Here is a 230,686-nt window from a genome sequence, read left to right on the forward strand (position 1 = left end):
CAGGTGCGATTCCCGAGGAACAAGGAACGCTAATTTTAAAAGAAACAATTTCAAATTCGGTTATGATGCAACTAGCTCAATACGAAGAAATGACCAAACAAAAGAAAACTTTCCAATATCTAGCTGAGGGTGTAGGAGCATACTGGGTTGGTGAGGGTGAAGTTATCCAAACATCTAAACCACAATGGCTAACAGCAACAATGGAAGCGAAGAAATTAGGTGTTATCATTCCTGTTTCTCGTGAATTTTTACAATACAGTGTAACAAATTTCTTTAATGAAGTACGTCCTTTAATTGCTGAAGCATTTTATAAAAAGTTTGATGAGGCAACGATTCTAAATGTAGATAATCCGTTTGTACAATCTCTTCAAGAGTCAGTTACAAGTGAAAGTCATATTGTTACAGGTGATATCAACGGAGATACTTTCTTTGAATTGAATGACCTAGTAAACGATGCTGGATTTGATGTGAACGCATATATCTCTAAAAAGAATAACCGTTCACTATTACGAAGAGTTGTAGATGGGTTTACTCAAGAAGATGGAACTATCACTGATCCAGTACGTTTGTATAATCGTGGAGCAAATACACTAGATGGCTCACCAGTTGCTGATTTAGAATCGACTAATATGAAAAAAGGTGAATTGTTTGCAGGTAACTTCAATTACGTTCGTTACGGTATCCCTTACAACCTAAACTACAGCATTTCAGAAGAAGCTCAGTTGTCATCTATGGTTGATGAGAGTGGTAAACCTATTAATCTTTGGGAACGTGAACTAATGGCTATTCGCGCCACTATGGATGTTGGTTTTATGGTCCTTAAAGATAATGCCTTCGCTAAAATCGAGCCAACTACTGCTCCTGAGGGTGCGTAATCTGTGTCAAAATATATTGTTGTAAAAGATTTTACTGATTTAGAAGATGGTAACTATGTTTATACAGAGGGAGATAAATTCCCTCGAAAAGGGAAATGCAAAAAGGCTCGAATAGAGGAGTTATCATCAACTACCAATAAGCGTGGAGAGATTCTTATAAAAGAAATCGAAGAAGGCGATTAATATGTTAAATAACATCAAAATTCTTCTCGGTATCAAGGACAATCTACAAGATGATGTCCTTGATATTCTTATTCAAAATGTCCAAAGCCATTTGATGGTTCTTTTGGGCAAGCAAATACCCGAAGAACTTTCTTTTATCGTGCAAGAGATCGTCATTCGTCGTTTTAATCGTATTGGTACAGAGGGGATGCAATCAGAATCAGTAGAAGGTCATTCTGTTAAGTTTTATGATCTCAAAGATGAATTTACTCCATATACAGATATAATTGCTTCTTACAAAGAATCAGAGGGTGAATCAGCAAGGGGCAAGGTGATGTTCTTTTGAGATTTGATGACCGAATTACTTTTGTCAAAGAGAAAGAATCCTATTATGACCCTGTGCAAGGTGAATGGATTGAAGGTGAGTTAATTAAAAAAACTTTGCCTTGCAAACTTTCTAATTTAGGTATCACCCGTACTGCAGAGTTATTTGGTTCTATTGATAAAAGGGTTACTGTAGCAAGGTTACAAGTGCCTTTCGTTGGTCCAATTGATTATGCTTTAATAAACGAACAAAAATATCAAATTAAGCGCCGTTCCGATTACAGGAAGGGTGTTTTTTATTTAGAGGGTATTGCAAATGGCTAGATCGAGTTCATTTTCAGTTACTGGTATTCGCCAATTACGAGGGCAACTCAAAAGAAATGCTAGTCTCCAAGATATCAAGAATATTATTCGATTGAATGGGTCTGAATTGGACAGAGGTATGAAAAGAAACGCCAACTTTGTAAAGGGGTATTCTGTTGGTGATACAAAACGTTCTATCAAATTAAGTATTCAAGACAACGGATTTACTGCGAAAGTTGCGCCAACAACCAACTATAGCCCTTATCTCGAATACGGAACAAGATATATGAGCGCCCAGCCATTTGTTTACCCTTCTTTTACTGTACAAAAAGTAAAATTTTTAAATGACTTAACAAGAGTAATGAGGTAGGTGGATAAATGGAGACTAAAAGTGTTGAACAACAATTATTTGATGCTGTTTTCATGGCATCAATGAATCTAGGATATAAAACAGTCGATTATTTACCACCTAGCGACTTTGCTTATCCATTCGTTTTCATCGGAGAAACATTTAACCAGGATGGCAGAACAAAATCTGGTTTATATCACGATATCCAGCAACGTATTCACGTATATCACACAATTAAAAAACGCAGAGAATTATCAACGATGGTTGATGCAATCAAGAGAGAATGTCGGTTGTTAAAGAGAGCTGACACATATTACATCAATTGCAAAAGAGCGCAAAGTCAAATCTTACCGGATAACACAGACGTGGAGCCACTGCTTCATGCAATTATCGAACTAGAATTTAGACTTAATTAGGAGGTTATTACATGTCAGAAATGATGCAAGGGAAGAATCGTATTCTTCTCTTTAGAAAATTGTCTCAACAAAATACTGTTGCTGCTAAGTTGGTATTCCAGACGGATCATACTTTTAGTTACTCTCGTGAATTAGATTCTATTGTTACAAAAGATGGTCGAGTAATCAAAGTTGGCGAATTAGAGTCTGAGGTCAGCATTGAAGCGATTCAAGCGAAAGATGATGCTGTTGGCCCGATGCTTCGTGACTCAGTAATTAAAGGGGAGAAACTGGAACTTTGGGAAGTATCAGTTGATGAAGATTTGAAAAGTAGTGAAGGAAAGTATCCAGCAGTATATGCACAAGGGTACCTAGATTCATGGGAAGATGCTGCAGGTGCAGAGGATGAAGCGACAATCTCAAGTAACTTTATCGTGGAACTTGAACCGCAATTCGGATTTGCAACGCTAACAGCAGAGCAAGAGAGTGCGGCACAATATGCATTTACAGACACTACGGCAGGTGGAGAAACTACAACAGGCGGAGAGCAGGCATAAGCTTGCTCTCTTACTTATTGGGAGGGTAAAACATGGAATTTAAAGTTTCAAATAAGGAATATCAACTTAAATTTGGCATCAAGTTTATTCGAGAGTTAGACAAAATCTACAAGGTGGATTATCAAGGTATGGAGTTTGGTATGGGTGTTAATTTAGCTTTTATGGCTTTAAATCAATATAATCCTTCTGCTCTATCTCAAGTAGTGCATGCAGCTGTTTCTCATATGCCTAGTGCTCCGAGTTTATCAACAATTGACTCAGCTATTGAGGATTATGCTGAAGAACAAGATGGGTTAGAGAGTTTATTTGAGGCAGTTCTTAGTGAGATGGGAAAGTCCAAGGTGACGAAATCCACTCTCGAGAAATTCAAGAAGATGGCACAAACCGATACAGAACAACCTCAATAGAAACTTACGAAGAGATAATTCTTAGTTGTTTCCGTTACCTAGGGTTCACTAGTTTGTATGATATTGAAATTTTATCTCTTTACGAATACCGAATGAGAATGAAGGCTTATCAACTATCATCCATAGACAAAGAATATGACATGCATAAACAAGCATGGCTTAATTTTGTTGTGCAATCGACAAAAGAACAGGGAAAAAAACAAGTACCTGTTTATACAAAATTCAAAGATTTCTTTGATTATGATGAGCGCATTAATGAAATCAAAGGTACACAAATAAAACGTTTATCGAAACGTCAAAAAAGAATGGCCCATCTTGCAGCTAGGGTTAATGGAAGGGGGTAACGGATATAGCTGAATCATATAGCGTTGAAGCTTATCTCAGAGCCACTGGGGTCGAATCCTTTAGTAGAGCTTTTAATAGTGCTGCTAGTGGTGTTAATGGCTTAGAGCGATCAACTAACAATTACTCACAAGCCACTCAAGATGCTATTAGAAGGTCTGGCGGATTCATTGATGCTCAAGGACGTTTAAGAAATGCCCAAGGACAGTTCATGTCAAGTACAGAAAGAGCTAGACATGGATTACAAAATTTCGGAAATACAACCAGCGACATCAACAGAACCATGGATAGAGCAAGCTTTTCTATCAAAGGTTTCATCGTCTCCATTCTTGGAATATCTGCTGTTGTGGGAGTTATTAATACAGTAAGAAATGCGATAGATGGTGCGGTTTCTCGATATGATACTCTAGGTACCTTTCCTACTGTGATGAAGCAAATGGGATTTTCGGCTGAAGAATCAGAAAAAGCCATAAATAAATTATCTGATGGTATTCAAGGGTTACCGACCACCCTAGATGATGTAGCTAGCACTGCTCAACAAATAGCGACTATGACGAATGATTTAGAAGGAGCTACAGATACCACTTTAGCCCTTAATAATGCATTCATTACGTCTGGTTCTTCATCTGCGGATGCTTCTCGTGGTTTAAATCAATATGTGCAGATGTTATCTAAAGGTGAAGTTGATTTACAGTCATGGCGTACATTACAGGAAACGATGGGGGTAGCCCTAAATGATACTGCAAAAGCGTTTGGTTTTGCTGGTACCTCTGCTCAAAATGATCTATATGCTGCATTGCAAAGTGGAGAAATCACCTTTCAAGAATTCAATGATAAGATTATTGAATTAAATGAAGGTGTAAATGGATTTGCAGAAAGAGCGAAGACGTCTACAAGCGGAATACGGACAGCTTGGACTAATATGCAAACTGCAGTTGTTAGAGGGGTTACCAATATCATTACTGCGATTGATGAAGTACTAAAAAACACTCCTTTAAAAAGTATTGAAAATATCATAACGACGACAGGGAAGGCCTTCTTTTCCTTCCTAGATTCCTTTGCTAAGGGAATAAGTACTGTGTTACCTGTAGTTATAGGGTACTTCCAAACGTTGTTTTCGTTATTACAACCGTATATTCCTATTCTAAAACAGATCGCTATAGGTATAGCTGTTTTTATTGCAACTTTTGCTGGATTAAATACTCTTAAAAACATAATTTTAGGGGTTAGGACAGCGATGGTGTTGTTGAATACTGCTATTCTGATGAATCCGATAGCTTGGCTCGCTGCATTAGTAATAGGTGCAGTAGCAGCATTTATCTACTTCTGGAAGAACAGCGAGATATTTAGAGATAAAGTCACTTCTGCTTTCCAAACCTTAAAGACGATTGCTATGCAGGTTTTCTCAGTAGTAGCTAGTTTCATAGGCGAAAAGATCGATCAAATAAAGCAATTTTGGGATGAGAATGGCACTCAGTTTGTTGAGGCTGTTAAAAACGCATTTAAGATGATTCTATCGGTCGTTGAGTTTATTATGCCAGCGGTCTTATTTGTCGTTGAAATGGTTTGGACGGCTATAAAACAAGTAATAGACGGCGCCCTAAATATCATAATGGGACTAATTAAAATTTTCTCTGGATTATTTACTGGTGACTGGTCGAAAATGTGGGAAGGTATTAAACAGTTGTTTTTTGGAGCGATTGATCTAATTATAGGGTTATTTTCGCTTTCTTTTGTAGGTGGATTAAGGAAACTTCTAGTTAGCTTAGGGAAGAGTGCTTTAAGTCTAGTTAAATCCATGTGGACTGGAATAGTTAACTTTTTCAAGAGCTTTGGCTCTACTGCATCAAGTATTGCATCCAAAATGAGTAAGTCGATAGTTGATTATTTCAAGAGTCTTTATGACAGAGCTATTAGTATATGGTCTACTCTCCGTACTTTTGGAGCAAGCATCTGGAACGCTTTAAAAGAAACAGTTGTTGGTGTCGCTAAAACAATCTTTTCCACAGTTAAAGGTAGATTCCAAGATAAATTTAATGCAGTAAAAACGACAATGACAAACCTAAAAACCAAGGTGAGCGACATCTGGGGTGAGGTAGTCAAATTCTTCAAAAATATTGACCTATACAAAATTGGTAAAGATATCATTCAAGGGTTGATCAATGGAGTAGGCGCAATGTCCTCCGCGGTGTGGGATAAAGCGAAATCAATTGCTAATGGAATCGGTGACTCTATTAGAGGAGCATTAGATATACATTCCCCAAGCCGAGTAGCCATTGGTTTAATGGAATACTTTGGTCAAGGTATGGTTAAAGGACTCGATAATTCAGTTTCTTGGGTTGAAAAAGCATCTCAAGCACTTGGAGATGCGGTTGTTCCTGATGTCCCTCGTTTTAATCTAGCAGGCGAAGTTGCTGGGATAAACAAAATGGCAGAATCAAAGATTTATAGTGATGTGCAAAGCGCAGTATCAGTTTCAAAAGAACCAGCTAATATCAATATCCGTATTGGACAAAGTGAATTTAATGCTTTTGTCGATGATATTTCTAATGCCCAAAATCGAAAAGCCTTTAGACACAACAAACGACCAAGATAGGAGGGCGCTTACTTTATGTATAACTTTATAGATACCATACCTAATGATAACGCACAAAATGCCCTTCTATCGTTGCAAACTGTTTTTAACGGGTTTAACCTTGATGAACTATTAACAGATGATACAGGGCGATTTGTCACGTTGTCAGTAGGTGGTAGAGGTGTTCTTTCCAGAAGAATGAATATCACGGAAACACCTTATCAACATGGCGCAAGAGAAAAGGGATTCACCTATGATATTAGAGAAATCCCAGTGAAGTTTTTGATTGAGGATAAGACTAGTAATGGATTGAGGAATCGGTTTAATAATCTAAATGTTTTTCTTTTAGGTGCAAAAAAGAAACTCGAATTTACCGATGAGGAAGCATATTTTATCGCCACATTGCAGAGTGCTGATATACCAGATGAAGAATCTAATTCATTGGTAGGTACTCTTATTTTTGTTTGTACTGATCCAGCAAAAAGAAAGAATTCTAAAGAAATCAATGTGACGGATACAGATGGGACACATATAATTTCGACTCAAGGAGATACACCTTGGTCTATAAATGTTGTTTTCAGTGAAGCAAGCAATAAATTTGAATTTACAGCAAGCAATGGTCTATATCTTCTCCTTAACTATACATTTGTTGCAGGAGACAGATTGCAGATTGATTATGTTGGCCGCAGAGTATTTTTAAACGGTAATGATCTAAGGGTGGCAGTCAGTATGTCATCTAACTATGTGTTGTTACAACCAGGTGAAATTACATTAAAAGCAAGTCATAATTGTGATTTGGTTTATGACGAGAGATATTATTAGGAGGGATAATGATGAGTGGAGCGAAGTATGAGCCAGTTAGGGCAAAAGGGTTTTTAGGTGTAGAAAAACCTAATGGTGAAGCAAGAATGACTACTGTATCTCAACTAGAGAGAATTGAAAAGAAAATGGACAGAATCCTTGAACTTTTAGAAGGTCAGGAGCTGCCCACTCCTGTAAAGGTTAATGGTAAAGCAATCGCTGAAATAATCAAATCCGACTTTGAGAAAAATAAACTTAATCGTCGTCATCTGTAAGTAAATCTAATTCAGATAAAATATCATGAATCATATACTCTGCATGAGTGTTTGCATTAACAAAAGTTTTACTAAGTAATTTTGGAAGTATCTCATCTGTAAACTCTTGTAATGGGACAATTCTTTCTTGCCCATAAGCTTCTTCAAGACCTTTAGCGAATTCTTTCCTAGTCACTTCTTGTACTTCTTTAATTATTTGTTCAAATCGCTGTTTTGATATTTTTTTCGCCATAGTTTCACCCCCTTCGATAGACCTATTTCGACAGGAGGTGACAATTCCCCTGTAGAAAGGATGTGAAATTTTGACAGAGTTATTCATTTTTAACCAAGACAATCAACCATTGACCATTATCTCTGAAGATAGTGGTCTTATTAGTGCTCCTTACCGTATTGAAATTAATAAGATACCAGAAACAACTTTTTCTTTTACTGTAGAAGCTGACAGCAAAAACGCTAAGTATGTACTTGAAGAAAATAAAGTTGTTTTTCGAGATCATGAAGGTGATTTAAGGATATTTGTTATTAAAGAGCTTGATGACTCTGACGGAATGGATGGACCATTAACTACAGCTACCTGTGAACCAGAGTTTTTAGAACTTGCAGAACATATTATCTTAGATAAACGATTTACCGAAAAGACCGCACAAGTTGCTTTGGATGCAGCTGTTGAAGGTACTGGTTGGATAGGAGAAGTTGAAGTTGACTTAGGACTTGCCTCCACAAACTTTTATCGTATGCGGTCGGTTGATGCTATTTGGGAGATTATCAAAGTGTGGGGCGGCGAATTTAAAGATGTTGTTGAGTTTGACGAGAAAAATAACATTATCGCGCGTAAGATTAAAATCATCCAACGGCTGGGCAAGGATACAGGTCAACGCTTTGAAATAGACCACAATACAACCGAGATTGGTAGACAAGTCTTAAGTTACCCTGTAACAGCCATGTATGGTTGGGGTGCGTCGCTCGAGACAGAAGGCGGTGGCAACACACGTTACATTGATTTTGGCGATGTTGAGTGGTCTGTTGCCAAGGGTGATCCAGTTGATAAACCAAAGGGACAAAAATGGGTTGGTGATCCAGAGGCGTTTGCAAGTTATCGACGCATTCGTGATGGTGTAGCTTTACATCGTTTTGGTCAGTTTAGCAACCAAGACTATGAGGACCCTGAGGAACTATTGTGGGCAACATGGGATAATCTCCAAAATAATAATAAGCCGGTAGTTAATTATCGCTTATTCGTTGATTTATTTGACGATAAAGTAAGTTTGGGTGATACAGCCATAGCAATAGATCGCAAGTTTGCAAGACCAATAGAAATACAATCTCGCATCATCGCCATGGAATATGACCTTTTAGACATTGACGGCACCATGATTGTTGAGATGGGACAATTTCTAGAGTTAGATGATAATCGGCTTGAAGAATTAGAAAAAGAAGTTGAAAAAATCCGTGACCGCCCACAACAAGTAACTGAAGGTAGTTTCCCGGACATCAAGCCCACTACTCCAATAAACGTTGAAGCGGTAGGCGGAATAGGAGCTATACAATTATATTGGGACTACGGCAGTTCGATTTATGTAAAACACTACGAAGTATATGGCTCACAGTTAAAAGATTTTGTGCCAGACACGCAACATTTATTATGGAGGGGAAATACTAGTGGTTTTCTCCATTCGGTTGGTACTGATCAAGTTTGGTATTACCGTATACGGGCAGTTAATCAGCATGGAACACCAAGTGATTGGTCTGTGCAAGTTAGTGCGGCAGCACACAGAGTACGAACACCTGACATTTTATTTGGTCCTGAAACTGCTGAGGAATTAAGGAGTTTATCAAAGTTACATCCTCTGCTGGATGAGGATACAATTTACCCAACTATGATTCGCCAAGATGTATATGATAAAATCCAAGCTGATTCAAAGCAGTATACTGATGCTGAGATAACAGCAACAGAGGTTAGCTTGATGTCTGAGCTTGCAAATAAAGCAGGCTTTGACTATGTGGATGGAAAGATATATCTCGTAAATGAGGAATTGATTAATAAGGTAGACAATGGTGTTTATCAGAATAAAATTCTTCAAATTGATAACAGCTTAGATGGGTTGTCTTTACGAGCGCAAAATGTAGAAGCTAATGTTGATACACTTGCTAATGAAGTTGATTCAGCAGTAGTTCAAATAGCCAATGTAGATATCAAAGCGAATCAGATCAGTCAAAATGTATCTTCGCTTACTCAAACTGTTAATGAACAAGGCACCGCGTTATCAAAGGCTGAAAGTTCACTCGATTTACTATCTGATGAAATAGAGCTAAAAACCCAACAGATTGATATCCTTGGTGATCGCATGACGCAAAGCGAATCATCTATAAGGCTTTTATCTGATGATATTGAATTGAAAGTAGATCGAGATGGGATTATTGGTGCGATTAATGTTCAGCCAGGTACAGTTAAAATTCAAGCTAGATTACTAGATGTTGGTGATTTTACAAACCTCATTGATAATGGAGATTTTGAGGATGATGTTATCAACCAAATGCCTAGAGGTTGGATAAATGATAATTCAGATATCACAACCATAAGGGTTGTAGATCAAACATCTTGGTCAGGGCACAATGGGTCTGGTAAATGTTTAGGTTTATGGGCTAGTGATATTAGAAATGTAGATGCCCAACAAGAAAGATTAATAACCGTTCGGGAAGGTGACGAGTTATATTTCGAGTTAGACTATAGATTTAATAATCTTGCTGGTTCGGGTTCGTTGTCGTATGGAGTTAGAACATATGACCTTCAAAAACAACATCTTGCTTGGACCACAGTCGCATACACAACAACAAAAACATACGGATGGACAAAGATGACGGGTTCTTATAAAGTGCCTGCTGGTGTTGGATACATTCGACTTCGAGTAAGCTTTACTAATAATGGAGAGACAACTAATAGGGCATGGGTGGATAATTTAGTTGTTAGAAGAAAGAATAATAGCCATTTAATTGTAGATGGATCGATTAATGCAAACTTAATGGCAGCAAATAGTATTACAGCTCAAAACGGGGCATTAGCTAATGCTTCTATTACAAGAGCTAAATTACAAGATGCCATTATTAGCAATGCCCAAATTGATGATTTAGCTGTAACAGCTGCTAAAATCGCAAGTATCAATGCTGATAAAATTAATGCCGGTGCTATTCGTGGTATAGATATTTACGGTTCGCAGTTCCGTTCAAGTGATGGTCTTACACAACTTGATATTACTGGTGGTAATGTAAGGTTGCGTCAAAATAGTGGTCAATATGTATTGATAAATCCAAATGGCTTATTTGGGTATAACTCCAATAATAGTCAGCGATTCAAGGTGGATGCAACGCTCGTAACAAGTTCGGCAATTGGCACCTCCAACAATAGTGTTTATTTAGGCACTAACCATGAGGCTCGTGTAGTCAACTTTAATGATATTCCTGGCGATGGATTAGTTGGTAGCTATAGATACTTACCAATGAGAGCAAGTGGTTATTATGGAAATTATATCAACGTAAACTCAGCAGTTCCGGGAGGAGCTTCAAACCTTTATTTACGACCCTTGTCTGCTGGGGAAGTAAGAGTGACAGCTAATGAAACAACAGACTTATATCGTGATATCCGTGTAAGGGGTGTATACGGTGATTACTTTGATGGTAATACACAAACTGCTGGAACCAATCTTTATATCAGACCAGTAAGTGGTGCTGAAGTAAGGATAACTCGAAGTGGTTCTACTTCTTCTTTTGCTGATATAAGAGCCAACAACCTTTTTGCTGATGCTATTGATGTCAATGCTTTAGATGGTGGAATCCATCTTTATTTAAGGACAGTTGATAATGGCTACGTAAAGGTAACTCGTTCCGGTACTACAGAAGAATGGCGAGGTCTACAAGCAAGGGAAGTAGAAAATATGTCTAGTATTGATTTAAAAACTAATATTAAACATCTTCCTGATAACGGGTTGAAAGTTATCCGAGGCTTATCATTTGTAGAGTATGACCTCAAGGACGACATTAAAAATGGGATATATTTTCGAAATGTAGGATTAATTGCTGAATACAGTCCTGATGTTACAGGAAGAGACGGAAAAGCTATTAATCTTTATTTTCTATCAAGTTATATTGGAAAAGCAGTCCAAGAGTTAGATAAAGAAATCAACTGGCTCAAAATGGACAATCAATATTTAAAGCAAAAAGTAAATCAATATGAAGATAGAATCGCGCATTTAGAAGAATTGCTAAATGTAGCTTAGGAGGAAAAAGTTAATGGAACTAAAAATTCAACACAAACACTTAAAGAATGTAGCAGACTTTCTTCAAAATGATGTAGGGGCAAAAGGAAAGAAGAACCTTCATCGCATGAGAATTGTGAAGGCATTGGGTGATAAAAGTAATTCAGTTGGTGAAGAAGAATTAACCTTGCTTAAAGAGTACGGTAAAACAGATGATGATAATGAGCTAGTTTTAAATGAACAAGGCGGCATTGAAATGGAAGATGCAAAGGAATTTAAGAAGCAGCAGAAAGCCCTGTATGATGAGTATTTTGTTATCAAAGACGACAACCTTCAATCAGCGTTAAAGACAGTTGAGAAGCTTGTGAATGATTATGGCAAAGAGCTTACAGGTAAAGCGGCAGAAGCACATTTCATTCTTGTGGAAGCCTTTGAAAATGAAGAAGAAAAAGGAGATGAAGAATAATGTTTGATATTCAAATCACTGGTACCAATATTCGTTATGCTGATGGTGATATTTCCGTAGTTCATGTACAATTCCAAGGCCATGATCCTGAAAGAACTGTTAGTCTAAGCGGATATGTCCCACTAACTTCAGAAGAGTATCAAGGAAATGAGTCCATTCCAGTATTGAAAAATATCATTAGAACTAAATTAACAGAGAGATTACAACCGGAAGCCGAGTAAGGCTTTTTTATTTTGCATAAGGGGGAGAGACATTGGAGGCGGTCGAGGTGAATACTCACGATAAAGACATTACGCAAATGAAGCAAGATATCAAACTACTAGAGAAAGATGTCGCTGATCTAAAGAATAAAACATCTGTACATGAGGAACAAATCAAAGCAATTAATAAAACTTTAGATAGTATTAATGACAATACGACTTGGATTAAACGCGCCTTAATAGGTGCTATTATTACAGCGGTTAGCACTGGCTTAATAGGCGGGGCAATCGCTTTTTTTTATAACGTGATAGGAGGATGAATAGATTGAAAATGGATAAAGGTACAGTAATTAGAACAGCGGTATTATTGGTGGCAATCGTTAATCAGTTCTTGGTAGCAACTGGCTTGAATCCAATCCCTGGAAGTGAACAACTATGGGGTGAAGTTTTATGCACAGCATTTACTGGTGCGGCCGCAACATGGGCTTGGTTTAAAAATAATTATGTAACTGCAAAAGGTAAACGTCAAAAAGCTGCTTTAAAAATGAAAGGTTTGACTAAATAAGGCTGCCCCAAAGGGTGGTCTTTTTTATATACAAAAACAATAAAAGGAGTGTTATTTAAATGGCGGGATTATTAGATATACCAAAATTTGTTGACTTTAGAAACAAAGTGAAAAGGCATCCGGTTTTAAAGTTCCCTGTATTAAGTTTAAAAGGTAAAACGACATTAGCTATTCATCATAGTTTAACTAAACAAGGTCTTGCAGGTTCTAATGCTGAAAGCTATGCTCGTTATCATGTAGATACACACGGTTGGCCAAGCATTGGTTATAGTTATGTAATTGAGCCTGATGGGACAATTAAATTTTGTAATGACATCGAATTACGTACCTACCATGTTGGGGATCATAACAATTATGCCATCGGTATTTGTTTAACTGGTGATTTTAGATATGAGAAGCCTACTAATGAGCAAGAGGAAAGTTTACGTAACTTAGTTGAAGCGTTACAAAAGGCATACCCAACCATAAAATATGTAAAAGGGCATAATGAATTTAGCGGTTATTCATGGAAACAATGTCCTGTATTTGATTATAAAGCAGTGCTGAACAAAAAGGTTACGCCTTCAAAGCCGAGTGTTTCTAAGCCTGTTCCAAAACCAGTTGAAAAACCTTCAACGAAGGAATACACAGGCACAAGTATTATAGATTATCTAAAATCCATCAATGTGGATTCTTCCTTGGCTAATAGAAAAAAACTGGCTGCAAAGTACGGTATTGAAGATTATTCTGGCAAAGCTGCTCAAAACACGAAACTCTTGAATTTAATGAGAGGCGGTACCAAACCAGCAACTAAGCCAAAACCAAAGCCAAAAGCTAAAAAAGAATATGTTACTCTACCAGCATCAGCAAAGACATGGAGAACTTATAAGCTCAATGTAGCTCCAGTTACTAAGAACTCTGACTGGTCACTTACTCCTGCCGCATTTGGAGGATTAACCTATGAAATTCTTGATAAACCACAAGCTAACGTTGTCACTATTAAAACATCTAGAGGTAAACGCAATATATATGTTGGTGCTGATACTAGTGCTAAGTTTTCTAAAAAGTAATAACTAAAGCCCTTCTCCAAATCAGAGAGGGGCTTTATCATATTTATTAACCATGCATATTATAATAAAAAAGAGTTTGATTAATTTTTAACTGGATAAGATAATATTAAAAAGGAGTGTTAAATATGTTTAAAAAAGTGAAAAAAATATTCTCTGAATCAAATCATAAAATAGATAAAATTAAGGTTAAACACGAAAAAAAAATGAAGTCAAACAAGGAATTTTCAGATAGCGTACAATCATCTATCAAAGAAAAATCAAAAGAATTTGATAAAGCTATGCAAGAAAAGTCAAAGAAGTTTTATTTTATTCATAATAAATAGCGATAGGAGTTACGATAAAATTATTCTCTTTGATAATTCCAAAGGCATTTAAAACTATGTCTAGCATCATATTTGGCATAAAATCGAAGTTTTCTTCGTTGAATTGAGAGTTATCTGTACCATCATAAACTTGCTCTTTCTTTCCTACAACTCTTGCCAAAAACTTTACTTTGCGATATCTATTTGGTCTGAAAGATAACGACTCCATAGATTCACGCAAGTATTCCTTTTTTAATAATCCAATTTCGTTATTCGCCTTAAAGACAGCTAGATCCCCTAATAAATCAGTGGCAAACCCACTTATCTCCGACATATATTCAAGTAAATTAAATAAAGGTTTATTATTCTCATAAGTTTGAACCATTTTTTTGGCTATAATTATTTTTTCTCGATCTTCAGCATTGGGTTTAGCTTTAGTAGCAAGTTTTTTCGCTTCTTTCATTTCTATTCCCGATCCCTTAAATTCAAACATAATAGAAGTTTCGAAGAAGTTAGCATCCAAAGTTTTCTTTAATAAATTAAAGTCTAATAGTTTGTATTCGGATTGTCCTAAGAAAATATCTCCATCTGTAAGAGTATTTATTTCTTTTAGTAATTTTTCCTCTTCGAGTTTTTGTATTAAGATATTTAATGCATGATCATGAAAAGCTTTATTTAACACATCCTTTTGTCCTTCTAACATAGACAATGATGCACCAGCTAATTCTTCTTCAGTAACTCCGACTGAGGATAAGAACCTTGCAATACCAAAGAATAAGCTTCCTTTTAAGTCAGTATGATCTTTGGTTATACTATGAGTATTCTCAACTTCTGTCTTTTGTTTTTGTAGTTCTGCCGTAAAATCGTTTATGATTCCTTCATCCATTTGAGATAGAATGGAGTTCATTATTTCAGTATCTAGATAAATTATCTCTTTCATACTATAAGTCTCCTTAAAATTAGAAATTTATAGTTATTTTACCACAAATTGATAATGTATTATTTATATAAAGAAAAAAATAACCCTTCTCAAAAGAGAGGGATCTAAATTTTAGAATGAAGTTGATTGTTAATAAGTCTTTTAGCTTCTGCAATAGTCTCTTTAAATGTAACTCCTATACATTTAATTTCTAGTTCTCCTTTTTTGGCAGTTACTGTAACTGTATTTTCATCTGCATAAATATGATAAGTAACGCCATCATCAATAAATCCCAATGTCTCATATTTCATTAAAACATACCTCTTTCCTATAATATGCAATTATATTAACAAAAAATAGGTAAAAAAGTCCTGTTATTTGCTCAGGTAAAAGTTTAAAAGTTCCTCACATTTATTCCTGATCCTTGGATTAAAATAATTATGCTGCTCATCATATCCTTTATAGTGAAACTCATACATAGTAAACGATTCGTCATGTCCAATCTGGTTTACTCTCATATTCCCTTTCCTCATCTTATCTTTAACCTCCTTCAGGTCACGCTGAACGTTCTTTATTGTATTTTCCATCAAAGTAATATAAGGCTGTATAATCTTAAACGGGGACTTCTCAATGATTTTTAAATCTCTTTCAAGGATGATAATAATCATCGGTAAGTATATAGCTTGCTCTAGCACATCACGATCAGCTTCATTAATCCTAGTCATGTTGTTAAACCCTTTCGACTGATATCACTTCATTAATGTGAAATTTTAAGATTTTTAAATCGTTCGTTTCTAAGTGAATGTACATATTAATATGATCAATTTTATCGACTATGCCCTCATAGGTTTTTGTGAACCCATCAACCCAAATGGTCATTTTGATTGTAAGGGTGTAGGTTAATGATTCCATCGTTATTATCTGTATTTCCTCAAGTTCTTGCTCATCTAATTCTGGCTTCTTCATTTTTTCATATTCACGTGGTATCTGTTTAAGTAATTGAGTATGTTCGGTCATAAAGAATCCTTGCCACTTCATCTTTCCGCGGTCTCGTATCATCTAGAATCCCTCCTTATGCACTAATTTTATACAAACATTTGTTCGAAAACAAGTTGAAATAGAACGAATGTTCCTGTAAAATTATGTTTAAAGGAATACAAAAATAAAAAAAGGGGTTAATTATGCGAAAACTAACATCTAGACAAAAAGAAGTGTTAGAAACATTAGAAAAATACGTTGCAACAAATCATTATCCACCTTCATATAGAGAGTTAAGTGCTTTGGTTGGACTAGCATCTTCATCCACCATAAGTGGGATTTTAAATAAATTACGAGAAAACGGTTATGTAAGCTGGGAAGATGGAAGACCGAGAACATTAAAAGTAATTAAGACCGCCTCATAAAAGAGGTGGTCTTAATTTTTGTTTTCTTCTGTAAGTTCTCCCCATAAATCTTCAACTGTGGTATTGAGTGCTCGTGCGATTTTAATAGCGTTTTGAACATATGGCGTTGTTTCTCCCTTTACGATCTTACTGTAAGCAGTACTAGTAATCCCAATTTTTTTAGCAATATGAATTTGAGATACACCAGTTTTTTTGTGCCATTTACTTAATTTAGTCTCCATTTAATCACCCATTTAAACAATTCTATAAAAAATATCTTTGTCCTGTTTATTTTTTTGTAATAAGACAAATTCGTATATACGTACACTTTACCATTCGGTAAGATATTCGTTTTCAAATTCGGTTGGCGCACATTAATACGAACTAAGGGACAATAGAAGTCTAAAAGGCTGATGCAGTCCTATCAATTGACGTTTATCTTGCAACTATTACTACGTAATACAAAAGGAGATGGTGGTGTGATTTTCGAAATTGTATCGACCACTTTAATGGGGAGTTTAGCAGGTTACTCATACCTCAAAAAATCCAGTCTTAGTAATGATGCTGACAAGATACAAAGGATATTTAACAACGCTGGCCTTTCAATCAGGGAAGAAAGGAAAGTGAAAACAATTCGTCTTCAAAAGAAAAGAAAAATTGATGGAGGGATGGAGTATATTTATCAACTGCCACTTGGAATGTCTTCTAAAGATGTAATGGATAAGACGCATGTATTAGAGGATGGTTTGAATATTAAAGATAACTCGATTGATTATTCCTTTGCCGATTTGCTTTCCCTCAAGCTCAATAAGGACATTATTAAACAGATTAAAAATCTAGGTAAAAAACAAAAAAAGAAAAAAGAAATTGAGATATCATTTGATGGCATGCTACGTATTAAAGTTTACAATCAGGGATTTGCAGAAAAGTATATATGGGATGATAGCCTATTAAAGAAAGATACCTGGTCCATACCAGTCGGCCATACAAGGACATCAATCATACATCACAATTTTGACAAAGATAAACACCTTATCATCGCTGGCGCCACTGGTTATGGGAAGAGTGTGTTTCTAAAGTTGGCAGTCACAACACTTATAGCACAACAACCAGAACACACACATTTACATCTCATTGATTTAAAAGGTGGCTCAGCATTTCAACGATTCAAAAATCTGAAACAAACGGATAATTTCGCACGTGATCCAGATGAAGCTAAACGGATGTTGCTAACCATTGACGAACAGATGACCAAGGACTACCAATCTATAGTAGATAAAGGATACGAAGATGTAACAGAGGCAGACATTAAGGAGAGGCATTTTATCTTTATTGATGAAGCAGCAGACTTAACTGATCATCCGGTTGCTATGGATGCAATAACAAGTATAGCTCGTAAGGGGAGGGGAGCAGGATATTATTTGATTTATGCCACACAATATCCTAGTGCTCAATCTATTCCACAACAAACAAAACGTAATATACCTATTCGACTTTGCTATGTACTAGATGATGCTACAGCATCGAATACTGCACTTGGTCAGACAGGTGCGGAACAATTACCGATGATACCAGGTAGAGGCCTATATAAAAATGTAAAGACTAATACCATTCAAACACCATTCATCAGTAATGATGAGATAACTAGACAGGTTTCGCCATATCTGGCGAAGGAGGTTATTAAATTTGAAGAATCAACAACGAATCGAACAGATACTTTTAAGCTTGAAGAAATGTGATTATCTCACTCGGGAGCAATTGCAACGAATGCATAAGCTTGGCAAAGATCGCAACGCTCAAAAAATTTTAAGAAATATGAACCAATACTTATCTCATTTTTCGGAAGATAGAAAGAAAGTTTATTATTTAAATACATCAGGTCGTGAGTTTGTTCAAGCTGATAAAGTAAGAAAGAAAACGGCACAAGTTAATCACTTTTTAATGCGTAATGACCTATACATTTCACTCGGTAGACCTACCACATGGAGCAATGAAGTCAAAATAACCCTCAATAATCTTTCCCTCATAACAGATGCAGCTTATATTCTTAATAAAATCCACCACTTTGTAGAAATCGATAATAAACAAACCATGCAAAAGAATGTACAAAAGATAAAAAAATACAGAAAGTTATCTACATTTAATCCACAATTTCAATTAGTTTGGGTGACAACTACTTTATATAGAAGAAACAGGTTAGAAAAGCTTTGCGAAGGTATGAACTATAAAATATATCTCTGGGAGGATTTAAAATGAAAACTCAAACGATGTCCGTTAACGAATTTATGTCTGGTTCTTATAAAAATAAAGAGAAAAAGAGAAACTGGAAAGGTGTTAGAAGAATAGGTACATCAATTGCCGTTCCCTTAATCATGGCAAAACCAGCGTTTGCTGCATCACCCGAAGCCATACCAGTAGGAGCTACCGAGTATCTTGGTGATAAGTCACTTGAGATATTGACACACGCATTAGATCCGTTAGTTGATTTGATGGTTGCATTGAGTTTCCCTATTTCTTCGGTTGTTGTAATTGGTTCGTGTTTTTTCTTCATGTTAGGGAAAAGTGATAGAGCATGGACTGGAATACAAAATGGAGCTCTTGGGTATGTACTTATACAAATTATGCCGATGCTGCTTAAGGTATTAAAAGAAGTTGGCAGTGCAATTTAATATATAATAGAAGAAACTAATTATTTTATTTTAGAAAGAGTATTCAAACGTGCCGATTTCGTGCCGATTCGAATTGAAAAAGTATGAATTCTGTTAAAAGGTATAACTTGTTTATTCAGGTAAACTCCTATTTTTAAAAGGATATGAAAAGGATAGAAATCCATTTTTAATCAAGTTCGAGATGGAAGGTTCAATTGGATAAATGCTTAAAACCCTTATTATATAAGGGTTTTTTGTTTGGAGTAAAATTATTCGTGCCGGTTTCGGGCAGATATAGATTTTTTCTCGTTTATTTTAGTATATGAGGCGAACTTTTTTAGTTCGTCTTCTTCTTTTTTTTGAGTTAAGTCAGAGGTTATTTATGGTTTAATCAGTCATGCTCTTTTTTGTAATTGTCTACAGAGTGAGATGAATGCAAGGAATTTTCCCACCCAAAAACCTTAGCAAGTCGTTCGTTATTGTCATAATTTTGAATGTCAATCATGTCTTAGGTTGCTACGCTATATTTTGGGGAGCAAAATGCATTTGTACTAACAACAAGGTTGAAACAATAGAGTAGCAAATGCGTCTTTTATACTCAGATCAGTAAATTGATCATTATATCTTTTCACTCCTCCATTCTATAGAGAAAATAGGCTTTCTATATGTATTTTTTATGAAGGGCTGTCCACACGGGCAGTCCTTTTTACTTATATATTATAGAAAGGAGAGTGTTTTATATGGTTAATGTGATAAAGCAGCTGGTATCTCAGGAAGTGGTTAATCAACGCTCTTATGGTAAAGGGAACACAATTCAATATATAACACCACATCAAACAGGAAATATGGGAATCGGAGCAAATGCACAGATGCATGCTAATTTACAGTCGAACTTAAATGCAAGACAAGCTAGTTGGCACTACCAGGTGGATGATCGCATGGCAATACAATCATTTGAAGATAATGTGATGTGCTGGGCAGCAGGAGATGGGCGAGGTCCGGGGAATACGGCGTCGATTCATATTGAAATGTGCATCAATGCCGATGGAGATTATGAACAGACAATCAATAATGGTGCAGCATTAGTCAAAATGTTGATGGACAAGTATGGGTTGGATCGGAGTAGAATTAAACAACATCACGATTGGTCAGGGAAAAACTGCCCCGCACAATTGCGCGCGGGTTATAAGGGCATTACATGGGAGGATTTTTTGAATAAAGTAGATGGGGTGCAGGAAGAGGAAAATTTCGGATCCCCTTCACCCGGTTCTAATCAGCCAAAACCAAAACCGGTTGAGAATGGAAATAGTATTGTCGACTATCTCAACGCACAAGGAATAGACTCATCCTTCAAGAATCGAGCAATATTAGCAAAGCAATATGGGATGAATAATTATCAAGGTACGGCGGCGCAAAACATTGCTTTATTAGAAAAAATCAAAAAAGGAGTGCCGAAGAAGCCGCAAACAGCCCCGAAAGCGAATCTGAATGTGGACGGAAAATGGGGAAAATCAACAACGAGAGCACTACAAAAAGCACTTGGTACTCCTGTTGATGGTATCATCAGTAATCAGCCGAAAAATAGTGTAACGAATGCCTTCTATGATGGAACGATTCACTTTGCTAGTGGAAAACAAGGAAGTCCAATGGTAAAAGCATTACAACGACTGATTGGTGCAAATCCTGATGGTTTTATGGGCCCTCAAACAGTAAGAGCGTTACAAATATATTTGGGGACGGTTGCTGATGGTGTATTAAGTCGTCCATCCCTCGTAGTAAAAGAAATGCAACGACGACTAAATGCAGGAACTTTTGTTAAATAAATGAACATAAAAAGCAAGGTTACTTTAATGGAAGTATTCACCTTGCTTTTTTATATTATTGCATAGAGGAATTCAATTGACTTGTAGCTGTCCTTAATGGAATAATCAATTTTCCTTAAAGTTCACCGTTTTCATGTCTGTATGTAAAGCTGACCAATCTGTCGTCCCTATCTTTCTTAATTCTAAAGCAGCTTCCTCAGGTGTCATTTGAAAAGAGTCGTATACCCATTCAGCCAGAAAGCCTACTGTCCCATAACTCGAAAAGGAGGCGTAGCTTTTATGGTTATATACATGCATCAATGCAGCAGATAGTTCTCGTGATAGATGGTGAATAAATTGTGGATTTTGAAACTGTTCTTTATAGAAAGATTGATAAAAAAAGACATGATTACATATATCCTTGGTTGTTTCCTCTACCTTTAAATGATGATTGTGCCTTTTTTTAGCTTGAGGATAAAACGCTAAAAATTCGTTGATAATGTCCTTTGAGAGTTGATCAAGTAAATCATATTTATCATAGTAATAGACATAGAAGGTAGAGCGACTAATGCCTGCTCTTTTTACAATCTCTTTTACTGTTATAGAAGAGAATGTCTTTTGATGTAATAGCTCAAGTAGTGCTGTGATGATATAAGCTTTCGCAGATGTATTTTGTAGCATTGTTTCCTCATCTCCTAAAATTGGACATTTAGAATGAAAATGTCGTTTGTTTGTATTGGCTTGTTTTTTTACAATTATAAGTGATAGTAAATTGAAGTATAACGGAGGGGAACATAAGTGACAAATGTACATGTGATAACTGGTGGCACAGGTGGCATGGGAAAAGCGATTGCAGAAGCGTTAAACAAGGAAGATATCTTTTTGCTCGCCGATGTGAATGAAGAGAGATTAAAACAGACCCAGCAAGAGTTAAATGACAAAGGAATCACTCAAGTACATTATCAAACAGTAGATATAACAGATCAAGAAAATGTTCGAGCATTGGCACAAACGGCTGATTCATTAGGTGAAGTAAAGTCCATCATCAATACAGCTGGATTATCACCGACGATGGCTGATGCGAAAAGAATTGTTGATGTTAATTTAAGAGGAACAAGTATCATTTTAGATGCCTTCTATGAAATCGCAAAAAAAGGGACAGTTGCCGTCTGTATTTCCTCAATGAGTGGGCATATGGTGCCAAAAGAAGGGCCGTATAGCGAAATACTAAAGGCACCGTTAGCTGAAGATTTACACGAGAAGATGGAGCCTTTCTATCAAACGAATTCTGGTGCTGCCTATAGCTTTTCGAAATTAGGTGTTTTATTAATTGTAGAAGACCAAGCATGGAGGTGGGGACAGAAAGGGGCGCGAATTGTTTCTGTTTCTCCAGGTACGATTAATACACCAATGGGTAGACAGGAAGCTAGTCAATCTGAGCAAATGAAGATGTTACTAGAAAAAACACCTTTGCAGCGTGAAGGAGAATCACCTGAAATTGCTTCAGCTGTTGCGTTTCTAGTGAGTGATGCAGCAAGCTATATTACTGGTACTGATTTAAGAGTCGACGGTGGCACTGTCGCTAACCTAAAATAAAAAAGAAACCCTGCTGAATAAACTTTCAGCAGGGTTTCTTTTTTGACTGTCTCAACATTGACTAGTGTTTCGGTGAAAATTGCTGAAAAACCGTTTTTGTTGGTTCAGGGTATATTTCTTTTCCAGCAATTGAATTGATGATTTTTTGATTTCTTAGAACAGATAGGCCTAGATTTGTTGCACTAGCACCGTGGGAATGCTCGATATTGGTTAAGGTATAGATATGATTTGTTTTCTGTTTCTTAAAGTCAATTTGATAATTTTCCGTTACTTTGAATCGTTTATTGTCTTCCCAAATGATTTCATCGGCAAATTGCGATAACCAATTCGGTAGGGCAGGTTTATAACCAGTTGCTAAGACGACCTTTTCCGTTTGATGAATAAATTTTTTCTCCTGCTGCCATTGTTGACAATGTAGATGGTACGTCTTCTCTATTTTCTCTATTTTCTGCGCTTCTGTTAAGGGTTGGATAGTTACATTGAGTTTTTCCCCACTAATAGAACGATGGTAAAGCAGGTTATAAATTTTCTTTAAAGTTTCGGGGTCAATGCCATTCCGTAGTTGATTTAAAGAATCTAATGCTTCTAGACGATGGTCAAAATCAAGTTGATGGAAATAATGAATATATTCAGGAGAGAAAAATTCTTTCCCTAATTTGGCATCTTCTTTTTGAAAAAGGCCGGAAGATCTTGTAAACCATGTTAGTTCATAATCGTGGTTTTTCTGATCTAACAATAAGTCGTAAAAAATCTCAGATGCACTTTGACCAGAACCGATTACAGTGACTGAATGACCACTTTTCAATTGCTTCTCATGAAACAAATACTCACTTGAGTGACTAATTTCATTGTTTGGCCAATCTCCATCTAATCCTTTTGGGACCATTGGTATACTGCCAGTTCCGATAATGAGATTTTTTGTTAAATAGTTGGATACTTCTTTTTTTAGTAGATTCTCTACAGTTACTTGATAAAGATGATCCTTTGTTTCTATCACATTTGTTACACGATGGCTGAAATAACAATGTGATAATTGATGGGCTACCCAACTACAATAGTCACTATATTCTTTGCGCGGAATGTTGAATTGGTTGAAAAAGTAGAACGCATATAAACGCTCATGAGTATGTAAATAATTGATAAATGTATATGGACTGGTTGGGTCGGCAAATGTTACTAAATCAGCTAAAAAGGGTGTCTGTAAATCTGTGCCCTCTATAAGCATACCTGGATGCCAAACAAACTCCTCTTCTTGTTCAAAAAATAATCCATCTATCTCTTTGACTCGATCAGTTAAAGCTGCAAGACTTAAATTAAAAGGTCCTAAGCCAATGCCAATAAAATCATAAACGACAGGTGTGACCAATAGTATCCCTTCTTCCATTAATAGGTGAAATATCTATTCTGTATTTTCCCTTCCTCTCATATATTCTAAACATAGAGAAAATGTTCTGGAGGTTTAAGTGTTTTTTTTCTGGGGTATGTAAGAGTATCGAACAAATACACAACAGAAAGGACAATGTAAAATGCTCTGGACGATTATCGGTATTTTAATTATTTTATGGATTTTGGGATTTAGCTTTGATGTCGCAGGAGGACTTGTCCACCTATTATTAGTTATTGCACTCGTCGTTTTAGTATTCCAATTAATTACTGGAAGACGTAGACCTTAACGGGACATCTGAGGGTAAATAATATAAGAACGAACGCCCACCTTCATTAAGGTGGGCGTTTTCTTTGTGTCGTTTGATTGAAGAAATGTTCATTCAAGATATGATATGGATTATATACGATTTTATTAAAGATAAGAGCATTGAATTTGATTAAAGAATGAATAGAAGTGTGAGCAATAAAATAGTGTATTGCCAAACGCTATTTTTTACATTAAAATGAGAATGATTATCATTGTTGAAAGGTTAAAATCAAATTAAATTCTCAAATGATTAGCTTTTAATATTTCGGAATTTTCTTCACTTTGAATGAGATTGCTGTGATAATTAATTTTTTTGGAAATGGAGCTTTGATTAATGAAAAAATTATATTTTATTATGCTTTTATTTGTACTCGTTTTAGCTGGTTGTATGCAAAAGGAAGAAGAGAGTAATAGTGGAGAAGAGAATAATAATAGTAATCAAACGATTGTCATTGAAGATGCGTCAGGTGAACGCAGCTTTGAAGGAGTTCAGGAGAAAGTAGTTGCTCTTGAATGGAGCGTTGCTGAAGAGTTATTAGCTGTTGGTGTACAACCAGCTGCAGTAGCTGATGTAGAGGGTTTTAATAAGTGGGTAACAATTGATGCTAAATTAGATGAAAGTGTTGTGGATATTGGTTTAAGAACAGAACCAAATATTGAAGAAATAGCAAAGTTAGAGCCCGATGTGATTATTGGTATGGAATATCAAGAACAGTTTAAAGCGGACCTTGAAAAAATAGCTCCTGTAGTGATTTTTGATAGTTCTACAGAGGAAGCTCAAAAAGACTTATATGCTTACATGTTACATACATTAAAGCAGACAGGTAAGCTAGTAGGTAAAGAACAAGAGGCTGACGAGGCAGTTGCTCATTTAGAGGAAAAAATGGCAGAAGCGAAAGAGAATATATCTGCAGCTCAATTAAAGACAAATGAATTTGTTTTTACACAAGCTTATTCTGCGAATCAAGCCCCGACCTTTCGATTATTTACAGAAAACTCAACGGTGAGCCATACACTTGAAGGTATAGGATTGACGAATAAAATACAGGATCAAGATCCACAGCCGAGTGGTTTTATTACAACAAATGTAGAGGGTGTATCTAAGTACGAAGAAGCTATATTTCTTCATACTGTACAAAAAGATGATCCGTTATTTAGTAATTTAGAAGGAAACAAAGCTTGGAATTCTTTATACTTTGTAGAAAATGATTTGATGTACGATGTAGGCGCAGGTGTGTGGACGTTTGGTAGTGTTCTTTCAATGGAAACTTTAGTTGATCATGTTGAAGAGACATTAGTGAAGTAATGTTATGAGAGTTAAACCCTTTCTATTATTTGCGGCATGTGTGCTCTTGTTTATTATTCTTGGTCTCATTCACTTGAGCCAAGGACAAGCTTCAACAGGCTTACTCAGCTTTTGGATGGAAGTATGGGATAATGAGCAGGAACTGAATTTTCTCCTTTATAGTAGAATGCCGAGGTTTTTAATTGGTTGTTTAGTTGGAGCTGCACTGGCCGTAGCAGGGATGTTATTACAAACAATGACAAGAAATCCGCTCGCAAGTGCAAGTACACTAGGCATTCATGCAGGAGCATTTTTCTTTGTTGTTCTTTTTTCCATTTTCTTTCCTTCTATAAATGGTGCCTTTCCATTTTTCGTGACGATGCTTGGGGGAATCATAGCCGCTTTAATTGTTAGTTTTTTAGTAGGTAGAGCATTGGATCCTATTAGAATCGCATTAACTGGATTGATAGTAACAATGTTGTTTTCTTCATTTACTAGTGCCCTGCAGCTTTTATATGAAAATGAAGTGTCCGGGTTGTTTTTATGGGGAGCGGGAACATTGTTACAGCTTGATTGGAGTGGCGTTCAATTTGCTTTGCCATGGGTTCTCTTCACTCTTCTTTTTGCCTTTATAATAGGTCATCGTTTTGACGCTTTACTGTTGGGGGAAGATGTAGCTGTAGGATTAGGACAAAATGTGATGATAAGTAAATTAATAGGTTGGGGCATTGCAATTATATTAGCTGCTGTCTCTGTTACAGTAGTAGGCCCCATTGGCTTTGTTGGTATTATGGCTCCACATATTGTTCGTTTAATGGGCTTTAGAAAGCATCGATCCATGCTAATAGGAAATATAGTGGTCGGTGCAGGCTTACTCATATGTGCTGACATCTTTGTTCGTATGATTTCTAGTATGTCCGAATTACCTGTAGGAGCAATGACGGCCATTATAGGAGCACCCTGGTTAGTCTATTTAGCCTTAAAGGTAAGTAGGAAAACGAGAACTGCTGGAGGAGCATTAGAGGGGAAAGTGCGAATTAAGCATATTAAAAGATTTTATCTCCTCATATCTCTCGCCGTTCTTGGATTAGTAGGGTTTAGCCTGTCGTTTGGGGGAACAAGTTTCACTAGTCTTTTAGAATTGCCAAGAGAATTGATGTATAATACCTTCGTTTGGGATTTTCGCTTGCCTCGAGTGGTCGTCAGCTTCGGAATTGGTATGATGATGGCAGCTAGCGGTTTAATGATGCAGACTGTTTTACGTAACCCACTTGCTGACGCTTCTGTTTTAGGTGTGACTTCAGGTGCAAGTGTAGTGGCGATGTTGGTTCTCATTGTTTTTCCTCAAGCCCCCTTTGTCCTTATTCCAATTGGTGCATTAATTGGTGCACTTGTTACAATGGGAATTGTATTGTTTATTAGTGCGCGGAGCGGTTATCAACCGATGATTCTATTATTAATGGGTGTTGCTATATCTGCGGTAGGTTCTGCTATTATACAGATTTTATTAGTACGTGCGAACCTTCATGCATCACAAGCTTTAACATGGCTTGCTGGTAGCACCTATGGGACAAGCTGGAGTGACCTAGTAATTGTGATGATAACATCGTTACTACTCTTTCCGGTTATTCTCTATATGGCCAATACATTCGAGATCTTATCATTGAGTGATGAACTATCCATTGGTTTAGGTGTGAAAACTAGTAAAATGCGTATGTTTATGATTATACTAGCTGTTATGTTGTCAAGCATCAGTGTATCAGTGGTTGGAGCAATTGGATTTATCGGTTTACTAGCTCCACATATTGCTAGACAACTGGTCGGTCCGAAGCTACTACAATTACTGCCATTAACCATAGTAATTGGCGGGATTTTACTTATTTCAGCTGATTTTCTTGGAAGAGTCGTTTTAGCTCCTAAAGAAATACCTGCTGGAATAATTGTTTCTTTAATTGGTGCACCATACTTACTTTATTTATTGAAGAAAACGAACAAAATCAAAGCGAGTTAATCTGTTTAATAAAAAATAATCTGAACAATGGTTCGGGTTATTTTTTATTTCTTTTAAACTCATAGTAAGAAACGGATATCTGATTTATACCATCTCCAGTAAGGTACTTTTTCTATATGCTTTTCCTTATTACTGCGTAAGGGTTCCTTTTTTGATACCGATGAGCAATCACAAAATGAGTAAAGTGCTAATGGAATGTTCTAAGAATTTTCTTTTCTGTTTTTGACTGATTCTTTTTCACTTATTTCATTGTGTTTCTTGTTTATGGTTATATCCTTTAGGTAAAATAATCAGTATGAAGATTATTGGTAGATGAGGTGATGGAATGATTAGGATTGGTTTAACTGGATGGGGAGATCATGACAGCCTATATACGGAGCGTGTATCTAACCGAGATAAACTATTAGAATATGGCGCTCATTTTCCAACAGTTGAGGTAGACGCCTCCTTTTATGCCGTACAGCCAGAAAGGAACGGGGAAAAGTGGGTGAGGGAAACGCCTGCTTCATTTAAATTTGTTGTGAAAGCTTATCAGGGGATGACGGGGCATCAAAGGGGAGAGATTCCTTTTGAGTCCAAAGAAGAAATGTTTGCTGCTTTTAAAGCGTCGCTTGCCCCTTATATAAGAGAAAATAAGTTAGCGATGGTCCTATTTCAATTTCCACCGTGGTTTAATTGTAAAAAGGAAAACGTTCAATATTTACGCTGGTGTAAACAGCAAATGGGAGAAATACCATGTGCTGTTGAATTTCGTCATCAGTCTTGGTATCAAGCTGTGTTTATAGAAGGTACTTTAAATTTTATCAAGGAAGAGAAATGGATACATACCGTTTGTGATGAACCACAAGCAGGGGAGGGCTCTGTTCCAATTGTAATGCATACTTGCGGACATCCAATTGTACTTGTCCGCTTGCATGGTCGTAATGTTCATGGATGGCAAAATAAAAAACAACCAAATTGGCGTGAAGTTCGCTATCTATACCGTTATAATCACAAGGAATTATTGGAGTGGGCAGAGCGATTAAAGCAATTACAAAAAGAGGCGAAGGACGTCTATGTACTATTTAATAATAATTCTGGTGGTGACGCAGCGGATAATGCAAAGGAAATTCTAGAAATATTAGGAATTGAATATGAGGGATTAGCTCCAAAACAACTCGGTTTATTTTAACTAATGAGTACACCGAATCTCTACCTATAACATAAATTGTTAAAGGGAAGGGGGGACGGTCATGGTTGAATTAAAGCCTGTTATTTTGGATGGTCATACGTTTATGACTGTATCCGTTGAGCTGCCAAAAACTAATTTGTTAGTTGTATCAAATGATAATGGATATATCATGTGTGGTGCATTAGACGTTGCGTTATTAAATGAAAAATTAAAAGATCGCCATGTCATTGCTGGTAGAGCCGTAGGGGTAAAAACGATTCAACAACTAATAGATGCACCACTTGAATCAGTCACTTTTGCTGCAGAGGAATTAGGAATTAAAAAAGGGATGATCGGAAGAGAAGCGCTATTAAGAATGGTATAGGTTATAGTATCCTACTATATCTTAAAAATAATAAATTTAAGTATATTTTAGGTTTTGATAGAGTTTTGCATAAATAATTATATTTTGATATAATGTATAACAATTGAATAATGCCTTATCAATCCGATGGGGTAGAGGCGCAAATCATCATTAGTAATCAATGTGAGGATGACAACAGTGAACTTTGATAAAAGGGAGATTTGCCGAAGCAAATAGGTACGTCAATATTTATTTGTTGGGGTTGCTCTAAATAGGAGTAACACTGTCATTATGGAGGTATATTAACCATAATGGGGAGCTACAGTCGTGATGGAGAATAACGTTACTTCTTGAAGGGTAATGATAGAATCTCTATCGTTACTCTTTTTTTATTATCAATTAAGGATCAAAGAAAAGTGGAGGATACCTTTCTCTGATCGTTAATTGATATGAGACGCATTCGTTCATGTCTATAGCTCCTATACTAATAGGAGGTCTTTTTATGACAGGTACATTTATTTCTGTGCTGCCACCTTTGGTAGCGATGCTTTTGGTTATACTAACAAAAAGGGTGATTCTCTCCCTTGGTTTAGGGGCGTTAACAGCAGCTATCTTAATTGGAGGATATCAACCGCTAGATACGCTACAAATATTTTTCTCGTCGTTTATAGCACTTTTCATAACAGATGAAGGGTTAAATACTTGGAATATATTCATTCTATTATTCTTACTTATTCTTGGTAGCATTACTGCATTTATTTCACTATCGGGTGGTAGTCGTGCCTTTGGTGAATGGGCAATGAAGCGTGTGAAAACGAGAGTGGGTGCACAGTTATTAACCGTAGTTTTAGGTATGATTTTGTTTATAGATGATTATTTTAATGCGTTAACAGTTGGACAGGTATCTCGACCTGTTACTGATCGACAAAAAGTATCACGTGTAAAGCTTGCTTATTTAATTGATTCAACATCCGCACCTTTATGTGTTATATCGCCTATATCAAGTTGGGGAGCATCAATTATCGCCTTAATTGGCTCGATTTTAGTGTCTCATAAAATAACTGATTATAGTGCTTTCTCTGCTTTCATGCAAATCATTCCGTTAAATTTTTATGTATGGGCGGCAATCATAATGGTGTTTATCATTGTTGTTGGGCAAATTGATTTTGGTCCAATGAAGAAACATGAGAAACAAGCTATTGAACAAGGAATTCTATTTGATAAGAAGAAACAGTTGAAAGACGAGGTTCAAGAAGAATTACCTATTAGTACGAAAGGGACTGTTGGTCATCTTGTTTGGCCAATCATTGTTTTATTTATTGGAACAGTGAGTATGATGGCTTGGACAGGCATGAATGGGGCAGAGGGGAATGTGTCGTTAGTATCCTTATTAGAAAACACAGATGTGGCCTTATCATTAATTGTCGGAGGATTATTGAGTTTAGCTGTTGCTTACGTACAATTTGCTCAAGTATTAAAGAAAGATGATAAACTAACGAGTAATTTTTATTTGAAAGCTACATGGGTTGGGATGAAATCTATGTTTGGATCAGTATTGATCTTAATCTTTGCTTGGTTACTCGGAGATTTGATTAGTCAAATAGGTACAGGGGAATACTTGGCTAGCGTTATTAATCAATCGAATCTGAGTCATGATTTTATCCCTGTTATCCTATTTATTATTGCGGCACTTATGGCATTTAGTACAGGGACATCTTGGGGATCATTTGGCATTCTCCTTCCAATAGCTGGTGATATTGCTGTAGCTACAGATATATCCCTGCTGATTCCTGCAATGGCAGCTGTACTTGGAGGGGCAGTATTCGGAGATCATGCTTCACCGATTTCTGATACTTCTATTTTATCCGCCACAGGTGCAGGAAGTAATTTGATTGATCATGTCATTACACAATTTCCTTATGCCTTTACAGCAGCTGTTGCTGCGGCCATCTCTTATATCATTTTGGGTGTAAGTGGAAGTGTAATCATTGCATTAGCTGCTTTGATTGTTATGATGGCAGGGATTTTACTTGTTGTTAAAATGTTCGGTACAAAAACCGAGAAGACGATATAATAGTTCTTTTGAACATATAGGAAGGAGGAATGAACTCGTCGGTTCATTCCTCTTTTTCTATCTTACAAGTCTAAAATTACTACATAAGCAAAGTTATTTTACTTTATATAAAAGTAGCTAGTTATTTTCAATTGCTATTATTAACAATTGAATGAACTACATTATATCTATCTACTATTAATTATTTTATGAATATAATGATAGAGTTTTACAAACAAAACATATGAAAAAGAAACCCTTTAACGCTCTAAACTATTAATAAAATTCTAAATATTAGTATTATTCACAAAGATTGTTTTGACAGATGAATAAAATGATACTATACTATTTTTAGATTTATAGCAATTATCAGAAAAATATTACATTTTGGTTATTTTAGTCTACTTTTTTGTGTGGTATCTTTTCTTGTGGGGTTTATATGGGGGATTTGAACCATGCTCTTAGTTGTTGGAATAATCAAAAAGAGGGGGATCATTATGTTTTTTAAAAAGAGAATGACGGCTGTTCTTTTAGCTTCTACTATAGGAGCTGCAGGTTTCCTTGCTGGCTGTGGTAGTGATAGTGCAGGTGGTGGTGAGTCTGGTGATACTGTCAAGATAGGTGCCAACCTAGAACTTTCTGGTGCAGTTGCCTCATATGGTGAAGGAATTGCTGAAGGAATCGAATTGGCTGTGGATGAAATTAATAAAGATGGTGGAATCGACGGTAAAGAGATAGAAATTGTAAAAGTCGATAATAAATCGGATGCAGCAGAAGCAACCAATGCAGCTATTAAATTAACGGAAAATGATGATGTCGTAGCTATTATTGGGTCTGCTACAAGTGGTAACACAGTTGCTCAAGCACAAGTGGCTAATAATTCAGAGACGGTATTGCTTTCTCCTTCAGGTACGAGTCCAAATGTAACAGTGAATGATGATGGAAGCTTAAATGATTTTGTATTCCGTACCTCGTTTATTGATCCTTTCCAAGGAACAGTAGCAGCGAATTTTGCTGCCAATGAATTAGGAGTGAAAAATGTAGCTATCTATGCTGATAACGCAAGTGATTACGCAAAAGGTTTAGCAGCTTCCTTTAAAGAAACTTTCGAAGCAGCAGGTGGGAAAATAGTAGCCGAAGAATCGTATGTGGCGAAGGATACTGATTTCAGGTCCACACTTACAAGAATTAAATCAGCTAATCCCGAATTTATTTTTATCCCTGGTTATTATGAAGAAGTAGGACTTATTGTCAAACAAGGACGAGAAATGGGTATTGACGTACCGCTAATGGGTGCTGACGGTTGGGATTCACCAAAGCTAGTTGAATTAGCCGGAGGGGATTCCTTAAATAATACGTTTATAACAAACCATTATTCTTCGGGTGATCCAGACGAGACGATTCAATCCTTTGTAACAAAGTTTGGTGAAAAATATAATGGTTCATCACCAGATGCTTTTAATGCATTAGGTTATGACTCTGTATATATGTTGAAAGATGCCATGGAGCGTGCCGAAAGTACAAGTGATGCGAAGAAAATCAAAGATGCCTTAGCTGAGACGAAAGATTTAACTCTTGTAACGGGTATCATTTCAGTTGATGAAGATCATAACCCAATTAAATCAGCTACTGTATTGGAATATAAGGATGGGGAGCAAGTCTTCAAAACGAAAGTAAATCCTTAAAATGAGGCTGTATTAAAATGGGAGGAGCGAGTGGGCCTTCCATTTTTTTTATCAGATATGAAAGGGTAATTCCTGATGTGATAGCTAATAATCTCATAGTCCAAGATTGCTCAGGAGCAATGGTTTTTTGAAATTAGCGTGTCAATTATTACCTTATGAGGAGATATTCAGCATAGCGTCTTCGCTAGCTGTCACTCTCTATCTGAAGCTATTCGGGTTATTTGAAGAGGAGTGGGGATTCATGGATTGGATTCAACAGTTAGTAAATGGGATATCGTTAGGAAGTATTTATGCACTGATTGCTTTAGGCTATACAATGGTTTATGGAATTATCAAATTGATTAACTTTGCCCACGGTGAAGTATTTATGATTGGGGCGTTTGTTGGTTTTTATGCGATTGCTGGATGGGGGTTAGGATTCTTTCCTGCCTTAATTATTGCAATGGCTGTCTGTGCAGGGATGGGTATGTTAATTGAGCGAGTAGCATATCGAAGGTTGAGAGGTTCTACGCGAATTGCTGCCCTCATTACAGCGATAGGGATTTCTTTATTTATACAGTACTTATTTATTTACTTTAGAGGTGCACAACCAGAAGCTTATCCTGAAGTCATTAGCAATCAAACCTATAATATTTTGGGTGCACAAATCAGTAGTCAATCACTTATGATTTTAGGCACTTCGATTGTGCTAATGATCGTTCTACAATTTATTGTTCATAAAACCAAAATCGGTAAAGCAATGCGGGCTGTGTCACATGATATGGATGCTGCAAGGTTGATGGGGATTAATGTAAACACAACCATTTCCGCCACATTTGCTATTGGCTCTTCCTTGGCCGGGGCAGCAGGTGTTTTCTTTGGTGTGTATTATACAAAAATAGAACCGTTAATGGGCGTGATTCCAGGATTAAAGGCTTTTGTTGCAGCTGTACTAGGTGGCATCGGTATTATTCCTGGAGCGATGGTTGGTGGCCTTGTGTTAGGCGTAGTTGAAACGGTTGTTAGTGGCCTTGGTTACTCTTTATGGAGAGACGCGGCAGCATTTGTCATTCTCATTTTAATCCTTTTATTCAAGCCATCAGGTATCTTTGGCAAAAATGCAAGAGAGAAGGTGTAAAAAGGATGAATACGAAGAAGATCAAAGGTTTCTGGTTGTTTGTTATTCTCTCCATTATTGTTTATTTTGCAGTTCAGATGGCTGCAAATACTGGAATGATTAATAATTATCATGTGAATACACTTGTTTATATTTGTATTAATATTATTTTGGCCGTCAGTTTACATTTAGTTATTGGCATTACAGGACAATTTTCAATCGGACATGCTGGTTTTTTAGCTGTTGGGGCTTACATTTCAGCAATTGTAACGATGAAACTTTCACTTCCATTTCCTATTGCACTTATTATTGGTGGGATTGTTGCCGCTTTAACTGGCTTAATTGTTGGGATACCTTCTTTAAGGTTACGTGGTGATTATTTAGCGATTGCAACATTAGGATTTGCAGAGATTATCCGCATCATTTTCTTAAATATTGATGCAGTAGGTGGAGCAGCAGGTATGCAGGTCACAAAGATGACAACTTGGACTTCGGCCTTCATCTGCTTATTTATTACCGTATTAGTGATTGTGAATTTTACAAATTCAAGGCATGGTCGCGCATGTATATCGATTAGAGAAAATGAAATCGCTGCCGATGCGATGGGTATTAATACGACCTATTATAAAGTAGCGGCATTTGCCATTGGGTCTTTTTTCGCAGGAATCGCAGGGGGGTTATATGCTCATAATTTTTATATTATTCAACCCGTTCAATTTGGTTTTTTGAAATCATTTGATATCCTCATTTTCGTCGTATTAGGGGGATTAGGCAGTCTATCTGGGGCGGTTATCTCGGCTATTTTGTTAACGATTATCTCCACATTTTTACAAAGTTATCCTGAAACACGAATGATAATCTATAGTGCCGTGCTCATTCTAGTTATGCTTTACCGTCCGCAAGGTTTATTGGGGACAAAGGAAATTACGGACCTCTTTAAACGTAAAAGCGTGAAAGGAGGAAGCTAAAATGGAGAATCAACCATTATTAAAAGTCAATCAAGCTGGTATTTCTTTTGGCGGTTTAAAAGCTGTTTCAGGATTCGATTTGGAAATTCACCAAGGGGAACTGATCGGTTTGATTGGTCCAAACGGAGCAGGGAAAACGACCAGCTTCAACCTATTAACTGGTGTCTACGTGCCGACTGAAGGAGATATTTTCTTAGAAGGTGTACGTTTAAACGGACTCCCTCCCTATCAGGTGACAAGGAAAGGAATCAGTAGGACGTTTCAAAATATTCGTTTATTCAATGATCTTTCTGTGTTAGATAATGTAAAAGTAGCGAATCATTCGCGTGCGAAACATTCGATGTTAAGCTCGATTCTCCGGTTGCCTTCTCATTTTAACGGAGAAAAAGAAATGGAAGACAAATCAATAGAACTATTACGTATTTTTCAGCTCGAACATGTGAAGGATGAATTAGCTAAAAACTTGCCATATGGACAACAAAGGCGATTAGAAATCGCAAGAGCATTAGCGGCTGGACCAAAGCTTTTGCTGTTAGATGAGCCGGCTGCCGGTATGAACCCACAAGAAACACATGACCTTATGGAGCTCATTCGCTTTATTAGAGAGAAGTTTGATTTAACAATACTCTTAATTGAGCACGATATGAATTTAGTTATGGGGATATGTGAAAGAATTTATGTGCTTGACCATGGGCAATTAATTGCCGAAGGGTTGCCAGAAGAAATTAGAAGTAACCCAAAAGTAATCGAGGCTTATCTCGGAGAGGAGGTTTCTTCGGATGCTCAAGGTTGATGGAATAGATGTTTACTATGGGAATATTCATGCATTAAAGGGCGTCTCGTTAGAGGTATTAGAAGGAGAGATTGTCACTTTAATTGGTGCAAACGGAGCAGGGAAAAGCACGCTATTAAAAACGTTATCAGGATTATTAAAGCCGAAGCAAGGCGTGATTCAATATGAGAATCAATCGATTGTTGGTAAACAAGCACAAACGATTGTAAAGGCTGGGATATCGCATGTACCAGAGGGAAGACGCGTGTTCTCGAATATGACTGTAGAAGAAAATTTAGAACTAGGCGCTTTTGTGAGAAAAGATAAAGAAGTACAAAAAGATATCCAGAAAGTCTATGAACTTTTCCCGCGATTATTCGAAAGAAAAGGACAGCTTTCCGGAACTTTATCAGGCGGAGAACAACAAATGTTAGCGATGGGCAGAGCCATTATGGCTAGACCTAAGTTGCTTTTGTTAGATGAACCATCCATGGGCCTTGCCCCAATTATGGTTAAGACCATCTTCAGTATTATAGAAGAAATTAATGAAACAAATGGAACAACGATTTTACTTGTTGAACAAAATGCGCATATGGCCCTCTCTATTGCGAAAAGAGGGTATGTCCTTGAAACTGGAAAAGTAGTGCTCACCGGATCAGCAAAAGATTTACAAGAAAGTGATGAAATCCGTATGGCTTATTTAGGCGGATAAAAAGAACCCGTTAACAAAATATTGGGTAATGGATCATTGCTCAAGCGAAATTCAAAAAGCGAGGAGTTAGATGCCGCTTCTAACAAGAAGGCGTCATCTATTCCTCGTTTACTTTGCTCTTTCTTGTTTTTCCCAAAGATTCAAATGAGGGTATGGATCGTACGACCATTCAGTATAGCCATTATCCTTATATATACCATAATGGAGGTGTGGAGGGAATTTTCCCGAAGTCCCTTTTGGTCCATAGCCAGAACTACCGACACCACCAATGACTTTGCCAGGTTCAACAATTTGACCAACTTTTAAATCATCAGAAAATCCGCTTAGGTGAGCGTAATAGTGATAGTTATTGTTGATATCGCGAATACCAATTCGCCAACCACCATATTTATTCCAGCCTTTCATTTCGACAATACCATAGCTGGTAGCTCTAACTGGTAATCCGTAATCAGCAAAAATATCTGTTCCTTCATGGATTCTTCTACCACCCCAACCTCTCGCACTTCCCCATGTACTACGATAGCTATAATGAGTACCAATCGGGACAGGAAAAACATGTTCATCTAAGTTAAGTCTCCCATAGTTTTGATAAAGCTTTGCCTTTCCCATAATAATTCTGACCGATTTATCACGTTTATAATAGTTCCAAATACCAATTTTAATGTTCTCATAATCCGTACCATAACGAAGTAGAAAGTTAGCAAATGCGTACAATACATCGTCATCACTATCTAAACTTGCTTTTCCGTCACCATCACCATCAAAGCCAATACCATTAAAGAACTCTATCGTCTTTGGATCTTCGTCATTTATGTTTGGGTTTGTGAAACCAACCCATTCCTCCGGTTTAAAGTAAATGCCAGTAATCCCTTCAGCTTTAGGTAAGTCTCGTCTTGATTGTCTTACATTTCTTTCATATTGATCGATGGCAGCAAGATAATACCAAGGAATGGTCGTGACTGTTTCAATTCTTTCATAAAGCGCCATTCTTTTTGCGTAAATATCATCTAATTCGGAGGCTGCTGCCGTTTCTGGTTGCATAAAGGATAAGACCGTTGTTAAGGTGATAAGTAATGTGAAAACTCGCACCAATAAACCTCCCTTCTCTTCTAATTACTGTTATAGTTTGTGATAAAATAGAAAAACGATAAATATAAAATATTGGAAGGTTTTTAATGAACGAGGTTGTTCTATCTACTTCCATGTGTTAAAGTTGCTTCTGTAAGACTCTCTAGATAAAAATGATGATAAAAAAAGCGTCTTTTTGAAATTCTGGGATGGAGTGAAGAAGAATGACGACTAAGAAAGATGAACATTTACGTAAGCCGGATTGGTTGAAAATAAAGTTAAACACTAATAAAAACTACACCGGATTAAAGAAAATGATGAGAGAAAAGAATCTTCATACTGTATGTGAAGAGGCAAAATGCCCAAATATTCATGAATGTTGGGCGGTAAGAAGGACAGCAACATTTATGATCTTAGGTTCTGTTTGTACAAGAGCCTGTCGTTTTTGTGCGGTCAAAACAGGACTGCCAACTGAGCTTGATTGGGAAGAACCAGAACGCGTAGCTGATTCTGTCGCTTTAATGAATTTAAAACATGCAGTTATTACAGTGGTTGCGCGAGATGATTTAAAAGATGGTGGATCAGCTATTTTAGCGGAAACGATTCGTGCCATTAGAAGAAAAAGTCCATTTACAACTGTAGAGGTTTTACCTTCTGATATGGGCGGGGTATATGAAAATCTTAAAACAGTAATGGATGCAAAACCAGATATCTTAAACCATAATATTGAAACAGTAGAAAGACTGACGCCAAGAGTAAGAGCGCGTGCTACATATAAACGATCACTTGAATTTTTACAACGTTCTAAAGAAATGCAACCTGAAATTCCAACCAAATCAAGTTTAATGGTGGGGCTAGGGGAAACAAAAGAAGAAATCATTCAAACGATGGATGATTTGCGAGCGCATGACGTAGATATTATGACGATTGGTCAATATCTACAACCATCTAAAAAACATATAAAAGTTGTAAAATATTATCATCCAGATGAGTTTAATGAATTAAGGGAAATTGCAATGTCCAAAGGGTTTAGCCATTGTGAAGCAGGTCCAATGGTTCGTTCTTCCTATCATGCAGATGAACAAGTAAATGCAGCAGCTAAGCAAAGACAACAAATGGGTGAAGTAGACGCGAAAGAAGCGTAAACACAAGAAAGGGGATTAGCTAAAGGAGCTAATCCTCTTTTGATATTTCACAGCGTTACTTATTTGACATCTTTTCAGACTTGTTAATATCGGCTTTTTTCATTTGGCTCGTTAATTGATCAATACCATAATGGGTGTGCTCACTATCTGCATCCATCGTAGAATAACTTTCTATTTCTTTGCGGAGATTGGTATTGTCAGTCGTATAAATATCAAACCATCCGGGAACAACTGATTCTGCCATTTTTTCTACTTGTGTAGCAGTTGATTCACGATTATCTGAATCCGTATTGTAAACAATTAACACTTCATTGTCTGTCACTAATGTAGACACATCATCCACATTTGGAAGTTCAGTACAATATTTTCCGATAATATCAGCCACTTTTTCACGATTAATGGCAGCATAATGTTCATTGGATACCTTTTCTCCATAAATAGGACTTTTTTGATGACGAACGTATCCGAAATCTTCACTACTTTGCTGACTAGTATTGTAAATATCTGTTCGCTGATCATTCACATTAACCGTATTGCCACTTTCGGGATAAATATCACCTTTAGCGGAATGATCGGCTGCTTGACATCCAGTGAGAGCAACCATACTGGATATCCCGATGAACATTATCATTTTTTTCATCAGAAACACCCCCTTAACAATATCTTTTCCGATTCTTTCGTTTTTTTCCTTAGTAATTGATGGTGAATCAGTTATAATTTAAAATAGGACTATTGTACATAGACGTTAACTTTCTTTATAATTTAATTAGTGAGCCAATGAAAAAGAGGTGAGATCAATTGGTTTGTATACAAAACGCATGTTATGAAGTAATTGAAGATATTAGAGACGGATTTAATGAAGAAGCTTTTCGGGGTCGATATAGTGAAATATTAAATCGTTATGATTATATTGTAGGTGACTGGGGATACGGCCAACTAAGACTTAGAGGTTTTTTTGACGATCAGAATCAAAAAGCGACGTATGATACGAAAATTAGCACTTTGACAGAGTATTTATACGAATATTGTAATTTTGGTTGTCCTTATTTCGTTGTAAAAAGAGTGAAGCAATAGAAAAAGCTGAACGAATTATTCGTCCAGCTTTTTTTCTGTTAAAATTACTCATCTGAAGCTTCTGAATGGGGATCGTGTGCTCCAGGCATTTCTCTAGGAATGTCAGCATGAAGTTCCCGATTTTCATAAACAAATGCACTAGATTGGTGTTGACCTTCTTCCCACTCTGAACTTTTGTTCTCAACAGGTGTATGCTTCCCTCTTGGTGCACCATACGGGCCCTCAGGTAAATCTTCCACTGCGAGGTTTTCCTTTTGTGATTCAACATTGTCAAAATCCGAGTAATTCTTTTTTTGATCCATTGATATCACTCCTAATAATATGAGAAAAAATGAGAGCCTTGCTACGCTCCCATTTATACTATTTGCAGGAGCAATCAATATTATCCAATCGGTTAAATGACCTCATATAAAAAGGCTCTTAACTCTTCTGCATCTTCGCTCTCCAATTGAAAAGCATGTTCTAAATAACCCTCTTCTTCAAGGTCATCGGTACCAATAATAGCAAAACGACTTCCTTGAATATCAAGAACAAGTTGTTTTCCATAATACCGATCTGAACGAACAAGCGCTAAATCAAAGCGTTGATTTTCACCCATAAAACTAACAAAGCGTGTTTTTGTATCTTCTAAATCATCATATAAAAAGAATCTTTCGGTCATTTAACGTATAGACCCCTTTCTAACTATCCATGCTACATTTATCATAACAAAATCTTAGCAGACAGGAAATTGATTTTATACTCACATAAGGGAGAACTTTCTTCATTGTTATGAATGAGATACAATAGATAGGAAGTATGGGATGAGAAAGGTGAGGGACATGTATTTTGTTGATCGAGAAAAAATTGAGGAAATCCTCGTTTATTTGGAAAAACAACTATCACTATTAGGGAAACATACAGCACTTCATTCGGATATAGAGAAACTTGCGCTTGAAAGACTGAGCCATATGGTTATTGAGGCGGTCTTAGATGTAGGTAATGCAATGATTGATGGCTTTATTATGAGAGACCCAGGTAGTTATGAAGATATTATTGATATTCTGGAAGATGAAAAAGTCATTGACCATGAAATGGCTATCAGCTATAAAAAGGTTATTGCTTACCGTAAGCCATTAGTGCAAAGTTATACAGGCATTCAACATGATGAATTAAACAAGAGCTTCCAATTAGAATTAGCTCAATTAAAAAAATTCCCTACAGCTGTTAGAGACTATTTAATGAAAGAACTTGGTCCTGTATCAGCTTTTAGAAATTAGGGGGAAAGTAAATGACAAAATATAAAGGTTATTTAATTGATTTAGATGGGACGATGTACAAAGGAAAACAATTAATTCATGAAGCCGTTTCCTTTATTCAAGGGTTAAAAGAAAGAGGCATTCCCTACCTTTTTGTCACAAACAATTCATCTAGAACACCAAAACAAGTTGCTGAAAAACTTCAAAATTTTGGCATTGAGGCGACTGAAGATAAAGTATTTACAACTAGTATGGCAACGGCGAATTATATTTTTCAAAGAAGTCCCGAAGCGTCTATATTTGTGATCGGAGAAGAAGGGATTAGACAGGCATTAGAAGAAAAGGGCTTTCACTTTGCAGGGGAGCACGCCGATTATGTTGTTTCAGGAATCGATCGTGACATCAACTACGAGAAACTTGCAACAGCTTGTTTGGCTGTAAGAAATGGAGCTACCTTTATCTCTACAAACGGTGATATTGCCATTCCAACTGAAAGAGGACTTTTACCTGGCAATGGCTCATTAACCTCAGTCATTAGTGTATCGACGCAAACTATCCCTACTTTTATTGGCAAGCCAGAAGCGATCATTATGGAGCAAGCGTTAAAAGTTTTAGGCACAGATAAAGCTCATACATTGATGGTTGGAGATAACTATGATACAGATATCAAGGCAGGAATGAATGCTGGTTTAGACACATTATTGGTTCATACAGGCGTAACAACGAAGGAACTTTTAAAAGGCTACGACAAGCAACCAACCTTTGTTGTGGATACACTAAATCAGTGGGATTACTTATAAGAAATGAAGAACAGCAGTACGAAAGATGTACTTGCTGTTTTTTATATTGTTGGAATAGATGTTGACTGCGAAGACGATTATAGACATTCATGCGAGTGAACATGAACGCTTTTTATAACAACAAATTTATCTAAAACTCTGTAATATAAAGGCGAGTAAAATAAAAATAGCAGGCTCACTATAAAGTGATGTCCTACTATTTTTCTTCTATCTATTCCACATGATGCGCACGGTGAGCAAGGCGACTAGAAGCCGCAGCAGCAATGGCACCAACAATATCATCTAAAAAAGTATGGCATCTTTCAGAGTTTTTATCATTTAATGGACCTAAGATACCGGGTTTTAATTTATCTACATAACCAAAATTGGTCATTCCGATTGAACCATACACATTTACAATTGATAGCGCTAAAACTTCGTCAACACCATATAATCCTTCATCTGTTTCAATAATGGATTGCAGTGGTTCCATTAATTTCTTTTCTTCTGCAAGCATATCTAATTGAATACCGGTGAGAATGGCGTTTTGTACTTCCCGTTTGGATAATACTCTTTCTACATTGTCGATACATGTTTCTATTTTCAAGTTTTGATGATATTTCTCTTGAAGAAAATACACTAACTCAGCAATATCAACAATCTCTACTCCTCGTTCTTTGAGCCATTTTCTTGCTGTTTTCTCTGTTAAAGTAATTGCTCTTTCTTCACTCATGAGTTCACCTTTTTCTATAATTTTATTCGCTTTCTGCTGCTCTTTACTACTATATGATAGTAATGATAGCTTGCGAACTTTCAAACCATCATATCCCCTAAAAATAAATCAACAAGTTTTAGCTATTTTTTCATATATTTGAATAAAATGCATCTATTTAGCTTGATTAAAGGGGGTTATGACGAATGTTAAGACGTTTACTCAAGGAAAAATATAATATTCAGGCGGAAGAAGAGTTTCGATTTGATCATTATAATGCTTGTAAATCACAAAATGAAGTGTATATATTAGTCCCTGCTAATCATTTAAAAGAAGAGGCGCTCACTGAACTGGATCAAATTGCAGAGCATTTAAGAATGAGTGGGGATAAGAATATTGCTGGATTTAAAAAAACAACAGAAGGAAAGCCTTATACTGAGTGGGAGGAAGCGAGATATGCAGTTTTAAGTAATCAACGTTTACAGCCAAGAAAAGAAGGACATTTCGGCAGGAAGTTGGCAAAATTCCACTTTCGAGGGAGAACGGTTAATTTTGCAGTGGAACAAACAAGTCGAATCGGTCAATGGAAAACACTGTGGGAAACAAGACTCGATCAAATGGAAAAGGTATGGAATGATATGGTATTTCAATTTGATGGAGAAAGTGAATTTGACCGCCTATTTTTAGAATCATTTCCTTATTACATGGGAATGGCTGAAAATGCGATTCAATATATTGTTGATACGGAATTTGATGATGAACCGATGATGACTGATACTGGCACTGTCTGCCATGAAAGATTTTCTAATCGTACATGGGGAGAACAATATTATGTGAAAAACCCTTTTGATTGGGTATTTGACCATGCCACAAGAGATTTAGCCGAATGGACGAGAGAGAAGTACTTCAAGAATATAAAAACCTATCAACCAGATGTAAGAAAGTTTGTTGAAGAATATGAATCGATCAGTCCATTGTCAAGTTTTTCATGGCGTTTATATTATGCGAGAATGATGTTCCCACTTCATTATTTTGAATGCATCGAAAGCTATTACGGTGCACAAACAGAACAAGAACGAAATATTCTGAAGGAAAAATTAGAAAAGTATTTGCACCAATCGCCAGAATATGAACAATTCATATCGCGTTTTTTTGAGATCGTAAACCATCAGGAAGTATCTAAACAATGGTATATTCCTATGCCTGAATGGTTGGAATCGAAATAAATAAATTTATATATGTACCCTTCATCAGGAAAAAAAGTTGGAAAGTGTGGGGAAATCTGAAATAAGCACACCTTCATTCCAATAATGTAGCAATTAATTTAATTAAGATGAGTCTTCACCTAAAGCTAAAGATCAACCATTTTATAAGCACGAGCCAAGTTCAAGCTGGATCGTGCTTTCTCACCAAGCAAAATCACTTCCACCAAATGAAAAATTTGCCTATAATGAAAAGAAAATGGGAAGTGGTGAGAGAATGGGTAAGAAATTGTTTATTACAAGGAAACTTCCATATGAGGTCATTGAGCCATTACAAGCAAAATACGATGTTGAGATGTGGGACAAGGAGGATGTAGTAATCCCTCGTCATGTGTTACTCGAAAAGGTGAAAGATGCAGAAGGCTTAATGACAATGTTATCAGAAAAAGTAGATGAGGAATTATTTCAACATGCCCCGAAATTAAAGGTTGTGGCCAATATGGCCGTTGGTTATGACAACATAGATATACAAGCGGCAGAGCGCGCGAATGTAACAATCACTAATACACCTGATGTCCTAACAGAATCAACAGCTGATCTGACTTTTTCATTATTATTAGCTACGGCAAGGAGAATGATTGAAGCGGCAGAATATGTGAAAAATAATCAGTGGAAAAGCTGGAGTCCACTGCTATTAGCTGGACATGACGTCCATAGAAAAACCATTGGAATTGTTGGCATGGGGAGTATTGGTGAGGTGGTTGCTAAACGTGCAAAAGGATTTGATATGCATATCCTTTATTATAATCGAACTAGGAAAAAGAGAGCGGAAGAAGAGCTTCATGCCCAGTATGTATCATTCGAAGAACTTGTCAGTCAATCTGATTTTATCGTCTGCTTAACGCCTTTAACAAATGAAACAAGAAATCTTTTCACAAAAGAAGTCTTTCAGCAAATGAAACCTTCAGCTATTTTTGTTAATGCCTCACGTGGACCAGTAGTCAATGAAGATGACCTCTACTCTGCCTTAGTAGAGGGTGAAATTGCGGGAGCTGGATTAGATGTGTTCGCAGAAGAACCAATCTCAGGAGATCATCCTCTATTGCAATTAAAACAAGTAGTCGCATTGCCTCATATTGGAAGTGCAACAACTGAAACAAGATATAAAATGATGGAATTATGCGTACAGAACATTGACCGAGTATTTTCAGATGGGACTCCACTTACACCAGTAAAACAATAAACCATCTTTGTAAATTAAACGAGTAGGTTAAAACCCGTGGGCGTTATAGCACACGGGTTTTTGACATTTCATTTATCTTTATGCTCCTTAAAAATAATCCACAAGTATATTTCTTTTTCATCATGGTGTTTTTTGAAATGTGAAAAAAAACCAATATATATGAAGAGAGTGTGTATAGATAGCAAACCTTTTAGTAATTGTTTAGAGTAACGAATAAAAAAATGTGATTTTATGTTATTATTCGTTATGAATTCACTTTTACTAACATAAATATTTTTGAGGAGGGATTTCATGTTGCCAATTGAAAGAAGAGAAAAAATGATAGATTGGCTAGAGAAAGAAGGATCATTAAAAGTTTCGACAATTAGTAAGAGACTAGGCGTATCAGAAATGACAGTTTATAGAGATATAAAGCCATTATTGAAACAGGATAAAATCATTAAAACATCTAACGGGATTGCACTCATTCCAAGAAATTTAATGAAAGAGAACCAATGTACTTATTGTTTGAAACCATTGCAAGCAAGATTATCAGTGCAAATCATCAGAGAGAATGATGTGATTGAGCAAACATGTTGTCCTCATTGTGGATTATTACGTTATGAAGATATTAAGGAAGATGTGACACAAATTATTTGTAGAGACTTCTTAAAAGATACGACGATGAGCGCAAAAGCAGCATTGTATTTAATTAATGCTGACCTTGATTTAAATTGCTGCCACCCTCAAGTGATTTGTTTCAATTCTTATAAACATGCCAAACAATTCCAACAAGGGTTTGGCGGAGAAATCTTACCGTTTGAAGAAGCGATAAAAGAAATTGTGAAGCAAATGTCTGGTGGCTGTTGTCATTCGAACTAATTTTATGATTATAGAGTAGGAGAATACAAGATGAAAAAGGGATTTTATAATCGTTTTTGGAGATGGCATTTTTTTGCGGGGATTTTTATTGCTCCCTTACTTATTACATTAACTCTTTCAGGAATTGGTTATTTGTTTTTTCCAGAAGTCGAAAATCAATTATATGATGATTTATTCTTTGGAGATAGTGAAAACAGTGAACAATTAACGATAGACGAAGGAATGGAGAAAGTTGAAAAAGACTTTCATGGCTTTGCTGTTACAAAGATTAGTATCATGGAGGAGCCATATAATACTCGTTTAACTTTAACAGATGAGGCTGGGGAACAAAAGTATGTTTTCCTTGATGAACAAAACCAAATTGTTGGGAGTCAGGATGCAGCCAATACATACTCAAATGTGATGCGTAGCATACATAGCTCCCTATTTGTAGGAGGAACACCGGTCAATTATTTAGTTGAACTAGCGGCCTGTTGGGCCATCTTTCTACTAATCAGTGGGTTGTATATGACTTTTAAAGGGAAGATCTTAACGAGAAAAGCAAATGGTTCTAAGAACTTTCGTAATAAAAAATTACATGCGCTTATAGGTGTAATCATTACCATTCCAATGGTAGTTATTATTTTCACGGGCTTACCGTGGTCTGCGGTTATGGGGAATATAATCTATACAACTGCCAGTAATAATGCACCTGAACTGGAATTAAATCCACCAACATCTGATATTAATGAGATCCCATGGGCGACAAGGCAAGAGGAAACCCCAGCATCTGATGATCCTCATGCCCATCATCACGGAGGATCAGGTCAGAGAGAACATAATGAGTTTATGATTTCAGTAGGGCAACTAATAGATGAAGTGGAAAGTGAAAATATTAGTAAACCTTATTCTATTGTTTACCCTTCTGCTGATGACGGTGTTTATATTGTTTCTAAAGGAAGTAATTCCGGTGTAACGGGTTTGGATGTGAGTCCGTCAGAAGAAATGACTACTTACTTTGACCAATATTCCGGTGAATATATCGCCGCTGTTAATTATGAGGATTATAATCTTTTACAAAAATGGTTTACATGGGGGATTCCATTACATGAAGGTCATTTATTTGGCTGGCCAAATAAGGTTTTAAACTTAGTAGTTTGTCTTGCTTTTCTTTTTGTTATTTTTTGGGGTTTTAAAACATGGCTTTCGCGGAAGAAAAAAGACAAGTTTTCTGCACCACCGAAAAATTTTAAAGGGATATCCATTGGTTTTATAATGTTAATGGTCCTTTTAGGTATACTGATGCCTTTATTTGGTATATCCCTCATTATCGTGGCACTTATTGAATGTATAGTTAGTTTTGTGAAAAAAAATAAAGAATAAGCGATGAAGACATTTTCAGTTTTTATGAAAATGTCTTTTTTTATTTTCAAGAGTCGGATGCTATAAATTTATAAGATAAAGCGTTAATAGAAAAATAGAAAAAACTACTTTCTCCTATTGTCAAAGACAAGAAACAGGTCTATAATGTCTACTATACAAATACAAATGTACTTTCTATAAGAACAATCTGAGGGGGAACGGAAATGGAAGCAATCTCGATCGGTTTATTAGGTTTGGGCACAGTAGGTTCAGGTGTAGTAAAAATCATTGAAAGAAACCAGGATAAGCTTATGCATCAAATTGGATGCCCGGTAAAGGTGAGTAAAATTCTGGTGAGAGAGTTAGATAAAAAGCGAGAGGTAGAAATAAACCCAGAGCTACTTACAGCGAACCCTGATGATATCTTAAAGAACGATAATATAGATGTAGTCATCGAAGTGATGGGTGGACTGGAGAAAACGAAGGATTATCTCCAAGAAGCAATCAATCATCATAAGCATATTGTGACAGCTAATAAGGATTTAATGGCGGTTTATGGGCCGGAATTATTACAATCTGCTTCGGAAAATCAATGTGACTTATTTTATGAAGCAAGTGTAGCTGGTGGTATTCCTATTTTAAGAGGGCTAGTAGATGGTTTAGCATCTGACCGCATTACGAAAATGATGGGCATTGTGAACGGCACGACAAACTTTATTTTGACAAAAATGAGTAAAGAGGGCAGTGCTTACGAAGAGGTTCTAAAAGAGGCACAAGCACTTGGTTATGCAGAAAGTGACCCTACTGCTGATGTAGAAGGATTAGATGCAGCTAGAAAAATGGCCATTCTATCAACATTAGGCTTCTCTATGAATATTGATTTAGATGATGTGAAGGTTAACGGGATTACGGAAATCACGGAAGAAGATTTACAATATGCGAAGCAACTCGGCTATTCAATGAAATTAATTGGGATCGCTCACCGAGAAGGCGAAAAAGTAGAAGTGAGTGTACAACCGACGATGTTAGCAGAAACCCATCCACTTGCGGGTGTGCAAGATGAATATAACGCCGTATATGTGTATGGTGAGGCAGTGGGTGAAACAATGTTTTATGGTCCAGGAGCGGGAAGCTTACCTACAGCAACAGCTGTTGTTTCAGACTTGGTTGCAGTCATGAAGAATATGAGATTAGGAGTTAATGGAAGAAGTGCGGCAGTTCCACAGTTTGAGAAGAAATTAAAAAACGATAATGAAATTTTCGCCAAATACTTCCTGCGCTTACATGTAAGTGATGAAGTCGGTGTTTTCGCTAATATCACAAATATTTTCTCGCAAAGAGGTGTGAGTTTCGAGAAGATTCTACAAGTACCTGTCAAAGAGAAAGAACTAGCTGAAATTGTAGTGGTTACACACCAAGCATCGTTAGAAGACTATGAAAATATTATGCTTCATTTAAGAGACTTAGAGGCAGTAAAAGAGATTAAAAGTTCGTATCGTGTAGAAGGAGGAGCCAAATGATGAGATGGGAAGGCTTATTACAATCATATAAAGAATTTTTACCAATAACTGAAAATACTCCGATGCTTACACTAAATGAAGGCAACACTCCTTTAATTCGGTTAGATAACCTTTCAAGAGATTGGGGAATTGATTTATATGTGAAAACAGAAGGAGCAAACCCAACAGGTTCATTTAAAGACCGCGGTATGGTTATGGCTGTAGCTAAAGCGAAAGAAGCTGGAAGTGAAGCAATTATTTGTGCATCTACAGGTAATACTTCAGCAGCAGCAGCAGCCTATGCAGCGAGATCTGGTCTAAGATGTATTGTCGTGATTCCTGAAGGAAAAATCGCTATGGGAAAATTAGCACAGGCAGTCATGTACGGGGCAGAAGTGGTTTCAATTGAAGGGAATTTTGATCAAGCTTTATCAATGGTTAGAAAAATTAGTGAAACAGAAGCCGTTACATTGGTAAACTCTGTAAACCCTTATCGTCTTGAGGGACAAAAAACAGCAGCATTTGAAATTTGTGATCAGTTAGGTGGGATGGCGCCAGATATTCTTGCCTTACCAGTTGGAAACGCGGGCAATATTAGCGCTTACTGGAAAGGGTTTAAAGAATATCATCAAGCTAAACAAACAGGCCTACCAAAAATGCATGGATTTGAAGCAGAGGGTGCAGCAGCTATTGTTCATAATCGTGTTTTTGAAAACCCTGAAACAGTTGCTACAGCTATCCGTATCGGTAATCCAGCAAGCTGGGATTTAGCTGTGAATGCAGCGAAAGAATCGCAAGGGAAAATTGATGAAGTCAGTGACGAAGAGATTCTTTGTATGTATAGAAAATTAGCTTCATCAGAGGGGATTTTTGCTGAACCGGCATCATGTGCCTCTCTTGCAGGTGTATATAAGCAATTACGTAATGGAGAAATTAAGCATCAAACAAAAGTAGTAGCAGTTTTAACTGGAAATGGATTGAAAGATCCGAATACGGCGATTGATGCGAGTCCTGTTCAACCTGTGAAATTGCCAAATGATGAGCAAGCTGTGGCAGCGCATATAAAGGGAGTTGTCCACGTATGATGGCAGGTGAAGTGCTAGTCATTGAAGTACCTGCTAGTACAGCAAATTTAGGGCCAGGGTTTGATTCCATTGGTTTGGCCCTCAATTTGTATTTGCGACTTGAGGTAACAACCCATGATCAATGGGAAGTCATTCCTCTTTCAGAAGGATTGATGACATTTCCAACAGATGAGCAGAATTACATTATTCAAGTGGCTATGCAAACAGCGAAGAAATACAATCAGGATTGCCCACCTTGTCGATTAACGGTGAGCAGTGATATCCCCATTGCTAGAGGGTTAGGTTCAAGTGCGGCAGCGATTGTGGCTGGAATCGAACTTGCTGATACATTATGTGATTTACGATTAACAAAACAACAAAAGCTCGAATGGGCAACTGAATTAGAAGGACATCCCGATAATGTCGGTGCTTCCCTACTTGGAGGATTGCTAATCGGTAGTCAAGCAGATGATGGTGTAGACGCTTTATCACTATACCACCTTCAAGTTGATTTTGTCGTTTGTATCCCAACATCTGAATTATTAACGAAGAAATCGCGCCAAGTATTGCCAACGGAACTTTCTTATAAACATGCTGTTCACGCAGGGGCAATTGGCAATGTATTTATTGCTTCACTTATTAGTGGGGATTATGAACAAGCAGGTAAAATGATGATGAAAGATCTTTATCATCAACCTTATCGTAAAGAAATTGTACCAGAGCTTGAAGGAGTAGAAAAAGTTGCAATGGCGAATGGAGCACTTGGTGTAGCACTAAGTGGCGCAGGACCGACTATATTATGCTTAGCACGTGATGGGGAAGGACAAAAACTGGCAACGCTCTTGAGTGCAGGTTTGCATGGAATGAAAGTAGTTCCATTGCAAATGGATTTAATCGGTAGTCGTATTTATAAAGAAAATAGTTCAAAAATAAAAAGCGATGTCATGTGACATCGCTTTTTTAATTAAGTAGGCATTAGAAAACTTGTTCTACTTCCACAACACCAGGAACTTCTTCTAAAAGAGCACGTTCAATACCTGCTTTAAGAGTAATTGTAGAACTTGGGCAACTACCACATGCGCCTAAAAGACGTAATTTTACAATCCCGTCTTCTACATCTACTAATTCACAATCTCCTCCATCACGAAGAAGGAACGGTCTTAATTTATCTAGTACTTCTTGGACTTGACCTGTCATTTCTGCTTGTTCTGCCATTTAAAATCGACTCCTTTCATATCTATATTATAATCAAGATAACCATAAAAATCTATGATAAGGAAACATTTACTTATGTCTCTTATTATACTATATTGTAAAATAGAATGAAGAGTGAAATTATTTTTTTTATTGAAAAAGGGGGAAGCATTTCATGGCTGACCAATTAGAGATTATTGTATATGGAGCAGATGTTCTATGTGCAAGCTGTGTGAATTTACCGTCATCTAAAGAGACATACGAATGGCTTGAAGCGGCACTGGCAAGAAAGTTTGAAAACCAAAAATTTAAAGTATCATATGTCGATATATTCAACCCACCATTAGATGAAGAAAAAAAAGCTTTCGCCTCTCGTGTAATTGAAGAAGATATGTTTTATCCCGTAGTTAAAATCAAAGATCAAATTGTTGGAGAAGGTAATCCTAGGTTGAAAGTGATTTATGCGGAGATGGAGAAATACGGATTTACAGCGGTGTAAGTGAAAAAAATGCAACCTCTGACCTCAGATGAATGAGATAGAGGTTGCATTTTTTGTTAAAAAAGCATTTATTCATACATAATCGGTGCACCTGGTCCAAGCTCTATACCAAGTAACATCCACACAATCAACATAAGTGTCCATCCGACTAAGAAGAACATTGAATAAGGAATCATTGTTGATACAAGCGTACCAATTCCCATCTTTTTATCATATTTCTGTGCAAAAGCAATAATAATGGCAAAATACGTCATCAACGGAGAAATGATATTTGTTGATGAATCTGCAATTCTATAGGCCATCTGAGTAAGTTCAGGTGAATAACCTAATTGCATCATAATTGGAACAAATACCGGAGCCATCATTGCCCACTTTGCAGAAGCACTGCCGATAAATATGTTAATAAATGCAGCAATAAGAATAAAGACGATAATTAATGGAATGCCTGTGAGGTTAATGTTTTGTAAGAATTCAGCACCATAAACCCCTAGAACTAATCCTATATTAGATTCATTAAAGTAAGCGACAAATTGTCCCGCTGTAAAAGCTAGTACAATAAACATTCCCATTGACGCCATTGTATCAGAGAGTTGATTTGCCACATCTTTGTCATTTTTAATTTCTCTAGTAACCATGCCATATACTAAACCTGGAATAAAGAAAAGAATCGCAATGATTGGTACTAAAGAACTCATGAATGGAGAGGAGATAATTGGTTGGTCACCAGTACCACGCATTGGAGCGCCTTCTGGTAAAACGAGTAATGCTGCTAAAATAACTCCTACTACAATTGAAACACTTGACCAGATTAACCCCTTCTTTTCGATAGCTGTTAACTTTTCAACTTTTTCCCTGTAGTCGCCTTTATATTCCCCAAGTCGTGGCTCAACAATTTTTTCTGTTACCCATGCTCCTATAACTGTCAATAAAAACACAGAAACAATAATGAACCAATAATTCATGGCAATGCTCATACCTTCTGCATAGACAGGATCTATAATTGCAGCACCTGCAATGGTTAGCTCCCCTAATAATGCATCTGTACCTGAAAGTAAAAGGTTTGCACTAAATCCTCCTGATACCCCGGCAAAGGCTGCAGCTAATCCTGCCAATGGATGTCTACCTACTGCTGCAAAAAGAAGTGCACCAAGTGGCGGTAATACAACATACCCTGCATCGGAAGCGACACTAGACATGATTCCTGCGAATACTAATCCTAGTGTAATAAATCTCTTAGGTACTGATAAGACAAACCCACGTAATAAGGCACTAATGAGTCCCGAGCGCTCAGCAATACCTATTCCTAACATCGTCACTAAAACGACACCCAGAGGGGCAAACCCAATAAAGTTATCTGTCATACTAGAAAATATATATTGGATACCTTCTGCACTTAAAAGGTTAGTAATTTCAACCATTTTTCCTTCTTCGCCCGGATGCTCTACACTAATTCCTAGTTGTGATAGACCAGCAGATAATAGCAAAACAATTAATGACAATATTGCGAATAAAGTGACGGGATGAGGCAATTTGTTACCAATTGTTTCAACACTATCTAATGAACGCTGCAAGTAACCTTTTCTCTTTTTCTTCATTTATATTTTCTCCCTTCTTTCTATTTAGGAAATATTTTGAATATAACCTAACTATTTTGTAAGCGCTTCTTTGCCATTATAAAGGGCAAGTCTATATAAGAAAATAGAAAGTAAAAAAAGTAAGAAAACTGTTATTTTTGTAAAAATTCATATCATTATAAAAGAATTTGGTTTTTATGTAAAAAAACAACCATTATAGCAGGAGAATACTGTGGTGATACTTAATCTTGTCCTGAAGAGAATACCTATTGATAAAAGGATATTTTATGAAATGACCCTTATTGGTTGAAACTTTTGAAAGCTAAATGAGTCTAATTTTTAAAAGTGATAGAAAAAAAGTAAAAAAGGAGAAACGGAATGAAAGGTTTTATTGTCATGTTTTTGTTGCTTATGGGATTGAATTCTTTCGTTTATATGCATTTGTCCTCCGCTTCTTCTGAATATGGAGAAAGATCACAAATAGGGTATCTTCTATTAGATAAGCATATGTTAATTGGTGATGAAGATTTTCAACAGGCAGACCTTAATCTTGATGTAAATCATTTAAAAGAAAAGTACGACATTATCTACTATCTATCATATAAAGCATCTCAGCTTCCAGGGGGTATAAAGAACGGCGATAAAGTGAAAGTAAGCTATAGTGAGATATCTCAAACAAAAATTCCTCAAATCGCTGTAAAAGCTATGGAACTGTATACATCATCTTGTGAAAAAAAGAGTGAACTGGTAGGACATATTTATATAGAAGAAAAAATTTTAATAGAAGATGGAAATTTCCATGCCAAAGACATCCATTTAGATATGGATGAATTACAAGCAAAATACCAAATTGTATTATTACATATAGAGTCACCGCTTCTTCTAGAGGGGATTGTTAGTGGTGATCAAGTAGCTATCGGATATAGTCGCATGCTTGAATCTTATCCACCAAAAGCATTGGTCACCTGTATAGAAAAATTGATTTAAAAACTTATAAGTAAAATAACGATGATTTCAGAGGGAATTATGTAACTTTTGCCGAGCTATCTCCGGATAAAATTGGAATAGATGTACGCCAAAATTCAATTTGTGCAGTTATTATTGGTGAAATGGGTTGAAGGTGGACGATCAGACTACAATTGCGCCGGTCCGGATACTCGTGTTGCTGGTTTTTTTGCTACACCATCTAAAACATTAGGTATCGAGAAATCAATCATTATATCAGCTAGTGGTCAACCCACAGAACAATATTATCTATATTTCAGTAGGACGGCGGATGATTATTGGGATTTAATGGGATCAGGTACATTTAAAAGTACCTATTAATAATTGATGGAGAGTAATATATTTTTATTGCTCTCTATTTTATAAGGAGAGTCATATGTTAATAGATTTTGACTTATTATCATACTTAATAGGTTTTGGTTTTTTAGGAGCAATATTGGCTGCATTAAGGGTTAGACTTAATAAATCTAAAATGTACCTTTTTTTCTTTTCAATTTTCTTTTTTTACATTATAAATGTTGTTAAATTTACGCTTTTTCCTATAATAGTTGGAACATCATTTGCAGAGGAAATGAAAGAAACTACCACTATAGCGAGTAATATAAATCTTATACCCTTTAATTATCAATACATAGAACAAACATTATTAAACATTCTTTTGACTGTGCCATTTGGTTTTGGGTTACCTTATGTAAAGAGGAAAATGAACTTTAAAACAATCGTTGGTTGTGGTTTATTATTTACGTTATTAATAGAAACAGCTCAACTTATTATTTCTTTTATTATTGGATATGCTTATAGAATTATAGATATTAATGATGTTTTAGCCAATCTTTTTGGAGTTATAATAGGTTATATTGCATTTCTTTTATTTTCTAAAATGATACTTTGGATTATTGAAAAATACATACCTAAGAATGAGAAGTTGTCTCCATTTCTGTTGTATATTAATAAAGTTTCAAAAAACGAATCATTTAAATTTAAGGACACTGTTTAAAGTTGATCTTTTTAGGTTTTTTCTGGGATTTAACCTCTAGACAAAGAAGTGTTAGAAACATTGGAAAATACGTTGCAATAAATCATTATCCACCCTCATTTAGAGAGATAGGAACTATGGTTGGTATTGCATCTTCCTCAACTATAAGCGAAAACCTAAATAAAATGGACGAGAATGGCTATGTAAGCCGGGGGAGACCAAGAACATTAAAGGTAAATAAGATCGCCTCGTAAAATAGCTGTCTTAATTTTTGCCTCCTTCAACACTTTCTCCCCATAATTCTTCCACTGTGGTATTCGAGACACTTACATGGTGCACTTGGATATGTGCTTATACAAATTATGCCGGTGCTGTTGAAAGTTTTGAAGGAGATTGGTAGTGGGATATAAAAACCCAACAAAAACCCAACAAAAAAGTACAATCTCTTAAAAGAAATTGTACTTCTGTATTTAAAAGGATTGAAAAACCCTCTTAAATCAATAAATTATAAAACTGTAGATAATCAAGAGTTTGATTAACCGTTATGATATTTATACATCCAAAGAATGCCTGATTTAATAAGACGTGCTACTCGTCCTGTAATTGGACGTTCGGCAACTAAACCAAAGCCATGTTTTTTACCTAGTGAACCCATGATTCCTTTTAGTTTTATCACAGGAAGGGTTTCGGGTAGTTCTTCATTTTTCCAACGTTTTAAAAGGACTTGTACAATTTGTTCTGCTTGTCCTTCAGCTAGTTGCGCACTTGGTGCATGAGGAAGGCTTGCGCAGTCACCTACTACATATACATGCTCGTCATCAGGGATATTGTGATACTTGGTTAATACGACTCTACCCTGTTTGTCTTTTTCAACATCCATCGCACGTACAACATGTGTCGGCTGAATACCTGCAGTCCATACAACGACATCACTTTCAATCCGCTCATCATGATTGTATAGAGCGCCTTCTTCGACTTTAGTGATATTAGAGTTGTTAATGACTTGTACGCTTCGAGAGTTAAACCAGTTTTGTACATATTTACTTAGTCTCTCTGGGAAGGCAGATAAGATGCGATTCCCCCGATCAAACAACTTGACCGTTAAATCAGGTCTGCTTTCATTTAGTTCAGATGCTAACTCGATACCACTGAGACCAGCACCAACAATCGAAACAATGGCACCCGCTGGCAAATTATTCAGCGTTTCATATGTTTTTCGTGACTTGGCAATAGATTGAATACTGTGAGTATATACATCTGCCCCAGGAACATTATGGTATTTATCTTCACAACCAAGCCCAACAATAAGATCGTCATATGAAATGGGCTGTTGATCGTTTAAATGGACCATCTTTTCTTTTGTGTCAATTTTTGTAATATCTCCATATTGAATGTTCAAGCGAGGGTGTTCTGGAAAAGCAACACGTACATGTTGATCGGAAATCGTTCCAGCGGCAAGTGCATAGTATTCTGTTTTTAAACAATGATAAGGTACCCGGTCGACGAGAGTAATCGAAACATCATCCGGCAGTTGATTCGGTAAAAGACGAGCAAGCACTCGCATTCCGCCGTATCCTCCCCCAAGAATAACAAGATTTTTCATTTGCTGATATCCCCTTTATTTTGTCCGTTCTCATACAAGAAGATAATCTGATACAATGGAAAAAACATAAGTGTCCAAATTATCTTAAAAAAATAAATATAACCATCCATATTGCATAATCCCATAAAAAGTATAACGAAATTATCTCTAAATCACAACAGAAAACAAAAGGAAACTTATGCAGATAAGACGGAGTAAAAATATTCTGATATTTATAGTTTCTTCAAAAGAAGGAAAAGGAAGCGAATAAGGAGTTAATATTATGAGGAAGATTGTTGTAGAATTTTGTATAACAAATATGGCCAATGGTTCTCACCATGCCTTTGCAAAGTTAAAAAAAGATTATGATTTAGATGTCATTGAATATGGCTGTTTAGGATATTGTGGAAAGTGCCGGCATTTATTATTCGCTTTAGTTGACAATGACATCATTCATGGGGAAAATGCGGAGGAATTGGTTTATAACATTTATCAACATTTAGATGAAGAATAATGTTCCTTTACTCTTTTGTTGCCATATAATAAGGTATAGGTACGTTAATGAAGGCAGTAAATTTGTGAAACACTGTAAAGAAGTATATACTAAGCCTATAATATAAACTTGGAGGGATTATGATGAATCAAGTTGTTGAGATTACAGAAGCGGCAGCCCTTCACATTAAAGAAATGATGAAACAAAATGAAGAAGAGAACGCCAAATTACGTGTAGCAGTAAAGGGCGGTGGCTGTAGCGGATTATCTTACGGAATGGGCTTTGCTCAAGAAGTAGAAGAAGACGACATTCCTTTTGAATTACATGGCCTTGAAATCGTTGTAAGTAAAGAAGATGCACCGATTCTACAAGGGACAAAAATAGACTATAAAGAATCCATGATGGGTGGCGGTTTCACTATCGACAACCCAAATGCGATTGCCAATTGCGGCTGTGGATCTTCTTTTAGAACCGCAACAAAGGTTGGTACGCCAGAAGAGTGCTAATCTTAGTGAAGAGATCTTTCCTTTATAAAGGGAAGGTCTTTTTTTACTTTGCATGATTATTTGAAGTCAGTAAGTTAATTTTTAATCCACAAGAAGTGTGATTGGTAGGTATTAGCATGTGGAAATGGTCAAAACTTCCTCCGGTTTAATGGTATAAAAAAACCCGGAATCATCCGGGCTTCTTTTAAAACATTGAAGTACTATGTTTAGGTTGTACTCTTGCTTTAGGGTCAATATATGTTTTAGCGTGACTAACTGCGACTGGTGCTTCACCAAACCCACATGCAATTAATTTTACTTTTCCATCGTAAGTACAAATATCTCCAGCAGCATAAACACCTTCAATATTTGTTTCCATTTTTTGGTTTACAACGATAGAGTTCTTCTGAATGTCAAAGCCCCATTCTTTAATTGGACCTAATGAAGAGACAAAACCATAGTTAACAATAACTGCATCGACATCGATAACTTCTTTCTCTTCTTCGCCTACTTTTTCAAGGATTACTTGGCTTACACCGCTTTCATCACCGACTAATTCAGCTGGAATATATGGTGTTTTGATATCAACTTTAGAGTTTTCAAGGTTTTCTACACTATGTTCATGTGCACGGAATTTATCTCTGCGGTGAACGATTGTAACTTTTTCTGCGATAGGTTCAAGCATTAAAGCCCAGTCCACTGCTGAATCGCCTCCACCAAATATAACGACTCTTTTTCCGGCAAAATGATTGAGGTCGTTAATAAAATAATGAAGGTTTTTTCCTTCGTATTCTTTCGCACTTTCCAATTCTAAACGACGGGGTTGGAATGCGCCGTTACCTGCAGTAATAATGACAGATTTTGAAAAGTGGACATCTTTATCTGTCGTAATTTTCAATGTACCATCTGCTAGTTTTTCCAATGTTTGTACAGATTGTTCTAAAGATATAGTCGGATCAAATTTGTCCATCTGTTCAACAAGATTATCTATTAACTCTTGTGCGCGGATTTTCGGAAATCCTGCAACATCGTAGATATATTTTTCTGGATAAAGGGCAGAAAGCTGTCCACCTAGTTGAGGTAAGCTTTCAATAATGTTAACAGATGCTTGTCTCATCCCACCGTAAAAAGCGGTGAATAGCCCAGTTGGACCCCCGCCGATAATCGTGATGTCGTAAATCTTCTGTTCAGTCAAAGTGATTCCCCCTAAGTATATTTATGGTGTTTTAATTAGTTTACCATAATATTAGACTATTCTGTATCATTTGGTGTTGCATGAGGAAAAGATGTACCATCAAATAATCTTTTAAAAATCAGCGTTGACTAGAAAAATACGGTTAAATTTCCTTTAGAAAGGTAAAATGTGAAAGCGGTACCAATGTTGATTTTATAGTATTGATAATCATTATCAAATTAAAAAATCTTAAAATTCTTAAAGTGTCAATTTAGCTTGAAAATAAGATAGAAAAGGAATACTATGTAATAGAAGATATATTTATTAATTTTTTGTGACATTTTTCGAACATTTTTTTGTCCGTATTAGTGAAGAATATCACAATCTTTTATTTTATGAAAAATAGGAGATAAGAAGTACTATAAAATATATTAAAGGTGGAAGTGATACACTTGAAAAAGCCAAAAATCGTTATTTTAGGTGCAGGTTACGGTGGATTAATGACTGCAACTCGTTTGCAGAAACAAATCGGAGCAAATGATGCTGAAATTATTCTTGTGAATAAAAATGATTACCATTATGAAACAACTTGGTTACATGAAGCATCTGCGGGTACATTACATCACGACCGTGTACGTTATGATATAAGTAAGGTAATTGACAACGGTAAAGTTGAGTTTGTAAAAGGCACTGCTGTTGAAATTAAAACAGATGAGAAGAAAGTTCTACTTGAAAAAGGTGAGCTTGAATATGATTATCTAGTAGTTGCACTAGGTGGAGAATCTGAAACATTTGGTATTAAAGGATTGAAAGAATACGCTTTCTCTATCTCTAATATCAATTCTGCACGCCAAATTCGTGAGCATATCGAGTATCAATTTGCTACTTATAATACAGAAGAAGTAAAAGATGATACGCGCCTATCAATCGTTGTTGGTGGTGCTGGTTTCACAGGTATCGAGTTCCTTGGTGAATTAGGTAACCGTATTCCTGAATTATGCAAAGAATATGATGTACCTTTTGAAAAGGTGAAAATTGTATGTGTTGAGGCAGCTCCAATGGTATTACCAGGATTTGATCCTGAATTAGTTGAATATGCTGTTGCTCATCTTGAGAAGAAAGGTGTTCAATTCCGTATTGGCACAGCGATTAAAGAAGGTACACCAGATGGTATTATCGTAGCTAAAGGCGAAGATGATGTAGAAGAAATTAAAGCAGGTACTGTAATCTGGGCTGCTGGTATTCGTGGGAATGCCATTATTGAAAAATCAGGATTCGAAGCCATGCGTGGACGTATAAAAGTGGATGAGAACTTAAGAGCACCTGGACATGACAATATCTTTGTTATTGGTGATAGTTCATTAGTAATTAATGAAGAAATTAATCGCCCTTATCCGCCAACTGCACAAATTGCTATGCAACAAGGTGAATTAGTTGCAAAAAATATTGCTGCACTTATTCAAAATAAAGAACTAGGGACATTTACTTTTGATAACAAAGGTACAGTATGTTCTTTAGGTGAAGATGATGCGATTGGTGTTGTATTTGGTAAAAAAGTGGTTGGTAAAAAGGCTTCATTTATGAAGAAGATGGTTGATAACCGTGCATTATTAATGATCGGTGGCGCTTCATTAGTTGCGAAAAAAGGTAAATTCAACGTTCTTTAATGTGTTAAATATAAGAGGGCAAACGATATGTTTGCTCTTTTTTTTATAGATTAATTCATCTAAGGAGAGATAAAATGGGAAAAGCCGATAGAGGTAAAGTATGGCTTGGGGTTAGTGGTCTTTTAATCAATGAAAAGAATGAATGGTTAGTTGTAAACAAGAAATACGGTGGTTTAAAAGGAAAATGGTCATTACCTGCCGGTTTTGTAGAGCAAGATGAAACAGCAGATGAGGCAATTATTAGAGAAGTGAAGGAAGAAACTGGGCTATCTTGTCGTGTGAAAGAGATGATAGGTCTTCGTACGGGTGTGATTAAAAGGGAAATTAGCGATAATATGGTCATTTTTCTTTTGGAAGCTGATACAAATCAGGCAATTGTAATAGAAGACAAAGAATTAGATGATGTCCAATTTATGGATCCACTGGAACTTATTCATCATCAACCAACTTCAGTCATGATTCAGTATATATGGGAGAACCTCAATCATAACAACAAAACATTAATTGATGACATTAATCCCGGAGATCAATTTGGATACACTGCTTATAAATTATTTTTGTAACCTCGTGATATATTGCATAATTTAAAGCATAAGAAAGATAATAATGCTTGTATGCGTTTACATAAAGGGTTTTTACTGTTTTTTGAACCTTTCCATTTTTGATATTTTTCTGTATTATTTAGTTATTATCAGAAAATTCAATTATTCCAAGGGAGATGAACAACATGGCAGTAAAAAATGAATCTAAAGTTTGTATCTATTGTGCAGGTCAAGGGTATTTCCAACTGATCCTTGGAGGATCGGAAACATGTGCTTGTTGCGGTGGTTCTGGTAAACATGAAAAATAATTCAGCAAATGAATAAAGCAAATGAATAAGATGTAATGATAGCGCTCTAAGTTTTAGAGCGCTTTTAATTTTGTTGAAATACAGCAGAATTATCTCACATGCTATCAAATATCAAAATTTTTAAATAAAATTCTGCTATAATAAAGTTTATTAATTGGCGAAGTTTGTAATGGAGGTTGCAATTTATGCGTATCGTTAAACCTGAGTCTCTGCATCAACAGGCATATCATATAATTAAGAGCGAAATTCTTGAAGGGGTTTATCAACCTTCTGAGAGAATTGTAGAAGCAAAAGCGGCAAGTAAATTAGGCATAAGTAGAGGACCCGTTAGAGAAGCGATTCGAATGCTTATTCAAGATGGTCTTCTTGTATATAATGATGGCTATGTAAAGGTTTATACACCGACGGTTCAAGATGTAGTGGATCTTTTCCAATGTAGAGAAAGTCTAGAAGCTCTTGCGATCAGCTTAGCTATTCATAATATATCAGAGAATGAGAAAGAAAAGTTACAGAAGAATTTAGTAGCTAGTTATCAGGCAAATGAAAAGAAAGATATAATTGAACTCGGTAAGCTCGACCAAGCCTTTCATGATATTATTATTTATGCCTCAAAGAATAAACAGCTAACAGAGCTATTAGAAATGATTCGGGCAAAGATTCATTATATGCGTAGTAATATGGTAAAGGAAAACTTCTATCCTACATTAGTAGAAGAACATGAAAGAATTATAGACTTATTATTTAGCGGTGATGAAAAAGGAGCACAAGAATATATCAGACAGCATATAAAAAAAGGACTTGATGGCGTCCTTATGCATATTGATAAAAGCGTTTCTAAATAAAGATCAGCTACTCTAAGTAGAGCCTACATAGAGTAGCTTTGTTTAATTATTATGAGAGATTCCCGTTTAAAGGTTTGATTGTAACACTGGTGAGACAAGTCAGCTTGTTTACTTGATTCATAAAGTTTCCCGTATGGTGTGCTCTTGTAGTGACGACCATATACATCTTATAAGGGAAGTGCCATTATAGAGAATTCAATGGTAATTTCCCATCCCTTTTACTAACTGAGTTAGGTTATTCATTCATAAAAATAGTGTACATATGATCCCACCTATAGCTAAATTCATCCCCGCATTCGAGCTGACTGATATTTGTTCTGGCAGCAAACCTTATATACCTCCTCTATAACTGAAGGTGATCAAGTTTTCTACTTCTTCTTTTTCCTGTTGTTGCGTTATCCTTACTTGTTTAAATGCACAAAGTGAGTATGTCTTTTTCAGCCTTTTTTCACATAAACTATGTATGAGGTAGAAATATTGCAGCTTCATTTCATTTCGCTCTTTCAAGTCAAACAAGGCGAATAATAAATGAAGAGGTATGTTGGTTAACTGTTTTCCGTTGACTAAAAATAGTAAATGTTGTAATATCCGAAATATAAAGAAAATTCAGAAGTGTGGTGCGGCGTAAATAATTTAACATGGGGTAATTTTCTTTTGTTACTACAATGAAAGCGCATACAAGAAGGGTGGTGTGTAGCAATGAAGGATGGATTACATATTGGTCTATCAGAAGTAATGACAATTAATGTCACAAAGGATATGTTTGCGCAGTTCGACGGAGAAGTTGTTCATCCCGTCTATTCAACTGCATCCATGGTGTATCACATGGAGTGGGTTTCTAGAAAAATCCTTCTTCCGTTTCTTGAGGATCATGAAGAGGGAATGGGGGCAGCTGTCCACATGCAACATGTTGCTCCATCTGGGGGAAATTCTAAAGTGACTTTAACTGCGACCGTTACGACAATTACTGAACGTTCTTTAGTAACGGAGGTTATTGTGATGAATGAACTTGGACTAATTGGTAGAGGAGAAGTCAAACAAGCGGTTCTTCCGAAAGAAGTAATTGCGAAGAAAGTTTTAGCTACCAACAATTAAGGGGGAGCAAGGATGGAAAAGCTTAATCAGTCTCAAGAAGTAGGAAACGATATTTTTAAGAAGATGGCTAATCATGAACAAGTAGTCTTTTGTAATGACCCGAGTACAGGTTTACGAGCAATTATAGCCATTCATAATACCACATTAGGTCCAGCTCTTGGTGGAACGCGGATGTACCCTTATGAAAATATGGATGCCGCCTTAGAAGACGCTTTACGTTTAGCTGAAGGAATGACCGCAAAATGTGCAGCAGCAGATGTTGATTTTGGAGGAGGAAAGGCAGTCATTATTGGTGATCCGAAAAAGGATAAATCACCTGCCTTATTTCGTGCTTTTGGTCAATTTGTAGATTCATTGAATGGTAGATTTTATACAGGGACAGATATGGGGACAACGATGGAGGACTTTGTCCATGCTTCAAAAGAAACGCGATTCATTAATGGGATACCTGAAGCATATGGAGGTGGAGGAGATTCGTCCATCCCTACTGCTCAAGGGGTTGTTTATGCTATACAGGCAACTAATCAATATTTACATGGTACAGACCTTTTGGAAGGACGCACATACAGTATTCAAGGATTAGGCAAAGTTGGGATGAAGATTGCAGAAACACTGCTTGAAGCTGGTGGTAATGTGTTTGTTACAGATATTAATCAAGAGGCAATAGCAGAACTTGTAGAAAAGGCAGAAACGTTAAGAGGTAATGTGCAAGTAGTTGATCATCTAGAAATTTACCGCGTATCGGCCGATATTTTCATTCCATGTGCAATGGGTGGAGTGTTAAACGAAAGAACCATCAGCGAATTAAGAGTCCATGCCATTGTCGGATCTGCTAATAACCAACTGGCACATTCTTCTGACGCCGCTCTTTTACATGATAAGGGTATCCTATACGCTCCTGATTATATTGTGAATGCTGGGGGGCTCATTCAAGTTGCAGATGAATTATATGGACCAAGTAAAGAGCGAGTATTGCAGAAAACAAGAACGATTTATCATACTTTACTACAATTATATCGAGAATCTGCTACAACTGGAAAGAACACAGTAGAAGCCGCCCAAGATCGTCTACAAAGACAGATGAAAGAACAGCAACATAGAAGCAACTTTTTCTCTCGGAATGTAAGACCTAAATGGGATTTTAAATGATGGGAGGCGTTACTATGGAAAGTTATCCACTATATCAAATGATCGATGAGAACGGGGAATGGGTTAACAAGTCATATGAAGAAGAATTCAATGAGGAAAAAGTAAAGGAATTTTATTACCACATGTTGCGTATACGCACCTATGACCAGAAGGGGGTTGCGTTACAGCGGCAAGGGAGAATTGGTACGTATGTGCCTTTTCCAGGGCACGAAGGAGCACAAGTAGGAAGCGCACTGGCGTTGTCAGAAAATGATTGGATGTTTCCTACTTATCGTGATCACGGTGCCTCTCTCACATTTGGTGCAGATTTAGATCGGATGCTCCTTCATTGGAATGGTAGAATTGAAGGTTGTTTACCATCAAAAGAAAAGCGAATTATGCCAGCTTCCATACCAATTGCTACCCATTTACCACATGCTACAGGCGCTGCAATTGCGGAGGTTTATAAAGGAACTGACAACGCTGCCATTGCTTATTTTGGAGATGGTGCTACTTCTGAAGGTGATTTTCACGAGGGATTAAATATAGCAAGTGTATTTAAGGCACCAGTCGTTTTCTTTAATCAAAATAATGGTTACGCTATTTCGTTACCTATTGAAAAACAGATGAATTCCGAAACGATTGCACAGAAAGCTGTTGCTTATGGGATACCGGGCGTGCGGGTAGATGGTATGGATGTTTTTGCTGTCCATTATGCAGTGAAAGAAGCTTTAGAACGGGCGCGAAAAGGGCAGGGACCAACGCTTATTGAAGCAGTTGTTATTCGTTTTGGGGCACATACAACAGCAGATGACCCTTCGAAATATCGTGATCAAGAAGAAATCAATCGTCAAAAAGAGGCGAAGGATCCTCTTCTTCGGTTGAAAAAGCATTTACAATTTCGCGGATTTTGGAGTGAAGAGTGGGTAGAGAGTATTCAATCTGATATACGTAAGGAGATAGAAGCAGCTGTAGAGAAAATGGAAAATGCACCTGCTGCTAACACAGATGACATGTTTGATCATGTCTTTAGAGAACCTACTTGGACGATATCAAGGCAAAAAGAACAATTAGGCTTGATTGGGGGGAATCGATAATCATGGTCATGTCAAATGAAATAATAAAAACGAAAGCAACAAGTCAGTCGTTGACGATGATCCAAGCGATCACGGATGGATTAAAGACGATGCTAGACAGTGATCAAAACACGATTATTATGGGTGAAGACGTTGGACGCAATGGGGGTGTGTTTAGAGCAACAGATGGTTTACAGGAGACTTTTGGTGAAAAAAGAGTCATCGATACACCACTAAGTGAAGCAGGGTTCGTCGGAACAGCCGTAGGGATGGCGTTAGCGGGATTAAAACCAGTCGTCGAAATTCAATTTCTCGGTTTTATCTATCCAGCATTTGAACAAATTGCGACTCATGTGACAAGAATGCGTATGCGTACACTCGGTCAATATCATATTCCCATGGTGATTCGCGCTCCATACGGTGCAGGAGTCCGCTCACCAGAAATCCATTCGGAAAGTGTCGAAGCATTATTTACACATTTGCCAGGAATAAAAGTCGTGTGCCCATCTAACGCTTATGATGCAAAAGGTTTATTGTTAGCAGCAGTAGATGACCCAGATCCCGTCCTTTTTTTAGAACCGATGCGTCTATACCGTGGAAGTAGAGAAGAAGTGCCTACGGGCGATTATCGAATTGAAATAGGCAAAGGCACTCGTGTGCAAGAAGGCAATGATGTCACCATTTTTGCTTGGGGTGCAATGATTCCCTTAGTCATGAAAGTTAGTGAACAAATGAAAAAAGACGGTATTTCCTGTGATGTAATTGATCTAAGAAGCCTTTATCCACTAGACCGTGACTTGATTGCTGATTCTGTACAAAAAACAGGGAGAGTTGTCATAGTTCATGAAGGGCATGAGACAGGCGGGTTAGGTAGCGAAATTATTTCTATTATAAATGATACTTCTTTTCTATATTTGAAAGCACCGGTGGAGAAAGTGACTGGCTTTGATGTACCTGTGCCATTATTTTCTTTGGAGAATGATTATTTACCATCAACAGAACGAGTAGAGACAGCTATTCGTAAAGCTTATACATTTTAGAGGGGAGGGTGAGATGATATGACTGATGTGAAATTTAGCGATATAGGTGAAGGAATGACAGAAGGAGAGATTATCCATTACTTTGTCAAAGAAGGAGATACAGTGGAGATAGATCAGCCATTGGTTGAACTACAAACTGATAAAATGGTGGCTGAAATCCCTGCTCCCTCAGCTGGTGTCATCACCTCCATTCCTTTTCAAACAGGAGAAGTCGTTACGGTTGGAACGGTGATTATGACAATTGATAATGGACAGAGCCTTGCAAAGAGAGAAGAAGTGGTGATGGAAACCGTTCCACCGCGTATGGAAAAAGAAGTTCCTCCTGAAGCGAATGGGAATCGCTATCAACGTATACTTGCAGCACCTTATACAAGAAAAATTGCAAGAGATCTAAATATAGATATAGAAAGAATTGTTGGTACAGGACCAGCAGGAAGAGTAATGGATGATGATGTGTATCAATTTGTGGAAGGATATCGTGCGAAAGAAACGAAAAAAGAGAGAACAGAGCCACAAGTAGAAACAACAAAATTAGAGGAGACTATTCCTTTTACAGGAATTAGAAAAGTCATCGCTCAACGAATGAGTCATTCTCTACTTACAATTCCTCATGTTACGCATTATGATGAGGTCGATGTCACCCAATTATTAGAAGCGCGAAATGAATTAAAGGATTTAGGGGATCGCCTCTCTCCAGCCGCATTTTTCTTGAAAGCAGTTGTTATCTGCTTAAAAGAACACCCATTATTTAATGCAAGATTAGATGAAGAAGCAGGTGTCATTCGGTTGTTAAAGGATTATCATATAGGGGTGGCGACACATGGAAAAGAAGGTTTAATGGTACCGGTCATTCACCAAGCTAATCAAAAGTCAGTCCGAGCGATCCATGAGGAGATGAAATCGTTAACGAAAAAAGCACAAGAAGGTAAGCTAACTCCTAATGATATGAAGGGTGGAACTTTTACAGTTAATAATGTTGGCCCTCTTGGCCGCGGTACAGGGGCAACGCCAATTATCAATCATCCTGAAACAAGTATTATTACCTTCCATGCAGTGAAGAAAAAGCCGGTAGTAAATGCTGAAAATGAAATCGTTATACGTTCTATCATGAATATTTCTATCTCTTTTGATCACCGCGTCATAGATGGTGCGCAATCAATTGCTTTTTCTAACCGTTTCATTGAATTAATTGAACAACCAACAAAACTATTAGTGGAGCTGATTTAAATGGTTGTAGGCGAATTCGCTGAAAAGCGGGATTTAATCATTATTGGAGGCGGTCCTGGAGGATACAACGCGGCGATTCGAGCAGCGCAATTAGGGTTGAAGGTAACTTTAGTTGAACAGAATGAATTGGGCGGTGTTTGCCTGAACTCAGGTTGTATACCCTCAAAGGTTTACGCGCAAGCTGCAAAGAAGTTAGAAGCGCTAGGGTATTATGCTTCTTTTGGTATTGCTATTGATGAACCTACTTTTGCTATTGAATCGTTAAATGATTATAAGAATATGACAATTGAACGGTTACGTAAAGGGGTAGAAGAACTTTGTAAAGCAAACCAAATTGAGTTAATTCGTGGCAAGGCTCAATTTATAAATCAAAAGCGTTTAGGTATTGAAATGTCTCATCATTTTGATTTATATGATTTTGAGAAAGTCATTATAGCGACCGGAAGCACTGCTGAAATACCAACAGAGTATCGCTCTGCCAAAATCCTAACAGAAGCTGAACTTTATCGGTTAACGGAGATTCCTCCTCATCTTATCATTTATGGTCATAGTTATATTGCATTAGAAGCGGCCTTTACTTATCGTCAACTTGGTGCAGATGTGACCCTCATTTTAAATAAAGAAAATTTCTCATTTGATGAAAGTATTAATAGGGAGTTACAGCGATTATTAAAGAAGCAAAAAATCAAAGTATACCGTGATTATCAATTAATAGATATAAAAGAAAGTCATACTCTCTTGCAGCTGAAGTTATCTAAATCAGACCAGGAGATCACATGTGAAGGTAGTCATGTATTTATGGAAGGAACGCATCATGGGAATATCAAGACCCTCGATTTACAAAGAATAGGTGTGGAATGTACAACTGATGGTTTTATTAAAGTAAACCAGCAATTACAAACAAATATACCGACAATATACGCTATTGGTGATGTCACGGGTGGCGGGCAATCGGCTGTTAAGTCAATTAAAGAAGGAAAAGTGGTCGCTGAGAGGATAGCTGGCTTGAATAGTGAAGTGGATTTAAGCTTAATGCCAGCAGTTGCCCATACAATACCACCTCTTGCAACAGTGGGCATGACAGAACAAGAAGCAAAAGAAAAAGGGTTAAACATTGCTGTTAGTCAATTCAATTATAGCGGCAATGGCTATGCGATGGTGACTAGTGAAAAAAGTGGCATCATGAAAATTATTAAAGATGCAGATAATGATGTGCTACTCGGCTTTCATGCCATTGGTTCTTCAGCTATTGAATTAATTAGTACAGCAGTCACAGCCATGGAACTCGTTGGTCGTGACGAAGACTTAAATTTCCCACTGTACCCTCACCCGAGTTTTAACGAAACCATTTTAGAAGCAATTGAGGGCTTGAATAACCGTGCGATTCATATGAAACCGAATGAGAAAAAATCTGTTAAGGTGTGAACAGTAATCATAATGAAGCTAGGCGTGCGTATTCGATGGGCACTTCTAGCTTTTTTACATTTTCAATGCGATTTAAAGGTAGAAATTTAACTTTTAAGTAGAAAAATCTTTATTTTTTGTCATTTCTATTGTAAGAACATGTTGACGCATAGAGAGAAGTTTCAGTAAACTTAGTATTGATGTGCAAGGGAGGACAAGCTGAATGCAAATGACCATTTTCGTATTGCCGATTTCTATGTTACTCTTTTTTGTTTTGTTTTTCGGAATTGGTTTTATATTAAATATGCTTTTAAGAATGTCATGGATCATGGCAATTGTTTATCCAATTGTCGTTATTAGGATTATTGATAAGGTTCGACTCATTGAATACTTTAATGACACTCGTGCTGCCTTTTCTAGTCTTTGGACGGAAATCACGAGTCTCCAATTAGCTGATATTCTCATCTTGAGCAGTGGCTTTGTTGGTGCCATTGTTGCTGGCATAGTCATTAACATGCTCCGCAAAAGAGGATATCGTATGTTTTAATCTATACATAGGGAAAGAAAACTCTACTATATATATAAAAGTAGAGTTTTTTGTATTTTAAAATAATGTCGTTTATTGTGGTGGAATCTTTTATAATGGATAAAAAGAAAGGCGGTACATCATGGCCATTATTAAACCCCTGAATCCCTCACATCAGCTCCAATTATTACGTGCACTGAGTGTGCGAAAGGAATTTTCACTCGATGAAAAACAATACTTTCACTTATTGCTTAAAGGTTACGAAGGAGAAAAAAGGTGGCGAGAATATTTAAACGGCTTTCCTTCTGAAATCCCTATTCTATTTGACCTCACGCTAAAAAGTAATCATACGATTTTTCAGGTAGATGCACTCATGGTTCACCAGCATCATATTACTTTTTTTGAGATTAAAAATTTTAGCGGTAACTTTACGATAAAAGATGGGCATTGGTATCATTCAAATAAAGAAATAAAAAATCCATTGATTCAAATAGAACGGAATCAAACACTGATTCGACAATTTGTAGACCAACATCATTTACAACTAACCTTTGATTATTTGTTGGTTTTTGTAAACCCTGAATTCATGCTGTATGATTCTAAGCCAAGAAAGAAACTCATTCTTCCCCCACAAATCCCAAATCTAATAAGAAATTTAAGCCAAATGCGTCACACCCCCACAACCCATCACACAAAGATTATTCAAACTTTATTAACCCATCAAACCGAGTCTCCATTGTTCGTCATTACAGAGTATACATATCAGGAATTAGCCAAAGGGCTATTTTGTAAAAGATGTAGGGATAAGATGGAAAGGAAAGCTAATCGGGTCATCTGCCCTAAGTGTAAAAGTCAGTGTCCCTTGGAAAGTGCATTGTTAGATCTGATTCATGATTTTTCCATTCTTTTTCCTGCTTTGAAAATAACGAATCATGTCATCTTTAATTGGTGTAATGGAACCATAAGCAAATCAACTATTAGAAGAGTCCTCCTAAACAATTATTCCATAAAAGGAAGTGGTCGAGGTACTTATTATGAAAGAAAATAAAACAATGGAAGGATTGCTTCAAATGCGTGATTGATGAGAAATTTGGTAGTGTTCACGCGTAAACGAGTCAGAAATCCGTGATTGAAGAAGAATGTGGTAGGATTCATGCTAAACGAGTCAGAAATCCGTGATAGAAGAGAAATGTGGAAGTGTATAGGCGTAAACGCACCAAAAATCCGTGACCGAAGAGAAATGTGGTAGGATTCATGCGTAAACGCGTCAAAAATCCATGACCAAAGAAAAAGATGGTAGGATTCATGCGTAAACGCGTCAAAAATCCATGACCAAAGAAAAAGATGGTAGGTTTCATGCATAAATGCGTCAAAAACCCGTGATCGAAGAGAAATGTGGTAGGATACATGCGTAAACGCGTCAAAAATCCGTGACTGAAGAAAAAGATGGTAGGATACATGCGTAAACTCGCCAAAAATCCGTTACCGAAGAAAAAAGTGGTAGGATACATGCGTAAACGAATCAAAAATCCGTGATTGAAGAAAAAGATGGTAGGATACAGGAGTAAATGGGTCAGAAATCCGTGATAGAAGAGAAATGTGGAAGTGTATAGGCGTAAACGCGTCAAAAATCCGTGACTGAAGAAAAAGATGGTAGGATCCATGCGTAAACGCACCAAAAATCCGTGACTGAAGAAAAAGAAGGTAGGATTCATGCATAAACGCGTCAAAAATCCGTGACTGAAGAAAAAGATGGTAGGATTCATGCATAAATGCGTCAAAAATCCGTGACCAAAGAAAAAGATGGTAGGATTCATGCGTAAACGCGTCAAAAATCCATGACCGAAGAAAAAAGTGGTAGAATCCAGGCGTAAACGAATCAAAAATCCGTGATTAAAGAAAAAGATGGTAGGATTCATGCATAAATACGTCAAAAACCCGTGACTGAAGAAAAAGACGGTAAGATTCATTCGTTAAACACGTCAAAAATCCATGACCGAAGAAAAAAGTTGTAGGATTCGAGCAGAAAGCTATTGGACCAAGAGAGTGAATCTCTTGGTTTTTTTGATACGAAAGTCCAAGCGGTTATTAGTTTGCTATCAAAGTGATGAAGAAAATTGAATTTACATAAGGGTTTTATTTGATTATAGGACCGTATGTTTAGCTTCTTTCTAAAAAAAATGAATATTACCTTGAATTAAGGGAAATGACTATTGTTGGGAGGAGTGATTAACTGATGTATGATATAAAAAAATGGGCGAAAAGAATGGTGATAGCTGTAGCGTTTTCTTTCGCGTTATTATCCACATTCCAAACGATTTCAGGTGTAGAAGCAAAGCAAGTGATTGATTATATGAGTGAACAAGCTAATGAAGGAGAGGGATCTACCCTATCTTTCAAACATGCTTTAAAATCGATTGGACTGGCCTTTAAAGATTTAAATAAGACTTTGGAAGCAGATCATTTGAAATTATCAGCAAGCACAGTTGCTGAGGAACCACCTTCTTTGAATGATTGGGATTGGTCACAATACGACACTAAGGAAGTAATCGCAACCGGATACACGGCCTATTATGAGTCGACAGGTAAAAATCCAGGTCATCCTGAATTTGGTATTACATATTCTGGTGTAAAGGTGAAAAGGGATTTATATTCTACGATTGCTGCAGATTTAACTGTTTTCCCCATTGGTACGATACTGTGGATTCCTGATTATGGGTTTGGGGTAGTTGCTGACAAAGGTGGCGCCATTAAAGGAAATAAATTGGACTTATATTATGAAACAGTAGATGATGTATATAATTCTTGGGGGAAGAAAACTTTGGATGTTTATGTAATATCAATCGGTGATGGTACGTTAACTGAAGAAGATTTACAAGAGTTAAATGAAACGGAATCACTACAAGTATTTAGACAGCAGTATACAAAAGAATAAAAACTAAAAAAGTAATGGGGGATGAGTACCCATTACTTTTTTAGTGGAGAAGAATATATTGTCGGATGTAATAACTGCCCCAATTTGATTGCCCCTTCGATTAATCTTGGTGATGGACGGCAAAACAATTCTTCCTCTAGGACATAAACGTTATTGTTTTTCATTGCATCCATATTTGACCAACCTGGACGTTTCTGTAAAATGACTGGATTCACTTTTTCCTGTCTTACACCTACCCAGGCTAAACAAATGACATCAGGATTTTGCGCACGGATGGTGTCCCAGTCTGTCTGGATATTTGCTTGTTCTTTAGATGCGAAAAGGTTTTTGCCGCCCACAAGTTCACTAATTTCAGTTAGCCAGTTTGTACCTCCAGGTGTAAAAACGGGCTTTGGCCACCATTCCCAATAAATAGAGAGAGGAGTCTTCACCTGTTTAGCTAACTTCTTTAAGTTTATCACTTCTTCATGAAAGCTTGCTGCGGCTTGCATGCCGACTTCTTTTTCTCCTAGGGCTGTGGCTACAGTGATTAAGTCATTTTCTATATCTGTTAAGCTTTGTGGATTTAATGTTATGTAGGGAATGCCTCGTTCATCCAATGCAAGAATATTTTTTTCCATACCCGGTACACTTAAGGATGCCAGCACAAGGTCTGGTTTAGCCTTTTCTACAGCGTTCATATCTATAGAGAGGTCTGGACCCAGTTTTGGTAGAGTATTTACTGCTGCTGGCCAATCAGAGTAATCATCAACAGCGACAAGTTGATCGGTTAATCCTAAGTAGGCGAGAATTTCTGTATTACTAGGGCAAAGAGAGGCGACTCGCATGATTGAAACCTCCAATATCTTAAAATATCAATGCATATAAGAATAATGTTAATAAAATACCTGTTAATCCTCCAAAAAACACTTCTACTGGTTTATGGCCTAATAATTCTTTCAGTTCTTTACGTTTTACTTGGTCTGGCTTTTTGGGCCATGATTTCGCTTCATCGACAAAACGGTTAAAGTCATTGACAAGCTGATTAAGCACAATGGCTTGTTCACCCGCTTGCCTTCGGACTCCGGTTGCATCAAACATAGTAATGATAGCAAACATGGCTGATATCGCGAAGGGAACTGAATCTAATCCTGCCTCGATGGCCACCCCTGTTGATAAAGCTGTAACGGCAGCAGAGTGAGAGCTTGGCATCCCTCCAGTACTTGTTAACAGAGACCAATCTAGCTTTCTTGTAGCAAAAAAGGTAATAGGGACTTTTACAAATTGTGCAAAGAAAATGGCAGCTAATGCTGACCAAAGAGGAAAGTTCAAAAATAATTCCATTATTTAACCACCTTATCGATGTTTGTATTCTTTGTTCGTGTTTAATATTAATTAATTATTACTATAAGGAAGGATTTTCTATTAGTAACAGATTAGCACAAAACATTTTGATTTGAAAATCAGATCTACTTAGACGATAAAGTTAGCTAGTCGAAATAATGCGAAAGATTAGATATAATGATTATATATCTTATGGAGGTGTTAAAATGTTTACAGTTAAAAAAGAAAATCTTTATGACTCCGCTCATGAAGTTTTAATTATCGGTTTGTTCGATGAACCGAATATAATAAAAGATGAATTATCTTCTTTGGACGAAAAATTTGAAGGACAAATGAATGATTTTCTTAAGCAAGGTGATATATCAGGGAAGTTAAAATCAGTAAGTAAAGTACATACCTTCAATAAAATTGGTGCAAAGAGATTATTATTTGTGGGTCTAGGTAAGAAAAAGACATTACAATTCAATGAATTAAAAGAAGCGATAGGCTTAGCCTTTAAAGAAATTCAAAAAAGTAAACTTTCGGAAGTAGCCGTTTTTTTAGACACATTTACTGTTGCCGATCAGCTTGATGCCCTCGATGTTGGTCATGCAGTTAGTGAAGCATATACCCTTGCTACCTATCGTTTTGAGGGATATAAACAAAAGTCAAATGAACCTGAAAAGACAATTGATAAAATCACAGCCTATACGACTGAAAATAGAGAAGATGTTTTATCTGCTTTAACAGTTGGTTATGCCTATGGTAAGGGAACAAACTCTGCAAGAACTTTAGTGAATATGCCTGGGAATATGTTAACAGCAACAACAATGGCAGAATATGCGATTGAGTTAGCTAATAAATATGATTTGGAAATAGAAATATTAGATAAGAAAGAAATGTTAGAGCTTGGGATGGGTGCGCTGTTAGCTGTCAATCAAGGTTCGACAGAGCCACCGAAAATGATTGTTCTAAAATATCAAGGGAAAGATCAGTGGGAAGATGTCATTAGTCTAGTTGGAAAGGGAATTACCTTCGATACTGGTGGTTACTCGATAAAACCGAAAACAGGGATTGTTGGAATGAAAACAGATATGGGCGGAGCTGCAGCCGTTCTGGGTGCGATGGAAATCATCGGGGAGTTAAGACCAGAACAGAATGTATTAGCCGTTATTCCATCAACAGATAATATGATAAGTGGATCTGCCTTTAAACCAGATGATGTTATTACTTCGTTAAGTGGAAAAACAATAGAGATCTTAAATACAGATGCAGAGGGGCGTCTCGTTTTAGCTGATGCCATTACGTACGCAAAACAGCATGGTGCCAATTATTTAGTCGATGTTGCTACTTTAACGGGAGGTGTTATTGTTGCCTTAGGAGAAGAAACAACAGGTGCGATTACTAATCATGAAACCTTCTTTGAACAAGTATTAGAAGCCTCATTCGAAGCAGGCGAAGCGATGTGGAGACTCCCATTATTTGAAAAAGATAAACAAAGAATTCGCAATAGCCCAGTGGCAGATTTAAACAATTCACCAGGAAGAGAAGGCCATGCGATTATGGCGGGCGGCTTTATTGGAGAATTTGCTGAAGATACACCATGGGTGCATTTGGATATAGCTGGTACATCTACAACAAATAAACCTTATGAATTAGGTCCTGCTGGAGCCACAGGGGTAATGACGCGTACATTAGCTCTACTAGTAGAAAGATTTGAAGTAAAGTAATCAACCATTCATTAAAAGCATCTTAAAGGATGAGAAACTCCTTAAGATGCTTTTTTACTCCTCCTTAGCACTTATATTTGCATAGGTGAAACCTCCGATAGTTGATGAATAAGAGTGAGAATTATGGAACTTTTCTTAAAAATCCATTATTTGACGAACTTGAATCAGTATGTTAATTTATTACTCTAACACTTTACTAAAATAAAGCAAATAATAAATAGAAAGAAAGGTTTTAATCATGAATGCTGTTTTACTTGCTGTATTAGTCATGTTAATACTAAGTCTATTACGTGTAAATGTCGTGTTATCCCTTATTATAGGTGCATTGGTGGGAGGGTTAACAGGTGGACTTGGTATAACAAACACAATTGAAGTCTTTACAAATGGTTTAGGTGGCAGTGCAGAAGTAGCGCTTAGTTATGCTTTATTAGGAGGCTTTGCTATTGCTATTTCTCGTACAGGTCTACCTAATCTTCTTGTTGATAAAATTATTCAAAAGGTAGGGAAAGAGGGAGAGACAAGAAAGAAAGGGTTATCTAAAACATTAGTCATTTTGTCATTGTTAATTATGGCGTGTTTCTCACAAAATCTAATTCCTATTCATATTGCATTCATCCCTATCTTAGTCCCACCATTATTAAAAGTGATGAATGAATTGAAGATAGACAGAAGATTGATTGCTTCCGTTCTTACATTTGGTTTAGTTACTCCTTATATGCTTATCCCTGCAGGGTTTGGCCAAATATTTCACCAAATCTTAGCAGATAATATGACAAGTAGCGGTTTGAATGTTGATATGCAACAAATACCACTAGCTATGCTACTTCCAGCTTTAGGTATGGTTGTAGGCTTAATAATAGCCGTATTTATATCTTATCGAAAACCGAGAGACTATCAATCATCAGAAATCATAGAAACTGAAACGGTATCTTATAGTATGCGCGGTGTCTTATTTGCTGTATTATCAATCATTATTGCGTTAGTTGTACAAATACAACTAGATTCAATGATTATGGGAGCAGTGGCCGGTATTATAACTGTCTATTTAAGTGGGACCATAAAGGGCGCTGAAGCAGATAGCTTATTAACAGATGGAATGAAAATGATGGCATTTATCGGGTTTGTCATGCTCGCGGCATTTGGTTTCGGTGATGTGCTGAAAGAAACAGGGGATGTTGAAGTCCTTGTGTCGAATGTAGCTGAGATGATAGGGAATAATCAAGCCTTTGGTGCGTTATTAATGCTTTTAGTAGGCTTATTAGTCACAATTGGTGTTGGTTCATCCTTTTCAACTATCCCAATCATCACGACCATTTTTGTGCCTTTATGTATAGAGCTAGGGTTTAGTCCTATGGCAACGATTGCATTAATTGGTGCATCTGCTGCATTAGGTGATGCTGGATCACCTGCTTCAGATAGTACACTTGGACCGACATCTGGATTGAATGTGGATGGTAACCATAATCATATTTGGGATACATGTGTACCAACATTTATTCATTATAATATACCTGTCATTATATTTGGATGGATTGCTGCAATGGTATTATAAAAAAATAAACGAGTATTACTTAAACCCGATCATATTTGATTGGGTTTATTTTTGTGAACTCGACCTGAGGCAATGGATATAGGTCGAGTTTTCTGAATCATGAATGACTAAGCATGTAAATCTGACCGTCAAAGAACAGAATCGAGTAAAAAGTGAAAAAGTAATAAAGTCTAAGCCATAAAGCTAAATGTAGTCGTACATTGCATATGTCACTATAAACACCTAAAGGAAGCTAGGATTTAACAGATAAGATATGAATAGAAACTATTAAAGAATATTGACAGGATATCAGTTCCCTCAGTCAATCTTCTTTTCATTTTCCAACGCGATCTTTAGAACTAGATATTCGTTTTAAGCATTACCGCATAAAGGATAACAAGATGGTTCCAACCAAATCTGAGGAGGAACCATTTTTGTTTAAAATTTAATGCCGAAAAGCATTGTAAGGATATTACGCTTTTTTATTCTTTTTTTGGGAAAGGTACTAACAGTAGGGCTGTCAGAGGGAATAGGAGACACTTGCATGAAATTCTGCTTTTCAAGTATGTGTATACGTTCATGTAAACGTTCAATTTCTGCGTGTAATTCTTCTAACTCCTGCCGGTGATGTAGCAACTGATAAGAAGTCACATCATCTGCTTTTGCATTTAAGCGTTGTTCTAACATATCTATTCTTGCGCTAAGTTCATCATTAGATATCTGTGGACTAGATATAGTGGCGTGCCGAATTTTTTTGCTAGTTACTTTAATGTCTTGAAGAAGGACACCTGAATTTAATTGATTATGAACTCTTTTTAATAATTGAATATCTTCTTCTGAGTAAGCATAATGTCCATGCTCATTTTTTGTCATATTTAAATTTAGCTGTTTTATCCATCGCTGAATAGTACTTTGGGATACACCGAGTAGTTTCGCTACAGCGCCTGTATTCAAAAGTAATCTCCTCCTTATCATTACTTTATTAAGAAGCATTCGCTTATAGAAATATATTTTCCTTTACGTTTGACAAAACAAGTGTTGCTTCGTCAAAGATAGTGAATATTTTACAACCTTTTGAGTAATAATCGTTTTTAGTGGGGAGAATGAAGAAAACAGATGGGAGGATAGGTGAAATGACAGAATACGAATTAGAAGACATCTTCCATGAGTCAGGGCATTACCACTTATATGAACAATTAAAGTATAAATTATGGATTGCTTATCAATGGCTAGAGGCAGATCGAAATATACTATCCGAGTTCCTAAATATTTATGATTTTGACCACGACGAAGAATTATATTGTAAGGAATTCTTATTTCATTATAAGATCTTTAAAAACATAAAGAAGAAGAATGCTTTTTATTAAATGAACAGGTAAATAAAAAAAGCCCCCAAATTATTCAATTTGTGAGGCTCTTATTACTTGCGTAATGAAGGGAGTTATTTTGTTTTATAATGTTGTGTGAAGAATTCGTCTGTTTCTTGTACAACAACTTTCCTCAACAGGAGTAGACCAACTAAGTTCGGAATCATCATTAATGCGTTAGCCATATCAGCAAATGCCCAAACGGTAGCTAAGTTAACCATTGCACCAGCTGCACAAGCAATAATATAAATCGCGCGGTAGCCTGCAATTCCTTTTGTACCAGCTATATATTCAAAGCATTTCTCACCGTATACATACCAGCCTACAATTGTTGTAAATCCGAAAAAGATAACAGAAAAAGCGACGATATATTCTCCTGCTGTTCCTAATACTGATGCAAATGCTGCACTCGTTAATGCACCACCATCGAGATTAGGGTCATGGGTTACGCCAGAAAGTAATCCACCTGTATAATCCCAAAAGCCAGTAATGATTAATACAAGTCCAGTCATTGTACAAACGATGATGGTAACAATGAAAGTGCCTGTCATAGCAACAAGTGCTTGCTTCACAGGATGGTCTGTTTTGGCATTACCGGCGATTAAAGCAGCAGTACCTAAACCAGCTTCATTAGAGAAGATTCCTTTTGAGACACCATTTTTAATTGCCTCTGATACAACAACTCCTACAAAACCACCGGTTGCTGCGATCGGATTAAAAGCATAATGAAAAATTAATTGAAATGACGGAATAATCATTTCATAATTGACCGCAATGATGATTAAAGCGCCACCAATATAAAGAAAAGCCATAATGGGAACAAAGAATCCAGCGACGGTACTAATTCTTTGAATACCTCCAAAAATAATAAGTGAAGCAAAAACAGCTAAAACGATGCCAGTAATCACACTGTTGATACCAAAGGATTCACTAGCTACTTGAGCAATCGTATTAGATTGCACGCTATTCCCTATACCTAAAGCGGCAAAAGCACCAAAAATGGCAAAGGCAATGGCTAACCATTTAAACTTAGCTCCTAATCCTCTCTCAATATAGTACATGGGTCCACTTGAATATTCACCATTGCTATTCTTTACACGATATTTCATTGCTAGTAAGGCTTCCGCGTATTTAGTAGCCATCCCGAAAAGCCCAACAATCCACATCCAAAAAATGGCGCCTGGTCCACCTAAAGTGATAGCTGTGGCGACTCCAGCGATGTTTCCGTTACCTATTGTTGCTGCCAATGCAGTCATTAACGCTTTGAAATTACTTACATCGCCTTCATCATTTGTATCCTTCGCGTTTCCTTCCTTTGTAAATGCTAATTTGAAAGCATAATAAAGTTTCGTAAATGTACGGCCTTTAAGCATGATTGTTAGAAGTAGGCCCGTCCCAAATAATAAGATTAAACTGGGGGTTCCCCACAAAAAGGAATTAACTTTTTCAAGTATGTTCATAATGTCCACAGATGAATCTTCCTCTCTTTAGTTGAATATCATACTATATTTTTTAAAATGTAATCGCTTTCTTAAATGAATAAACCAAAACCATTTTCATCTTGGTAAAATTCTTGAAGTGCACGGAAAATTATAAGAATACTTATTATTGTAAAATTATACAAAGATAACTTCAATCAATTTTAAAAAAGTTTAACTATTTATAATAATCAATAAGTTTAAAAAGAGCTTTTCGACAGCATGTAAAGGTTTAGATATAATAAAAAAAAGAGGCAGTTGGAGGTTTGAAATGGAGAGAGAAAAACAGTACGGGAAAGATCCATTTAAACGATCATTTGATAACTTAGAAACATTTGTAGATAAAATTAGAGATGTTCTTGAATGTCCAGTTACTATTGAAGATGCTAATCATCGGTTATTAGCTTATAGTACGCATGATGATCAAACCGATCAGGCTAGGATTGCAACGATTATTAGCAGAAAAGTTCCCGAAAAGGTAATAAATAGTTTATGGAAAGCAGATGCTATACCTCAATTATTAAGGAGTGCTGAACCATTAAAGATTCCAGAAATTAAAGAAATTGGTCTGGGGAATAGGGTAGCAATCTCCATTAGGCATCAAGAAGAGGTGCTTGGCTATATTTGGGTGGTCGAACGAGATAAGTCTCTTACAGCAGAAGATATGTATTTATTAAAACTGGCTGCTCAATCGGCAAGAATTGAATTGTTGAAGCTTTATCGTCAAAAAAAGAAAAGAGAAGAAAGCTATCAGGATTTTTTCTGGCAGTTGTTAACTGGCAGATATCCCAAGCATGCAGAAGTAATAGACAAGTTAGATGATTTTCATATCAAACCATCTCTACACTCTGCTGTCATTATTTTTCGCTTTATAGACGATATAGACATGCAAACAGAACAAAGCATGATTTATCTCATTTCAACGAGCCAAAAAATCCATATGACTTTTTATGCAACGATGGGTAATGATTTTATCTTACTAGCATCTCCGCCATCTACACAGGCAAATGAAACAGATTTATCTGAGTTTGTCCAGTTTGTTATCAATCAAATGTATGTAAGATTTGAAATTGATCATATCATTAGTGGTAGTAGCAGTTTGAAATTGACCTATGACCATGTTGAAGATCGCTATTCAGAATGCTTAGAAGTACTTCGTTTAAAATCACAATATCCGAAAGAAATGCAAGAAATCTATACTTATCACCAATTGGGTGTCTTTAAATATTTGGATGCCATTCTTGATATAAGAAGCCGTGATGCATATGAACATCCCGTCATCCAACGTTTAATAGATTATGACCATGCTCATCGAACGGAGCTATTAATGACGCTAGAAGCCTTTATTTTAAATGATAGCAATGTAAATGACGCTGCTAAGATACTACATGTTCACGTTAATACATTAAATTATCGTTTGAAGAGAATTACTGAACTCACTCATGTGAACTTTAAAAGTACACATGAGAAATTTTCCTTGTATTTAGAACTGCAAATCCGCAAATACATAGAAAAAAAGCATCGTTTGTGAAATTACACAAATGATGCTTTTTCATTTTTCAAATATAAACAAAGTCATTTCAACATTCTATTATTATACTGACAATAGGGAAACATAAAATTGTCATTTATTATTTGACAATTTATTCTATGCAATTTATTCATACTTAAAAATTAATATAATAAATGGAAGGGGCCAAAAGGATATGATTATCGGCGTACCTAAAGAAATTAAAAACAACGAGAACCGTGTAGCAATGACACCAGCGGGGGTAGATGCATTAGTAAAAGCTGGACATGAAGTACTTATTGAAACGACTGCAGGACTCGGAAGTGGATTTCAAGATCAAGATTACGAGTTAACAGGCGCGAAAATCGTAGGCACGGCAAAAGAAGCATGGGCAGCGGAGATGGTAATGAAGGTAAAAGAACCGCTACCAACTGAATATGACTATTTCCGTAAAGGCCTAGTATTGTTTACTTATTTGCATTTAGCAGCAGAACCAGAATTGGCAGATGCGCTAGTGAAAAGCGGAGTAACGGCTATTGCATATGAAACGGTTGAGGTGAACCGTACACTTCCATTACTAACACCAATGAGTGAAGTTGCTGGTAGAATGGCAACACAAGTTGGAGCGCAATTCTTACAAAAAACAAACGGCGGCCAAGGAATATTACTTGCGGGTGTACCAGGTGTATCAAGAGGAAAAGTGACGATTATTGGTGGGGGCGTTGTGGGTATTAATGCTGCGAAAATGGCCATCGGTCTTGGTGCAGATGTAACAATCATTGATTTAAGCCCTGAAAGACTTCGTCAACTTGATGATATTTTCGGTAATAGTATTCAAACATTAATGTCTAATCCATTAAATATTGCTGAATCTGTAAAAGAAGCTGACCTTGTAATTGGTGCTGTACTCATTCCAGGAGCAAAAGCGCCAAAATTAGTAACAGAAGAAATGATTCAAACGATGAAACCTGGTGCAGTCGTTATCGACGTTGCGGTTGACCAAGGTGGTATTCTTGAAACGGTTGATCATGTAACTACACATGATGATCCAACATATATTAAACATGGTGTTGTGCATTATGCTGTGGCAAACATGCCAGGTGCCGTGCCAAGAACATCAACAATCGCTTTAACGAATGTAACGATTCCTTATGCATTACAAATAGCGACTAAAGGTGCACATCTAGCTGTTGAGCAAAACCCAGCATTGAAATTAGGGGTAAACGTAGTAAATGGGCATGTAACGTATGAAGCAGTCGCAAGGGACTTAGGATATGATTATGTTCAAGTTGAGGCAGCATTTGCAAATGAAGAAATAACAAACTAATGATACTTTTTCCTACCTCTTATTGGGGTAGGTTTTTTTATTCTTTGAATGAAATATTAGACGATGTATGAATTTGTGAGAGTGGTTCAGTTAATACTAAATCATGTTGAACGCGATTTTCTTATAGCTTTCATTTATTATGCTTTTGCTATGATGGGTAACGTCTCTTCAGGAGCCTCTTCACCATTCAAAGGATTGAATAGGGCTGTATTTCTCTAGTTAAACATATAGGGGATATTCGATTTCATTCAAATAAATAAAACAGAAAAATGGATTGTATTCTTTGTACGGGATGGTTTATCTTTTCACATTTTGTTATTGATCGTCTTATTTTTGACATCTTCTGTGTACTAATTAGTCTAGTAATAGAAAAAAGTTCACTTTTAGGGGGCTTAAAAAGTGAAGTGAAAAGCCATTAGACCAAGAGCCTTCAATCAAAAGTTGACATTTTTCATGAAACTCTATATAATCTTCAAAAAAATAGTTAAACGTTGATGAGGAATAGTAAGTTTTCATCATTATTTTCAGAGAAGGTATCCGTTTGTGCTGTGAGATATCTATTAATGAAAAGCTGAACCTGCCCTCTGAGTACATATTCTTTAGAATATGCGGTTTACTTGTTGAACCGTTATCAATAAGAGTGCAAAGCTTTGCTTTGAAATAGGGTGGTACCACCAGTCATTGGGTCCCTATTTGAAAGCAGGGCTTTTTTGTGTCTTTGAGAATAAAAATTAAAAATGAGGTGTCAATATGGGTAAACAGTTTGTGAAAGAAATAACATCAATGAATGAAGATTTTCCACAATGGTATACAGATGTCGTAAAGAAAGCTGATTTAGTCGATTATTCGAGTGTGAGAGGTTCCATGATTATTCGTCCATATGGTTACGCCCTTTGGGAGAACATTAAATCAGCACTTGATCAAAAGATAAAAGAAACTGGGCATGAAAATGTTTATATGCCTCTATTTATTCCTGAGAGCCTTCTTCAGAAAGAGAAAGATCATATTGAAGGATTTGCCCCAGAAGTTGCTTGGGTAACTCATGGTGGAGAAGATGAGCTTGCTGAAAAACTTTGTGTGCGCCCGACATCAGAAGTACTATTCGGAGAACATTATAAAAATATTATTCACTCTTATCGTGATTTACCAAAGCTGTATAATCAATGGTCAAATGTTGTTCGATGGGAGAAAACAACAAGACCATTTTTACGAACGTTGGAGTTTTTATGGCAAGAGGGCCATACTTGTCATGCGACGGATGAAGAAGCGTTAGAAGAAACAGTAAAGATGCTTGAAGTCTATGCAGATATTTGTGAAAATCTTTTAGCTATCCCTGTTGTTAAAGGCAAGAAAACGGAAAAAGAAAAGTTTGCTGGCGCAAAATTAACTTATACAATTGAAAGTTTAATGCATGATGGTAAAGCGCTACAATCAGGGACATCTCATCATTTAGGAGATGGCTTTGCAAAGGCATTTGGGATTCAATTTACCGACCAAGATGGAAAAGAGCAGTATGTGCAGCAAACTTCTTGGGGATTCACAACCAGAATTATCGGTGCGATGATTATGGTCCACGGTGATGACAGAGGTTTAGTAATTCCGCCAAAGGTTGCCCCAAAGCAGGTAATGATTGTTCCTATTGCGCAACATAAGGATGGCGTATTAGATTTTGCCTATGATTTAAAAGAAAAACTAAATAAAGTAGCGCGCGTAGATATTGATGCAAGTGATAAAAAGCCAGGTTGGAAATTTAATGAATATGAAATGAAGGGTGTGCCCATTCGCTTAGAAGTAGGGCCTAAAGATATTGAAAAGGGTCAAGTCGTACTTGCAAGAAGAGATACAGGAGAGAAAATGGTCACTCCATTAGAAAATCTAGAAGAAACAATTGTTCAACTTTTAGAAGGGATTCAAACTTCACTTTATCATAAGGCAAAAGAACACTGCAACGATCATACGTATGAAGCATATACTTATGAAGAGTTTAAGCAGATATTTAATGAAAAACAAGGGTTTGTCAAAGCGATGTGGTGTGGTAATCAAGCATGCGAAGAGAAAATAAAAGAAGACACAAGTGTGACTTCCCGTTGTATGCCATTTGATGAAACGGCGATTGCTAAAGTGTGTGTGTGCTGTAAAGAAGAAGCAAAGCATCTTGTCTATTGGGCTAAAGCTTATTAAGAAAAAAATTTTATTGACCCATATCTTTTTTTCACTTATAGCCGTTTAAGTAATAGAAAGTGTGAAGGGGTGAAGGAAACAATGCATAAGGAGCAGATGGTAAGCCGGTCAGCAACGTTAGATTTGATTGCGAAAAAGTATTATCGAGACTTAGTAAACTATTGCACCTTTCTTTGCCAAAATGAGTGGGATGGAGAGGACATCGCGCAAGAAACCATCTTGAAGGCAATGAAGTATAACGAAACTAAAATAACACGAGCTTTATTAAAGAAAATTGCTTATCATCAATGGATTGATGTGGTTAGAAAAAAGAAAAAAGAGCAATTAACAGAAAATCATGTTGATATCGAAACGAGAAATCATCATTTGACAGAAACAATTGAATTATTATTAGAGAAATTAACTGTGCAACAGGCGCTAGCTTTTTCATTAAAAGAAGCGTTTTTATTTAAGAATAGTGAAATTGCAGAGATGTTAAATATGAAAGAAGCCTCTGTTAAGAGTTTATTGCATCGAGCAAGAAAACGTTTAGGAACAGATATGAAAGAATTGAATCAGCAGTGGGATGAGCCGGTCAAGAGAAAAATCTTTCAAGTTTTCCATCGGGCACTTGAGCATCAACATCCCACTGAGCTTATCAAATTACTGCCAGTAATCAGTCATTATAGTACTTCCAAGCAAAGCACCCCTTCCAATGCTTTCAATATGATGGCAGCTTAATGCTTGCCTTTTTGGAGGTTTCCTAATGAGCACGATACCCTATGTAATTGAACAAACGGCTAAAGGTGAACGGTCCTATGACATTTATTCAAGACTATTGAGAGATCGGATTATTATGATTGGTGAAGAAATCAATGATCATATGGCGAATAATATTGTTGCACAAATATTATTTTTAGCTGCAGAAGATGAGAAAAAAGATATTTCACTCTATATTAATAGTCCTGGAGGATCAACAACAGCGGGCTTTGCTATTTTGGATACACTCGACTATGTAAGGTGTGATATTCGCACTATCTGTACAGGGATGGCTGCCTCATTTGGTGCACTACTGCTTCTATCTGGCACGAAGGGAAAACGATTTGTGCTTCCTCATAGCGAAGTAATGATTCATCAGCCCTTAGGTGGTGCAAGAGGGCAAGCGACAGATATTGAGATCTCTGCAAGAAGGATATTAAAGCTAAAAGACGTAACCAACCAAATGATTGCCGAGAAAACAAATCAACCATTAGACAAGGTGAAGTTGGATACAGAGCGTGATTATTTTATGAGCGCACAAGAAGCGGTGGATTATGGAATCGCGGATGCTATTTTAACGAAGAGTGAATGATACTAACTCACATTAAGCCCACGCTTAATTGATGATAGATGCATATGTAATAGGGAAGGTACCCAGCTTTTAATTAAAGGAGGTAATCCCTAGTGCATTATTATTATCGACATCCTGGTGTTTCGGACGAACGCTTTTTTCCCTTTTTGGCGGCGCCATTTGTTGGCGGTTTTCTTGGAGGATTAGCGGGAGGGGCTTTAGCCGCACCGCTGTTCTTTAGACCTAGGCCGTGTTTTGGAGGACCTTGTCCACCGTATGGATACGGATACGGCCCCGGCCCTGTTCCATATGGCAATCAAGGTTTTGGTGGCTATCCAAATGCCTATGCTGGCAATCCCAATCTTTATGGACCAAATATTAATATAAATAATGAGATTAACTAGATAGAAATGATACCACGGAGAGATGCTGTGGTATTTTTTTGTAAGCTTGAATTTATATATTGAAGGATGGTACAGAAAACCCAAGTTTATATAAATAAAAAGCAGTCGTAAAATGACTGCTCTTCTATATTAGGTTTGAAAAATATGTCTTCACCCTACATTTGCATCGTAGTCCATTTTAATTTTAATGACAAATGCGCACTTTGATCACCGGCAGATTGAAAATTTAAGGTCAATCCATCTGGTGTATAAGTAACTTTCGGATGATTGTTCAGATCAGCAGATTCAATTAATTGATTAACTTTTGTTTGATTTGATTCTTGGGCAGCAGTCATAATATTATAGGAGTATTCTCTGGACTTCGCCATTTTATCAAGTAATTTACTAGCACTATTCATTAATACTTCCATTTCTTTTGCTGATTGAATGAACTGATCTGGATTAACTGGAGGGAATGAACGTAGTATATGTATTGGTGGATAAGGGTGGCAATAAATAGGATAGGTATAAGGATACGGACAAATAGGAGAGGGATTAAAACGTGTAGGATACATCATAGGTCTCCTTTCAATATCGCATTAGCATAAATATATGTGCCTAGGGCTTATTCTATGATTAAACAGAATATTCCCATAAAATATATGTTCGGTTATAATGGTAGTTGAGGGGAGGCGTACATATGTATCCAAAAACAATGATAGAAACGTTAGGTATTGAAATTACAAGCCTTGAAAAGGGAAAGGTTGTTGCCACTATGCCTGTAGACGGCAGAACGAGACAGCCATTTGGTATCCTTCATGGAGGGGCTTCTGTAGCGCTTGCTGAAACTGTAGCGAGCTTAGGTGCTTATGAACTCGTTGATAAAGAAACAGAAGGTGTAGCAGGACTAGAGATCAATGCTAACCATATTAAGTCAAAGAAAGACGGCGTTGTGACAGCAATTGCAACAGTTCTACATCAAGGAAAAACAACGATGGTTTGGGAAATAAAGATCGTCGATGAACAAGAAAAATTAATATGTGCATCAAGGTGTACAATGGCTGTTTTAAAATTGAAAAAGTCTTAATGAAATGCGGGTGGGAAGGTAATTTCTACCCTGCTTTTTTTTGTTTTATATGTGGCATTGTATGATGTGAAAGTTAAACCTTCGCATGGTATCCAGTATCCACACAACAATCATTACCACCTAACGAATACATGCTCTCTTTAAATGTTAAATTACTAGAAACCATTGTTAAACTAACAATTGGCAATCAGCCACAAATAGTGAAACAAACGACGTTTCCCAGCTTAAGCTTTACTCTATGATAACTGAACAAGTTAGGTTTGTGGGACACTTTCATTTGATCGTAATCAATTGTTTAAAGCCATCAAAAATATTTTTTTAATAAACCGCAAGTTACGTTTCATTCATTTGATTAGTCAAGATTGGAAAATTTGTTTATTAAAATAAAAAACGCCACCTACATGCAGTTTAGATTGCATATGGTAGCGTTTTTTTTTATAGATTCTTCCCTAATTTCTTTTTAAATTCTTCATATTTTTGTTGTTCATTAGATTTCTTTATCTCGAGGTATTCCTGGTAATCATCAACCTTACTACCTTTCATTCTTACCCCATGATGATAGGCTGCTCTTCCAAGTAAATGGCCAGCAACTGGAGCTGTTAAAAACATAAAGACGATACAGAGAAGTACTCTTGTATTAAACTCACTCTCATGAAAGTAAAAGTAAAAGAATGCAGCTAATAATATACAAAGGACACCAAGTGTAGCAGCTTTTGAAGCAGCATGGTTTCTCGTATATACATCAGGTAATCTGATTACACCTAGCGCTGCTATTAAGTGAAAAAATGCTCCGAGAATAATAAATATGACGATGATAATATTAGCGATCTCTATCATGATCAATGATGACTCCCTTCTCTAGATATTTGGAGAAGGCTACTGTCCCGATAAACGCTAATATACCAAATAGCAAAATGAACTCTACATAGGCAGTTGTATCTACTTTGATACATATTAACGCGACAATACCAACAATGTTTACTCCAACGGCGTCTAAAGCAACGATACGATCCGGCAATGTTGGGCCTATAATGATTCGGTAGACTAATGCAAGCATGGATAGAGCTAAACAAATGATTGCAATTGTAACGGCAGTTTGTATCATTTTCGGCTCACCTCCATAATCGCTTTTTCGAAGCTTGTTTGAATTGCTTCTATTTCATCCTGGACATCATTCATATCTACTGCATGAACAAAGAGAATCTTTTTATCTTCAGATATATCTACCACTAACGTACCCGGTGTTAAAGTAATTAAATTAGATAAAGTAGTGATTTCCCAATCCTTCTCTAAACGGGTTGGATAAGCAAAAATCCCGGGAGAGTTGTGTAACTTAGGTGTTAAAACAATTTTGACAACAGCAATGTTGGCTAGAATTAACTCTTTTATAAAGATAAAGAGTAATTTTACGACCGCATATATACGGTATAAATAAAAACGGCTACTGAAGAAGTTTCTAAATACAAACAGGATGAGTAGGCCGAAGAAATATCCTTTGATAAATGCTACTAGATCATACGTTGTTGTTAGAAACATCCACATAAAACCAAGACAAACATTTAATAAAATTTGAACTGCCATACTCACTACTCCTTTAGAACTGCATCGATATATAAATTGGTGTTGATTAAGCTTTCAGCAGCTTGAGACATATACGGATAAATAAAATCTGCACCTACACCATAGCAGATAGAAAGAATGACTAAGATCACTGGAGCGGTTAATAACTGCTTATAAGGAACCGTCTTTTCATTTGCATATGTCTTTGGTTCGCCCCAAACCCCATTAATAAAGATTTTCATAATAGAGATGAGTACGAATAAGCTAGATGCTAATACAATTGCAGCGCCAATGAAGTATTCAGATGAAAACCCACCCTGAACAATAAGCACTTTTCCTACGAACCCACTTAACGGTGGGATACCTGATAGTGCAAGTGCTGCAAGGAAGAAGGTCCAGCTAAATCCTGGATAATTTTTAATCAATCCACCCATTTGTTTCAAGTTATTCGTCCCCGTAATGGTCGCCATTAAACCAACGAGTAGGAATAAAGCTGCTTTAATAATCATGTCATGAATGAGGTAGAATATTGATCCTGTTAAGGCACTTTCATTCATTGTACTGACACCGAATAGGATGACACCTACTGCAACAATAATATTGTATATGATAATTTTTTTAACATCCGAATAAGCCAAGGCTCCGATAATACCAGCAATTATGGTTAATATTGCTAGAATCATGATGACCTGTTGAACATACCCGCCGTCTTCATAAAAGAATAAAGAGTACGTCCGGATGATGGAATAAACACCGACCTTCGTGAGAAGTGCCCCGAAAATTGCCATTACAGGTGCTGGAGGTGCATAATAGGAGCCCGGAAGCCAGAAGTAAAGTGGGAATATCGCACCTTTCAATCCAAATACAATCAGGAATATGATTCCAATAATAGAAATCACACCAGGTTGAGATATACCACTTATTTCACTAATTCTTGCAGCGATATGCGCCATATTCAATGTTCCTACGACTGAATACAGATAACCAACCGCAATGACGAATAGACCAGATGAAATAACGTTAACGAGTATATACTTGATGGATTCTCTTAATTGAATTTTCGTTCCACCGAGTAAAATCAACGCATAAGAAGACATCAACATCACTTCGAAAAATACGAATAGGTTAAAGATATCGCCTGTTGTGAAAGCACCATTCACACCAACAATTAGAAATTGTAATGCAGCATAAAAATGATATTTTTCACGTGCTTCGCCAATTCCCTTAAACGAATAAATGATACAAGCAAATGCGACGATACTCGTTGTTAATACAAGTAAAGCAGATAACATATCAGAGACGAGGGTAATGCCAAAAGGAGCATCCCAGTTTGATAAGTTTAATGTTTGTATGCCGTCATTTTTCACCTTATTTACTAACAAGGCAGATAGAATGACTGTGACAAAAGCCGATAGACCAGAAACCCACCTTTGAGCAATAACTGACTTATTTAAGAAGATCAGAATGACGGCGGTAATTAATGGAACTAAAATTGGTAGTATTAAAAAATTAATCATTGCCATCATTTCCTCTCAATTTCTCCATATTGTCTGTTCCAAGTTCTTTATAAGAGCGATACCCTAATACAAGGAATAGAGCGGTAACCCCAAAAGAAATGACGATTGCAGTTAAAATGAGTGCTTGAGGAAGAGGGTCTGAATATGCACTGGCTTCTTCACCTATTAGAGGGGGTGCACCTCTCTTCAAGCCTCCCATAGTTAATAAGAGAAGATGTACGCCGTGACTTAATACAGTTGTCCCTAATATGATTCGCACAACACTTCGTGATAGCATCAAGTAGGTCGCTGACATGAAAAGAATGCCGGCAATAATAATCATTAGTATTTCCATTATTCATCATCTCCTCCTATCGTTTGAATAATGGACATTGTCACACCTACAACAACAAGATATACCCCTAGATCAAACAATGTAGCTGTATGCAAGTGGAGTTCACCTAATATAGGTACATGAAGATCTCCAAAAGCATGTGTTAAAAAAGGTTTGTTGAAAATGAGTGACCCAGCACCAGTTCCAATCGCAAATACTAAACCAACTGCCACCATATATAAAAAGTTGACTGGTAAAATATTTCTTACTGTTTGTAGGTCATAGGCCAAGAGTAAGAGTAGGATGGCTCCTGAAGTTAATAAGCCACCAACAAATCCGCCTCCAGGTGTATAATGTCCAGCAAAAAAGATGTAAATGGAGAAAATCATGATGAGAAATAATAAAACTTTCGTCATCGATTGCAAGATAACGTTACTTGTTTTCAATTTTCTTTCCTCCATTTCTCCTTAACTTAATCAGACTGAAAATAGCTAGTGCAGCAATACCTAGCACAGCAATTTCAAACATCGTATCAAAGCCCCTAAAGTCAACTAGGATAACATTCACCATGTTTTTTCCAGCCGCTTCACTATACGTGTTTTCAATATAATATTGTGAGATAGAATCAAATAATTTTGTACTATGCGCTGTTAATCCAACTAAAATTACGAATAAACCCACTCCGACTGAGATAACCGCATTACGGACTTTAACTGGTACAGGATCATCTGTTAGTTTTTTCGGTAAATGATAGAAGCAAAGTAAAAATAGTGATACAGAAATCGTCTCAATTACTAGTTGTGTTAGTGCTAAATCTGGCGCTCGAAACACAATAAACAACAAGGAGACCATATATCCTATTGTTCCAGTTAAAAGAATCGAAACGATACGGGACTTAGCAAATAATAATGCGATTGATGAGATTGCAACTATCAATGTGAGTATGACTTCGTAAAAATGAATAGGTGCCAGATTATCAGTGCTAAAGGCGAAGGCGTTTTGCCCAAACAATGAACCAATAATAAGAACAACCATAAACAAAAACATATAACTTAAATAATGGTTAATCGAACCTGTCATTACATTGCGGTTCAAGCTGTGAGATCCTTTATACATTGAATCAACTAGCCCATCATAAAAACGATTAAGTGCAAGCTTCTCAGGGAAAATCCCGTAAATTCCGCGCCACTTATTTAATCCGAGATACAACAGAACCCCAACGATAATAACACCTATTGTCATAACCAACTCTGTATTAAAACCATGCCACATAGAAATATGAACATCAAACTCATACATTGGCATAACCGTTTCTATAGCAGGTACTAATATTGGTTTTATGATATTAGGGAAAAAGCCAATAACAATAACTAATGAAGCCAGAATAATTGGAGATATAAGCATACCAATTGGCGCTTCATGCGGTTTTTTCTCTAATTTTTCAGGTTGATACTTCCCTGTGAATGTTTTGAAAACAAGGATCATACTGTATATGAACGTAAAAACGCTCGCAATCCATGCAATAATTGGGATAATGATACTCCACTCAAAATCCATATGAAGTGCATTAATCATCCCAGTAAAGAACATCTCTTTACTTAAAAATCCATTAAATGGCGGAAGACCAGCCATTGAGAAGGTACCTATAATTGCAATCGTAAAAGTGATAGGCATTAGGTTCATCAAGCCACCAAGTTTACGGATGTCCCTTGTACCAGTTTCATGGTCAACAATTCCTACAACCATAAATAAACTACCTTTAAAAGTTGCATGGTTAATTAAGTGGAATATTGCTGCAGTTGTAGCGACAGTAAAATATTTCGGTTGATCGTAATGTAGCGCAGCTGCTCCTACACCTAATAAAGACATAATTAATCCAAGTTGACTTATGGTCGAAAAGGCTAGGATAGATTTTAGATCGGTTTGCTTGACCGCTGAGAAGGATCCCCAGAATAATGTGAACAATCCAAAAGCAATGATGAGCCCCATCCATAAAGTGTCTTCGGCAAAAACTGGACTCATTCTAGCTACTAGATAGATCCCCGCTTTAACCATTGTAGCTGAGTGAAGGTAAGCACTAACAGGGGTTGGTGCTTCCATCGCATCTGGTAACCAGATATGGAATGGAAATTGTGCCGATTTCGTAAATGCACCTAATAGAATACATAAAAGAGCGGCAACAAAAAGTGGGTGATCAATAATTGTGTCAGCTTGTGCGACAATTTCGGTAATACTGAACGTTCCGGTCATGTTATAGAGAAGGATGATTCCTCCCAACATAGCTAGTCCACCTAAAACGGTGATAATCATTGATTTTTGTGCACCATAGCGTGATTTCTCTCGATTGTACCAATAGCCAATTAAGAGAAAAGATGAAAAGCTAGTTAATTCCCAAAACGCATAAAGGACAATTAAATTGTCTGATAAAACAACACCAAGCATTGCCCCCATGAACAGCAATAAATAAACATAGAATGTATTTAATTTCTCTTTCTGTTTAGAAAGATAGTAAATAGAATACAGAATAACTAACGAACCAATCCCAGTAATTAATAAAGCGAATAATAAACCAAGTCCATCCACTTTAACTGTGAAGTCAATTCCTAAAGAAGAGATCCATGAAAACGATTCCATTGTTACTTGTTTATTTGTTGTTTTAGAAATAAAACTACTGAAATAAATGAACAGCAGAATAGGAAGTGGTAGTATAAACCACCCTGTGTGTACTGACTTAATATTTTTATATATAAGCGGTACAAACACTGCGATAATAAATGGCGCAATAATCGCCAAATGTAACAGTGACAAGAAATTACCCCCTTTTGAAGAAAAAATCTGTGAATTGCAAGATAATGCAGAGAAATATGCTATTCATACTAAAGTTCAACAGCTACGGTAGTAATTATAACGTAAAAAGTTATCAGTTGCATTGAAGAAATCCTCTAACAGTAGGATTCCCCATAAACTTTATAAATAAGTAGAAACACGTCGATATTTGGCAAAAATTTTTTAAATGAATAAAAAAACGAATAATTATACAAACTATTTTTAGGTGGTGGTTTGTAAATGTTTGGGAAAATAATAACTGCTATAGGCATATTTGCCATCATTTTCTGCAGTGCATGGTTCGTTGAATCACAGGAAATGTCAAATAAACTGAAGGCAGATCAACCTAAAAAGTATGAAAGTGAATGGAGTAATTTGGAAATAGAAGCGGATGTATCTGATTTTGCTCCAAGAGAGTACGTGAAAATTAGAGAAGTGTCTTGAAAAAATTTTTCCAAAAATACGTGGCTAAAGACGACTAATGAGACTTGAAAGGTCCGGGCAAATTTGACTTTGCTCGGATCTTTTTTATTTGAACAATGATGATGAGATTACCAATGAATAATGCAATCCCAAATACTATGCATAACTTCGTTGGTTTATATAGGGAAGGGGATTTTCTAAAATGACCGTACATAACATGAGAAATAAAAAAGTACATATTTGGGACAGTCAGGAATATGATGGAGTATATTTAGGTTTTAATTCAAATAACAGAAAAATAAAAAAATAGCATGCTATAATAACAATAGAGTACACGATAAAATCCGTTTATAAAGAAGGGATCTTTTCTTATTATTTACGTAAAAAGGGGGGTCACAGCTGATGGAAGGAGCAAGATATTTATTTATTGATTTTGAATTTACAATGCCAGAACGGAATTGGAAAGGTTTTTATCCTGAAATCATTGAAGTGGGCTATATTTTGGTAGAGGGTGGAAACATCGTTGACCAGTTTTCATCTTATGTGAAACCAATTAAGTACCCTCATTTATCTAAAAGGTGTAGCTCATTTTTGAAAATTTCTCAACAACAGGTTGATACAGGAATCACTTTTAAGCAAATGTTAGAAAAGTTTTCGAAAATACCAACTGTCTCCTCCTTAAAAATCGTTACATGGGGAAATATGGATATGAAGGTGCTGCGAAATAATTGTTTACATACGGAGTTACCGTTTCCCTTTGATGGTAAAGAAATAGATTTATCAATGGAGTATAAACGATTCTTCGGTAATCAGAATCAGACAGGTTTATGGAGGGCTGTGCAAGAGTATGGAAAAGAAGGCACCGGGAAGCACCATAAAGCATTGGATGATGCCTTAACGACTTATCAGATCTTTAAGCTTGTGGAAAAAGATAAGCGCTATCTAAAGAAACCGAAGCCTGCTACAATCGGGGACGTCATAGATTTTTCTAAGCTGTTGAAGCAACATGTGTAAGGACTCAAAGTAAAATTGAGTCTTATTTTTTTGCATGAAAACCTGTTTTTAATATCAAACCTTATGCAAAAAAAGTGGTCAAGGTGATAAACGCGAAAGAAAAAAAGTCGCTGTTTTTACAGTACTGCTGCTAATCTCCTGTACTTAATCAAGTGCTAGCTTGCATTGGATTCGTGAAGTGACAGAAGGAATGACGGTCATCAAGCCGTAGTACATACATACTACTTTAGAAACGAATATCAAAAGAGCAAAGGAGCTAACTAGAAATACGGAGTACAAATAAGCAATGCCCACATAAATGATTTCAAATCAGCCAGAACGGAGGGCAAAAGGGAAGGGGACTGTTAAGGGAGATTTAAGTCCTAAATGACTAAATGTGATTTAGGACTCAATCTGTGATAGTTCGTTTAAAAACAATTATTTAAAATAGTCTTTTTCTAATGATTTTAAGTTCACTAAGCTTTTTTCTGCCCATTCCGTGCTTTTGCTAAGTAATTCTGCACGCATTTTTTCAATAGCATCTTGAAGTGAAACTTGATAGTCGGGAATTTCTTCGGTAAAAGGTTTCAACATTTTTAAAGGGACATTCGTTTGTTCCCTATATGCCAAGGCTCTTCTTTCTTGAAAGAAAACGCCGTCTACTTCTTTAGGGTGATGAAGATCACCTTGTGTAGGATGCTTCAGCACTGCTAAGACCCTTACCAAATAACTTTGCGGACGGATGTCTGTGATTTCTCCAATATATTTCCCTGTTTTGTATATCCCGGTAACTTTATCTCCAATTTTTAATTCACTCATTGATGTACCTCCTAACAATTGATCTTGCCTATATTATGAATGAGAAAGAAATGAAAGACAATCCATAAAACAGATAGATAGGCTCTTTACAAACCGGTACAATATTAAAATAATGGTAGTATAATACATACACTTGGGAGTGAGAAAATGAGAAAAAAATGGTTGGTTTTATTTGCTACGCTTCTTTTATTACTTGCTGGTTGTGGTGAGAATAACGATACAGCTGATGCAGACAAAGGGGACAAGTCAACAGCAGAGGAAAAAACACAAGAAGATGATACAGGCGAAACTGCTAAAGTAAAAGGTTTCCCACAGCTTTCCAATGAAGTAGGGGAAAATGAGCAGGTCGTTAAGATGGTAACATCATTAGGCGAAATTACGATTAAACTTTTCCCCGATATTGCACCTAAGACAGTAGAAAACTTTATCACTCATAGTAAAGAAGGCTATTATGATGGCGTTATCTTTCATCGTGTTATGAAAGAGTTTATGGTCCAAGGTGGAGACCCTGAAGGCACAGGACTTGGTGGAGAAAGTATTTACGGGGAATACTTTGAGGATGAGTTCTCTAATCAATTATTTAATATTCGCGGTGCCTTATCGATGGCTAACAAAGGTGCTGATACAAATGGTAGTCAATTTTTCATTGTTCAGAATACAACATTAGGGGATGGCCTAGAACAACAAATGAAAGATAATGAATATCCAGCTGACATTATTGAGAAATATGTGGAAAATGGTGGAACGCCATGGCTAGATGGGCGTCATACTGTTTTTGGACAGGTGATAGATGGGATGGATATTGTTGATGAAATTGCACAAGTAGAAGTAAATGAAAACGATAAACCAGTAGAAGACGTGATTATTGAGAAAATACAAGTCATCGAATAAAGGTTGGTATAGATTACATCGACTGTTATAATAAGGATATCAACGAAAGTAAGAAAGGAACATAGCCGTGCTTCAAACTTATGTGTTTTCTTTATTTCTTTATTTTCCAGAAGACAAGACAGAATATATTCCGGCCGTTATATGGTTAGTTGCCTTTATGATTCTCGCAGCATTTGTAATGAGATGGTTTATTCACCACTCAAAAAAAGAGAGTGAAAAAACACGCGAACTCGAAGACCAATTAAAACAAAAAAGTAAAAACTCCTCTGTTGATTGAAGGCAACTTTCATGTTTGTAAACTTTTCGACAACCACTTTGAGTAGTGGTTGTATTTTTTTTGGATTGGGAAAAGCTAAGTGCATGATTTTCTTTTTGGAGGCTTTCTTTATGAATAAGAAGATAGTTTATTTATTATTTAGTCTATCTGTTTTATTAATGGGTTGTACAGAACAGGAAGTAAAAAAGGTAGATGTAGAAATGTTTAACGCAGTAGGAGATTCTCTTGGTAAGATTAAATTAGAAGAGCAGGCCAGTGGGGTCAAGTTAGGCTTAGATTTAAAAGGTCTGCCCCCTGGGGATCATGCTATTCATATCCATGAGAAAGGTGAGTGTGAGGCTCCTGATTTTAAATCGGCTGGTAATCACTTTAATCCCGAAGATAAAGATCATGGTTTACTGAATCAAGATGGTCATCATGCGGGAGATTTACCTAATATTATTGTGGAAGATGATGGGAAAGTGAAGACAGACATAGTTGCAGCTGAAGTTACAATGAAAGATGACAAGTCTTCATTATTAACAAAAGATGGTACATCTATTGTCATTGATGAAAAAACAGATGATGGAATGACACAGCCTTCTGGCGACTCAGGGGAAAGAATTGCATGTGGAGTGGTTTCAAAGAACAAAGAACCAAAGCAGAAAGAAGCACAAAATAGTAAGAGTTAACCAATACTATGTACACGGAAGGAAGAACAAACTCTGGAAGGGATTTGTTCTTTTTTTATTGTTTAGGAAACGATAAAAAACCAGGCTTGTTTATCGATAGAAGAGACAGTAAACCATTAGAGTGAGCGAAGTCAGTCATAAGTTTTTTAAAATAAATGAATGAAAATCATTACGTGAACAAAAGTAAGAATATTATGTAAAAAACCATATTTATTTTATAGTAAATATGCTTTAATAGGGTAAAGGGAGGGGACTTTATGAAGCAACTAGAAAATAGTGTAGTACAACTGATTCCAATGGAAACTTGTCATATTGAAGGGATAAACAAGGCAGCGAAAGACGAGTCAATTTGGACACATATGTCAGTCGATTTAACCCAATATAGTGATGTCGTTACATATGTTGAAGCGGGTATCAAAAAGCGTGAAGAAGGAAGAGAGTTCCCTTTTGTTATTTTTAATAAAAAGGAGCAGCAAATTATTGGCTGTACCTGGTTTTTAGATGTGGACCTTACCCATAAAAGGTTAGAAATCGGTTCAACATGGCTTCATCCTCATTATTGGCGCAGTGCCATCAATACAAACTGTAAATACCTTTTATTATCTTATTGTTTTGAAGAACTGAAATTAAATCGAGTACAAATAAAAACTGGCCATGAGAACCTCCAATCACAACAGGCAATTGAGAGAATAGGTGCTAAGAAGGAGGGGGTATTACGCAATCATATGATTCGTAGGAATGGAGAAATTCGTCACACAGTGATGTATAGTGTGACAATAGAAGATTGGTTAGAAATAAAAAAGCATTTAAAAGAGAATTTATTGAAATAAAAAAACATGTCGGAGATCGTTTTTCCGACATGTTTTTTACAGAATCCTTATGAAAATGCTGTTTTTAAACGGTGAAGTCCATCCATAAGTATATCATGAGGGCAGGCGATGTTCATACGGACAAACCCTTCACCACCTGGGCCATATTTTGGTCCTGGCTCTAATCCAAGTTTTCCTTTCTTTACAAGCTTTTGCTGAATGTCATCATCAGATAAGCCGAGTTTACGACAATCTAGCCAGATTAAATACGTCCCTTCTGGTTCAACGACATCAATATCAGGCAATTCTTTTTCTATAAAACTTTTTACACTCTGGATATTTTGTTGTAAATAGGAGAGTAAAGCTTCTAACCAGTCTGCTCCATGGGTATAAGCAGCTTCCATGCCGACCATTCCAAAGATGGATAATTGATGGAAGCCTTGTCTTGCTTGAAAATCTTCAAATTTTTTCCTTAATGTCTCATTTGGAATGATAAGGGCGGATGCTTGCAACCCAGCAATATTAAAAGTTTTCGTTGGTGCAATGCATGTAATCGTCTGGTCTCTTAGTTCCTCGCTTAAGCTAGCGATAGCGACATGTTTTTTGTGCTTATAGACGAGGTCTGCATGAATTTCATCTGATAGGATTAAGCAATCATAAGCGATACATAAGTCACCGATCTTCTGTAAATCCTCTTTTGACCACACATTTCCTCCTGGATTATGAGGATTACAGAGAATAAACATTTTCGCACCTTTTTTGAGTTGCTGTTCAAAGTCATCAAAATCAATTTTGTAATGTCCATTAACAAGCTGAAGTGGAGACCGTAAAACTTTACGATGATTACTTTCAATGACATTTGTGAACGGCGGATAAACAGGGGTATGTATTAATATATTGTCCCCTTCTTCTGTATAGGTCTGTACGACTGCTGCCAAAGATGGAACCACACCGGTATTGTATAATATGGACTGCAGTGGAATATCCCAGCCGTGATGAACACTTACCCAATCCTTGATTGCTTTTGGTAAGGATGGGGAGGCAAATGTATAACCATAAATTCCGTGATCTAAACGTTTTTGTAGGGCATTTGTTACCTCTTTAGGCGGTTTGAAATCCATATCTGCGACCCACATTGGAAGGACGTCTTCTTCTCCAAAAACCATTTTGGTCAATTCCCACTTCACTGATGACGTATTTTTACGATCAAAAATTTCATGAAAATATTGATTTTCCACTTCTATCCCACCATTTCTTTATTTATCGATTTCTATCTATATGATAAGATATGTAAACATAAATGAAAAATAATAAGGTGAATGAATAATGAATACACAACAAATGAATCTTTTGTTAGTTGATTGTTTAAATGATTGGGACCCATTTCATATCGGTACAGGTAATTACGATACGGAAATAGCTGATATTCTCCAAGTAGTACAAACTGTTGACGATACTAATGAATTGGCCCATAACATCCAAGCTATATATGAATTCTCTTTTGATGAAGTAATTCCTCTTGCTCAATGTAAAAAATATGCAAAGAAACTCCTGGTGATAAAAAATAATAGTTCTTGCGAAATTGAATAAATGGGTGATGGAATAAAAATTATCTTAGCCCACCATTCTCTTTTTTCTGTAAATATTGTTCGATAATTGCTGCAATCTCCTCAGGCTTTTCTTCGGGTATAAGATGACCTGCCTGCTTAAGGATATGTAATTCGCTATGCGGTAGGTCTCCTTGTAATCTTTGACCGATAGAGAGTGGGACCACCTTGTCTGCCTCCCCCCATATGAGTAAACAAGGAGTGTTAATTGTTTTTAATAAGGTCTCATCCAAATCTCCCTCCCGGTCACGTATCATTCTCGCTAAGGAATAGAAGATATCCTTGTTTAAAAATGGTTCTAGATAACCATCCCTCATGGCATCATCAATCATTTCTTTTTCATAAACAACGTTGTTTAAGTTTTTTTCTACACCTGATTTTTCAAGATATTTTTTTACAAAATGAGAAAAGAAAGGGAGGTGACTTGCGTAAACATACTTTGCTGGCATTCTCGGTAGATAAGAAGAGCTGCATAATAAGACTACAGCCTCAAGCAGGTCTGGTCTTTGATGAGCAATGTTTAGGCAAATTTGTCCTCCCATTGAATGCCCAACCATCACGATTTGTTGAATAGATAATTTTTCAAGAAGTAAAATAACAGTTGAAGCAATATTTTCATAAGAATAGATAAACTTTTTTGCTTTTCCGCTCTTTCCAAATGGTGGGAGGTCAATTGTGAGTACTGTATTTTCTTTTTGTAGCAATGGTATGAGCTTTCGAAAACTAAAGCTGGAAGAAAGAAACCCATGCAATAATACAAATGATCGTTTAGGGGTTGGGTGTGGGTAATATTCATAATAAAAGTCATTTCCATTTAGAAGCATTTTATCGTTTGGCAATGGTTGTCCTCATTTCTTTACAGTGATGTAAGGTGTTACTATAAGTCATATCATTCGTAGCCATTGCTTACAAGGAGAAACATTTTATCTGAGGCATAAAATAAAAAATAGGCAATCCTATAACAGATTGCCTTCAACAAAGGGGGAATTCTAGAAAGACTTACAATATAAGCCTTCCCGAAAACCTACATGTTTATACGTAAGAATTGGAAATAGTTTCATTTATATCCTGTTGATGAAGCATAGGATGGTTGAACTCGTTCTGATTTTGAAGGTCAACTTGTGGATTTGTAATAGTTGATACTGGGATGTCCAATATTGTACATAGCTTGAGGATTGTTAGCGTATCTGGGGTGGAAATACCTGACTCATATCTTTCGATTACTGCACTACCTACCCGCGCTCTTTTTGCAAGTTCCAATCTTGTTAACCCATGTTGTTCACGGACTAAGCGAATGTTTTCACCAATGTGATTCATTTTTATCCCCCCTTCTATATTTTATTTTACCACCAATCATCTTTTTTAATGGGTAATTGTATGAACATTTCGTTAATTAATTGTGACTATTTATTGACTATCCATTTTACTTTTGATATTAGCTATAGAGTATGATATAATTTTTTATTGCGTATATAAACGATAAAATATTAATAATTAGGAGTGTTCCCATGTCAGAGAAAATTGAAGTAGGCAGCGTGATTACTGGAAAAGTAACAGGTATTCAACCTTATGGTGCCTTTGTTGCATTAGATGAAAATACACAAGGACTTGTTCACATTTCAGAAGTTACTCATGGCTTCGTTAAAGATATTAATGAACATTTAAGTGTTGGAGATGAAGTACAAGTAAAAGTACTGTCTATTGATGAAAATGCTGGAAAAATCGGCCTTTCTATTCGTGCAACCCAAGAAGCACCAGCGCCAACAGAAAAAGAGAAAAAACCTCGCAAACGCCCAAATAATCCTGTAGCTCAAAAAGTAGAGGATAATGGTAGCCAAGGTTTCAATACACTAAAAGATAAATTGCAAGAGTGGATTGCACAATCTGAGCGTGAAGATTTAATTAAAAAATAATCTAGTTCAGCTTCACAGAAGACACCGGGGAAATCTCGGTGTCTTTTTTGTCGAAAGAAAGAATCATTTAGTTCCTCGGAAGAGACAATGACAGAGAGGTATTTATTTTATTTTTTAAAATAAATAAAAAAAGATGTATTCTTTGCAATCCTTAGTAAAAAAAATGATAATAACAAAAAAGGAAGGTGAAAAGAATGGAGAATTTTACATTTTGGAATCCAACGAGATTGATTTTTGGTAAAGGTGAACTTAGTAAATTAAGCGAAGAGATTTCTCCTTTTGGCCGTAAGGTGCTGGTTGTTTATGGTGGTGGAAGTATTAAAAGGAATGGTCTATACGATAAGGTAATGAATGAGCTTGAGAAAATGGACGCAGAAGTGTATGAACTAGGTGGGGTTGATCCAAATCCTCGTGTTTCTTCCGTTCGTGAAGGTGTGAATATTTGCCGCGAGAAAGAAATTGATTTCATTCTAGCTGTTGGTGGCGGGAGTGTCATCGATTGTACAAAAGCCATTGCTGGAGCAACGAAATTTGCTGGTGATGCTTGGGATATGGTGACGAATAAAGTAAGAATGGAAGAAGCGATTCCCTTTGGTACCGTCCTTACATTAGCTGCAACGGGTTCTGAAATGAATTCTGGAGCGGTCATTACCAATTGGGAAACACATGAAAAATTGTCTTGGGGAAGCCCGGCTGTTTTCCCTCAATTTTCAATTTTAGATCCAGAACATACATATTCAGTGCCAAGAGACCAAACGATTTATGGCATAGTCGATATGATGTCTCATGTACTTGAGCATTATTTCCATTTAGAAGAAAATACGGACTTTCAAGATCGTATGTGCGAATCTCTCTTAACTACGATAATGGATACAGCTCCAAAACTAATAGATGACTTAGAAAATTATGAGCATCGTGCGACCATTTTATATAGCGGTACAATGGCATTAAACGGTATTCTCAATATGGGTTATAAAGGAGACTGGGCAACTCATAATATTGAACATGCTGTATCGGCAGTCTATGATATCCCTCATGGTGGCGGTTTGGCCATTTTATTCCCTCATTGGATTAAGCATACATTACATGCCAAGCCTGAGAGAATGAAACAATTAGCAATAAGAGTGTTTGAAGTTGATCCAACAGGCAAAACAGATGAGGAAGTCGCATTAGAAGGAATTGCTCGTTTAAGACTTTTTTGGAACAGTATTGATGCACCCGAACAATTATCAGATTATGGTATAGACGATAGCAAGCTAGAAGATATGGCAAATAAAGCCGTTCATAATGGTCCTTTTGGTCGTTTTCAAGTATTAGATAAAGAGGATGTTCTTTCAATCTATCGTTCAGCATTATAAGGATGAAGCTCTCGTGTGAAACGGGAGCTTTCTTTATAGGTTCTTATCATATTTGGGTTTAATGGAATTGTGGTCACCTGGTGTGAGTTGCCTTATACACCCATAGTAAAAAAGGTGAAAGGATAATTTTTGCTTAAGCACGAGTGATGGGTTATAAACCTTATTTTTGGAAATGATGTAATCATGAACTAGATAACGGTTAAACTGGTTGTTCAAACCGTCGGTGGCAAAGACTGATTCTTGAAAAATTCCTTGTCTTTCGATAAAGTGATAGAGGACTATTGATTCATGAAATACATAAGCGGAGGAAAAACGATGACTCATATACAGTTTGATTATACGAAAGCGTTTAGCTTTTTTAGTGAGCATGAACTATCATACTTAAAAGGAGCGGTAACAGCAGCGCATACCGCTATAGAAAATAAAACAGGGGCAGGTCATGAATTCTTAGGGTGGGTAGATTTACCGAAAAATTATGATCGCGAGGAATTTGCAAGAATTCAACAGGCAGCAACAAAAGTCAAGCAAGATTCAGATGTTCTTTTAGTAATCGGAATTGGTGGTTCTTACCTTGGTGCAAGAGCTGCTATTGAGATGTTACAACATAGTTTTTATAATGCTCTTTCAAAAGAAAAAAGGAAAACACCTCAAATCGTTTTTGTAGGCAATAATATTAGCTCTAGTTATATTCATGATGTCATCGATTTATTGGAAGGTAAAGACTTTTCTATTAATGTCATTTCTAAATCTGGAACAACGACAGAACCAGCAATTGCCTTTCGTTTATTCCGAAAAATATTAGAAGAGAAATATGGCGTAGAAGAAGCGAGAAAACGAATTTACGCTACCACTGATAAAGAAAAGGGCGCGTTAAAAACATTAGCGAATGAAGAAGGCTATGAGTCATTTATTATTCCGGATGATATTGGTGGAAGATACTCTGTGCTAACAGCCGTTGGATTACTACCAGTTGCCGTTGCGAATATTGATATTAATCAAGTAATGGAAGGGGCTGTAGCTGCTCGTAAAGAGTTAAGTTCTGCCGATATAGAAGAGAATATCGCCTATCAATATGCAGCAGTAAGGAATGTCCTTTATAATAAGGGCAAAACCATTGAAATGCTTGTTAATTATGAGCCGGGGTTACAATACTTTTCAGAATGGTGGAAGCAATTATTTGGTGAAAGTGAAGGAAAAGATCAAAAAGGCATTTATCCTTCATCTGCCAATTTTTCTACTGATCTTCATTCACTTGGTCAATATGTGCAAGAAGGTAGAAGAGATTTATTTGAAACGGTTATTAAAGTGAAGAAACCACGACATGAAGTGAAAATTGAAAACCTTGAAAATGACTTAGATGGTTTAAACTATTTAGCTAATCAATCGATTGATTTTGTGAATCATAAAGCATTCCAAGGAACAATGCTTGCCCATACAGATGGCGATGTACCTAACCTCATTGTAACGATTCCAGCAATGGATGCTTTCACTTTTGGTTATCTTGTTTATTTCTTTGAAAAAGCTTGTGCTATTAGCGGGTATTTACTTGGTGTAAATCCATTTGATCAACCTGGTGTGGAAGAATATAAAGTAAATATGTTTGCATTACTAGGTAAACCAGGTTATGAAGAGAAGAAAAAAGAGCTTGAAGAACGCTTGAAATAATAGCCTTCAACTCTTAATGGTGTAATAAGTAAACATAAAACAATTGTATATGGCTGATTGACCACAATTCATGCATAAAGTCTATAGATCAGCCATATATTTTTGAGATTTTATCAAACATCATAAGGTTTCTATGTCCAAGATTAACTTGTATTTCTTCAAATGATACCCTGCCTCTTATCATATAACTTTCAATATCTCCTTTTAGGTATGTTAATCAACAATTCTTACATTCTCCTCTAAAATATATGCTCTTATTTTAAAAAAATAAGACCTGGTTGGTCTTAGATGCTACTTTCCATCCACCGAGCACTTCCATGCTTCGATACTGAAAGTTCGAATAGGTCATAGATAGAGAAATGCCCTAGGTTGTTTTCGTTTAGTAGATAATCGTACCGAAACAGAAGATCAGTAAATGAAATACATATTGGCCATGGGTTTGTTTATCCCGGTACTGGTATTTATGAGGTGAAAGGTTTATAGTATTACTTTTTTGTTATGTTTTGAAGAATAGTGAAAATTAATATCCTCTATTCATTAAATAGACAAACCAAACAGCATGATTTTGCTCATCTTTAGCTGCTCTATTAAATTGTTCTTTAATATATGGGTCACTGGTTTTATCGGCAATTTCTAAATAGAAGTCCACAGTTTTTTGCTCATCGTTAAATGAATAATCTAAACCAGTTTGATAAGAATTTGGACATTGATCAGTTAATTGAGGCGAATGCTTATGTCCTGTTAGTTGTCTGTATATCTCGTTAAAAATCCTAAAATGTTTTTTCTCATCTTGTCTAATTTCTTTAATAATAGTCCTAGTTTTCTCATTAGGTGCTAATTGTTGAAGTTTCTTATAACAATTAATCGCAGAGTACTCACCATTAATGGCTTTAGAAATATCCATTATAAGTTCGTGGTTGTCTCTGAATTGTATTGGCTTACTCATATAGTACATTTAATCAACTCCTTAATTTAAATCAGTTTAGAATATGCAATATGAAAAATTAAGGAATTTGTACACAGAATTATTAAGTCTACTAGTATTGAGAATATTGGTGATTGAGCAAACTCAACAGTTTCACCTATGCGCTAAACAGAGGGTGGAAGGCAGCTGTTTTTTTTGTGAAGAGCTTCCAAAGAAGAAGTGATTAAGCTTTAAGAATATCAAGCTTGGTATTTTTTGTTTTCAATCTTAACAATTAGTTGATTCGATTCTTTAGCCACTTTTTTTTCTCTATTACAAGTTGAATGATGTTTTCGCTACAACGCTGTGCACCTTTAATTAAAAGTGGTACCCCTATGGAATCAATTCCAAGACCTCGTGAAAAAAATCCTCCCAGTGTCATAGCTAACGGTACAACAGGAGAGGTATTAGAAAATATTATTTTTTTATTCATAGTTTGATGCTGCACAGATAATAGTTCACTAAAATTATATAGTGATTTTACAGTTAGTTTGGATGATCTTCTCCCGATAGTATAAACCGTATTACCATCACTATCAATTCCATGGTAAATAAACTCCCCAGCGTCCTTCTTTTTTAGTTTGTTAAAGTATGGAACAGATAAAATCTCTTCTTTACTTGGTATTAGATTAGTATCACTCAAGATATTTAGGTGATAGGCAGCGGCTAAAGAGGTGGTATGGGTACCTCCAAAATCGTGATATATATAGATGATTTTTTCTTTCATATCCATTCTTCCTCTCTTTTATAATTTACGGTAACCCTATTTCATTCTTTCCATAAAAGTAGCCTATTATAATTCCTACTTAGAGGATCCAAAAGGTGGAAATGATGAACAAAAAATAGGGAAAGATGCTTAAGAGTGGTAATTATAAGTTAACCAGCTCTCGATATCGCTATGAGAAACGTCTCTGTACTCAGTTAACTATTGTCCTTCCATAGTACTTGCCAACTCTCTAAAAACTTTATTTATTTAAACATGACTAGTATCTGATCAGAACTTATTCTATCCATCACACGGTAACCTGTATCTGAAAATGTAGCAATTCCTTCATCATTCGGTAAACAGTAATCATTAATTGAGCAACTACCATCATCTGTCAATAGCACCACTGGCAGCAGTTTCAAATCCTTCTGCATGAGAATCATGACCATCATCAGTCATTGAATTTCCTTCCGCGTGAGCAGCTACACTGTTTGCATTGTTAAATACTGTTATTAATTTATAAGGCAAGTTCTTAGTGTGATTGTATGTTTGTCCATTAATGACCTGAATGGATAAATGAGATAAGGCCTAAAGTGAAGTGAAAAGCGATAGTATTAGTGAGAGGGAATAGGGTAAAACTAAGCAAAATATGATGTTGAAAGGAATGAAAGCAATGAGAGAAATTCATTCTAATATCGAAGGAAAGCAATATCACTTGTTTAAACTGGAGCAGTTATTAAAACCAATGGGTTATACGATTGGAGGGAATTGGGATTATGATCATGGTGCGTTTGATTACAAAATTGATACGAACAATGGTTATCATTTCTTACGTATACCCTTCAAGTCTATAGATGGTCAATTAGATACGAGCAATTGTACAGTAGAACTGGGAACACCTTATCTCTTATCACATATTTACGAGAGCAATATTGATGAAAATAATGCAAATATCGGTAATTTCTCTGCCTCATTTAATCAATTTCAGGCACCAGTTGATAAGGACGGAGAAGTTACCGAAAGATATGTAGCTATAGGCCAAGAACTTGTTAAAGAACTAGAGGGGATTTTGCAATATTAATTTTTTATCGTGATAAGCATGTCCTCTGACTGAAGTGAAAACGGGTGAGGGGGATGAACAATCATTTCTTCTCCCCGTTTAATGCCCAGAATCAATATATCTTCATTCATTAAGCTAATACTCACATCACGAAAATTAGCCCCAATATGGTCAGTTAATACGGGCTCAATACCTAGTCTTCTTTGATCAATTTGCCTTAGTAAACTGAGAAATGCCGTAACCATTTCTCTTGAAGAAAGGCTACTAATCATGACAAAGCTTGTTAATAAGTTCGTTTGCACGATTTCATCTGCGCCAGCTCGCTTCGCATTTTTCATCTGTTCAGTTGTTAGGATTTCTACAATACAAGGTAAGGATGGATTCATTCCTTTAACAGCAATTAACGTCAAGATACTGTGCATATCTGCTTGGTGTTCGTCTTTGTTTTGATCAGCGGTTATAATCAATTGTCTAGCGTCCATTACACTTGCCTTCATGAGCACATCATCTCTTTGTGGATTCCCTTTGACGAAATGAAGGTTTTGGTGGGGTAATGGGTTTTCCTCCAATGTTTCATCAATTAATGTGACGGGTACGCTATTAACATAGCTACATATCGTTTTCAAAATTTCTCTCGAACGAGCATTCCAACCGATGACAATAATATGATCATGGTCTTTAAACTGGAAATTTCCTTGAATATAGTCATTTTGCTTAGCGACAGCGGCAGTAGACAATGCAACGAAATAAGAAGCAATAAAACCTGCTCCTGTCAAAACAAGGACAATTCCTGCTAGTCTTCCGACAACAGAGTGAGGCACAAAGTCACCATACCCGACAGTTGAAGCAGTTATGACAGCCCACCAGATACCATCAAACCAAGTAGGAAAGCTATTCGGCTCTAATAAGTGAACAAAACCGCCAAATAGGATAATTGTCATCAGTGCCATGATGAGTATGCGAAAGACCAATGGTAAGCGAGTGAAATAAGAATACAGATAATGTGGCATTTTATAAACTCCCCTAGAAAATAGTATTATTTAGTATAGGTGAAAAACCATTTTCATAAACGATTTTCACCGATAAATGAAAAGGAAGAGAGGAGAATTAGAATGAAAGTATTAGTAATAGGAGCGAACGGGCAAATTGGTAAACAAGTGATGAATAAATTAAGTGAAACAACCGGTGATACACCTGTAGCAATGGTAAGAAAAGAAGAACAATTAACCGATTTTAAAAACCGTGGGATGGAAGCGGTCCATGCATCATTAGCTGGTACGGTTGATGAATTGGCTAAGGCTATGCAAGGGTGTGAGGCTGTTGTCTTCACAGCAGGATCAGGAGGTCATACAGGATATGACCAAACATTGCTCATCGATTTAGACGGCGCAGGTAAAGCAATCGAAGCAGCGGAAAAAGCCGATGTTTCTAGATTTGTGATGGTTAGTGCCATACATGCGAATGACCGAGAAAAATGGTCAGCGATCGAGCCATATATGGTAGCTAAACATTATGCTGATAAAATGTTGATGAATAGCTCATTAGACTACACCATCGTACGTCCAGGCGGCTTATTAAATGAACCAGGAATAGGGAAAGTGAAGGCGTCTGCTTCTCTTGAACGAAATACAATTCCACGTGAAGATGTGGCTGCAACAATCGTTGAGGTGCTTCATAATGATCAGACCATTCATAAATCATTCGACCTCGTTACAGGGGAGGAAACGATAGGTGAGGCGCTAAAAGGGATTTAGTAAAAAATACCGAGACATGGAAATAATAAATAGAAAGAAACTAGAGCAAATTCTAATAGAGGATTTGCTCTAGTTTCATTTGGGAAACAACAAGTTTCTAACAAATGGTATGTAATTTTCCGTTGCATGGATTTTTCTTCTTCATATAGGATTTCCCCGAAGTACTCAGCTGCCTAAAATGACATTTCCAATAGATATTACTTTCAGCATATATCATGCATTTCCTTTGAAGGAAGGGGCGGAAAACTTCTATTAAATAAAACCCTACTGTTGGTGCTGTTCAAATATTTATTTTTCATAGATAATATTCTTTTAAGTACTTTATGAAGGAGAGGAAACAATGGGCATACGTTCATTTATCCCATTATTAGTTTTATTGAGCTTGTTAGTTAGTTGTACGCCAGAAGGGGAATCCCCACTTACAGAGGGAAACCAAACAACAAATGATTATCAGGTTGATAGTAACTATTATAAAGAGGCAAAAGGGAAAACGGCAGATGAATTAAAAGCAGCACTTCATGAGATTATAGATGATCATAATGAACTGCCTTATCGTGAGGTATGGGAAGCGTTAATGGTGACAGATGAAGATCCACAAAATAGTGACAATGTAATTTTATTCTATAGTGGAAGATCGCAAGACAAGGACTTAAAAGGTCCAGATGCAGATGACTGGAACCGTGAACATATTTGGGCAAAATCCCATGGTGGATTTGATACTGAGCCAGGTGTAGGAACAGACCTGCATCATTTAAGGCCGACGGATGTAAGTGTAAATGCTTCTAGAGGAAACTTAGATTTTGATTATGGTGGAAAAGAACATCAGGAAGCAAAGGGTAATTATTATGATCATGATTCTTTTGAACCTCGTGATGAAATGAAGGGTGATATTGCCAGAATGCTTTTTTATATGGCGGTACGTTATGAGGGAGATGCTGGCGAGTTAGATTTAGAATTGAACGATAGAGTCAATAATGGACGCACGCCTTTGCATGGAAAATTATCCGTTTTGTTAGAGTGGCATAAAGAGGACCCTGTAGATGAGAATGAACAACGTAGAAATCAATTAATCTATGAAGAATTTCAAAATAACCGCAATCCTTTCATTGATCATCCTGAATGGGCATTTGCTATTTGGGGTGATGAAAAGTAAAAGTGGAATAGTGTAAGTCTGGTATAACTGTATATATTTTACAGTTCTATCAGACTTTTTTTACTTTACGAGATGAGAGGAAGGCTTATTTTAGCCTTAAACAAAAATGAACTTCAATTGAAAAAAATAAGTCATTTGTATCAAAAACAATATTGACAGTTGATTTGTATGATGTTAGTTTAAAAGTACTTATATGTTCTTTATAAAGAACTGACGAAGAGGGAGGTAGCGCATGACAGCAATTGCGGGGATATGGAGCTTCAATGAGTGGGAAATTCCCGTTCATTACGGGGATAGGATGTTACAACAGTTTCAAGGGTTCCGTTATGATCAGGTGCAAACAATAAGAGAGCGCCGCCTATTCTTAAGTTGTTCTTTAAATTGGATCACACCGCAATCTAGGGGTGAGGAAATTCCCTATTATAATCGTGAAAAAGGGTTAGCTATTATATGCAATAGTATTATTGATAATCGCGAAGACTTATACCAGTTATTAAATATTCGGAAGTATGAGAGATATATGATTACCGATAGTCAACTGATTTTAAATGCCTATGAAAAATGGGGGGAAGATTGTCCCAAGTTTTTAGTCGGTGACTTTGTATTCATGATTTGGAATGACAAAAAACAAACATGGTTTGGAGCTAGAGATTTCTCAGGGACGAGAACGTTATATTTTACTAAAAATGCTTTGTTCTTCTCATTCGCATCGACTATGGGTGCACTACTGACTTTACCAGAAGTAGAAGATACATATAATGAGAACTGGATCGCTGAATATCTTGCTAATCCATTAACGATAGAATCAGTAGATTTAACCTCAACGGTCTATCAATCTATCTATCAAATACCACCTTCACACTCAATCACGATAACGAAACATCATACACAGATTAAACAATACTGTCACCTACTAGAAGAAAGAGAACCGCTTAAACTAAAGAATGATGAACAATATATTGAAGCATTTCAAGAATTATTTCAAAAAGTGGTTAATTCTAAATTAAGAACATTTAAGGGAAAAGGTGCTCATTTAAGTGGAGGGTTGGATTCAGGTACAGTCACTGCATTTGCGGCCAAATCATTACAAGGGGAACCATTACATACTTTCAGTTACATCCCTATCCCCAAGTTTGACGATTGGACACCCAAAAGCAGACAAGCAAACGAAAAACCATGGATTGAAGAGATGCTTAAGCTATACCCTACTCTCGTTCCGCACTTCTTATCTTTCTCTGACCGTAATGCTTATACAGAAATGGATGAGTGGTTGAATGTGATTGAATCACCTTATAAATACTTCGATAATACGTATTGGTTACGAGGGATTTACGAACAAGCATCAGCTTTGGATATAGGTATTCTTCTCAATGGCCAACGAGGAAATTGGACCATTTCTTGGGGGCCAGCACTTGATTATTATGCAAGTCTTCTTAAAAAGTATCGATTATTACATTTTTTTAAAGAGACTAATTCCTATAGTATCGCTTTAGGTGTGAATCGAAAAAAAGTTTGGTCGGCTATTATAAATAAAAAAATAAGAGCATCCCATGTGAATCGGGGGCATCCCTTTCCACAATTTATTCATCCCGCATTTGCAAGGCAAACAAAGGTGTATGAAAAATTAAGAGATAACGGCATTGACCAAGCGGGGAACGGGCTAACTAATGCGTATCAAGTAAGGGAAAAACAATTCAATGACCTCTATTATTGGCATACAACAGGGGTATATGGCGCAAAAATGGCTTTGAAATATGGAGTAATTCCTAGAGATCCTACAGATGATTTGCGAGTGGTCCGTTTTTGTTTATCTCTTCCAGAGGATCAATTTGTGAAAAATGGATTCAATCGTGCCTTTATCCGTAGAGCAACAAAAGGATATTTACCGAATCTTAATCGATTAAATGTGAAAAGCAAGGGTGTGCAAGGTGCAGATGGGCTGCTGCGTCTACTACCAAATTGGTCGACTTTTCTAAATGAAATGGAAAAAGCACTAAGCGATCAGCGCATTCAACACTTTATCGATGTGTCAGTCATCCGGAACCATCTAAAGCGTATTCAGCAACCACAAGCAAACCAAGTGTTTGATGATGATTTTCGCATAGCGATGCGGACACTCATTCTTTACCGTTTTCTTATTAAAGGAGGTGAAACAAGTGACAAAAATTTGGCAAACACCCATTTTACAAGAACTTGAAATAAAAAGAACAATGGGAGGACCAGGATTAAAAATCCCTGATGCTGTCCAACCAGATGAAGATGAAACGATTCATCATTCGTAAGCACATCAAAGGAAACGGTCCTTGTGCGCTTATGGATAAGGGCTTCTTAGAAAAGAGTTGGAGAGATAATAAGTTTAATTGACGTTTCGTGCGCTAAATATGGACGCTATTGCTTTTAAGTATAGCTTAAAAAAACAGGATAAGCAGAGTCCTTTCTTTTACGCTTATAGGCAGTGGCGTCTGGCGCTTTTCTTAGAAAGGAGGAACGTTTTGGAAAAGAAGACACATAAATATCGAGCATTCGGTTTATATGTATTAAGTGATATACCATTTAAAGAACTCGTTGCTAGCGAAGAGTCTGAGCCTTCTAATCCTTTTGAGAAGATCTGTATTAAACAAAGAGACTTATCATCTATATGGGATAATTATGGAGAGAAAAGAAAATTTAAAGTATTAACAGATCAATCCGTTCTATTTACCGTTAATGAAACGGCAACTTTCTATATTGAGGGGGGCAGGATCATTTATTTTGATCCCCATCCTAGTAGTTCAATAGATAAAATCCGTTTGTTTATATTAGGATCGTGTATGGGTGTACTGTTAATGCAAAGGCGGATATTACCCCTTCATGGAAGTGCAGTAATGAAGGATGGCAAAGCCTATTTAATTGTCGGAGATTCAGGGGCAGGAAAGTCGACACTAGCTTCGACGCTTATTCTAAAAGGATGGTCGCTATTAAGTGATGATGTCATACCTATTCAATTAGTAAACGGCATAGCCTATGTAGTACCGAGCTACCCACAACAAAAACTATGGGATGAAAGTATTAAGAAGTTAGGTTTATCGGTTACAAGTTATCATCCTCTTTTTGATAGAGAAAATAAATATGCGATACCTGTACAGAATGTATTTACACATCACTCGGTTCCACTTGCAGGTATTTTCGTCCTACATCAGGTGAATGAAAGACCAAAAGAAATACATCCTTTAAATGGGTTGCAAAAAATTGAAGTTTTGGATACTCATACATATCGTCCTTTTATGATCGGGCGGTTAGGACTATTAACTTGGCATTTTGACTTATCGGTTAAGATTGCTAGTCAAATTCCTATGTATGCGATCGAACGGTCGAACTTATTTTCAGCATATGAGCTGGCAGATACGATTCATAACTTGTTTGAGGAGGAGCAGAATGATAACAAAGAAGCCATTGTCAATCAATGATATCGTGAAACAAGCTAGTGGAAATATGGTAAGTGATATGAACGGTGAGAAAGTGATGCTGAATATAGAAAACGGAAAGTATTATAATTTAGGTGTCATTGGTGGTGAAATCTGGGGAAAGATGCAAGAAGGCGTGTTAATCTCTTCTCTCATTGTGCAAATGCAAGCAGAATACGAAGTGGAGCAAATCAAGTGTGAAGAAGAGGTGTTTTTCTTTCTTAATCAGCTTTTAAAAGAAGGGCTTATTGAAGTACATCAACATGAATAGAATACTTTTTCATAAACTTAAACATTTTCTTGCTCTTCCCTGGGAGAAAAAACGATTATTAATAGAGGCCCTAATTTACCTAGCTTATGCAAGAATTTATAAGCAGTTACCATTTTCTAAAGTTTCCCATCTATTAGGTAAGCATATGAAAGAGACAGAACAAACGCAGGACCTTCATAGAGAGAATCCTATTCAACAAATTTCTGAAGCAGTACATCATATGAGCCGGTATACGTTTTGGGAGAGTGAATGCTTAGTGAAGGCTGTTGCTTGTATGAAAATGCTTGAAAGAAGAGGAATAGAAAGTACTTTATATTTAGGGACTGCAAGGGATGATTATGGTGAGTTTGTCGCTCATGCATGGTTAAGAAGTGGTACTTTCTTTCTGAGCGGGGCGCATGAAAAAGATAAGTTTACAATTGTTAGTATGTTTGCATGTATACCGAAAAAGGAGAAGGAGAGATGGTAAGAACGTCATTTGATAATCAAAATTTACCTTTAGAAATGCAGCTGATCTTATCATTGATGAAAAATGAAAAGCAATTAGTACTTTCATTATGTAGCAAGGTAGATTGGGATCAGTTCCTGCTAGCAGTAAAGCATCATCGAATATTCCCGCAAATATATCATGCAATAAATGAACAAAAGGTAGCTGGTAAGATGCCAGCATATATATTTACAAAAATAAAGAAAGATTATGAGCAGAACATCTATCGTATGCTGCATTTGACCGCGGAAATGCATACACTCTATTTGCAGTTTCAACAAGCATCTCTACCGCTTCTTTTTCTCAAAGGTCCCATCCTAGCTAAAGAGCTTTACGGAGATCTGTCTTTGCGTACTTGTGCTGATATTGATTTGCTTGTGCCGATTGAACGTATTGAACAAGCAGAACAATTAATGCTCCTACAAGGTTATGAAAAAGATGAATATATTGAATCGGTGATGGATGATTGGAAGTGGCGACATCATCACTTTACCTATTTTCATAAGCAACATCGAACGAAGGTAGAAGTTCACTGGCGCCTTCACCCTGCACCAAGCACAGAGCCCCATTTTACCGAGTTATGGGAGAGAAGAAGAGAAAGTCAATGGAGTAGTCAAATCAGCTTTCCTTATTTAGGTGAAAAAGATTTATTCTATTTCTTAAGCACTCACGGTGCTAGACACGGTTGGTCAAGGTTAAGATGGCTGTTTGATATTCATCAGATCTTGTTACAGGGAAGTTTTGTGAATGATAGGGAATGGTCACATCATTTAACCCAATACCAATACGATAAAATCGCTGGGCAGGCATTATTATTATCAGTGAAACTATTTAATTCAAATGTAAAATCAACATGCATGGATAAGCGCGCATCAATAAAGTTAGCAAGAGGGGCATCGTTTTATTTTCACCAATTGGTTTCGTTACATGATCATCATGTACCAAAGGAAATTGCTCATTATCATGCGCAATATTTACGCAGTTTATTTACTTTGAAGCAGAAATTCATTCATTATTTGCAATGGTTCTATCCTTTGTCCGAAGATTATCAAGCATTCCCGTTACCGAAAAAATTGTTCCCACTCTATTATGTGATAAAACCTTTTCTATGGCTAAATAGGAAACGGCAAATGCTACAAAATGCAAGAAAGAAAACTTGTTGACTTGTTCTTTATAAAGAACTAAAATGAAATAAACCTAATCTAATTATATTTTTTTACTCTTTTTGTTCTTTATAAAGAAAATACAAAAGGTGGATTACAAATGAACAGATATTTGAATGAACCTGGGGCTAAAGAAATACAATTACCTGAACTATTTAAAGTCATTAAGAAAAGGTTTTGGCTGGTGCTCCTTTTTACGTTGCTTGCTTGTGGGATTGCTTTTATTTATCACTTATTAAATAAACCAACATTACTTTATCAAAGCGATACGAATATTATTATTGGGGCAGAAGTAGGGTATCGAAATACTCTACAGGTCATCATCAGAGACACAGTTGTGTTAGAGGAAGTAATTAAAGAATTGAAATTAGCGGAAACAAGTGATCAATTAGCGAATAAGATTGCTGTTACGAGTGTTGATGATACGCAGGTGGTGAATATAACCGTAGTTGATTCACATCCAGAAAGAGCCGCTTTAATTGCTAATACTACAGCAAAAGTATTTATTGAAAAAATCCCCACAATTATGGATTTTGATGAAGTCAGCATTTTGTCGGAGGCGAGAACAAACCCGAGCCCTATTAATGAAAGTAATGGGCTGAATATCATTGTGATTGCAGGGGTGTTAGGTTTAGTTGCAGGAATAGGCTTTATTTTTCTATTAGACTCATTAAATGATTCTGTAAAGTCAGAAAGCCAGCTTGAGAGATTAATCGATGTGCCGACAATTGGTACTGTCTCAATCATACATACGAAAAATTTAAAACAAAAGAAACAAAAACAAACAGTGAAAGAAAGGAGAAAGACTAATGGTCAATATGCGGAAATGGAAAATCGGTACGAGCAATAAGGAACGAAACTTAGTCACTTATTTGTACCCCCATTCTATCATTTCTGAACAATTCCGCACGATAAGAACAAATATCCAATTTATCAATGGTGAGAAAAAGCATATGGTCTTACTTATTACTTCACCCGATCGTTATGAAGGTAAAACGACAATGATAGGCAATATTGCTGTATCAATTGCGAACCAAAAAGAGAAAGTGCTCTTGATTGATGCTAATTTAAGAAATCCAGCATTACATCAAATGTTTATGGCAGCGCAAGAGCCTGGTTTAACAGATGTACTGAAAGGCGATGCAATACAAGAACAAGTGACCGTTTCTACGCAAATTCCTGGTCTAAAACTATTACCTAGTGGGAAGATTCCATCCAATCCCTCAGAACTACTTGGTTCTAGTGTCATGAAGAAACTCATTGCTAAAGTTAGCCCATTATATGATGTGATACTAATTGATTCTCCTTGTTTATTAGATGTGACTGATACAAAGGTGTTAGCGAATGTTAGTGATGGTGTGATACTCGTCGTAAAACAAGGGCAAACAAAAGCAGAACATGTCTACAATGCTAAAAAAACACTACAATATGCAAAGTCGAACATTATTGGCACCATCTTGAATGGAAGCCATTAATTTTTTTACAAATGTTCGTTATAAAGAATACCTAAGGTGATGTCTCCTTGCCTTTATCTAAGAGAGATACTCGGTCATGCTGTGGGTTGAAAAAAACCTTAGACGCCTTGTCGTCAAGAGTGTGGTGAGAGGTGGGGTTAGATGCCCTGTTTTACTTTTTAAAATTGTAAATGTCTATACATGAGTTGAGACTTGTGCTAGTTCTAATCATTCACTGATGGTAAGGCATTTGAAATCCTGAAGCAAGGGAGGGATGATATTGTGTCATACAGACTAAAGCTGATATTTTCGTTATTGATGGATGCAGTATTACTATTGAGTTCTTTTATATTTACGTATCTATTACTCCCAACTTCTATCTCATACAATCAAGCTATTATATTTTATAGTTTATTACTTCTATTTTATTATATCTTTGCTTATAAACAGCAATTCTATGAGCAATTATGGTCCTATGCTAGTATCCGAGAATTTCTCATTATTCTCAGGCTTGTGGGAACGACAGTCTGTTTAACAATGATTACATACTACATGTTAATAAAAGCGTTTCTTCCTCAATTTACAATCATTTATAGTTTAGTGCTGCTTATTGTATTAACAGGTTCAAGATATGGCGTTAGAGTCTATAGAGAACAAATGCAAGAGCTAGCTATGAATAAGAAAAAAACGTTAATTATTGGTGCTGGTTCAGCAGGGGGGATGCTTGCCAAACAATTGATGCAAGGACATGATCAATTAATTCCAGTCGGGTTTATTGATGATGACTATAGGAAGCAAGGGTTGTATTTAGCAGGCTTAAAGGTTTTAGGAAAGGTTGAACAATTAAGAGAGATTGTTCATGAAATGGGTATAGAGCATTTAATTATTGCTATTCCTTCACTTAAAAAAGAAGAGCTCGAGATCATTTTTAATGAATGTACCAAAACGAATATTAAGACACAAACACTACCCTTTATTGAAGATATTGTCATGGGAGAAGTAAAAGTCAATCATATACGAGATGTAAAGGTGGAAGATTTACTCGGGAGAGAGCCGATTCTCTTAGAGGACAATAGTATTTCGGAGTATATTGCCAATCAAACGGTACTTGTCTCTGGTGCAGGAGGTTCAATTGGTTCAGAGATTTGTCGACAGATTTTAAATTTCTCACCAAAGCGTTTGATTCTTCTCGGTCATGGAGAAAACAGCATTTATTCCATACTATTAGAACTGGTAGATATGAAAAGTGATAGCGAACTGATTCCTGTTATTGCTGATATTCAAGATAAGGAACGCATGATTCAAGTCATGAAAAAATATCAACCGGCAGTTGTTTATCATGCAGCCGCCCACAAGCATGTACCATTAATGGAAGAACATCCAGAGGAAGCAGTAAAAAATAATATAATTGGTACAAGGAATATGGCAGAGGCAGCTCATCAGTCACAAGTCAATGTATTTGTAATGGTGTCAACAGATAAAGCTGTTAATCCAACAAGTGTAATGGGCTCATCGAAGCGTCTTGCGGAAATGCTTGTTCAACAAATGAATAAAGTAAGTGCAACTCGTTTTGTTGCGGTAAGGTTTGGCAATGTATTAGGTAGTAGAGGGAGTGTCATTCCCCTTTTTAAAAAGCAAATCGAAAAAGGAGGACCAATTACTGTCACGCACCCTGATATGGTGAGATATTTTATGACCATTCCTGAGGCGTCAAGGCTTGTGCTACAGGCAGGTGCACTAGCATTAGGTGGTGAGATATTTATTTTAGATATGGGTAAACCGGTAAGAATATATGATTTAGCAAAAAATTTAATTAAACTTTCCGGCTATACAACTCAGGAAATAAGTATTAAATTCACCGGTATTCGCCAAGGGGAGAAGTTATTTGAAGAACTATTGAATAAAGAAGAGATGGGCGATCAGCAAATTTACCCACATATTTATATTGGGAAAAGCGCCACCCTTTATATTGAGGAGATTGAAAGTTTAATTGATCTATATCCTGTGATGAGTAAAGAGGAATTAAGAGAACGTTTGTTAACCCTTGCAAACCGAAAAGAAACGCCAGAGAAACAGCAGGAAGTTGCTAATATGTTATCACTATCTTAAGAAGAAGGAGTGAGTAAGTATGGGGCAAGTAAGAAAAGCGATTATTCCAGCTGCCGGTTTAGGAACTAGATTTCTTCCTGCAACAAAAGCAATGCCAAAAGAAATGTTACCACTTGTCGATAAACCGGCAATTCAATACATTGTAGAAGAAGCAGTTGCTGCTGGTATTGAAGATATTATTATTGTTACAGGTAAAGGGAAAAGGGCAATAGAGGATCACTTTGATTATTCTTTTGAACTAGAACAAAATTTAATGAGCAAAGGTAAATTTGAATTACTATCAGAAGTGAAGAAGTCATCTCAACTGGCCAACCTTCATTATATCAGACAAAAAGAACCGCTTGGGTTAGGGCATGCCATATGGTGTGCACGGAAGTTTATTGGCGATGAGCCGTTTGCGGTCTTGTTAGGTGACGATATTATTGAAGGATTTACGCCATGCATAGCTCAAATGATAGAACAGTATGAAGAGCATAAAGGTACGATTCTTGGGGTGAAAAAAGTGAAAGACGAAGAAGTATCAAGATATGGCATCATTGATGGTGAAATAGTGACGGAAAGACTTCATACGGTTCGTTCTTTAATTGAAAAGCCAGACCTTAATCAGGCGCCATCTAATTTAGCAATCATGGGGCGATACATCCTACCACCGAGTATTTTTGATATTCTTTCATATCAAGAGCCAGGGAGGGGGAATGAAATTCAACTAACAGATGCGTTAGCCACTTTGAATCATAGTGAACCGATATTTGCATTCGAATTTCAAGGAGAGCGCTATGATGTTGGTGAGAGACTTGGTTATATTCAAACATCCATTGAATTTGCTTTAAAACGTAAGGATTTACAAGAGGAGCTGTTAGGTTTTCTACAAACGATAACAGAAAGATATCCAATCAAATGACGGCAAAAAAACTGCTATTAGTTGCCACAGTCGACTATCATTTCAAGGCATTTCATCTCCCCTTTATGCGACAACTATACGAACAAGGTTGGGAAATACATATAGCGGCTAAAGGTGACTTAACCTTACCTTTTGTATCCAAACAGCATCGCCTCCCAATTGAAAGGCATCCGTTTAAAAAAGCCAATCTATATGCGTACAAGCAGTTGAAAAGCTTAATGGAGATTCATCAATTCGATATTGTTCATTGTCATACACCCACTGGTGGATTACTTGGGAGATTGGCGACTTTTAGTATGAAGAAGAAGCCATTACTATTTTATACTGCCCATGGATTTCATTTTTGCAAAGGTGCCCCACTACTTAATTGGCTTATCTATTATCCTATTGAAAAAACCTTGGCGCGGAAAACGGATTGTTTGATTACGATTAATCAAGAAGATTATGCCTTAGCCACTAAGGCATTGAAAGCGAAGGAAATAGCTTTTATCCATGGAGTAGGCGTCAATGTGGCACAATATCAGCCAATTGATAAGGAAATAAAGGAAAAACTAAGAGAAAAGCATCTAATTGAAAAAGAGGCTTTTTTATTTTTTTATGCAGCAGAGTTTAATCGAAACAAAAACCAAAGGCTTTTACTACAAGCGTTTAAAAAAATAGCGAAACAACACCCATCTAGCCAATTACTATTAGCAGGAGAAGGACCGCTGTTATCAGATTGTCAAAGACTAGCTACTGAGCTTGGAATTGATCGTCAGGTAGTATTTCTCGGGTTTACTAATGAAGTGAAGGAATGGTTGCAAATGAGTGATGTGGCTGTGGCTTCTAGTTTTAGGGAGGGCCTCCCAGTGAATATTTTGGAAGCAATGGCTTGTGGCCTACCCATTATAGCTACTATGAATCGAGGGCATCATGAATTGATCAGGGACAGGCATAATGGATATCTGATAGCAGCGACTGATGTGCATCGTTTCGCCGAAAAAATGGAGAGTCTTATACTTTCTGAACAAGAGAGAGAGAGGTTCGCTAAAGCAAATAGGCAACTTGTTAGCAAGTATTCAACTGAAGTCGTCATGGAAGAATTAATGATCCTTTATGCTAAATACACGCAGGAGAAGAAAGATGAAAGCAATCATCAGCATTATCGTGCCTATATATAATATGGAAATGTATATTGAAAGATGTCTACATAGTTTACTCACACAAACATTTAAAAGAATTGAAATTATTGCCGTCAATGATGGTTCAACCGATCAAACGGGGGACATTCTTTCAAAATATCAAGAGAAGGATAAAAGGCTGAAGGTCTTCTACCAGGAGAATAAAGGTGTCTCCCAGGCCCGTAATTTTGGACTAAAGCACGCGGAGGGAGAGTATATTGGTTTTGTCGATCCTGATGACTGGGTTCACCAAGAGATGTATGAGGCATTATATGAAGCGCTTCAACGAGAGCAGGCAGATATCGCTATGTGTCGATACACACGAGCGTATCAACACTTCTCTAAGGAAAGATACTTCCATCACTTGAAAGAAAAAACCTATAGAGGTCAAGCCTATAAAGAACAAATTGTCAGGCGATTAGTAGGTCCAATTAAGGAAGAAGTATCTGATCCTAGTATGCTTGATGCTATGGGAACCGTTTGGTCAAAGTTATACCGTACAAATTTATTAACAAAACAACCTATCTTTTTTACAGATTTACATCATATTGGATCAAATGAGGATACCCTTTTCAATATGAAAGTGATGAGCCTAGCTGACTCTTTTGTCTATGTCGATCGGCCTTTATATCATTACTGGAAAGAAAATGAACATTCACAAACGAGTGAATATAAATCGGATTTATTTCAGCTTTGGCAGCAACTTTATGATGAAATGAATCAATGCATAATGGAATATTCATTCAGTCGTCATGCTCAATCAGCTTTAAATAATCGTATTTGCTTAAATATGATTGGTTTAGGCTTAAATATCCTTGCTTCTAAAAGCCAACTAACGATACGAGAAAAAATCAATGAAATAGATAACATATTAAGTGCACCTATTGTTAGAGAGGCTTTTAAAGCGTTGGAACTCAACTACTTTCCATTCGTTTGGAGGGTATTTTTTGTTTGTTCCCGTTCACGTTCAGCTAGCAGTGTCTACTATATGCTTTTGATGATTGATAAATTAAGAAAAAAACGCTGGGGGGGTAGGTCATAATGGAATTAAGAGTGTTGCAAGTGGTAACGATTATGAATCGTGGTGGGTTAGAGACCATGTTAATGAATTATTATCGTCGGCTTAGGCATGTTGGCATTCAATTTGACTTCATTGTCCACCGGCAGGAAGAAGGTCATTATGACGAGGAAATTAAGAGGCTAGGTGGTCGTATATTTCATATGCCATCCATTCGCCCAGGTAATTACCAAAAATACTTTAAACAATTGGACACCTTTTTTGCCGAACACCCATATTATCGAATTGTACATGCTCATTTAAACGAAAACAGTAGTTTTGTTATGCGTGCAGCATATGATGCTGGAGTGCCGTGTCGGATTGCGCATAGCCATTTGAGTGATTTACATATAGATTTTAAATGGCCGTTTCGCAAGTATGCAAGATCATGCATGAAGGAATATCCTAATTATTACTTTGCATGTTCAGAACGTGCTGGGGAATGGTTATTTACATCATCTAAGAACAAGATAACCGTTTTACCTAACGCAGTAAATGTGAGTCAATATCTTTATCATTTGCCAGAGCGAAAGCGGATAAGAAGAGAATTGGACGTGGATGATTCTTTTGTAATTGGTCATATTGGGCGCTTTAATTATCAGAAGAATCATGATTTCATCATAGATATTTTCCAATCTATATCTGATAAAAGAAAAGACGCTGTTTTAATTTTAGCTGGAGATGGTGACTTAATGCCACAAATAAAGAAAAAAGTTCACAAGCTAGGGCTAGAACAACAAGTGAAATTTTTAGGTGTTAGAGATGATATTCCTTTGCTTTTGCAATCCTTGGACGTCTTTTTATTCCCTTCTCATTTTGAAGGTTTACCTGTAGTTTTAATTGAAGCACAGGCTGCTGGTCTCAGTTGTCTTGTCTCTGATACGATAACGGCAGAAGTGAATCTGACGAATAGGGTAACATTTATGAGCTTATCTAGAAAGGCTTCTGAATGGGCAGATAAACTGTTGCAATTAGATAACCAACATAAGGATACCTCTACGGCGTTAAAAGTAGCTGGTTATGATATCGAGACCACGAGTCAGTGGTTATCTACCTTTTATAACGAATATAACGAGACTAAAAATCATGCAAGCAGGACGAGATAAGATGAAACCAATATTAACAATCTTTACCCCGACCTATAACCGTGCTTACACCCTACATTTAGGCTATGAAAGTTTAAAGAAACAAACATGTCAATCCTTTGTGTGGTTAATCATTGATGATGGTTCGAATGATGGAACAAGGTCATTGGTTCAAGGGTGGATAGAAGAGGGAATCATTTCTATTCGCTACCATTACCAGGAAAATTTAGGTATGCATGGGGCACATAATACAGCTTATGAGTTAATCGAAACAGAATTGAATGTTTGCATTGATTCTGATGATTATATGCCAGTGGATGCGGTACAGAAAATCATTACTTATTGGAACCAATTTGGAAGTGAGGAGGTAGCTGGTATTGTCGGGCTTGATGCCTATCAAAATGGGGATATCATAGGGACCGAATTACCCGCTGATTTGTCTACTTGTACTCTAGGGGAATTGTATGGTGTTCATAAAGTGAAGGGTGATAAGAAGCTTGTCTATCGAACAGCATTGACAAAAACGACCCCTGCCTATCCTATTTTCTCAGGAGAAAAGTATTGCCCATTAAGCTATAAGTACATTTTTATTGATCAGTTAAAACCGTTATTACTCCTCAATGAAGTATTATGCCATGTCGAATATTTACCAGACGGATCGAGTTTAAATATGCTTAATCAATATTATAAAAACCCGAAAGGCTTTGCGTTCTTTCGTCAAACAGCAATGATTCATGCTCCATCATTGAAAGAAAAGTTAAGAGAATGTATACATTACGTTTCTAGTTGTTTATTAAGTCAAAAGAAAGACTTCATTCAAGCGTCACCTTTAAAAGGTATGACACTTGTTGCGCTACCATTTGGATATCTACTTTCATTTTATGTACGTTATGAGCAACGAAAGAGGAATGCCATGGGAAGTGAACAGTAATCATGACTGTTTTTTGGATGTGTTTATTCGCAAGTTTTAGTGTGGCTTTAATAGCTAGATACTTTTCTAGACCTGTACTTGTAGGGGATTCAGTCCAGACTGTTTATCCTAATAAACTGATGATTACTTTTGTTGCTTTCATTCTTATTGCTGTTTCTGGGGCAAGAACCAATATTGGCGATACCTTTTTTTATATGCATGCATATGAAGTTAATGATTTTAGCTGGGCAACAATAGTAGAGGGAAAGGATATTGGCTTCGGATTATTACAAATGGTTCTGAAGTTTTATACTGATGACCCGCAAGTTTTAATTTTCGTTGTCTCGTTATTGACGAACAGTTTAATAGTATTTGTTCTCGCACACTATGCAAGATTATTTGAATTGAGTATTTATATTTATATAACTGGTGGTTTATTTTTAGTTACGATGAATGGTATTCGCCAATGCTTAGCAGCGGCGATAGTATTTGCGGCAACAAAGTTCCTTATAAATGGGAATTGGCCTGTGTACTTTTTATTTGTTATCCTTGCTTCTTCTTTTCATCAAAGTGCGCTCATTTTATTACCTATTTACTTTTTTGTACGTTATAAGGCTTGGTCGAAAGCGACGTTGATATTACTTCTGATTGCCGTTCTTATTGTTGTCGGCTTTAATGAGTTTTCGACACTCCTTTTTTCAGCGATAGAAGATACACAATATGGGCAATATGCAGAATTCCAAGAAGGAGGAGCAAATATTTTACGCGTCGCTGTGGAAGCAACCCCTTTATTCATTGCTTATCTTGGGCGAGAGAAGTTAAGGACTATCTTTCCTAAAAGTGATTTTATTGTGAATATGGCACTAGTTGGTTTAGTATTTATGATTATTTCTACACAAAACTGGATTTTTGCGCGATTTTCTATTTATTTTAGTCTTTATCAATTGATTCTTGTTGCTTGGATAGTCAAATTATTTCAACCAAAGGATCAACGCTTTATTTATTATTGTATCCTTGTGCTATATTTTTTCTATTATTTTTATGAAACAGTCATTAGTTTAAATATTCAGTACCAAAGTGATTGGTTAGGATAACGAGAGAAAGAGGGGAGAAAAAATGAGTGTTCTCGTCACCGGTGGAGCAGGGTATATTGGCAGTCACACATGTGTCTCTTTATTAAACCGTGGTATGGATGTCATTATTCTTGATGACTTCTCCAACAGTAATCAAGAAGTCGTGCAGCGGATTGAGCATATGACGAAGAAAGAGGTAAAGTACTATTCGATTGATTTAAAGGAAAAAGACGCAGTTCATTCTGTCTTTGCTGATAATGAAATCGAAGCAGTGATTCATTTTGCCGGGTATAAAGCAGTTGGAGAATCGGTTGTTAATCCACTTTCCTATTATGATAATAATCTCATTTCCACGATTTACTTATTGCAAGTAATGAAACAGTTTAACGTAAAAAAACTGGTGTTTAGCTCTTCAGCGACTGTTTATGGTAGACCAAAACAGGTACCGATTGCGGAGAATGCTCATCTATCGGCAACTAATCCATATGGCAGAACAAAACTAATAATCGAAGATATGTTGAGAGATATTTTTGCATCCGATAATGAGTGGGCGATTACATGCTTACGTTATTTTAATCCAATCGGTGCCCATCCAAGTGGAAATTTAGGTGAAGATCCACGGGGTATCCCTAATAATCTCATGCCTTATATTACCCAAGTAGCTATTGGTAAACGGCCGGTATTACAAATATTCGGCGATGGCTTTTCTACTAAAGATGGTACAGGAGTAAGAGATTATATCCATGTAATGGGTTTAGCTGAGGGACATATCTGTGCACTAGAACAATTAAAAAAGGAGACCGGTTTTAATTTTTATAATTTAGGTACAGGGAAAGGCTATAGTGTTTTAGAAATTGTCCAAACTTTTGAGAGAGTAAATCATGTGAATATACCGTATATCATTACGGATGCCCGTATGGGTGATATCCCTATTAGTTATGCTGATCCAACAGCTGCAGCGACGGGGTTAGGCTGGAAGGCTCAAAGAGGATTAGAGGAAATGTGTATAGACGCCTGGCGGTGGCAGAAAAATAACCCCGCTGGTTATAGTGATAAGAAAAATCCGCACTTAATGCAAAGTGGGGATTTTTCTTTTTCTTAATAAGATGTCGGATGACGTATAAGAAGAGGAAGGAAATGAAAAGATTATTTGATTTTATTTGCGCATGTATACTGCTTCTTTTATTTGCACCTGTAATGGCAATTATATCTACCGTTTTGCTTATCAACGGATCGTCCATTTTTTTCAAACAAGAAAGACCTGGACTTAATGGATCATCCTTTCGCTTATATAAATTTTGTACAATGACTAATGAAACAAATGAGCAAGGTCATCTGTTACCAGATGAGAAAAGATTGACCAAAATCGGTAGCAAGTTAAGAAAATATAGTTTGGATGAATTACCACAACTTCTTAATGTCTTAAAAGGTGAAATGAGTTTGGTTGGACCTCGTCCGTTACTAATAGCGTATTTACCATTATATTCACCAGAACAAGCAAGAAGACATTGTGTCAAGCCTGGAATCACAGGCTGGGCACAAGTAAATGGCCGGAATGCGATTAGTTGGGAAGAAAAGTTAAAAATGGATGTATGGTATGTCGATCATCAACATTTTTTACTAGATTTAAAAATTCTTTTTCTTACGATTAGTAAGGTCATCCGTTCAGAAGGAATTAATCAGCCAGGTGCTGCCACAACTGAAGTGTTTAAGGGAAACCAAATAAAAATGAAAGAGTGACATAAATGGATATTGCATTAATTGGTTATGGCGGGCATAGCAAAGTAATCTTTGACATTATTACAATGCAAAAAAATAATGTGGTTGGTATTTTTGATGATAAGCATCGCTCATTAAAAATGAAAGGGAATGTGTTTTTAGCACCGATTGATTATGTAGATGATGTCCTAAAAATCAACCCTAATATTAGGTTGGTTATCTCTATAGGCAATAATAAAATCCGCAAGCAAATGTTCGAAAGGCTAGCTTTACCAATAGAATACTATACCACTTGTATCCATCCTTCTGCTTGTATTAGTCCGAGCGCAATGATTGGTAAAGGAACCGTCATCATGCCACAGACGGTTATTAATGCGGATGCGGTGATTGGTCATCATACAATCATTAATACAGGAGCAGTGATTGAACATGATAATGAAATTGGTGATTATGTGCATATCTCTCCGCGTTCAACTTTAACTGGATCAGTAAAAGTTGAAGAGGGGGTGCATCTCGGTTCTGCTTCTGTTGTCATTCCACAAGTAACATTAGGGAAATGGTCTGTCATAGGGGCAGGCTCGACAGTGATTCACTCAATACCAGAGCGAGTGATGGCAGTGGGATTACCCGCACAAGCAAAGAAAATATTGAAATGGAGTGATGACATTGGCTGAGCGTATTTATTTATCGCCTCCCCATTTGACTGGTGAAGAAATTCATTATGTACAATCCGCATTTACGGATAATTGGGTGGCACCCGTCGGTCCTCATATCGATTTGTTTGAACAAGAAATGTCAACACTTGTGAATGTGCAATCTTGCTTAGCGGTGAACTCGGGTACTGCTGCCATCCACCTCTCATTATTAGCACTTGGTATTAGCTCTCTAGACACCGTTTTTTGTTCTACATTTACATTTGTAGCTACGGCTAATCCTATACTTTATATTGGGGCAAAACCGGTATTCATTGATTCAGAACCCGAAACTTGGAATATGTCTCCTGATGCGTTAGAAAGAGCTCTAAAGGAAGCGAATGCAAATGGAAATTTACCAAAAGCGGTGATTGTCGTTCATTTATATGGGCAACCTGCCAAAATGGATGAATTGCTAAAAGTTTGTCAACGTTATGGTGTGCCCTTAATTGAAGATGCTGCTGAATCGCTTGGCTCTACTTACAAGGAGAAGCCAACCGGCACAATCGGCAGTTATGGTATTTACTCATTTAATGGTAATAAAATCATTACTACTTCTGGAGGGGGGATGCTCGTCTCCAATCATAAAGAAGGTGTGGAATATGCTTCGTTTTTAGCCACACAGGCAAAAGATACAGCACTACATTACCAGCATAGCCAAATCGGGTTTAATTATCGTATGAGTAATATCGCTGCCGGTATTGGTAGAGCCCAATTGACCTATCTGGAAAACAGAATAAATGCACGTAGGAAAATTTTTCAGCGGTATGAAGAAGGGCTTAAAGGATTAGAAGGCATTTCATTTTTACCTGAGCTTCCGGGAACCTATTCCAATAGATGGCTAACTACTATATTAATTGATAGTGAGACAATAGGTGTAACCGTCGAGGAGCTAATTTTCGCTCTTAGAAATGAGAATATAGAGGCTCGTCCAGTATGGAAACCATTACATCTACAACCGTTATTTCAAGGTTATAGTTTTTATCCACATGATGTGGAGCACGAATCTATCTCGGAAATGATATTCGAAAAAGGAATTTGTTTACCTTCAGGATCTGATTTAACAATTGAGCAACAAAACAGAGTAATTCAATGTATTCAAACGACCATTACCTCAAGTCTTCATCTGCATCCTTATTTATTAGGATAGGAGGCAGATAATGATAGGAAAAAATATTGCCAAACTACGTAAACAAAAAGGATTAACATTAACAGAACTAGCCGAACGAGCGGGCGTAGCGAAGTCATATCTTAGTAATATTGAAAGGGAGGTCCATCAAAATCCTTCTATTCAAGTCATTGAAAAAATTATTTTCGTACTCGGTGTGGAAATAGAAGAAGTCATCAGAGGCGTTTATATCACGGAGCAAAATAGACAATGGCAAATACTTATTAAGGAAATGCGAGAGTTAGGCATTGAAAAAGATCAGATGGAGACAGTTAAACAAAGAATTTATGAAGTAAAGAATAAATAACTCAGTTTTAAGAAAAGGAAGAGAGCGCTGGAATGATGGAGAAGATACCAAGAATTATTCATTATTGTTGGTTTGGTGGCGGGGAAAAGCCAGAGTTAATGAAACAGTGTATAAGGTCCTGGGAAGAACATCTCCCTCATTATGAGCTAAAGCAATGGGATGAAAGCAATGTAGATGTAACATGTAATGCTTATGTACACGAAGCGTATCAAGCGAAAAAATATGCTTTTGTGAGTGATTATTTCAGAATGTATGCTTTGTATACAGAAGGTGGGGTTTATCTTGATACAGATGTCGAGGTTTATCAATCTTTTGATCGTTTCCTTCACTATCCATCCTTTTGGGGATTTGAAGAAGGCAATTACATTGCAACAAGTACGATTGGTGCCAGTAAGGGGCATCCGCTTATCCAGTATTTTTTAGATTCCTATCAATCTAATCATTTTATCAATGATGACGGGACTTTTAACGAATGGACAAATGTTGCCGCCATAACAGAAGAAATGAAGAAAAAAGGGGTTATATGTAACGGACAAAAGCAAGTGATAGAAGATTTGGGGGTAATATTTGAGCAAGCTATTTTCTCCCCATATGATTATATTAATTGCCGCGACCTGCAATCAGACGACACGGTGACGAAGCATCATTTTTATCAAAGTTGGTTGCCTCCTCATGTGTTAGTTAAACGAATGGTGAAAAGGAGTATAGTCAAATTGATTGGCGGAGAAAAATTAGCTAGTTTACGTAAGAAGTTTTCGGGAGTGAGGTCATGAGCCGAATATTCATTGCTACATATGATATGGAAATTGGCGGGGTAGAAAGAAGTTTATTACAATTATTGAAACAACTTAACTACGAAAAGTATGAGGTGGATCTATTATTATATCGTCATCAAGGCGATTTTTTTCACTTGCTGCCTAAACAAGTGCATTTGTTGCAAGAGTTTTCAAGTATGGCTACTTTTCGTCAGTCCATTATTGAAACAATCCAAAAGAAACATATGCTATTGGCTTCTGTAAGACTATTAGCCAAATGGCAAACACAATGGAAAAGCCTGCACGCACGTGATGAAGAGTGGGGTTACTATCAGATGCAGCAAATCGGTAAATATTCATCACCCTTCCTTCCTACAATGGATAAAACTTACGATGTGGCTATTAGTTATTTATGGCCCCACCATTTTGTAGCCTATAAAGTAAAGGCTAAAAAGAAGATTGCTTGGATTCATACTGACTTTTCCTCTCTCCATATTGATACGAATGAGGATGAAAAAGTTTGGCGGTTATTTGATCATATTATCGCAGTTTCTGATGCTTGTAGAGAAGCATTTCTTACCGTTTATCCACAGTTAGCCAAAAAGGTGATGGTGATGGAAAATCTGATATCGCCGACCTTTATACAAGAATTGTCTGAGGAAATGGTCGAAAATCCTATTCTCTTAGATCATCGCTTTACCATTGTTACAGTTGCTAGACTATCAAAAGCAAAAGGAATAGATATTGCCATACAGGCGATGAAAATAGTAAAAGAAAAAGGTTATCACAACATTGTCTGGTATGTGATTGGCTTTGGTGGAGATGAAAAAGAACTGACACAACTCATTCAAGCTTGTCATTTAGAAAGTCAGTTTATATTACTTGGTAAAAAGGTCAACCCTTATCCATTTATGAAGGCATGTGACCTCTATGTTCAACCCTCTCGTTATGAAGGGAAGGCCGTTACAGTAAGTGAAGCGCAAATACTAGCAAAGCCAGTACTACTTATGAATTATCCTACAGCAAAAGGCCAAATTCGTGTTGGAGTGGATGGTTATATCGCTGGCAACAATCCAGAAGAATTAGCTTCAAGCATTATTCAGCTATATGAACATCCCGAGGAAAGGGAGAGGTTGAGCAGGAATTGTCAACGAACGAATTTTAGTAATGAAGCCGAGCTTGAAAAATTACATGCCATCTGTGAATAAAAAAGGGGGATAGGGCCATTGGAACAACCGAAAGTAAGTGTCGTCATCCCCGTTTATAACGCAGCCGATTATTTGGAAGAATGTATTCAATCTTTACTTACGCAAAGTTTACAACAATGTGAATTTATCTTCGTCAATGATGGGTCTAGTGACCACAGTCAACAACTCATTGAAGCTTATCAAGAAAAAGATCATCGCATTAAACTTTTGAATCAAGAAAACCACGGGGTCAGCTATGCGAGGAATAAGGGGATTGAAATAGCTAAAGGTGAATATATCGGATTTATAGATGCTGATGATACAATAACAGAACATACTTATCAGCACGTATATCAGCTTGCTAATCAATTCGATAGTGAGGTCGTTATTTTTCACTTAGTTGAAGAGGTCAATGGCATTCAAAGAGTGATTAGCTATCCCTTTCCAATGCGGGTAAAATTACATAAAAAGGACATTCATGAGTTTATCATTCCACACATGTTACAAAAAGAAGATTTTAATAGTGTGTGTAACAAGTTATATAGAAGAGAAACATTGAATAAGCTTCGGCTGCAATTTCCGATAAACGAGGTGCTTGGGGAAGATGGACAATTTAATTGGTCCTTTTTTTTATGTGCGAATTCAGCGATTTATAGCGATCTTCCTGGTTATTATTATCGTGAAGTAGCAGGCAGTGCGACAAGAAATCTCCAAGAAAAAGATTACTTTTCTCATGCGTTACGCTCTTATCAGCGTAGTATACCAGATCAGATTGAAATGAGTAGCCATCAAATCAAGACATTAAAGGCTATGAAGCTGCTTCAACAAGTGTTAGCTTATATTCACATCTATATTTTACCTACAAATGAATTAAGTAAAAAAGAAAGAAGGCAATATGTACAAACAATGATTCATCATCCAGTTGTTCAAGAAGCTTTACGACTCTACCCGTTAGAAAAGGTAAGAATGCTCGGCAGATATGACCGCTTCTTAATGAAGTGTATAAAGCATCAATCGCTTCTTGGTTTATATAGTGCAACGGCATATAGTAGGTGGCGAAATAGAAAAAAAGGGGAGGTTCATTCATGAAAATATTGATGTTTGCCCATGGAGGAAGTGAGAATCGCGGTTGTGAGGCGATTGTACGATCAACGTCAACTATGCTCAAAGAAAAAGTGGAAGATGTGGCTGTTTTCCTTTCATCTTATCATCCTGAAACAGATCAACATATACAACAGCTAGATGGAATCTTTGATGGTTCAGAAACAATTATAAGAAAATATTCAACAGATTGGTGGAGAGCTGCGATTCGGAATAAACTTTTTCAAGACGAAACATACGCCTTGCAAAAAGCGCAACAAAAAACGATTGATCAAATTGATGTGGCTGATATTTGTCTTTCAATAGGCGGAGATAATTACTGTTATGGTGAACAACCCGGTTGGTATGAAGTGGATAAAATGGTCAAAAAGAAAGGGAAAAAATTAGTATTATGGGGGTGTTCGATCGGAGAGGAAGATATGTCGGCAAGAAAGCTAGCAGATCTCAAAATATTTGATTTAATTTTGGCTCGAGAGACATATACGTACCAAATGTTAAAAAAGAGAGGCATTCATCATGTGTCACTTTGTGGTGATCCTGCATTTACACTAGAGAAAGAAGAAGTAGACCTGCCCTTTGGTTGGAAAGATGGGGATACGATTGGCTTAAATATCAGTCCACTTTTAGTTTGCAAGAATCAAGGTAGTAAACAAGCTGTATCTCATTTAATAGAATATATTTTAGAAAATACCGAATCTGTCATCGCGCTCACACCACATGTCATGCAAAAGGGGAATAATGATTATGATTTATTACAAGAATACTATCAAAAATATAAAAGTTCACGAAGAGTCATATTGCTACCAGCGCATTTAAACGCATTACAGTATAAAGGGTATATTGCAAAAATGCGTTTTTTTATTGGCGCAAGAACACATGCAACGATTGCAGCCTATTCCAGTTTTGTCCCGACCCTCGTTTTAGGCTATAGTGTGAAGTCAAGAGGTATCGCCTATGACTTATTCAATAGTGAAAGATTTGTAGTTTCGATTGAGGAAGTGTCAAATAGTAATAAACTGATTCAATATTTTGGTGAAATGGTAGAACAAGAAGCCCAGATTAAAGAACAATTGCTAAAAGTCATCCCCATTATACAAAACCGTTCGTATGAAGCCGTGCATTCTTTAAAGGAATTGCTAGGATAATGAAAAAACAACTATTATTTATTATCCCTAGTTTAGCAGCAGGTGGAGGAGAAAAAAGCTTGATCAATCTTCTATCACAAATCGATTATGACCAGTATGAGGTGGATGTTTTTCTTTTTGCCAAAAAAGGTGTATTTCTATCGTTTCTACCTCCTCAAGTGTCTGTGCTAAATCACTCCGTAGATTTTGAACATTTCTCTTTACCAGTCCATTCAGCTATATGGGCTCTAGCCAAGAGGCGCAGGTGGAAGCTCGTGTATAACCGTCTATTATACTTTTTAGCTAATAGAAGAATGGGAAATACAGCTCAGAAAGAACAGTATGCCTGGAAATATTTAAAACAAGCATGTCCACAACTAGTCAAAACGTACGATGCAGCGATCGGATTTTTAGAGAAATCTTCAACCTATTTTTGTGTGGAGAAAGTAAATGCGAAACAGAAAATTGGGTGGGTACATATTGATTACAATGAAATGGGCATGGATGCAACATACGATCATACTTATTTTAAAGAAATGTCAACTATTGTCACAGTCTCTCATGAATGTGCGCGGGTGTTTATCGAACAGTTTCCTTCATTGAAATATAAAGTAAAGGTGATTCATAACATTGTGTCACCAACAATCATTTACGAAATGTCACGTCAGAACATACCGTTACAAAAGCAAATGTTAACGTTACTAACCATTGGCCGTTTACATCCGCAAAAAGGTCTAGATATGGCAATTGAGGCTTGTAGCCGTTTAGTACGAAAAGGAATGAAACTGAAATGGTACATTATTGGCGAGGGGCAAGAAAGAATCAAATTGGAAAGATTGATTAGAATTCATCAACTAGAGGAACACTTCATCTTGCTTGGACAACAAGCGAACCCCTATCCTTGGCTCGATGTAGCTGACATTTATGTACAGCCTTCAAGGTTTGAAGGTAAGGCAATTGCTATAGACGAGGCGAAAATACTGCACAAACCGATTGTCGTAACAAACTATACGACAGCAAAAGATCAAATTATAGATAGAGTAACGGGACTCATCGTAGATTTAAACGTGGATGGGATCGAAAAGGGGATTAGCTTATTAATGAAAGATGATGCTTTAAGAAAACAGTTAACAGTCAATTTAAGCGGGCACTCTTATGGAACAGAATCTGAAATAGACAAGTTTTATCAAATCGTATAGAGGGGTATAAGCATGAAAACAAAACTACTCTTTGTGATGAATAACCTCCAATGTGGCGGTGCAGAAAAGGCGCTTATCTCATTATTACATGCCATTGACTATAAAAGATATGAGGTGGACTTGCTGTTATTTAAAAAGGAAGGCGTATTTTTGAATATCGTGCCAAATGAAGTAACCATTTTAAATGAACAAGAGGAATTTCGTTACTTTGATGGCAGAGTCATCGATAATGTGTTAAAAGCTATTTCATCTCGAAGATTTGATCTCGCCATTTCTCGTATAAAAGCAGCACGTATTTTTAGAACGGAAAATAATGGAGCTGTTTGTGAACAAAAAGTGTGGAAATATATATCCCCATGCTTATCTAATGTAAAAAAAGAATATGATGTCGCCATAGGATTCTTAGAAAAGAATCCTATTTATTTTTGTCTAGAAAAAGTAAAAGCGAAGCGAAAAATAGGGTTTATCCATAATGATTATAAACAAATGGGCATGGATAGAACGTTGGACCTTCCATACTTTCAGCAATTGGACGGTATTATGACAGTGTCAGATTCCTGTGCCGATGTATTACGCCAACAATTTCCAGAATATCAACAGAAAATAAAAGTCATACAAAATATCTTATCTAAATCGACTATTCACACGTTAGCTATGAATGAGATGCCTTTACCATTTCAAGGATTGAAGCTTTTATCTATCGGACGATTACATCGACAAAAAGGTTTTGACTTAGCTTTAGAGACAGCTGCGTTACTGAAGAAAAAAGGCGTACCATTTAAATGGCTCATCTTAGGAGAAGGTAGCGAAAGGGAGAATTTAATCCAGTTATCTACAAAGTATCAATTAGAAGAAGAAGTGCAATTTATCGGAATAAAGGAGAATCCTTATCCATATATTCGCTGGGCAGATGCATATATACAGCCTTCGAGATTTGAAGGAAAGTCAATTGCTGTTGAGGAAGCCAAAATATTATACAAGCCAGTGATTGTCACAAACTATAGCACATCAGGCGATCAAATTATTCATGGACAGACGGGGTTAATCGCAAATATGACAGCAGAATCACTTGCAGAAACGATTCTACAATTATTTGCAGATGAATCTTTACAGCATCAGTTAATGGATGGACTAGGGAAAGAGAAACTTGGAACAGAAGACGAAATCAAGCGTTTTTACCAATATATAAAAGTAGGGTAGGCGAATCTTTAATGATTATATGGCTGTTAGCCTTTTTCATACTGATTTTGGTTGGAGCAATCGGTTTGGATTTATTTCTTATATTCAAAACTTGGTTTTCGCGGATTCATTTTGGCAAATATGAAAATGAACACGATTGGGAGAAACCTATCATCACTACAGTGGCTCGTTGGTTAAAGCGAACACCGAAAGTACCTTTAACCGACCAAAGGCGTTGGGTGGCTTTAGATATCATCAAAGGTCAATATACAAGAGGCGAGATTCAATATTGGCAAGAGGCAGCTTTGTTATTGGCATTACCATCACCTCAGTTTATTTCAGAAGTCGATCGTTTTATCAATAAGAAAATCACTCCCTCTGGTGAATGGAAAACATGTCCACAACAGATAGATGGTGCAATCTTAGCTTATGCAATCCTTAAAAATAATCGGCTAAATGGTGAGTGTTATCAGCAAGCAATGGATGGGATGTGGCAAGTGATTCAAGCACATATTGGGAAGGATGGAACCGTCATGTATAGAAAGTCGATGGTAGACTATCGGTACGTCGATACAATTGGTTTTATTTGTCCTTTTCTGATTACTTACGGTGTGAAAAATAATAAGCCGGAGTGCATTGACCTTGCAATTCATCAAATAGAATCCTTCTTTACTCATGGGATGAGTAGTCAGATAGCAGTACCCGCTCATGCTTATCATATAAAATCAAAGGTGGGGACTGGACTATATGGATGGGGACGAGGAATGGCATGGTTAGCACTAGGCGTGATTGATTCGTGGAAGGAATTACCGAATCATCATCCTTATAAACATGAATTAGAGTTTAGGATAACACAATTGGCAAAAGTCATTTTGAGTCTACAGCAAGACTCTGGTTCCTGGAATTGGTTAATGACTAGAAAAGAAGCGAGAGCGGACTCTTCGACAACGGCGACATTAGGATATTTCTTAGCTCATGCTGCTTATATCGATGAGATTGCGGATCAGTGTTGCCAAGGTAGAGATAAAGCTATTCATTATTTGATGAAGGTAACAAGAAGGACGGGAGCGATTGACTTCTCACAAGGAGATACAAAAGATATTGGCGTTTATTCCCAATTGTTTGATATCCTTCCGTTTACGCAAGGGATGTCGCTAAGATTATTGGCAGAGAAAAGAAGATATCAGGAAGCAAAAAAAGATAGACAAGCTGTGAGCTAATGGGTGTGAACAAAGAAAAGTGAGAAGGGGACAAAATGAGATCACGCTACTCTCTAATTAATATAACAGCAGGTTTAACCAATCAGTTGATTATCACCATGTTAAGCTTCTTATCAAGAACGATTTTTATCCAAACATTAGGTGTAGAATATTTAGGTATTAATGGTTTGTTTACGAATCTTTTAGCGATGCTTACACTCGCTGAAGCAGGTCTAGGTGCTAGCATTATGTACAGTTTATATAAGCCTGTTGCGGACAATGATTATATGAAAATCCGCATTCTTATGAAATTTTATCGTCAAGCGTATATGGTTATTGCAGCAATTGTCTTCGTACTCGGTTTATTGCTTTTTCCGTTCCTTGATTTTTTTGTAAAAGGGGCGAATATTGAAGATGTAGAACTCATTTACTTTATCTTTTTGCTTAATACAGTTGCTCCTTATTTTTATATTCATAAAAATTCATTTCTGAATGTCGCACAGCGTGGTTATATTGTTACAGCCGTTTACACGGTTTCATCGATAGTAACGGCTGTAATGAAAATAGCTATTTTATCTTATACTCACAATTATTTACTTTATTTAATAATTGATAGTGTTATTACAATTGCCAATTCCATTATCCTTGCTGTGATGGTCAATCGAATGTACCCATATTTGCGCGAGAAGGTGGCGGGTAAATTAGATGAAATAACAAAGGGACAAATCACTACCAACGTGAAGGCGATTGTCATTCAAAACATAGGGAATTATTTATTATTCGGGACAGAGCATCTTCTGATTGCATCCTTTGTTAGCTTAGTGGCTGTTGGGATTTATTCGAATTATAAAATGGTCATTGATATTGCTCGTACGTTTATTAACCAGGTATTTAGTAATGTGTATCATAGTGTTGGCAATCTCGTGGCTAATGAATCAATGGTGAAGATCATAGCGATTTATAAATGTTATCGTTTAGTGAATTTTTGGCTGTATTCTTCGTTAACCATTGTATTGGCATTTACATTGGAGCCGTTTATAAGAATCTGGTTAGGAAGCGACTTCTTGTTTTCTCAAGAAGCGTTACTCGTCATTCTATTATTGACCTTCTATGAACGTGGCATGCGAAATTCTATATCGGCAATAAAAACAACAGCGGGTTTATTTCGTGAAGATCAATATGCACCGCTATTACAAGCAGGAATCAGCTTAATATTTGCACTTGTCCTTGTACAATTTCTAGGGATTACAGGCATATTTTTAGGGCATTTCCTTAGTGCGCTTTTCGTTCCGTTTTGGTTTACCCCGTATGTGGTCTATAAAAAATTGTTTAAGCTACCAGTAAGACAATATTTTACTTCATATTTGTCTCTTATGTTCATAGGATTGGTAGCTTATTTATTAACGAAAGTCATTCTTATGCCGTTTTCTCCTGTCAGTTTTTCTACTTTTCTTATTTACTTATTTGTCAGTTTAGTGCTACCTAATTTATTATATATAATCGTATTTTACCGAACGGACGAATTCCAATATATTTTAAAAATGGTTTTGACTATACTAAGACGCTTGCAAGCGAAGCGAAGAGATAGAATGATCTCTTCTTAGCACCAATATTTTAGGTGATTCTTGTCTAGTCCTGGTCGTGATATTGGCTTTTTTAAATAGTAGTATTCTGGTAAGTGTGAACTTGATAGGATCCATTCTCATGTTCTTTACCAGTGGTAAAACCGGCACCATCGGTAAATATATTTCTGGCGAGAATGGATTCTGCCTGCGTACTAAAGTCATTGGTGATGGCGCCTTTACCCATAAAAATATTATTATAAATTCTAAAGTTTTGTGTTCTTCCCCATGCCTTCATTGTTGACATAGTAAATTCGTTTTCATAAATAGCTAAACTGCTACCAGCACTTAAGATAATACCTAGGGGCGAAGTAAAACGGTTATACCTCACAACATCCAACGCCATTGCATCCCAGCCATCTTCCCAATCAATGTCACAGCCTGGTGTTCGTCCTTTATTATTAACAAATGTGTTTCCTTCAATTAACCACTCTTGACCACCACACATCGCAAGACCTGTGCTGGTGTTTTCTTCAAAATGACAGTTTTTAATTTTACATTGTCTTGGCATGCCAATGGTACGAAGGAAAGCGACTGCGCCGTTAAAGTCGGTATCGCCATCTGCAGGGGGGGCTTCTTGATAAATGACAATTTTGACCCATTTTGCCGCTTGTGGCTTATCATAATTGTAAAATTGTAGATTATAAGTTTGGGAAGAAATGAATAGGTGATTTTCATCGTAAAAGTATATAGAATACAGTCTGGACCGTAAATAACGGAACCCTTGATAACCTTGAGTGTAACCTAACAAATAATAACTACCCAGTCCTGAAACATTTAAATAGGTAGATGAACGAAAACGATGGCTGTTTATTTCCGTGCGTGAGTTACCTTGATCATCTATATCTCCTGGTTCAAAATGTGACCAGCTAACAACCGTATCACTTTTCACTTCTCCAAGCTCACGGTTATGAATTGTTCCAGTGATGAAATTGAATCCTGGTGATTGATTAAACGTACAAGATTCAAATGAAATATTTTTACAATCATCTATAAGCACACTCAAGCACCCTTCTGTAGACTCTCCAACAGTTGTGTCATTTTTTTCGCCATAAATATGGGTATTTATGAGTTTGGTATTTTCAAGATTAGTAAAGTAGAACATTCTGTAACCTGTTGTTGTTTTTTCACTTGCTTCAATTTGAATCTTACTATCACTGAAATCAATGATGATATTAGTCGGAGGAAACAATGTTCTAACAGTTGGATTAACTAAATAATGGCCGTAGGGGAAAATGACTTTTTTATATGGGCCTAGTAAGGCATCATCAAATGCTGCTTGAATCCCGTTTGTAGTTGCGAGAGCGTTTGTTCCATCTAAATGTATATCATATTGTTCTGCATCCACATGCAAAATGTCGGCTTCATCAATCGGTTGCTCTGCTCGTTCAGATACAGTCAAAGTAAAGCTTGCAGATATTGTTTTACTACTATCATAAGCAGTAATGGTCGTTGTACCGCTCGAAAGTGCTTCAACCACCCCATATTGTACTGTGGCGATTTGAATATTTCCACTTTCCCAGAAGACGATATTATCATTTAGCACATCAAAAGGTAATCCTTCTGATAAAGCAGTCGCCATCAATACAGTCGCTTCACCAACAACCATCGTTTCCTTCTTTTTATTAATCACGATCTCGGTGACCGTCCGATTAGATGGGGGGAGAGAGGGAGATAATTGCACATCTATAGGAATAGTTGTCGTAAAGCTCTGTTCTTCATAGGCTGCCATTACATTTACGGATGTCTGCCCTGCGGTTAATGCCTTTATACGGCCTCTGTTATCTACTTCTACTATTTGTTCATTATTACTTTGAAAATCAAGGGTGAGGTCTGAAGTGTATTGACTTGGAATGGCTTCAATAAATAACTTTTGGCTTTCACCAATTGCTAAAGAGATGGTTTGTGGTAACGCAGAAATGCCAATTAATTGTTCTGTTTGCTGATAATAGTCATAATTGTTTTTTACTTCCTCATCCGTTAATGCCCGATTATAAATAGCAAAAGCCACAATGGTTTCAGGTGCTTGATTATGTGCGACAAAGTCCTTTCTTAATTGAAGTGGTGATTGAATAAGCGCATTTACGGTACTAGCAAAATCAGTAGGTACAGGTCTTGGATCATTCTCATTGATTGCATCATTGATAAAGAGACTGGCTGTTTGATCGGTATTAAATCTGAGTGTAAAGAGATTAATCGCATGTGAATCAATAGGATTTAGCCAATCTTGATAACTTTTCTTTTGTCCTTGTTCATCTTTAAACCAATATGAATTAATGGCTCTTGTGTTTTGCTGTCCTGTTGTAGTCAAATACGGAATAAATACATCTGAGCGTGCAGCTGTGAATTTCCCATCTACTGTTTTCCAGTGCGATCCATTTGTGTTGAAGCTGGCCATTTGGATGGTTAATCCATTTTCAAAAGAAATGAGTTGATTCAGTGGGGAGGTATTTGTCGGTATTTCTACATAATCCTCGCGATTGACTAATAAGCCTTGATCTGTCACATAACCATCGCTCACTCCATCATGTGAAAGACCTATTAAGGAAGCAACGACCCCATGAATCGTATCACTAATAGAATTATTCGTTTCTCCAGAACGGTTGGTAAAGTCATAATGAAGAATAATACCCTCAGTTTGAATGCCAATTTTTTGATACAAGGCAGATTGTAGCGTACTCTTGTTTCCAGCATTATCTATTGCGTAAGCCTGTACGGTTGTGGTCTCAGTAATTATAAAAGGACCTGAATAAACCGGGCTTGTTGAAGTCGGTTCGTCTCCATTTAAAGTATAATAGATCGCCGCTGGTTCACTTGAAGTAATAGTAATTTCGTGTGATTGTGAAAAAAAGCCACTAGGTGTCACCGTTAAAGTAGGTGGTGTTTCGTCTAATTCTAAGGTAGTAACGGTAATGCTAACCCCTGAAGAGGTTTGACCTGCTTCGTTTTTTGCTTGTACGGTAAAAGTATAAAAGGTGGATGGGGACAAGTTTGCTAAAGTGACAGAAGGATTGACGACATTCTCTCTAAATTGGTCATTTTGAGAAATGTCATAAGAGGTAATTCCATCATGATAAAGAGGTGGGTCCCATTGTAACGTAACGGTAGTAGCAGTTACTTGATGAATGATTAAGTTTTCTACATTTCTTGGAGGTGATTCAGGCTCAGGTTTGAGTTCGTCATTATTTAACCAAGAACTTACATAACATCTAAAAGGGACAGATGATTGCACAGAGAGCGTGTTAAACGGAGCAAAGTTTCCCTCGAATGTTTCATTTGCCTTAACGGTAATCGTGATATTGTGAATGTTAAATGACAACGAAGTGCTTGGATGTAAATTTGTTATTTTTAAACGGATCATCGCGGTATCGTAATTCTTAATCGTTGGTGCATTATTCTCAAAATAATCTTTGATAATAAAAATCACTTTTTCTCGCCTCCTTTTCTAGATAGGTTATCTTATGCGCGTACTGTCGCTTTTTTACTATATATTTATGTTTAATAGTACTTTAGATGAGAAAATCAGTGTCAACCATTATGAAAGTAATTAAATATAGTTCGTTTAACCTAATTTTTATTGACGTCTAGTGGTGAATCATGGTAAATTGATAATAATAGTTCGTTATATAGAATATAAATGTTCTTTTTAGGAATAAGGAGTGGTTACTTGAAGGATATTGTCTATTTTTTAAAACAAGTTTACCAATACGCTGGCTGGAGACTATTCGCTAGCTTAATAGCAGTTACAATTGTCAGTCTATTAGATGGATTAGCTATCCTTTTACTAATCCCATTGATTCATTTTACCGGAATGGTCGATTTCGGCTTAGAAAACTCCTTTTTATCCTCTTTTTCCTTATTCGAACATGTACCATCTAGTGTAGTACTGCCGTTGATCTTACTGATTTTTGTTGTCATTGTAGCTGTTCATCATCTTATTGAAAAAGCTGTGATGATAAAGCATACGCGCATACAAATGGGTTTTTTGACACATTTACGGATGAGTATCTATCAGGACATATTGTTGAGTAATTGGTCTTTTTTCCTGAAAAAGAGCAGTTCCGATTTAATCCATACAGTGCTAACCGAGATTGCTAAAACAAGTGGTGGTACGAGGTCTATTTTACAATTATGTACGAATCTGATTTTCGCTTTCGTGCAAATTGGCATGGCGTTTATTCTGTCTCCGTATATTACAAGCTTTGTCCTTTTGCTTGGCATGGTGGCCATTTATATGAACAGGAAATATTTGAAGCTGACACAAGCGTTTGGTAAACAAAATTATACGTTAGGTAAAAAATTCCTAGCCGGAATAACAGACCAATTAGGGGGAATCAAGGAAATTAAATCTAACCATTTAGAAGAAGCACAACTACGCTGGGCTGGTGAAATGACGGCTCAAATGCAAGAAGAACAAGTGAATTATATGAATACGAGATTACGTTCACAGTTGAATTATAAAATTTCATTAGCTGTATTCATCGCGGTCTTTGTTTATCTATCTATTCAATTATTTCAAGCTCAATCAGCAACACTATTACTCATTGTTGTTATATTTTCTCGCCTTTGGCCGAGAGTTGCAGGTATTCAATCCTCTTTAGAACAAATAACAACAGCTATCCCATCTTTTAAAGCGGTAAAATTATTACAGGTTGAATGTAAACAAGCCCGCGAGGAACTTATTTCATCAGATGAAAAACTCAAATTAGAGAACAGTATTACTTATCAACAGGTGTCTTTTCGCTACGTTAAAGAGAAATATGCCTTAAAGGATATTAATGTAACGATCCCATCAAAAAAGATGACAGCAATTGTCGGCAAATCAGGTGCGGGTAAAAGTACATTCGTGGATTTACTGATGGGCTTAAATCAACCACAGGAAGGCGCATTGCATATTGATGGACAAAAGATTAGCAATCATTCGCTTGCCCTATTAAGACAGAGCATTGGTTATGTCTCTCAAGAGCCTTTCTTATTTAACGGTACGATTAGAGAAAACTTGCTACTCCTTCGCCCAAATGCGACAGATCAAGAACTATGGCAAGCCTTGTCCTTTGCTTCAGCAGCTGATTTTGTGAAAAAATTACCTGAATCTTTAGACACTTACATTGGCGATCGAGGAATAAAGTTATCTGGTGGTGAGAAGCAAAGGCTTGTTTTAGCAAGAGTGATTTTGAAAGATCCTTTAATTCTTATACTTGATGAAGCAACGAGTAGTTTAGATACCGAAAATGAAAAGAACATTCAAGAGAGTATTGAACAATTAAAAGGAAAAATGACAATCATAGTAATTGCTCACCGCCTCTCCACCATTAGAGATGCCGATCAAGTAATCGTGTTAGATGAAGGTAAAGTTGTTCAAGTCGGAGAATTTGTTCAATTATCTAAAGATAAGAACCAGTTATTTAGTCAACTATTACAGAGGCAGGTGGAGGCAATGTAAATATTACCTTTTCCTAAAGAAAAAATAGAAAGGATTCGTGATTTTATGAAAAAGCCGTGGGGAGAAGTAAAACTAGAAGTACTAGATGTAAAAATGACCATGAAAGGTGGAGGACATGGGGGAGGAAAGGATCCCCAGGATCCTGCTGATCCAGAGCCGGAAACAGATATCTACAGTTGAGGAAATGTCCTTATGTACTTTTGTACATAAGGATTTTTTACTAGAAAAGAGATTAAGTTGTTTATTTCAGGGCGCTCTGCGTTTTTTATTTAGGTGGTGAGTATATGTTTAAAAAAGTAACTAGTCAGAAGGAACAAGAGGCTTTTGCTACTACATGGGAATATTTTTGTGAGAGGAATGGTTGGCATAAAGACCCTTATGCACAAACAGGCGAGAGGTATCAACTATTGTTATCTAAAAAGGACCCGACCATTATCGGTACGATTGAATTTATTCCTTATCATGAAGAAGCGCAAGTTGAAAGGTATTTTCGCTTTTCTAAAATCCCATCTATTTTTCAACAACAGGAACGGGTATGGGAGATAGATAAACTTTGCTTACATAAAGATTATCATAGACAAGGGTATTTCTTTCATTTTTTTGAAATCATTTATGATCATGCCCTTCTTCATCAGCCGAAATATTATATAGCTATATTAGAAAAAAAGTTATATCGACTTTTAAAAATGTCTGTTGGTCGACGAATAATACGGGTCGATAAACAAACTGTCAGATCAGAAGCATCACTTATTCCAGTTGTAATACAGATAGAACAAATAATGAAGGATGATACAATCTTACAGTCACTTCTCTTGCGTAGAAATAAATTATTGTTGTGGAAATATTTCTTCAGAACAGGATTAAACCGATTGAAAAATAAAGCTGTGCGTATTCTTAGGGGGTAAATCATTGGTACTTTGGAGATACGGAAAACAGGTTAGTTGGATGCTCATGACGATTGGTTATATGGTTTTCATTTGGCTTCAATCTGAATATTTTAACCCCCAATTAATTGAAATATATGCTTATAGACTAGATTTTCCTATATTAGTAATTCTTGGCACTGTTTTTGAATTATTGCATCTTATCGAGTTTGGCATTTTATTTATTTTCCTTATCTTTACCTTTAAGGCCAATCCAAATGGGGAGTTTACAAAAGAGAAAATGATTGTTTGTTTCATTTTGTCCTTACTTTATAGTCTGATTGATGAAATTCATCAATTATATGTTCCTTATCGTTCTTTCTCTTTTGTTGATATTTTTAAGAACTTTATCGGTATTTTCATTATTTATTATATTGTTAAGAAAAGGTATAAGTGGTGAATTGTAGTGTCCATTTCTTCTCTTCAATTAAAGCTTTTTTATTCCGTTTATTTTGTTACAATTGTCTATTTACAGGCGAATACACAAACAGAATACTTCGATGGGAATAGCATATAGGTAGTTGAATATGAAACGTATATAAAATAAATAGATAAAAAGTTTATTAGTATCTATAAGGGAGAGAGGAAATTTGAGATATGTGAGAATCATCGAGGAAATCAATCAATTGAGGCAATTGTTAAGTAATATGTATGAACAAGGCCTATTCGATGGTGAAGAGGTAGAAGAGAGGCTCACATATCTTTTTCAATTGCTGTTTCCGGATAGAATAGGTGAATTTTTACAGGAAATTCATGAGATTCCTGATGAGTCTCTTAGACTCTTGGCTGAGATTTTACAAGATCCCATATTAGTTCCAATCTTGAGAGAAGTAAGTGAAGGAGCAGCTGGTGAAATAAATATGCCTCATGCTTGTAGTCAAAGATGTAATTGTCGGATGTGTAGATGGTGCAGAAGAGGGGTAACGGGTGCAACAGGAGTAACTGGACCAACGGGTATGACAGGTGCAATAGGCTTAACCGGAAGTACGGGAATCACTGGTCTAACGGGGGCCACCGGAGTTACAGGTATAACAGGGGCGGATGGTTTAACTGGAGCGACAGGAATCACCGGCCCTACCGGAGCGATAGGGTTAACCGGGGCCACTGGAATAACTGGTTCCATAGGAACCACCGGCCCTAATGGTGTGACAGGAGTAACAGGAATGACTGGATCTACTGGCTTAACAGGTAGTGCAGGGGTGACGGGAACAACTGGAGAAGCAGGGGTCACAGGCGTAACTGGTCCCACAGGCACAACAGGTATCACTGGGAGCACAGGAAATACCGGAGCTACGGGTCTAAATGGAAAAATGGGATTAACAGGTCCAACAGGGACCACCGGTTTGACCGGGATAACTGGAGAAACAGGTTCAACAGGAGTCGCAGGCTTGACAGGGGCTACGGGCGTATCAGGTGTGACGGGAAGTACTGGTGCGACAGGCAACACTGGACCAATAGGCGAGACTGGAATAATGGGTTCAACCGGCCCTAATGGTGTGACAGGAGTAACGGGAATGACTGGAGCTACAGGAATCACAGGCCAAATCGGTCTTACAGGGAGTACCGGAGCCACTGGCAACACCGGAGTAGCAGGAATAATGGGTTTAACAGGAGCAACAGGTTCAATCGGTTTGACGGGAGTAACAGGATCGACCGGGATCACCGGTTCAAGGGGCTTAACAGGAACAACGGGAACTACGGGTTCAACAGGAGTAACAGGGGTCACGGGTCCAACAGACTTGGCGGGAATAACCGGAGTGACAGGTTCAATCGGTTCGACGGGTCTAACGGGAGCCACAGGTTCAACGGGTGCAACAGGAATCACCGGAGCAATTGGCTTGACGGGGTCTACGGGTTCAACAGGAGTGACAGGTATCACAGGAAGTACTGGACCGACTGGAATCATTGGAACTACTGGTTCAACTGGTAACACAGGAAATACAGGTCTAACGGGTCTAACTGGCTTAACGGGCTTAACAGGTGCAACTGGAATTACGGGGTTAATCGGTTTGACAGGAGTAACGGGTTTAACAGGATCCACAGGAGTCACCGGTTCAACCGGCTTGACGGGAGTAACAGGTCTAACAGGGGCGGCCGGAATCACAGGTCCAACTGGTCCAACTGGTCCAACAGGATTAACAGGTATAACGGGACCAACCGGCTTGACCGGAATAACTGGTCTAACCGGTGTAAACGGTTTGACTGGGACTACAGGAACCACTGGGCTAACAGGAGCGACGGGGATCACAGGCCCAACTGGCTTGACGGGAGTCACCGGTTTAACAGGAACCACAGGATTAACAGGGTCAACCGGAGTAACAGGTCTAACAGGGACGACCGGAAACACGGGTTCAACAGGAGTGACTGGCATTACGGGAAGTACAGGTTCAACTGGTGTGACTGGCATTATAGGTCTAACGGGTCCAACTGGCTCAACAGGGTCAACTGGAATTACCGGTCTAACGGGTATCACCGGTTTAACAGGCTTGACAGGAATCACAGGGAATACCGGAGTAACGGGTAGTACTGGAACGACGGGAACTACAGGAACTACAGGTCTAACGGGAGTAACAGGAATTACCGGAGCAATAGGTTTAACCGGAGTCACAGGCCTAACAGGGACGACCGGAATCACGGGTTCAACTGGCGCAACGGGCGTAATAGGTCTAACAGGATCGACCGGAATCACCGGATCAACGGGTTCAACCGGTGTCGCAGGAACCACAGGAAATACTGGGTCAGTCGGCTTGACGGGAGTAACTGGTTTAACTGGATCAACAGGAGTCACAGGAACAACCGGTCTATCGGGAATCACCGGTCCAACCGGAGCAACGGGTATAACAGGATCGACCGGCATCACGGGTTTAATTGGAGCCACGGGTTCAACAGGAGTGACCGGTATCACCGGAAGTACTGGTGTAACGGGCATAACAGGAACAACAGGTATTACGGGGTCAATCGGCTTGACTGGAGCACCAGGTCCAACAGGAGCGACAGGAATAACAGGATCAGCAGGTTTAACAGGGTCAACAGGAATCACAGGAACAACCGGCTTGACAGGAGCTACTGGTTTAATTGGAGCCACGGGTCCAACAGGAGCGACAGGTTTAACAGGGTCAACAGGAATCACAGGAACAACCGGCTTGGCAGGAGCTGCAGGTCTAACTGGAGCCACGGGGGTCACGGGTTCAACAGGAACAACAGGAATTACGGGGTCAATCGGCTCGACAGGATTAACGGGTTTAACTGGACCAACAGGAGTCACAGGAATAACCGGTTTGACAGGAGCGACCGGAATCACCGGAGCAATAGGTTTAACAGGAGTAACAGGTCTAACAGGGTCGACCGGAAATACGGGTTCAACCGGTGTCACAGGAACCACAGGGCTAACGGGAATCACAGGTCCAACTGGCTCAACGGGCTTAACAGGAACCACAGGAATTACTGGGTCAGTCGGCTCGACAGGAGTAACTGGTTTAACTGGATCAACTGGTTCAACAGGAGCGACCGGTATCACTGGATCAACAGGAATCACCGGTTCATCCGGCACGACGGGTCAAACAGGGGCCACAGGAACTACAGGGCTAACGGGAATCACAGGAGCAATAGGTTTAACAGGAGTAACAGGTTCAACAGGAGTGACCGGTATCACCGGAAGTACTGGAGCAACGGGCATAACAGGAACAACAGGAATTACGGGTTCAATCGGCTTGACAGGAGTAACTGGTTTAACTGGATCAACAGGTCCAACAGGAATCACAGGAACAACTGGTCCAACAGGCTTGAGTGGATCAACTGGCCTAACAGGGGTAACCGGTTTGACTGGGGCGACAGGAACTACTGGGCTAACAGGAGTGACGGGGATCACAGGCCCATCCGGCTTGACGGGAGTCACGGGTTCAACAGGCCCAACCGGCTTGATTGGAGCTACAGGTCTAACGGGAGCCACAGGGGTCACGGGTTCAACAGGGGTGACCGGTCTAACGGGAAGTACCGGAGTAACGGGTGTTACTGGAGCGACAGGATTCACGGGGACTGCAGGCACAACCGGTCTAACGGGAGTAACAGGAATCACAGGTGCAACCGGCTTAACGGGTGTAACAGGACCTACGGGTCTAACGGGAGTCACGGGTTCAACAGGGGTGACCGGCATCACTGGAAGTACTGGACCAACGGGAATCACGGGCTCAACCGGTACAACTGGTTTAACAGGGCTAACGGGAATAACAGGTCTAACAGGGTCGACAGGAATCACCGGTAGTACTGGATCGACGGGAATCACCGGTTCAACAGGCTCAATCGGCCCAACGGGAGTCACAGGTCTGACTGGCCTAACAGGTCCAACCGGAGCTACGGGGCTAACAGGATCTACCGGGATCACGGGTCCAACAGGTCCAACCGGAGCGACAGGAATAACAGGTGTAACTGGTCCATCGGGCATTTCAGTACCTATTGTCGGATTTTCAGCTAGAACAAACTTAAGTGGGATTAGTACTTCGCAACAAATTGCTAATTGGAATATTGCTTCGCCAAGCTATAGTAGTGCAAGTTTTAATGCTACTACAGGTACTTTTACAGTACCAAATACAGGGAGATATTCTATTAAGGCAACAATTAATTATCAAACAACTACCACTATTTCTATAGCTATCGGTGCAGGAGTTAATCCGACTTTTAGTGTTAGAAGAATATCTACTTCAACAGATTTAATTACTGGTGTATTTCCAATTCTAGATGTGAATATTATTTTATTATTGAGTCTGAGAACTATATTAGGAGCTGGAACAGTTACTCTTTCAGGTGATATGACTTTAAATGCGGGCGATACAGTGGGTTTATTCTATAATGCAAATGGGCTTACAATTAGCTTGAATTTGGGATCAGGGGCTTTACCCATTGTTTGGTCCATCCACCAAATTGGATAAAAAGAGCAATGTGGGAATTATTATCCTCACATTGCTTATTTGATGTAATTCTCTTTGAAAAAAAGCTCGTTATGATTGACTCTTGGATCATTGGGTCGGTACTCTTTTGCTTTACAGTGATGCAAATAGGATTGATTTTCATTACCATTTTGCCAGTAACAATAACATAGTTGAATATGTGGGTACCAGGTAGTATAAGATTCATCTTTAAAATTAAAATGAGTCGGTTCCTCGAGCGTAGTTGCTAATTGATACCAAAAAATGGCCTTATTGAAGTCATTTTTTTCTTTATAAATATCACCAATTTTACAAGCGGCTTCGGGTCTAGGTGTATCAAACTTCATGGTTAAAATGAGTGCCTCAAGCTCACTTTCTTCTATATTTAAATGTTTATAACATTCAGCTATAGATAAGCATGCCCTAATTTCATCCTCGACCCATCCCTTTTTACTTTGTAAAAATTGTGCATAATAGGCAATTGCATTTTCGAATCTAGCATGGTCTTTTAGTTCATTTGCAAAATAAAACAAATCCCTTGGTGAAAACTCCTCACCCTTTTCTAACCTTTTCTCGTATATTTTAATATTGCGATCACTTTGTTCATGATGAGTTTGTTTCCTACTTTTATTATGCTTAATGGCAATATCTGACTCAATAATATGGCCCCCGACTTCCAAATATTCATGGACAGGCCCATGCCACTTGAAATGTCGGTCTCTTTTAACTAACCGATGTCTACGAGAACTAAAGGTTGGTTTATTTTCCTCATCAAAGGCTAAATGGTAGAGCATCGCGACAGCATCTACGTCAAAAGATAACGCTCCTTTTAAGTCTTTCATTTTTTGTCTGTCATCTGGTAAAAGTATATCGTCTGCATCTAACCAGAGAATATAATCTTGTGTGGCTTGCTCAAAAGCATAATTCCTTGCTGCGGCAAAATCATCTGTCCATTTATAGTGAAAAAGATGTTCAGTAAATCCTTTAGCGATTTTCTCTGTTTTATCTGTTGAGCCCGTGTCTACAATTATAATTTCATCACATAAATCAGACACACTTTTTAAGCATTCAGCAAGTACTTCCTCTTCATTTCTTACAATCATACAAAGGCTAATTGTTATCATCCCGTTCACCACCAAATAAAGAATCCTTATACTATATGAATGGTGAAAGAGATGGGTTCAAACCTAATTAGTTATTTCATTGCAAGTCTTAAAAATAGTAAATAAAGTAAGAAAACCCCGAGATATCCCCCTGTTATTAAAAATAAAGGGTTAAGAAAGACGACATGGACGGTTGTCATAAATACTAAGTTTTCGCTAATGATTTCATAAACTGTTGTAGCTGTTATACTTTCAAAAACGATGAGGGAAATGGTAGCAAAAGAAATGAGCACAATATGTGTGGGTGCCCAATATTTATTAGCAAAAACCATTAAAAGGGGAATCATTATAATCATCAATACAATGAAAAATACCATTAAAAAACCCTCCTAAGAAGAGTGATAGGATTAGCTTCTGTTATTTTTCAAAGAAAGATACATTTATTTTCCGAAAAATATAAAAACGAAAAGGAACTTACCTAGATTTGTCGAATGATAGGTGAAAAGGAGTTGAGAGTAATGAAACAAGTGAAACAACATCAGTGGATTTGCTCTAAATGTGAGAAAGTAATAGAAGACAAGAATGAATATATCGATAATGATGGTGTTTGTGACCAATGCTATTCTCGTAAACTGAAAATAAGGCGTGGTTTTAAGGTTTAAGAAAAAAATAAGCGAATCCCATATTTGTAATAATCAAATATGGGACACCGCTTATTTTGATTTGTGAACAACTCTTTTAGTTAAACAAGTCATACAAATGATCTTTCTTTTTACAATTTGTATTTCATGATAATAAACAAGCTCTTGACATTTATTGCAAAGCACAAATTCACTCATAAAATTTACACATCCTTTCTTTAAAGGTATATGTAAAAAAAGAGGTAAACATGATTACTTGTACGAAGCTTATAAACTTACTCATTAATATGAAGTGCAATTTCTTGAAGCTCTTCTTTCATTTGGCCAATAAGTGATAAAACAGACCCGATCGCCTGAATCCAACTACCATAAAACCCCAATGCTTCACCGCTCTCACTACTCTTGTCTCTTAATGTTTCTATCCCTCCTTTTGCTTGCATACTATTGCCAATTCCTTGAAGGAAGCCACCAACTATATTTAAAGATCTACCCGAGGGTGTTAAATCAAAAAACTCATCACTTAATGCAACAAAACTTCCTAAAGCTTGGAGCCAATTACCAGTAATGATTATTCTTTGGTTCAAATCTTTATTCGGGTCAAAAAGGATGCCTGTGACAACGAGAGAATTGCCGACAGCTTGGACTTCATCACCAATAAGCTCAAGCGAATAGGTTCCTTGACCATCAGCGGAAAGTGCTTCGCCTGTAGCTTGAAGTATATTCCCTTGCAAACGCAAATCAATTTTTAGCTGTTGATTGATAGGGAGTTGAGGCGTACTTCCTAAAGCTGCTTCAATTGTACCGATAGTTGACAATACAGAGCCAAAAATCTCCTTTAGTTGACTATTCAGGCCTAATCCCTCCCATACTCGCTTCATTATATGTATGTGGTGAAGGAAGTGGGTTTGTACTTAAGGAGATAAAAATGAAAGATATATATTTATCGGTACTTCTTCCGAATAAAGACCATTTATTAACTAGTACACAACCCGTAGTAAGAGTCGGCTCATTAGCAGCAAGGTACATCAGCATAACCTCATCGACTAACGGTTTTTTGGCAATTAGTTCATCTATTTAAAATTGTCTGTTGCCAGTTCATCGCAATGGAATCAGGCTGGGCTCTATTCATACGAATATTCTACTCTTTAGCAACATGAAGTAAAGCCAGTCGATTGTGTCTCCTTTATTGCTTGAACTTTTAAGAATGTCCCATCTAATCAACATGGACTTTTTTTATTCATCATTTGTTTTATCCTCAGAAACTCTTTTGTACAAGGAGTGAATGCTGTTAAGTCTGATTCATTTGCTTAAACTTCTCTCCCTCATTTACAACATTTAATTTTTTTAAGCATTTTCTTCTCTTACTTGATCATCTATATCTGTTACGATTACTTCTGCACCTTTTGAGCAAACATAGTAGAACTGCAGCGATTATACGAGATATCTCCCCAGTAATAATCTAATCGTAAATCTGTTGTAAATCCCATTATCTTATCTCCTTTCGTTAGCAGTGAACTTAACAAATAACTTGATTCACCTACTCTTAAAGGTTAACTTTAAGTAAATACAACCTAATACTTGTTTTTTATTTGAAAGAAGAGGGAATATAAAACATAAGTACATAATAGTTAAAGGAGAACGATTAAAGATGAAGAGATTTTTACTTATATTATCGATAATGACGATTTTTTGTTTGACTGCATGTGGCGATGGTGATGGTGAGGGCGATTCTAAGAGTGCAAACATGGATAAACCTAATCTAGCTGAAGAAGAAATTGAAGTGAGTCTCCAAAATGCCGTAGATATTTTTCTGCGAGAATTCGAAGTGGATTATATCACAAAAGTCGAATTAGATAGTGATATGGATCAATGGAAATATGATGTGGCTGGAACTTCTAATGAAAAAGAGTATGAGCTTGTGATTGATGCACAAACTGGAGATATTTTAGATAAAAGTGAAGAGGCCATTGAAAAAGGGGACGAAGAACAAGGTATTTCATTAAATGAGATTATCTCACCTTCAGAAGCGATGAAAATTGTTCAATCAGAAACGAGTAATGAAATCGGTGGTTGGACATTAGAAGTAGAGAATGGAACAGAGCAGTATGAAATCGAAGTCAGAGATGGTAGTGAAGATATCGATTATATTATTAATGCGATAAGTGGTGAGTTAAAAGGCAAAGATTAAATTTTTTCCTCAGCAGATAGTAAAGTCCAATGATTAATTTAATCATTGGACTTTTTTTAACCGATTATTAAAGACTAGGTTGTACGACGGGTGATTTCTTATATTTTTTCTGGATGACATATGTCTGGATAATAAGGAATAATCCACTCACTGACCAATATAAAGGCAGTGCAGCTGGTGCAGATAGGGAAATAAACAAGATCATTGCCGGTGAAAGGTATCCCATGATTTTCATTGGTCCTTGTTGTTGATCCTTTGGTAATTGCATAAGGGAAACTCTGAATTGCAAATAATAAATGACACCAGCGATAATAGCCATTGGAATATTGGCGTGTCCTAAGCTAAACCATAAAAAGCCATGGGTAGCGATTTCAGGAGATGTTCTAATAGCATAATAAATAGCCATCAAAATCGGCATTTGTATCAGCAAGGGTAAACATCCCATATTCATTGGGTTGACCCCATGTTTCGCATATAAACCAATAAGCTCTTGTTGTAATTTTTGCTTCTTAGCTTCATCTTTTGTTTTGTTCATTTGCTCTTGTATAGCCTTCATTTCAGGTTGTAACGCTTCCATTTTGACCTTCATCGATTGAGAGCTTTTTACTTGTTTAACGGTTAAAGGTAGCAAGATCAACCTTAATAATAAAGTCACTAGCACAATACTCCAACCATAATTTCCGTGGAATATGCCTGCAAAAAAGTCGATGATAGAGATCAATGGCTGCACAAAATAATGATGGAAAAACCCTGTGTCTGTACCACCGTTTGCTTGACAGCCTGCTAAAAACAATGAACTTGTAATTACTAACCATATTATTTTCTTCAAAAATATTTCCTCCTCTAATGATTGTTTTAATTAGTCATTAGAGAAAGAAAAGCTTCATCGCTATCGTCTGGACTTTCTTTGCGACGGACTGTAAGTAAACGGTTTTGTTTACATGCCCAATTAAGCACATTAGAAAGAACAGATGCGTAGTGGTTAATTAAATCAGCGTCTGCTTCTTGAAGTCGATAAAAAAGCATGCCTGTATTTCGTTGTAAGAAATATATCGTTAAGGCGGGGAGTAGGATTGTTAAGACAATACCAGCTAACGTTAAGTCATGAATGGTTTGATAATCAAGTTCAAAAAGACCAGCAAATATCATCCCAAAGATTATGGTATGATTGAATAATAAATGTCTCATTAGACTGCTCCCCTCCTTTCAATTCTTTTACATATTTTCATCATAATCATAACGGAATCGGAAGGAAAAGTAAATGAAGCAAGACTTACACGCTTTGGACATCCTTTTTGTAACTATTATATTTAAATATTAAGTAGATAGTACAAGCATCTTTTTCTGGTACAACCATTCTAAAAAATGGTGTTAGGGGAGTATTCATGATTGTTCGTCTATTCTTTTTCTCCATCCTTCTCTAAGCCTTCACATGCATACTCTATTAAAGAAAAAATCAAAGCTAAAATAATTGTAGCGACCAATCCGATTTGGATAGAATGCATAACATAATCCAAAAAAGACACAATCGCCCAGTTTGTCAAAAAAGAAAACACTAAAGATGTAACCTGCTGTTGCCTCAGGGTATATTTCCCCGAATGATTCATCAATAAAATGAGTGCTCCTATAAAAATATCAGATACGATTCCAATGAGAAAATAAAGCAAAATAAATGAAATGATGGATAGGAAGGAGTCAAATTTGATGTTAAGTAAATGAAAGATTCCTAGAGTACTAAAAAAGTAAAGAGCAAGAACGAATGATAAGACCAACAGAACAATGATGCTTATCGCGATAGTTGCCCCAATGATACTTTTGAAGTTACTTTTCTTTGATGATGGTTTGTCTTTCATCTTCTCATCCTCTCAATAGACTTTATTAATGTGTAAAATTTTACAGTGTATTAAAGTGTTTGCCAACTTATATAGTTATTCTTTTTAATAATCTTGTAGCAGGCATTGAAGGTCATGTACCGTTTTATTTCTATAGGGAGGGCCATCATTAGATGTATCAGTTCTAGATGAATTGTTTGCCTCAGTGAGGCTATCGCTTTTTGCTACCGGACACTATTATAGGAAAAACTCAATTAAAACTTTAAGGGGTTATATAATGAAAGCAAGAAAGTGAAGAATGAATGGCTCATTGTGTAACAAAAGGGCTCTATGTGCTTGATATAGAGAGGTAGTTGAAATTTGGCTAGGAGAAGATGGCAAAGGAAACCGATGAAAAACAATACAAAGTTGTCTTTTAAATGGCCTTTGCCTCTCTTTATTTTACTTTATGCCCTTATATTACTTTTAATTGAAGTCCTAAAGGTAAGAGTCATTTTAAGCAAACAATTACTCACTTTTACTTGCTTCTTGATTTATATACTTTGTTTGGACTATGAGAATATTTAATTTCTACATTTATATCTTCGGCAGTAATATTCTTAAACATGTCTTGAAAATTGTGTTGCTTCCAAATTTTATTATGATGCCTAAAGAGGTAATCTTCAAAAAGGTATACATCTATACCTTTTTCTCGCCCAGATTTTAAAGATAAGAAGGCTTCTTCTCTGATTTTCTCTTCAACTTTATGTTTAAGTGCATCTTGATTTACTTCGGAGGCTCCCTCTCTTAAAATGATTGTGGATTTTATGTTTAACTTGAATTTAGAATGAAAGTTGTCTTCCTCCAACATTAATTTCGTTTTAGGGTCTCTAAGTTCGACTTCAACAGAATCGTTTTTATTTTCCATATTGACCTGAATTAAACTTCTTTCTACATCTGCCTGCTTATTAGCTTTGATATACCCATTTAACTGAGATGAGTTTAAAAAACCTATGTAGTTCCCGCCTTTAATAAAATATCCTCCATTTAAATAGGGTACTAAAAATTTCAATTCATTTTTTCTCACATTATTATCAGTTATTTCAATTCGTGGTAGTAAGATAGTCTTTGTCGCTTCACCTAAACCAATAAGAAATTTAGTTGCATCAATAGCAGGTACTTCTGAAACTTGTGATTGTGTGTCTAGAGGTTGGTTAATAATACTGCTTGTATAGGGATAATAAAAAGGCATTTTAAGTGTCAATATTTTCTCCAAATCTTCACTTGTACCATAAATCCACCCATGGACACGTATGTTGTAATTCGAAGATAGTGAATCAGTCGTTTCCTTTAGTTTATACTTGATTATATTTTCTGAAAAAATAAAGCTATTGATATGATCAAAATTAATTTTTATTTGCATGGTTTTATAAATATTAATTAATGCTTTATTTATTGTATTGCCTTTTCCTACACCCAACCATACAGGTTTATCTTGATTAATAGAGCTGCTCTCGGTCTTAGCTACATTTGAAAAATCTAAGAATTGAACATATACCACATATTCTTCATCAATAAAGTCAACACCAAAACCAATTGCGTATGCTTGATATTGAATTTCTGCAGGCTTTTGACATCCACTTAACAAAAGAAACATAATCATGGTAATGAGGATCCTCTTAATTTTAACTCTCCCCTTTAAGGTATACTATCTTAACTTAGAGTGATGTTAAATGGACTTAAGTATTCATAAATTATAAAGTCATTTACATATCTCATGCTCTTTACCTGCTATGCTTTCGTATTTCAAAATATCAGAATCAAGTGCTTCGAAGTAGATGTATATTTTAATGAATCAATGTATCTGCGAATACAGGATGAATTACAGATAGATTATGTATAATGTCTCTTAAAAAAACAGCCCACTGATGTGGGCTGTGCTTCAATATAATGGTTGTTGGTTATGACAGGATGGAAACCCACTTATATCTTGAATCATATGAAAATCATATTGCTTTAATGCGAATTGGGATTGATATAAATATTCAATCACTAATAATTTTCTTTGAGATGTACCACAAAGTTTCCCTGATGTTCCTTGACCATTGGTGAATGAGATACCAATTGGTTGGCCAATTAAATAATTAATTTTATGTTGCCATGGCATGGTGATATCACTCCTTCAAAGCATCTTATGATTTTGAAGGGATTGGGTGCATGGATGAGCTTTAATAAAGAATTATTAAGTTTATTTAAAAAAGCACCAAAATGAAGGGTGCCTCCTTTATAACTATTTTATGAAAAGTACCTACTTACATAAGTCCTTGATTACAAATAATATAGGTATTAGGATCAAAAATAACCACCATAGTGAAGGTTAATAACTGGGGCAACTGGAAATTTAGGTTCTAAAGTTGTAGCGTATTTATTTACCAAATTATCAATAGAAGAAGTAGTTGTTGGTGTACGTGAAGACAAGTCTCAAAAAGCAATTGATATAAGAAACAAGGCTTGGGAGCTCGTGTTGAGAAACAAGATCCCCAAATTACAGATTAGAATCCACACATTCCGATTTGAAATTCTTTTTAAAACGTCCTGCTACATCATTGAGGCAAGCTCTTACAAAATTGTTAATAAATACAAAATAGGTAAATCAAACCTTCAGCCAAAAACAAAACAAAAATCTTATACCACTAAATGAACTTGTACTTTAGTTATAAAAGCCTTTCTATTTGGAAGGGCTTTTTAACATAAGTCATCATTAATACAAATAAAAAATTTAATTACTTCAAATCGGAAGGTAACATGCCATACACAATACTATCTGTCCATTCATTTTTATTCCAAAAATCTTGTATGAAATGTGCTTCCTTTCTCATACCAATTCTTTCACATAATTTTTGTGAAGCTATATTTCGTGCATCTAGATTAGCTTGTATACGATGCACTTTAAATTCATCAAATAATTTATTGACCAAACTACTTACTGCTTCTGTCGCCAAACCTCTACCAGATACTTCATTTGAAAAACTATAACCAATCTCAACAGTGTCTTTCATACCTGTATACCATACGGATAAATCACCAACTACTTTACTCTTGTATATAACTGCTAAACTTAACATGGATTCTTTAGTGAGTACATAGTTTGCTAGCTTTTTATCAAACCTTTTGTTCATATCTTCGTCAGTCCACTTCTCATGTAATAGGAACTTACAAGTATCATCATTATTATAAATAGCAAATACATCCTGTAAATCATTACGCTTAAAAGGTCTGATTAGTAGTCTTTCTGTTGTGATTTTCAAGTTAGTTCTTCCCCCTTGCTTTTATTCTACAAACATTTCTTATAGTATTTAGCCTCCTTTTATATGTTACCTTAAATACATATTTCACCATAGTAAATGAATAGCCTCTTCACCTAAATTCTCCGTTTCTTTAAGTAAAACCTTAGGCAATATTAGAAAATGCTTATATTGAAGTCGAAAAAATTGCTTCTGAACTTGCACAGAAATAAATAAAAAAAGCAAAGAAGAGAAACTTTTAAATTTCTCTTTTTTGCTAATTGTGATATGGAATCTGACTATTTTATACTTTGCTTCAAACATGTTTCTTGTTAAAGTTAGCCTTATTTTTATTAAAATGATGGATATGTAATCTTTCCTGTTTCTACCAATTCTTTCAAACCTAAGAACATATAATGCCAACCTTGTTCGGTCTCTTTTTTCCAATCTTCATGTGCTTTTTGAATATCTTCAGTAGTCCAATCTTTTTCATGGATTACGTTAATTTCTTGTGTGAAAATCATTTCACAGCCTGATTCAAGCGATTCGATTTCCACTGTAATGTCGTCTTCTAAATCACTAAATTGAGGCATTTTGAATGTGAAAATAAGTTTCGCTGGTGGTTCAACCAATTTGTATTCTCCAATAGCTCGATAATCTTTCCCATCCCGATGATCCACAACTTCCCATGTTCCACCTACACGAGGATTACTCCTTGCCACTTTATTTGTATGTTCCATGGTGAACATCCATTTCTTAATCGTGTCTGCTTTAGTCCACGCGTCAAATACTTTTTCTGCTGGAACATTAAATTTGCGTTTCATATTAAGGGTTGTTATTGATGTTTTTGCCATCTGAACCATCCTCTCAACGATTATTATTCTGTTTATTTATTCTTACGTTTCTACTTTAAACGTTGTTCTTATATAACGAAAGTGCCTTTCAAAAAAATAGTATAACCAATATTGGATAATATTATGGGAGCAAGAAAATACAACAAGTACGGCAACCACAAACAAGTTGTCGATGGACATAAGTTTGATAGCAAAGCAGAAGCAATGTATTACGGCCAATTAAAATGGTTGCTGCAAACTAAACAGATTAAAGGGTTTAAGATGCAACAGAGATACCTTCTTCAAGAGGGTTTTAAAAAGAACGGAAAGACTTACAGAAAGATTGAATATGTTGCTGATTTTGAAGTAGAAAAATTAGATGGAACAATAGAGATCATTGATATAAAAGGAACAGTCACCAAAGAATTTTTAATAAAAAGAAAACTGTTCGAGCGTCATATATGGATTCTATTAAATTACTAAAATATGACCGAGATAGGGGATTCGTGGAGGTAAGTTAATGGCTAGAAGAATCGTAGAAACGAATGCGGTTAGACTTGATCGAGAAAAGCTACAGGTTGTTGTCATCTACGAGGAAGGCATATCGAAGCAGCAGATTAGAAATGAAAATCCATATAGCAAACGGCATGGGGTTATTTTCCCCAGTGCCGGGGCTTATGAGGTGAGGGGAGATTACTGATTTTGTATTGTGTTTCGTTAAATGGAGGAGAAAAAATGAGCGAAGTAATCAATGTGGGGTTATATGGAGGCAAGGGTATTTTTTTGGGGAAAGACAAAAGTGATAGATACCCGAATCTTAATAGTAAATGGGAGTGGGATGGTGAGTTTTCAACCTATAAATCTGGCTATGTCAGTAGCGTTTCTATAATCAAAGATTATGAGATTGATCAATTCAAATTGAGACCATCAGAAAAAACCGTTGTGGAAATTACGAGCAATGATCAAGTTACAGATGAGACTGTTTTCGTTAATTAATCACAAGAATTAATTTGTTCCCTACCGGCAGCTAGGAAAATTCCTAGCTAAGCCGATTGATTTTCTTATTAATTATAACCACAAGACTAATGAGAATGGCACTAAAGATACTGGAAAGGACAGCACTCCCAACACCCATCCACATAAGAGAAACCAGTTTCTTTTTGTATGCAGGAAACATAAGACACATCCTTTCTAAATTTAAGGTTGCCAATTTTATTGCAAAGTATGTAAAAACGGAGGAATGAACGTGCGTGAGATAAAGTTTGATGCAATTTATAAGCCAACAGGAGAACACTTTACTCCGATTTCAATAAATTTTAATGACAATTCGGTTGTAGGAAATTTTGATGGTGAGCAAGGAGATTGGTGTCATTTTTCTTTAGATGGAAATTACGGTGATGTGATCTTACGTCAGTACACAGGGTTTAAAGACAAAAACGGCAAGGAGATTTATGAGGGGGATATTGTAAAGCGGCCGTTAGGCGGATAAGGAGTTGTTAAATTCCATGAATCATGGGGGTCATTTTATTGTTCTACGTTCATAGCAGTTGATGAACATGGCGATTTGGTTAAAGCCAGTAGTTCGGTTCCGTTCTAGAATGACTCCAATAAATTTGAAGTAGTTTATACGAGGACAAACATTTAATCAACTCTTGAATTAATTTGTTTCCTACCGGCAGCTAGGAAATTTCCTAGCTAAGCCGATTGATTTTCTTATTAATTAATTGTTAGAATGCAGTTTACTTTTTAGAGTATCCACATGTTCCCTTTGTTTATCTAAGATCCTATGAACAAGATTTAAACTTTTATCATCTAGTTTATCTCGTACCAAGTTCTCGGTCATTTTTATTCCATAAAGGTTTTCTCCTTTTATAGCATGTTTTAAGATTTCTTTTTCATCATGAGGACGATCAATATTTTCACTAATAAAAAGTTCTATCTTACCAATTACTCCTTCACTAGTCTCAGGAGTTCCATGTAATTCTTGAATTCGTTCAGATAATAACTCTGCATGATACTTCAAGTCCTTTTGTATTGTAATGAACATACTGCGTAATGGAGAGGAGTCATCCAATTTTTTAATGAAGTTTTCATATGAATGTATACCCATATATTGTCCTTGAAGTAGCTTGTTTAAGGTTTTTATGATTTGTTGATCTTCCATTGATATCACTCCTTTCATAAGAACAGTTTAAACTTCAAAGGCAAATTATATGCAAAATTTAGAGTAGCACTAAGAGCTAGGTTGAAATTGATTAGCAAATTATATTACTCAAGAGTAATTGTATTTCTAAGAAAAGAATAAGCAGCTAACATAGGTGCAAATTAATTTTTCTTCTTATTTCGATCGTAGTAAATAGCGAACAGAGCACAAGCAATTGCAACTACAGAGAGAATATGACTTTCATCCATTTGATCCACCTCTTTATTTTGAATATATAGTTAGACGAATGAAAAGCAAATTTTGTTCATTTTTTTATACAAAAGAATAAAAAACGTTAATTAAGGAGGAATTACATTGGAAGTAAACTCAGTAAGCAAAATGTTTCACAAATGAAAAAAGAGAACCCACTATAGATTCTCTAATCAATTAGGACAATTTCCAAGCAGGAATTAAAGAATGGAATTTAAAAAATAAGCTCATGATAACGTGTATTACTGAGTATATAGCTAATGTTATTGAATAAGTAAGTAGCCACGTTAGCCAAGGTTCATTTAAGAAGAGAAAAAGCGAAAGCATCCCAATTGGGAAAGGCACTAAGATGATTAACCACATAGGACCTTTTAATGCTTCTGTAATAGCACCTAATAAGACAACGGTAGCGCCAATTATTAGAGCTTGCCATATTGGTAATCCATTACTAAGAAGAGTACTGCCGATGAAATAAGATAAAGCAGTTAGTAAAATTGCCAAAAAAAAATCAAAATAATATCTCAACAAGATCAAACCTTTCAATAAATAAATTGAATATTCATAAGAATATTTTACTCTTTATTTTGGTCGATGTAATTAATAGTTTGTAAATAATTTATATATATTTCGATAATTTAACGAAACAAAATGATAGATAAATAAACTAATTCTAGTCTCAAATAAATAAAGAAGAGTGCAGTGAATGCAGCTCTTCTTTATTCTTAAGAATCTGATGCTAATTTGGAATATATTTTAAGATCAATATATCGACCCTTAGATTTCTCTGATTGTCTTAATGTCCCTTCATATGTGAAATTTAGCTTTTCAATCAATTGTATTGAATTAGTATTTTCTGGTTCGATTTTAGCTTCTATTCTATTGAGATTTAATACATTGAAAGCATGTTGGATTAAACAAGTGATTGCCTCTTTAGCAAATCCTTGTCCCCAATATATTTTATTTAGGTCATATCCAATTTCGGCTTTAGCGTTCTCAAAATCAATATAATTAAATCCACATGTACCAATAATTTGGTTTGATTTTAATTCAATTAGAGTGTAACGAATTGCTTCATCATTTTTTGAAAGTTTGTCAAATAATAAAATCATTTCTTTGACTTGATTTTCATTATTAAAACTTTCGATGTTCATAAATTTTGTTACTTCAGGATCAGACCATATCTGAAAAAGCTCGGCTGAGTCTAATACGTCCATTTTTTTAAATAATAATCGCGGTGTGTTGAGTTTTTTAATCAATATTTTTACCTCCGTATTGTTTTTATTATCTGAGGGTTTGATATTGATATCTGTACATAGTTCAGTCCCTTCATTTAGGTGTTTATATATTATAACAAAATTGTTTTTAATAATAAATTTGATGAAAAAAAAAGGTAGGAGGAGTATCCTTGGAAAAAGATTTGAAATTCAATGAAAAGAATCTGAATCACGGATTTATAATAACTGGCTTGCTCGGAATGGTTGAAGATGAAGGATTGAGTCCGCATGAAGCTTTTCGAGTGGTAGAAGATATTAAGAACCAAACATTTTAGGCACTGTCCGAAATACGCAGGGAGCCTAAACAAGGTAGGAGGAGTTAATTATCTTTAGTCTCTTTACCTCTTTCATAAAAGTATTTACGAAACTCATAGCCTAATGCCAATAATCCCAAAATCATCATAATAAAAAATAAAATTTGACTCGTTGAACTAAGTGATTCAGGTAGCCAACCACCATTAATAAAATGTCTGAATGTAGTTAAGGTTGCACCTAATGTAGCAATAAATACTATTATTAAACGAATCATTACTGCACACCCTTTACATGATTAGTTATTTAAAAATTAACATAATTTGGATTGTTAAACAAGTGAAGAATAGGGGGTATGTTTTAAAACATATTAGAGAATTGGAAGTTCTCTTATGAAACAAAAGATAGAGGGAGTTGATTATATGAAGATGACGAGTTGTAGCGTTTTTCGTCGTACTTCCAGTAAAAGAAACAATGGTGTTTGAACATAGGGGGATTTGCCGTAAATGTCGCAGTAAGCAATAAAAAAAGCCAGGAATCCCCGGCACCCATGTAAATAATGGAGCTTCTCAAACTATGCGTTCTTATCATTGGTGGGACAGGCTTTGGATTTTGTTCCGGTTAACTCAAAAGGTGACTCTTTGGAAGGGATATGGTGCAGCCGATGTAAAAAAAGCTATTAAAGAAGCCAAGCGCCTTGGTTTTGAGTGGGGTGGAGATTGGAAAAGTTTTATTGATAAGCCACACCTTCAATTTATTTATAAAGGTTATGGAACAGATACGTTTAACGGTTCAAATGTGGATACTTCGTCTAAAGGTGAAGGTACTAAGCCATCTAATATTGCTACAAGTATTGTGGATTACCTTAAATTAAAAGGGATTGATTCTTCATTCTCTAATCGTACAAAAAATCGCTCAACAGGATGGGATAAATAATTATAAGGGGACACCCGAGCAAAACACATCATTATTGAAAAAACTGCAAAGTGTGGCTAAACCAGCTCAGCAAACCAAACCAAAGCCAAAGGGCGATATGAAAACAACTAGTGTGGTTGACTATCTGAAATCAATTAATGTCGATTCTTCCATGACTAACCGTAAAAAACTTGCTGTTAAATATGAAGTTAAAAATTATAGAGGTACAGGCGCGCAAAACACACAGTTACTAAAGAAGTTGAGTGCTTAAAATAAGTGTATTTGTTCACTAAAATAATAAGAGATACAACTATTTAACTGCTTTCCAAATCGTCCATCTGTCTTTTTCAACTATGTTCTGCTCAATTGAAATTAATTCATCTATATAGTTAATTAATACTTTCAATTCTCTAGCTTCTAAATCATGTAGAATGCTTCTTCCTGTTCTTTTGCTTAAATCTTGAAGTAATTGTTCTTTGGAATCATACACCCTTCGAATTTCCCATAATTTAACTTCTTGAATCTCTCTGAACCCTACTTGCTGAAGTGCTTCCTCAACATATTGGCTACTATATCTCCGTTTAGTTTCTTTACTTATTAACTTTGGAAATAAATCAAAGAAATACCCTCTAATATGACTGTCACTCCCTTTTAATAAACAGTCTTCGGGCGTACGGTCTTGAATAATGAAGTATCCATTATCTTGTAATAATCTATATGCCTCCATAAAACAATGCTGTAAATCGCCTATATGATGGATCAATGCTCTTTCAAGCAAAAAATCATAACAGCCACTTTCCAATTCCGTATGTAAAGCATTTCCTTGTTTAAAAGTTATGTTCCTATAATCTTTACAGTTTTCTTTAGCACCTTCAAGTATTGCATTGGAAAAGTCGACACCAGTAATAGATTTTACGCCCATATCAGTTAATGCCTTAGAATAAATTCCTCCACCACACCCTATATCTAATGCATTAGAAATTTGTTGTATTGGTACAAGCTCCTTTATAGCATCCATCCACGACTTATCTGCTTTTCGAGTCGCATAAGTCTTACGATTTTCATCTTTATGAAAATCAATCCCCATACTTAGCATCCCCTTTTTTGAACTGTTCTCAATTTTAATTCTACACTATTAATAATTGCAGTAAAATTTAGAATTATTTATCTATTTTTATAAGTTTTTATTATAGTTAAACTACTTTTGAAAAATCCGTACTGTACTACAAACATGCCACGTTTGTTAAACAAGAAAAAAAGAACGCTCTAGCGATCCTCATTTTTAACTCTTGCACCCGTTACTTTAAGTGCACTATTTCACTAACTACGTTGCAAGTAATAGGAGAACATTATTATTGTTTAAATGATAAACCTTCTTCTTCTAATGAAATCCTCATAGTTGGTAAGGATGCTGGTCCAATACCATGGATTTTTAGAATTTCTTTTTCGGTGTACTTGGAGAGTTTTTGCAAAGTATCAATTCCTTCGTGAACTAAGGCGTTTCTGGCAGGTGAACTTAGTTTCGACAGGAAGCCACTATCAGGTTTATTCTCTTTATCACAAGTAGGGCAACTTGGACAATCACTACTTTTGTAATACTCATGTCCCTTTTCACAAACCCTTAAACTTTTTTCAGCTTTCAAAATAACCCCCTCCTTATAAATGTTGATTCAATTTTAACATATTATTTTTCTATATTCAGTTTACAATCCAATAAAAGCACTGTTATTAAACAATTCTGCCCCGTTTGCTAAACAAGAAAAAAAGAAAGAACGCTCCAGCGATCCTCATCTTTAACTCTTGCCCCCGTTAGTTGAAGAATTCCCCTTTAAAGTACCTCTTATGTCAAATGAAAATTTAACATTTTCACACTTATTCTTAATTCTTGGATTGAAATAATTATGCTGCTCATCATATCCTTTATAATGGAACTCATACATAGTAAAGGATTCATCATGTCCAATCTGGTTTACTCTCATATTCCCTTTCCTCATCTTGTTTTTTTACTTCCTTATTGTATTTTCCATCAAGGTAATATAAAGCTGTTTAATCTCAAATGGAGACTTCTCAATGATTGTTAAATCTCTTTCAAGGATGATAATAATCTTCGGTAAGTATATAGCTTGCTCTAGCACATCACGATCGGTTTCATTAATCCTAGTCATGTTGTTATACCCTTTCGACTGATATCACTTCATCTATGTGAAATTTTAAGATTCTTAAATCGTTCGTTTCCAAATGAATGTACATATTAATATGATCGATTTTATCGACTATGCCCTCATAAGTTTTTGTGAATCCATCAATCCAGATGGTCATTTTGATTGTAAGGGTGTAGTTTAATGATTCCATTGTTATTATCTGTATTTCTTGAAGTTGTTGCTCATCTAACTCTGGCTTTTTCACTTTTTCATATTCGGCGGGTATCTGCTTAAGTAATTCGGTGTGTTCGCTCATAAAGAACCCTTGCCATTTCATTTTTCCACGATCACGAATCATAAGAGAGCAGCGCACTTTTAAGGTAAGTAATGTCCTATCGATTGGTCCAGTCAGGAAAGTAAGGAGAGGAGCTTATTCATGGGAGTGAAAATGCCGAAAAAGTCAAAACCGCAAAGACCTTCAAGGGATGAATTTGAATTAGAAGAGCTGGGGAATGCAGTAGTTGAGGCACATAGGGAGAAAACTGAAGTTTTAATATTGTTGTGGCAAAGAGATTCTATACAAGGAGTCTATAGATATTTTATCAATAAAAAAACGCTCTTTAATTAAACTGTACCCTATAAGATAGACACTTTGAAAAAAGTCCATCTTATAGGGTACTTTTGTTTATAATGAGAAAAAAAGATGTCGGAGTAGATTGAAATGACGAAAAGATTACTTACAAAGAAAGAACAAGAGCAATTAAAGCAAAACCCTAACGTGAAAGCAGTGAGTGAAAAAACAATTACTTACACAGACGAATTTAAACGTCATTTCATTGTGGAGAATGAGAATGGTAAACTACCACGAGAAATATTTGAGGAGTCTGGTTTAAATGTTGATTTAATTGGAATGGGACGTATTAAAACTGCCGGAAAACGTTGGCGGGCAGCTTATCGTAAAGCTGGTGTGGAAGGCTTACAAGATACGCGTAAAACAAATTCGGGTAGGCCATTAGAACGTGAATTAACGTTAGAAGAAAAGATTGCACGATTAGAAGCAAAAAACCGATTACTTGAGGCAGAGAATGAACTATTAAAAAAGCTCGATTTACACGAAAGGCAGATGTTGAAAAAGAAGTAAAAATGGCACCAGAATTAAAGTATAAACTCATCCAGGAAACGATAAAAAAATACAAATTGAAGCGTATGGTGAGCTATTTATGTGAAGTAATCGGCGTATCTCGTTCAGGTTACTACAACTACTTCCTGGAAGAGTCCGCACAAAGGCGTACAGCTAAAGAGGAAACGGATGAAGTAGTAAAAGAAATCATTTTAAAGGCGTATCATTTCAGTGGGCGCAAAAAAGGGGCACGCCAAATTAAAATGACGCTTCAAAACCAATACCAGATCACGTACAACTTAAAACGAATTCGTCGTATTATGAATAAATTTGAGATTGTTTGTCCAATTCGTAAAGCAAATCCTTATCGACGCATGGCCAAAGCAACAAAAGAACATCGTACGTGTCCAAATCATTTACAACGCAACTTTAAGCAGGGTGTGGCGGGCAAAGTACTCTTAACTGATATCACGTATTTACCATATAAGGGTGGTAAGTGTGCTTACTTATCAACGATTAAAGATGGAGAGACGAATGAAATTTTGGCTTATGAAGTATCAGATTCATTAAGTATGGATATTGCCTTAAATACGCTTCGAAAACTAAAACGAAAAAACCATCACCTAAAAGATGACGCTTTTATTCATTCAGATCAAGGTTTTCATTATACCAATCCACAATTTCAGAAACTTGTGAAGAAAACAGGTTTAGGTCAGTCGATGTCACGCCGAGGAAACTGTTGGGATAACGCGCCTCAGGAATCATTCTTTGGGCATTTAAAGGATGAAACAAATATAAAAGAATCTGAAACACTAGAAGAAGTAAAACAAGAGATTAAGAGATATATGGTATATTACAACCATTATCGAGGTCAATGGAATTTGAAAAAGCTGCCGCCTGCAAAATACAGACAGCAGCTTCAACAAGTTGCCTAGGCTTTTTCAAAATGTCCTTTACAAAGGGTACACTTTAAATAAGAGGGGGCTTTTGAATTTTATATGAGGTTATTTCACTAAAGCCCACGTTAGTTATATAAGAAAAGGGACGATTACTCCACAATCGCGCTCGATCTTGAATAAGCAGCTACCTACTATTAGCTGGTTTAATGGAAGATTGATAACACGATATTATTTACTCGAGGAGAGCATCAATCTCAATTAATGCATGTGTCCATTTATCTCTGGCTTGATTCCTTTTATCAACATTAGAAAGAAAGGAGCTTATTTCACGCAAAACGACTTTTGTAACATTTGGTTGAGTCTCATTAAACTCTAATATAATTTCTGAGTTTAGCGTTTTGTCTGGTGACATTGGTCCTTCATAATTCCAGCTTTTTTCAATGCGTTTATATGGTTCAATAACCTTATACTCTCCAGATTCAGTATGCATTCCAGGTAACTCCTTATCTTGATTTGTAGCCAAACGAAAGCTTCCCCCAACACGAACATCCATATCAATTTCTGTAAGCCCGAATAAGTCCTTAAGTATTTGAGGGGATGTCCAAGCATCAAATAGAATTTCTGGTTTATGCTTATATTCTCTGTTTACTTCTATAGTGTACGTATCATCCGTTTCGAGCCAAGATATTATTTCCCAAGTATATCCATTTGTGTCTTTGAAAAGGCCTGTATATCCCCAATCATCTGCGGTACCTTCTTTCGTAACCGTGCCGCCAGCTCTTAATGCACGTGAAAGAATGGAATTAACCTCCTTAGTATCTTTAGCAGTGTGACTGAAAATAACGCTAGAAGCGTTTAGATTATCTTCATGCTGTTCAGTCATCTGAGCGAACCCTGAACGCTCATACAAAACTAAAGACATTTCTCCTTCTAGAAAGAAAGCAACGTGATCTTCACCCGATGAAATTTTATCTTCTGGAAGAGCGAATACTTCTCTGTAAAATCCTGTTGACAGATCTAAATTCTCAACAGGAATTGTTACAATATCAATTTTGGGATTCATCATCTATCACTCCTAGACTTTTTAAGTATATATGCCTCTTGAGTGTGGACGACCAGCTTAATATACTCAATTATATTTCATTTCACCATCCATTACCAACTTTCTATTGATATACCTTATTCCGTTAAATGCCCCGTTTGTTGAATAATAAGGAATTAATTTTGAATGTACTTAAGCAGGTAGAAAGTGTCATTTAAAACATAAAAAAATATAAAAAAATGAATTTTGACGGCAAAATGACGGCAAAGGGAACTTAGGGGATAAATCATAAATAGGGAAAAATAAAAGAAGCCCTGATAAATCAAGGCTTCTTGGTATGGAGAATAGGGGGCTCGAACCCCTGACCTCATCGCTGCCAGCGATGCGCTCTCCCAGCTGAGCTAATCCCCCGCTAGATATATAGAAATTATAGCGAGAGAATGAATATTTTTCAATAGTCAAAAATAAAAAAATTAGTGCAAGCTTTCTATTTCCATCGACTTTACTCCTGGCACTTGAGAAATTGTATGATAAAAGTCAGTTGTTTTTTTACGATAATCAACTGCAATAGTTAAATAAACTTGTGGGTAGCCCTCTTCAGTATCTTTAATTCTCATCCTGCGAATAGCCGCTTGCTGCTCTTTAATGGTATGAATAATAGTCGTGATCTGTTCCTTCGTTTCAACTGCCATTTTCATCGTAATCTCTTTTTCTCGTAGTTGTCTTGGGCCAATAAGCCCTAATAAGTAGGGAACAACTTCAACTGAAATAATAAGTAATACGACGCCTGCAACAGCCTCCATGTAATATCCAGCTCCAACAGCGATACCAATCCCGGCTGCGCCCCAAATTAAGGCGGCTGTTGTGAGGCCGGAGATACTATCATTCCCTCTCCTTAATATGACCCCTGCGCCAAGAAAGCCAATTCCTGATACAATTTGAGCTGCTAAACGTAAAGGATCCATTGTAATATTAATATCGTCATTACCTGGAAATATGTATGCTGATTCTATTGACACAATAGTGAGAAGGCAGCTAACGATTGAAATGACTAGGCTTGTTTTTAAGCCAACTGGTTTACGTTTTAGTTCTCTTTCTAGTCCTATAATAAGACCAAGCACAGCTGAAATCCCTAACTTTATTAGGACATCCATTTCTAATCCGTACATATTATCGCCTGCTTTATCATTTAATAAATTTTAAATTAGATACCTTTACTATAGGTTTAAGGTGTAAAATAGTCTATACCTAAATAACAATATATAGAGACAAGGTGATAGCATGGGGTAGTGAAGATGAATCCGTTTTTTGTATTAGCTATAGGTGTTGTTTCAGTTTCAACTTCAGCCATTTTTGTAAAGTTGATTTCAGCTCCCCCTGGTATTATTGCTTTTTATCGTCTCCTTTTTTCAGTCGTGCTTATGATGCCAATCTTTCTTTTAAAATATGTCCATGAAATTCGTCATATTACAATCAAGGATTGGCTGTTTTCTATCATTGCGGGTATTTTTTTAGCTTTCCATTTTATTTTATGGTTTGAGTCTCTTCAATACACATCGGTTGCTAGCTCGACTGTGTTAGTTGCCTTACAACCGATTTTTGCATTTATAGGTACTTATCTCTTCTTTAAAGAAAAAACTTCTTGGAAATCCATTTTGTCAACTATAACTGCGATAGGCGGTTGTATCATTATTAGCTGGGGTGATTTTCTACTAAGTGAAAGGGCGCTCTATGGAGATTTGTTAGCACTTATCGCCTGTGGGCTAGTAACAGGTTATTTACTGTTTGGGCAGACCGTCCGTCAAAGAGTATCGCTCATTACTTATACATTTATTGTATACAGTATTAGTACATTGACACTTTTTATCTATGTCATGCTTAACAAACAACCTTTGTATCCTTATCAAGTAAATGACTGGATTTTTTTAATTCTCTTAGCACTTTTTCCAACATTATTAGGCCATACATTATTTAATTGGTCTGTAAAGTATTTAAGTACTTCTGTTATTTCGATGGCGACTTTGTTTGAACCTGTGGGTGCAGCCATTTTAGCTTATTTTGTACTACAAGAAAGAATAGCTTGGACACAAATTTTGGGTGGGCTATTTGTTATAGTAGGGCTATCTTTCTTTTTAATAGATGAAAGAAGGACAAGAAAGAAACGACTATAGGCATATTGAAGTTCAAGTATTAAGAAATGAAGCAAAAGGTGAGCCAAGAATGAGCTCACCTTTATTATATAAATAAATAGGATAATCTACTAAAAATAAATGCTGCTGTTACGGTGAAGATGAAAGTTCCTCCATATACTTTACCTGGTGAATTAGCGATGCGAATACCTTCCACATAAGCGAATGAAAATAAAAAAAGGGCCATAATTACTGATACGTATAGTGCTACATCTTCCAGCTCTATTCACACCTTTCATATATAATAGAATGAGATTAGTAGATTATATGACCCATTTTCAACTTTATGACAACTATCTATGATAAGTATGAAGAGAAAGAGGGATTACTTATTGAGTTAAGACGGCGCTTAGAAGAAGGGAAGAATAATCGAAGAGTATCTATATAAGTAAAGCAAAGATAATCAATAGTTTCTTGTGATTATCAATAAATGGAAACGCTTAACTATATGATAGCTACCATACTTAATAAAAATATGAAAAACTTGAATAAAACTTTAAAAATTATATTGCAAACACTTTTTAATCATGATATAGTTATTTTTGTTCCCGATAAAAGAAAAATTTACTAATTTAATCACTTGAATTATTTAAAAAAATGGTTGACGTGATGTAGACGGGATGTTATGATAATAAAGTCGCTTTTGAAGCGAACGAGATTGTTCTTTGAAAACTGAACGAACGTAAAACGTCAAGCGTAATTCTAAAAAAGCTGATTTATCAGCAACAAAGCACCATAGGTGCAAACGAGCTAATCAAACACTTTATTGGAGAGTTTGATCCTGGCTCAGGACGAACGCTGGCGGCGTGCCTAATACATGCAAGTCGAGCGAATCTGAGGGAGCTTGCTCCCAAAGATTAGCGGCGGACGGGTGAGTAACACGTGGGCAACCTGCCTGTAAGACTGGGATAACTCCGGGAAACCGGGGCTAATACCGGATAATATCTATTTATACATATAATTAGATTGAAAGATGGTTCTGCTATCACTTACAGATGGGCCCGCGGCGCATTAGCTAGTTGGTGAGGTAACGGCTCACCAAGGCGACGATGCGTAGCCGACCTGAGAGGGTGATCGGCCACACTGGGACTGAGACACGGCCCAGACTCCTACGGGAGGCAGCAGTAGGGAATCTTCCGCAATGGACGAAAGTCTGACGGAGCAACGCCGCGTGAGTGATGAAGGTTTTCGGATCGTAAAACTCTGTTGTTAGGGAAGAACAAGTACCGGAGTAACTGCCGGTACCTTGACGGTACCTAACCAGAAAGCCACGGCTAACTACGTGCCAGCAGCCGCGGTAATACGTAGGTGGCAAGCGTTGTCCGGAATTATTGGGCGTAAAGCGCGCGCAGGCGGTTCCTTAAGTCTGATGTGAAAGCCCACGGCTCAACCGTGGAGGGTCATTGGAAACTGGGGAACTTGAGTGCAGAAGAGGAAAGTGGAATTCCAAGTGTAGCGGTGAAATGCGTAGAGATTTGGAGGAACACCAGTGGCGAAGGCGACTTTCTGGTCTGTAACTGACGCTGAGGCGCGAAAGCGTGGGGAGCAAACAGGATTAGATACCCTGGTAGTCCACGCCGTAAACGATGAGTGCTAAGTGTTAGAGGGTTTCCGCCCTTTAGTGCTGCAGCAAACGCATTAAGCACTCCGCCTGGGGAGTACGACCGCAAGGTTGAAACTCAAAGGAATTGACGGGGGCCCGCACAAGCGGTGGAGCATGTGGTTTAATTCGAAGCAACGCGAAGAACCTTACCAGGTCTTGACATCCTCTGACAATCCTAGAGATAGGACTTTCCCCTTCGGGGGACAGAGTGACAGGTGGTGCATGGTTGTCGTCAGCTCGTGTCGTGAGATGTTGGGTTAAGTCCCGCAACGAGCGCAACCCTTGATCTTAGTTGCCAGCATTCAGTTGGGCACTCTAAGGTGACTGCCGGTGACAAACCGGAGGAAGGTGGGGATGACGTCAAATCATCATGCCCCTTATGACCTGGGCTACACACGTGCTACAATGGATGGTACAAAGGGCTGCAAGACCGCGAGGTTTAGCCAATCCCATAAAACCATTCTCAGTTCGGATTGTAGGCTGCAACTCGCCTACATGAAGCCGGAATCGCTAGTAATCGCGGATCAGCATGCCGCGGTGAATACGTTCCCGGGCCTTGTACACACCGCCCGTCACACCACGAGAGTTTGTAACACCCGAAGTCGGTGGGGTAACCTTTTGGAGCCAGCCGCCTAAGGTGGGACAGATGATTGGGGTGAAGTCGTAACAAGGTAGCCGTATCGGAAGGTGCGGCTGGATCACCTCCTTTCTAAGGAATATACGGAATTTACTTGATGTTAGACTGTTCGTTCAGTTTTGAGAGTATAATCTCTCAAAATAAGGTGAAAATAGCGAAGGATTCAAGGAAGCGTAAGCTGACGAGAATACCAAAGCTTACTATTCATCAATCGTTCTTTGAAAACTAGATAATGTAATGAAGAAGATTACCGAGTAATCGCCACCTTAGTTATTTTCTCTCTATTTAATAGTAATAGAGTAAAGATACTAAACTTTTTTTAAAACACACAACCGTGAGGGTTGTGAGAAGCAAGCAGTTCAAGGAAGCGAGCGAGGAAACACCGGAGTGTGCGTCTTGTGCACATGAGGATGTTGACGAGTGAGCTGACGCCGAAATGCGTAGCTTATCGCAAGCCGAACAATGGTTAAGTTAATAAGGGCGCACGGTGAATGCCTTGGCACTAGGAGCCGATGAAGGACGGGACTAACACCGATATGCTTCGGGGAGCTGTAAGTAAGCTTTGATCCGGAGATTTCCGAATGGGGAAACCCCCTATCCGTTATGGGATAGGATCCATACCTGAATACATAGGGTATGGAAGGCAGACCCGGGGAACTGAAACATCTAAGTACCCGGAGGAAGAGAAAGCAAACGCGATTCCCTGAGTAGCGGCGAGCGAAACGGGATTAGCCCAAACCAAGAGGCTTGCCTCTTGGGGTTGTAGGACATTCTATACGGAGTTACAAAGGAACGAGATAGACGAAGAGGTCTGGAAAGGCCCGCCATAGGAGGTAAAAGCCCTGTAGTTGAAACTTCGTTCCCTCCAGAGTGGATCCTGAGTACGGCGGGACACGAGAAATCCCGTCGGAAGCAGGGAGGACCATCTCCCAAGGCTAAATACTCCCTAGTGACCGATAGTGAACCAGTACCGTGAGGGAAAGGTGAAAAGCACCCCGGAAGGGGAGTGAAAGAGATCCTGAAACCGTGTGCCTACAAGTAGTTAGAGCCCGTTAATGGGTGATAGCGTGCCTTTTGTAGAATGAACCGGCGAGTTACGATTACATGCGAGGTTAAGTTGGACAGACGGAGCCGTAGCGAAAGCGAGTCTGAATAGGGCGAATGAGTATGTGGTCGTAGACCCGAAACCAGGTGATCTACCCATGTCCAGGGTGAAGTCCAGGTAACACTGGATGGAGGCCCGAACCCACGTACGTTGAAAAGTGCGGGGATGAGGTGTGGGTAGCGGAGAAATTCCAATCGAACTTGGAGATAGCTGGTTCTCTCCGAAATAGCTTTAGGGCTAGCCTCATGCGTAAGAATCTTGGAGGTAGAGCACTGTTTGGACTAGGGGCCCTCATCGGGTTACCGAATTCAGACAAACTCCGAATGCCAAAGATTTATCCATGGGAGTCAGACTGCGAGTGATAAGATCCGTAGTCAAGAGGGAAACAGCCCAGACCACCAGCTAAGGTCCCAAAGTATACGTTAAGTGGAAAAGGATGTGGAGTTGCTTAGACAACCAGGATGTTGGCTTAGAAGCAGCCACCATTTAAAGAGTGCGTAATAGCTCACTGGTCGAGTGACTCCGCGCCGAAAATGTACCGGGGCTAAACGTATCACCGAAGCTGTGGATTGAACATCGTTGATGTTCAGTGGTAGGAGAGCGTTCTAAGGGCGTTGAAGCTAGACCGTAAGGACTGGTGGAGCGCTTAGAAGTGAGAATGCCGGTATGAGTAGCGAAAGATGGGTGAGAATCCCATCCACCGAATGCCTAAGGTTTCCTGAGGAAGGCTCGTCCGCTCAGGGTTAGTCGGGACCTAAGCCGAGGCTGAAAAGCGTAGGCGATGGACAACAGGTTGATATTCCTGTACCACCGTATTCTGTTTGAGTGATGGGGGGACGCAGGAGGATAGGGTAAGCGCACGATTGGATGTGCGTCTAAGCAGTTAGAGGGACCATGAGGCAAATCCCATGGTCATATACCTTGAGCTGTGATAGCGAGGGAAATTTAGTACCGAAGTTCTTGATTCCACACTGCCAAGAAAAGCCTCTAGCGAGGAATAAGGTGCCCGTACCGCAAACCGACACAGGTAGGCGAGGAGAGAATCCTAAGGTGAGCGAGAGAACTCTCGTTAAGGAACTCGGCAAAATGACCCCGTAACTTCGGGAGAAGGGGTGCTCATTAGGGTGTTAAAGCCTTGATGAGCCGCAGTGAATAGGCCCAGGCGACTGTTTAGCAAAAACACAGGTCTCTGCGAAGCCGCAAGGCGAAGTATAGGGGCTGACGCCTGCCCGGTGCTGGAAGGTTAAGAGGAGAGGTTAGCTCACGCGAAGCTTTGAATCGAAGCCCCAGTAAACGGCGGCCGTAACTATAACGGTCCTAAGGTAGCGAAATTCCTTGTCGGGTAAGTTCCGACCCGCACGAAAGGCGTAACGATCTGGGCACTGTCTCAACGAGAGACTCGGTGAAATTATAGTACCTGTGAAGATGCAGGTTACCCGCGACAGGACGGAAAGACCCCGTGGAGCTTTACTGTAGCCTGATATTGAATTTTGGTACAGCTTGTACAGGATAGGTAGGAGCCTTAGAAGCCGGAGCGCTAGCTTCGGTGGAGGCGTCGGTGGGATACTACCCTGGCTGTATTGAAATTCTAACCCACATCCCTTATCGGGATGGGAGACAGTGTCAGGTGGGCAGTTTGACTGGGGCGGTCGCCTCCTAAAGAGTAACGGAGGCGCCCAAAGGTTCCCTCAGAATGGTTGGAAATCATTCGTAGAGTGTAAAGGCACAAGGGAGCTTGACTGCGAGACCTACAAGTCGAGCAGGGACGAAAGTCGGGCTTAGTGATCCGGTGGTTCCGCATGGAAGGGCCATCGCTCAACGGATAAAAGCTACCCCGGGGATAACAGGCTTATCTCCCCCAAGAGTCCACATCGACGGGGAGGTTTGGCACCTCGATGTCGGCTCATCGCATCCTGGGGCTGTAGTCGGTCCCAAGGGTTGGGCTGTTCGCCCATTAAAGCGGTACGCGAGCTGGGTTCAGAACGTCGTGAGACAGTTCGGTCCCTATCCGTCGTGGGCGCAGGAAATTTGAGAGGAGCTGTCCTTAGTACGAGAGGACCGGGATGGACGCACCGCTGGTGTACCAGTTGTCTTGCCAAAGGCATCGCTGGGTAGCTATGTGCGGAAGGGATAAGTGCTGAAAGCATCTAAGCATGAAGCCCCCCTCGAGATGAGATTTCCCATAGCGCAAGCTAGTAAGATCCCTGAAAGATGATCAGGTTGATAGGTTAGAGGTGGAAGTGTGGCGACACATGCAGCTGACTAATACTAATCGATCGAGGACTTAACCAAAAACGAAAAGCGAAAGCGCCTTGCACAGGTGCGACAAGCATAAGGCAGATTTGACAGGAGGTTGTTCTTTAACCTCATGACAGATTTGACTTATGACCTCGAGCACCTAGGCGCTGTAGCTAGACAATACGAAATGCGGGCGGCTCCAAGCCGCCGCAGCTAGACAGCACTACTTATGTAGTACGTCAGCACGCATTCAGGCGATTACTCAAAATAATCTTCTTCAACATTACCTAGTTTTCAGAGAATGATTTAAAATTTCTCTTGAAATTTTCATAAAAGACGTTATAATAATAAATGTCTTTAAAAAGTCCGGTGGCGATAGCGAGAAGGTCACACCCGTTCCCATACCGAACACGGAAGTTAAGCTTCTCAGCGCCGATGGTAGTTAGGGGCTGTCCCCTTGTGAGAGTAGGACGTTGCCGGGCATACATATTGGAGGATTAGCTCAGCTGGGAGAGCATCTGCCTTACAAGCAGAGGGTCGGCGGTTCGATCCCGTCATCCTCCACCATTTTTTGTGTGTATTTGCCGGCCTAGCTCAATTGGTAGAGCAACTGACTTGTAATCAGTAGGTTGGGGGTTCAAGTCCTCTGGCCGGCACCACTCGTGCTTTGTACGAGCCATTAGCTCAGTTGGTAGAGCATCTGACTTTTAATCAGAGGGTCGAAGGTTCGAGTCCTTCATGGCTCACCATTTGATCATCTTAATATGCGGGTGTGGCGGAATTGGCAGACGCACCAGACTTAGGATCTGGCGCCGCAAGGCGTGGGGGTTCGACTCCCTTCACCCGCACCATTTTAAATATTTGCGGAAGTAGTTCAGTGGTAGAACATCACCTTGCCAAGGTGAGGGTCGCGGGTTCGAATCCCGTCTTCCGCTCCAATATGTGCCGGGGTGGCGGAACTGGCAGACGCACAGGACTTAAAATCCTGCGGTAGGTGACTACCGTACCGGTTCGATTCCGGTCCTCGGCACCATTCTTTTAAAATTAAGCGCCCGTAGCTCAATTGGATAGAGCGTTTGACTACGGATCAAAAGGTTAGGGGTTCGACTCCTCTCGGGCGCGTTATGTTTCGGGAAGTAGCTCAGCTTGGTAGAGCACTTGGTTTGGGACCAAGGGGTCGCAGGTTCGAATCCTGTCTTCCCGACCACTAGATATACATATTTATTTTAGGGGCCTTAGCTCAGCTGGGAGAGCGCCTGCTTTGCACGCAGGAGGTCAGCGGTTCGATCCCGCTAGGCTCCACCAATTAATTTTATACAATATATTCTATGGCGGTGTAGCTCAGCTGGCTAGAGCGTACGGTTCATACCCGTGAGGTCGGGGGTTCGATCCCCTCCGCCGCTACCATAGATAGAATGATGGACCTTTAGCTCAGCTGGTTAGAGCAGACGGCTCATAACCGTCCGGTCGTAGGTTCGAGTCCTACAAGGTCCACCATTATTCGGAGGAATACCCAAGTCTGGCTGAAGGGATCGGTCTTGAAAACCGACAGGGGTGTTAAAGCCCGCGGGGGTTCGAATCCCTCTTCCTCCGCCATTCATATTATTATCGCGGGGTGGAGCAGTCCGGTAGCTCGTCGGGCTCATAACCCGAAGGTCGCAGGTTCAAATCCTGCCCCCGCAATCTGGTCCGGTAGTTCAGTTGGTTAGAATGCCTGCCTGTCACGCAGGAGGTCGCGGGTTCGAGTCCCGTCCGGACCGCCATTTACATATTTATTATTTTGGCTCAGTAGCTCAGTCGGTAGAGCAAAGGACTGAAAATCCTTGTGTCGGCGGTTCGATTCCGTCCTGAGCCATTTTTTATGGCGGTTGTGGCGAAGTGGTTAACGCATCGGATTGTGGTTCCGACATTCGTGGGTTCGATTCCCATCAGCCGCCCCATTGCGGGTGTAGTTTAGTGGTAAAACCTCAGCCTTCCAAGCTGATGATGAGGGTTCGATTCCCTTCACCCGCTTAAATAGGGGCCTATAGCTCAGCTGGTTAGAGCGCACGCCTGATAAGCGTGAGGTCGATGGTTCGAGTCCATTTAGGCCCACCATTTATATTATTCCGCAGTAGCTCAGTGGTAGAGCATTCGGCTGTTAACCGAACGGTCGTAGGTTCGAATCCTACCTGCGGAGCCATATGGAGAAGTACTCAAGTGGCTGAAGAGGCGCCCCTGCTAAGGGTGTAGGTCGGGCAACCGGCGCGAGGGTTCAAATCCCTCCTTCTCCGCCAGTTGGCCCCTTGGTCAAGCGGTTAAGACACCGCCCTTTCACGGCGGTAACACGGGTTCGAATCCCGTAGGGGTCATAAAAAAGAAGCTGTCAACATAAGTTGACAGCTTCTTTTTTATGTGGCTAACACTTTTGGATGTTATATTATCTGTCATTAGATGTCAAAATAATTTGAAAATTAACAAGGGATTTTTATACTTAAGACGAATTAATTAAGAAAGAGTAATGTAATACAAGGAGTGGAATGAATTAGAATGAATACAACTGCATACCCCACTGAATTCGAAATGCACTTGTTTCATGAAGGAAGCTTATTTAAGGCATACGAACTGTTTGGATCACACCGTCATAAAGAAGGAGATAATTGGGTTACTTGCTTTACTATCTATGCTCCACATGCCTCCTCAATATCATTAGTTGGCTCTTTTAATCATTGGAATGGCGAAGGTTTTTCATTGGAAAAAGTAAATAATGAGGGGATATGGACAATTCAGCTAGATGGAGATTTAACAGGAGAAATTTATAAATATGCAATTAAGAACAAGGATGAACAAACTTTTTTAAAGGCTGATCCTTTTGCTTTTTGTTCAGAATTACGACCCAGAACTGCTTCGATTGTCTATTCTTTAGAAGATTACAAATGGAAGGACCAAGGCTGGCAAAAGGAAAAACAACAAAGGAAAGCATTTTCAGAACCTATGATGATATATGAGATGCATCTAGGTACATGGAAAAAGAGGAATGGCCTTTTATTGACATACAGTGAACTAGCAGAAGAAATCATTCCTTACGTAAAGGAGCATGGTTTTACACATATTGAATTGATGCCTATAATTGAACACCCTTATGATCGTTCATGGGGGTATCAAGGAACAGGCTATTATTCGGCTACGAGTAGATATGGTGAACCAAAAGATTTAATGTTTTTTATCGATCAATGCCATCAAAATAATATTGGTGTTATTTTAGATTGGGTACCAGGACATTTCTGTAAAGATCAACATGGGCTATATTGTTTAGATGGTGAATATGTTTATGAATACGAAACAGAAGCTGATAGGGAAAATTTTGTTTGGGGTACAGCTAATTTTAATTTAAGTAAAACAGAGGTTCATAGTTTCCTCATATCCAATGCTATTTTTTGGATGGAAAAATACCATGTCGATGGATTTAGAATTGATGCAGTATCAAATATTATTTTTTGGCCTAATAACGAGAAGAGGGAAAATCCATTTGGTATTCAATTTTTACAGAAATTAAATAAAGCTGTGTTTGCTTATGATCCCTCTATCTTGATGATGGCAGAGGATTCTACTGATTGGCCCCAAGTAACGGCTCCTGTTCACTATGGCGGATTAGGTTTCAGTTATAAATGGAATATGGGGTGGATGAATGATGTATTATCTTATATGGAGAAAGCCCCAGGTGAACGACAATACCACCATAATAAAATGACTTTTTCTTTAATGTATGCATACTCCGAAAATTTTCTCTTACCGTTATCACATGATGAGGTTGTCCATGGGAAGAAATCCCTGCTAGACAAGATGCCAGGAGATTATTGGCAAAAATTTGCCCAATATCGTTTGCTCTTAGGTTTTATGATGACACATCCAGGTAAAAAGCTGTTATTTATGGGGTTTGAGCTAGGACAATTTGCCGAGTGGAAAGATGAAGAACAGTTGGATTGGCACTTACTTCAGTATGAAATGCATGCAAAAACGAATCATTATGTGAAGAAGTTAATAAAGTTATATAAGAGATCTAAATCATTATATGAATGGGACCACAGATCAGAAGGTTTTGAGTGGATTGATGCTAATAACCATCAGCAATCCATTTTTTCATTTATTCGTAAAGGAGTAGAAGAAGAAGAAATATTAATTGTTGTATGTAACTTTTCCCCTCAAGTATATATGAATTTTCGAATGGGTGTTCCTAAAAATGGGAGTTATAGAGAAGTGTTTAATAGTGATAATCATGAATTTGGTGGCTCTCATTGTATTAATAAACGAGTATTAAATACAAAAAAACAATCCTACCATGGAAAACCATACAGCATCGAAATGACGATACCACCATTCGGTATTTCAGTTTTACGTCCTGTTAGAAAAAGAAAAAGGAGTGATGTTGTAAATGGCTAACAAGAAATGTGTAGCGATGCTGCTTGCTGGAGGTAAAGGAAGCCGCCTTAATTCTTTGACGAAGGAGCTTGCTAAACCAGCTGTCCCTTTTGGAGGTAAATACCGCATCATCGATTTTACACTTAGTAATTGTACAAATTCAGGTATCGATACAGTCGGTGTACTAACACAATATCAACCGCTAATACTCAATTCATATATTGGCATAGGAAGCGCATGGGATTTGGATAGAAGAAATGGCGGTGTGACAGTACTTCCCCCTTACAGTGAATCTTCTGAAGTCAAATGGTATACAGGTACGGCAAGTGCTATCTATCAAAATATCAATTATTTAGAGCAACATAACCCCGAATATGTATTAATTTTATCAGGTGACCATATTTACAAAATGAACTATGACTTAATGCTAGATTACCATATTAGTAAAGGAGCTGATGCGACAATCTCTGTTATAGAGGTCCCGTGGCATGAAACAAATCGTTTTGGTATTATGAATACTTCTTTAGATATGAGAATAGAAGATTTTGAAGAAAAACCTGAGCAAGCAAAGAATAATTTAGCATCAATGGGCATTTATATCTTTAAATGGTCAGTACTAAATGAGTTTTTACAAAAGGATAATCAAAATAAGGACTCAAGCCATGATTTTGGAAAAGATATTATTCCTGAGATGTTGAAGTTAAATAAGAAACTTTATGCCTATCCTTTTAATGGTTATTGGAAAGACGTCGGTACAGTTCAAAGTCTATGGGAAGCTAATATGGATTTATTAGATGAAAATTGTGAGTTAAATCTTTTTGATCAAGACTGGAGAATTTACTCAGTTAATCCTAACCATCCTCCACAATATATTTCTCCACAAGCAAAGGTCAAACAATCTTTAGTAAATGAAGGATGTACGATTGAAGGCGAGGTAATCAAATCAGTTCTCTTTCAAGGTGTAGCGATTGATAAAGGGTCTGTTATTAAAGAATCAGTAGTTATGCCAAATACAAGGATTGGTAAGAATGTCATATTAGAAAAGGTCATTGTCCCTTCAAATATAGTTATACCAGATGGGACAGTAATTAAAGAAAGAAAAGAAACAAGTGAAGCATTGTTAATCACGCCAGAAAGTATTTGTCATTTTGCATAAATGTAGAACCGTATGATTTTTACTGGGGGGATATTGATTGAATAATCGTTTATTAGGAGTCATTGATGCGACAACTTATCATAAGGGACTGGATGAGTTAACCCTTCATCGTTCTTTAGCTGCTGTTCCTTTTGCTGGAAGATATAGACTAATAGATTTTATTCTCTCTAATATGGTCAATTCAGGAATAGAGAGTGTGGCGATTTTTCCGAAATATCAATACCGATCTTTGATGGATCATCTAGGATCGGGGAAGAACTGGGATTTAGATAGAAAAAGAGATGGTCTTTTCTTCTTCCCATCACCGATGATTGATAGTTCAAATAGTGGGATTGGTTCATTTAATCATTTTGTTGCTAACATTGATTATTTTTATCGTAGTTCACAAGATTATGCATTAATTGCTAATTGCTATACCGTTTGTAATATTGATTTCTCACCAGTTTTACAGCGGCATATTCAATCTGGCTGTGATATTACGTCAATTCAACAGCTAAATCAACCTTTAGAGATGTATTTGGTCAAAAAAGATCTTCTAATAGATATGATTCAAACTCGCAGACAAACAGGTTATACATGCATAAGTGATATTATGGCTGATATCCATCAGCCTTACACAATTTGTCATTATGAATATAAGGGGGAGGCAGTAACTATCGATTCTGTCCAATCTTATTTTCAAGCGAGCATGGAACTACTAACCCCTGATGTCTGGAGAAATTTATTTTTAAGAGATTTTCCAATCTATACAAAAGTAAAAGATGAACCGCCAACAAGATATCTAAATGGTTGTGAAGTAAAGAATTCTATTGTGGCCAACGGTTGCCAAATAGAAGGAAAAGTAGAATATAGTATTATTGCTAGGGGTGTAAAAGTCGGTAAAAATACGATAGTAAGAAACTGTGTGATTATGCAGAAATGTGAGATTCAAGAGGGGTGTGTATTAGATTCTGTTATTTTAGATAAAGATGTGAAAGTAGAAGAAGGAACCTACTTAACAGGCACACAATCGGTCCCTTTTGTTGTTAAAAAAGGGTCAATTCAAGGAGCGTTGATGAATTCGTGAAAGTATTATTTGCCGTCTCAGAATGTGTCCCTTTTTTTAAATCAGGTGGATTAGCAGATGTCGCAGGTTCGTTACCGAAGGAATTAACGAAACAAGGGACGGAAGTAAGAATAATATTACCAAAGTATGGGAACATCCCTGCCTTATATAAGAATAAGACAAAAAAGATAGCCGAATTCGTAGTCGCTGTTGGCTGGCGCAATCAATATTGTGGAATTGAAGTGCTCGAGTTAAATGATATTACTTTTTATTTTGTAGATAATGAATACTATTTTAAGAGAGAAAAATTATATGGTTACGATGATGATGGTGAGCGATTTGCTTATTTTAATAGAGCTGTATTAGAAACACTGGCACAGCTCGACTATTATCCTGATATTATTCATTGCCATGATTGGCATACAGGCATGATTCCTTTTTTATTAAGAGTTCATTATCAAAAAAGAAGTGGGTATGAATTGATTAAAACAGTCTTTACGATTCATAATCTACACTTTCAAGGTGTCTTCCCTAAAGATGCCATTCATGATTTGTTTGGGTTGGGGTTTGAGTATTATCGTGAAGATCAATTAAAGTATTATGATTGTATTAATTTTATGAAAGGTGCCATAGTATCAGCTGATCAAATAACAACTGTAAGTCCTACGTATAGAGATGAGATTCTAACAGATTATTTTGGTGAGGGATTAAATGGTTTGTTACAGGAAAGAAATGACCATTTAATTGGGATATTGAATGGAATTGATGAAGACGTCTATCACCCAGAGAAAGATGCGACGATTTATCAAGCATTTCATTCAGAGCAATGGCTATTAAAGAAGGAAAACAAGGCATATTTACAAAAAATATTCGATTTAAAGATAGATCGGAATACCCCCATTGTGGCTATGATCACAAGGTTAACAAAACAAAAAGGTATGGACTTAATAGAGAGAGTATTCCATGAAATGATGCAAGAAAATGTGCAATTTATTCTTATTGGTACAGGCGATATAGTGTTTGAAGATTTCTTCAGAAAAATGGAAGCAAATTACGGGGAAAAATGTAAATGTTATATTGGGTTCAATGAAGAAGTAGCGCATCAAGTATATGCGGGTGCTGATCTATTTTTGATGCCGTCTAAGTTCGAGCCTTGTGGATTAGGTCAACTCATTGCGATGAAATATGGTGCCATTCCTATAGTAAGAGAAACAGGAGGGTTGAATGATACCGTACAGTCTTATAATGACCAGACAGGTGAGGGCTGGGGGTTCACTTTTAAAAATTTTAACGCACATGATATGCTCTATACTTATCGTCGAGCACTAGCATATTATCGGAATCAACCACTGTGGAGTCAATTAGTTATAACTGCTATGGAAAAAGATTATAGTTGGGCACAATCCGCTTTTAAATATAATCAATTATATTCAGATGTGATCTCTAGGAGTGAGAGCCATGTTTTCTAATACAGAAGAATTTAAAGAGGCATTTTTAAAGAAGCTAGAGATGACATGCGGAAAAAGCTTTGCTGATAGCACAGAAAAAGATCATTACTATACATTGGGCTTATTAATACGTGAGTATGTAAGTACGGAATGGATTAATACCAATGAGCGTTACAGGATAGACCAAGTAAAGCAGGTTTATTATTTGTCGATAGAGTTTTTATTAGGTCGACTACTTCGAAACAACTTATTAAATTTAGGGATAGAGCAAGTGGTGTCTGCTGGGTTGCAAGATTTAGGTATCGAATTAAGCTCTTTAGAGGAAGTAGAATCAGATGCAGGATTAGGTAATGGAGGTTTAGGTCGATTAGCAGCCTGTTTCCTTGACTCATTAGCTTCTCTTAATTTGCCTGGCCATGGTTGTGGGATTAGATACAAGCACGGGTTATTCGAACAAAAAGTGGTTGATGGATATCAAGTAGAACTACCCGATCAATGGTTAAGAAATGGTCATGTCTGGGAGGTGAGAAAGGCAGATTTATCAGTTGAAATTCCGTTTTGGGGAGAAGTAGATATACGTGAAGAAAATGGCAGACAAGTGTTTCAACATATCCATGCTGAAAGAGTGACTGCAGTACCATATGATATGCCAGTCGTCGGGTATCATACTGAAACGATTAATACACTTAGGTTATGGAGTGCAGAGCCAGTCCGTTATCCAACCAATCAAGATGTATTAAAATATAAAAAAGAGACTGAAGCAATATCTGAGTTTTTATATCCTGATGATACGCAAGATGAAGGCAAGATACTGAGGTTAAAACAACAATATTTTTTAGTTCGTGCAAGTCTTCAGTCGATCATACGCTCATTTAAACGACAGCATAAGGATATGAAGGAATTCCATCAATATATTAGTATTCATATTAATGATACGCATCCAGTATTAGCGATTCCAGAATTAATGAGGATATTAATTGATGAAGAAAATCTTGGTTGGGATGATGCCTGGGAAGTAACTACACAAACAATTTCTTACACTAATCATACGACCTTATCTGAAGCACTAGAAAAATGGCCAGTTCGTATTTTCCAACCGTTATTACCAAGAATGTATATGATTGTAAATGAGATCAATGAACGGTTCTGTGCAAAGCTTTGGGAAAAGTATCCTGGCAAATGGCAGCATATCGAAAACATGGCGATTATTGCTCATGACCAAGTAAAAATGGCTCATTTGGCTATTGTAGGTAGCCATAGTGTAAACGGAGTGGCTGCACTCCATACAGAGATATTAAAATATCGCGAAATGCATTCATTTTATCAATTTTTTCCTAAGAAGTTTAATAATAAAACAAATGGCATTACGCATCGTAGCTGGTTACTTAAATCTAATCAGTCGCTTGCTGATTTAATAACAGAAAGGTTAGGAGCGGAATGGATTCGCGATCCTGAGCAAATGGCATTATTATTAAAATATGAAAATGATACAGACTTGTTAACGAGACTTGCTGATATTAAACACGCAAATAAAGAAAATCTTGCCGATCGTATTTTTACGCAAACAGGAATAAAAATTGATACACATTCCATATTCGATATTCAAGTAAAGAGACTACATGCATATAAGAGACAACTATTAAATATTTTTCATGTCATGTATTTATATAATCGAATCAAAGAAGATGAGAGTTTTAAAATGCATCCCCGTACCTTCATTTTTGGTGCGAAAGCTTCTCCAGGATATTATTTTGCTAAGAAGGTAATAAAGCTCATTAATACTGTTGCTAAAAAGGTAAATAATGACCCTAAAACAAATGAATACCTTAAGGTAATTTTCCTTGAGAACTATCGGGTATCACTGGCAGAGGATGTTTTTCCTGCAGCAGACATTAGTGAGCAAATTTCGACGGCAAGTAAAGAAGCATCTGGAACTGGAAATATGAAATTCATGATGAATGGTGCGATTACTGTTGGAACGATGGATGGTGCTAATGTTGAAATTCATGAGCGCGTAGGTGATGAGAATATTTTTATCTTCGGTTTACGCTCTGATGAGGTCAATCATTATTATGCTCATGGTGGTTATCAAGCGACTGAATATTATCATCATGATCATCGAATCCGGCAAGTAATGGACCAGTTAAGAAATGGTTTCTTTCCAGATGTATTTGATGAATTTGAACCCATTTATGATTCGCTAATTATGGAAAATGACCAATATTTTGTTTTACGTGATTTCTCTAGCTATGTTCATATTCAGGAAAAAGCGGGGTACGCTTATGAAAAACAGGAGAAATGGCGGAAAATGAGCCTTAACAATATCGCTAAATCGGGTTACTTTTCCAGCGACCGAACAATTAATGAATATGCCCAAGGGATATGGAGAATTAAATAGATAAAAAAAGCAGGAGTGTGCTTCATTATACACACTTCTGCTTTTTATTTATGTTGGACCTTATAAGCACTTGTACAAATATATTATAAATGCTAGAAAAAACGGAGAGAGTGTCTAAATTTCTTATTCACCCAATCTTATCTATTCCCTCAATCAAAATAGGTTGGGTCTGTTAAACGTAATAGGGGCATTGTGCAACAGCGGAAGGCACCACCGGATTTTATGATTTCAGAAATATCTACTTCGATTACTTCAAAGCCTCTTTGACTCAGAGCTCGATTTACTTGTGAATTGATTGGTTGTGAGAATACTTGTCTATTACCTACAGAAAGGACATTTGTTCCTAGTGTGAACTGTTCTTCTTTAGAGACCTCAATAATGTCATATCTTGAATATAAATATTCTTCTACTTTTTTATCCATTTGTCCTGGATATAGGAGTGCTTCTGTAGGAGACAGCACGTTAAAGATACAGTCTAAATGTAAAAAGGATTTAGTGAATGGTACTGGTAATACTTTCATATGTGGTAATTTAGATTGTAAATATTGAATACCAATCGTATCGGAACGGTCACTTTGTCCAATATAAACGGTATCTTGATCGATAATGACATCTCCACCTTCAACATGACCATGTTTTATGTTGTTATAAGATACATTATGAGATTTTAACCACTCTTGTAAAATATCTTCCTCACCATGTCTTATTTTCGTTGCCATCGCAGCGATAAATACAGTGTCCCCAAGGGTGAAACCAATGTCACGTGTAAATACTTGTTCAGGATAGTTTTTACCTGGAGGTAAAAGTACGACCTCAATCCCTAAATCTTTTAATTTTGCAACGAATTGTTGATGCTGAATGATGGCTTGCTCCACATTAAAGCCTTTATCAGAATACCTTCTTTGTGTTTCATTGATTTGATTCTCAATATTCATGTAGGTTGGTTCGCATAATACGACAGTCTTTAAACGGCTATACTCGGTACTACATTGTGCTTTATACTGACTATCCAGCATCTTTCATCCTCCTTACAATCTTTAGTGAGATTTCGTCCTTTGTATCTATTCCTATTTAGCATCTTTAGCATCTTACATGGGTGAATTCAGGATGTATTAAGTTTTTATCTTGATTATTAGTAGGTTTCACTGTTGCTTTTCTTATAATATGACCTAGTTCAAATACTTTAGTCGCTTTCTAGATGTGCCGTTGTTGGTTGGAATAAGTGAAAAATTGCGATAATTATTCATTTATTTTATCATTTTATGGTACGCTAAGCAGAGATTGAATGCTAAAAAAAGTAGGAAAAAGCGCCTTATAAGTAAAAGGCGCTTAGCAAAATGCTACTGATTTTATAGAATATATCCGATTAATAATCCTATAGAAAGTAGTAATCCAAATACAGTGTTTGTTTGGGCAGTATTTTTCATTGCTGGGACCATCTCATATGCAATTGTCTTGCCTTTAAAGCCTTTAATGGCATTGATTGGTTTCGGCGCACTTAGCACTACGAGTGCAAGCCATGGTGAAACAATTTGCATTACAATTAAAATAAATACCCATATATATGAAACGATAAACATGGTTGCTAATAATTTTACGGCTTTTGGACGTCCGATTAAAATAGCTAATGTTTTTCGACCAAATTCCTTGTCCCCATCTAAGTCTCGTATATTATTAGAGAGCATAATACCTCCAACTAATAAAAGACTAGGAATGGCCACAAGAACACTTGTCGTAGTTACTGTACCAGTTTGAATAAAAAATGAGATTAAAATAAGTAACATACCCATAACAAAACCAGAAATAATTTCGCCAAAAGGTGTATAGGCAATTGGTAATGGCCCACCTGTGTATAAATAGCCAATAGCCATACCTAGAAGTCCAACAGCTGCTAACCACCAACTGCTATTCATGCAAATATAAATCCCTATCAAGATGGAAGCGCCGTATAACCCTAAAGCGGAGTTAAGCACAACATGTGGTTTAATCCCTTCTCTAACAATTGCTCCACCAATCCCTACAGACTCAGCTGTGTCATTGCCGCGTTTGAAGTCATAATATTCATTGAACATATTCGTTGCAATTTGAAGGAAAAGACTAGCAACCATCATGGCGATAAAAAGGCCAGCATCTATCGACGTTTCATAAATAGCCAATGCGCTACCTAGTAATACAGGAACAAAGGCAGCTGTTAATGTATGTGGACGTGTTAATTGCCACCAGATTTGCCATTTCTTCTTCGTAGAATGTGGCGTGTTTATATTAGGTTGTGTTTGCACTTTTTAGTACCTCCAATTAAGTCAAATAAAACAAATCACTTTCTTAAGTTTAGGTAATGTCCTATTAAGTGTCAATTGAATTTTGAAAGAAGCGAAGGAGGATATTTCCTACTAAAGAACGAACAGTGCTTATTTTACTCAAAATAATATATAATAAGGAAGTGTATTGATTGGAATGATTGACAGCATTTAAGCAAGAGGTGTATCTTTAATGAATGAAGAATAGCAGCTGATTGTAGCTGTTATTGGAGGGATTTTTTTGTTTACTTTACAGCACACAGAATTTAAAGAAGGGTTTATTGAAGCGTTATCGAAAGCACAACGAACGAACCATGATATTTTATTTAGTGAGGTTTGTGAGATCGATTGCATAGATCCTTTAGCTTTTTTTGGAGCAGGAAAAAAGACAGAACTAGGTGATCGGTTTTTTTGGACAGGTTCTGATAATGAGGTTGTAATAACTGGTGTTGGTATTAACTATTTATTTCAATCGGATCAGACTACTGACCGCTTTTTTTATGTGCAAAAAAAGTGGCAGTCATTGCTTGATGATGCAATAATCCATAATTCATACTCAATCGACGCGATTGGTCCAACATTATTTGGTGGATTCACTTTCGATCCTTTGAAAGAAAAGACCAAATTATGGAGTCAATATAAGCATACAGATTTTCATCTACCGCAATATATGTGCACGATTGCTGGTGGTCGTGCTTTTTTAACAACGAATATGCTTGTTCATCCAAACGATAGAGAAGAACGCATAGAGGATATGTTAGAGGAACGTAGGCAATTATTACAAAATGCTAAAATATTACCTACTAGGATCAATAACAAGGTGATTGCCCAACATGAGGTGGCGTCTGGGGAATGGAAGAAAGCTGTCGCGCAAGTAGTAGATGAGATGAGAAAAAACGTTATACAAAAAGTGGTTTTGGCAAGAGAAACGAGACTTACTTTTGCTCATCCTGTACAAATTGAAAGCGTCCTACAAAACCTTTTAGACAAGCAAAAAAACAGCTTTATCTTTGCCTTTGAGTCAGGGGCTGATTGTTTTATTGGAGCGACACCAGAACGGTTAGTGAAAAAACAAGGTCATACGCTTTATACGACTTGTTTAGCGGGCTCAATGAAAAGAGGAGAGACAAAGGAAGAGGATGATGCTCTCGGGAAAGAATTATTACAAGATGAAAAAAATCTCCAAGAGCATCAATACGTTGTAGATATGATTCGTCAAGGGATGGAAATGGTAGGTACAGAAGTCGAATTACCTGAGGGTCCTCAACTTTTAAAATTAAGAGATATTCAACATCTTTATACACCAGTTATTGCAGCAGCTAGTAAGGAAGGATCGCTCTTGGCAATTATAGAAAAACTCCACCCAACACCAGCTCTAGGTGGAGTTCCGACAGAAAAAGCTATAGAAGTCATTAGGGATTTAGAGATTTTGGACAGAGGATTATATGGCAGCCCAATTGGCTGGCTTGATTACCAAGGCAATGGAGATTTTGCGGTGGCATTGCGATCAGGATTAATACAAGATAATGAGGCTTCGATCTTTGCTGGCTGTGGCGTTGTGAAAGATTCTGAAGTTGAAAGTGAATATCAGGAAACGAAAATTAAGTTTAGACCAATGTTATCAGCGCTTGGAGGGGAACTGAAATGAGCCATCAACAGGCTTTAACTAAATACATTGCGGCTTTCATTTCTGAGCTAGTAAAAAATGGGGTAGAAGATGTGGTCGTCAGTCCTGGATCTCGTTCTACGCCCATGGCTATGGTAATGGCTGAGCACCCAGATCTTCAAGTCCATATCCATGTTGATGAACGTTCGGCAGCTTTCTTTGCTCTTGGAATAGCCAAAGGAACAAAACGTCCAGTCGCCATTTTATGTACTTCGGGTACTGCAGCAGCAAATTACTATCCTGCGATAATCGAAGCCTTTTACTCTCGAGTACCTCTACTTGTCTTTACTGCAGACCGCCCTCATGAACTAAGAGATATAGGCGCGCCACAAGCTATCGACCAAATTCAAATGTACGGAAAACATGTCAAATGGTTTGCAGAAATGGCACCACCTGAAAATGGGCCTTCGATGATTAATTATGTCCGTACGGCTGCTGTAAGAGCAGTTGCTACTGCGAAGAGGAATCCAGAAGGTCCTGTTCATATGAATTTTCCGTTTAGGGAACCGCTCATCCCTGACCTAAACGATCCGGAGATTTTCCTTAGCTCTTCTAGAGAAGAAAAGTATATGACAGTGTCATCATCTATTTTAACAGTGGATGATGCCCAATTTGATACTTTTGCGCAAACTGTTTCAACATATAATAAAGGAATGATTATCTGCGGACCTATAGATGATGCGGACCTTTCACTTAAGATTGTTGAACTTGGAAAGGCACTACAATTTCCGATTATTGCTGATCCACTTTCACAATTACGCAGTGGACGCCATGAACAAAGCCAAATCATTGATGCATATGATGCCATTTTGAAAAGTGAGACAGCGAAAGTTGAGTTGCAACCTGAATTAATCATTCGTTTTGGGGCGATGCCAGTATCGAAACCGTTGCTACTGTTTATGAAGCAGTATCCAGAAACGCGTCAATTAATTGTCGATGGTGGAGGAGGCTTCAGAGATCCCTCATTGTTATCAACAGATATGATTTATTGTGATGAGAAACAATTTTGTGAAGAACTGATTCTTCGTGCCAATGCTTTTGCTATTAAAGAGAATGGCTATCTTACTTTATGGCAGGACGTTAATGAAGTGGCAAAAAAAGAAATGGTAAAAGTGTTGGAGATTGAACAACTCAATGAGGGAAAGATATTTGCCCAATTAGGTCAGTTACTGCCTGAAGAGTCTACGGTTTTCGTTGGGAATAGCATGCCCATTCGGGATTTAGATAGCTTTTATTTTGTTAATAACAAATCTATGAGGATTATAGGTAATAGAGGAGCAAATGGTATTGACGGCACAATTTCCACAGCGCTAGGCGTGGCAATGCATACACAACCACTTTACTTAATTGTTGGAGATTTGACCTTTTTCCACGACTTGAATGGGTTGATTGCAAGTAAACTCTACCATATTCCTATTACGATTATTGTTATTAATAATAATGGCGGAGGGATTTTCTCTTTCTTACCACAATCAGAACACCCGAAGCATTTTGAATTATTATTTGGTACGCCATTGAACATAGATTTCTCACACAGTGTAACAATGTTTGGTGGAGATTATATAAAGGTGGAAGATTGGCAGCAGTTCTCGGAAGCAATTGCGACGGAGACATCTCATTTAAAGGTAATTGAGGTTATGACCAATAGAGAAAATAATGTAAAAGAGCATCGGAATTTGTGGGAATCTGTTTCCCGGGAAATAGATAAGAGAATAAAGGACGAAGAGTAATGGACTTTTTCTACAATAACGTGAAATATCATGTCGAAACTTTCGGTAATGGTGAACCAATCATGGCACTTCATGGATTTACAGGTAATAGCAACGGTTGGCGATTTTATTCAGAAATAATATCTGATCGAACAATCATTGCACCGGATATTATTGGTCACGGACAGTCAGAATCACCGGAAGATATTTCTCATTATCAGATTGAAGAGCAAGCGGCTATGCTTGCACATTTAATAAACCTTATGAAGATAAGTAAAGTTGATGTAATTGGCTATTCAATGGGGGGGCGTTTAGCCATTACCTTTGCTCTGCTTTTTCCAGAAAAGGTCCATCGCCTGATCCTTGAGAGTACAACACCAGGAATTAACTCTATTGAAGATAGAGAAAAACGTATGATAAATGATATGAAAATCTGTCAAATGATTAAAGATAAAGAAATAGAGGGATTTGTGAATTATTGGGAAAATATTCCTTTGTTCGCAAGTCAAAAGAAATTAACAGCACATAAGAGAGAGCAGGTACGTACGCAACGTCTGAGAAATAACCCCCAAGGGTTAATAAACAGTCTTATTGGGATGGGTACTGGTGCGCAACCTAGTTGGTGGACATCGATAGCTAAGCTTCAGATGCCAGTCCTTATTTTGACCGGTTCAATCGATCAAAAGTTTTGTACGATTGGTGAAGAAATGTCTATGCGTATTCAGCGTGCTACACATCAAACGATTGAAAAATCAGGCCATACTGTTCACCTTGAAAAACCTTTACAGTATGTGGATGAAATAGAGAAATTTTTATTGGAAACATCAACCTATTAGAAGAAAATGATGAAAAAAGGTGTGTTTTTCGTCAATTATTGCTAAAATATGATAGGAAGCACTATTTAAAACTACAAATTGAGTTAGTAATATAGAAGGAGGAATTCGAAATGTCAGCAGTAGAATGGGTAGCAGGCCGTAAGTATGAAGAAATTCTATATGAAACATATAACGGTATTGCTAAAATTACAATTAACCGTCCGCACGTACATAATGCGTTCACACCAAAAACTGTAATGGAATTAATGGATGCATTTGCATACGCACGAGATGATTCTAATGTAGGTGTAATCGTTCTTACAGGAGCAGGGGATAAAGCTTTCTGTTCTGGTGGGGACCAAAAAGTCCGTGGACATGGCGGATATGTTGGAGATGACCAGATTCCTCGTTTGAACGTACTGGACTTACAACGATTAATTCGTGTCATTCCGAAACCTGTCATTGCAATGGTAAAAGGTTATGCTATCGGTGGTGGACATGTTCTTCACGTTGTTTGTGATTTAACAATTGCTGCAGATAATGCTGTATTTGGTCAAACAGGCCCTAAAGTTGGTAGCTTTGATGCTGGTTATGGTTCTGGTTACTTGGCACGTCTTGTAGGCCATAAGAAAGCGCGTGAGATTTGGTTCTTATGCCGTCAATATAACGCACAAGAAGCTTTAGATATGGGACTAGTTAATACAGTAGTGCCACTTGAAAAAGTAGAAGAGGAAACGATTCAATGGTGTGAAGAAATTCTATCAAAAAGTCCAACTGCGATTCGTTTCTTAAAAGCTGCATTTAATGCAGATACAGATGGTCTAGCAGGCCTTCAACAGTTTGCTGGAGATGCAACCCTTCTTTACTATACTTCTGATGAAGCAAAAGAAGGAAGAGACGCATTTAAAGAAAAACGTGATCCGGACTTTGGACAATTCCCACGTTTCCCTTAATGAAATGATAAATGAGCAGCTTGATGGGATAACCATCAAGCTGTTTTGCCATTGTTTCTTTTTAGGATTCGTTGTGACTATATTAAAGAAGGTGTCTGTTTTGTCTAATCAAGAGATGCAAAATTTTATTTATAAACGCTTTTTATCTACACCGAAAAGAGAAGCATTTTATTACGAAGGAAAAAGTTATACTTTTGAAACCGTTTATCATGAAGCATATCGGTGGGCTGGTATTTTATCAGCAAAAGGAGTAAAGCAATCACAATTCGTCGGTGTACTGCTTAAGAATAATCTTCAATCAGTTTTCATTTTATTTGCTTTGCAACTTCTTGGCGTTAAAGCGGTAATATTAAACAGTAGACTAACGAGTAAAGAAATTATTTGGCAACTACAGGATTCGGAGTCTGTCTTTTTTATTACTGAAGAGGCTTTTAAAAAAGTTAGATCTGATGTTGAAATGGAAGTATCATCCCTTTGTTTACTTGTGAAAGAGGAAATCATGGATGATGATTACGAGGAGCCTATGATAGTAAGTGAAGTCCAATTAGATCATATTTGTACAATTATGTACACGTCAGGCACGACTGGTCATCCAAAAGGTGTAATGCAAACTTACGGTAATCACTTATGGAGTGCTGTTGGCTCAAGTTTAAACCTTGGGCTAAGGGATGATGATGTTTGGTTATGTGCTGTCCCGTTATTTCATATAAGCGGTTTCTCCATTCTTATGAGAGGACTCATATATGGTCATAAGATTGTACTACTTGATAGTTTCGATGCGGATAAAACGATTACACTGATCCGTGAGCAAAAAGTGACCATTATGTCTGCGGTCAGTACGATGTTGAAGAAAATGGTAGAACGTTTGCAACAGCAGCCGTTGCACGATTCATTTCGCTGTATGTTACTTGGAGGGGGACCGGCATCGCGTGCACTATTAGAAGATTCCGTTTCTTGTGGTATCCCGGTTTATCAAACATATGGGATGACAGAGACATCCTCACAAATCGTAACATTATCACCTGAGGATAGTATTAAAAAGTTAGGTTCGGCTGGTAAAGCCTTATTTCCTTCTCAAGTAAAGATATGTCGAGAGACTGGTGAAGTGGCAGAGGCGAATGAATCGGGTGAAATTTTTGTTAAAGGGCCGAATGTAACAAGTGGTTATTTAGGAAAAGATGAGGCAACTGCTGAAAAAATTCAACAAGGTTGGTTAGCAACAGGGGATATTGGCCTTCTAGATGAAGATGGCTTTCTTTATGTGCTTGACCGTCGCTCTGATTTGATTATTTCAGGTGGAGAAAATGTGTATCCTGCTGAAGTAGAAGGAATTGTTTCAGCTCATCCAGCTGTTGATGATACAGGTGTGATAGGTATGAAAGATTCCACCTGGGGAGAAGTGCCGGTAGCATTTGTTGTAATCAAGAAAAATGCAGAAGTTTCTCATAAAGAGCTCGAGGAATATTGCCAAGAAAAATTAGCGAAGTACAAAATTCCGAAGAGATTCTTTATTGTCGATGAAATTCCAAGAAACGCTGCTAAAAAAATCTTGCGAAGAGAACTAAGAAAAATGGTACAAGTATTTTAAAGGAGAAAATCCGAACGATTGTTCGGATTTTCTAATGAGATGACTTGATTAATTTCTTCAAATAAGCTATCTGCCCTATATGGTAAGCGTTGTGTGAAGTGACATTGGCAATGATTGCCCACCACTGGGCTGTAACAGGAAACCCTTCGACATGTTGATCCAATAATTCATTGGTTGTTAGGAGTTTTTGCCAGTGTTTTAACTTAACTAAGAGTGAAGCTTTTAAATCTGAAAAGCTTTTTCCTTTAGGAACGAAAAAGCTCCAATCATTATTTTCGATTCGTTGAACTGCCCCAACATTTTTTTCTTTAAAGCGAATATGCCAAACTTCATTCCAGTAAATGAGATGTTGTGTTATTTCGGCTATGCTGTGACTTTTATCGTTTGGCTTCATAAACGCTTCTTCTTCACTAATTTCATCAACCGTTTGCAAGAAGGGGGTATACCAACTAGGATCATCTGCATTTGCGGCTAACTGATCTAATAATACTTCTCTCGCCTCAGCCATTCATCTTCCTCCTAATGAATTTTTACTTTATGCAAAAGCTAGTATTCGTTTATGGGCAAAATATAAGCCGTTTCTTTGCCAAAATGATGTCCACTATCAATGAAGCCCACCGCTTTAAACAGAGCAATACTAGCATGATTTTCACGATGAATACCTGCAATAATAAGGGGTTTTCTAGCTAACTGTTTCATTTCTGTCATGATAAGTTTTAATGCTTGCTTGGCATATCCCTTTTGTTGATGACTATCGCAAATCATAATACGATAAATCCAATAACCATTCAGTTCTTCTAGCTGACGGTTATACATAACAAAGCCAATGATTTGCTGATTTACTGTAATCGCATAGGTTTGTAAAGTAGGTTCATACTGTTGTTGAATGATAGAGATAGCATTACTTTCCACAAATTTACTCTGCTCTGTTGTAACATGTAATGATGCCACTTCATACCAATTCTCTTTTGTGATTGCAGTTAAATGAATTTCACTCATAACGTGCACTCTTTTTCTTATTCGTTGTTTTCATACGTTTCTTTTCTTGTTTCGCACGTCGTTTCTCGAGCATGATTAACTCTCGTTCTAGTTTAAAGTAGCTACTAAGCCTCTTCTCAGTTATTTTACCCTCAACAATTGCTTGTTGTACGGCACAACCCACTTCTTTATGATGAGAGCAGTTTCTAAATTTACATTGCTCACTTAGTGCTTGAATATCTGTAAAGCTCTCCCCTATATTTATATCATCTTCCCAAAGTTGAAATTCACGCATTCCTGGGGTATCGATGATATATCCATCACCTAATTGAATTAATTCTCTATGGGTTGTGGTGTGACGACCTTTTTGATCATCTTCACGAATATTGCCCACCTTCATCCGATCCTCATTCGTTAGTAAGTTAATAAGTGTAGATTTTCCGACACCAGATGATCCCACAAATGTACCAGTTTTGCCTCCAATTAAGTAATCTTTGATGACCTCTACAGATTCGGGTTGAAACATGCTAACCATTGTGAAGTCGACGCCAAGTAGTAATAATTGATCTAAAATCCATCCTTTATCTTCACAAAGATCAGCTTTTGTTAAGACAATAATCGGTAAAGCTCCAGAATGTTGTGCTGCTACTAAATAGCGCTCGATTCTTGCTATATTAAAATCTTCATTCATGCTTGTAACAATGAATAAATAATCAATGTTGGTAGCGATAATTTGTTCCTTCACAGCAACACCGGCAGTTTTTCTTGAAAACTTGCTCGTTCGTGGTAAAACTTCTTTGATCATTGCTTTATCTTCATTTGGTAATTGGTGAAAGACAACCCAATCACCAACCGTTGGATAGTCCGCCTCATGTTGAACATGAAAGTGATAATTGCCAGGGAGGCTAGCGGGTAAAAAAGTTTGCTCTTTTGTCAATATTTTGTACATATGGTTATAAGCGATAGCAATTCGCCCGATGAGTTGTTTTTCATGGTTTTTTTTCAAATTCATTTCCTCCATTTTTGTGATAAATAAAAAACCTTATGACCCGCAATTAAAGGATCATAAGGTTTATCCGCACATAAATGAAAGAAAAGAATAATAGGGTATTAACCTATTTCCAATGAGCATGATAAATATGAAAACTTTAATTGCTTCGGTATGAAAAAGTTAATTAGATTCATCATGCTCACCCACTTTCAATATTTAGTAGCTTTAGTATATAATGATATTTGAAAAATAGCAATAATTATTTTTTTTAGAAAAAGGAAGACGCCTTTATATGTACGGAAATTACATATAAAAGCGTCTATAGGCTATTTCTTATTGAGGTTCAAACGTTTTACAGTCAGTTTCCTTGCTCGTAGATGCCTGGTCTCGATGGCTGACTACATAAATTTGATCAGCACCACATAGATTGCCTTTTTCCCAGAAAGTACAATTATTGACTTCACATAATACATCTTTTGCCATCATTTTCACTTCCTTTTAGAAAAATCTTCAGATGGATTTCGCCATCATCACTATTCTTACCATAATTGGCTGATGATATAATCATAAGTTTTTTCAAATAAAGGGAGAGTAAACTAATTATCACTAACGACTTTTCTGATTCAATTGTAAAGCTTGAGATGCCCATCAGATGTGCTTTATTAGTCCGGAACCTATATACGATATCTTTTTAAAAAAATAAGAACCAAAGCATTCATTTGCTCTGGTCCTACGATTAGTTAGTTTAAACCTTTTTCCAGGTTATCAATATTTCTTTCCATTAATGTAAAATAGTTTTCTCCTTCATTAATATCTGCTTCAGTTAAGACAGCAAGATTATGAAGCTGTAAGCTCTCGGCACCGATTTCAGATTGAACGATTTCAGTTAATTTAGAGCTAACATTTTGTTCGAAATAAATCGTGTCTAATGTATTTTCATTTGCTGTTTGAATAATATTCTGTAATTGTTTTTGGGAGGGTTCACTAGATGTGCTAAGCCCGGCCACACTTATTTGTTCTAATCCATAACGTGATTCCCAATAACCATAGGCTGCATGAGAAACGATGAATTTGTTTTTGTCTGCATTTTCAACCATTGAAGTAAATTTATCATTTAATTCATTAAGTTCTTCATTTAGTTTATCAAAGTTTGCAGTAAATTCTTCTTCATGCTCTGGAAGGGCAGTAATTAATTGTGTTTTGATTTCCTCTGCTAATTGCTGTCCGTATACTGGATCGATCCAAACATGTGGGTCAACATCGCCATGATCGTGACCATCATGATTATGACCATCATGGTCGTGTTCATGTTCATGATCATGATCATCGTGTTCGTGCTGCTCTGTGTTTTCTATTGCAAGATGTTCCCCAGCGGCAATCATTTTAACGCCTTCATTACTTAAGATATCTTTCGCTTGATCAACAAATCCTTCTAAACCAAGGCCCAAATAGATAAATAAATCAGAATCGGCCATTTTAATCATGTCCTTTTGTGAAGGTTCGTAAGTATGTTCATCAGAACCGGGAGGGTAAACAGTTTTTACATCAACAAGGTCTCCACCGATTCTTTCTGTGAAATATTGTAATGGGTAGACTGTCGTATAAACAGTTAACACTTCTTCTGATGATTGTGTTGTCCCCTTGTCACTCGCTGTTGAATTTGAGCATGCAGCAAATATGAAAATAAAAGGAATAAGTAAAATAAATAATTTCTTCATTGGTTTCTCCCCTTAATGTATCAAATCGTATTTGTTACGATTTATTTCTCGTATTAATCCGTAATCATTCCGATTCACATATGTAATCATACAAAAACTAAATCCAAAAATCAAGTATAAAATTTGTTAAAATGGATACTATTTTGTATCATAAAGGAAGAGCAAGCGATTTAACACATATTTAACAATATACGTAGTGGAGATGAAAAAAATGAGTCTTTTACAAGAGGTATTAGCATTTAATAAGGAGTTTGTGGAAACAGAGCAATATCGTGAATATGCCACAACGAAATATCCAAACAAACGAATGGTTATTTTAACATGTATGGATACAAGATTAGTGGAACTATTACCGAAAGCATTAAATGTAAAAAATGGTGATATAAAAATCGTCAAAACAGCAGGGGCACTTGTAAGTCATCCGTTTGGCAGTATTATGAGAAGTATTCTCGTTGCGCTGTATCAATTAAAAGCAGACGAAGTATTAGTTATCGGCCACCATGATTGTGGGATGAGTGGAATGAATGCCAATGCAATGATTGAAAATATGAAGGAAAGAGGCATTTCAGAAGAAACAATTTCTACTTTGAATTATTCTGGGATTGATATTGAGAGCTGGTTAGAAGGCTTTAATAAAGTAGAGGACAGTGTCTCACACAGTGTGGATATGATTAAGAACCACCCGCTGATTCCAGCAGTACCAGTACATGGTCTTGTCATCGATCCTAGTACAGGCAAACTGGACTTAGTAGTGGATGGATACGAGAGGAAATAAGTTACTTGCTTTGTTTGCGAGTTGGCCATTCTTCTGGCACGAAATCAACTCCACCAGGATGGAATGGGTGACATTTTAAGATTCGTTTGATGGTCAAATATCCGCCCTTGATTGCACCAAACCGTTTAACGGCCTCTAATCCATAATTGGAACAAGTAGGATAAAAACGACAAGTAGGTGGCTTGATGGGTGAAATGGCTACTTGATAGAATTTAAAAAATCCAAGCATGATTTTTTGTAACATATGAACCTTCCTTTGAAAAAGTTGCTCTTTTAGCACCAAGATATCATATAATAGGGTGAAAAGTCCAAATCATTGACTATGTATTTAAAGTTGATGAAATTAGTCGGATATTATAGTATAATGAAGGCAATGATGATAAAGGAGTGTATTTTATGCCATCAGTTGAAAGTTTTGAATTAGACCATAACGCTGTCAAAGCTCCATATGTGAGACATTGTGGCGTGCATAAAGTAGGAACAGACGGAAAGATTAATAAATATGATATTCGTTTCTGTCAACCAAACAAAGCGGCCATGAAGCCAGATTCTATTCACACACTTGAACATTTACTTGCGTTTAACATTCGAACACACGCAGAGAAATATGATCATTTTGATATTATTGATATCTCGCCAATGGGTTGTCAGACTGGCTACTATTTAGTTGTAAGTGGCGAGCCGACAGTGGAAGAAATTATCGACCTTTTAGATGCAACAATGAAGGATGCTGTAACAATTGAAGAAATACCAGCAGCAAATGAAAAACAATGTGGTCAAGCGAAGCTACATGACCTAGAAGGTGCAAAGAAGTTAATGAAATATTGGCTTTCTCAATCAAAAGAAGAATTAAAGCAAGTATTTGCTTAAATAGTTCTCCTTCCATCATTTTTGATGGAAGGTTTTTTATTTTTACTGAAGTGATTTGTTACTTCACCCACGCAAACAGAAAGTATAAACCTTCTCTGAACCAAGAGCCATTTTAAATCTAAAGGACGAAGAGAAATTAAATCTGTCACTCGTATAAAAGAATATCTACTCCAGTTATTACAGGTCATTTCCCTTCCACCTTTATTTTTTATTAAAATTCATCTAGATTTTAAGGAATAATTTCAGTTAGCAGTAAGATGTAGAATATAAGTCCGATAAGAAAAAAAGTGAGGGAAGCGATAAAGAATGGTCCTCTTCTAAATATAGTTGGTGGTTCTACAAATGGTGTAAAGCCCGTTTCTGCATGAGTTTTGGCATCTTGTTGCTCCTTGATGTAAGAGAGCCCTCCAGAAAAGTAAATGCTTGTGATAAGAAATACAATGCCCGTAAAGAACATGACTTCAATAAAGCGAACAGAAAACTGAGAAGAGAGAAAATAAGTGATACCTGTTTCGATGGCAAAGGTAATGAGGAAAATAGTCCAAAACTTTATCTTCATCAACATGACTCCTTTTTTATCCATATATTTCTATTTTATGTTATCGATGTCCATAAATCTATACCAAAATCACCGACTCACAGAATCGGTGATAGTAGGCGCGATATAGATTCCTTGAACTTAATATAAAAGGAACGGTTATTGTAATCATCTAATGTAAGGTTACGTGATACTCTTACATCATTATAGAAGCTAGCTGCTACTTCCTCAGCTATCTTGCGGTCATAAATAAAGGCATTGACCTCAAAGTTAAGTCTAAAGCTTCGAACATCGATGTTGGCTGTCCCAACAGATGCAATTTCATCATCAATGACGATTGTTTTCGCATGAATAAAACCATTATCATAAATTAGTACTTTTGCCCCGAGTTTTAATAATTCGCCAATGTACGAATAGGTAGCCCAATAAACAAACATATGATCAGGTTTATTAGGAATCATAATTTTTACATTCACACCTGACAAAACAGCTATTCTAAGCGCATCAACAACACTGGCATCAGGTATAAAATAAGGAGTTTGAATAAGAATGGTTTCTTTTGCAGACATAATCATTTTTATATAACCAAGTTTGATTTGTTCGAGTTCGTTATCAGGTCCACTTGCTACAATTTGCATAGGGATACGCCCCTTTGTAGTGATAGGGGGATAATACTCCGGTAAATAGTGAATATCATGACGATGAGAAGCTTGATTCCAGTCAAGTATAAAGCGTGTTTGTATCGCATAAACTGCGCTTCCTTCAATCCTTAAATGTGTATCTCGCCAATAACCGAATTTCTTATTTAAACCTAAGTATTCATCTCCAACATTAAAGCCCCCAACATAGCCAATTTTGCCATCAATAATCACTAGCTTGCGATGATTACGATAATTTAACCGAAAATTAATAAAGTGGAATTTAGAAGGAAAGAACGCCTCAACCTCTCCTCCAGCCTCACGTAAGCTCTTAAAAAACCGTTTGGTTAAACTTCTTGATCCTAAATCATCATATAAAATGCGGACCTTTACACCTTCACGGGCTTTTTTATTCAGAAGTGTGATTAGCCTTTTGCTTAATGCATCCCTTCTTAAGATATAGTATTGAAGATGGATATGGTCAGTAGCGCCTTCTATATCTTTAAATAAAGCATCAAACTTGTCTTTGCCATCCGTATACATTTGTATATCATTATCTTGCGTGAGTACAGCATCATTATTGACTAATTGCATATGAATGAGGTCATAATGATTTTGAACCTGCTCATTCTCTGCAGGCAAACTGCGATTATGAAGCGCTGATATTTGCATTTTGAGCATTTCATCAATGCCTATTTTCTTACGATCTTCCCATTGAAACATTTTCTTCTTTTTAGAGAAGTTTTGTCCGAATAATAAGTAAATGGCAAACCCGAGTAGCGGGATAAAGAACAAAACGAGTAACCATGCCCATGTGGATGCGGCATCTTTTCGTTCAAGAAAAATAACGACAATGGCAAGAATCATATTTAAAAGGTAAATGAGTCCAATAAATATGGAGTAAATATCCATAGAAGTGCAGATTCCTCTCAAAAAGTATTAGTGTTACTTTATATCCTTGTCCTCTTGATTGGGTGCCTTATCCTCTTCTGAAAGAGGTTTAGGTAGAGGATCTACGGTATGTTTGAATGTGTAAGCTTTGGATGTTGTCATTACACTTAAAATAAGGATTGTAAAGACAATAATAATTGATATCATAATGACAATAATATAAGTCATCAATAGTCTCCCCCTTTACAAAAGCTATTTTACCATTTCTCTCTTTTAATCTGAACTAAAATATCTTTCCTTATCCGATAGTTATGTGTTTGAAAATTGGATAAGCGGGTATCTTATAAGTGGAGGTTGATAAATATGAGCGAAAAATTAATCCAATCAGTAAACAAACAAGTAGCAAACTGGACTGTAATGTATGTGAAGTTACATAACTACCATTGGTATGTTAAAGGAAGCAACTTCTTCGTATTACATGAAAAATTTGAAGAACTATATAACGAAGCTAATGACCATATTGACGAATTAGCGGAAAGAATACTTGCTTTAGGTGGAAATCCTGTAGCAACAATGAAGGATTGCTTAGATACGGCTTCAATTGAAGAAGCAACAGGTAAAGAAGACGCAAGAGACATGGTACAATCTGTATGGAGTGACTTCGAAAAAATGTTAGACGAACTACAAGAAGGTATTGAACTAGCTGATGAAGCGAAAGATGAAGCCACTGGTGATATGCTGATTGCAGTTAAACAGAGTGTGAAAAAACATAACTGGATGCTTAAAGCATTTTTAGGATAAGCGGAAAAAAGATCTCTTTTAAGAGGTCTTTTTTATTTTTGGGAAATATAAATAAATGTGCAGGGAGAGACGATATGAAAGAATTTGAAAAGAGCCGAGTGTAAAGGAGATCTGAAATTGCGAACTTAAGAGGGCTGAAAAGTGCGGAGAATAGTTGTTAAACAAGAATACGAACACAAGGAAGTGTAAAGAATTGAGAACTCAAGCATTGACTCGACTAAGCTGTGGATTCTGCACAGATAAGTAGCGATTCGGGCAAAATCGCGACTAAACTATGGAACTCCGTCGAGATGAGTAGCGATTCGAACAAAATCGCGACTAAACTATGGAACTCCGTCGAGATGAGTAGCGATTCGGGCAAAATCGCGACTAAACTATGGAACTCCTTCGAGATGAGTAGCGATTCGAACAAAATCGCGACTAAACTTTGGATCTTCGTGGAGATAAGTAGCGATTCGAGCAAAATCGCGACTAAACTTTGTATCTTCGTCGAGATAAGTAGCGATTCGGGCAAAATCGCGACTAAACTATGGAACTCCGTCGAGATGAGTAGCGATTCGAGCAAAATCGCGCCTAAACTGTGGTTCTTCGTGGAGATAAGTAGCGATTCGAACAAAATCGTGACTAAACTATGGAACTCCGTCGAGATGAGTAGCGATTCGAACAAAATCGCGACTAAACTTTGTATCTTCGTCGAGATAAGTAGCGATTCGGGCAAAATCAAGACTAAACTATGGAACTCCGTCGAGATGAGTAGCGATTCGAGCAAAATCGCGCCTAAACTGTGGTTCTTCGTCGAGATAAGTAGCGATTCGAACAAAATCGCGACTAAACTTTGTATCTTCGTGGAGATAAGTAGCGATTCGAGCAAAATCGCGACTAAACTGTGGATTTTCGTCGAGATAAGTAGCGATTCGGGCAAAATCGCGACTAAACTATGTTTTCCCGTTGAGATGAGTAGCGATTCGAGCAAAAGCCCGACTAAACTGTGGAACTCCGTCGAGATAAGTAGCGATTCGGGCAAAATCGCGACTAAACTATGTTTTCCCGTTGAGATAAGTAGCGATTCGGGCAAAAGCCCACTAAACTGTGAATCACCGTCGAGATAAGTAGCGATTCGAGCAAAAGCCCACTAAACTGTGAATCACCGTCAGCGATTCCATCATCTTCCCGACTCAACGATGCATCTCATTCAGATGAGTCGTAATTCCAGCATTTACTTGAATCAACATCAAGCGAGAGAAGACCAAGATGCTTCTACCATGCCACTAACTAATTTGGCAATACAGCAGGGTTAAAGATAAATGGGTGAATATTCAGCTTCACTTTTAAACATGACACCAAGTTTAGCCTTATTTCCGAACCTATCCCTTTCTGTACCATGCCACTTTTGTATCCGAGGCCTATGTAGACTCAATGATAGTTTTGAGGCTTTGTAAAATCACTTTCTGCAAATTTTCCTTTAAGGGATTCAATAACGTAAAGACCCATTAAATTATATAGTTCTTGGTTATCCAGTTCTTGAATTAATGTAAGGATATCTTCTCGGGACATTTCCTCTAAGAAAGCAAACGTAAGCATATCAATATCTTCTTCGTCACCTGTAAGCTTATTACGATAATAGTCGTACAGTTCATCAATAATTTTCATTATTTGCACCTGCCTATTTTCTTCTTATTTTACGTTTAGTATATGTTAAGTTCATGGTTTTGCTCATTTTTCGTATAAATTCATTCATAATGAGGGAAACAAATAATAAGAAGAAAGGGGCTGAAAGTGTGGATCAGAAGAAAACTTATTATATTACGGTGAATGATGGTGAAATCTCACAAAGTTCTACTTCCTCATCATGGAATTTTAAAATAGAGGCAACTGATGATGAAATTATCGAATTAAGAGAGTTGTTTGATCAAAATTACTCAACAGAATGGGAAGGTTTTTTCCGGGCTCATGTCCCTTATTTACAGTATCATTTCGACAGGCAAAATGATAAGTATGATGATGGTTTAACGCAAATATATAGCGCCATTTATCGATTAGGCGATGAAGAAGCGAAAAATCATATTGTCAATATGGGGATTCTTCCCCCTGAACAACAATAAAGCTGTGCTCTAAACACCGTTATAAATATTGACGGTGTTTTCACCTTTTCCTGTACGTTACGTTTCTTTCAAAGTAAAATATACCAATAAGTATATGTAAAGTGAGAGGATTAAATGGAATATTTTATCGATCAGAACGGGAATCGTGTAGCACTCTCATTTAATGAAGAAGGATTTGAAATGGAGCCGCGTCATGTGTTGGTGTTATGTAAAAAAGGCGATGACTGGTTATTAACGAACCATAAAGAAAGAGGATGGGAGTTTCCAGGTGGAAAGGCGGAGGAAGGAGAAGATATATATTCAGCTGCAAAGAGAGAAGTAAAGGAAGAAACCGGAGCAGTCTTGTCTTCTATTGAACATATTGGTACATATCAAGTAATGGAAAAACATCGTTCCTTTATAAAGGCAATCATGTTTGCAGAGGTTGATTATTTGCAAAAAGTAGACCATTATTTCGAAACGGATGGTCCAAAATGGGTAGCGATTAATCAGCTCATGAGGGAGATTCATCAACCCAATTATAGCTTTATAATGAAAGATCGAGTAGTCGAGAGAAGTGTAGCTTATCTACAAAATCGCTTGAAATAAAGGGCTGCACGCTCATGCAAGCCCTTAGTTGTTTTTTATTAATTTCTTCTCTAAAAATTCTACTGCTTGATACATAATGGTAGCTAATACAGCTATGACAAGCAGAGAGAGCATAACTAAAGTAAAGTTAAATACTTGGAATCCGTAAATAATCATATAACCTAATCCTTTAGAGGCGACGAGAAACTCCCCGACGATCACCCCGACCCAAGATAAGCCTACATTGACTTTAAGTGTGGAAATAATTACAGGAAAGGATGACGGAAGAATGGCTTCCTTAAATATTTGGAAGCGGGTTCCACCAAAAGTTTGAAGCACTTTAATATAATTTGGATCTACCTCTCTAAAAGATGTATAAACGACGATGGTTGTGATAATAACGGAAATAATCGTTCCCATTGCTACAATCGACGTGAAGCTAGGTCCAAGAGCGACAATTAAAATCGGTCCTAAAGCCACTTTCGGCATACTGTTTAAAATGACGAGATAAGGGTCTAGAACCTTAGAGAGAAACGGTGACCACCATAGAATCGCAGCCAAAATCGTTCCCAATAATGTCCCTAAAATAAAACCGAGTATGGTTTCTGATAAAGTAAAACCTAAATCAAAAAACAGCGTACCATCTTGAACTTTAATTAAAAAGAGCTCCCATACTTTTGAAGGTGAACTGAAAATGAGAGGGTCGATCCACTTGTTTCTACTGGCAATCTCCCAGCCCGAGAAGAAAATAAGAAAAATAACGAGTTGATAAAATCGTACCCAATACTTTTCTTTCTTAAGGGAGCGGATATACGCATTATGGAGTGCTTTTGTGTGACTCTTGTGATCCAAGGGACTCCATCTCCTTCCAAATCGTTTGAAAAATTTCTGCATTCATTGGGTGGTTTCTTGTATCAAATGGAGAGCATTCTCTTAATTCCTCAGGTATTTCAAATACTTTATGAATCTTACCAGGGCTTGGTGCGAATAAATAGATACGATCGCTCATCGCAATTGCTTCACCGATATCATGTGTCACAAGAATAGCTGTTTTTCCAAATGATTTTAATGTGTCAGATACTAGATTTTCTAAATGCAATTTTGTTTGATAATCGAGAGCGGAAAATGGTTCATCTAACATGAGAAGTTTAGGTTCTGTTGCCAGCGTCCTTACAAGTGCTACCCTTTGTCGCATGCCGCCTGATAATTGTTTAGGGTACAATGACTCCACATCTGATAAGCCCATTTGCATTAATAAATCTTTTGCATAAGCTTTTTTTTCTTCATCTAAGTGATGATTGATCTTTAGACCCAAAAGAATATTTTCCTCAATGGTTTTCCAAGGGAATAGATAATCTTGTTGCAACATATATCCTATTTCACTCTTTAATGTAGCTACCTGTTTTCCTTCTAACTCTACACGGCCCTCCGTTGGTTGGAAAAGACCAGCAATGATAGATAACAAGGTTGTTTTGCCACATCCGCTCGGTCCTAAAAATGAAATGAATTCTCCTTCATTCACTTGAAGTGAGATATTAGAGAGAGCCGTCACTGCATTTGATTTCGTAAAGTAAGTATGATGAATATCTTGCACTTTTAAGAATGTCATCTTGCAGTCTCCTCTTTTTTTCTGGATGGTTGAGCGAACAGACTCATTCTATCCGCTCCACATAGTACTATTCTTTAATCACTTTCTCGGCAATGGATGTGTTGACAAGAGTTTCATAATCCACTCGAGCAGGCAGTTCACCTGCTTCATCCATAATATTTTGCAAGTTCTCCCATTCTTCTTTTTCTAAAATAGGATCGGTCGCAAAGGACCCTTGACTTTTATAACGATCAATTGACATGGTTAAAATTTCTAAATCGGTATTATCAAAGTATTTTGTAATGATTTTAGCTGTTTCTTCTGCTGAATGTTCATCTACCCATTGTTGCGCTTTATAGATGGCACGTGTAAATTTCTCTACTGTTTCTTCGTTTTCATTGATGAAGCTATCCTTTGTCATATATGCTGTATAAGGAAGGTGGCCAGATTCTTCACCGAAGGAAGCGACGATATGTCCAATGCCTTCTTTTTCAAACACACTCGCAGTCGGTTCGAATAATTGTACAAACTCACCAGTACCAGATGAAAAGGCAGGAGCGATATTGGCAAAATCAATATTTTGAATTAGCTCTAAGTCAGCATGTGGATCAATATCATGTTTTTTTAACGTATACTCACCAGCCATCTGCGGCATGCCACCTTTTCTTTGCCCGAGGAAGGTACTCTTCTTTACCATATCCCAAGTGAAATCTTGGATATCTTCCCTTGCAACAAGGAAGGTGCCATCTGTTTGCGTCAGTTGGGCAAAATTAATGACAGGATCATTTGCCCCTTGCGCCTGAACATAAATGGATGTTTCAGAGCCAACAAGAGCAATATCAATACTATCGGATAATAGCGCAGTCATCGTTTTATCGCCGCCGGCAGTCGTGGTTAACGTAACATCCAAACCTTCCTCTTTAAAAAATCCTTTTTCAATTGCAACATATTGGGGAGCATAAAAAAGAGATCTTGTGACCTCACCGATACGTATTTTTGTCACATCCTCTTTTCCACAGGCTGCAAGAGGAATGAGTAAAACAGAAATACAGAGAAGCATGAAGCCCCATTTAAGCCATTTTTTCATTTGAGAACCTCCTCATTCAATGTTTCTTAGATTTTTGCATCTAAACTATCTTATGAGGGTGAAAAATTTGTGTGATTGCCCATGTGAAATTTTTACTATATGTAAAGGAGGGAAAAGCATTGATAATCGATAAATGGCGGTTTCCATCTCCGCATCCTCAAGTGAAATTATCAATCATTACATACTTATCTAATGACCTAAAAATTAAAGGTCTATTAGCTGAACCAGAAAATAAAAACGTATCAGAAGGGTTTCTATATTTAAGAGGTGGGATTAAGAATGTCGGTAAAGTGCGCCCAAGTCGGATTGTGCAGTTTGCCCTCCAAGGTTTCATCGTATTTGCGCCTTTTTATCAGGGCAATCAAGGAGGGGAGGGAAATGAAGATTTTGCAGGTGATGATCGTTATGACGCTTTTTCAGCTTTTCAACTTTTAGCGGAACACCCTCGGGTAAAAAGGGTACATGTCTTTGGGTTTTCTAGAGGAGGTGTAATGGCGTTATTAACAGCCTTACATATGCCTGAAGCGGCGTCAGTTGTTACGTGGGGTGGTGTAAGCGATATGTTCCTCACATATGAAGAAAGAGTGGACTTGCGTAAAATGATGAAACGGGTCATCGGTGGAACGCCCCATAAATACCCAGAAAGATATGAATATCGGACGCCATTATATGAACTTAATCAACTGCAAGCAAATGTATTAATTATTCATGGGGTCTTAGATCATAATGTTTCTGTCGAGCATGCCTTCCGCTTAGAGAAGCGATTAAAAGAGTTAGGTAAACCTGTAGATACATGGTATTTTAAAGAATATACGCATTATTTTCCGCCAGCTATCAATAGACAAATTGTCCGTGATCTTGGGCGGTGGATGAAAGAACAATAAGCTTTATTGTATAGAGATTGTAAGATACAATAGTAATATAAAACTCGATGAACAAGGAGCAAAACAATTATGGGGATGCCTTTAGAATTAAATACAATGATCGTTACGAAAGGAAGAGAAGAGAGGCTAAATGAAAACCTTTTTACATTAACAAAAGAAGGATACCGCCTCTACCCACTAAATATTCCACTTGAAGTAAAGAAAACAAGAGACGGTGAAATCAGTGGAATGGGAAGTATCCAAAAGTTAGAAATGGAAAATGATTGTACGAAAATCTTTTATCAACTGATTTCGCTAAAAACTACAAATTAATTTAAAAATTGGCCCGACTGCTTTTGCAGTGTTGGGCTTATTTTGTATACAGATGTCTATTGAAACTCTGCATGAATATAAATATAAGTATTTATTAAGCAGTGACGAATTTAAATTAGAAGCTAATTTGTAGACTCATATCAAAGGGCGAATATTGGATACATACAAGCCGTCGATTGCAACTTGGTGAGATTAGCACTTACTAATCGATCCACCTGTGTTAATCGCAATTAGTAAATCGAAGCCCGTTGATGCGGTATTTTGACCCTCAAATATAAACAGTGGGTGAAGAGTGAAGTGAAATTATTGTAACAAAAAACCTTCGAGTCGGATGCTCGAAGGTTTTTTAAATTAAGCAATAGGACCGCCTTTTTCAGCGATTTCACTAGAGATATTACCGAATTTCTTGAAGTTTTCACGGAATTCATTTGCAAGTTCTTTTGCTTTTACATTATATGCATCTTGGTCTGGCCAAGTTTTGTTAGGCAATAGTACTTCATCTGGAACTCCAGTTACGTGTTGAGGGATTTCTAAACCGAATACTTGGTCAGTTACTGTCTCAACAGAATTTAGTTCGCCTTCTAGAGCAGCTTCAACCATTGCTCGTGTATAAGCAAGCTTCATACGGCTGCCTACACCATATTCGCCACCAGTCCAACCAGTGTTTACTAGGAATACTTTCGCGTTATGCTCGTCAATTTTTTTACCAAGCATTTCTGCATATTGTTGAGCTGGTAATGGTAAGAATGGTGACCCAAAACAAGTGGAGAAAGTCGCTTGTGGTGAAGTAATACCACGCTCAGTACCAGCCAGCTTAGAAGTGTATCCACTTAGGAAGTGATACATTGCTTGTTCTTTATTCAATTTAGAGATTGGAGGTAATACACCAGAAGCATCAGCTGTTAAGAAGATGATAGTGTTCGGGTGACCTGCAATACTTGGGTCAACAATATTGTCAATTGCTTGTAATTGGTAAGCCGCACGCGTGTTTTCTGTTAGCGTATTGTCCGCATAATCTGCTACGCGTGTTTCTTTGTCTAATACAACATTCTCAAGTACTGCGCCAAAACGGATGGCATCGAAAATTTGTGGTTCTTTTTCACGTGTAAGGTCGATACACTTCGCATAGCAACCACCTTCAATGTTGAATACTCCATTTGGAGACCAGCCATGCTCATCATCACCGATTAAACGACGGTTTGGATCAGCTGATAATGTTGTTTTACCAGTTCCGGAAAGGCCAAAGAATAAAGCAACATCACCTTCGCGGCCAACATTGGCTGAACAGTGCATAGGGAGAATCCCATTTTCAGGAAGCATGTAGTTCATAACAGAGAAAATAGATTTTTTCATTTCACCAGCATACTCAGTACCACCAATAAGTACAATACGGCGTTCGAATGAAACGATGATAAAAGTTTCTGAAGCTGTACCGTCAACTGCTGGGTCTGCTTTGAAATTAGGAGCTGAAATAACTGTAAATTCAGATTCGTGATCTAATAAATCTTCTTCTGTAGGACGAATAAATAATTGGTGTGCAAAAAGGTTATGCCAAGCATATTCATTAATTACTTGGATTGGCATACGGTGTTTTTTATCCGCACCAGCAAATCCTTTGAATACGAAAACTTCTTCTTTCTCTTTTAAGAAAGCAATCACCTTGTTGTATAAGTTATTGAAGACTGCTTCAGAAATTGGTTGGTTCACACTTCCCCAGTCAATTTTATCTTTAGAGCTTGCTTCTTCAACAGTATATTTGTCTTTAGGTGAACGACCTGTATACTTACCTGTTGTCGCGCGAATTGCACCAGTAGATGTAAGAACACCTTCGTTTCTGTTTAATACTTTTTCAACTAGTTGCGGAACAGATAATTGAACTTGGATGTTTTCGCCTTTTAGTAAATCATTTAACTCAGTTATCGATACAGAATTCATCTGATGAATACCTTCCTTTATATAATATTATTTAAGAGATATGCATCTCAGTCGCTATTTGTGATTATTTCTTCAAAAATAGTATAACACATTTATTCATTCAGTCTATACTATATAAATCATTTTTATATAATTAATGAAATTGTCACAAATACAGGCAGTATTCATTATAAATAGCTTTTGCAAATTTAAAAAGGATAATCAGCAAATTTATTGTAATTTTTATATATATTAAGGAAAAAGAACGGTATGATCTTAACTAAAATTATCCGTTATCAAAACTAAAGTTTATAGAGTCGGATATGACAATTTTTACATTGAATTGTTAATGAAAAACATTTGACTATATTCCATGTGTAAGTTATGATGAATCCTTGAACGGATACTCTCTTATCCCGAGCTGGTGGAGGGACAGGCCCTATGAAACCCAGCAACCTGCCAACTACATTTTCATGAGCAAAGGTGCTAACCTGATGCAAGGATTTATTACTCACTATCCTTGAACGATAAGAGTGAAAGGCGCGAATCATTTTGCTTCAACCTTTTCACTAAATCAGAGAAGAGGTTTTTTTTCATGCTTTTTAACATGATGTTGGCGAATACGAGGAGCGGCTTTTGGAATGTACTATTTATGTATGGGGAAAAAGACCAACCATTTTATTCTCAATATTCCAAGTTAGCGCATAGGTTATTAAGGGTATGAGATAAACATTGGCCCATAAATAATGAAGATTCAAATAAGGGAATGAGTTCCGTATCAAAAATAAAGACTATAATAAAGTCTTATTGATTCGATAAATAAGGAGGAAGTCAGATGTCAACAAAACGTAGATTGTTTACTTCTGAATCAGTAACTGAAGGTCATCCGGATAAGATCAGTGACCAAATATCTGATGCAATATTAGATGCTATTTTATCACAGGACCCAAATGCGAGGGTTGCTGCGGAAACGTCTGTTACTACAGGTCTTGTATTGGTTGCAGGAGAAATCACTACATCCACATATGTAGATATTCCAAAAATCGTTCGTGAAACCATTAAGGAAATTGGTTATACACGTGCAAAATATGGCTTTGACTCTGAAACATGTGCTGTATTAACTTCTATCGATGAGCAGTCAGCAGATATTGCTATGGGTGTAGACCAAGCATTAGAAGCGCGTGAAGGACAGATGACTGATGCAGAAATTGAAGCCATTGGTGCTGGAGATCAAGGTTTAATGTTTGGCTTTGCATGTAATGAAACAAAAGAGCTTATGCCATTACCTATTTCATTAGCGCATAAACTTTCTCGCCGTTTAGCTGAAGTAAGAAAAGAGGAAATCTTACCTTACCTTCGCCCAGATGGTAAAACACAAGTAACAGTAGAATATGATGAAAACAACAAACCTGTACGTATTGATACAATTGTTATCTCTACGCAGCACCATCCAGAGATCAGTTTAGAGCAAATTCAACGCAATTTAAAAGAGCATGTAATTAACCCAGTAGTTCCTACTGAATTAATTGATGAAAACACAAAATACTTCATTAACCCAACAGGTCGTTTCGTTATTGGTGGACCTCAAGGTGATGCTGGCTTAACTGGTAGAAAAATTATCGTTGACACATACGGTGGTTATGCACGTCACGGTGGTGGTGCATTCTCTGGTAAGGATGCAACGAAAGTTGACCGTTCAGCTGCTTATGCAGCTCGCTATGTAGCAAAGAATATTGTTGCTGCTGGACTAGCTGACAAAGCAGAAGTACAATTAGCATATGCAATTGGTGTTGCTCAGCCGGTATCCATCAGTATTGATACATTTGGAACTGGAGCAGTATCTGAGGATGTTTTAGTTGAAGTTGTTAGAAACAATTTTGACCTCCGTCCTGCTGGCATTATCAAAATGCTTGATTTACGCCGTCCGATTTACAAGCAAACAGCTGCTTATGGACATTTTGGCCGTACAGATATTGATTTACCTTGGGAGCGCACAGATAAAGCGGAAGAATTGCGTAAGGAAGCTTTAAAATAAATTAGAAAAGTTATGGCTGTAGAAAACTCCTTTAATGAGTTTTCTACAGTTTTTTTATGTGGGAAAGGGGCTATCATTAAATTTTAATAGACCTACAATTGAGGCGAAGGGATTAGCTCGTATATCAAGAAGTGGAATGGTCAAATATAGCGGCGCAAAAGTGATTCGCTCATACATCAGAAGTGAAAAGGACCGAAGATAGTAGAGCAATAGTCGTTTTTTTAGATATTACATTAGCAAAATAAATATAATATTTTAGACTACCGATATTTTACAGAAATCCTTAAGAAAACGATTTCATAAAAATTTAAAATGAATGTCATCTTTTCGTCTTAAATTGTGGGTAAGGAATAAACAACCTTAAGTATATGAAGAAGAAAACATGAACATACTGCCTAGCATAAATCATTCCATTTTTTTTTTCGAAAGGTGAAACTTTTTAAAATAACTTATCGTCTATACAAGGTATGGGAAAAAATACAAACTAGATGAAATAAAAAGTAGGTGACGTACATAATGTGTGGTTTTATTGGTTGTATACATGATCAAGCACAAAAAGTACAAGAAGCAGATAAACAATTTGAGAATATGAATAACATTATTACTCATCGTGGACCAGATGATTCAGGATATTATCGTGCAGACCATATCCAATTTGGTTTCCGTCGATTAAGTATTATAGACATTGAAAGTGGTCATCAACCACTCACTTATGATAATGGTAAATATTGGATTATTTTCAATGGAGAAGTTTATAACTATGTTGAACTACGTGAGGAATTAATCAATAAAGGACTAACTTTTGAAACTAATTCGGATACTGAAGTGATTATTGCTTTATACAGTTATTACAAAGAGAAGGCGGCAGAAAAACTGAGAGGTATGTTTTCCTTCGTTATTTGGGATAAAGAAAAACAAGAAGTTTTTGGAGCGAGAGACCCTTTTGGAATCAAACCATTCTATTATTTTGAAGATGGTGAGACAACTTATTTTGCCTCTGAAAAGAAAAGTATTCTGCTGGCATTGAAAAACGATATCATTAATTATGATGCTTTGCAGTATTATATGACTTATCAATTTGTACCTGAACCGATGACTATGTCAGTGGGTATAAAGAAACTTGAGCCAGGTCATTATTTCAAGAAGAAAATCGGTGGCTCAATGCATATCCAGCGTTATTGGAAAGCACATTTCCAACCTGTACAAAAAGAAGAATCTCAGTTTATTAAAGAGATTCAAGATGTTTTAACTGACTCAGTTAAAATGCATATGCGCAGTGATGTACCTGTAGGTTCGTTTTTATCGGGCGGGATTGATTCTTCTATTATTGCATCCATAGCAAAACAGTTTCACCCCAATATTAAAACGTTTTCAGTAGGTTTTGAAAGAGACGGTTTTAGTGAAGTGGATGTGGCTAAAGAAACAGCCGAAAAACTAGGTGTTGAAAATATAAGCTATATCATCTCTCCAGAAGAATATATGCAAGAAGTACCTAAAATTATGTGGCACACGGATGATCCATTAGCGGACCCTGCTTGCGTTCCACTTTACTTTGTCGCAAGGGAAGCAAGAAAACATGTAACGGTGGTATTATCAGGCGAAGGTGCTGATGAATTGTTTGGTGGATATAATATTTATCGTGAACCACAGGACTTAGAAATTTTTAATAAAATGCCTTCAGCAGGAAGAAAGTTATTGCGTACCCTTTCTCGAATCATGCCAGAGGGGATGAGGGGTAAGAGCTTTATTGAACGAGGAACGACGCCAATGGAAGAACGCTACATTGGCAATGCGAAAATGTTCTTAGAACATGAAAAAAGAGAATTATTGCAGGTTTATAATGAGAAGAATGATTTTAAAGATATTACCCGTCCATTATATGCAGAAAGTGCAGCCTATGATGCGGTTAATCAAATGCAGTATATTGATATTCATACTTGGATGCGCGGAGATATTCTTTTAAAAGCAGATAAAATGACGATGGCACATTCATTAGAATTGAGGGTACCATTCCTTGATAAAGAGGTCTTTAATGTGGCTTCAACCATCCCAACTCATTTAAAAACGTCTCATCAAACAACGAAATATATCCTTCGTAAGGCAGCGGAAGGTATTGTGCCAGAACATGTGTTGAATCGTAAAAAGCTAGGCTTCCCGGTCCCTATCCGTCATTGGTTAAAAGATGAGATGTATGATTGGGCGAAAACGTTAATTAAAGAAAGTCATACAGACTATTTAATTAATAAAGAGTATGTAGTAAATTTACTCGAATTGCATGCACAAGGAAAAGCAGATTATAGTAGGAAAATCTGGACGGTACTTATGTTTATTGTGTGGCATGATGTTTTTATTGAAAAGAAATATGATTTCGAAAAGCAATTTATCTCAGCAACAACAGCACACCTTTAAGTCAACAACTGTGAAAAAGAAAGAAAACCCGGACTCAGTTCGGGTTTTCTTGTTGTTAAAGTAAAAAATGCTAAATGTCTTAACTGCACTTTACTATTTTTAATTTAAATAAGTAATTGCCTGCCTGCCCATTTGTTCCCAACCCGCCTGGAACTCTTTGATAGGTGCTTTCTTATTTTTTATATTAGAGAAGGGGTCATTAAAGTATATATATTGCTCATCGTATCCAGTCACTAAAACGGAATGTTCTTTATACGTAATGTCAATCACTCCGCTTGGTGTGTGCCATGTCTGAAAATAAGCATCAGGCAGTTCATTGTATTTCGTATTAATGATCACCCAGACAGGCTTCTCATTAGAGAGATGTGTTTTGATTGACGAAAAGTCATCACCAGTAAAATCATGAATCTTCTCTGGTAAATAGTTTTCTGCCAGCTCTTTAATAGGCGTATGGTAAACACCGAGACCTCGATTGTTAAAAGAGTACATATCACCAATAAAACCGTCATTGGGGTGACCATAATAAATCTTGCCATCTTTTTTTTCAAAGGTTGCAGGGTTTTTCTTAATTTCTTTAGCTAAAGTCATTTTATCCACAGTTACGCCTGCGTGGTTGAGTAACATCGCAAGGCTTGTAACCTCACATCCGCGAGGGAGTTCTGGAAATTGTGATATGACCGGAATGTCTAATAATACTTTTTGTTTTATTTTTACGATAAATTCTTCATTGTTTGTTCCTTCCGCCCATTTGTTCTCTCGGAAAAGGGCAGCATCAGCGTGTTCCGTTGTTGCTTTCGGAGAAGGAAGAAGGAAAATTAAAATAAGAAGAGGGATAAGCAGTTGTTTAGCACCATTTTTTAGCAGTTTAATAAATAAATAAGCTAACAAAATCAATGCCAATCCAATAATAAATTTCAACAATTACACCACCTAAAAAATGTCTTCCACTTATTATCGGCGATTGAGCAAAATTTATCAGAAGTTATTGCCTTTCTTTTTTAAGTGCTTTGTAATACTGCCCTTTCTCAGCATATTCTCGTACAATCCGTTCCATATCCTTTATATCATCATCATTTAATTCACGGACTACTTTTGCTGGACGACCAAATGCTAAAGTGTTGGGAGGGATGATTTTACCTTGAGGAACAAGACTACCTGCTCCGATAAATGCACCTTCACCAATTTCTGCTCCATCTAAGACGATGGAACCCATGCCAATTAATGCTTTTTTTCTTATTTTACAACTATGTAAGATAACTTGGTGTCCAATTGTTACTTCATCTTCCAGAATGAGTGGGTTATTAGGGCTTTGGTGAAGAACTGAATTGTCTTGTATATTCACTCTTTTTCCAATATATGTGGGTGCAACATCACCGCGGATGACTGTATTGAACCAAACGCTTGATTCTTCGCCAATTTCTACATCACCCGTAATAGTTGTATAATCAGCAATAAATACATCATCAGCAATTTTGGGTTGTTTGTTATGAAAAGGATAAATCATTGTTATCATAGCTCCTTTTTACCTTAGTCAATTTAGAATGACTGTTTTCTAGCCATTCTGTTCTTTTTTAATATTATATCATGGAGAAATCATGAGAAATCGTGAAGATTTTTAAAAGGTAGGATATAATAAAGGGTAACAAACTTGAACGAAACAGAATTGTTTTTAGGAGGATCAGACGATGTGGAAATGGGAAGCTGAGGGTGAGGCAAAAGGTGTGATTGTGATGGTTCATGGGGCAATGGAACATCACGGCAGGTATGGTTGGTTAATAGAAATGTGGAGAGTATCAGGATTTCACGTTGTTATGGGTGACCTTCCGGGTCAAGGAATGACGACTAGATCACGAAGAGGGCATATTGATTCTTTTCAAGAGTATCTTATTGAGGTAAAGGATTGGATACAAGCTGCTTACACCTTTGATTTACCTGTTTTTCTTTTAGGTCATAGTATGGGTGGTTTAATAACAATACGCTTGTTACAAGAAGAAAGATTAAAGCTTGCGGGCGTTATTCTTTCATCTCCATGTTTAGGGCTTATGAAAAATCCACCAAAGCTACTCGAGATTGCGTCGTATCCTTTAAATAAAATTGCTCCTACATTGAGAGTTAATTCGGGGTTAACTATTGATATGGCAACAAGGAATGCTGATGTAAGAGAAATGGATGTAAATGACACACTGTATATTACCAAAGTGTCTGTACGATGGTTTCGTGAACTACACCAAACAATCAATCTGGCATTTGAAGATATAAAAAAGGTGCAAGATGTTCCTTTACTGGTTATGCAAGGTGGAGATGACAAGATTGTTAATAAAGTTCCTGTTAAACAATGGTTCAATAAAGCCCCGTTTACTGAGAAACGTTTTAAAGAATGGCCAAAATGCTATCATGAAATCTTTAATGAGCCGGAGAGGGAAGATGTATTTGATTACGCAAAGGATTTTGTAATGAGTAGTTTGCGGTCTATTGGGTATATCGTTTAGTAAAGAGTAAAGGGAGTCCATGTAATGAATGTTCCAACAATGCCGATCAGCTTAATGACAAATGCATATAAAAAAGTGATGCCTGCTGTGAATGAGGAGTTAAACAAATGGCGCAAATTGGCGGAATCAATCCCCAATGATGAATTAAAGTCACAAGCACTTTCTAGCATAAAAGATAAAACCTTTCACTGTGAGGGTGGGGCCATCATGTCACTTTTGGCCGTTGATGACTATCGTCAAGTCATAACGTTTATTGTTGCCTATCAAACCATTAGTGATTACTTAGATAATCTATGTGATAGAAGTACATCGATGGACCCAAAAGATTTTACGGCAATACATGAAGCGATGCGTCACTCATTGTTAATCGATGAGCAGTTACCTAAGGTGAACTATTATCGTTATCGGGATGACCAGGATGATGGTGGGTATCTGTTAGCATTAGTGATGACTTGCCGAAAAGTTTTATCTTCTATGGAAAATTATCCATTGATTAAATCTTATTTGACAGAGCTTTGTCGTTATTATTGTGATTTGCAAATACATAAACATGTGGCAATTGAGGAAAGAGTTTCTCGTCTGCAAAGTTGGTATAAAGAACATCAAGATCTCATCCCACCTATGAGCTGGTATGAATTTTCTGCTTGTTCGGGTTCTACACTCGGTATTTTTTGCTTAGTTGCTTATGCAACGAGAAGGGACTATAAGGAAAGTTACGGGGAGATTATACGTAATGGGTATTTTCCATATATTCAAGGTCTGCACATTTTATTAGACTATTACATTGATCAAGAGGAAGATAAGGAAGCCGGTGATTTAAACTTTTGCTTTTATTATGAAGATGAAAAAGAATTATTCGAGCGCATACGTTATTTTGTAAAGTGTGCAGATGAGCATACGGACAAGCTTCCTCATAAACGATTTCACCTTTTAATTAATCGAGGATTATTAGGGTTATACTTATCCGATGAAAAAGTCGGGAGAAGACAACAAATGAAAAAACTAGCAAGAAAGATGATTAAATCTGGAGGATTCTCAAGCCTCTTTTTTTATATTAATGGTCGTGCCTATCGCGCATTAAAAAGTAGACAGGCGGTAGTGCGTTCATGAATCCAGTGGATAGAGTAAAATCATGTCTAACGATAAAATTTGCAGAATAAAGTTCTCCTCCCCATAAAACTTGTCATCAACGTAGGACATTAGAAAGGGGCTTCTGACGCAATAGAGATCGGAAGCAATCCACAAGAGAAAAGCAGGAACAGGATAGTCTAACTCGAAAAAATCTGACTCGCAAGCGGCATCTAGTCAACCATCAAGAAAAGGCTACAAGTTTGACTAGAATAACTCAGATTCGATTCAAACAAAAGTAAACGAGAAAAAATAAAAAACAAGAACAAATTTGTTCTTGTCTGTTCGAGTGTTTATTTGTCTTAACTTACCTTTTCTCAATCGCAACAATAAAAGGTGGCCGGTTAGCTTGGTTAATGAATTGATATTGCAAAATATGAGCAGAATTTTGATCAATGGTTTTCAAGTAACGCAAAATATAGTCACGCTCAACAGCACCTTCTGGATGACCGTGATAAATCACCAAAATAATAATGCCTTCAGGTGCCATCATATCAATTAACTGTTCAATCGCGGAAATAGTTGTTCTCGGTCTTGTGACAATCGTTTTGTCTCCACCAGGTAAGTAACCGAGATTAAAAACAGCGCCAGTGATACGACCGAAATGGATTGGTGGAATGCAAGCAGTCACATGCTCATGGCCACGATTAAATAGAACAGTCCGATTAGAAAGTTCATGTTCATCAAGTTTTATTTGGGTAGACTGTATGGCTTCATCTTGGATATCGAATCCATAAACTCTGCCATGTTCGCCAACGAGCTGAGCTAAAAATAATGTGTCATGTCCATTTCCAAGTGTAGCATCAACCACGACGTCTCCTGGTGCAATTGCTTTCTGTAGTAGTTCTCTCGCAAATGGTAGAATACGTTCTAGCTTCAAGAGCTCACCTCCTCGGTAAATGGTTGATGATATTTACCTTGCCAGCTATCTCTTCGCTTTAGTTCATGATCAATGCCATTTAGCACATCCCATTTATTCACACTCCACATAGGACCAATCATAAGGTCGATGGGACCATCGCCAGTGATGCGATGAATAATCATCTCTTTAGGTAAAATCTCTAATTGGTCACAAACTAACTGAATGTATTCATCACGGCTAAGGAATGAAACCATTCCCTTTTCATATTGCTTAACCATCGGTGTTCCTTTTAATAGATGTAATAAGTGTATTTTAATTCCCTGCACATCTAATTTTGCAACCTCTTGTGCTGTTTCCATCATCATTTCAGGTGACTCTTCAGGTAAACCATTAATGATATGAGAACAGACACGTATATCATGTTGACGAAGTTTCTTTACTCCTTCTTTATAGCAATCAAAATCATGTGCACGATTAATTAATTGGGCTGTTTTTTCATGAACGGTTTGTAGGCCTAATTCAACCCATAAGTATGTTCTTTTATTAAGGTCAGCTAAATAATCTATGACATCATCTGGTAAACAATCAGGCCTTGTGGCAATAGATAAGCCAACAACCCCTTCTTGTTTTAAGACAAATTCATACTTTTCTTTTAGTACTTCAACAGGTGCATGAGTATTTGTGAATGCCTGGAAATAAGCAATGTATTTTCCATTTTTCCATTTCTTATGCATGCTATCCTTGATTTTAATAAATTGTACGTCTAATGGTTCTGCACGATTACCTGCAAAATCACCTGAACCTGCTGCGCTGCAAAATGTACAGCCACCATGAGCGACAGTGCCATCCCGATTAGGACAATCGAAGCCTCCATCCAAAGCAACTTTAAAGACCTTGTGCCCGAAATGTTTTTTTAAATGAAAGTTCCATGTATGATAACGTTTTTGATCATTTGTATATGGAAATTGAGTCAGTAAATCCAAAGTCAGCCCTCCTAAAGTCACCACTGTGACAAATTCAATATTATCATGAAAGAAATCATCAACTCAATTACACATTGATAACATTTCAATTAGTAGAAATCGAACACTCGGTAAATACTATCATTGAGGCGTATTTGCTTCGTACACTTCATTAAAAAAGAGGGGGAAGGCTTTTATGGCAACCCGTGAATCCGTACAACAATTAATGCAACAATGTGAAGAAGTCATTCAATTTGCTAACATGCAGTTTAAAGATGGGCAAATGCAAGAACATTATAACGATCAAGACTATGCTAAAGCGCTTGCTCATATCGAACAAGCCTATAATGATTTGATGACGATGTCTCATAGTGCCACAGATGCGCAGAGGGAAGAACTTCATCGAATGAGATTACAGCTACAACAGTTACAAAATCAAATGATCATTACTCCCCATTAAGAGGTGAACAACAATTGGTTAGAAAAAAATCAAAACAAAACAATCCAGAGCAAAAAACAAGAAATGGTATCAATAACCAAGAGGTAGAATTCGGTAGTGCGAATGTGATCCCACGATCTAAAAAGAAATATGAGGAAACAGGTGGGCAACCCGTTAAATCTAAATTTCATCCAGAATAAATAATATGTATTTAGTAAAATGATCTGTACACAAGCAAATCTCATGGAGTTTGCTTGTGTATGGCTATGATAAATTTAAAAAATATTATTGTATATTTCATACATAATGTCATCCATTCCTTCTGTTTATGCTTAATTTCAAGAGTAATTATTCATTTTTATGTATAGATAAGATAGATGTCTAAATCTGTCACAAAATTAGTATTGAATCCATCATAAAAAACGAATAGAATTTATTTTGGAATTCGAAATGGAATGAATTGAATTAGAATGTGAAAGGGGTATGGATGATGCCTCGAGCTTTGTGGTTATTAGTAATTGGGATGGCTGTTAATGTAACAGGTTCCTCTTTTTTATGGCCTTTAAACACCATTTATATGCATGAAGAATTAGGAAAGTCTTTATCGATTGCCGGCATTGTTTTAATGATCAATTCAGCAGCAACAGTCATAGGCAATCTAGTTGGTGGTGTGCTGTTTGATAAATTAGGTGGCTATCGTTCGATTTTATTAGGCATAGTCATTTCGTTATCTTCACTCATTATTATGGTCTTTAAACATGGATGGCCGGAATACATTGTATTATTGACGATATTAGGTTTTGGCTCAGGGATCGTGTTTCCTTCTATGTATGCATTGGCAGGAAGTGTATGGAAAGAGGGCGGCAGAAAAGCGTTTAATGCGATGTATGTAGCGACAAATCTAGGTGTAGCATTAGGTGCAGCAATGGCGGGGTATATAGCTTCATTTTCTTTCAATTATATCTTTATCGCTAATTGTCTAATGTATATCTTGTTTTTCTTGATAGCAATCACTAGCTATAGAAAAATGGAAGTAAAGTCGGTTAGTCAACCAAATGAAATAAAAACAGCACAAAAATTTCGCGGTAATCCTAAATTAAACGCTTTATTCGTTTTGTTAATCGGTTATCTATTATGTTGTATTGGCTATGTGCAATGGCAATCGACTATCTCAGCATATACTCAGCAAATTGGGATTTCATTAAAACAATACAGTATGCTTTGGACAATAAATGGCGCCATGATTGTACTTGCGCAACCATTAATTAGTCTTCTAGTTAAAAGGATAAAATCATTAAAAGTACAAATTATTATTGGTATTTTTATTTTTGCTATCTCTTTTGCTGTTGTAGGAAATGCAGTTGCCTTTTCCGGCTTTGTCACAGCAATGATTATTTTAACCATTGGGGAAATGCTCGTATGGCCAGCGGTACCTACAATTGCTAATGACTTAGCACCTAAAGGTAAAGAAGGGTTCTATCAAGGAATTGTTAACAGTGTCTCTACAGGAGGAAGAATGATTGGGCCATTACTTGGTGGCGTACTCGTGGATGTATACGGTGTGAAGATGCTTTTCGGTATATTAATGGCATTACTGCTCATTTCCGTATATACAACTGTTGTTTATGATAAGAAGCTTAAAAAGAAAAAAGTTGTGCCAGCTATACCTTCATAAAAAGCGAGCCCCGTAGATAAAAACTCTAGGGGCTCTCTACTTAACCATTCAGATAATATCCTGGTAATGATGTGATTGAACTTCATCTAGAAAAATGACTTTATGAAAGAAACTTTTCAAGATCAACCAACGAGCGGGATAGGCCTCGATAAAACTTTCAATGACTTTTTCGGAGTAGAGTATCAGACAATCTAACTTCGGTTTGGTTTGTTTTAAATCATAATATAAGGCATGTGGAATGGTGTAGTAATCATGTAATTGATAAGGATTTAATTTAATGGTTTTCATTTGGTTATTTTCAATGAACGTCTGGATGGATTGCTTCTGAACTTCAAGGCTTTCATCTAGCGTTTTAAAATCATTCATAATCCACTTTTCATTAATAAAAGCGATACCTTTCATAATATGAAATCACCTTTCCTTATTTTTTACTATAGTTATGGGCAAAATAAGGAAGAGTAATACATGGATTAAAAAATTGACACGTTTTCGATTTTCTTGAATAGCTTATACTTATCTATAGTAACTTGTGAAAGCCTACTTGCATCAACCATTGAAATTGATTACAATGTCAATATGAATATTTTATAACTGCAATGATGAGGAATAGTAATGCTAGGAAGCCTGATATTAGAGAGCTAGCGGTTGGTGTAAGCTAGTCAGCTCCTTGCATGAACTCACCTACTGAGCAGCAAGTGTGAAAATGACAGTAATGCTTGCCGTACTCCGCGTTAAGGATGAATGAAGTGAACAGTTAACTGTAAACTGTTAATGTGGGTGGTACCGCGGGAGATATACATAATCCTCTCGTCCCTTTTTGAGGGATGAGGGGTTTTTTTATACTTAAAAACGTAGCATTTTTAGGAGGAAAGAAGATGAGCTTTAATCATCAGCAAATTGAAGGTAAGTGGCAACACTATTGGGAAGAACAAAAAACATTTAAAACGGGTGAAGAAAAAGGGAAGAGAAAGTTCTATGCGTTAGATATGTTTCCTTATCCGTCTGGTGTAGGTTTACACGTAGGACACCCTGAAGGATATACAGCAACAGATATTCTTGCCCGTATGAAAAGAATGCAAGGGTATAATGTTCTTCACCCAATGGGATGGGATGCATTTGGTTTACCTGCTGAACAATATGCCCTTGATACAGGGAATGACCCAGCTGAATTTACCGAGAAAAACATTAATACATTCCGCCGTCAAATTAAATCATTAGGATTTTCTTATGACTGGGATCGTGAAATTAACACAACAGATCCGGAATATTATAAATGGACGCAATGGATTTTCTTAAAGCTTTATGAAAAAGGTCTTGCTTATATCGATGAAGTAGCAGTGAACTGGTGTCCTGCACTTGGAACTGTGCTTGCTAATGAAGAGGTAATTGATGGGAAAAGTGAACGTGGAGGCCATCCTGTTGAAAGAAGACCGATGCGCCAATGGATGTTAAAAATAACAGCTTATGCTGACCGTTTACTAGAAGATCTTGATTTACTTGATTGGCCAGAAAGCTTGAAGGATATGCAGCGTAACTGGATTGGCCGTTCTGAAGGTGCTGAAGTGACTTTCCATATCGAAGGTGACAAAGGTACGTTTGAAGTGTTTACGACACGACCAGACACATTATTTGGTGCGACATATGCTGTCCTTGCACCAGAGCATAAACTAGTTGATGTAATTACAACAGAAGAGCAACGTAATGCAGTTGAGACTTATATTGAAAAAGTTAAAACAAAGAGTGATTTAGAAAGAACTGATTTAGCTAAAGAAAAAACAGGTGTATTCACAGGTGCTTATGCAATTAACCCTGCTAACGGTGAAAAAATGCCGATTTGGATTGCTGATTATGTGCTTGCTTCATATGGTACAGGTGCCATTATGGCTGTTCCAGCTCATGACGAGCGTGATTATGATTTCGCGAAAGAATTTAACTTGCCTATTAAAGAAGTCGTAGCTGGTGGAGATATTTCTAAAGAAGCTTATGCCGGTGAAGGAGAACATATTAATTCTGATTTCTTAAATGGCTTAGGTAAAGAAGAAGCAATTACAAAAATGATCGCTTGGCTAGAAGAGAAAGAGATTGGGACGAAAAAAGTGACATATCGCTTACGTGATTGGTTATTTAGTCGTCAAAGATATTGGGGTGAACCGATTCCTGTTATTCATTGGGAAGATGGTACAATGACGGGAGTTCCTTACGAAGAGTTACCGTTAATTTTACCAACAACAACGGAGATTAAGCCATCTGGTACAGGTGAATCACCGTTAGCTAATATTGAAGAGTGGGTTAATGTTATTGACCCTGAAACAGGTAAAAAAGGTCGCCGTGAAACCAACACGATGCCACAATGGGCAGGTAGCTGCTGGTACTATTTACGTTATATTGATCCGAAAAACAGTGAGGCATTAGCTGATGCGGAAAAATTAAAAGAGTGGTTACCGGTTGATATTTATATTGGTGGCGCTGAACATGCGGTTCTTCACTTATTATATGCTCGTTTCTGGCATAAAGTATTATACGATATCGGTGTAGTGGATACGAAAGAACCATTCCAAAAATTATTTAACCAAGGCATGATTCTTGGGGAAAATAATGAAAAAATGAGTAAGTCAAAAGGGAATGTTGTTAACCCTGATGCCGTTGTAGAAAGCCATGGAGCGGATACGCTTCGTTTATATGAAATGTTTATGGGACCACTAGATGCTTCCATTGCTTGGTCTACAAATGGATTAGATGGCTCTAGACGCTTTTTGGACCGAATTTGGCGTTTGATTGCTGAAGAAGATCATAGCTTAAGTAGCAAAGTGCAGGATGTAGAAGTATCTCAACTAGAAAAAGTGTATCATCAGACAGTCAAGAAAGTAACAGAGGACTTTGAAGGTTTGCGCTTCAATACAGCTATTTCACAAATGATGGTTTTCGTCAATGAAGCTTACAAAGCTGATATTCTTCCAAAGGCTTATGCAGAAGGGTTCGTAAAAATGTTGGCTCCAATTGCTCCACATATTGCTGAAGAACTATGGGAGATACTTGGTCACACAGGAACCATTTCTTATGAAGCTTGGCCAGCATATGACGAAGCGAAAATGACAGATGATGAAGTGGAGATCGTTATCCAAATCAATGGTAAAGTGAAGGCAAAATTAATGGTACCCGTTGATGCACAAAAGGATGTGCTAGAACAAATTGCCATGGATGATGATAAAATCAAAGAACAAATTGATGGCAAAACAGTAAGAAAAGTCATTGCTGTTCCTGGGAAGCTAGTGAATATTGTCGCTAATTAAGATTATTTAGGAAAAGAGGTAGCTTAATGAAAAAGAGCTACCCCTTTCCCTATGAGACTGTAATATTCGCATTTCGATCAACACTTCTTTAGAATAAAGATAACGATAATGGAAAGGGTGGTTGATGATGACTGAAATGAAAGAAATCACAACAGAAGAATTGCAGAAAAAGTTAGAAGCAGGAGAACAACTTGAACTTGTAGATGTAAGGGAAGATGACGAAGTAGCTCAAGGAATCATTCCTGGTGCGAAACATATTAGAATGGGCACAATTCCTGAAAACCTAGATAAGTTTGATAAAGACAAAGAGTATATTATGATTTGCCGTTCAGGGAATCGTAGTGGACAAGTTTGTCGTTTTATGCAAGAACAAGGCTATCAAGTGACCAATATGGTCGGGGGTATGCTTGAGTGGGAAGGCGAAACAAAATAATTGTTACTTTTGAAGAAGGCCTCTTTTTAGGAGGTCTTCTTTTTTTCGTTATCGTTTAACTATTTAAGAGATGGACGTAAGTACTATGCTAAGGTTTTGATTCATGAAGTATGTAAGAATTACGAGGTGTGTACATAACTTTCCGTTTGCTTTTACAATATGCCAAGCTTGTCATGAAATGTGTTCATCAATTGAATACTATCCAACACGCTGGATTTCTCAGAGTTGTGAGGCATTTTTATTTAGCTCTCATCAATTTTTTGAGCTGAGTTTGTTTTCAGGCGTTAGCGACAATCATTAGTTGATTGATTTTCTCAGCAACTTCTTTTGTATTTGTGATTGGTAAGAAATGATAGCCATTATTAATGTGGTAGACGTCTGTGTTAGGGTGCTCTTTTGTAAAGGCTGTCAGTTTGGTTTTACTAATTTCATCGAGGTTTAAATCAGCTATTAATAATTGCAAGGGAATATCACATTTCCTTAAATAATAGGATGAATCCGTATGAATTTGTTGTATGAGACGATTTACGGCCTTTTCATCACTATGATGCTTATACTCCTCTCCTGTTAGGATAAAATTGTTTTTCAAATAAGAAAATAGCACTTCACTTGTTTCGTTCGTTAACTTGCTCATTTGTTGGCAATGTTCTTTTATCGCAGGGATAAAATCATTCTTATGGA

Annotated in this window: 240 protein-coding genes, 22 tRNA genes, 3 rRNA genes, 2 pseudogenes, 2 riboswitches and 2 other annotated features (2 of these 271 running past the window's edge); of the genes and pseudogenes, 185 read left to right on the plus strand and 82 right to left on the minus strand. The window is 37.1% G+C overall.

The window, feature by feature from the left end; genetic code table 11:
- From MKX29_RS13435 to MKX29_RS13490, 12 genes are all read left to right on the plus strand, one after another.
- Window positions 1–875: the 3' portion of a phage major capsid protein gene (locus MKX29_RS13435; RefSeq protein WP_341106001.1), read on the plus strand. It extends 46 nt beyond the left edge of the window; the window shows 875 of its 921 coding nt (coding positions 47–921); its start codon lies off the left edge, out of view; its stop codon occupies window positions 873–875.
- A 3-nt stretch (window positions 876–878) separates the two neighbouring features.
- Window positions 879–1,058 (plus strand): hypothetical protein, encoded by a 180-nt coding sequence (locus tag MKX29_RS13440; RefSeq protein WP_340977589.1) that lies wholly within the window; start codon window positions 879–881, stop codon window positions 1,056–1,058.
- Window position 1,059: 1 nt separating this feature from the next.
- Complete coding sequence (locus MKX29_RS13445) at window positions 1,060–1,383, plus strand: phage head-tail connector protein (protein ID WP_341106003.1); 324 nt, start codon at window positions 1,060–1,062, stop codon at window positions 1,381–1,383.
- Window positions 1,380–1,685 carry a hypothetical protein gene (locus tag MKX29_RS13450; RefSeq protein ID WP_341106005.1) on the plus strand — a complete coding sequence of 102 codons (306 nt, stop codon included), beginning with the start codon at window positions 1,380–1,382 and terminating at the stop codon, window positions 1,683–1,685. Before MKX29_RS13445 ends, MKX29_RS13450 begins: the two co-directional genes overlap by 4 nt.
- On the plus strand, window positions 1,678–2,034 hold the full coding sequence (locus MKX29_RS13455) for an HK97-gp10 family putative phage morphogenesis protein (protein WP_341106007.1): 357 nt from the start codon (window positions 1,678–1,680) through the stop codon (window positions 2,032–2,034). The genes MKX29_RS13450 and MKX29_RS13455 overlap by 8 nt, the downstream gene beginning before the upstream one ends.
- A gap of 8 nt (window positions 2,035–2,042) precedes the next feature.
- Window positions 2,043–2,429 (plus strand): hypothetical protein, encoded by a 387-nt coding sequence (locus MKX29_RS13460; RefSeq protein WP_340977596.1) that lies wholly within the window; start codon window positions 2,043–2,045, stop codon window positions 2,427–2,429.
- A gap of 11 nt (window positions 2,430–2,440) precedes the next feature.
- The gene (locus tag MKX29_RS13465) at window positions 2,441–2,965 is read left to right on the plus strand and encodes a phage major tail protein, TP901-1 family (protein ID WP_341106009.1); all 525 of its coding nucleotides are present in this window, start codon (window positions 2,441–2,443) and stop codon (window positions 2,963–2,965) included.
- Window positions 2,966–2,997: 32 nt separating this feature from the next.
- A complete protein-coding gene (locus MKX29_RS13470; RefSeq protein ID WP_341106011.1) occupies window positions 2,998–3,372 on the plus strand; it encodes a tail assembly chaperone in 375 nt (124 codons plus the stop codon).
- Between the two features lie 53 nt (window positions 3,373–3,425).
- A complete protein-coding gene (locus MKX29_RS13475) occupies window positions 3,426–3,716 on the plus strand; it encodes a hypothetical protein (RefSeq protein WP_341106015.1) in 291 nt (96 codons plus the stop codon).
- Window positions 3,717–3,925: 209 nt separating this feature from the next.
- Window positions 3,926–6,310 (plus strand): phage tail protein, encoded by a 2,385-nt coding sequence (locus MKX29_RS13480; RefSeq protein WP_341106016.1) that lies wholly within the window; start codon window positions 3,926–3,928, stop codon window positions 6,308–6,310.
- A 15-nt stretch (window positions 6,311–6,325) separates the two neighbouring features.
- Complete coding sequence (locus tag MKX29_RS13485) at window positions 6,326–7,111, plus strand: distal tail protein Dit (RefSeq protein WP_341106019.1); 786 nt, start codon at window positions 6,326–6,328, stop codon at window positions 7,109–7,111.
- Window positions 7,112–7,122: 11 nt separating this feature from the next.
- Window positions 7,123–7,365, plus strand: coding sequence for a hypothetical protein (locus tag MKX29_RS13490; protein WP_341052004.1), 243 nt, complete (start codon window positions 7,123–7,125; stop codon window positions 7,363–7,365).
- On the opposite strand, the gene MKX29_RS13495 is transcribed toward MKX29_RS13490, so the two are convergent.
- Window positions 7,346–7,597 carry a hypothetical protein gene (locus tag MKX29_RS13495; protein ID WP_341052001.1) on the minus strand — a complete coding sequence of 84 codons (252 nt, stop codon included), beginning with the start codon at window positions 7,595–7,597 and terminating at the stop codon, window positions 7,346–7,348. The two genes, MKX29_RS13490 and MKX29_RS13495, sit on opposite strands and share 20 nt — an antisense overlap.
- A gap of 70 nt (window positions 7,598–7,667) precedes the next feature.
- Between MKX29_RS13495 and MKX29_RS13500 the strand changes: the two genes are divergently transcribed.
- The 7 genes from MKX29_RS13500 (at window position 7,668) to MKX29_RS13530 (ending at window position 14,218) form a co-directional block, all read left to right on the plus strand.
- Window positions 7,668–11,636, plus strand: a complete 3,969-nt coding sequence (locus tag MKX29_RS13500; protein WP_341106021.1) for a phage tail spike protein — start codon at window positions 7,668–7,670, stop codon at window positions 11,634–11,636.
- Window positions 11,637–11,649: 13 nt separating this feature from the next.
- Window positions 11,650–12,081, plus strand: a complete 432-nt coding sequence (locus MKX29_RS13505) for a hypothetical protein (RefSeq protein WP_341106023.1) — start codon at window positions 11,650–11,652, stop codon at window positions 12,079–12,081.
- Window positions 12,081–12,302 carry a hypothetical protein gene (locus MKX29_RS13510; protein WP_341065795.1) on the plus strand — a complete coding sequence of 74 codons (222 nt, stop codon included), beginning with the start codon at window positions 12,081–12,083 and terminating at the stop codon, window positions 12,300–12,302. Before MKX29_RS13505 ends, MKX29_RS13510 begins: the two co-directional genes overlap by 1 nt.
- A 32-nt stretch (window positions 12,303–12,334) precedes the next feature.
- Window positions 12,335–12,601 (plus strand): hemolysin XhlA family protein, encoded by a 267-nt coding sequence (locus MKX29_RS13515; protein WP_341106025.1) that lies wholly within the window; start codon window positions 12,335–12,337, stop codon window positions 12,599–12,601.
- Window positions 12,598–12,846 (plus strand): phage holin, encoded by a 249-nt coding sequence (locus tag MKX29_RS13520; protein WP_445662516.1) that lies wholly within the window; start codon window positions 12,598–12,600, stop codon window positions 12,844–12,846. Before MKX29_RS13515 ends, MKX29_RS13520 begins: the two co-directional genes overlap by 4 nt.
- Window positions 12,847–12,905: 59 nt before the next feature.
- Window positions 12,906–13,895 (plus strand): N-acetylmuramoyl-L-alanine amidase, encoded by a 990-nt coding sequence (locus tag MKX29_RS13525; RefSeq protein ID WP_341106027.1) that lies wholly within the window; start codon window positions 12,906–12,908, stop codon window positions 13,893–13,895.
- A gap of 125 nt (window positions 13,896–14,020) precedes the next feature.
- Window positions 14,021–14,218, plus strand: a complete 198-nt coding sequence (locus MKX29_RS13530) for a hypothetical protein (protein WP_341106030.1) — start codon at window positions 14,021–14,023, stop codon at window positions 14,216–14,218.
- Here MKX29_RS13530 and MKX29_RS13535 read toward each other — a convergent pair.
- The 4 genes from MKX29_RS13535 to MKX29_RS13550 all read right to left on the minus strand — a co-directional run bounded on the left by MKX29_RS13535 (window position 14,202) and on the right by MKX29_RS13550 (window position 16,175).
- The gene (locus MKX29_RS13535; protein ID WP_341106033.1) at window positions 14,202–15,137 is read right to left on the minus strand and encodes a DUF6414 family protein; all 936 of its coding nucleotides are present in this window, start codon (window positions 15,135–15,137) and stop codon (window positions 14,202–14,204) included. The two genes, MKX29_RS13530 and MKX29_RS13535, sit on opposite strands and share 17 nt — an antisense overlap.
- 104 nt (window positions 15,138–15,241) lie before the next feature.
- A complete protein-coding gene (locus MKX29_RS13540; RefSeq protein WP_341106035.1) occupies window positions 15,242–15,427 on the minus strand; it encodes a hypothetical protein in 186 nt (61 codons plus the stop codon).
- A 63-nt stretch (window positions 15,428–15,490) separates the two neighbouring features.
- Complete coding sequence (locus tag MKX29_RS13545; protein ID WP_341106037.1) at window positions 15,491–15,841, minus strand: hypothetical protein; 351 nt, start codon at window positions 15,839–15,841, stop codon at window positions 15,491–15,493.
- A 4-nt stretch (window positions 15,842–15,845) separates the two neighbouring features.
- A complete protein-coding gene (locus MKX29_RS13550; protein WP_341106038.1) occupies window positions 15,846–16,175 on the minus strand; it encodes a YolD-like family protein in 330 nt (109 codons plus the stop codon).
- A 122-nt stretch (window positions 16,176–16,297) separates the two neighbouring features.
- Between MKX29_RS13550 and MKX29_RS13555 the strand changes: the two genes are divergently transcribed.
- Complete coding sequence (locus MKX29_RS13555; protein ID WP_341106040.1) at window positions 16,298–16,519, plus strand: LexA family protein; 222 nt, start codon at window positions 16,298–16,300, stop codon at window positions 16,517–16,519.
- Between the two features lie 11 nt (window positions 16,520–16,530).
- On the opposite strand, the gene MKX29_RS13560 is transcribed toward MKX29_RS13555, so the two are convergent.
- Window positions 16,531–16,740, minus strand: coding sequence for a helix-turn-helix transcriptional regulator (locus MKX29_RS13560; RefSeq protein WP_341106043.1), 210 nt, complete (start codon window positions 16,738–16,740; stop codon window positions 16,531–16,533).
- A gap of 171 nt (window positions 16,741–16,911) precedes the next feature.
- Here MKX29_RS13560 and MKX29_RS13565 point away from each other — a divergent pair, with 171 nt between their 5' ends.
- The 4 genes from MKX29_RS13565 to MKX29_RS13580 all read left to right on the plus strand — a co-directional run bounded on the left by MKX29_RS13565 (window position 16,912) and on the right by MKX29_RS13580 (window position 20,969).
- Entirely contained in the window at window positions 16,912–18,237 is a 1,326-nt protein-coding gene (locus MKX29_RS13565; protein WP_341106045.1) for an FtsK/SpoIIIE domain-containing protein, read from the plus strand.
- Window positions 18,185–18,754, plus strand: a complete 570-nt coding sequence (locus MKX29_RS13570; RefSeq protein ID WP_341106047.1) for a replication-relaxation family protein — start codon at window positions 18,185–18,187, stop codon at window positions 18,752–18,754. The genes MKX29_RS13565 and MKX29_RS13570 overlap by 53 nt, the downstream gene beginning before the upstream one ends.
- On the plus strand, window positions 18,751–19,167 hold the full coding sequence (locus MKX29_RS13575) for a hypothetical protein (protein ID WP_341106049.1): 417 nt from the start codon (window positions 18,751–18,753) through the stop codon (window positions 19,165–19,167). The genes MKX29_RS13570 and MKX29_RS13575 overlap by 4 nt, the downstream gene beginning before the upstream one ends.
- Window positions 19,168–19,886: 719 nt before the next feature.
- Complete coding sequence (locus tag MKX29_RS13580) at window positions 19,887–20,969, plus strand: N-acetylmuramoyl-L-alanine amidase (RefSeq protein ID WP_341106051.1); 1,083 nt, start codon at window positions 19,887–19,889, stop codon at window positions 20,967–20,969.
- Between the two features lie 105 nt (window positions 20,970–21,074).
- Here MKX29_RS13580 and MKX29_RS13585 read toward each other — a convergent pair whose 3' ends face one another.
- Window positions 21,075–21,629, minus strand: coding sequence for a TetR/AcrR family transcriptional regulator (locus MKX29_RS13585; protein WP_251163578.1), 555 nt, complete (start codon window positions 21,627–21,629; stop codon window positions 21,075–21,077).
- A gap of 117 nt (window positions 21,630–21,746) precedes the next feature.
- Here MKX29_RS13585 and MKX29_RS13590 point away from each other — a divergent pair, with 117 nt between their 5' ends.
- The gene (locus MKX29_RS13590) at window positions 21,747–22,544 is read left to right on the plus strand and encodes an SDR family oxidoreductase (protein ID WP_341106054.1); all 798 of its coding nucleotides are present in this window, start codon (window positions 21,747–21,749) and stop codon (window positions 22,542–22,544) included.
- Window positions 22,545–22,605: 61 nt separating this feature from the next.
- Here the strand turns inward: MKX29_RS13590 and MKX29_RS13595 are convergent, their stop codons facing one another.
- Complete coding sequence (locus MKX29_RS13595; RefSeq protein WP_341106055.1) at window positions 22,606–23,910, minus strand: lysine N(6)-hydroxylase/L-ornithine N(5)-oxygenase family protein; 1,305 nt, start codon at window positions 23,908–23,910, stop codon at window positions 22,606–22,608.
- A gap of 160 nt (window positions 23,911–24,070) precedes the next feature.
- Here MKX29_RS13595 and MKX29_RS13600 point away from each other — a divergent pair, with 160 nt between their 5' ends.
- The 11 genes from MKX29_RS13600 to MKX29_RS13650 all read left to right on the plus strand — a co-directional run bounded on the left by MKX29_RS13600 (window position 24,071) and on the right by MKX29_RS13650 (window position 36,333).
- Window positions 24,071–24,217, plus strand: a complete 147-nt coding sequence (locus MKX29_RS13600) for a lmo0937 family membrane protein (RefSeq protein WP_224938087.1) — start codon at window positions 24,071–24,073, stop codon at window positions 24,215–24,217.
- A gap of 354 nt (window positions 24,218–24,571) precedes the next feature.
- Window positions 24,572–25,543, plus strand: coding sequence for an ABC transporter substrate-binding protein (locus MKX29_RS13605; protein ID WP_224938086.1), 972 nt, complete (start codon window positions 24,572–24,574; stop codon window positions 25,541–25,543).
- 4 nt (window positions 25,544–25,547) lie between these two features.
- The gene (locus tag MKX29_RS13610) at window positions 25,548–27,533 is read left to right on the plus strand and encodes an iron ABC transporter permease (protein WP_341106060.1); all 1,986 of its coding nucleotides are present in this window, start codon (window positions 25,548–25,550) and stop codon (window positions 27,531–27,533) included.
- A 325-nt stretch (window positions 27,534–27,858) separates the two neighbouring features.
- Complete coding sequence (locus tag MKX29_RS13615; RefSeq protein ID WP_224938084.1) at window positions 27,859–28,704, plus strand: DUF72 domain-containing protein; 846 nt, start codon at window positions 27,859–27,861, stop codon at window positions 28,702–28,704.
- Between the two features lie 61 nt (window positions 28,705–28,765).
- A complete protein-coding gene (locus MKX29_RS13620) occupies window positions 28,766–29,068 on the plus strand; it encodes a YunC family protein (RefSeq protein WP_224938083.1) in 303 nt (100 codons plus the stop codon).
- Between the two features lie 124 nt (window positions 29,069–29,192).
- Window positions 29,193–29,377, plus strand: a riboswitch (Lysine riboswitch).
- A 172-nt stretch (window positions 29,378–29,549) separates the two neighbouring features.
- A complete protein-coding gene (locus tag MKX29_RS13625; protein WP_224938082.1) occupies window positions 29,550–31,121 on the plus strand; it encodes a Na+/H+ antiporter NhaC family protein in 1,572 nt (523 codons plus the stop codon).
- 476 nt (window positions 31,122–31,597) lie between these two features.
- Window positions 31,598–32,785: an ABC transporter substrate-binding protein gene (locus MKX29_RS13630; RefSeq protein ID WP_224938081.1), complete on the plus strand. Its 1,188-nt coding sequence runs from the start codon at window positions 31,598–31,600 to the stop codon at window positions 32,783–32,785.
- A 241-nt stretch (window positions 32,786–33,026) separates the two neighbouring features.
- Window positions 33,027–33,902 (plus strand): branched-chain amino acid ABC transporter permease, encoded by an 876-nt coding sequence (locus tag MKX29_RS13635; protein ID WP_224938080.1) that lies wholly within the window; start codon window positions 33,027–33,029, stop codon window positions 33,900–33,902.
- A 5-nt stretch (window positions 33,903–33,907) separates the two neighbouring features.
- A complete protein-coding gene (locus MKX29_RS13640) occupies window positions 33,908–34,849 on the plus strand; it encodes a branched-chain amino acid ABC transporter permease (RefSeq protein WP_224938079.1) in 942 nt (313 codons plus the stop codon).
- 1 nt (window position 34,850) lies between these two features.
- Complete coding sequence (locus MKX29_RS13645) at window positions 34,851–35,642, plus strand: ABC transporter ATP-binding protein (RefSeq protein WP_095372010.1); 792 nt, start codon at window positions 34,851–34,853, stop codon at window positions 35,640–35,642.
- Entirely contained in the window at window positions 35,629–36,333 is a 705-nt protein-coding gene (locus MKX29_RS13650; protein WP_095372011.1) for an ABC transporter ATP-binding protein, read from the plus strand. The genes MKX29_RS13645 and MKX29_RS13650 overlap by 14 nt, the downstream gene beginning before the upstream one ends.
- Before the next feature lie 108 nt (window positions 36,334–36,441).
- Here MKX29_RS13650 and MKX29_RS13655 read toward each other — a convergent pair whose 3' ends face one another.
- Window positions 36,442–37,374, minus strand: a complete 933-nt coding sequence (locus tag MKX29_RS13655) for a M23 family metallopeptidase (RefSeq protein ID WP_341108263.1) — start codon at window positions 37,372–37,374, stop codon at window positions 36,442–36,444.
- Between the two features lie 251 nt (window positions 37,375–37,625).
- Between MKX29_RS13655 and lipA the strand changes: the two genes are divergently transcribed.
- Window positions 37,626–38,546 (plus strand): lipoyl synthase, encoded by a 921-nt coding sequence (gene lipA, locus MKX29_RS13660; protein ID WP_224938077.1) that lies wholly within the window; start codon window positions 37,626–37,628, stop codon window positions 38,544–38,546.
- Between the two features lie 55 nt (window positions 38,547–38,601).
- Here lipA and MKX29_RS13665 read toward each other — a convergent pair whose 3' ends face one another.
- A complete protein-coding gene (locus MKX29_RS13665; RefSeq protein ID WP_224938076.1) occupies window positions 38,602–39,186 on the minus strand; it encodes a YhcN/YlaJ family sporulation lipoprotein in 585 nt (194 codons plus the stop codon).
- Window positions 39,187–39,344: 158 nt separating this feature from the next.
- Between MKX29_RS13665 and MKX29_RS13670 the strand changes: the two genes are divergently transcribed.
- A complete protein-coding gene (locus MKX29_RS13670; protein WP_095372014.1) occupies window positions 39,345–39,620 on the plus strand; it encodes a YutD family protein in 276 nt (91 codons plus the stop codon).
- A 44-nt stretch (window positions 39,621–39,664) separates the two neighbouring features.
- Here the strand turns inward: MKX29_RS13670 and MKX29_RS13675 are convergent, their stop codons facing one another.
- Window positions 39,665–39,922 carry a hypothetical protein gene (locus MKX29_RS13675; RefSeq protein WP_251163570.1) on the minus strand — a complete coding sequence of 86 codons (258 nt, stop codon included), beginning with the start codon at window positions 39,920–39,922 and terminating at the stop codon, window positions 39,665–39,667.
- A gap of 92 nt (window positions 39,923–40,014) precedes the next feature.
- Window positions 40,015–40,281: a DUF3055 domain-containing protein gene (locus tag MKX29_RS13680; RefSeq protein ID WP_095372016.1), complete on the minus strand. Its 267-nt coding sequence runs from the start codon at window positions 40,279–40,281 to the stop codon at window positions 40,015–40,017.
- Between the two features lie 160 nt (window positions 40,282–40,441).
- Here MKX29_RS13680 and MKX29_RS13685 point away from each other — a divergent pair, with 160 nt between their 5' ends.
- Both MKX29_RS13685 and MKX29_RS13690 read left to right on the plus strand, forming a co-directional pair.
- Window positions 40,442–40,879: a DUF86 domain-containing protein gene (locus MKX29_RS13685; protein WP_095373609.1), complete on the plus strand. Its 438-nt coding sequence runs from the start codon at window positions 40,442–40,444 to the stop codon at window positions 40,877–40,879.
- A gap of 11 nt (window positions 40,880–40,890) precedes the next feature.
- Window positions 40,891–41,658, plus strand: a complete 768-nt coding sequence (locus tag MKX29_RS13690; RefSeq protein WP_224938074.1) for a TIGR01457 family HAD-type hydrolase — start codon at window positions 40,891–40,893, stop codon at window positions 41,656–41,658.
- Window positions 41,659–41,869: 211 nt separating this feature from the next.
- Here the strand turns inward: MKX29_RS13690 and MKX29_RS13695 are convergent, their stop codons facing one another.
- Window positions 41,870–42,370, minus strand: coding sequence for a phosphatidylglycerophosphatase A family protein (locus MKX29_RS13695; protein WP_341108265.1), 501 nt, complete (start codon window positions 42,368–42,370; stop codon window positions 41,870–41,872).
- A gap of 185 nt (window positions 42,371–42,555) precedes the next feature.
- Between MKX29_RS13695 and yutH the strand changes: the two genes are divergently transcribed.
- From yutH to thrB, 7 genes are all read left to right on the plus strand, one after another.
- Window positions 42,556–43,575 (plus strand): spore coat putative kinase YutH, encoded by a 1,020-nt coding sequence (gene yutH / locus MKX29_RS13700; RefSeq protein WP_224938073.1) that lies wholly within the window; start codon window positions 42,556–42,558, stop codon window positions 43,573–43,575.
- 253 nt (window positions 43,576–43,828) lie between these two features.
- On the plus strand, window positions 43,829–44,794 hold the full coding sequence (locus MKX29_RS13705) for a 2-hydroxyacid dehydrogenase (protein WP_251163568.1): 966 nt from the start codon (window positions 43,829–43,831) through the stop codon (window positions 44,792–44,794).
- A 291-nt stretch (window positions 44,795–45,085) separates the two neighbouring features.
- On the plus strand, window positions 45,086–45,655 hold the full coding sequence (locus MKX29_RS13710; RefSeq protein WP_251163567.1) for a DeoR family transcriptional regulator: 570 nt from the start codon (window positions 45,086–45,088) through the stop codon (window positions 45,653–45,655).
- 30 nt (window positions 45,656–45,685) lie between these two features.
- Window positions 45,686–47,017, plus strand: coding sequence for a PepSY-associated TM helix domain-containing protein (locus MKX29_RS13715; RefSeq protein WP_251163566.1), 1,332 nt, complete (start codon window positions 45,686–45,688; stop codon window positions 47,015–47,017).
- 203 nt (window positions 47,018–47,220) lie between these two features.
- Window positions 47,221–48,516: a homoserine dehydrogenase gene (locus MKX29_RS13720; RefSeq protein WP_224938070.1), complete on the plus strand. Its 1,296-nt coding sequence runs from the start codon at window positions 47,221–47,223 to the stop codon at window positions 48,514–48,516.
- Window positions 48,516–49,580 carry a threonine synthase gene (gene thrC / locus MKX29_RS13725; protein ID WP_224938118.1) on the plus strand — a complete coding sequence of 355 codons (1,065 nt, stop codon included), beginning with the start codon at window positions 48,516–48,518 and terminating at the stop codon, window positions 49,578–49,580. The genes MKX29_RS13720 and thrC overlap by 1 nt, the downstream gene beginning before the upstream one ends.
- Window positions 49,577–50,509 carry a homoserine kinase gene (gene thrB, locus MKX29_RS13730; protein ID WP_224938069.1) on the plus strand — a complete coding sequence of 311 codons (933 nt, stop codon included), beginning with the start codon at window positions 49,577–49,579 and terminating at the stop codon, window positions 50,507–50,509. The genes thrC and thrB overlap by 4 nt, the downstream gene beginning before the upstream one ends.
- 25 nt (window positions 50,510–50,534) lie before the next feature.
- Here the strand turns inward: thrB and MKX29_RS13735 are convergent, their stop codons facing one another.
- The gene (locus MKX29_RS13735) at window positions 50,535–50,774 is read right to left on the minus strand and encodes a NifU family protein (protein WP_095372024.1); all 240 of its coding nucleotides are present in this window, start codon (window positions 50,772–50,774) and stop codon (window positions 50,535–50,537) included.
- A gap of 154 nt (window positions 50,775–50,928) precedes the next feature.
- On the opposite strand from MKX29_RS13735, the gene MKX29_RS13740 reads away from it, so the two are divergent.
- On the plus strand, window positions 50,929–51,252 hold the full coding sequence (locus MKX29_RS13740) for a YuzD family protein (RefSeq protein WP_095372025.1): 324 nt from the start codon (window positions 50,929–50,931) through the stop codon (window positions 51,250–51,252).
- Window positions 51,253–51,320: 68 nt separating this feature from the next.
- Here the strand turns inward: MKX29_RS13740 and MKX29_RS13745 are convergent, their stop codons facing one another.
- Window positions 51,321–52,847 carry an AbgT family transporter gene (locus MKX29_RS13745; protein WP_224938068.1) on the minus strand — a complete coding sequence of 509 codons (1,527 nt, stop codon included), beginning with the start codon at window positions 52,845–52,847 and terminating at the stop codon, window positions 51,321–51,323.
- A gap of 357 nt (window positions 52,848–53,204) precedes the next feature.
- Here MKX29_RS13745 and MKX29_RS13750 point away from each other — a divergent pair, with 357 nt between their 5' ends.
- The 4 genes from MKX29_RS13750 (at window position 53,205) to MKX29_RS24510 (ending at window position 55,061) form a co-directional block, all read left to right on the plus strand.
- Window positions 53,205–53,813 carry a hypothetical protein gene (locus MKX29_RS13750; protein WP_224938067.1) on the plus strand — a complete coding sequence of 203 codons (609 nt, stop codon included), beginning with the start codon at window positions 53,205–53,207 and terminating at the stop codon, window positions 53,811–53,813.
- 81 nt (window positions 53,814–53,894) lie between these two features.
- Complete coding sequence (locus MKX29_RS13755; protein ID WP_341106076.1) at window positions 53,895–54,152, plus strand: hypothetical protein; 258 nt, start codon at window positions 53,895–53,897, stop codon at window positions 54,150–54,152.
- Window positions 54,153–54,207: 55 nt separating this feature from the next.
- A complete protein-coding gene (locus tag MKX29_RS13760) occupies window positions 54,208–54,828 on the plus strand; it encodes a VanZ family protein (protein ID WP_224938065.1) in 621 nt (206 codons plus the stop codon).
- A 2-nt stretch (window positions 54,829–54,830) separates the two neighbouring features.
- Window positions 54,831–55,061, plus strand: a complete 231-nt coding sequence (locus MKX29_RS24510) for a LexA family protein (RefSeq protein WP_224938064.1) — start codon at window positions 54,831–54,833, stop codon at window positions 55,059–55,061.
- 281 nt (window positions 55,062–55,342) lie between these two features.
- Here the strand turns inward: MKX29_RS24510 and MKX29_RS13765 are convergent, their stop codons facing one another.
- Window positions 55,343–56,410: an NAD(P)/FAD-dependent oxidoreductase gene (locus tag MKX29_RS13765; RefSeq protein ID WP_095372031.1), complete on the minus strand. Its 1,068-nt coding sequence runs from the start codon at window positions 56,408–56,410 to the stop codon at window positions 55,343–55,345.
- A gap of 262 nt (window positions 56,411–56,672) precedes the next feature.
- Here MKX29_RS13765 and MKX29_RS13770 point away from each other — a divergent pair, with 262 nt between their 5' ends.
- Together MKX29_RS13770 and MKX29_RS13775 are read left to right on the plus strand one after the other, a co-directional pair.
- Window positions 56,673–56,903 (plus strand): DUF1450 domain-containing protein, encoded by a 231-nt coding sequence (locus MKX29_RS13770; protein WP_224938063.1) that lies wholly within the window; start codon window positions 56,673–56,675, stop codon window positions 56,901–56,903.
- 122 nt (window positions 56,904–57,025) lie between these two features.
- Window positions 57,026–57,388, plus strand: a complete 363-nt coding sequence (locus MKX29_RS13775; RefSeq protein WP_191817221.1) for a HesB/IscA family protein — start codon at window positions 57,026–57,028, stop codon at window positions 57,386–57,388.
- Window positions 57,389–57,572: 184 nt separating this feature from the next.
- Here MKX29_RS13775 and MKX29_RS13780 read toward each other — a convergent pair whose 3' ends face one another.
- Entirely contained in the window at window positions 57,573–58,562 is a 990-nt protein-coding gene (locus MKX29_RS13780; RefSeq protein ID WP_218971962.1) for an NAD(P)/FAD-dependent oxidoreductase, read from the minus strand.
- 431 nt (window positions 58,563–58,993) lie between these two features.
- Here MKX29_RS13780 and MKX29_RS13785 point away from each other — a divergent pair, with 431 nt between their 5' ends.
- The 12 genes from MKX29_RS13785 (at window position 58,994) to MKX29_RS13840 (ending at window position 70,444) form a co-directional block, all read left to right on the plus strand.
- A complete protein-coding gene (locus MKX29_RS13785; protein ID WP_251163656.1) occupies window positions 58,994–60,208 on the plus strand; it encodes an NAD(P)/FAD-dependent oxidoreductase in 1,215 nt (404 codons plus the stop codon).
- Window positions 60,209–60,282: 74 nt separating this feature from the next.
- Window positions 60,283–60,771: an NUDIX hydrolase gene (locus MKX29_RS13790; protein WP_341106080.1), complete on the plus strand. Its 489-nt coding sequence runs from the start codon at window positions 60,283–60,285 to the stop codon at window positions 60,769–60,771.
- Between the two features lie 164 nt (window positions 60,772–60,935).
- Entirely contained in the window at window positions 60,936–61,058 is a 123-nt protein-coding gene (locus MKX29_RS13795; protein ID WP_224938011.1) for a YuiA family protein, read from the plus strand.
- A 185-nt stretch (window positions 61,059–61,243) separates the two neighbouring features.
- Complete coding sequence (locus MKX29_RS13800) at window positions 61,244–61,900, plus strand: GntR family transcriptional regulator (protein ID WP_224938010.1); 657 nt, start codon at window positions 61,244–61,246, stop codon at window positions 61,898–61,900.
- 699 nt (window positions 61,901–62,599) lie between these two features.
- Window positions 62,600–62,995, plus strand: coding sequence for a thioesterase family protein (locus MKX29_RS13805; RefSeq protein ID WP_289434473.1), 396 nt, complete (start codon window positions 62,600–62,602; stop codon window positions 62,993–62,995).
- Between the two features lie 12 nt (window positions 62,996–63,007).
- Window positions 63,008–64,144: a Leu/Phe/Val dehydrogenase gene (locus MKX29_RS13810; protein WP_224938008.1), complete on the plus strand. Its 1,137-nt coding sequence runs from the start codon at window positions 63,008–63,010 to the stop codon at window positions 64,142–64,144.
- A 14-nt stretch (window positions 64,145–64,158) separates the two neighbouring features.
- Window positions 64,159–65,220, plus strand: coding sequence for a pyruvate dehydrogenase (acetyl-transferring) E1 component subunit alpha (gene pdhA / locus MKX29_RS13815; protein ID WP_224938007.1), 1,062 nt, complete (start codon window positions 64,159–64,161; stop codon window positions 65,218–65,220).
- A gap of 2 nt (window positions 65,221–65,222) precedes the next feature.
- The gene (locus MKX29_RS13820; RefSeq protein ID WP_224938006.1) at window positions 65,223–66,239 is read left to right on the plus strand and encodes an alpha-ketoacid dehydrogenase subunit beta; all 1,017 of its coding nucleotides are present in this window, start codon (window positions 65,223–65,225) and stop codon (window positions 66,237–66,239) included.
- 18 nt (window positions 66,240–66,257) lie between these two features.
- Complete coding sequence (locus MKX29_RS13825; RefSeq protein ID WP_224938005.1) at window positions 66,258–67,466, plus strand: dihydrolipoamide acetyltransferase family protein; 1,209 nt, start codon at window positions 66,258–66,260, stop codon at window positions 67,464–67,466.
- Window positions 67,467–68,891, plus strand: a complete 1,425-nt coding sequence (locus MKX29_RS13830; protein ID WP_224938004.1) for a dihydrolipoyl dehydrogenase family protein — start codon at window positions 67,467–67,469, stop codon at window positions 68,889–68,891.
- 202 nt (window positions 68,892–69,093) lie between these two features.
- On the plus strand, window positions 69,094–69,417 hold the full coding sequence (locus MKX29_RS13835; protein ID WP_224938003.1) for a YuiB family protein: 324 nt from the start codon (window positions 69,094–69,096) through the stop codon (window positions 69,415–69,417).
- 121 nt (window positions 69,418–69,538) lie between these two features.
- Window positions 69,539–70,444 carry a nuclease-related domain-containing protein gene (locus MKX29_RS13840; RefSeq protein ID WP_224938002.1) on the plus strand — a complete coding sequence of 302 codons (906 nt, stop codon included), beginning with the start codon at window positions 69,539–69,541 and terminating at the stop codon, window positions 70,442–70,444.
- Between the two features lie 103 nt (window positions 70,445–70,547).
- On the opposite strand, the gene MKX29_RS13845 is transcribed toward MKX29_RS13840, so the two are convergent.
- Window positions 70,548–71,366, minus strand: coding sequence for a hypothetical protein (locus MKX29_RS13845; RefSeq protein WP_341106087.1), 819 nt, complete (start codon window positions 71,364–71,366; stop codon window positions 70,548–70,550).
- A 266-nt stretch (window positions 71,367–71,632) separates the two neighbouring features.
- Here MKX29_RS13845 and MKX29_RS13850 point away from each other — a divergent pair, with 266 nt between their 5' ends.
- Window positions 71,633–72,331, plus strand: a complete 699-nt coding sequence (locus MKX29_RS13850) for a 3D domain-containing protein (RefSeq protein WP_224938001.1) — start codon at window positions 71,633–71,635, stop codon at window positions 72,329–72,331.
- A gap of 32 nt (window positions 72,332–72,363) precedes the next feature.
- Here MKX29_RS13850 and MKX29_RS13855 read toward each other — a convergent pair whose 3' ends face one another.
- Both MKX29_RS13855 and MKX29_RS13860 read right to left on the minus strand, forming a co-directional pair.
- The gene (locus MKX29_RS13855; RefSeq protein WP_224938000.1) at window positions 72,364–73,158 is read right to left on the minus strand and encodes a cobalamin-binding protein; all 795 of its coding nucleotides are present in this window, start codon (window positions 73,156–73,158) and stop codon (window positions 72,364–72,366) included.
- A gap of 19 nt (window positions 73,159–73,177) precedes the next feature.
- Window positions 73,178–73,654 carry a divergent PAP2 family protein gene (locus tag MKX29_RS13860; protein ID WP_224937999.1) on the minus strand — a complete coding sequence of 159 codons (477 nt, stop codon included), beginning with the start codon at window positions 73,652–73,654 and terminating at the stop codon, window positions 73,178–73,180.
- Window positions 73,655–73,860: 206 nt separating this feature from the next.
- Here MKX29_RS13860 and MKX29_RS13865 point away from each other — a divergent pair, with 206 nt between their 5' ends.
- Window positions 73,861–75,363 carry a leucyl aminopeptidase gene (locus MKX29_RS13865; protein ID WP_224937998.1) on the plus strand — a complete coding sequence of 501 codons (1,503 nt, stop codon included), beginning with the start codon at window positions 73,861–73,863 and terminating at the stop codon, window positions 75,361–75,363.
- A gap of 238 nt (window positions 75,364–75,601) precedes the next feature.
- The gene (locus MKX29_RS13870) at window positions 75,602–76,915 is read left to right on the plus strand and encodes a Na+/H+ antiporter family protein (RefSeq protein WP_224937997.1); all 1,314 of its coding nucleotides are present in this window, start codon (window positions 75,602–75,604) and stop codon (window positions 76,913–76,915) included.
- A 417-nt stretch (window positions 76,916–77,332) separates the two neighbouring features.
- Here the strand turns inward: MKX29_RS13870 and MKX29_RS13875 are convergent, their stop codons facing one another.
- Window positions 77,333–77,848, minus strand: coding sequence for a MerR family transcriptional regulator (locus MKX29_RS13875; RefSeq protein WP_341106091.1), 516 nt, complete (start codon window positions 77,846–77,848; stop codon window positions 77,333–77,335).
- Between the two features lie 179 nt (window positions 77,849–78,027).
- On the opposite strand from MKX29_RS13875, the gene MKX29_RS13880 reads away from it, so the two are divergent.
- Window positions 78,028–78,261 (plus strand): hypothetical protein, encoded by a 234-nt coding sequence (locus MKX29_RS13880; RefSeq protein WP_224937996.1) that lies wholly within the window; start codon window positions 78,028–78,030, stop codon window positions 78,259–78,261.
- Window positions 78,262–78,335: 74 nt separating this feature from the next.
- On the opposite strand, the gene MKX29_RS13885 is transcribed toward MKX29_RS13880, so the two are convergent.
- Window positions 78,336–79,721, minus strand: a complete 1,386-nt coding sequence (locus MKX29_RS13885) for an alanine/glycine:cation symporter family protein (protein ID WP_224938113.1) — start codon at window positions 79,719–79,721, stop codon at window positions 78,336–78,338.
- 289 nt (window positions 79,722–80,010) lie between these two features.
- Between MKX29_RS13885 and MKX29_RS13890 the strand changes: the two genes are divergently transcribed.
- From MKX29_RS13890 to MKX29_RS13915, 6 genes are all read left to right on the plus strand, one after another.
- Window positions 80,011–81,270: a PucR family transcriptional regulator gene (locus MKX29_RS13890; RefSeq protein WP_224937995.1), complete on the plus strand. Its 1,260-nt coding sequence runs from the start codon at window positions 80,011–80,013 to the stop codon at window positions 81,268–81,270.
- A gap of 175 nt (window positions 81,271–81,445) precedes the next feature.
- Complete coding sequence (gene ald, locus MKX29_RS13895; protein ID WP_251163314.1) at window positions 81,446–82,576, plus strand: alanine dehydrogenase; 1,131 nt, start codon at window positions 81,446–81,448, stop codon at window positions 82,574–82,576.
- A 482-nt stretch (window positions 82,577–83,058) separates the two neighbouring features.
- Window positions 83,059–83,270, plus strand: a binding site (T-box leader).
- A 56-nt stretch (window positions 83,271–83,326) separates the two neighbouring features.
- Window positions 83,327–84,757, plus strand: a complete 1,431-nt coding sequence (proS, locus tag MKX29_RS13900) for a proline--tRNA ligase (RefSeq protein WP_341106094.1) — start codon at window positions 83,327–83,329, stop codon at window positions 84,755–84,757.
- An 81-nt stretch (window positions 84,758–84,838) separates the two neighbouring features.
- Entirely contained in the window at window positions 84,839–85,477 is a 639-nt protein-coding gene (locus MKX29_RS13905) for a sigma-70 family RNA polymerase sigma factor (protein ID WP_341106097.1), read from the plus strand.
- 25 nt (window positions 85,478–85,502) lie between these two features.
- The gene (locus MKX29_RS13910) at window positions 85,503–86,087 is read left to right on the plus strand and encodes an ATP-dependent Clp protease proteolytic subunit (protein WP_095372058.1); all 585 of its coding nucleotides are present in this window, start codon (window positions 85,503–85,505) and stop codon (window positions 86,085–86,087) included.
- A gap of 92 nt (window positions 86,088–86,179) precedes the next feature.
- The gene (locus MKX29_RS13915) at window positions 86,180–86,470 is read left to right on the plus strand and encodes a hypothetical protein (protein WP_341106099.1); all 291 of its coding nucleotides are present in this window, start codon (window positions 86,180–86,182) and stop codon (window positions 86,468–86,470) included.
- Window positions 86,471–86,625: 155 nt separating this feature from the next.
- Here the strand turns inward: MKX29_RS13915 and MKX29_RS13920 are convergent, their stop codons facing one another.
- Window positions 86,626–87,024 carry a hypothetical protein gene (locus MKX29_RS13920; protein ID WP_224937989.1) on the minus strand — a complete coding sequence of 133 codons (399 nt, stop codon included), beginning with the start codon at window positions 87,022–87,024 and terminating at the stop codon, window positions 86,626–86,628.
- Between the two features lie 125 nt (window positions 87,025–87,149).
- On the opposite strand from MKX29_RS13920, the gene MKX29_RS13925 reads away from it, so the two are divergent.
- On the plus strand, window positions 87,150–87,536 hold the full coding sequence (locus MKX29_RS13925; RefSeq protein WP_095372060.1) for a hotdog fold thioesterase: 387 nt from the start codon (window positions 87,150–87,152) through the stop codon (window positions 87,534–87,536).
- Between the two features lie 435 nt (window positions 87,537–87,971).
- Here MKX29_RS13925 and mnhG read toward each other — a convergent pair whose 3' ends face one another.
- The 7 genes from mnhG to MKX29_RS13960 are packed head-to-tail and all read right to left on the minus strand — an operon-like array spanning window position 87,972 to window position 93,734.
- The gene (gene mnhG, locus MKX29_RS13930; protein WP_341106102.1) at window positions 87,972–88,373 is read right to left on the minus strand and encodes a monovalent cation/H(+) antiporter subunit G; all 402 of its coding nucleotides are present in this window, start codon (window positions 88,371–88,373) and stop codon (window positions 87,972–87,974) included.
- On the minus strand, window positions 88,357–88,641 hold the full coding sequence (locus tag MKX29_RS13935; protein WP_224937987.1) for a Na(+)/H(+) antiporter subunit F1: 285 nt from the start codon (window positions 88,639–88,641) through the stop codon (window positions 88,357–88,359). Before MKX29_RS13935 ends, mnhG begins: the two co-directional genes overlap by 17 nt.
- On the minus strand, window positions 88,638–89,117 hold the full coding sequence (locus MKX29_RS13940; protein ID WP_224937986.1) for a Na+/H+ antiporter subunit E: 480 nt from the start codon (window positions 89,115–89,117) through the stop codon (window positions 88,638–88,640). Before MKX29_RS13940 ends, MKX29_RS13935 begins: the two co-directional genes overlap by 4 nt.
- 5 nt (window positions 89,118–89,122) lie before the next feature.
- Complete coding sequence (locus MKX29_RS13945) at window positions 89,123–90,613, minus strand: Na+/H+ antiporter subunit D (protein ID WP_251163318.1); 1,491 nt, start codon at window positions 90,611–90,613, stop codon at window positions 89,123–89,125.
- Window positions 90,606–90,947: a Na(+)/H(+) antiporter subunit C gene (locus MKX29_RS13950; RefSeq protein WP_224937984.1), complete on the minus strand. Its 342-nt coding sequence runs from the start codon at window positions 90,945–90,947 to the stop codon at window positions 90,606–90,608. The genes MKX29_RS13945 and MKX29_RS13950 overlap by 8 nt, the downstream gene beginning before the upstream one ends.
- A complete protein-coding gene (locus MKX29_RS13955) occupies window positions 90,947–91,387 on the minus strand; it encodes a Na(+)/H(+) antiporter subunit B (protein WP_373370962.1) in 441 nt (146 codons plus the stop codon). The genes MKX29_RS13950 and MKX29_RS13955 overlap by 1 nt, the downstream gene beginning before the upstream one ends.
- Window positions 91,359–93,734 carry a Na+/H+ antiporter subunit A gene (locus MKX29_RS13960; protein WP_341106104.1) on the minus strand — a complete coding sequence of 792 codons (2,376 nt, stop codon included), beginning with the start codon at window positions 93,732–93,734 and terminating at the stop codon, window positions 91,359–91,361. The genes MKX29_RS13955 and MKX29_RS13960 overlap by 29 nt, the downstream gene beginning before the upstream one ends.
- A 258-nt stretch (window positions 93,735–93,992) precedes the next feature.
- On the opposite strand from MKX29_RS13960, the gene MKX29_RS13965 reads away from it, so the two are divergent.
- Together MKX29_RS13965 and kapD are read left to right on the plus strand one after the other, a co-directional pair.
- Complete coding sequence (locus tag MKX29_RS13965; RefSeq protein WP_224937981.1) at window positions 93,993–94,196, plus strand: hypothetical protein; 204 nt, start codon at window positions 93,993–93,995, stop codon at window positions 94,194–94,196.
- Between the two features lie 378 nt (window positions 94,197–94,574).
- On the plus strand, window positions 94,575–95,189 hold the full coding sequence (gene kapD / locus MKX29_RS13970) for a 3'-5' exonuclease KapD (RefSeq protein WP_373370963.1): 615 nt from the start codon (window positions 94,575–94,577) through the stop codon (window positions 95,187–95,189).
- 417 nt (window positions 95,190–95,606) lie between these two features.
- Here kapD and MKX29_RS13975 read toward each other — a convergent pair whose 3' ends face one another.
- Window positions 95,607–95,987, minus strand: coding sequence for a kinase-associated lipoprotein B (locus tag MKX29_RS13975; RefSeq protein WP_341106107.1), 381 nt, complete (start codon window positions 95,985–95,987; stop codon window positions 95,607–95,609).
- 147 nt (window positions 95,988–96,134) lie between these two features.
- Here MKX29_RS13975 and MKX29_RS13980 point away from each other — a divergent pair, with 147 nt between their 5' ends.
- From MKX29_RS13980 to MKX29_RS13990, 3 genes are all read left to right on the plus strand, one after another.
- Entirely contained in the window at window positions 96,135–96,878 is a 744-nt protein-coding gene (locus MKX29_RS13980) for a peptidylprolyl isomerase (protein WP_341106109.1), read from the plus strand.
- Window positions 96,879–97,265: 387 nt separating this feature from the next.
- Entirely contained in the window at window positions 97,266–97,826 is a 561-nt protein-coding gene (locus tag MKX29_RS13985; RefSeq protein ID WP_341106111.1) for a superoxide dismutase family protein, read from the plus strand.
- A 257-nt stretch (window positions 97,827–98,083) separates the two neighbouring features.
- Window positions 98,084–98,656 (plus strand): GNAT family N-acetyltransferase, encoded by a 573-nt coding sequence (locus MKX29_RS13990; protein WP_341106113.1) that lies wholly within the window; start codon window positions 98,084–98,086, stop codon window positions 98,654–98,656.
- 47 nt (window positions 98,657–98,703) lie between these two features.
- Here the strand turns inward: MKX29_RS13990 and MKX29_RS13995 are convergent, their stop codons facing one another.
- Window positions 98,704–99,873 carry a MalY/PatB family protein gene (locus MKX29_RS13995; protein WP_341106115.1) on the minus strand — a complete coding sequence of 390 codons (1,170 nt, stop codon included), beginning with the start codon at window positions 99,871–99,873 and terminating at the stop codon, window positions 98,704–98,706.
- A gap of 88 nt (window positions 99,874–99,961) precedes the next feature.
- Here MKX29_RS13995 and MKX29_RS14000 point away from each other — a divergent pair, with 88 nt between their 5' ends.
- Window positions 99,962–100,225, plus strand: a complete 264-nt coding sequence (locus tag MKX29_RS14000) for a DUF1871 family protein (protein ID WP_251163322.1) — start codon at window positions 99,962–99,964, stop codon at window positions 100,223–100,225.
- Window positions 100,226–100,244: 19 nt separating this feature from the next.
- Here MKX29_RS14000 and MKX29_RS14005 read toward each other — a convergent pair whose 3' ends face one another.
- Entirely contained in the window at window positions 100,245–101,081 is an 837-nt protein-coding gene (locus MKX29_RS14005; RefSeq protein ID WP_306470103.1) for an alpha/beta fold hydrolase, read from the minus strand.
- A gap of 193 nt (window positions 101,082–101,274) precedes the next feature.
- Entirely contained in the window at window positions 101,275–101,559 is a 285-nt protein-coding gene (locus MKX29_RS14010) for a helix-turn-helix domain-containing protein (protein ID WP_224937972.1), read from the minus strand.
- Between the two features lie 191 nt (window positions 101,560–101,750).
- On the opposite strand from MKX29_RS14010, the gene yugI reads away from it, so the two are divergent.
- From yugI to MKX29_RS14025, 3 genes are all read left to right on the plus strand, one after another.
- The gene (gene yugI / locus MKX29_RS14015) at window positions 101,751–102,155 is read left to right on the plus strand and encodes a S1 domain-containing post-transcriptional regulator GSP13 (protein WP_095372077.1); all 405 of its coding nucleotides are present in this window, start codon (window positions 101,751–101,753) and stop codon (window positions 102,153–102,155) included.
- A 194-nt stretch (window positions 102,156–102,349) separates the two neighbouring features.
- Window positions 102,350–103,513: an iron-containing alcohol dehydrogenase gene (locus MKX29_RS14020; RefSeq protein ID WP_095372078.1), complete on the plus strand. Its 1,164-nt coding sequence runs from the start codon at window positions 102,350–102,352 to the stop codon at window positions 103,511–103,513.
- Between the two features lie 315 nt (window positions 103,514–103,828).
- Entirely contained in the window at window positions 103,829–105,178 is a 1,350-nt protein-coding gene (locus tag MKX29_RS14025) for a glucose-6-phosphate isomerase (RefSeq protein ID WP_341106122.1), read from the plus strand.
- Between the two features lie 520 nt (window positions 105,179–105,698).
- Here MKX29_RS14025 and MKX29_RS14030 read toward each other — a convergent pair.
- The 3 genes and pseudogenes from MKX29_RS14030 to MKX29_RS14040 form a co-directional block, all read right to left on the minus strand.
- Window positions 105,699–106,133 (minus strand): ferritin-like domain-containing protein, encoded by a 435-nt coding sequence (locus tag MKX29_RS14030; RefSeq protein ID WP_341106125.1) that lies wholly within the window; start codon window positions 106,131–106,133, stop codon window positions 105,699–105,701.
- A 209-nt stretch (window positions 106,134–106,342) separates the two neighbouring features.
- Window positions 106,343–106,857, minus strand: a pseudogene (locus MKX29_RS14035) (DUF3189 family protein).
- Window positions 106,858–107,111: 254 nt separating this feature from the next.
- Window positions 107,112–107,300: a hypothetical protein gene (locus MKX29_RS14040; RefSeq protein ID WP_341106127.1), complete on the minus strand. Its 189-nt coding sequence runs from the start codon at window positions 107,298–107,300 to the stop codon at window positions 107,112–107,114.
- 221 nt (window positions 107,301–107,521) lie between these two features.
- Between MKX29_RS14040 and MKX29_RS14045 the strand changes: the two genes are divergently transcribed.
- Window positions 107,522–107,929 carry a YugN-like family protein gene (locus tag MKX29_RS14045; RefSeq protein WP_251163327.1) on the plus strand — a complete coding sequence of 136 codons (408 nt, stop codon included), beginning with the start codon at window positions 107,522–107,524 and terminating at the stop codon, window positions 107,927–107,929.
- Here the strand turns inward: MKX29_RS14045 and MKX29_RS14050 are convergent.
- On the minus strand, window positions 107,926–108,948 hold the full coding sequence (locus tag MKX29_RS14050) for a potassium channel family protein (protein ID WP_341108271.1): 1,023 nt from the start codon (window positions 108,946–108,948) through the stop codon (window positions 107,926–107,928). The genes MKX29_RS14045 and MKX29_RS14050 overlap by 4 nt on opposite strands.
- Window positions 108,949–109,020: 72 nt before the next feature.
- Between MKX29_RS14050 and MKX29_RS14055 the strand changes: the two genes are divergently transcribed.
- The 30 genes from MKX29_RS14055 to MKX29_RS14200 all read left to right on the plus strand — a co-directional run bounded on the left by MKX29_RS14055 (window position 109,021) and on the right by MKX29_RS14200 (window position 139,162).
- Window positions 109,021–109,662, plus strand: a complete 642-nt coding sequence (locus MKX29_RS14055) for an SDR family oxidoreductase (RefSeq protein WP_341106130.1) — start codon at window positions 109,021–109,023, stop codon at window positions 109,660–109,662.
- Window positions 109,663–110,002: 340 nt separating this feature from the next.
- Window positions 110,003–110,815 (plus strand): endonuclease I family protein, encoded by an 813-nt coding sequence (locus MKX29_RS14060; protein WP_341106132.1) that lies wholly within the window; start codon window positions 110,003–110,005, stop codon window positions 110,813–110,815.
- 232 nt (window positions 110,816–111,047) lie between these two features.
- Entirely contained in the window at window positions 111,048–113,012 is a 1,965-nt protein-coding gene (locus MKX29_RS14065) for an asparagine synthase-related protein (protein ID WP_341106134.1), read from the plus strand.
- Complete coding sequence (locus MKX29_RS14070) at window positions 112,972–113,097, plus strand: paeninodin family lasso peptide (protein ID WP_224937966.1); 126 nt, start codon at window positions 112,972–112,974, stop codon at window positions 113,095–113,097. Before MKX29_RS14065 ends, MKX29_RS14070 begins: the two co-directional genes overlap by 41 nt.
- A 210-nt stretch (window positions 113,098–113,307) precedes the next feature.
- The gene (locus MKX29_RS14075) at window positions 113,308–114,261 is read left to right on the plus strand and encodes an aldolase (protein WP_341106136.1); all 954 of its coding nucleotides are present in this window, start codon (window positions 113,308–113,310) and stop codon (window positions 114,259–114,261) included.
- The gene (locus MKX29_RS14080) at window positions 114,230–114,529 is read left to right on the plus strand and encodes a lasso peptide biosynthesis PqqD family chaperone (protein ID WP_341106138.1); all 300 of its coding nucleotides are present in this window, start codon (window positions 114,230–114,232) and stop codon (window positions 114,527–114,529) included. The genes MKX29_RS14075 and MKX29_RS14080 overlap by 32 nt, the downstream gene beginning before the upstream one ends.
- On the plus strand, window positions 114,522–114,998 hold the full coding sequence (locus MKX29_RS14085) for a lasso peptide biosynthesis B2 protein (RefSeq protein WP_224937963.1): 477 nt from the start codon (window positions 114,522–114,524) through the stop codon (window positions 114,996–114,998). The genes MKX29_RS14080 and MKX29_RS14085 overlap by 8 nt, the downstream gene beginning before the upstream one ends.
- On the plus strand, window positions 114,992–116,179 hold the full coding sequence (locus MKX29_RS14090; RefSeq protein ID WP_341106141.1) for a nucleotidyltransferase domain-containing protein: 1,188 nt from the start codon (window positions 114,992–114,994) through the stop codon (window positions 116,177–116,179). Before MKX29_RS14085 ends, MKX29_RS14090 begins: the two co-directional genes overlap by 7 nt.
- A gap of 100 nt (window positions 116,180–116,279) precedes the next feature.
- Window positions 116,280–117,029, plus strand: coding sequence for a YveK family protein (locus MKX29_RS14095; RefSeq protein ID WP_251163333.1), 750 nt, complete (start codon window positions 116,280–116,282; stop codon window positions 117,027–117,029).
- The gene (locus MKX29_RS14100) at window positions 116,989–117,654 is read left to right on the plus strand and encodes a CpsD/CapB family tyrosine-protein kinase (protein WP_224937960.1); all 666 of its coding nucleotides are present in this window, start codon (window positions 116,989–116,991) and stop codon (window positions 117,652–117,654) included. Before MKX29_RS14095 ends, MKX29_RS14100 begins: the two co-directional genes overlap by 41 nt.
- A gap of 261 nt (window positions 117,655–117,915) precedes the next feature.
- On the plus strand, window positions 117,916–119,742 hold the full coding sequence (locus tag MKX29_RS14105; protein ID WP_341106145.1) for a polysaccharide biosynthesis protein: 1,827 nt from the start codon (window positions 117,916–117,918) through the stop codon (window positions 119,740–119,742).
- A 19-nt stretch (window positions 119,743–119,761) separates the two neighbouring features.
- Window positions 119,762–120,643, plus strand: a complete 882-nt coding sequence (gene galU, locus MKX29_RS14110) for a UTP--glucose-1-phosphate uridylyltransferase GalU (RefSeq protein WP_224937958.1) — start codon at window positions 119,762–119,764, stop codon at window positions 120,641–120,643.
- Complete coding sequence (locus tag MKX29_RS14115) at window positions 120,640–121,803, plus strand: glycosyltransferase family 4 protein (protein WP_341106147.1); 1,164 nt, start codon at window positions 120,640–120,642, stop codon at window positions 121,801–121,803. Before galU ends, MKX29_RS14115 begins: the two co-directional genes overlap by 4 nt.
- Window positions 121,766–122,845, plus strand: coding sequence for a glycosyltransferase family 2 protein (locus MKX29_RS14120; protein ID WP_341106149.1), 1,080 nt, complete (start codon window positions 121,766–121,768; stop codon window positions 122,843–122,845). Before MKX29_RS14115 ends, MKX29_RS14120 begins: the two co-directional genes overlap by 38 nt.
- Window positions 122,845–123,966, plus strand: a complete 1,122-nt coding sequence (locus tag MKX29_RS14125; RefSeq protein WP_341106152.1) for a glycosyltransferase family 1 protein — start codon at window positions 122,845–122,847, stop codon at window positions 123,964–123,966. The genes MKX29_RS14120 and MKX29_RS14125 overlap by 1 nt, the downstream gene beginning before the upstream one ends.
- A 1-nt stretch (window position 123,967) precedes the next feature.
- Window positions 123,968–124,876, plus strand: a complete 909-nt coding sequence (locus MKX29_RS14130; protein ID WP_341106154.1) for a glycosyltransferase family 2 protein — start codon at window positions 123,968–123,970, stop codon at window positions 124,874–124,876.
- A gap of 2 nt (window positions 124,877–124,878) precedes the next feature.
- On the plus strand, window positions 124,879–125,949 hold the full coding sequence (locus MKX29_RS14135; RefSeq protein ID WP_224937953.1) for an EpsG family protein: 1,071 nt from the start codon (window positions 124,879–124,881) through the stop codon (window positions 125,947–125,949).
- A gap of 22 nt (window positions 125,950–125,971) precedes the next feature.
- A complete protein-coding gene (galE, locus tag MKX29_RS14140) occupies window positions 125,972–127,030 on the plus strand; it encodes a UDP-glucose 4-epimerase GalE (RefSeq protein ID WP_341106156.1) in 1,059 nt (352 codons plus the stop codon).
- Between the two features lie 35 nt (window positions 127,031–127,065).
- Entirely contained in the window at window positions 127,066–127,668 is a 603-nt protein-coding gene (locus MKX29_RS14145; RefSeq protein WP_341106159.1) for a sugar transferase, read from the plus strand.
- A gap of 5 nt (window positions 127,669–127,673) precedes the next feature.
- On the plus strand, window positions 127,674–128,321 hold the full coding sequence (locus MKX29_RS14150) for an acetyltransferase (RefSeq protein WP_341106161.1): 648 nt from the start codon (window positions 127,674–127,676) through the stop codon (window positions 128,319–128,321).
- A complete protein-coding gene (locus MKX29_RS14155) occupies window positions 128,308–129,489 on the plus strand; it encodes a DegT/DnrJ/EryC1/StrS family aminotransferase (protein WP_341106163.1) in 1,182 nt (393 codons plus the stop codon). Before MKX29_RS14150 ends, MKX29_RS14155 begins: the two co-directional genes overlap by 14 nt.
- Window positions 129,490–129,499: 10 nt before the next feature.
- Entirely contained in the window at window positions 129,500–129,814 is a 315-nt protein-coding gene (locus MKX29_RS14160; RefSeq protein WP_095372106.1) for a helix-turn-helix domain-containing protein, read from the plus strand.
- A gap of 35 nt (window positions 129,815–129,849) precedes the next feature.
- Window positions 129,850–130,587, plus strand: coding sequence for a glycosyltransferase family 32 protein (locus MKX29_RS14165; RefSeq protein WP_341108272.1), 738 nt, complete (start codon window positions 129,850–129,852; stop codon window positions 130,585–130,587).
- Window positions 130,584–131,777: a glycosyltransferase gene (locus tag MKX29_RS14170; RefSeq protein WP_341106165.1), complete on the plus strand. Its 1,194-nt coding sequence runs from the start codon at window positions 130,584–130,586 to the stop codon at window positions 131,775–131,777. Before MKX29_RS14165 ends, MKX29_RS14170 begins: the two co-directional genes overlap by 4 nt.
- Window positions 131,778–131,795: 18 nt before the next feature.
- On the plus strand, window positions 131,796–132,845 hold the full coding sequence (locus MKX29_RS14175; RefSeq protein WP_341106167.1) for a glycosyltransferase family 2 protein: 1,050 nt from the start codon (window positions 131,796–131,798) through the stop codon (window positions 132,843–132,845).
- On the plus strand, window positions 132,842–134,002 hold the full coding sequence (locus MKX29_RS14180; RefSeq protein WP_341106169.1) for a polysaccharide pyruvyl transferase family protein: 1,161 nt from the start codon (window positions 132,842–132,844) through the stop codon (window positions 134,000–134,002). Before MKX29_RS14175 ends, MKX29_RS14180 begins: the two co-directional genes overlap by 4 nt.
- The gene (locus MKX29_RS14185) at window positions 134,002–135,180 is read left to right on the plus strand and encodes a glycosyltransferase (protein ID WP_224937945.1); all 1,179 of its coding nucleotides are present in this window, start codon (window positions 134,002–134,004) and stop codon (window positions 135,178–135,180) included. Before MKX29_RS14180 ends, MKX29_RS14185 begins: the two co-directional genes overlap by 1 nt.
- A 12-nt stretch (window positions 135,181–135,192) precedes the next feature.
- Window positions 135,193–136,380, plus strand: a complete 1,188-nt coding sequence (locus MKX29_RS14190) for a glycosyltransferase (RefSeq protein ID WP_341106172.1) — start codon at window positions 135,193–135,195, stop codon at window positions 136,378–136,380.
- An 11-nt stretch (window positions 136,381–136,391) separates the two neighbouring features.
- Window positions 136,392–137,579 (plus strand): glycoside hydrolase family 88 protein, encoded by a 1,188-nt coding sequence (locus MKX29_RS14195; protein WP_341106175.1) that lies wholly within the window; start codon window positions 136,392–136,394, stop codon window positions 137,577–137,579.
- A 35-nt stretch (window positions 137,580–137,614) separates the two neighbouring features.
- Window positions 137,615–139,162 carry a lipopolysaccharide biosynthesis protein gene (locus MKX29_RS14200; protein ID WP_341106177.1) on the plus strand — a complete coding sequence of 516 codons (1,548 nt, stop codon included), beginning with the start codon at window positions 137,615–137,617 and terminating at the stop codon, window positions 139,160–139,162.
- Window positions 139,163–139,214: 52 nt separating this feature from the next.
- On the opposite strand, the gene MKX29_RS14205 is transcribed toward MKX29_RS14200, so the two are convergent.
- Complete coding sequence (locus MKX29_RS14205; RefSeq protein WP_341106179.1) at window positions 139,215–142,607, minus strand: chitobiase/beta-hexosaminidase C-terminal domain-containing protein; 3,393 nt, start codon at window positions 142,605–142,607, stop codon at window positions 139,215–139,217.
- A 240-nt stretch (window positions 142,608–142,847) separates the two neighbouring features.
- Between MKX29_RS14205 and MKX29_RS14210 the strand changes: the two genes are divergently transcribed.
- From MKX29_RS14210 to MKX29_RS14230, 5 genes are all read left to right on the plus strand, one after another.
- Window positions 142,848–144,623: an ABC transporter ATP-binding protein gene (locus MKX29_RS14210; protein WP_289434434.1), complete on the plus strand. Its 1,776-nt coding sequence runs from the start codon at window positions 142,848–142,850 to the stop codon at window positions 144,621–144,623.
- Between the two features lie 45 nt (window positions 144,624–144,668).
- Window positions 144,669–144,803 (plus strand): paeninodin family lasso peptide, encoded by a 135-nt coding sequence (locus tag MKX29_RS14215; protein ID WP_224937939.1) that lies wholly within the window; start codon window positions 144,669–144,671, stop codon window positions 144,801–144,803.
- 104 nt (window positions 144,804–144,907) lie between these two features.
- Window positions 144,908–145,528, plus strand: a complete 621-nt coding sequence (locus tag MKX29_RS14220; RefSeq protein ID WP_251163351.1) for a hypothetical protein — start codon at window positions 144,908–144,910, stop codon at window positions 145,526–145,528.
- Between the two features lie 4 nt (window positions 145,529–145,532).
- Window positions 145,533–145,946 carry a VanZ family protein gene (locus tag MKX29_RS14225; RefSeq protein ID WP_224937937.1) on the plus strand — a complete coding sequence of 138 codons (414 nt, stop codon included), beginning with the start codon at window positions 145,533–145,535 and terminating at the stop codon, window positions 145,944–145,946.
- 910 nt (window positions 145,947–146,856) lie between these two features.
- Window positions 146,857–150,471 carry a beta strand repeat-containing protein gene (locus MKX29_RS14230; protein ID WP_445662708.1) on the plus strand — a complete coding sequence of 1,205 codons (3,615 nt, stop codon included), beginning with the start codon at window positions 146,857–146,859 and terminating at the stop codon, window positions 150,469–150,471.
- A 35-nt stretch (window positions 150,472–150,506) separates the two neighbouring features.
- Here the strand turns inward: MKX29_RS14230 and MKX29_RS14235 are convergent, their stop codons facing one another.
- Both MKX29_RS14235 and MKX29_RS14240 read right to left on the minus strand, forming a co-directional pair.
- The gene (locus tag MKX29_RS14235) at window positions 150,507–151,592 is read right to left on the minus strand and encodes a glycosyltransferase family 2 protein (RefSeq protein WP_341106184.1); all 1,086 of its coding nucleotides are present in this window, start codon (window positions 151,590–151,592) and stop codon (window positions 150,507–150,509) included.
- Between the two features lie 71 nt (window positions 151,593–151,663).
- A complete protein-coding gene (locus MKX29_RS14240; RefSeq protein WP_224937935.1) occupies window positions 151,664–151,948 on the minus strand; it encodes a transposase in 285 nt (94 codons plus the stop codon).
- Between the two features lie 141 nt (window positions 151,949–152,089).
- Here MKX29_RS14240 and MKX29_RS14245 point away from each other — a divergent pair, with 141 nt between their 5' ends.
- Window positions 152,090–152,233, plus strand: a complete 144-nt coding sequence (locus tag MKX29_RS14245; protein ID WP_341106185.1) for a hypothetical protein — start codon at window positions 152,090–152,092, stop codon at window positions 152,231–152,233.
- A gap of 254 nt (window positions 152,234–152,487) precedes the next feature.
- Here MKX29_RS14245 and MKX29_RS14250 read toward each other — a convergent pair whose 3' ends face one another.
- Complete coding sequence (locus tag MKX29_RS14250) at window positions 152,488–153,090, minus strand: DUF6944 family repetitive protein (protein WP_425389334.1); 603 nt, start codon at window positions 153,088–153,090, stop codon at window positions 152,488–152,490.
- A gap of 770 nt (window positions 153,091–153,860) precedes the next feature.
- Here MKX29_RS14250 and MKX29_RS14255 point away from each other — a divergent pair.
- On the plus strand, window positions 153,861–154,400 hold the full coding sequence (locus MKX29_RS14255; protein WP_224937933.1) for a PepSY domain-containing protein: 540 nt from the start codon (window positions 153,861–153,863) through the stop codon (window positions 154,398–154,400).
- Between the two features lie 67 nt (window positions 154,401–154,467).
- Here the strand turns inward: MKX29_RS14255 and yidC are convergent, their stop codons facing one another.
- From yidC to MKX29_RS14295, 7 genes are all read right to left on the minus strand, one after another.
- Entirely contained in the window at window positions 154,468–155,229 is a 762-nt protein-coding gene (gene yidC, locus MKX29_RS14260) for a membrane protein insertase YidC (RefSeq protein ID WP_341106189.1), read from the minus strand.
- A 26-nt stretch (window positions 155,230–155,255) separates the two neighbouring features.
- Window positions 155,256–155,588, minus strand: a complete 333-nt coding sequence (locus tag MKX29_RS14265) for a hypothetical protein (protein ID WP_224937931.1) — start codon at window positions 155,586–155,588, stop codon at window positions 155,256–155,258.
- A gap of 209 nt (window positions 155,589–155,797) precedes the next feature.
- Window positions 155,798–156,253, minus strand: coding sequence for a YrvL family regulatory protein (locus tag MKX29_RS14270; protein WP_289434429.1), 456 nt, complete (start codon window positions 156,251–156,253; stop codon window positions 155,798–155,800).
- Between the two features lie 496 nt (window positions 156,254–156,749).
- Window positions 156,750–157,895, minus strand: a complete 1,146-nt coding sequence (locus MKX29_RS14275) for a Ger(x)C family spore germination protein (RefSeq protein WP_341108277.1) — start codon at window positions 157,893–157,895, stop codon at window positions 156,750–156,752.
- A 258-nt stretch (window positions 157,896–158,153) separates the two neighbouring features.
- Window positions 158,154–158,378 (minus strand): hypothetical protein, encoded by a 225-nt coding sequence (locus MKX29_RS14280; protein ID WP_095372124.1) that lies wholly within the window; start codon window positions 158,376–158,378, stop codon window positions 158,154–158,156.
- Window positions 158,379–158,994: 616 nt separating this feature from the next.
- On the minus strand, window positions 158,995–159,519 hold the full coding sequence (locus MKX29_RS14290; protein WP_341106193.1) for a GNAT family N-acetyltransferase: 525 nt from the start codon (window positions 159,517–159,519) through the stop codon (window positions 158,995–158,997).
- 329 nt (window positions 159,520–159,848) lie between these two features.
- Window positions 159,849–160,349, minus strand: coding sequence for an SRPBCC family protein (locus MKX29_RS14295; RefSeq protein ID WP_224937928.1), 501 nt, complete (start codon window positions 160,347–160,349; stop codon window positions 159,849–159,851).
- A gap of 123 nt (window positions 160,350–160,472) precedes the next feature.
- On the opposite strand from MKX29_RS14295, the pseudogene MKX29_RS14300 reads away from it, so the two are divergent.
- The 4 genes and pseudogenes from MKX29_RS14300 to MKX29_RS14315 all read left to right on the plus strand — a co-directional run.
- Window positions 160,473–160,843 (plus strand): annotated as a pseudogene (locus tag MKX29_RS14300) (DUF1064 domain-containing protein); the annotation flags it as partial.
- A gap of 5 nt (window positions 160,844–160,848) precedes the next feature.
- Window positions 160,849–161,028, plus strand: a complete 180-nt coding sequence (locus MKX29_RS14305; protein ID WP_341106196.1) for a hypothetical protein — start codon at window positions 160,849–160,851, stop codon at window positions 161,026–161,028.
- A gap of 35 nt (window positions 161,029–161,063) precedes the next feature.
- Entirely contained in the window at window positions 161,064–161,324 is a 261-nt protein-coding gene (locus MKX29_RS14310) for a hypothetical protein (RefSeq protein WP_224937926.1), read from the plus strand.
- A gap of 250 nt (window positions 161,325–161,574) precedes the next feature.
- On the plus strand, window positions 161,575–161,817 hold the full coding sequence (locus tag MKX29_RS14315; protein WP_224937925.1) for a YopX family protein: 243 nt from the start codon (window positions 161,575–161,577) through the stop codon (window positions 161,815–161,817).
- A gap of 231 nt (window positions 161,818–162,048) precedes the next feature.
- Here MKX29_RS14315 and MKX29_RS14320 read toward each other — a convergent pair whose 3' ends face one another.
- A complete protein-coding gene (locus MKX29_RS14320) occupies window positions 162,049–162,492 on the minus strand; it encodes a DUF2383 domain-containing protein (RefSeq protein WP_224937924.1) in 444 nt (147 codons plus the stop codon).
- A gap of 598 nt (window positions 162,493–163,090) precedes the next feature.
- Between MKX29_RS14320 and MKX29_RS14325 the strand changes: the two genes are divergently transcribed.
- Entirely contained in the window at window positions 163,091–163,216 is a 126-nt protein-coding gene (locus MKX29_RS14325) for a hypothetical protein (protein WP_285840956.1), read from the plus strand.
- 247 nt (window positions 163,217–163,463) lie between these two features.
- Here MKX29_RS14325 and MKX29_RS14330 read toward each other — a convergent pair whose 3' ends face one another.
- On the minus strand, window positions 163,464–163,997 hold the full coding sequence (locus MKX29_RS14330) for a GNAT family N-acetyltransferase (RefSeq protein ID WP_341106201.1): 534 nt from the start codon (window positions 163,995–163,997) through the stop codon (window positions 163,464–163,466).
- A gap of 149 nt (window positions 163,998–164,146) precedes the next feature.
- Here MKX29_RS14330 and MKX29_RS14335 point away from each other — a divergent pair, with 149 nt between their 5' ends.
- The gene (locus MKX29_RS14335; RefSeq protein ID WP_251163361.1) at window positions 164,147–164,290 is read left to right on the plus strand and encodes a hypothetical protein; all 144 of its coding nucleotides are present in this window, start codon (window positions 164,147–164,149) and stop codon (window positions 164,288–164,290) included.
- Between the two features lie 44 nt (window positions 164,291–164,334).
- Here the strand turns inward: MKX29_RS14335 and MKX29_RS14340 are convergent, their stop codons facing one another.
- The gene (locus MKX29_RS14340; RefSeq protein WP_224937921.1) at window positions 164,335–164,544 is read right to left on the minus strand and encodes a hypothetical protein; all 210 of its coding nucleotides are present in this window, start codon (window positions 164,542–164,544) and stop codon (window positions 164,335–164,337) included.
- 299 nt (window positions 164,545–164,843) lie between these two features.
- On the opposite strand from MKX29_RS14340, the gene MKX29_RS14345 reads away from it, so the two are divergent.
- On the plus strand, window positions 164,844–165,203 hold the full coding sequence (locus tag MKX29_RS14345; RefSeq protein WP_341106205.1) for a M15 family metallopeptidase: 360 nt from the start codon (window positions 164,844–164,846) through the stop codon (window positions 165,201–165,203).
- A gap of 34 nt (window positions 165,204–165,237) precedes the next feature.
- Complete coding sequence (locus tag MKX29_RS14350) at window positions 165,238–165,453, plus strand: DUF3597 family protein (RefSeq protein WP_341106206.1); 216 nt, start codon at window positions 165,238–165,240, stop codon at window positions 165,451–165,453.
- A 39-nt stretch (window positions 165,454–165,492) separates the two neighbouring features.
- On the opposite strand, the gene MKX29_RS14355 is transcribed toward MKX29_RS14350, so the two are convergent.
- From MKX29_RS14355 to MKX29_RS14370, 4 genes are all read right to left on the minus strand, one after another.
- Window positions 165,493–166,269: a class I SAM-dependent methyltransferase gene (locus MKX29_RS14355; protein WP_251163363.1), complete on the minus strand. Its 777-nt coding sequence runs from the start codon at window positions 166,267–166,269 to the stop codon at window positions 165,493–165,495.
- 265 nt (window positions 166,270–166,534) lie between these two features.
- Window positions 166,535–166,825, minus strand: coding sequence for an RNA polymerase alpha subunit C-terminal domain-containing protein (locus tag MKX29_RS14360; RefSeq protein ID WP_341106210.1), 291 nt, complete (start codon window positions 166,823–166,825; stop codon window positions 166,535–166,537).
- A gap of 360 nt (window positions 166,826–167,185) precedes the next feature.
- Window positions 167,186–167,347 carry a hypothetical protein gene (locus tag MKX29_RS14365; protein ID WP_341106211.1) on the minus strand — a complete coding sequence of 54 codons (162 nt, stop codon included), beginning with the start codon at window positions 167,345–167,347 and terminating at the stop codon, window positions 167,186–167,188.
- Window positions 167,348–167,351: 4 nt separating this feature from the next.
- Complete coding sequence (locus MKX29_RS14370) at window positions 167,352–167,639, minus strand: YolD-like family protein (protein WP_341106213.1); 288 nt, start codon at window positions 167,637–167,639, stop codon at window positions 167,352–167,354.
- Between the two features lie 120 nt (window positions 167,640–167,759).
- Here MKX29_RS14370 and MKX29_RS14375 point away from each other — a divergent pair, with 120 nt between their 5' ends.
- Both MKX29_RS14375 and MKX29_RS14380 read left to right on the plus strand, forming a co-directional pair.
- Window positions 167,760–167,951, plus strand: coding sequence for a hypothetical protein (locus MKX29_RS14375; RefSeq protein ID WP_341106215.1), 192 nt, complete (start codon window positions 167,760–167,762; stop codon window positions 167,949–167,951).
- A 93-nt stretch (window positions 167,952–168,044) separates the two neighbouring features.
- Window positions 168,045–169,378 (plus strand): IS3 family transposase gene (locus MKX29_RS14380; protein WP_341104648.1). Its coding sequence is split into 2 segments (ribosomal slippage): window positions 168,045–168,426 and window positions 168,426–169,378, totalling 1,335 coding nucleotides; the frame shifts between segments, so codons are not numbered across the junction.
- A gap of 196 nt (window positions 169,379–169,574) precedes the next feature.
- Here MKX29_RS14380 and MKX29_RS14385 read toward each other — a convergent pair.
- From MKX29_RS14385 to MKX29_RS14395, 3 genes are all read right to left on the minus strand, one after another.
- The gene (locus MKX29_RS14385; RefSeq protein ID WP_341106217.1) at window positions 169,575–170,405 is read right to left on the minus strand and encodes an SRPBCC domain-containing protein; all 831 of its coding nucleotides are present in this window, start codon (window positions 170,403–170,405) and stop codon (window positions 169,575–169,577) included.
- 317 nt (window positions 170,406–170,722) lie between these two features.
- Window positions 170,723–170,795 (minus strand) — tRNA-Ala (locus MKX29_RS14390).
- Between the two features lie 62 nt (window positions 170,796–170,857).
- The gene (locus tag MKX29_RS14395; protein ID WP_224937914.1) at window positions 170,858–171,553 is read right to left on the minus strand and encodes an MgtC/SapB family protein; all 696 of its coding nucleotides are present in this window, start codon (window positions 171,551–171,553) and stop codon (window positions 170,858–170,860) included.
- Between the two features lie 126 nt (window positions 171,554–171,679).
- Between MKX29_RS14395 and MKX29_RS14400 the strand changes: the two genes are divergently transcribed.
- The 30 genes from MKX29_RS14400 to MKX29_RS14545 all read left to right on the plus strand — a co-directional run bounded on the left by MKX29_RS14400 (window position 171,680) and on the right by MKX29_RS14545 (window position 188,601).
- The gene (locus tag MKX29_RS14400; protein ID WP_224937913.1) at window positions 171,680–172,555 is read left to right on the plus strand and encodes a DMT family transporter; all 876 of its coding nucleotides are present in this window, start codon (window positions 171,680–171,682) and stop codon (window positions 172,553–172,555) included.
- A gap of 781 nt (window positions 172,556–173,336) precedes the next feature.
- Window positions 173,337–174,885, plus strand: a 16S ribosomal RNA gene (locus MKX29_RS14405).
- A gap of 392 nt (window positions 174,886–175,277) precedes the next feature.
- Window positions 175,278–178,210, plus strand: a 23S ribosomal RNA gene (locus tag MKX29_RS14410).
- Between the two features lie 311 nt (window positions 178,211–178,521).
- A 5S ribosomal RNA gene (rrf, locus tag MKX29_RS14415) occupies window positions 178,522–178,638 on the plus strand.
- Together the 16S, 23S and 5S rRNA genes with 21 tRNA genes alongside form the textbook arrangement of a ribosomal RNA operon.
- Window positions 178,639–178,647: 9 nt before the next feature.
- Window positions 178,648–178,723, plus strand: a tRNA-Val gene (locus MKX29_RS14420).
- A gap of 16 nt (window positions 178,724–178,739) precedes the next feature.
- Window positions 178,740–178,815: transfer RNA gene (locus MKX29_RS14425), tRNA-Thr, on the plus strand.
- Window positions 178,816–178,829: 14 nt separating this feature from the next.
- Window positions 178,830–178,905: transfer RNA gene (locus tag MKX29_RS14430), tRNA-Lys, on the plus strand.
- Between the two features lie 17 nt (window positions 178,906–178,922).
- A tRNA-Leu gene (locus tag MKX29_RS14435) sits at window positions 178,923–179,007 on the plus strand.
- 12 nt (window positions 179,008–179,019) lie between these two features.
- Window positions 179,020–179,094 (plus strand) — tRNA-Gly (locus MKX29_RS14440).
- Window positions 179,095–179,100: 6 nt separating this feature from the next.
- Window positions 179,101–179,189, plus strand: a tRNA-Leu gene (locus MKX29_RS14445).
- A 15-nt stretch (window positions 179,190–179,204) separates the two neighbouring features.
- Window positions 179,205–179,278, plus strand: a tRNA-Arg gene (locus MKX29_RS14450).
- 8 nt (window positions 179,279–179,286) lie between these two features.
- Window positions 179,287–179,363 (plus strand) — tRNA-Pro (locus MKX29_RS14455).
- Window positions 179,364–179,385: 22 nt separating this feature from the next.
- A tRNA-Ala gene (locus MKX29_RS14460) sits at window positions 179,386–179,461 on the plus strand.
- A 25-nt stretch (window positions 179,462–179,486) separates the two neighbouring features.
- Window positions 179,487–179,563, plus strand: a tRNA-Met gene (locus MKX29_RS14465).
- A gap of 13 nt (window positions 179,564–179,576) precedes the next feature.
- Window positions 179,577–179,653, plus strand: a tRNA-Ile gene (locus MKX29_RS14470).
- Window positions 179,654–179,659: 6 nt separating this feature from the next.
- Window positions 179,660–179,752 (plus strand) — tRNA-Ser (locus tag MKX29_RS14475).
- Window positions 179,753–179,765: 13 nt separating this feature from the next.
- Window positions 179,766–179,839, plus strand: a tRNA-Met gene (locus tag MKX29_RS14480).
- A 3-nt stretch (window positions 179,840–179,842) separates the two neighbouring features.
- A tRNA-Asp gene (locus MKX29_RS14485) sits at window positions 179,843–179,919 on the plus strand.
- A 19-nt stretch (window positions 179,920–179,938) separates the two neighbouring features.
- A tRNA-Phe gene (locus MKX29_RS14490) sits at window positions 179,939–180,011 on the plus strand.
- Between the two features lie 9 nt (window positions 180,012–180,020).
- Window positions 180,021–180,096, plus strand: a tRNA-His gene (locus MKX29_RS14495).
- A 2-nt stretch (window positions 180,097–180,098) separates the two neighbouring features.
- Window positions 180,099–180,169 (plus strand) — tRNA-Gly (locus tag MKX29_RS14500).
- Window positions 180,170–180,176: 7 nt separating this feature from the next.
- Window positions 180,177–180,253 (plus strand) — tRNA-Ile (locus MKX29_RS14505).
- A 10-nt stretch (window positions 180,254–180,263) separates the two neighbouring features.
- Window positions 180,264–180,338: transfer RNA gene (locus MKX29_RS14510), tRNA-Asn, on the plus strand.
- Between the two features lie 3 nt (window positions 180,339–180,341).
- Window positions 180,342–180,432 (plus strand) — tRNA-Ser (locus MKX29_RS14515).
- 3 nt (window positions 180,433–180,435) lie between these two features.
- Window positions 180,436–180,507: transfer RNA gene (locus MKX29_RS14520), tRNA-Glu, on the plus strand.
- A gap of 178 nt (window positions 180,508–180,685) precedes the next feature.
- Window positions 180,686–182,575, plus strand: a complete 1,890-nt coding sequence (gene glgB, locus MKX29_RS14525) for a 1,4-alpha-glucan branching enzyme (protein ID WP_224938856.1) — start codon at window positions 180,686–180,688, stop codon at window positions 182,573–182,575.
- Window positions 182,568–183,710 carry a glucose-1-phosphate adenylyltransferase gene (locus MKX29_RS14530; RefSeq protein ID WP_251162494.1) on the plus strand — a complete coding sequence of 381 codons (1,143 nt, stop codon included), beginning with the start codon at window positions 182,568–182,570 and terminating at the stop codon, window positions 183,708–183,710. The genes glgB and MKX29_RS14530 overlap by 8 nt, the downstream gene beginning before the upstream one ends.
- 37 nt (window positions 183,711–183,747) lie before the next feature.
- Window positions 183,748–184,776, plus strand: coding sequence for a sugar phosphate nucleotidyltransferase (locus tag MKX29_RS14535; protein ID WP_341106221.1), 1,029 nt, complete (start codon window positions 183,748–183,750; stop codon window positions 184,774–184,776).
- Window positions 184,773–186,224 carry a glycogen synthase GlgA gene (glgA, locus tag MKX29_RS14540; protein ID WP_341106224.1) on the plus strand — a complete coding sequence of 484 codons (1,452 nt, stop codon included), beginning with the start codon at window positions 184,773–184,775 and terminating at the stop codon, window positions 186,222–186,224. Before MKX29_RS14535 ends, glgA begins: the two co-directional genes overlap by 4 nt.
- On the plus strand, window positions 186,214–188,601 hold the full coding sequence (locus MKX29_RS14545; protein ID WP_341106226.1) for a glycogen/starch/alpha-glucan phosphorylase: 2,388 nt from the start codon (window positions 186,214–186,216) through the stop codon (window positions 188,599–188,601). The genes glgA and MKX29_RS14545 overlap by 11 nt, the downstream gene beginning before the upstream one ends.
- A 149-nt stretch (window positions 188,602–188,750) precedes the next feature.
- Here MKX29_RS14545 and MKX29_RS14550 read toward each other — a convergent pair whose 3' ends face one another.
- Together MKX29_RS14550 and MKX29_RS14555 are read right to left on the minus strand one after the other, a co-directional pair.
- Window positions 188,751–189,617 carry a dimethylarginine dimethylaminohydrolase family protein gene (locus MKX29_RS14550; protein ID WP_224938851.1) on the minus strand — a complete coding sequence of 289 codons (867 nt, stop codon included), beginning with the start codon at window positions 189,615–189,617 and terminating at the stop codon, window positions 188,751–188,753.
- Between the two features lie 333 nt (window positions 189,618–189,950).
- Window positions 189,951–190,880 (minus strand): 1,4-dihydroxy-2-naphthoate polyprenyltransferase, encoded by a 930-nt coding sequence (locus MKX29_RS14555; RefSeq protein WP_224938850.1) that lies wholly within the window; start codon window positions 190,878–190,880, stop codon window positions 189,951–189,953.
- Between the two features lie 259 nt (window positions 190,881–191,139).
- Between MKX29_RS14555 and MKX29_RS14560 the strand changes: the two genes are divergently transcribed.
- From MKX29_RS14560 to MKX29_RS14580, 5 genes are all read left to right on the plus strand, one after another.
- On the plus strand, window positions 191,140–192,546 hold the full coding sequence (locus MKX29_RS14560; RefSeq protein WP_341106230.1) for an isochorismate synthase: 1,407 nt from the start codon (window positions 191,140–191,142) through the stop codon (window positions 192,544–192,546).
- On the plus strand, window positions 192,543–194,294 hold the full coding sequence (menD, locus tag MKX29_RS14565) for a 2-succinyl-5-enolpyruvyl-6-hydroxy-3-cyclohexene-1-carboxylic-acid synthase (RefSeq protein WP_341106233.1): 1,752 nt from the start codon (window positions 192,543–192,545) through the stop codon (window positions 194,292–194,294). Before MKX29_RS14560 ends, menD begins: the two co-directional genes overlap by 4 nt.
- On the plus strand, window positions 194,294–195,109 hold the full coding sequence (gene menH / locus MKX29_RS14570; RefSeq protein ID WP_341106235.1) for a 2-succinyl-6-hydroxy-2,4-cyclohexadiene-1-carboxylate synthase: 816 nt from the start codon (window positions 194,294–194,296) through the stop codon (window positions 195,107–195,109). Before menD ends, menH begins: the two co-directional genes overlap by 1 nt.
- A gap of 110 nt (window positions 195,110–195,219) precedes the next feature.
- A complete protein-coding gene (gene menB / locus MKX29_RS14575; protein ID WP_095372144.1) occupies window positions 195,220–196,041 on the plus strand; it encodes a 1,4-dihydroxy-2-naphthoyl-CoA synthase in 822 nt (273 codons plus the stop codon).
- A 100-nt stretch (window positions 196,042–196,141) separates the two neighbouring features.
- Complete coding sequence (locus tag MKX29_RS14580; protein ID WP_341106238.1) at window positions 196,142–197,629, plus strand: o-succinylbenzoate--CoA ligase; 1,488 nt, start codon at window positions 196,142–196,144, stop codon at window positions 197,627–197,629.
- 31 nt (window positions 197,630–197,660) lie between these two features.
- Here MKX29_RS14580 and MKX29_RS14585 read toward each other — a convergent pair whose 3' ends face one another.
- The 5 genes from MKX29_RS14585 to MKX29_RS14605 form a co-directional block, all read right to left on the minus strand.
- Window positions 197,661–198,137, minus strand: coding sequence for a DinB family protein (locus tag MKX29_RS14585; protein ID WP_341106239.1), 477 nt, complete (start codon window positions 198,135–198,137; stop codon window positions 197,661–197,663).
- A gap of 38 nt (window positions 198,138–198,175) precedes the next feature.
- On the minus strand, window positions 198,176–198,628 hold the full coding sequence (locus MKX29_RS14590; RefSeq protein WP_341106240.1) for a GNAT family N-acetyltransferase: 453 nt from the start codon (window positions 198,626–198,628) through the stop codon (window positions 198,176–198,178).
- Complete coding sequence (rsgA, locus tag MKX29_RS14595; RefSeq protein WP_445662696.1) at window positions 198,621–199,613, minus strand: ribosome small subunit-dependent GTPase A; 993 nt, start codon at window positions 199,611–199,613, stop codon at window positions 198,621–198,623. Before rsgA ends, MKX29_RS14590 begins: the two co-directional genes overlap by 8 nt.
- A gap of 318 nt (window positions 199,614–199,931) precedes the next feature.
- Window positions 199,932–200,081, minus strand: coding sequence for a DUF1540 domain-containing protein (locus tag MKX29_RS14600; protein WP_095372149.1), 150 nt, complete (start codon window positions 200,079–200,081; stop codon window positions 199,932–199,934).
- A 257-nt stretch (window positions 200,082–200,338) separates the two neighbouring features.
- The gene (locus tag MKX29_RS14605; RefSeq protein ID WP_341106244.1) at window positions 200,339–201,316 is read right to left on the minus strand and encodes a metal ABC transporter solute-binding protein, Zn/Mn family; all 978 of its coding nucleotides are present in this window, start codon (window positions 201,314–201,316) and stop codon (window positions 200,339–200,341) included.
- A gap of 211 nt (window positions 201,317–201,527) precedes the next feature.
- Between MKX29_RS14605 and MKX29_RS14610 the strand changes: the two genes are divergently transcribed.
- On the plus strand, window positions 201,528–202,091 hold the full coding sequence (locus MKX29_RS14610; RefSeq protein ID WP_224938841.1) for a beta-class carbonic anhydrase: 564 nt from the start codon (window positions 201,528–201,530) through the stop codon (window positions 202,089–202,091).
- A 1-nt stretch (window position 202,092) separates the two neighbouring features.
- Here MKX29_RS14610 and yidD read toward each other — a convergent pair whose 3' ends face one another.
- On the minus strand, window positions 202,093–202,335 hold the full coding sequence (gene yidD, locus MKX29_RS14615; RefSeq protein ID WP_095372152.1) for a membrane protein insertion efficiency factor YidD: 243 nt from the start codon (window positions 202,333–202,335) through the stop codon (window positions 202,093–202,095).
- 152 nt (window positions 202,336–202,487) lie between these two features.
- Here yidD and MKX29_RS14620 point away from each other — a divergent pair, with 152 nt between their 5' ends.
- Window positions 202,488–202,961, plus strand: coding sequence for an S-ribosylhomocysteine lyase (locus tag MKX29_RS14620; RefSeq protein WP_224938840.1), 474 nt, complete (start codon window positions 202,488–202,490; stop codon window positions 202,959–202,961).
- A 229-nt stretch (window positions 202,962–203,190) separates the two neighbouring features.
- Here MKX29_RS14620 and MKX29_RS14625 read toward each other — a convergent pair whose 3' ends face one another.
- The 3 genes from MKX29_RS14625 to ytzI all read right to left on the minus strand — a co-directional run bounded on the left by MKX29_RS14625 (window position 203,191) and on the right by ytzI (window position 205,256).
- Window positions 203,191–203,520, minus strand: a complete 330-nt coding sequence (locus MKX29_RS14625) for a hypothetical protein (RefSeq protein ID WP_341106248.1) — start codon at window positions 203,518–203,520, stop codon at window positions 203,191–203,193.
- Between the two features lie 77 nt (window positions 203,521–203,597).
- Window positions 203,598–205,049 (minus strand): cardiolipin synthase, encoded by a 1,452-nt coding sequence (gene cls, locus MKX29_RS14630; RefSeq protein ID WP_341106250.1) that lies wholly within the window; start codon window positions 205,047–205,049, stop codon window positions 203,598–203,600.
- A gap of 33 nt (window positions 205,050–205,082) precedes the next feature.
- The gene (gene ytzI / locus MKX29_RS14635) at window positions 205,083–205,256 is read right to left on the minus strand and encodes a YtzI protein (protein ID WP_095372156.1); all 174 of its coding nucleotides are present in this window, start codon (window positions 205,254–205,256) and stop codon (window positions 205,083–205,085) included.
- A 135-nt stretch (window positions 205,257–205,391) separates the two neighbouring features.
- On the opposite strand from ytzI, the gene MKX29_RS14640 reads away from it, so the two are divergent.
- Entirely contained in the window at window positions 205,392–205,829 is a 438-nt protein-coding gene (locus MKX29_RS14640; protein WP_224938837.1) for a Dps family protein, read from the plus strand.
- Window positions 205,830–206,046: 217 nt separating this feature from the next.
- Here MKX29_RS14640 and MKX29_RS14645 read toward each other — a convergent pair whose 3' ends face one another.
- Window positions 206,047–206,904, minus strand: coding sequence for a hypothetical protein (locus tag MKX29_RS14645; RefSeq protein WP_341106253.1), 858 nt, complete (start codon window positions 206,902–206,904; stop codon window positions 206,047–206,049).
- A gap of 338 nt (window positions 206,905–207,242) precedes the next feature.
- A complete protein-coding gene (locus MKX29_RS14650) occupies window positions 207,243–207,479 on the minus strand; it encodes a DUF6154 family protein (RefSeq protein ID WP_224938863.1) in 237 nt (78 codons plus the stop codon).
- An 89-nt stretch (window positions 207,480–207,568) separates the two neighbouring features.
- Between MKX29_RS14650 and MKX29_RS14655 the strand changes: the two genes are divergently transcribed.
- Window positions 207,569–207,931 (plus strand): hydrolase, encoded by a 363-nt coding sequence (locus MKX29_RS14655; RefSeq protein ID WP_095373621.1) that lies wholly within the window; start codon window positions 207,569–207,571, stop codon window positions 207,929–207,931.
- 114 nt (window positions 207,932–208,045) lie between these two features.
- Window positions 208,046–208,519, plus strand: a complete 474-nt coding sequence (gene ytkD / locus MKX29_RS14660; protein ID WP_224938835.1) for an RNA deprotection pyrophosphohydrolase — start codon at window positions 208,046–208,048, stop codon at window positions 208,517–208,519.
- Between the two features lie 24 nt (window positions 208,520–208,543).
- Here the strand turns inward: ytkD and MKX29_RS14665 are convergent, their stop codons facing one another.
- The 3 genes from MKX29_RS14665 to MKX29_RS14675 form a co-directional block, all read right to left on the minus strand.
- Complete coding sequence (locus MKX29_RS14665; RefSeq protein WP_289434394.1) at window positions 208,544–209,350, minus strand: ABC transporter permease; 807 nt, start codon at window positions 209,348–209,350, stop codon at window positions 208,544–208,546.
- The gene (locus tag MKX29_RS14670) at window positions 209,316–210,107 is read right to left on the minus strand and encodes an ABC transporter ATP-binding protein (RefSeq protein WP_224938833.1); all 792 of its coding nucleotides are present in this window, start codon (window positions 210,105–210,107) and stop codon (window positions 209,316–209,318) included. The genes MKX29_RS14665 and MKX29_RS14670 overlap by 35 nt, the downstream gene beginning before the upstream one ends.
- Before the next feature lie 67 nt (window positions 210,108–210,174).
- Complete coding sequence (locus tag MKX29_RS14675; protein WP_251162507.1) at window positions 210,175–211,173, minus strand: ABC transporter substrate-binding protein; 999 nt, start codon at window positions 211,171–211,173, stop codon at window positions 210,175–210,177.
- A 119-nt stretch (window positions 211,174–211,292) separates the two neighbouring features.
- Here MKX29_RS14675 and MKX29_RS14680 point away from each other — a divergent pair, with 119 nt between their 5' ends.
- Together MKX29_RS14680 and MKX29_RS14685 are read left to right on the plus strand one after the other, a co-directional pair.
- On the plus strand, window positions 211,293–212,057 hold the full coding sequence (locus tag MKX29_RS14680; RefSeq protein WP_341106261.1) for an alpha/beta hydrolase family protein: 765 nt from the start codon (window positions 211,293–211,295) through the stop codon (window positions 212,055–212,057).
- 69 nt (window positions 212,058–212,126) lie between these two features.
- Window positions 212,127–212,369 carry a DUF2584 domain-containing protein gene (locus MKX29_RS14685; protein WP_095372163.1) on the plus strand — a complete coding sequence of 81 codons (243 nt, stop codon included), beginning with the start codon at window positions 212,127–212,129 and terminating at the stop codon, window positions 212,367–212,369.
- 351 nt (window positions 212,370–212,720) lie between these two features.
- Here the strand turns inward: MKX29_RS14685 and pckA are convergent, their stop codons facing one another.
- Window positions 212,721–214,304 carry a phosphoenolpyruvate carboxykinase (ATP) gene (pckA, locus tag MKX29_RS14690; protein WP_095372164.1) on the minus strand — a complete coding sequence of 528 codons (1,584 nt, stop codon included), beginning with the start codon at window positions 214,302–214,304 and terminating at the stop codon, window positions 212,721–212,723.
- A 387-nt stretch (window positions 214,305–214,691) separates the two neighbouring features.
- Window positions 214,692–214,817, plus strand: a riboswitch (SAM riboswitch).
- Window positions 214,818–215,118: 301 nt separating this feature from the next.
- Here pckA and metK point away from each other — a divergent pair.
- Together metK and asnB are read left to right on the plus strand one after the other, a co-directional pair.
- Window positions 215,119–216,318: a methionine adenosyltransferase gene (metK, locus tag MKX29_RS14695; RefSeq protein ID WP_224938830.1), complete on the plus strand. Its 1,200-nt coding sequence runs from the start codon at window positions 215,119–215,121 to the stop codon at window positions 216,316–216,318.
- Window positions 216,319–216,834: 516 nt separating this feature from the next.
- On the plus strand, window positions 216,835–218,727 hold the full coding sequence (gene asnB, locus MKX29_RS14700; RefSeq protein ID WP_341106265.1) for an asparagine synthase (glutamine-hydrolyzing): 1,893 nt from the start codon (window positions 216,835–216,837) through the stop codon (window positions 218,725–218,727).
- Window positions 218,728–218,826: 99 nt separating this feature from the next.
- On the opposite strand, the gene MKX29_RS14705 is transcribed toward asnB, so the two are convergent.
- Together MKX29_RS14705 and MKX29_RS14710 are read right to left on the minus strand one after the other, a co-directional pair.
- The gene (locus MKX29_RS14705) at window positions 218,827–219,645 is read right to left on the minus strand and encodes a C39 family peptidase (protein ID WP_341106268.1); all 819 of its coding nucleotides are present in this window, start codon (window positions 219,643–219,645) and stop codon (window positions 218,827–218,829) included.
- Window positions 219,646–219,709: 64 nt separating this feature from the next.
- Window positions 219,710–220,231 (minus strand): gamma carbonic anhydrase, encoded by a 522-nt coding sequence (locus tag MKX29_RS14710; protein WP_251162511.1) that lies wholly within the window; start codon window positions 220,229–220,231, stop codon window positions 219,710–219,712.
- A 181-nt stretch (window positions 220,232–220,412) separates the two neighbouring features.
- Here MKX29_RS14710 and MKX29_RS14715 point away from each other — a divergent pair, with 181 nt between their 5' ends.
- Both MKX29_RS14715 and MKX29_RS14720 read left to right on the plus strand, forming a co-directional pair.
- Window positions 220,413–221,216 carry an alpha/beta hydrolase gene (locus MKX29_RS14715; RefSeq protein WP_224938826.1) on the plus strand — a complete coding sequence of 268 codons (804 nt, stop codon included), beginning with the start codon at window positions 220,413–220,415 and terminating at the stop codon, window positions 221,214–221,216.
- Between the two features lie 24 nt (window positions 221,217–221,240).
- Complete coding sequence (locus MKX29_RS14720) at window positions 221,241–222,326, plus strand: tetraprenyl-beta-curcumene synthase family protein (protein ID WP_251162512.1); 1,086 nt, start codon at window positions 221,241–221,243, stop codon at window positions 222,324–222,326.
- A 325-nt stretch (window positions 222,327–222,651) separates the two neighbouring features.
- Here the strand turns inward: MKX29_RS14720 and MKX29_RS14725 are convergent, their stop codons facing one another.
- Window positions 222,652–223,224, minus strand: coding sequence for a class I SAM-dependent methyltransferase (locus tag MKX29_RS14725; protein WP_341106271.1), 573 nt, complete (start codon window positions 223,222–223,224; stop codon window positions 222,652–222,654).
- Entirely contained in the window at window positions 223,221–224,189 is a 969-nt protein-coding gene (locus MKX29_RS14730) for a TIGR01212 family radical SAM protein (protein WP_341106273.1), read from the minus strand. Before MKX29_RS14730 ends, MKX29_RS14725 begins: the two co-directional genes overlap by 4 nt.
- Window positions 224,190–224,364: 175 nt before the next feature.
- Between MKX29_RS14730 and MKX29_RS14735 the strand changes: the two genes are divergently transcribed.
- From MKX29_RS14735 to MKX29_RS14745, 3 genes are all read left to right on the plus strand, one after another.
- Window positions 224,365–224,628, plus strand: a complete 264-nt coding sequence (locus MKX29_RS14735) for a YtzC family protein (protein WP_191809788.1) — start codon at window positions 224,365–224,367, stop codon at window positions 224,626–224,628.
- Window positions 224,629–224,642: 14 nt separating this feature from the next.
- Window positions 224,643–224,807 carry a glycogen biosynthesis protein GlgD gene (locus MKX29_RS14740; RefSeq protein WP_095372173.1) on the plus strand — a complete coding sequence of 55 codons (165 nt, stop codon included), beginning with the start codon at window positions 224,643–224,645 and terminating at the stop codon, window positions 224,805–224,807.
- Between the two features lie 290 nt (window positions 224,808–225,097).
- The gene (locus tag MKX29_RS14745) at window positions 225,098–226,282 is read left to right on the plus strand and encodes an MDR family MFS transporter (protein ID WP_224938823.1); all 1,185 of its coding nucleotides are present in this window, start codon (window positions 225,098–225,100) and stop codon (window positions 226,280–226,282) included.
- Between the two features lie 48 nt (window positions 226,283–226,330).
- Here MKX29_RS14745 and MKX29_RS14750 read toward each other — a convergent pair whose 3' ends face one another.
- On the minus strand, window positions 226,331–226,684 hold the full coding sequence (locus tag MKX29_RS14750; protein ID WP_224938822.1) for a hypothetical protein: 354 nt from the start codon (window positions 226,682–226,684) through the stop codon (window positions 226,331–226,333).
- A gap of 185 nt (window positions 226,685–226,869) precedes the next feature.
- Window positions 226,870–227,100, plus strand: a binding site (T-box leader).
- Window positions 227,101–227,157: 57 nt separating this feature from the next.
- Between MKX29_RS14750 and leuS the strand changes: the two genes are divergently transcribed.
- Together leuS and MKX29_RS14760 are read left to right on the plus strand one after the other, a co-directional pair.
- Entirely contained in the window at window positions 227,158–229,572 is a 2,415-nt protein-coding gene (gene leuS, locus MKX29_RS14755; protein WP_251162515.1) for a leucine--tRNA ligase, read from the plus strand.
- A 127-nt stretch (window positions 229,573–229,699) separates the two neighbouring features.
- A complete protein-coding gene (locus MKX29_RS14760) occupies window positions 229,700–230,005 on the plus strand; it encodes a rhodanese-like domain-containing protein (protein ID WP_251162516.1) in 306 nt (101 codons plus the stop codon).
- 277 nt (window positions 230,006–230,282) lie between these two features.
- Here the strand turns inward: MKX29_RS14760 and MKX29_RS14765 are convergent, their stop codons facing one another.
- A protein-coding gene (locus tag MKX29_RS14765; protein WP_224938819.1) for an alpha/beta hydrolase crosses the window boundary here: on the minus strand, window positions 230,283–230,686 show its 3' portion. Its footprint extends 373 nt past the window's final position; 404 of the gene's 777 nt are visible here — the last part of the coding sequence; its start codon lies off the right edge, out of view; the stop codon is at window positions 230,283–230,285.

It is taken from the genome of Cytobacillus sp. FSL R7-0696, from assembly GCF_038006865.1.
Lineage (GTDB): Bacteria > Bacillota > Bacilli > Bacillales > Cytobacillaceae > Cytobacillus > Cytobacillus kochii.

Bases quoted from the DNA above. Each gene is read 5' to 3' on its own strand.
- MKX29_RS13445 (WP_341106003.1), top strand. From the start codon at position 1,060: ATGTTAAATAACATCAAAATTCTTCTCGGTATCAAGGACAATCTACAA.
- MKX29_RS13455 (WP_341106007.1), top strand. From the start codon at position 1,678: ATGGCTAGATCGAGTTCATTTTCAGTTACTGGTATTCGCCAATTACGA.
- MKX29_RS13460 (WP_340977596.1), top strand. From the start codon at position 2,043: ATGGAGACTAAAAGTGTTGAACAACAATTATTTGATGCTGTTTTCATG.
- MKX29_RS13465 (WP_341106009.1), top strand. From the start codon at position 2,441: ATGTCAGAAATGATGCAAGGGAAGAATCGTATTCTTCTCTTTAGAAAA.
- MKX29_RS13470 (WP_341106011.1), top strand. From the start codon at position 2,998: ATGGAATTTAAAGTTTCAAATAAGGAATATCAACTTAAATTTGGCATC.
- MKX29_RS13480 (WP_341106016.1), top strand. From the start codon at position 3,926: ATGTCAAGTACAGAAAGAGCTAGACATGGATTACAAAATTTCGGAAAT.
- MKX29_RS13485 (WP_341106019.1), top strand. From the start codon at position 6,326: ATGTATAACTTTATAGATACCATACCTAATGATAACGCACAAAATGCC.
- MKX29_RS13490 (WP_341052004.1), top strand. From the start codon at position 7,123: ATGAGTGGAGCGAAGTATGAGCCAGTTAGGGCAAAAGGGTTTTTAGGT.
- MKX29_RS13495 (WP_341052001.1), bottom strand. From the start codon at position 7,597: ATGGCGAAAAAAATATCAAAACAGCGATTTGAACAAATAATTAAAGAA.
- MKX29_RS13505 (WP_341106023.1), top strand. From the start codon at position 11,650: ATGGAACTAAAAATTCAACACAAACACTTAAAGAATGTAGCAGACTTT.
- MKX29_RS13510 (WP_341065795.1), top strand. From the start codon at position 12,081: ATGTTTGATATTCAAATCACTGGTACCAATATTCGTTATGCTGATGGT.
- MKX29_RS13520 (WP_445662516.1), top strand. From the start codon at position 12,598: ATGAATAGATTGAAAATGGATAAAGGTACAGTAATTAGAACAGCGGTA.
- MKX29_RS13525 (WP_341106027.1), top strand. From the start codon at position 12,906: ATGGCGGGATTATTAGATATACCAAAATTTGTTGACTTTAGAAACAAA.
- MKX29_RS13530 (WP_341106030.1), top strand. From the start codon at position 14,021: ATGTTTAAAAAAGTGAAAAAAATATTCTCTGAATCAAATCATAAAATA.
- MKX29_RS13535 (WP_341106033.1), bottom strand. From the start codon at position 15,137: ATGAAAGAGATAATTTATCTAGATACTGAAATAATGAACTCCATTCTA.
- MKX29_RS13540 (WP_341106035.1), bottom strand. From the start codon at position 15,427: ATGAAATATGAGACATTGGGATTTATTGATGATGGCGTTACTTATCAT.
- MKX29_RS13545 (WP_341106037.1), bottom strand. From the start codon at position 15,841: ATGACTAGGATTAATGAAGCTGATCGTGATGTGCTAGAGCAAGCTATA.
- MKX29_RS13550 (WP_341106038.1), bottom strand. From the start codon at position 16,175: ATGATACGAGACCGCGGAAAGATGAAGTGGCAAGGATTCTTTATGACC.
- MKX29_RS13555 (WP_341106040.1), top strand. From the start codon at position 16,298: ATGCGAAAACTAACATCTAGACAAAAAGAAGTGTTAGAAACATTAGAA.
- MKX29_RS13560 (WP_341106043.1), bottom strand. From the start codon at position 16,740: ATGGAGACTAAATTAAGTAAATGGCACAAAAAAACTGGTGTATCTCAA.
- MKX29_RS13565 (WP_341106045.1), top strand. From the start codon at position 16,912: ATGCAGTCCTATCAATTGACGTTTATCTTGCAACTATTACTACGTAAT.
- MKX29_RS13575 (WP_341106049.1), top strand. From the start codon at position 18,751: ATGAAAACTCAAACGATGTCCGTTAACGAATTTATGTCTGGTTCTTAT.
- MKX29_RS13580 (WP_341106051.1), top strand. From the start codon at position 19,887: ATGGTTAATGTGATAAAGCAGCTGGTATCTCAGGAAGTGGTTAATCAA.
- MKX29_RS13585 (WP_251163578.1), bottom strand. From the start codon at position 21,629: ATGCTACAAAATACATCTGCGAAAGCTTATATCATCACAGCACTACTT.
- MKX29_RS13600 (WP_224938087.1), top strand. From the start codon at position 24,071: ATGCTCTGGACGATTATCGGTATTTTAATTATTTTATGGATTTTGGGA.
- MKX29_RS13605 (WP_224938086.1), top strand. From the start codon at position 24,572: ATGAAAAAATTATATTTTATTATGCTTTTATTTGTACTCGTTTTAGCT.
- MKX29_RS13610 (WP_341106060.1), top strand. From the start codon at position 25,548: ATGAGAGTTAAACCCTTTCTATTATTTGCGGCATGTGTGCTCTTGTTT.
- MKX29_RS13615 (WP_224938084.1), top strand. From the start codon at position 27,859: ATGATTAGGATTGGTTTAACTGGATGGGGAGATCATGACAGCCTATAT.
- MKX29_RS13620 (WP_224938083.1), top strand. From the start codon at position 28,766: ATGGTTGAATTAAAGCCTGTTATTTTGGATGGTCATACGTTTATGACT.
- MKX29_RS13625 (WP_224938082.1), top strand. From the start codon at position 29,550: ATGACAGGTACATTTATTTCTGTGCTGCCACCTTTGGTAGCGATGCTT.
- MKX29_RS13630 (WP_224938081.1), top strand. From the start codon at position 31,598: ATGTTTTTTAAAAAGAGAATGACGGCTGTTCTTTTAGCTTCTACTATA.
- MKX29_RS13635 (WP_224938080.1), top strand. From the start codon at position 33,027: ATGGATTGGATTCAACAGTTAGTAAATGGGATATCGTTAGGAAGTATT.
- MKX29_RS13640 (WP_224938079.1), top strand. From the start codon at position 33,908: ATGAATACGAAGAAGATCAAAGGTTTCTGGTTGTTTGTTATTCTCTCC.
- MKX29_RS13645 (WP_095372010.1), top strand. From the start codon at position 34,851: ATGGAGAATCAACCATTATTAAAAGTCAATCAAGCTGGTATTTCTTTT.
- MKX29_RS13650 (WP_095372011.1), top strand. From the start codon at position 35,629: ATGCTCAAGGTTGATGGAATAGATGTTTACTATGGGAATATTCATGCA.
- MKX29_RS13655 (WP_341108263.1), bottom strand. From the start codon at position 37,374: ATGCAACCAGAAACGGCAGCAGCCTCCGAATTAGATGATATTTACGCA.
- lipA (WP_224938077.1), top strand. From the start codon at position 37,626: ATGACGACTAAGAAAGATGAACATTTACGTAAGCCGGATTGGTTGAAA.
- MKX29_RS13665 (WP_224938076.1), bottom strand. From the start codon at position 39,186: ATGAAAAAAATGATAATGTTCATCGGGATATCCAGTATGGTTGCTCTC.
- MKX29_RS13675 (WP_251163570.1), bottom strand. From the start codon at position 39,922: ATGGATCAAAAAAAGAATTACTCGGATTTTGACAATGTTGAATCACAA.
- MKX29_RS13680 (WP_095372016.1), bottom strand. From the start codon at position 40,281: ATGACCGAAAGATTCTTTTTATATGATGATTTAGAAGATACAAAAACA.
- MKX29_RS13685 (WP_095373609.1), top strand. From the start codon at position 40,442: ATGTATTTTGTTGATCGAGAAAAAATTGAGGAAATCCTCGTTTATTTG.
- MKX29_RS13690 (WP_224938074.1), top strand. From the start codon at position 40,891: ATGACAAAATATAAAGGTTATTTAATTGATTTAGATGGGACGATGTAC.
- MKX29_RS13695 (WP_341108265.1), bottom strand. From the start codon at position 42,370: ATGAGTGAAGAAAGAGCAATTACTTTAACAGAGAAAACAGCAAGAAAA.
- yutH (WP_224938073.1), top strand. From the start codon at position 42,556: ATGTTAAGACGTTTACTCAAGGAAAAATATAATATTCAGGCGGAAGAA.
- MKX29_RS13705 (WP_251163568.1), top strand. From the start codon at position 43,829: ATGGGTAAGAAATTGTTTATTACAAGGAAACTTCCATATGAGGTCATT.
- MKX29_RS13710 (WP_251163567.1), top strand. From the start codon at position 45,086: ATGTTGCCAATTGAAAGAAGAGAAAAAATGATAGATTGGCTAGAGAAA.
- MKX29_RS13715 (WP_251163566.1), top strand. From the start codon at position 45,686: ATGAAAAAGGGATTTTATAATCGTTTTTGGAGATGGCATTTTTTTGCG.
- MKX29_RS13720 (WP_224938070.1), top strand. From the start codon at position 47,221: ATGGAAGCAATCTCGATCGGTTTATTAGGTTTGGGCACAGTAGGTTCA.
- thrC (WP_224938118.1), top strand. From the start codon at position 48,516: ATGAGATGGGAAGGCTTATTACAATCATATAAAGAATTTTTACCAATA.
- thrB (WP_224938069.1), top strand. From the start codon at position 49,577: ATGATGGCAGGTGAAGTGCTAGTCATTGAAGTACCTGCTAGTACAGCA.
- MKX29_RS13735 (WP_095372024.1), bottom strand. From the start codon at position 50,774: ATGGCAGAACAAGCAGAAATGACAGGTCAAGTCCAAGAAGTACTAGAT.
- MKX29_RS13740 (WP_095372025.1), top strand. From the start codon at position 50,929: ATGGCTGACCAATTAGAGATTATTGTATATGGAGCAGATGTTCTATGT.
- MKX29_RS13745 (WP_224938068.1), bottom strand. From the start codon at position 52,847: ATGAAGAAAAAGAGAAAAGGTTACTTGCAGCGTTCATTAGATAGTGTT.
- MKX29_RS13750 (WP_224938067.1), top strand. From the start codon at position 53,205: ATGAAAGGTTTTATTGTCATGTTTTTGTTGCTTATGGGATTGAATTCT.
- MKX29_RS13755 (WP_341106076.1), top strand. From the start codon at position 53,895: ATGTACGCCAAAATTCAATTTGTGCAGTTATTATTGGTGAAATGGGTT.
- MKX29_RS13760 (WP_224938065.1), top strand. From the start codon at position 54,208: ATGTTAATAGATTTTGACTTATTATCATACTTAATAGGTTTTGGTTTT.
- MKX29_RS13765 (WP_095372031.1), bottom strand. From the start codon at position 56,410: ATGAAAAATCTTGTTATTCTTGGGGGAGGATACGGCGGAATGCGAGTG.
- MKX29_RS13770 (WP_224938063.1), top strand. From the start codon at position 56,673: ATGAGGAAGATTGTTGTAGAATTTTGTATAACAAATATGGCCAATGGT.
- MKX29_RS13775 (WP_191817221.1), top strand. From the start codon at position 57,026: ATGAATCAAGTTGTTGAGATTACAGAAGCGGCAGCCCTTCACATTAAA.
- MKX29_RS13790 (WP_341106080.1), top strand. From the start codon at position 60,283: ATGGGAAAAGCCGATAGAGGTAAAGTATGGCTTGGGGTTAGTGGTCTT.
- MKX29_RS13795 (WP_224938011.1), top strand. From the start codon at position 60,936: ATGGCAGTAAAAAATGAATCTAAAGTTTGTATCTATTGTGCAGGTCAA.
- MKX29_RS13800 (WP_224938010.1), top strand. From the start codon at position 61,244: ATGCGTATCGTTAAACCTGAGTCTCTGCATCAACAGGCATATCATATA.
- MKX29_RS13805 (WP_289434473.1), top strand. From the start codon at position 62,600: ATGAAGGATGGATTACATATTGGTCTATCAGAAGTAATGACAATTAAT.
- MKX29_RS13810 (WP_224938008.1), top strand. From the start codon at position 63,008: ATGGAAAAGCTTAATCAGTCTCAAGAAGTAGGAAACGATATTTTTAAG.
- pdhA (WP_224938007.1), top strand. From the start codon at position 64,159: ATGGAAAGTTATCCACTATATCAAATGATCGATGAGAACGGGGAATGG.
- MKX29_RS13820 (WP_224938006.1), top strand. From the start codon at position 65,223: ATGGTCATGTCAAATGAAATAATAAAAACGAAAGCAACAAGTCAGTCG.
- MKX29_RS13825 (WP_224938005.1), top strand. From the start codon at position 66,258: ATGACTGATGTGAAATTTAGCGATATAGGTGAAGGAATGACAGAAGGA.
- MKX29_RS13830 (WP_224938004.1), top strand. From the start codon at position 67,467: ATGGTTGTAGGCGAATTCGCTGAAAAGCGGGATTTAATCATTATTGGA.
- MKX29_RS13835 (WP_224938003.1), top strand. From the start codon at position 69,094: ATGCAAATGACCATTTTCGTATTGCCGATTTCTATGTTACTCTTTTTT.
- MKX29_RS13840 (WP_224938002.1), top strand. From the start codon at position 69,539: ATGGCCATTATTAAACCCCTGAATCCCTCACATCAGCTCCAATTATTA.
- MKX29_RS13845 (WP_341106087.1), bottom strand. From the start codon at position 71,366: ATGAATCTTACCGTCTTTTTCTTCAGTCACGGGTTTTTGACGTATTTA.
- MKX29_RS13850 (WP_224938001.1), top strand. From the start codon at position 71,633: ATGTATGATATAAAAAAATGGGCGAAAAGAATGGTGATAGCTGTAGCG.
- MKX29_RS13855 (WP_224938000.1), bottom strand. From the start codon at position 73,158: ATGCGAGTCGCCTCTCTTTGCCCTAGTAATACAGAAATTCTCGCCTAC.
- MKX29_RS13860 (WP_224937999.1), bottom strand. From the start codon at position 73,654: ATGGAATTATTTTTGAACTTTCCTCTTTGGTCAGCATTAGCTGCCATT.
- MKX29_RS13865 (WP_224937998.1), top strand. From the start codon at position 73,861: ATGTTTACAGTTAAAAAAGAAAATCTTTATGACTCCGCTCATGAAGTT.
- MKX29_RS13870 (WP_224937997.1), top strand. From the start codon at position 75,602: ATGAATGCTGTTTTACTTGCTGTATTAGTCATGTTAATACTAAGTCTA.
- MKX29_RS13880 (WP_224937996.1), top strand. From the start codon at position 78,028: ATGACAGAATACGAATTAGAAGACATCTTCCATGAGTCAGGGCATTAC.
- MKX29_RS13885 (WP_224938113.1), bottom strand. From the start codon at position 79,721: ATGAACATACTTGAAAAAGTTAATTCCTTTTTGTGGGGAACCCCCAGT.
- MKX29_RS13890 (WP_224937995.1), top strand. From the start codon at position 80,011: ATGGAGAGAGAAAAACAGTACGGGAAAGATCCATTTAAACGATCATTT.
- ald (WP_251163314.1), top strand. From the start codon at position 81,446: ATGATTATCGGCGTACCTAAAGAAATTAAAAACAACGAGAACCGTGTA.
- proS (WP_341106094.1), top strand. From the start codon at position 83,327: ATGGGTAAACAGTTTGTGAAAGAAATAACATCAATGAATGAAGATTTT.
- MKX29_RS13905 (WP_341106097.1), top strand. From the start codon at position 84,839: ATGCATAAGGAGCAGATGGTAAGCCGGTCAGCAACGTTAGATTTGATT.
- MKX29_RS13910 (WP_095372058.1), top strand. From the start codon at position 85,503: ATGAGCACGATACCCTATGTAATTGAACAAACGGCTAAAGGTGAACGG.
- MKX29_RS13920 (WP_224937989.1), bottom strand. From the start codon at position 87,024: ATGTATCCTACACGTTTTAATCCCTCTCCTATTTGTCCGTATCCTTAT.
- MKX29_RS13925 (WP_095372060.1), top strand. From the start codon at position 87,150: ATGTATCCAAAAACAATGATAGAAACGTTAGGTATTGAAATTACAAGC.
- mnhG (WP_341106102.1), bottom strand. From the start codon at position 88,373: ATGATAGAGATCGCTAATATTATCATCGTCATATTTATTATTCTCGGA.
- MKX29_RS13935 (WP_224937987.1), bottom strand. From the start codon at position 88,641: ATGATACAAACTGCCGTTACAATTGCAATCATTTGTTTAGCTCTATCC.
- MKX29_RS13940 (WP_224937986.1), bottom strand. From the start codon at position 89,117: ATGGCAGTTCAAATTTTATTAAATGTTTGTCTTGGTTTTATGTGGATG.
- MKX29_RS13945 (WP_251163318.1), bottom strand. From the start codon at position 90,613: ATGATTAATTTTTTAATACTACCAATTTTAGTTCCATTAATTACCGCC.
- MKX29_RS13950 (WP_224937984.1), bottom strand. From the start codon at position 90,947: ATGGAAATACTAATGATTATTATTGCCGGCATTCTTTTCATGTCAGCG.
- MKX29_RS13955 (WP_373370962.1), bottom strand. From the start codon at position 91,387: ATGGAGGAAAGAAAATTGAAAACAAGTAACGTTATCTTGCAATCGATG.
- MKX29_RS13965 (WP_224937981.1), top strand. From the start codon at position 93,993: ATGTTTGGGAAAATAATAACTGCTATAGGCATATTTGCCATCATTTTC.
- MKX29_RS13975 (WP_341106107.1), bottom strand. From the start codon at position 95,987: ATGAGTGAATTAAAAATTGGAGATAAAGTTACCGGGATATACAAAACA.
- MKX29_RS13980 (WP_341106109.1), top strand. From the start codon at position 96,135: ATGAGAAAAAAATGGTTGGTTTTATTTGCTACGCTTCTTTTATTACTT.
- MKX29_RS13985 (WP_341106111.1), top strand. From the start codon at position 97,266: ATGAATAAGAAGATAGTTTATTTATTATTTAGTCTATCTGTTTTATTA.
- MKX29_RS13990 (WP_341106113.1), top strand. From the start codon at position 98,084: ATGAAGCAACTAGAAAATAGTGTAGTACAACTGATTCCAATGGAAACT.
- MKX29_RS14000 (WP_251163322.1), top strand. From the start codon at position 99,962: ATGAATACACAACAAATGAATCTTTTGTTAGTTGATTGTTTAAATGAT.
- MKX29_RS14010 (WP_224937972.1), bottom strand. From the start codon at position 101,559: ATGAATCACATTGGTGAAAACATTCGCTTAGTCCGTGAACAACATGGG.
- yugI (WP_095372077.1), top strand. From the start codon at position 101,751: ATGTCAGAGAAAATTGAAGTAGGCAGCGTGATTACTGGAAAAGTAACA.
- MKX29_RS14020 (WP_095372078.1), top strand. From the start codon at position 102,350: ATGGAGAATTTTACATTTTGGAATCCAACGAGATTGATTTTTGGTAAA.
- MKX29_RS14025 (WP_341106122.1), top strand. From the start codon at position 103,829: ATGACTCATATACAGTTTGATTATACGAAAGCGTTTAGCTTTTTTAGT.
- MKX29_RS14030 (WP_341106125.1), bottom strand. From the start codon at position 106,133: ATGTACTATATGAGTAAGCCAATACAATTCAGAGACAACCACGAACTT.
- MKX29_RS14040 (WP_341106127.1), bottom strand. From the start codon at position 107,300: ATGATGGTCATGATTCTCATGCAGAAGGATTTGAAACTGCTGCCAGTG.
- MKX29_RS14045 (WP_251163327.1), top strand. From the start codon at position 107,522: ATGAGAGAAATTCATTCTAATATCGAAGGAAAGCAATATCACTTGTTT.
- MKX29_RS14055 (WP_341106130.1), top strand. From the start codon at position 109,021: ATGAAAGTATTAGTAATAGGAGCGAACGGGCAAATTGGTAAACAAGTG.
- MKX29_RS14060 (WP_341106132.1), top strand. From the start codon at position 110,003: ATGGGCATACGTTCATTTATCCCATTATTAGTTTTATTGAGCTTGTTA.
- MKX29_RS14065 (WP_341106134.1), top strand. From the start codon at position 111,048: ATGACAGCAATTGCGGGGATATGGAGCTTCAATGAGTGGGAAATTCCC.
- MKX29_RS14080 (WP_341106138.1), top strand. From the start codon at position 114,230: ATGATAACAAAGAAGCCATTGTCAATCAATGATATCGTGAAACAAGCT.
- MKX29_RS14085 (WP_224937963.1), top strand. From the start codon at position 114,522: ATGAATAGAATACTTTTTCATAAACTTAAACATTTTCTTGCTCTTCCC.
- MKX29_RS14090 (WP_341106141.1), top strand. From the start codon at position 114,992: ATGGTAAGAACGTCATTTGATAATCAAAATTTACCTTTAGAAATGCAG.
- MKX29_RS14095 (WP_251163333.1), top strand. From the start codon at position 116,280: ATGAACAGATATTTGAATGAACCTGGGGCTAAAGAAATACAATTACCT.
- MKX29_RS14100 (WP_224937960.1), top strand. From the start codon at position 116,989: ATGGTCAATATGCGGAAATGGAAAATCGGTACGAGCAATAAGGAACGA.
- galU (WP_224937958.1), top strand. From the start codon at position 119,762: ATGGGGCAAGTAAGAAAAGCGATTATTCCAGCTGCCGGTTTAGGAACT.
- MKX29_RS14115 (WP_341106147.1), top strand. From the start codon at position 120,640: ATGACGGCAAAAAAACTGCTATTAGTTGCCACAGTCGACTATCATTTC.
- MKX29_RS14120 (WP_341106149.1), top strand. From the start codon at position 121,766: ATGAAAGCAATCATCAGCATTATCGTGCCTATATATAATATGGAAATG.
- MKX29_RS14125 (WP_341106152.1), top strand. From the start codon at position 122,845: ATGGAATTAAGAGTGTTGCAAGTGGTAACGATTATGAATCGTGGTGGG.
- MKX29_RS14130 (WP_341106154.1), top strand. From the start codon at position 123,968: ATGAAACCAATATTAACAATCTTTACCCCGACCTATAACCGTGCTTAC.
- MKX29_RS14135 (WP_224937953.1), top strand. From the start codon at position 124,879: ATGACTGTTTTTTGGATGTGTTTATTCGCAAGTTTTAGTGTGGCTTTA.
- galE (WP_341106156.1), top strand. From the start codon at position 125,972: ATGAGTGTTCTCGTCACCGGTGGAGCAGGGTATATTGGCAGTCACACA.
- MKX29_RS14145 (WP_341106159.1), top strand. From the start codon at position 127,066: ATGAAAAGATTATTTGATTTTATTTGCGCATGTATACTGCTTCTTTTA.
- MKX29_RS14150 (WP_341106161.1), top strand. From the start codon at position 127,674: ATGGATATTGCATTAATTGGTTATGGCGGGCATAGCAAAGTAATCTTT.
- MKX29_RS14155 (WP_341106163.1), top strand. From the start codon at position 128,308: ATGACATTGGCTGAGCGTATTTATTTATCGCCTCCCCATTTGACTGGT.
- MKX29_RS14160 (WP_095372106.1), top strand. From the start codon at position 129,500: ATGATAGGAAAAAATATTGCCAAACTACGTAAACAAAAAGGATTAACA.
- MKX29_RS14165 (WP_341108272.1), top strand. From the start codon at position 129,850: ATGGAGAAGATACCAAGAATTATTCATTATTGTTGGTTTGGTGGCGGG.
- MKX29_RS14170 (WP_341106165.1), top strand. From the start codon at position 130,584: ATGAGCCGAATATTCATTGCTACATATGATATGGAAATTGGCGGGGTA.
- MKX29_RS14180 (WP_341106169.1), top strand. From the start codon at position 132,842: ATGAAAATATTGATGTTTGCCCATGGAGGAAGTGAGAATCGCGGTTGT.
- MKX29_RS14185 (WP_224937945.1), top strand. From the start codon at position 134,002: ATGAAAAAACAACTATTATTTATTATCCCTAGTTTAGCAGCAGGTGGA.
- MKX29_RS14190 (WP_341106172.1), top strand. From the start codon at position 135,193: ATGAAAACAAAACTACTCTTTGTGATGAATAACCTCCAATGTGGCGGT.
- MKX29_RS14195 (WP_341106175.1), top strand. From the start codon at position 136,392: ATGATTATATGGCTGTTAGCCTTTTTCATACTGATTTTGGTTGGAGCA.
- MKX29_RS14200 (WP_341106177.1), top strand. From the start codon at position 137,615: ATGAGATCACGCTACTCTCTAATTAATATAACAGCAGGTTTAACCAAT.
- MKX29_RS14215 (WP_224937939.1), top strand. From the start codon at position 144,669: ATGAAAAAGCCGTGGGGAGAAGTAAAACTAGAAGTACTAGATGTAAAA.
- MKX29_RS14220 (WP_251163351.1), top strand. From the start codon at position 144,908: ATGTTTAAAAAAGTAACTAGTCAGAAGGAACAAGAGGCTTTTGCTACT.
- MKX29_RS14230 (WP_445662708.1), top strand. From the start codon at position 146,857: ATGGGATTAACAGGTCCAACAGGGACCACCGGTTTGACCGGGATAACT.
- MKX29_RS14235 (WP_341106184.1), bottom strand. From the start codon at position 151,592: ATGATAACAATTAGCCTTTGTATGATTGTAAGAAATGAAGAGGAAGTA.
- MKX29_RS14240 (WP_224937935.1), bottom strand. From the start codon at position 151,948: ATGGTATTTTTCATTGTATTGATGATTATAATGATTCCCCTTTTAATG.
- MKX29_RS14245 (WP_341106185.1), top strand. From the start codon at position 152,090: ATGAAACAAGTGAAACAACATCAGTGGATTTGCTCTAAATGTGAGAAA.
- MKX29_RS14250 (WP_425389334.1), bottom strand. From the start codon at position 153,090: ATGAAGCGAGTATGGGAGGGATTAGGCCTGAATAGTCAACTAAAGGAG.
- MKX29_RS14255 (WP_224937933.1), top strand. From the start codon at position 153,861: ATGAAGAGATTTTTACTTATATTATCGATAATGACGATTTTTTGTTTG.
- MKX29_RS14265 (WP_224937931.1), bottom strand. From the start codon at position 155,588: ATGAGACATTTATTATTCAATCATACCATAATCTTTGGGATGATATTT.
- MKX29_RS14270 (WP_289434429.1), bottom strand. From the start codon at position 156,253: ATGAAAGACAAACCATCATCAAAGAAAAGTAACTTCAAAAGTATCATT.
- MKX29_RS14280 (WP_095372124.1), bottom strand. From the start codon at position 158,378: ATGCCATGGCAACATAAAATTAATTATTTAATTGGCCAACCAATTGGT.
- MKX29_RS14295 (WP_224937928.1), bottom strand. From the start codon at position 160,349: ATGGCAAAAACATCAATAACAACCCTTAATATGAAACGCAAATTTAAT.
- MKX29_RS14305 (WP_341106196.1), top strand. From the start codon at position 160,849: ATGGCTAGAAGAATCGTAGAAACGAATGCGGTTAGACTTGATCGAGAA.
- MKX29_RS14310 (WP_224937926.1), top strand. From the start codon at position 161,064: ATGAGCGAAGTAATCAATGTGGGGTTATATGGAGGCAAGGGTATTTTT.
- MKX29_RS14320 (WP_224937924.1), bottom strand. From the start codon at position 162,492: ATGGAAGATCAACAAATCATAAAAACCTTAAACAAGCTACTTCAAGGA.
- MKX29_RS14325 (WP_285840956.1), top strand. From the start codon at position 163,091: ATGATTAACCACATAGGACCTTTTAATGCTTCTGTAATAGCACCTAAT.
- MKX29_RS14340 (WP_224937921.1), bottom strand. From the start codon at position 164,544: ATGATTCGTTTAATAATAGTATTTATTGCTACATTAGGTGCAACCTTA.
- MKX29_RS14345 (WP_341106205.1), top strand. From the start codon at position 164,844: ATGCGTTCTTATCATTGGTGGGACAGGCTTTGGATTTTGTTCCGGTTA.
- MKX29_RS14355 (WP_251163363.1), bottom strand. From the start codon at position 166,269: ATGGGGATTGATTTTCATAAAGATGAAAATCGTAAGACTTATGCGACT.
- MKX29_RS14365 (WP_341106211.1), bottom strand. From the start codon at position 167,347: ATGACTAGGATTAATGAAACCGATCGTGATGTGCTAGAGCAAGCTATA.
- MKX29_RS14370 (WP_341106213.1), bottom strand. From the start codon at position 167,639: ATGAGCGAACACACCGAATTACTTAAGCAGATACCCGCCGAATATGAA.
- MKX29_RS14375 (WP_341106215.1), top strand. From the start codon at position 167,760: ATGGGAGTGAAAATGCCGAAAAAGTCAAAACCGCAAAGACCTTCAAGG.
- MKX29_RS14385 (WP_341106217.1), bottom strand. From the start codon at position 170,405: ATGAATCCCAAAATTGATATTGTAACAATTCCTGTTGAGAATTTAGAT.
- MKX29_RS14395 (WP_224937914.1), bottom strand. From the start codon at position 171,553: ATGTACGGATTAGAAATGGATGTCCTAATAAAGTTAGGGATTTCAGCT.
- MKX29_RS14400 (WP_224937913.1), top strand. From the start codon at position 171,680: ATGAATCCGTTTTTTGTATTAGCTATAGGTGTTGTTTCAGTTTCAACT.
- glgB (WP_224938856.1), top strand. From the start codon at position 180,686: ATGAATACAACTGCATACCCCACTGAATTCGAAATGCACTTGTTTCAT.
- MKX29_RS14530 (WP_251162494.1), top strand. From the start codon at position 182,568: ATGGCTAACAAGAAATGTGTAGCGATGCTGCTTGCTGGAGGTAAAGGA.
- MKX29_RS14545 (WP_341106226.1), top strand. From the start codon at position 186,214: ATGTTTTCTAATACAGAAGAATTTAAAGAGGCATTTTTAAAGAAGCTA.
- MKX29_RS14550 (WP_224938851.1), bottom strand. From the start codon at position 189,617: ATGCTGGATAGTCAGTATAAAGCACAATGTAGTACCGAGTATAGCCGT.
- menD (WP_341106233.1), top strand. From the start codon at position 192,543: ATGAGCCATCAACAGGCTTTAACTAAATACATTGCGGCTTTCATTTCT.
- menH (WP_341106235.1), top strand. From the start codon at position 194,294: ATGGACTTTTTCTACAATAACGTGAAATATCATGTCGAAACTTTCGGT.
- menB (WP_095372144.1), top strand. From the start codon at position 195,220: ATGTCAGCAGTAGAATGGGTAGCAGGCCGTAAGTATGAAGAAATTCTA.
- MKX29_RS14585 (WP_341106239.1), bottom strand. From the start codon at position 198,137: ATGGCTGAGGCGAGAGAAGTATTATTAGATCAGTTAGCCGCAAATGCA.
- MKX29_RS14590 (WP_341106240.1), bottom strand. From the start codon at position 198,628: ATGAGTGAAATTCATTTAACTGCAATCACAAAAGAGAATTGGTATGAA.
- MKX29_RS14600 (WP_095372149.1), bottom strand. From the start codon at position 200,081: ATGGCAAAAGATGTATTATGTGAAGTCAATAATTGTACTTTCTGGGAA.
- MKX29_RS14605 (WP_341106244.1), bottom strand. From the start codon at position 201,316: ATGAAGAAATTATTTATTTTACTTATTCCTTTTATTTTCATATTTGCT.
- MKX29_RS14610 (WP_224938841.1), top strand. From the start codon at position 201,528: ATGAGTCTTTTACAAGAGGTATTAGCATTTAATAAGGAGTTTGTGGAA.
- yidD (WP_095372152.1), bottom strand. From the start codon at position 202,335: ATGTTACAAAAAATCATGCTTGGATTTTTTAAATTCTATCAAGTAGCC.
- MKX29_RS14620 (WP_224938840.1), top strand. From the start codon at position 202,488: ATGCCATCAGTTGAAAGTTTTGAATTAGACCATAACGCTGTCAAAGCT.
- MKX29_RS14625 (WP_341106248.1), bottom strand. From the start codon at position 203,520: ATGAAGATAAAGTTTTGGACTATTTTCCTCATTACCTTTGCCATCGAA.
- cls (WP_341106250.1), bottom strand. From the start codon at position 205,049: ATGGATATTTACTCCATATTTATTGGACTCATTTACCTTTTAAATATG.
- ytzI (WP_095372156.1), bottom strand. From the start codon at position 205,256: ATGACTTATATTATTGTCATTATGATATCAATTATTATTGTCTTTACA.
- MKX29_RS14640 (WP_224938837.1), top strand. From the start codon at position 205,392: ATGAGCGAAAAATTAATCCAATCAGTAAACAAACAAGTAGCAAACTGG.
- MKX29_RS14650 (WP_224938863.1), bottom strand. From the start codon at position 207,479: ATGAAAATTATTGATGAACTGTACGACTATTATCGTAATAAGCTTACA.
- MKX29_RS14655 (WP_095373621.1), top strand. From the start codon at position 207,569: ATGAGGGAAACAAATAATAAGAAGAAAGGGGCTGAAAGTGTGGATCAG.
- ytkD (WP_224938835.1), top strand. From the start codon at position 208,046: ATGGAATATTTTATCGATCAGAACGGGAATCGTGTAGCACTCTCATTT.
- MKX29_RS14670 (WP_224938833.1), bottom strand. From the start codon at position 210,107: ATGACATTCTTAAAAGTGCAAGATATTCATCATACTTACTTTACGAAA.
- MKX29_RS14675 (WP_251162507.1), bottom strand. From the start codon at position 211,173: ATGAAAAAATGGCTTAAATGGGGCTTCATGCTTCTCTGTATTTCTGTT.
- MKX29_RS14685 (WP_095372163.1), top strand. From the start codon at position 212,127: ATGGGGATGCCTTTAGAATTAAATACAATGATCGTTACGAAAGGAAGA.
- pckA (WP_095372164.1), bottom strand. From the start codon at position 214,304: ATGAATTCTGTATCGATAACTGAGTTAAATGATTTACTAAAAGGCGAA.
- metK (WP_224938830.1), top strand. From the start codon at position 215,119: ATGTCAACAAAACGTAGATTGTTTACTTCTGAATCAGTAACTGAAGGT.
- asnB (WP_341106265.1), top strand. From the start codon at position 216,835: ATGTGTGGTTTTATTGGTTGTATACATGATCAAGCACAAAAAGTACAA.
- MKX29_RS14710 (WP_251162511.1), bottom strand. From the start codon at position 220,231: ATGATTTATCCTTTTCATAACAAACAACCCAAAATTGCTGATGATGTA.
- MKX29_RS14715 (WP_224938826.1), top strand. From the start codon at position 220,413: ATGTGGAAATGGGAAGCTGAGGGTGAGGCAAAAGGTGTGATTGTGATG.
- MKX29_RS14720 (WP_251162512.1), top strand. From the start codon at position 221,241: ATGAATGTTCCAACAATGCCGATCAGCTTAATGACAAATGCATATAAA.
- MKX29_RS14735 (WP_191809788.1), top strand. From the start codon at position 224,365: ATGGCAACCCGTGAATCCGTACAACAATTAATGCAACAATGTGAAGAA.
- MKX29_RS14745 (WP_224938823.1), top strand. From the start codon at position 225,098: ATGCCTCGAGCTTTGTGGTTATTAGTAATTGGGATGGCTGTTAATGTA.
- MKX29_RS14750 (WP_224938822.1), bottom strand. From the start codon at position 226,684: ATGAAAGGTATCGCTTTTATTAATGAAAAGTGGATTATGAATGATTTT.
- leuS (WP_251162515.1), top strand. From the start codon at position 227,158: ATGAGCTTTAATCATCAGCAAATTGAAGGTAAGTGGCAACACTATTGG.
- MKX29_RS14760 (WP_251162516.1), top strand. From the start codon at position 229,700: ATGACTGAAATGAAAGAAATCACAACAGAAGAATTGCAGAAAAAGTTA.